Origin of the sequence: Serratia sp. PAMC26656 (assembly GCF_016469055.2) — a bacterium.
Classification (GTDB): Bacteria; Pseudomonadota; Gammaproteobacteria; order Enterobacterales; family Enterobacteriaceae; genus Serratia; species Serratia plymuthica.
Map to the genome: position 1 here is coordinate 4,331,640 of NZ_CP150486.1, position 230,686 is coordinate 4,562,325.

The 230,686-nt window shown below is 55.0% G+C and carries 217 protein-coding genes, 5 tRNA genes, 3 rRNA genes, 1 other RNA gene and 3 pseudogenes (2 of these 229 only partly in view); 106 read left to right on the top strand and 123 right to left on the bottom strand.

The genetic code is table 11. The features are described from left to right. Positions 1-359 carry the 5' portion of an N-acetylmuramic acid 6-phosphate etherase gene (gene murQ, locus JEM67_RS21375; protein ID WP_199636886.1) on the bottom strand. 535 nt of this gene lie to the left of the window's left edge, so the window shows 359 of its 894 coding nt (coding positions 1-359); the start codon lies at positions 357-359; its stop codon lies beyond the left edge, outside the window. A gap of 108 nt (positions 360-467) precedes the next feature. Further along, entirely contained in the window at positions 468-593 is a 126-nt protein-coding gene (locus JEM67_RS21380; protein WP_255520012.1) for a hypothetical protein, read from the bottom strand. Positions 594-665: 72 nt separating this feature from the next. Here JEM67_RS21380 and JEM67_RS21385 point away from each other — a divergent pair, with 72 nt between their 5' ends. Together JEM67_RS21385 and JEM67_RS21390 are read left to right on the top strand one after the other, a co-directional pair. After that, complete coding sequence (locus JEM67_RS21385) at positions 666-1,514, top strand: MurR/RpiR family transcriptional regulator (protein WP_004952146.1); 849 nt, start codon at positions 666-668, stop codon at positions 1,512-1,514. A gap of 53 nt (positions 1,515-1,567) precedes the next feature. Then, positions 1,568-1,828, top strand: coding sequence for a YfhL family 4Fe-4S dicluster ferredoxin (locus JEM67_RS21390; RefSeq protein WP_199636883.1), 261 nt, complete (start codon positions 1,568-1,570; stop codon positions 1,826-1,828). Positions 1,829-2,042: 214 nt separating this feature from the next. Here JEM67_RS21390 and acpS read toward each other — a convergent pair whose 3' ends face one another. From acpS to lepA, 7 genes are all read right to left on the bottom strand, one after another. Next, positions 2,043-2,423: a holo-ACP synthase gene (gene acpS, locus JEM67_RS21395; RefSeq protein WP_006318461.1), complete on the bottom strand. Its 381-nt coding sequence runs from the start codon at positions 2,421-2,423 to the stop codon at positions 2,043-2,045. Beyond that, positions 2,423-3,154 (bottom strand): pyridoxine 5'-phosphate synthase, encoded by a 732-nt coding sequence (gene pdxJ, locus JEM67_RS21400; protein ID WP_013814176.1) that lies wholly within the window; start codon positions 3,152-3,154, stop codon positions 2,423-2,425. Before pdxJ ends, acpS begins: the two co-directional genes overlap by 1 nt. Positions 3,155-3,226: 72 nt before the next feature. Next, the gene (gene recO / locus JEM67_RS21405; RefSeq protein WP_013814177.1) at positions 3,227-3,958 is read right to left on the bottom strand and encodes a DNA repair protein RecO; all 732 of its coding nucleotides are present in this window, start codon (positions 3,956-3,958) and stop codon (positions 3,227-3,229) included. 8 nt (positions 3,959-3,966) lie between these two features. Beyond that, entirely contained in the window at positions 3,967-4,875 is a 909-nt protein-coding gene (era, locus tag JEM67_RS21410) for a GTPase Era (protein WP_013814178.1), read from the bottom strand. Continuing rightward, positions 4,872-5,552: a ribonuclease III gene (gene rnc, locus JEM67_RS21415; protein WP_004953587.1), complete on the bottom strand. Its 681-nt coding sequence runs from the start codon at positions 5,550-5,552 to the stop codon at positions 4,872-4,874. Before rnc ends, era begins: the two co-directional genes overlap by 4 nt. A 182-nt stretch (positions 5,553-5,734) precedes the next feature. After that, entirely contained in the window at positions 5,735-6,712 is a 978-nt protein-coding gene (lepB, locus tag JEM67_RS21420) for a signal peptidase I (RefSeq protein WP_013814179.1), read from the bottom strand. Between the two features lie 32 nt (positions 6,713-6,744). Further along, positions 6,745-8,544 (bottom strand): translation elongation factor 4, encoded by a 1,800-nt coding sequence (gene lepA, locus JEM67_RS21425; RefSeq protein ID WP_006318464.1) that lies wholly within the window; start codon positions 8,542-8,544, stop codon positions 6,745-6,747. 541 nt (positions 8,545-9,085) lie between these two features. Here lepA and JEM67_RS21430 point away from each other — a divergent pair. Continuing rightward, positions 9,086-9,925 carry a hypothetical protein gene (locus JEM67_RS21430; RefSeq protein WP_199636881.1) on the top strand — a complete coding sequence of 280 codons (840 nt, stop codon included), beginning with the start codon at positions 9,086-9,088 and terminating at the stop codon, positions 9,923-9,925. Here JEM67_RS21430 and rseC read toward each other — a convergent pair. Genes rseC through rpoE form a run of 4 tightly spaced genes read right to left on the bottom strand, consistent with a single transcriptional unit; the run spans position 9,922 to position 12,613 of the window. Next, a complete protein-coding gene (gene rseC / locus JEM67_RS21435; RefSeq protein ID WP_013814181.1) occupies positions 9,922-10,398 on the bottom strand; it encodes a SoxR-reducing system protein RseC in 477 nt (158 codons plus the stop codon). The two genes, JEM67_RS21430 and rseC, sit on opposite strands and share 4 nt — an antisense overlap. Next, entirely contained in the window at positions 10,395-11,354 is a 960-nt protein-coding gene (rseB, locus tag JEM67_RS21440; protein ID WP_013814182.1) for a sigma-E factor regulatory protein RseB, read from the bottom strand. The genes rseC and rseB overlap by 4 nt, the downstream gene beginning before the upstream one ends. Beyond that, on the bottom strand, positions 11,354-12,007 hold the full coding sequence (gene rseA / locus JEM67_RS21445; RefSeq protein ID WP_013814183.1) for an anti-sigma-E factor RseA: 654 nt from the start codon (positions 12,005-12,007) through the stop codon (positions 11,354-11,356). Before rseA ends, rseB begins: the two co-directional genes overlap by 1 nt. Positions 12,008-12,037: 30 nt before the next feature. Next, a complete protein-coding gene (rpoE, locus tag JEM67_RS21450) occupies positions 12,038-12,613 on the bottom strand; it encodes an RNA polymerase sigma factor RpoE (protein WP_004929136.1) in 576 nt (191 codons plus the stop codon). A gap of 214 nt (positions 12,614-12,827) precedes the next feature. Here rpoE and nadB point away from each other — a divergent pair, with 214 nt between their 5' ends. After that, positions 12,828-14,429, top strand: a complete 1,602-nt coding sequence (gene nadB / locus JEM67_RS21455; RefSeq protein ID WP_199636880.1) for an L-aspartate oxidase — start codon at positions 12,828-12,830, stop codon at positions 14,427-14,429. Positions 14,430-14,457: 28 nt separating this feature from the next. Here the strand turns inward: nadB and trmN are convergent, their stop codons facing one another. Then, a complete protein-coding gene (trmN, locus tag JEM67_RS21460; protein WP_233527756.1) occupies positions 14,458-15,240 on the bottom strand; it encodes a tRNA(1)(Val) (adenine(37)-N(6))-methyltransferase TrmN in 783 nt (260 codons plus the stop codon). Positions 15,241-15,339: 99 nt separating this feature from the next. Between trmN and srmB the strand changes: the two genes are divergently transcribed. Beyond that, positions 15,340-16,665, top strand: a complete 1,326-nt coding sequence (gene srmB / locus JEM67_RS21465) for an ATP-dependent RNA helicase SrmB (RefSeq protein WP_006327386.1) — start codon at positions 15,340-15,342, stop codon at positions 16,663-16,665. 59 nt (positions 16,666-16,724) lie between these two features. On the opposite strand, the gene JEM67_RS21470 is transcribed toward srmB, so the two are convergent. From JEM67_RS21470 to grcA, 3 genes are all read right to left on the bottom strand, one after another. Beyond that, positions 16,725-17,480 carry an ankyrin repeat domain-containing protein gene (locus JEM67_RS21470; protein ID WP_199636878.1) on the bottom strand — a complete coding sequence of 252 codons (756 nt, stop codon included), beginning with the start codon at positions 17,478-17,480 and terminating at the stop codon, positions 16,725-16,727. Then, entirely contained in the window at positions 17,473-18,435 is a 963-nt protein-coding gene (locus JEM67_RS21475) for a DUF2974 domain-containing protein (RefSeq protein ID WP_199636877.1), read from the bottom strand. The genes JEM67_RS21470 and JEM67_RS21475 overlap by 8 nt, the downstream gene beginning before the upstream one ends. Before the next feature lie 187 nt (positions 18,436-18,622). Beyond that, a complete protein-coding gene (gene grcA, locus JEM67_RS21480) occupies positions 18,623-19,006 on the bottom strand; it encodes an autonomous glycyl radical cofactor GrcA (RefSeq protein WP_013814189.1) in 384 nt (127 codons plus the stop codon). Positions 19,007-19,354: 348 nt separating this feature from the next. On the opposite strand from grcA, the gene ung reads away from it, so the two are divergent. Then, the gene (gene ung, locus JEM67_RS21485) at positions 19,355-20,038 is read left to right on the top strand and encodes a uracil-DNA glycosylase (RefSeq protein ID WP_013814190.1); all 684 of its coding nucleotides are present in this window, start codon (positions 19,355-19,357) and stop codon (positions 20,036-20,038) included. 62 nt (positions 20,039-20,100) lie between these two features. Here ung and grpE read toward each other — a convergent pair whose 3' ends face one another. Continuing rightward, positions 20,101-20,673 (bottom strand): nucleotide exchange factor GrpE, encoded by a 573-nt coding sequence (grpE, locus tag JEM67_RS21490; RefSeq protein ID WP_006318487.1) that lies wholly within the window; start codon positions 20,671-20,673, stop codon positions 20,101-20,103. Positions 20,674-20,797: 124 nt separating this feature from the next. Between grpE and nadK the strand changes: the two genes are divergently transcribed. The 3 genes from nadK to bamE all read left to right on the top strand — a co-directional run bounded on the left by nadK (position 20,798) and on the right by bamE (position 24,124). After that, positions 20,798-21,676 (top strand): NAD(+) kinase, encoded by an 879-nt coding sequence (gene nadK / locus JEM67_RS21495; RefSeq protein ID WP_199636875.1) that lies wholly within the window; start codon positions 20,798-20,800, stop codon positions 21,674-21,676. 86 nt (positions 21,677-21,762) lie between these two features. Then, a complete protein-coding gene (gene recN, locus JEM67_RS21500; RefSeq protein WP_199636873.1) occupies positions 21,763-23,424 on the top strand; it encodes a DNA repair protein RecN in 1,662 nt (553 codons plus the stop codon). Positions 23,425-23,785: 361 nt separating this feature from the next. Further along, positions 23,786-24,124, top strand: a complete 339-nt coding sequence (gene bamE / locus JEM67_RS21505; protein WP_199636871.1) for an outer membrane protein assembly factor BamE — start codon at positions 23,786-23,788, stop codon at positions 24,122-24,124. 114 nt (positions 24,125-24,238) lie between these two features. On the opposite strand, the gene JEM67_RS21510 is transcribed toward bamE, so the two are convergent. Then, complete coding sequence (locus JEM67_RS21510) at positions 24,239-24,523, bottom strand: RnfH family protein (RefSeq protein ID WP_126484682.1); 285 nt, start codon at positions 24,521-24,523, stop codon at positions 24,239-24,241. Further along, positions 24,516-24,950 carry a type II toxin-antitoxin system RatA family toxin gene (locus JEM67_RS21515; protein WP_197721716.1) on the bottom strand — a complete coding sequence of 145 codons (435 nt, stop codon included), beginning with the start codon at positions 24,948-24,950 and terminating at the stop codon, positions 24,516-24,518. Before JEM67_RS21515 ends, JEM67_RS21510 begins: the two co-directional genes overlap by 8 nt. Positions 24,951-25,111: 161 nt before the next feature. On the opposite strand from JEM67_RS21515, the gene smpB reads away from it, so the two are divergent. From smpB to JEM67_RS21540, 5 genes are all read left to right on the top strand, one after another. Beyond that, on the top strand, positions 25,112-25,594 hold the full coding sequence (gene smpB / locus JEM67_RS21520) for an SsrA-binding protein SmpB (protein ID WP_004953643.1): 483 nt from the start codon (positions 25,112-25,114) through the stop codon (positions 25,592-25,594). Positions 25,595-25,643: 49 nt separating this feature from the next. After that, positions 25,644-26,024: a transfer-messenger RNA gene (gene ssrA, locus JEM67_RS21525) on the top strand. Between the two features lie 192 nt (positions 26,025-26,216). Further along, positions 26,217-27,410 carry an integrase domain-containing protein gene (locus tag JEM67_RS21530; RefSeq protein ID WP_199636868.1) on the top strand — a complete coding sequence of 398 codons (1,194 nt, stop codon included), beginning with the start codon at positions 26,217-26,219 and terminating at the stop codon, positions 27,408-27,410. Between the two features lie 21 nt (positions 27,411-27,431). Further along, on the top strand, positions 27,432-28,583 hold the full coding sequence (locus tag JEM67_RS21535; RefSeq protein WP_199636866.1) for an SIR2 family protein: 1,152 nt from the start codon (positions 27,432-27,434) through the stop codon (positions 28,581-28,583). Then, positions 28,571-30,346, top strand: a complete 1,776-nt coding sequence (locus JEM67_RS21540; protein WP_199636864.1) for an ATP-binding protein — start codon at positions 28,571-28,573, stop codon at positions 30,344-30,346. The genes JEM67_RS21535 and JEM67_RS21540 overlap by 13 nt, the downstream gene beginning before the upstream one ends. Before the next feature lie 343 nt (positions 30,347-30,689). Here JEM67_RS21540 and JEM67_RS21545 read toward each other — a convergent pair whose 3' ends face one another. Next, on the bottom strand, positions 30,690-30,944 hold the full coding sequence (locus tag JEM67_RS21545; RefSeq protein ID WP_199636862.1) for an ogr/Delta-like zinc finger family protein: 255 nt from the start codon (positions 30,942-30,944) through the stop codon (positions 30,690-30,692). After that, complete coding sequence (locus tag JEM67_RS21550) at positions 30,941-31,666, bottom strand: NAD-dependent aldehyde dehydrogenase (RefSeq protein ID WP_199636850.1); 726 nt, start codon at positions 31,664-31,666, stop codon at positions 30,941-30,943. The genes JEM67_RS21545 and JEM67_RS21550 overlap by 4 nt, the downstream gene beginning before the upstream one ends. Before the next feature lie 544 nt (positions 31,667-32,210). Here JEM67_RS21550 and JEM67_RS21555 point away from each other — a divergent pair. From JEM67_RS21555 to JEM67_RS21585, 7 genes are all read left to right on the top strand, one after another. Next, the gene (locus JEM67_RS21555; protein ID WP_199636844.1) at positions 32,211-32,471 is read left to right on the top strand and encodes a helix-turn-helix transcriptional regulator; all 261 of its coding nucleotides are present in this window, start codon (positions 32,211-32,213) and stop codon (positions 32,469-32,471) included. Continuing rightward, positions 32,468-32,713 (top strand): hypothetical protein, encoded by a 246-nt coding sequence (locus JEM67_RS21560; protein WP_199636839.1) that lies wholly within the window; start codon positions 32,468-32,470, stop codon positions 32,711-32,713. Before JEM67_RS21555 ends, JEM67_RS21560 begins: the two co-directional genes overlap by 4 nt. Positions 32,714-32,718: 5 nt before the next feature. Further along, entirely contained in the window at positions 32,719-33,267 is a 549-nt protein-coding gene (locus tag JEM67_RS21565) for a host cell division inhibitor Icd-like protein (RefSeq protein WP_199636834.1), read from the top strand. After that, positions 33,264-33,527 (top strand): hypothetical protein, encoded by a 264-nt coding sequence (locus JEM67_RS21570; RefSeq protein WP_046374790.1) that lies wholly within the window; start codon positions 33,264-33,266, stop codon positions 33,525-33,527. Before JEM67_RS21565 ends, JEM67_RS21570 begins: the two co-directional genes overlap by 4 nt. Next, entirely contained in the window at positions 33,524-33,862 is a 339-nt protein-coding gene (locus JEM67_RS21575) for a DUF5375 family protein (RefSeq protein WP_199636828.1), read from the top strand. Before JEM67_RS21570 ends, JEM67_RS21575 begins: the two co-directional genes overlap by 4 nt. Before the next feature lie 12 nt (positions 33,863-33,874). After that, positions 33,875-36,208, top strand: coding sequence for a primase-helicase zinc-binding domain-containing protein (locus tag JEM67_RS21580; RefSeq protein WP_199636823.1), 2,334 nt, complete (start codon positions 33,875-33,877; stop codon positions 36,206-36,208). A 482-nt stretch (positions 36,209-36,690) separates the two neighbouring features. Continuing rightward, complete coding sequence (locus tag JEM67_RS21585) at positions 36,691-37,494, top strand: DUF2971 domain-containing protein (protein WP_233527755.1); 804 nt, start codon at positions 36,691-36,693, stop codon at positions 37,492-37,494. Positions 37,495-37,496: 2 nt separating this feature from the next. Here JEM67_RS21585 and JEM67_RS21590 read toward each other — a convergent pair. Next, a pseudogene (locus JEM67_RS21590) lies at positions 37,497-37,775 on the bottom strand (recombinase family protein); the annotation flags it as partial. Between the two features lie 672 nt (positions 37,776-38,447). Further along, positions 38,448-39,347 (bottom strand): LysR family transcriptional regulator, encoded by a 900-nt coding sequence (locus JEM67_RS21595; protein ID WP_199636818.1) that lies wholly within the window; start codon positions 39,345-39,347, stop codon positions 38,448-38,450. A 140-nt stretch (positions 39,348-39,487) separates the two neighbouring features. Here JEM67_RS21595 and JEM67_RS21600 point away from each other — a divergent pair, with 140 nt between their 5' ends. From JEM67_RS21600 to JEM67_RS21640, 9 genes are all read left to right on the top strand, one after another. After that, positions 39,488-39,811, top strand: a complete 324-nt coding sequence (locus JEM67_RS21600) for a hypothetical protein (RefSeq protein WP_013814194.1) — start codon at positions 39,488-39,490, stop codon at positions 39,809-39,811. After that, complete coding sequence (locus JEM67_RS21605) at positions 39,808-40,497, top strand: type 1 glutamine amidotransferase domain-containing protein (RefSeq protein ID WP_199636813.1); 690 nt, start codon at positions 39,808-39,810, stop codon at positions 40,495-40,497. The genes JEM67_RS21600 and JEM67_RS21605 overlap by 4 nt, the downstream gene beginning before the upstream one ends. Positions 40,498-40,599: 102 nt before the next feature. After that, positions 40,600-41,547: an aldo/keto reductase gene (locus JEM67_RS21610; protein ID WP_199636809.1), complete on the top strand. Its 948-nt coding sequence runs from the start codon at positions 40,600-40,602 to the stop codon at positions 41,545-41,547. A 141-nt stretch (positions 41,548-41,688) separates the two neighbouring features. Then, positions 41,689-42,723, top strand: a complete 1,035-nt coding sequence (locus JEM67_RS21615) for an amidohydrolase family protein (RefSeq protein WP_199636805.1) — start codon at positions 41,689-41,691, stop codon at positions 42,721-42,723. Positions 42,724-42,871: 148 nt separating this feature from the next. After that, a complete protein-coding gene (locus tag JEM67_RS21620) occupies positions 42,872-43,447 on the top strand; it encodes an NAD(P)H-dependent oxidoreductase (protein WP_199636800.1) in 576 nt (191 codons plus the stop codon). 14 nt (positions 43,448-43,461) lie between these two features. Further along, positions 43,462-44,181, top strand: coding sequence for a putative quinol monooxygenase (locus JEM67_RS21625; protein ID WP_199636796.1), 720 nt, complete (start codon positions 43,462-43,464; stop codon positions 44,179-44,181). Between the two features lie 42 nt (positions 44,182-44,223). Then, the gene (locus JEM67_RS21630) at positions 44,224-45,012 is read left to right on the top strand and encodes a carboxymuconolactone decarboxylase family protein (RefSeq protein ID WP_199636792.1); all 789 of its coding nucleotides are present in this window, start codon (positions 44,224-44,226) and stop codon (positions 45,010-45,012) included. A gap of 185 nt (positions 45,013-45,197) precedes the next feature. Next, entirely contained in the window at positions 45,198-46,130 is a 933-nt protein-coding gene (locus tag JEM67_RS21635) for an NAD(P)-dependent alcohol dehydrogenase (RefSeq protein ID WP_199636786.1), read from the top strand. A gap of 2 nt (positions 46,131-46,132) precedes the next feature. Then, the gene (locus JEM67_RS21640) at positions 46,133-46,837 is read left to right on the top strand and encodes a helix-turn-helix transcriptional regulator (RefSeq protein WP_199636781.1); all 705 of its coding nucleotides are present in this window, start codon (positions 46,133-46,135) and stop codon (positions 46,835-46,837) included. Between the two features lie 30 nt (positions 46,838-46,867). On the opposite strand, the gene JEM67_RS21645 is transcribed toward JEM67_RS21640, so the two are convergent. After that, complete coding sequence (locus tag JEM67_RS21645) at positions 46,868-47,056, bottom strand: hypothetical protein (protein ID WP_199636775.1); 189 nt, start codon at positions 47,054-47,056, stop codon at positions 46,868-46,870. A 54-nt stretch (positions 47,057-47,110) separates the two neighbouring features. Here JEM67_RS21645 and JEM67_RS21650 point away from each other — a divergent pair, with 54 nt between their 5' ends. Further along, positions 47,111-47,368, top strand: a complete 258-nt coding sequence (locus JEM67_RS21650) for a hypothetical protein (RefSeq protein WP_013814203.1) — start codon at positions 47,111-47,113, stop codon at positions 47,366-47,368. A 4-nt stretch (positions 47,369-47,372) separates the two neighbouring features. On the opposite strand, the gene JEM67_RS21655 is transcribed toward JEM67_RS21650, so the two are convergent. Then, entirely contained in the window at positions 47,373-47,636 is a 264-nt protein-coding gene (locus tag JEM67_RS21655; RefSeq protein WP_199636770.1) for a hypothetical protein, read from the bottom strand. Positions 47,637-47,827: 191 nt separating this feature from the next. Between JEM67_RS21655 and JEM67_RS21660 the strand changes: the two genes are divergently transcribed. Together JEM67_RS21660 and JEM67_RS21665 are read left to right on the top strand one after the other, a co-directional pair. Further along, positions 47,828-48,652: an exotoxin gene (locus JEM67_RS21660; protein WP_199636764.1), complete on the top strand. Its 825-nt coding sequence runs from the start codon at positions 47,828-47,830 to the stop codon at positions 48,650-48,652. Between the two features lie 154 nt (positions 48,653-48,806). Further along, positions 48,807-48,932, top strand: a pseudogene (locus JEM67_RS21665) (oxidoreductase); the annotation flags it as partial. A 72-nt stretch (positions 48,933-49,004) separates the two neighbouring features. Here JEM67_RS21665 and JEM67_RS21670 read toward each other — a convergent pair. Next, on the bottom strand, positions 49,005-49,457 hold the full coding sequence (locus JEM67_RS21670; RefSeq protein ID WP_199636760.1) for a GNAT family N-acetyltransferase: 453 nt from the start codon (positions 49,455-49,457) through the stop codon (positions 49,005-49,007). Between the two features lie 160 nt (positions 49,458-49,617). Here JEM67_RS21670 and JEM67_RS21675 point away from each other — a divergent pair, with 160 nt between their 5' ends. Together JEM67_RS21675 and JEM67_RS21680 are read left to right on the top strand one after the other, a co-directional pair. Next, positions 49,618-50,352 (top strand): class I SAM-dependent methyltransferase, encoded by a 735-nt coding sequence (locus JEM67_RS21675; RefSeq protein WP_199636755.1) that lies wholly within the window; start codon positions 49,618-49,620, stop codon positions 50,350-50,352. Between the two features lie 158 nt (positions 50,353-50,510). After that, complete coding sequence (locus tag JEM67_RS21680) at positions 50,511-50,693, top strand: hypothetical protein (RefSeq protein WP_006327415.1); 183 nt, start codon at positions 50,511-50,513, stop codon at positions 50,691-50,693. A gap of 33 nt (positions 50,694-50,726) precedes the next feature. On the opposite strand, the gene JEM67_RS21685 is transcribed toward JEM67_RS21680, so the two are convergent. Next, on the bottom strand, positions 50,727-51,005 hold the full coding sequence (locus tag JEM67_RS21685; RefSeq protein ID WP_199636750.1) for a GNAT family N-acetyltransferase: 279 nt from the start codon (positions 51,003-51,005) through the stop codon (positions 50,727-50,729). A 117-nt stretch (positions 51,006-51,122) separates the two neighbouring features. Between JEM67_RS21685 and JEM67_RS21690 the strand changes: the two genes are divergently transcribed. The 3 genes from JEM67_RS21690 (at position 51,123) to JEM67_RS21700 (ending at position 52,583) form a co-directional block, all read left to right on the top strand. Next, the gene (locus tag JEM67_RS21690) at positions 51,123-51,536 is read left to right on the top strand and encodes a DoxX family protein (protein ID WP_004953687.1); all 414 of its coding nucleotides are present in this window, start codon (positions 51,123-51,125) and stop codon (positions 51,534-51,536) included. Between the two features lie 195 nt (positions 51,537-51,731). After that, positions 51,732-52,070: an MbeD/MobD family mobilization/exclusion protein gene (locus JEM67_RS21695; RefSeq protein ID WP_013814209.1), complete on the top strand. Its 339-nt coding sequence runs from the start codon at positions 51,732-51,734 to the stop codon at positions 52,068-52,070. A 66-nt stretch (positions 52,071-52,136) separates the two neighbouring features. Next, complete coding sequence (locus JEM67_RS21700) at positions 52,137-52,583, top strand: DUF1198 family protein (RefSeq protein ID WP_004953697.1); 447 nt, start codon at positions 52,137-52,139, stop codon at positions 52,581-52,583. Positions 52,584-52,613: 30 nt separating this feature from the next. Here the strand turns inward: JEM67_RS21700 and JEM67_RS21705 are convergent, their stop codons facing one another. The 3 genes from JEM67_RS21705 to JEM67_RS21715 all read right to left on the bottom strand — a co-directional run bounded on the left by JEM67_RS21705 (position 52,614) and on the right by JEM67_RS21715 (position 55,354). Then, positions 52,614-52,952: a DUF2002 family protein gene (locus tag JEM67_RS21705; protein WP_013814210.1), complete on the bottom strand. Its 339-nt coding sequence runs from the start codon at positions 52,950-52,952 to the stop codon at positions 52,614-52,616. 102 nt (positions 52,953-53,054) lie between these two features. Beyond that, positions 53,055-54,245, bottom strand: a complete 1,191-nt coding sequence (locus JEM67_RS21710; protein WP_199636745.1) for an MFS transporter — start codon at positions 54,243-54,245, stop codon at positions 53,055-53,057. A gap of 95 nt (positions 54,246-54,340) precedes the next feature. Beyond that, complete coding sequence (locus JEM67_RS21715; RefSeq protein WP_199636741.1) at positions 54,341-55,354, bottom strand: helix-turn-helix domain-containing protein; 1,014 nt, start codon at positions 55,352-55,354, stop codon at positions 54,341-54,343. 145 nt (positions 55,355-55,499) lie between these two features. Here JEM67_RS21715 and JEM67_RS21720 point away from each other — a divergent pair, with 145 nt between their 5' ends. Further along, positions 55,500-56,537 (top strand): alpha/beta hydrolase family protein, encoded by a 1,038-nt coding sequence (locus JEM67_RS21720; RefSeq protein ID WP_199636736.1) that lies wholly within the window; start codon positions 55,500-55,502, stop codon positions 56,535-56,537. Here the strand turns inward: JEM67_RS21720 and JEM67_RS21725 are convergent. Continuing rightward, positions 56,497-57,393 carry a LysR family transcriptional regulator gene (locus JEM67_RS21725; protein ID WP_004953712.1) on the bottom strand — a complete coding sequence of 299 codons (897 nt, stop codon included), beginning with the start codon at positions 57,391-57,393 and terminating at the stop codon, positions 56,497-56,499. The genes JEM67_RS21720 and JEM67_RS21725 overlap by 41 nt on opposite strands. Positions 57,394-57,499: 106 nt before the next feature. Here JEM67_RS21725 and JEM67_RS21730 point away from each other — a divergent pair, with 106 nt between their 5' ends. After that, complete coding sequence (locus JEM67_RS21730; RefSeq protein WP_199636730.1) at positions 57,500-58,882, top strand: MFS transporter; 1,383 nt, start codon at positions 57,500-57,502, stop codon at positions 58,880-58,882. Then, positions 58,879-59,259, top strand: coding sequence for a DUF4440 domain-containing protein (locus JEM67_RS21735; RefSeq protein WP_199636724.1), 381 nt, complete (start codon positions 58,879-58,881; stop codon positions 59,257-59,259). Before JEM67_RS21730 ends, JEM67_RS21735 begins: the two co-directional genes overlap by 4 nt. Before the next feature lie 193 nt (positions 59,260-59,452). On the opposite strand, the gene asr is transcribed toward JEM67_RS21735, so the two are convergent. Beyond that, positions 59,453-59,914 (bottom strand): acid resistance repetitive basic protein Asr, encoded by a 462-nt coding sequence (asr, locus tag JEM67_RS21740; RefSeq protein WP_071990173.1) that lies wholly within the window; start codon positions 59,912-59,914, stop codon positions 59,453-59,455. A gap of 228 nt (positions 59,915-60,142) precedes the next feature. Here asr and JEM67_RS21745 point away from each other — a divergent pair, with 228 nt between their 5' ends. Next, entirely contained in the window at positions 60,143-60,451 is a 309-nt protein-coding gene (locus tag JEM67_RS21745) for a DUF883 family protein (protein ID WP_013814218.1), read from the top strand. 63 nt (positions 60,452-60,514) lie between these two features. Here the strand turns inward: JEM67_RS21745 and JEM67_RS21750 are convergent, their stop codons facing one another. Continuing rightward, positions 60,515-61,951: a PLP-dependent aminotransferase family protein gene (locus JEM67_RS21750; RefSeq protein WP_199636718.1), complete on the bottom strand. Its 1,437-nt coding sequence runs from the start codon at positions 61,949-61,951 to the stop codon at positions 60,515-60,517. A gap of 97 nt (positions 61,952-62,048) precedes the next feature. Between JEM67_RS21750 and JEM67_RS21755 the strand changes: the two genes are divergently transcribed. From JEM67_RS21755 to nrdF, 5 genes are all read left to right on the top strand, one after another. After that, on the top strand, positions 62,049-62,480 hold the full coding sequence (locus JEM67_RS21755; RefSeq protein WP_199636709.1) for a carboxymuconolactone decarboxylase family protein: 432 nt from the start codon (positions 62,049-62,051) through the stop codon (positions 62,478-62,480). Positions 62,481-62,750: 270 nt separating this feature from the next. Continuing rightward, the gene (gene nrdH / locus JEM67_RS21760) at positions 62,751-62,987 is read left to right on the top strand and encodes a glutaredoxin-like protein NrdH (RefSeq protein WP_199636708.1); all 237 of its coding nucleotides are present in this window, start codon (positions 62,751-62,753) and stop codon (positions 62,985-62,987) included. Between the two features lie 8 nt (positions 62,988-62,995). Then, on the top strand, positions 62,996-63,400 hold the full coding sequence (gene nrdI / locus JEM67_RS21765; RefSeq protein ID WP_004953744.1) for a class Ib ribonucleoside-diphosphate reductase assembly flavoprotein NrdI: 405 nt from the start codon (positions 62,996-62,998) through the stop codon (positions 63,398-63,400). Beyond that, complete coding sequence (gene nrdE, locus JEM67_RS21770) at positions 63,382-65,526, top strand: class 1b ribonucleoside-diphosphate reductase subunit alpha (protein WP_199636707.1); 2,145 nt, start codon at positions 63,382-63,384, stop codon at positions 65,524-65,526. The genes nrdI and nrdE overlap by 19 nt, the downstream gene beginning before the upstream one ends. 8 nt (positions 65,527-65,534) lie before the next feature. Beyond that, positions 65,535-66,506 carry a class 1b ribonucleoside-diphosphate reductase subunit beta gene (gene nrdF / locus JEM67_RS21775; RefSeq protein WP_199636706.1) on the top strand — a complete coding sequence of 324 codons (972 nt, stop codon included), beginning with the start codon at positions 65,535-65,537 and terminating at the stop codon, positions 66,504-66,506. Between the two features lie 70 nt (positions 66,507-66,576). Here the strand turns inward: nrdF and JEM67_RS21780 are convergent, their stop codons facing one another. Then, positions 66,577-66,786 (bottom strand): DUF1289 domain-containing protein, encoded by a 210-nt coding sequence (locus JEM67_RS21780; protein ID WP_199636705.1) that lies wholly within the window; start codon positions 66,784-66,786, stop codon positions 66,577-66,579. Positions 66,787-66,862: 76 nt separating this feature from the next. Further along, entirely contained in the window at positions 66,863-67,603 is a 741-nt protein-coding gene (locus JEM67_RS21785) for an SDR family oxidoreductase (RefSeq protein WP_006327455.1), read from the bottom strand. Between the two features lie 124 nt (positions 67,604-67,727). Here JEM67_RS21785 and JEM67_RS21790 point away from each other — a divergent pair, with 124 nt between their 5' ends. Continuing rightward, positions 67,728-68,621 carry a LysR family transcriptional regulator gene (locus JEM67_RS21790; protein ID WP_199636704.1) on the top strand — a complete coding sequence of 298 codons (894 nt, stop codon included), beginning with the start codon at positions 67,728-67,730 and terminating at the stop codon, positions 68,619-68,621. A 27-nt stretch (positions 68,622-68,648) separates the two neighbouring features. On the opposite strand, the gene JEM67_RS21795 is transcribed toward JEM67_RS21790, so the two are convergent. Then, the gene (locus JEM67_RS21795; protein ID WP_199636703.1) at positions 68,649-69,593 is read right to left on the bottom strand and encodes an MBL fold metallo-hydrolase; all 945 of its coding nucleotides are present in this window, start codon (positions 69,591-69,593) and stop codon (positions 68,649-68,651) included. Between the two features lie 211 nt (positions 69,594-69,804). Here JEM67_RS21795 and JEM67_RS21800 point away from each other — a divergent pair, with 211 nt between their 5' ends. Next, positions 69,805-70,776 (top strand): patatin-like phospholipase family protein, encoded by a 972-nt coding sequence (locus JEM67_RS21800; protein WP_199636702.1) that lies wholly within the window; start codon positions 69,805-69,807, stop codon positions 70,774-70,776. Between the two features lie 98 nt (positions 70,777-70,874). Here JEM67_RS21800 and JEM67_RS21805 read toward each other — a convergent pair whose 3' ends face one another. Beyond that, positions 70,875-72,230, bottom strand: a complete 1,356-nt coding sequence (locus tag JEM67_RS21805; RefSeq protein WP_063197525.1) for a 2-hydroxycarboxylate transporter family protein — start codon at positions 72,228-72,230, stop codon at positions 70,875-70,877. Positions 72,231-72,556: 326 nt separating this feature from the next. On the opposite strand from JEM67_RS21805, the gene JEM67_RS21810 reads away from it, so the two are divergent. The 6 genes from JEM67_RS21810 (at position 72,557) to proX (JEM67_RS21835) (ending at position 79,751) form a co-directional block, all read left to right on the top strand. Continuing rightward, positions 72,557-74,182 (top strand): ATP-binding protein, encoded by a 1,626-nt coding sequence (locus JEM67_RS21810; RefSeq protein WP_199636701.1) that lies wholly within the window; start codon positions 72,557-72,559, stop codon positions 74,180-74,182. A 52-nt stretch (positions 74,183-74,234) separates the two neighbouring features. Further along, on the top strand, positions 74,235-74,921 hold the full coding sequence (locus JEM67_RS21815) for a response regulator (protein WP_013814233.1): 687 nt from the start codon (positions 74,235-74,237) through the stop codon (positions 74,919-74,921). A gap of 415 nt (positions 74,922-75,336) precedes the next feature. Continuing rightward, positions 75,337-76,539 carry a glycine betaine/L-proline ABC transporter ATP-binding protein ProV gene (gene proV / locus JEM67_RS21820; protein WP_199636700.1) on the top strand — a complete coding sequence of 401 codons (1,203 nt, stop codon included), beginning with the start codon at positions 75,337-75,339 and terminating at the stop codon, positions 76,537-76,539. Beyond that, a complete protein-coding gene (gene proW / locus JEM67_RS21825) occupies positions 76,532-77,659 on the top strand; it encodes a glycine betaine/L-proline ABC transporter permease ProW (protein WP_013814235.1) in 1,128 nt (375 codons plus the stop codon). The genes proV and proW overlap by 8 nt, the downstream gene beginning before the upstream one ends. Positions 77,660-77,720: 61 nt before the next feature. Then, positions 77,721-78,716, top strand: a complete 996-nt coding sequence (gene proX, locus JEM67_RS21830) for a glycine betaine/L-proline ABC transporter substrate-binding protein ProX (RefSeq protein WP_199636699.1) — start codon at positions 77,721-77,723, stop codon at positions 78,714-78,716. 33 nt (positions 78,717-78,749) lie between these two features. Continuing rightward, complete coding sequence (proX, locus tag JEM67_RS21835; RefSeq protein ID WP_199636698.1) at positions 78,750-79,751, top strand: glycine betaine/L-proline ABC transporter substrate-binding protein ProX; 1,002 nt, start codon at positions 78,750-78,752, stop codon at positions 79,749-79,751. Positions 79,752-79,783: 32 nt separating this feature from the next. Here proX (JEM67_RS21835) and JEM67_RS21840 read toward each other — a convergent pair whose 3' ends face one another. After that, positions 79,784-80,659: a LysR family transcriptional regulator gene (locus JEM67_RS21840; RefSeq protein WP_199636697.1), complete on the bottom strand. Its 876-nt coding sequence runs from the start codon at positions 80,657-80,659 to the stop codon at positions 79,784-79,786. A gap of 104 nt (positions 80,660-80,763) precedes the next feature. On the opposite strand from JEM67_RS21840, the gene JEM67_RS21845 reads away from it, so the two are divergent. The 6 genes and pseudogenes from JEM67_RS21845 to emrB all read left to right on the top strand — a co-directional run bounded on the left by JEM67_RS21845 (position 80,764) and on the right by emrB (position 87,378). Next, positions 80,764-81,963 (top strand): MFS transporter, encoded by a 1,200-nt coding sequence (locus JEM67_RS21845; protein WP_199636696.1) that lies wholly within the window; start codon positions 80,764-80,766, stop codon positions 81,961-81,963. Between the two features lie 124 nt (positions 81,964-82,087). Then, positions 82,088-82,327 (top strand): annotated as a pseudogene (locus JEM67_RS21850) (branched-chain amino acid ABC transporter permease); the annotation flags it as partial. A gap of 301 nt (positions 82,328-82,628) precedes the next feature. Then, positions 82,629-83,147 (top strand): transcriptional repressor MprA, encoded by a 519-nt coding sequence (mprA, locus tag JEM67_RS21855; RefSeq protein ID WP_004953780.1) that lies wholly within the window; start codon positions 82,629-82,631, stop codon positions 83,145-83,147. A gap of 28 nt (positions 83,148-83,175) precedes the next feature. Continuing rightward, positions 83,176-84,627, top strand: a complete 1,452-nt coding sequence (locus tag JEM67_RS21860; protein WP_199636695.1) for an efflux transporter outer membrane subunit — start codon at positions 83,176-83,178, stop codon at positions 84,625-84,627. A gap of 25 nt (positions 84,628-84,652) precedes the next feature. Then, positions 84,653-85,825, top strand: coding sequence for a multidrug efflux MFS transporter periplasmic adaptor subunit EmrA (gene emrA, locus JEM67_RS21865; RefSeq protein WP_199636694.1), 1,173 nt, complete (start codon positions 84,653-84,655; stop codon positions 85,823-85,825). 17 nt (positions 85,826-85,842) lie between these two features. Continuing rightward, entirely contained in the window at positions 85,843-87,378 is a 1,536-nt protein-coding gene (gene emrB / locus JEM67_RS21870) for a multidrug efflux MFS transporter permease subunit EmrB (protein ID WP_013814242.1), read from the top strand. A gap of 123 nt (positions 87,379-87,501) precedes the next feature. Here emrB and JEM67_RS21875 read toward each other — a convergent pair whose 3' ends face one another. Then, complete coding sequence (locus JEM67_RS21875) at positions 87,502-88,593, bottom strand: tRNA/rRNA methyltransferase (protein ID WP_006327493.1); 1,092 nt, start codon at positions 88,591-88,593, stop codon at positions 87,502-87,504. Between the two features lie 208 nt (positions 88,594-88,801). On the opposite strand from JEM67_RS21875, the gene trxC reads away from it, so the two are divergent. The 5 genes from trxC to JEM67_RS21900 all read left to right on the top strand — a co-directional run bounded on the left by trxC (position 88,802) and on the right by JEM67_RS21900 (position 94,771). Continuing rightward, positions 88,802-89,221: a thioredoxin TrxC gene (gene trxC, locus JEM67_RS21880; protein WP_013814243.1), complete on the top strand. Its 420-nt coding sequence runs from the start codon at positions 88,802-88,804 to the stop codon at positions 89,219-89,221. 242 nt (positions 89,222-89,463) lie between these two features. Next, positions 89,464-90,168: a tRNA-uridine aminocarboxypropyltransferase gene (locus JEM67_RS21885; protein WP_062868356.1), complete on the top strand. Its 705-nt coding sequence runs from the start codon at positions 89,464-89,466 to the stop codon at positions 90,166-90,168. A 33-nt stretch (positions 90,169-90,201) separates the two neighbouring features. Next, positions 90,202-92,850, top strand: a complete 2,649-nt coding sequence (locus JEM67_RS21890; RefSeq protein WP_013814245.1) for a bifunctional acetate--CoA ligase family protein/GNAT family N-acetyltransferase — start codon at positions 90,202-90,204, stop codon at positions 92,848-92,850. 153 nt (positions 92,851-93,003) lie between these two features. After that, entirely contained in the window at positions 93,004-94,359 is a 1,356-nt protein-coding gene (pssA, locus tag JEM67_RS21895; protein ID WP_199636693.1) for a CDP-diacylglycerol--serine O-phosphatidyltransferase, read from the top strand. Between the two features lie 79 nt (positions 94,360-94,438). Continuing rightward, entirely contained in the window at positions 94,439-94,771 is a 333-nt protein-coding gene (locus JEM67_RS21900; RefSeq protein WP_199636692.1) for a YfiM family lipoprotein, read from the top strand. Between the two features lies 1 nt (position 94,772). Here JEM67_RS21900 and JEM67_RS21905 read toward each other — a convergent pair whose 3' ends face one another. The 7 genes from JEM67_RS21905 to gmhB form a co-directional block, all read right to left on the bottom strand. Continuing rightward, the gene (locus tag JEM67_RS21905) at positions 94,773-96,083 is read right to left on the bottom strand and encodes an MFS family transporter (RefSeq protein WP_233527754.1); all 1,311 of its coding nucleotides are present in this window, start codon (positions 96,081-96,083) and stop codon (positions 94,773-94,775) included. A 247-nt stretch (positions 96,084-96,330) separates the two neighbouring features. Next, a 5S ribosomal RNA gene (rrf, locus tag JEM67_RS21910) occupies positions 96,331-96,446 on the bottom strand. 108 nt (positions 96,447-96,554) lie between these two features. Beyond that, a 23S ribosomal RNA gene (locus tag JEM67_RS21915) occupies positions 96,555-99,464 on the bottom strand. 205 nt (positions 99,465-99,669) lie between these two features. After that, a tRNA-Ala gene (locus JEM67_RS21920) sits at positions 99,670-99,745 on the bottom strand. 123 nt (positions 99,746-99,868) lie between these two features. Next, positions 99,869-99,945, bottom strand: a tRNA-Ile gene (locus tag JEM67_RS21925). Positions 99,946-100,048: 103 nt separating this feature from the next. Continuing rightward, positions 100,049-101,590 (bottom strand): 16S ribosomal RNA (locus JEM67_RS21930). Together the 16S, 23S and 5S rRNA genes with 2 tRNA genes alongside form the textbook arrangement of a ribosomal RNA operon. 392 nt (positions 101,591-101,982) lie before the next feature. Beyond that, positions 101,983-102,546, bottom strand: a complete 564-nt coding sequence (gene gmhB, locus JEM67_RS21935; protein ID WP_062868361.1) for a D-glycero-beta-D-manno-heptose 1,7-bisphosphate 7-phosphatase — start codon at positions 102,544-102,546, stop codon at positions 101,983-101,985. Positions 102,547-102,733: 187 nt separating this feature from the next. On the opposite strand from gmhB, the gene metN reads away from it, so the two are divergent. From metN to proS, 6 genes are all read left to right on the top strand, one after another. Beyond that, positions 102,734-103,765: a methionine ABC transporter ATP-binding protein MetN gene (gene metN, locus JEM67_RS21940; RefSeq protein WP_013814250.1), complete on the top strand. Its 1,032-nt coding sequence runs from the start codon at positions 102,734-102,736 to the stop codon at positions 103,763-103,765. Next, the gene (locus tag JEM67_RS21945) at positions 103,758-104,411 is read left to right on the top strand and encodes a methionine ABC transporter permease MetI (RefSeq protein ID WP_006327515.1); all 654 of its coding nucleotides are present in this window, start codon (positions 103,758-103,760) and stop codon (positions 104,409-104,411) included. The genes metN and JEM67_RS21945 overlap by 8 nt, the downstream gene beginning before the upstream one ends. 60 nt (positions 104,412-104,471) lie before the next feature. Then, entirely contained in the window at positions 104,472-105,287 is an 816-nt protein-coding gene (locus tag JEM67_RS21950; RefSeq protein WP_199637654.1) for a MetQ/NlpA family lipoprotein, read from the top strand. Positions 105,288-105,401: 114 nt separating this feature from the next. Beyond that, on the top strand, positions 105,402-105,806 hold the full coding sequence (rcsF, locus tag JEM67_RS21955; RefSeq protein WP_013814252.1) for an Rcs stress response system protein RcsF: 405 nt from the start codon (positions 105,402-105,404) through the stop codon (positions 105,804-105,806). Next, positions 105,803-106,510, top strand: coding sequence for a tRNA (N6-threonylcarbamoyladenosine(37)-N6)-methyltransferase TrmO (tsaA, locus tag JEM67_RS21960; protein ID WP_013814253.1), 708 nt, complete (start codon positions 105,803-105,805; stop codon positions 106,508-106,510). The genes rcsF and tsaA overlap by 4 nt, the downstream gene beginning before the upstream one ends. Before the next feature lie 120 nt (positions 106,511-106,630). Next, the gene (gene proS / locus JEM67_RS21965) at positions 106,631-108,349 is read left to right on the top strand and encodes a proline--tRNA ligase (protein WP_199637656.1); all 1,719 of its coding nucleotides are present in this window, start codon (positions 106,631-106,633) and stop codon (positions 108,347-108,349) included. A 52-nt stretch (positions 108,350-108,401) separates the two neighbouring features. On the opposite strand, the gene nlpE is transcribed toward proS, so the two are convergent. The 3 genes from nlpE to JEM67_RS21980 are packed head-to-tail and all read right to left on the bottom strand — an operon-like array spanning position 108,402 to position 110,080. Next, positions 108,402-109,085, bottom strand: a complete 684-nt coding sequence (gene nlpE / locus JEM67_RS21970; protein WP_013814255.1) for an envelope stress response activation lipoprotein NlpE — start codon at positions 109,083-109,085, stop codon at positions 108,402-108,404. 29 nt (positions 109,086-109,114) lie between these two features. Beyond that, a complete protein-coding gene (arfB, locus tag JEM67_RS21975) occupies positions 109,115-109,528 on the bottom strand; it encodes an alternative ribosome rescue aminoacyl-tRNA hydrolase ArfB (protein ID WP_004952187.1) in 414 nt (137 codons plus the stop codon). Positions 109,529-109,531: 3 nt separating this feature from the next. Then, positions 109,532-110,080: a YaeQ family protein gene (locus JEM67_RS21980; RefSeq protein WP_004952190.1), complete on the bottom strand. Its 549-nt coding sequence runs from the start codon at positions 110,078-110,080 to the stop codon at positions 109,532-109,534. 215 nt (positions 110,081-110,295) lie between these two features. On the opposite strand from JEM67_RS21980, the gene JEM67_RS21985 reads away from it, so the two are divergent. Next, the gene (locus JEM67_RS21985; RefSeq protein WP_006318652.1) at positions 110,296-110,496 is read left to right on the top strand and encodes a YaeP family protein; all 201 of its coding nucleotides are present in this window, start codon (positions 110,296-110,298) and stop codon (positions 110,494-110,496) included. After that, a complete protein-coding gene (rof, locus tag JEM67_RS21990) occupies positions 110,489-110,746 on the top strand; it encodes a Rho-binding antiterminator (protein WP_004952197.1) in 258 nt (85 codons plus the stop codon). Before JEM67_RS21985 ends, rof begins: the two co-directional genes overlap by 8 nt. 85 nt (positions 110,747-110,831) lie before the next feature. Here rof and JEM67_RS21995 read toward each other — a convergent pair whose 3' ends face one another. From JEM67_RS21995 to rpsB, 21 genes are all read right to left on the bottom strand, one after another. Then, entirely contained in the window at positions 110,832-111,149 is a 318-nt protein-coding gene (locus JEM67_RS21995) for a c-type cytochrome (RefSeq protein ID WP_199637658.1), read from the bottom strand. A 17-nt stretch (positions 111,150-111,166) separates the two neighbouring features. Beyond that, entirely contained in the window at positions 111,167-112,477 is a 1,311-nt protein-coding gene (gene tilS / locus JEM67_RS22000; protein ID WP_013814257.1) for a tRNA lysidine(34) synthetase TilS, read from the bottom strand. 93 nt (positions 112,478-112,570) lie between these two features. After that, positions 112,571-112,960, bottom strand: a complete 390-nt coding sequence (locus tag JEM67_RS22005) for a VOC family protein (protein ID WP_199637660.1) — start codon at positions 112,958-112,960, stop codon at positions 112,571-112,573. A gap of 111 nt (positions 112,961-113,071) precedes the next feature. Continuing rightward, complete coding sequence (locus JEM67_RS22010; RefSeq protein WP_199637662.1) at positions 113,072-115,228, bottom strand: lysine decarboxylase LdcC; 2,157 nt, start codon at positions 115,226-115,228, stop codon at positions 113,072-113,074. Positions 115,229-115,403: 175 nt separating this feature from the next. After that, positions 115,404-116,363, bottom strand: a complete 960-nt coding sequence (gene accA, locus JEM67_RS22015; protein ID WP_013814261.1) for an acetyl-CoA carboxylase carboxyl transferase subunit alpha — start codon at positions 116,361-116,363, stop codon at positions 115,404-115,406. Positions 116,364-116,375: 12 nt separating this feature from the next. Further along, positions 116,376-119,864 carry a DNA polymerase III subunit alpha gene (gene dnaE, locus JEM67_RS22020; protein WP_199637664.1) on the bottom strand — a complete coding sequence of 1,163 codons (3,489 nt, stop codon included), beginning with the start codon at positions 119,862-119,864 and terminating at the stop codon, positions 116,376-116,378. An 87-nt stretch (positions 119,865-119,951) separates the two neighbouring features. Next, positions 119,952-120,545 carry a ribonuclease HII gene (gene rnhB / locus JEM67_RS22025; RefSeq protein WP_013814263.1) on the bottom strand — a complete coding sequence of 198 codons (594 nt, stop codon included), beginning with the start codon at positions 120,543-120,545 and terminating at the stop codon, positions 119,952-119,954. Then, positions 120,542-121,690, bottom strand: coding sequence for a lipid-A-disaccharide synthase (gene lpxB, locus JEM67_RS22030; RefSeq protein ID WP_199637666.1), 1,149 nt, complete (start codon positions 121,688-121,690; stop codon positions 120,542-120,544). The genes rnhB and lpxB overlap by 4 nt, the downstream gene beginning before the upstream one ends. Positions 121,691-121,693: 3 nt before the next feature. Then, entirely contained in the window at positions 121,694-122,482 is a 789-nt protein-coding gene (gene lpxA, locus JEM67_RS22035; RefSeq protein WP_199637668.1) for an acyl-ACP--UDP-N-acetylglucosamine O-acyltransferase, read from the bottom strand. A 3-nt stretch (positions 122,483-122,485) separates the two neighbouring features. After that, positions 122,486-122,941 carry a 3-hydroxyacyl-ACP dehydratase FabZ gene (gene fabZ, locus JEM67_RS22040; protein WP_006327526.1) on the bottom strand — a complete coding sequence of 152 codons (456 nt, stop codon included), beginning with the start codon at positions 122,939-122,941 and terminating at the stop codon, positions 122,486-122,488. A 160-nt stretch (positions 122,942-123,101) separates the two neighbouring features. Then, positions 123,102-124,124, bottom strand: coding sequence for a UDP-3-O-(3-hydroxymyristoyl)glucosamine N-acyltransferase (gene lpxD, locus JEM67_RS22045; protein ID WP_199637670.1), 1,023 nt, complete (start codon positions 124,122-124,124; stop codon positions 123,102-123,104). A gap of 3 nt (positions 124,125-124,127) precedes the next feature. Further along, a complete protein-coding gene (skp, locus tag JEM67_RS22050; protein ID WP_004952213.1) occupies positions 124,128-124,625 on the bottom strand; it encodes a molecular chaperone Skp in 498 nt (165 codons plus the stop codon). Positions 124,626-124,784: 159 nt separating this feature from the next. Then, positions 124,785-127,187 carry an outer membrane protein assembly factor BamA gene (gene bamA, locus JEM67_RS22055; RefSeq protein WP_199637671.1) on the bottom strand — a complete coding sequence of 801 codons (2,403 nt, stop codon included), beginning with the start codon at positions 127,185-127,187 and terminating at the stop codon, positions 124,785-124,787. 35 nt (positions 127,188-127,222) lie between these two features. Next, positions 127,223-128,578, bottom strand: a complete 1,356-nt coding sequence (gene rseP / locus JEM67_RS22060; RefSeq protein ID WP_004952215.1) for a sigma E protease regulator RseP — start codon at positions 128,576-128,578, stop codon at positions 127,223-127,225. A gap of 28 nt (positions 128,579-128,606) precedes the next feature. Continuing rightward, on the bottom strand, positions 128,607-129,455 hold the full coding sequence (cdsA, locus tag JEM67_RS22065) for a phosphatidate cytidylyltransferase (RefSeq protein ID WP_004952216.1): 849 nt from the start codon (positions 129,453-129,455) through the stop codon (positions 128,607-128,609). 9 nt (positions 129,456-129,464) lie between these two features. Continuing rightward, entirely contained in the window at positions 129,465-130,223 is a 759-nt protein-coding gene (gene ispU / locus JEM67_RS22070) for a (2E,6E)-farnesyl-diphosphate-specific ditrans,polycis-undecaprenyl-diphosphate synthase (protein WP_013814267.1), read from the bottom strand. A 278-nt stretch (positions 130,224-130,501) separates the two neighbouring features. After that, the gene (ispC, locus tag JEM67_RS22075; RefSeq protein WP_199637673.1) at positions 130,502-131,698 is read right to left on the bottom strand and encodes a 1-deoxy-D-xylulose-5-phosphate reductoisomerase; all 1,197 of its coding nucleotides are present in this window, start codon (positions 131,696-131,698) and stop codon (positions 130,502-130,504) included. A 157-nt stretch (positions 131,699-131,855) separates the two neighbouring features. Further along, positions 131,856-132,413 (bottom strand): ribosome recycling factor, encoded by a 558-nt coding sequence (frr, locus tag JEM67_RS22080; protein WP_041416326.1) that lies wholly within the window; start codon positions 132,411-132,413, stop codon positions 131,856-131,858. Between the two features lie 122 nt (positions 132,414-132,535). Then, positions 132,536-133,261, bottom strand: a complete 726-nt coding sequence (gene pyrH, locus JEM67_RS22085) for a UMP kinase (RefSeq protein WP_004952223.1) — start codon at positions 133,259-133,261, stop codon at positions 132,536-132,538. Positions 133,262-133,410: 149 nt separating this feature from the next. Next, on the bottom strand, positions 133,411-134,262 hold the full coding sequence (tsf, locus tag JEM67_RS22090; RefSeq protein ID WP_199637675.1) for a translation elongation factor Ts: 852 nt from the start codon (positions 134,260-134,262) through the stop codon (positions 133,411-133,413). A gap of 128 nt (positions 134,263-134,390) precedes the next feature. Beyond that, entirely contained in the window at positions 134,391-135,116 is a 726-nt protein-coding gene (gene rpsB / locus JEM67_RS22095) for a 30S ribosomal protein S2 (protein ID WP_004952226.1), read from the bottom strand. A 356-nt stretch (positions 135,117-135,472) separates the two neighbouring features. On the opposite strand from rpsB, the gene map reads away from it, so the two are divergent. From map to JEM67_RS22115, 4 genes are all read left to right on the top strand, one after another. Next, entirely contained in the window at positions 135,473-136,267 is a 795-nt protein-coding gene (map, locus tag JEM67_RS22100) for a type I methionyl aminopeptidase (protein ID WP_199637677.1), read from the top strand. Positions 136,268-136,339: 72 nt separating this feature from the next. After that, entirely contained in the window at positions 136,340-139,018 is a 2,679-nt protein-coding gene (gene glnD / locus JEM67_RS22105) for a bifunctional uridylyltransferase/uridylyl-removing protein GlnD (protein WP_199637679.1), read from the top strand. A 46-nt stretch (positions 139,019-139,064) separates the two neighbouring features. Continuing rightward, positions 139,065-139,889 (top strand): 2,3,4,5-tetrahydropyridine-2,6-dicarboxylate N-succinyltransferase, encoded by an 825-nt coding sequence (gene dapD, locus JEM67_RS22110; protein WP_006327543.1) that lies wholly within the window; start codon positions 139,065-139,067, stop codon positions 139,887-139,889. A gap of 129 nt (positions 139,890-140,018) precedes the next feature. Further along, positions 140,019-140,408, top strand: a complete 390-nt coding sequence (locus JEM67_RS22115; RefSeq protein WP_004952233.1) for a DUF3461 family protein — start codon at positions 140,019-140,021, stop codon at positions 140,406-140,408. Positions 140,409-140,521: 113 nt separating this feature from the next. Here JEM67_RS22115 and JEM67_RS22120 read toward each other — a convergent pair whose 3' ends face one another. From JEM67_RS22120 to JEM67_RS22130, 3 genes are read right to left on the bottom strand one after another with little or no spacing between them, the layout of a single operon-like run. After that, positions 140,522-140,971, bottom strand: a complete 450-nt coding sequence (locus JEM67_RS22120; RefSeq protein WP_199637681.1) for a flavodoxin — start codon at positions 140,969-140,971, stop codon at positions 140,522-140,524. Positions 140,972-141,001: 30 nt separating this feature from the next. Beyond that, positions 141,002-141,775: a tRNA pseudouridine(65) synthase TruC gene (gene truC / locus JEM67_RS22125; protein WP_199637683.1), complete on the bottom strand. Its 774-nt coding sequence runs from the start codon at positions 141,773-141,775 to the stop codon at positions 141,002-141,004. Beyond that, on the bottom strand, positions 141,775-142,104 hold the full coding sequence (locus JEM67_RS22130) for a YqcC family protein (protein WP_004952236.1): 330 nt from the start codon (positions 142,102-142,104) through the stop codon (positions 141,775-141,777). The genes truC and JEM67_RS22130 overlap by 1 nt, the downstream gene beginning before the upstream one ends. Before the next feature lie 184 nt (positions 142,105-142,288). On the opposite strand from JEM67_RS22130, the gene JEM67_RS22135 reads away from it, so the two are divergent. Next, positions 142,289-143,527 (top strand): MFS transporter, encoded by a 1,239-nt coding sequence (locus JEM67_RS22135; protein WP_004952237.1) that lies wholly within the window; start codon positions 142,289-142,291, stop codon positions 143,525-143,527. A 619-nt stretch (positions 143,528-144,146) separates the two neighbouring features. Here the strand turns inward: JEM67_RS22135 and syd are convergent. Next, on the bottom strand, positions 144,147-144,698 hold the full coding sequence (gene syd, locus JEM67_RS22140; RefSeq protein ID WP_199637685.1) for a SecY-interacting protein: 552 nt from the start codon (positions 144,696-144,698) through the stop codon (positions 144,147-144,149). A 63-nt stretch (positions 144,699-144,761) separates the two neighbouring features. Between syd and queF the strand changes: the two genes are divergently transcribed. From queF to xni, 3 genes are all read left to right on the top strand, one after another. Then, entirely contained in the window at positions 144,762-145,607 is an 846-nt protein-coding gene (gene queF, locus JEM67_RS22145; RefSeq protein ID WP_199637687.1) for an NADPH-dependent 7-cyano-7-deazaguanine reductase QueF, read from the top strand. 179 nt (positions 145,608-145,786) lie between these two features. After that, positions 145,787-147,151, top strand: coding sequence for a nucleotide 5'-monophosphate nucleosidase PpnN (gene ppnN, locus JEM67_RS22150; protein WP_004952240.1), 1,365 nt, complete (start codon positions 145,787-145,789; stop codon positions 147,149-147,151). Positions 147,152-147,367: 216 nt separating this feature from the next. Further along, entirely contained in the window at positions 147,368-148,126 is a 759-nt protein-coding gene (gene xni, locus JEM67_RS22155; protein WP_004952241.1) for a flap endonuclease Xni, read from the top strand. A 246-nt stretch (positions 148,127-148,372) separates the two neighbouring features. Here the strand turns inward: xni and rlmM are convergent, their stop codons facing one another. From rlmM to JEM67_RS22175, 4 genes are all read right to left on the bottom strand, one after another. After that, positions 148,373-149,476 carry a 23S rRNA (cytidine(2498)-2'-O)-methyltransferase RlmM gene (rlmM, locus tag JEM67_RS22160; RefSeq protein WP_013814279.1) on the bottom strand — a complete coding sequence of 368 codons (1,104 nt, stop codon included), beginning with the start codon at positions 149,474-149,476 and terminating at the stop codon, positions 148,373-148,375. Continuing rightward, a complete protein-coding gene (locus JEM67_RS22165; protein ID WP_126484852.1) occupies positions 149,469-149,864 on the bottom strand; it encodes a DUF423 domain-containing protein in 396 nt (131 codons plus the stop codon). The genes rlmM and JEM67_RS22165 overlap by 8 nt, the downstream gene beginning before the upstream one ends. Before the next feature lie 51 nt (positions 149,865-149,915). Continuing rightward, positions 149,916-150,833 carry a transcriptional regulator GcvA gene (locus tag JEM67_RS22170; protein WP_004952248.1) on the bottom strand — a complete coding sequence of 306 codons (918 nt, stop codon included), beginning with the start codon at positions 150,831-150,833 and terminating at the stop codon, positions 149,916-149,918. 392 nt (positions 150,834-151,225) lie between these two features. Then, positions 151,226-151,450 (bottom strand): YgdI/YgdR family lipoprotein, encoded by a 225-nt coding sequence (locus JEM67_RS22175; RefSeq protein WP_004952250.1) that lies wholly within the window; start codon positions 151,448-151,450, stop codon positions 151,226-151,228. 194 nt (positions 151,451-151,644) lie between these two features. Between JEM67_RS22175 and csdA the strand changes: the two genes are divergently transcribed. Both csdA and csdE read left to right on the top strand, forming a co-directional pair. Beyond that, positions 151,645-152,850, top strand: coding sequence for a cysteine desulfurase CsdA (csdA, locus tag JEM67_RS22180; protein WP_199637689.1), 1,206 nt, complete (start codon positions 151,645-151,647; stop codon positions 152,848-152,850). A gap of 18 nt (positions 152,851-152,868) precedes the next feature. Next, entirely contained in the window at positions 152,869-153,303 is a 435-nt protein-coding gene (csdE, locus tag JEM67_RS22185; RefSeq protein WP_199637691.1) for a cysteine desulfurase sulfur acceptor subunit CsdE, read from the top strand. Here the strand turns inward: csdE and tcdA are convergent. Together tcdA and mltA are read right to left on the bottom strand one after the other, a co-directional pair. Further along, on the bottom strand, positions 153,294-154,100 hold the full coding sequence (gene tcdA, locus JEM67_RS22190) for a tRNA cyclic N6-threonylcarbamoyladenosine(37) synthase TcdA (protein ID WP_199637693.1): 807 nt from the start codon (positions 154,098-154,100) through the stop codon (positions 153,294-153,296). The genes csdE and tcdA overlap by 10 nt on opposite strands. A gap of 139 nt (positions 154,101-154,239) precedes the next feature. Next, on the bottom strand, positions 154,240-155,382 hold the full coding sequence (mltA, locus tag JEM67_RS22195) for a murein transglycosylase A (RefSeq protein WP_013814284.1): 1,143 nt from the start codon (positions 155,380-155,382) through the stop codon (positions 154,240-154,242). A gap of 214 nt (positions 155,383-155,596) precedes the next feature. On the opposite strand from mltA, the gene JEM67_RS22200 reads away from it, so the two are divergent. The 3 genes from JEM67_RS22200 to JEM67_RS22210 all read left to right on the top strand — a co-directional run bounded on the left by JEM67_RS22200 (position 155,597) and on the right by JEM67_RS22210 (position 155,955). After that, positions 155,597-155,673 (top strand) — tRNA-Met (locus JEM67_RS22200). A gap of 63 nt (positions 155,674-155,736) precedes the next feature. Continuing rightward, positions 155,737-155,813: transfer RNA gene (locus JEM67_RS22205), tRNA-Met, on the top strand. 65 nt (positions 155,814-155,878) lie between these two features. Then, positions 155,879-155,955: transfer RNA gene (locus JEM67_RS22210), tRNA-Met, on the top strand. A gap of 100 nt (positions 155,956-156,055) precedes the next feature. Here JEM67_RS22210 and amiC read toward each other — a convergent pair. Then, entirely contained in the window at positions 156,056-157,306 is a 1,251-nt protein-coding gene (amiC, locus tag JEM67_RS22215; protein ID WP_013814285.1) for an N-acetylmuramoyl-L-alanine amidase AmiC, read from the bottom strand. Positions 157,307-157,546: 240 nt separating this feature from the next. Between amiC and argA the strand changes: the two genes are divergently transcribed. Further along, on the top strand, positions 157,547-158,872 hold the full coding sequence (gene argA / locus JEM67_RS22220) for an amino-acid N-acetyltransferase (protein WP_199637695.1): 1,326 nt from the start codon (positions 157,547-157,549) through the stop codon (positions 158,870-158,872). 96 nt (positions 158,873-158,968) lie between these two features. Here the strand turns inward: argA and recD are convergent, their stop codons facing one another. From recD to rppH, 12 genes are all read right to left on the bottom strand, one after another. Beyond that, positions 158,969-160,819 (bottom strand): exodeoxyribonuclease V subunit alpha, encoded by a 1,851-nt coding sequence (gene recD / locus JEM67_RS22225; protein WP_199637697.1) that lies wholly within the window; start codon positions 160,817-160,819, stop codon positions 158,969-158,971. Then, the gene (gene recB, locus JEM67_RS22230; protein ID WP_199637699.1) at positions 160,816-164,367 is read right to left on the bottom strand and encodes an exodeoxyribonuclease V subunit beta; all 3,552 of its coding nucleotides are present in this window, start codon (positions 164,365-164,367) and stop codon (positions 160,816-160,818) included. The genes recD and recB overlap by 4 nt, the downstream gene beginning before the upstream one ends. Further along, on the bottom strand, positions 164,364-167,252 hold the full coding sequence (ptrA, locus tag JEM67_RS22235) for a pitrilysin (protein WP_199637942.1): 2,889 nt from the start codon (positions 167,250-167,252) through the stop codon (positions 164,364-164,366). Before ptrA ends, recB begins: the two co-directional genes overlap by 4 nt. Before the next feature lie 461 nt (positions 167,253-167,713). Continuing rightward, positions 167,714-171,085: an exodeoxyribonuclease V subunit gamma gene (gene recC, locus JEM67_RS22240; RefSeq protein WP_199637701.1), complete on the bottom strand. Its 3,372-nt coding sequence runs from the start codon at positions 171,083-171,085 to the stop codon at positions 167,714-167,716. A 10-nt stretch (positions 171,086-171,095) separates the two neighbouring features. Then, on the bottom strand, positions 171,096-171,491 hold the full coding sequence (locus JEM67_RS22245) for a prepilin-type N-terminal cleavage/methylation domain-containing protein (RefSeq protein ID WP_199637703.1): 396 nt from the start codon (positions 171,489-171,491) through the stop codon (positions 171,096-171,098). Beyond that, a complete protein-coding gene (locus JEM67_RS22250; protein ID WP_199637705.1) occupies positions 171,481-171,927 on the bottom strand; it encodes a YgdB family protein in 447 nt (148 codons plus the stop codon). Before JEM67_RS22250 ends, JEM67_RS22245 begins: the two co-directional genes overlap by 11 nt. Beyond that, positions 171,924-172,502 (bottom strand): prepilin peptidase-dependent protein, encoded by a 579-nt coding sequence (locus tag JEM67_RS22255; protein WP_199637707.1) that lies wholly within the window; start codon positions 172,500-172,502, stop codon positions 171,924-171,926. The genes JEM67_RS22250 and JEM67_RS22255 overlap by 4 nt, the downstream gene beginning before the upstream one ends. Next, the gene (locus JEM67_RS22260) at positions 172,490-172,996 is read right to left on the bottom strand and encodes a prepilin peptidase-dependent protein (protein WP_199637709.1); all 507 of its coding nucleotides are present in this window, start codon (positions 172,994-172,996) and stop codon (positions 172,490-172,492) included. Before JEM67_RS22260 ends, JEM67_RS22255 begins: the two co-directional genes overlap by 13 nt. 196 nt (positions 172,997-173,192) lie before the next feature. After that, on the bottom strand, positions 173,193-173,987 hold the full coding sequence (gene thyA, locus JEM67_RS22265; RefSeq protein WP_199637711.1) for a thymidylate synthase: 795 nt from the start codon (positions 173,985-173,987) through the stop codon (positions 173,193-173,195). A 7-nt stretch (positions 173,988-173,994) separates the two neighbouring features. Next, positions 173,995-174,867 carry a prolipoprotein diacylglyceryl transferase gene (gene lgt, locus JEM67_RS22270; protein ID WP_004952282.1) on the bottom strand — a complete coding sequence of 291 codons (873 nt, stop codon included), beginning with the start codon at positions 174,865-174,867 and terminating at the stop codon, positions 173,995-173,997. A gap of 181 nt (positions 174,868-175,048) precedes the next feature. Continuing rightward, complete coding sequence (gene ptsP, locus JEM67_RS22275) at positions 175,049-177,295, bottom strand: phosphoenolpyruvate--protein phosphotransferase (RefSeq protein ID WP_013814294.1); 2,247 nt, start codon at positions 177,293-177,295, stop codon at positions 175,049-175,051. Positions 177,296-177,307: 12 nt separating this feature from the next. Next, entirely contained in the window at positions 177,308-177,835 is a 528-nt protein-coding gene (gene rppH, locus JEM67_RS22280; protein WP_004952284.1) for an RNA pyrophosphohydrolase, read from the bottom strand. Between the two features lie 696 nt (positions 177,836-178,531). On the opposite strand from rppH, the gene mutH reads away from it, so the two are divergent. From mutH to JEM67_RS22300, 4 genes are all read left to right on the top strand, one after another. Next, positions 178,532-179,218, top strand: coding sequence for a DNA mismatch repair endonuclease MutH (gene mutH / locus JEM67_RS22285; RefSeq protein ID WP_199637713.1), 687 nt, complete (start codon positions 178,532-178,534; stop codon positions 179,216-179,218). Positions 179,219-179,313: 95 nt separating this feature from the next. After that, the gene (locus tag JEM67_RS22290; protein ID WP_013814296.1) at positions 179,314-180,030 is read left to right on the top strand and encodes a TerC family protein; all 717 of its coding nucleotides are present in this window, start codon (positions 179,314-179,316) and stop codon (positions 180,028-180,030) included. A 171-nt stretch (positions 180,031-180,201) separates the two neighbouring features. Beyond that, positions 180,202-180,420 (top strand): YgdI/YgdR family lipoprotein, encoded by a 219-nt coding sequence (locus JEM67_RS22295; protein ID WP_199637715.1) that lies wholly within the window; start codon positions 180,202-180,204, stop codon positions 180,418-180,420. 180 nt (positions 180,421-180,600) lie between these two features. Continuing rightward, positions 180,601-181,641 carry an NADP(H)-dependent aldo-keto reductase gene (locus JEM67_RS22300; RefSeq protein WP_004952289.1) on the top strand — a complete coding sequence of 347 codons (1,041 nt, stop codon included), beginning with the start codon at positions 180,601-180,603 and terminating at the stop codon, positions 181,639-181,641. A 45-nt stretch (positions 181,642-181,686) separates the two neighbouring features. Here JEM67_RS22300 and lplT read toward each other — a convergent pair whose 3' ends face one another. From lplT to JEM67_RS22315, 3 genes are all read right to left on the bottom strand, one after another. Further along, positions 181,687-182,883, bottom strand: coding sequence for a lysophospholipid transporter LplT (lplT, locus tag JEM67_RS22305; protein ID WP_199637717.1), 1,197 nt, complete (start codon positions 182,881-182,883; stop codon positions 181,687-181,689). After that, positions 182,880-185,036: a bifunctional acyl-ACP--phospholipid O-acyltransferase/long-chain-fatty-acid--ACP ligase gene (gene aas / locus JEM67_RS22310; RefSeq protein WP_199637719.1), complete on the bottom strand. Its 2,157-nt coding sequence runs from the start codon at positions 185,034-185,036 to the stop codon at positions 182,880-182,882. Before aas ends, lplT begins: the two co-directional genes overlap by 4 nt. 683 nt (positions 185,037-185,719) lie before the next feature. Then, entirely contained in the window at positions 185,720-187,978 is a 2,259-nt protein-coding gene (locus tag JEM67_RS22315; RefSeq protein ID WP_199637720.1) for a molybdopterin guanine dinucleotide-containing S/N-oxide reductase, read from the bottom strand. A gap of 220 nt (positions 187,979-188,198) precedes the next feature. On the opposite strand from JEM67_RS22315, the gene galR reads away from it, so the two are divergent. Further along, positions 188,199-189,218 carry an HTH-type transcriptional regulator GalR gene (gene galR / locus JEM67_RS22320; RefSeq protein WP_199637721.1) on the top strand — a complete coding sequence of 340 codons (1,020 nt, stop codon included), beginning with the start codon at positions 188,199-188,201 and terminating at the stop codon, positions 189,216-189,218. Here galR and JEM67_RS22325 read toward each other — a convergent pair. Next, on the bottom strand, positions 189,215-189,670 hold the full coding sequence (locus JEM67_RS22325; RefSeq protein ID WP_199637722.1) for a GNAT family N-acetyltransferase: 456 nt from the start codon (positions 189,668-189,670) through the stop codon (positions 189,215-189,217). The two genes, galR and JEM67_RS22325, sit on opposite strands and share 4 nt — an antisense overlap. Positions 189,671-189,820: 150 nt before the next feature. On the opposite strand from JEM67_RS22325, the gene JEM67_RS22330 reads away from it, so the two are divergent. The 3 genes from JEM67_RS22330 (at position 189,821) to JEM67_RS22340 (ending at position 191,622) form a co-directional block, all read left to right on the top strand. After that, positions 189,821-190,831, top strand: a complete 1,011-nt coding sequence (locus tag JEM67_RS22330; RefSeq protein ID WP_199637723.1) for a LacI family DNA-binding transcriptional regulator — start codon at positions 189,821-189,823, stop codon at positions 190,829-190,831. A gap of 186 nt (positions 190,832-191,017) precedes the next feature. Continuing rightward, positions 191,018-191,314: a type II toxin-antitoxin system RelE/ParE family toxin gene (locus JEM67_RS22335; protein ID WP_233527808.1), complete on the top strand. Its 297-nt coding sequence runs from the start codon at positions 191,018-191,020 to the stop codon at positions 191,312-191,314. Positions 191,315-191,319: 5 nt separating this feature from the next. Continuing rightward, a complete protein-coding gene (locus JEM67_RS22340) occupies positions 191,320-191,622 on the top strand; it encodes a helix-turn-helix domain-containing protein (protein ID WP_013814304.1) in 303 nt (100 codons plus the stop codon). A 28-nt stretch (positions 191,623-191,650) separates the two neighbouring features. On the opposite strand, the gene lysA is transcribed toward JEM67_RS22340, so the two are convergent. Then, positions 191,651-192,913 (bottom strand): diaminopimelate decarboxylase, encoded by a 1,263-nt coding sequence (gene lysA, locus JEM67_RS22345; RefSeq protein WP_004952305.1) that lies wholly within the window; start codon positions 192,911-192,913, stop codon positions 191,651-191,653. 136 nt (positions 192,914-193,049) lie between these two features. Between lysA and JEM67_RS22350 the strand changes: the two genes are divergently transcribed. Next, positions 193,050-193,973, top strand: a complete 924-nt coding sequence (locus JEM67_RS22350) for a LysR family transcriptional regulator (protein ID WP_199637724.1) — start codon at positions 193,050-193,052, stop codon at positions 193,971-193,973. On the opposite strand, the gene JEM67_RS22355 is transcribed toward JEM67_RS22350, so the two are convergent. Together JEM67_RS22355 and JEM67_RS22360 are read right to left on the bottom strand one after the other, a co-directional pair. Next, positions 193,963-195,117 carry an MFS transporter gene (locus tag JEM67_RS22355; RefSeq protein WP_199637725.1) on the bottom strand — a complete coding sequence of 385 codons (1,155 nt, stop codon included), beginning with the start codon at positions 195,115-195,117 and terminating at the stop codon, positions 193,963-193,965. The genes JEM67_RS22350 and JEM67_RS22355 overlap by 11 nt on opposite strands. Before the next feature lie 316 nt (positions 195,118-195,433). After that, positions 195,434-196,342: a LysR family transcriptional regulator gene (locus tag JEM67_RS22360; RefSeq protein WP_013814308.1), complete on the bottom strand. Its 909-nt coding sequence runs from the start codon at positions 196,340-196,342 to the stop codon at positions 195,434-195,436. 110 nt (positions 196,343-196,452) lie between these two features. Here JEM67_RS22360 and JEM67_RS22365 point away from each other — a divergent pair, with 110 nt between their 5' ends. Then, complete coding sequence (locus JEM67_RS22365) at positions 196,453-197,337, top strand: MBL fold metallo-hydrolase (RefSeq protein WP_199637727.1); 885 nt, start codon at positions 196,453-196,455, stop codon at positions 197,335-197,337. 83 nt (positions 197,338-197,420) lie between these two features. After that, the gene (locus JEM67_RS22370; RefSeq protein WP_199637729.1) at positions 197,421-198,071 is read left to right on the top strand and encodes a DsbA family protein; all 651 of its coding nucleotides are present in this window, start codon (positions 197,421-197,423) and stop codon (positions 198,069-198,071) included. Between the two features lie 31 nt (positions 198,072-198,102). On the opposite strand, the gene JEM67_RS22375 is transcribed toward JEM67_RS22370, so the two are convergent. Beyond that, positions 198,103-198,810, bottom strand: coding sequence for a tetratricopeptide repeat protein (locus JEM67_RS22375; RefSeq protein WP_199637731.1), 708 nt, complete (start codon positions 198,808-198,810; stop codon positions 198,103-198,105). A 193-nt stretch (positions 198,811-199,003) separates the two neighbouring features. Between JEM67_RS22375 and JEM67_RS22380 the strand changes: the two genes are divergently transcribed. Continuing rightward, the gene (locus JEM67_RS22380; RefSeq protein WP_199637733.1) at positions 199,004-200,740 is read left to right on the top strand and encodes an ABC transporter ATP-binding protein/permease; all 1,737 of its coding nucleotides are present in this window, start codon (positions 199,004-199,006) and stop codon (positions 200,738-200,740) included. Between the two features lie 243 nt (positions 200,741-200,983). Beyond that, complete coding sequence (locus JEM67_RS22385; RefSeq protein WP_199637735.1) at positions 200,984-202,204, top strand: CynX/NimT family MFS transporter; 1,221 nt, start codon at positions 200,984-200,986, stop codon at positions 202,202-202,204. On the opposite strand, the gene JEM67_RS22390 is transcribed toward JEM67_RS22385, so the two are convergent. From JEM67_RS22390 to JEM67_RS22400, 3 genes are all read right to left on the bottom strand, one after another. After that, a complete protein-coding gene (locus JEM67_RS22390; RefSeq protein WP_013814314.1) occupies positions 202,194-202,367 on the bottom strand; it encodes a hypothetical protein in 174 nt (57 codons plus the stop codon). The genes JEM67_RS22385 and JEM67_RS22390 overlap by 11 nt on opposite strands. Before the next feature lie 11 nt (positions 202,368-202,378). Further along, entirely contained in the window at positions 202,379-202,495 is a 117-nt protein-coding gene (locus tag JEM67_RS22395; protein ID WP_199637737.1) for a YmiA family putative membrane protein, read from the bottom strand. A gap of 389 nt (positions 202,496-202,884) precedes the next feature. Beyond that, the gene (locus tag JEM67_RS22400; protein WP_199637739.1) at positions 202,885-204,537 is read right to left on the bottom strand and encodes a multidrug ABC transporter permease/ATP-binding protein; all 1,653 of its coding nucleotides are present in this window, start codon (positions 204,535-204,537) and stop codon (positions 202,885-202,887) included. Positions 204,538-204,958: 421 nt separating this feature from the next. Here JEM67_RS22400 and JEM67_RS22405 point away from each other — a divergent pair, with 421 nt between their 5' ends. After that, positions 204,959-205,510 carry a tyrosine-type DNA invertase gene (locus JEM67_RS22405; protein WP_199637742.1) on the top strand — a complete coding sequence of 184 codons (552 nt, stop codon included), beginning with the start codon at positions 204,959-204,961 and terminating at the stop codon, positions 205,508-205,510. A gap of 103 nt (positions 205,511-205,613) precedes the next feature. Here JEM67_RS22405 and JEM67_RS22410 read toward each other — a convergent pair whose 3' ends face one another. From JEM67_RS22410 to JEM67_RS22490, 17 genes are all read right to left on the bottom strand, one after another. Beyond that, positions 205,614-206,282, bottom strand: a complete 669-nt coding sequence (locus JEM67_RS22410; RefSeq protein WP_199637744.1) for a helix-turn-helix transcriptional regulator — start codon at positions 206,280-206,282, stop codon at positions 205,614-205,616. A 52-nt stretch (positions 206,283-206,334) separates the two neighbouring features. Beyond that, positions 206,335-207,039, bottom strand: a complete 705-nt coding sequence (locus tag JEM67_RS22415) for a response regulator transcription factor (protein ID WP_199637747.1) — start codon at positions 207,037-207,039, stop codon at positions 206,335-206,337. Positions 207,040-207,177: 138 nt separating this feature from the next. Continuing rightward, on the bottom strand, positions 207,178-207,705 hold the full coding sequence (locus JEM67_RS22420; RefSeq protein ID WP_199637749.1) for a fimbrial protein: 528 nt from the start codon (positions 207,703-207,705) through the stop codon (positions 207,178-207,180). A 52-nt stretch (positions 207,706-207,757) separates the two neighbouring features. Next, positions 207,758-208,810 carry a fimbrial protein gene (locus tag JEM67_RS22425; protein ID WP_233527802.1) on the bottom strand — a complete coding sequence of 351 codons (1,053 nt, stop codon included), beginning with the start codon at positions 208,808-208,810 and terminating at the stop codon, positions 207,758-207,760. 10 nt (positions 208,811-208,820) lie between these two features. Then, on the bottom strand, positions 208,821-211,370 hold the full coding sequence (locus JEM67_RS22430; RefSeq protein WP_199637752.1) for a fimbria/pilus outer membrane usher protein: 2,550 nt from the start codon (positions 211,368-211,370) through the stop codon (positions 208,821-208,823). Positions 211,371-211,476: 106 nt separating this feature from the next. Beyond that, positions 211,477-212,154 carry a fimbrial biogenesis chaperone gene (locus JEM67_RS22435; RefSeq protein WP_199637754.1) on the bottom strand — a complete coding sequence of 226 codons (678 nt, stop codon included), beginning with the start codon at positions 212,152-212,154 and terminating at the stop codon, positions 211,477-211,479. Positions 212,155-212,243: 89 nt separating this feature from the next. Continuing rightward, the gene (locus tag JEM67_RS22440) at positions 212,244-212,759 is read right to left on the bottom strand and encodes a fimbrial protein (protein WP_199637757.1); all 516 of its coding nucleotides are present in this window, start codon (positions 212,757-212,759) and stop codon (positions 212,244-212,246) included. A gap of 482 nt (positions 212,760-213,241) precedes the next feature. Further along, positions 213,242-213,790, bottom strand: coding sequence for a tyrosine-type DNA invertase (locus JEM67_RS22445; protein WP_199637759.1), 549 nt, complete (start codon positions 213,788-213,790; stop codon positions 213,242-213,244). Between the two features lie 744 nt (positions 213,791-214,534). Next, entirely contained in the window at positions 214,535-214,777 is a 243-nt protein-coding gene (locus JEM67_RS22450) for an acyl carrier protein (RefSeq protein WP_199637761.1), read from the bottom strand. A 2-nt stretch (positions 214,778-214,779) separates the two neighbouring features. Then, a complete protein-coding gene (locus JEM67_RS22455) occupies positions 214,780-216,057 on the bottom strand; it encodes a beta-ketoacyl-[acyl-carrier-protein] synthase family protein (RefSeq protein WP_199637946.1) in 1,278 nt (425 codons plus the stop codon). Beyond that, positions 216,050-217,441 (bottom strand): efflux transporter outer membrane subunit, encoded by a 1,392-nt coding sequence (locus tag JEM67_RS22460; RefSeq protein WP_199637763.1) that lies wholly within the window; start codon positions 217,439-217,441, stop codon positions 216,050-216,052. The genes JEM67_RS22455 and JEM67_RS22460 overlap by 8 nt, the downstream gene beginning before the upstream one ends. Continuing rightward, positions 217,438-219,393: an ABC transporter permease gene (locus tag JEM67_RS22465; RefSeq protein ID WP_199637765.1), complete on the bottom strand. Its 1,956-nt coding sequence runs from the start codon at positions 219,391-219,393 to the stop codon at positions 217,438-217,440. The genes JEM67_RS22460 and JEM67_RS22465 overlap by 4 nt, the downstream gene beginning before the upstream one ends. Further along, entirely contained in the window at positions 219,383-220,546 is a 1,164-nt protein-coding gene (locus JEM67_RS22470; protein ID WP_199637767.1) for an efflux RND transporter periplasmic adaptor subunit, read from the bottom strand. Before JEM67_RS22470 ends, JEM67_RS22465 begins: the two co-directional genes overlap by 11 nt. Before the next feature lies 1 nt (position 220,547). Then, the gene (locus JEM67_RS22475; protein WP_199637769.1) at positions 220,548-222,680 is read right to left on the bottom strand and encodes a peptidase domain-containing ABC transporter; all 2,133 of its coding nucleotides are present in this window, start codon (positions 222,678-222,680) and stop codon (positions 220,548-220,550) included. Positions 222,681-222,702: 22 nt separating this feature from the next. Next, a complete protein-coding gene (locus tag JEM67_RS22480) occupies positions 222,703-223,647 on the bottom strand; it encodes an ABC transporter (RefSeq protein ID WP_199637771.1) in 945 nt (314 codons plus the stop codon). Next, positions 223,647-224,312 (bottom strand): DsbA family protein, encoded by a 666-nt coding sequence (locus tag JEM67_RS22485; RefSeq protein ID WP_199637773.1) that lies wholly within the window; start codon positions 224,310-224,312, stop codon positions 223,647-223,649. The genes JEM67_RS22480 and JEM67_RS22485 overlap by 1 nt, the downstream gene beginning before the upstream one ends. 188 nt (positions 224,313-224,500) lie before the next feature. Beyond that, positions 224,501-224,704 (bottom strand): DUF4762 family protein, encoded by a 204-nt coding sequence (locus JEM67_RS22490; RefSeq protein WP_199637775.1) that lies wholly within the window; start codon positions 224,702-224,704, stop codon positions 224,501-224,503. 433 nt (positions 224,705-225,137) lie between these two features. On the opposite strand from JEM67_RS22490, the gene JEM67_RS22495 reads away from it, so the two are divergent. Further along, positions 225,138-226,058, top strand: coding sequence for a LysR family transcriptional regulator (locus JEM67_RS22495; RefSeq protein ID WP_199637777.1), 921 nt, complete (start codon positions 225,138-225,140; stop codon positions 226,056-226,058). 336 nt (positions 226,059-226,394) lie between these two features. Continuing rightward, entirely contained in the window at positions 226,395-227,534 is a 1,140-nt protein-coding gene (gene lldD / locus JEM67_RS22500) for an FMN-dependent L-lactate dehydrogenase LldD (RefSeq protein WP_199637779.1), read from the top strand. A 44-nt stretch (positions 227,535-227,578) separates the two neighbouring features. Here the strand turns inward: lldD and JEM67_RS22505 are convergent, their stop codons facing one another. Continuing rightward, positions 227,579-228,481, bottom strand: a complete 903-nt coding sequence (locus JEM67_RS22505; protein ID WP_199637781.1) for a LysR family transcriptional regulator — start codon at positions 228,479-228,481, stop codon at positions 227,579-227,581. 140 nt (positions 228,482-228,621) lie between these two features. Here JEM67_RS22505 and JEM67_RS22510 point away from each other — a divergent pair, with 140 nt between their 5' ends. Both JEM67_RS22510 and JEM67_RS22515 read left to right on the top strand, forming a co-directional pair. After that, entirely contained in the window at positions 228,622-230,160 is a 1,539-nt protein-coding gene (locus JEM67_RS22510) for an MFS transporter (RefSeq protein ID WP_199637783.1), read from the top strand. Between the two features lie 23 nt (positions 230,161-230,183). Next, positions 230,184-230,686, top strand: partial view of an HlyD family secretion protein gene (locus JEM67_RS22515; protein ID WP_233527803.1) — the 5' portion only. The gene runs 559 nt beyond the window's last position; the window shows 503 of its 1,062 coding nt (coding positions 1-503); it begins with the start codon at positions 230,184-230,186; the stop codon falls past the right edge of the window.

Here is a 230,686-nt window from a genome sequence, read left to right on the forward strand (position 1 = left end):
CCCAAGGCTGCATCATCTTCTGCGCCTTCTACCGCCTTCAGCAGCGCGCCCGGGCCACCGGCTATCAGCCCAACAACCCTGCCATGCGGCACGCCGAAGGTGGGTGGACATTCGGAGGCGTCAAGCACACCAAGACGGCCGCTGGTACCCGCCCCCAGATAAATCAACCGGCCGCCGGCCTTCAACGCCGCCGCCGCCAGATCCACCGCTTCCGCTATGGCCGGGAGCACTTTTTCAATCGCTTCCGGTACCTTGCGGTCTTCCCGGTTAAAGCAACTCACCATCTCCAACGTAGACATTTCATCCAGCTCCATGGTGGCTGGGTTACGGGTTTCAGATACCAATGCGCCTAAGTTCATTTGTTTACCTTTGAATTTTTAATTCCAAACATTAAAGCATTATTTGAATATTTTATTCATTAAAGCGAGCACTATTTGCTATTTTAAACACCGGGTCACAAAAAATTTTCACTGCACGTTTTCGCCACCGGCATGGCAGAATACCCGCTCGTAACACAGGTGCGCGTTCAAATGGCCCCAGCCCTTCGGGTCTCGCCCCAAAAGCCCGTATTCTGCGTCGTCGGGCTTAAACATAGGTCCGCTCCGCCTTGATTACGGACTTTTGGGTCTGCGACGGTGCCACGATCAATTATGGGACACAACCTTATGAGTACCCTTCTTCGCATTCGTCAGATGTATCCGACACTGGCTCAAAACGACCGCAAACTGGCGGATTTCCTGCTGCATAATGCCCAGCAGGCGCGCCATCTCAGCTCGCAAAAGCTGGCCCAGTTGGCTGGGGTCAGTCAGTCAAGCGTGGTGAAATTTGCTCAGAAGATGGGCTACAAAGGCTTCCCTGCATTGAAGCTGGCGCTGAGCGAAACCCTGGCCCAGCCACAGGCTGAGCCGGCGGTCACCGTGCATAACCGTATCCTCAGCAGCGATGCGCTGAAAACGGTCGGTGAAAAGCTGTTGGTGGAAAAGCAGTCTGCATTGCGCGCCACGCTGGATATCAATAGCGAAGAGCGTCTGCATCAGGCGCTGGATATGCTGCGTCAGGCGCGAAGGATCATTCTGGTAGGGATCGGCGCTTCCGGGTTGGTCGCCAAGGATTTCTCCTACAAGCTGCTGAAAATTGGCGTGATGGCGATAGCTGAGCCGGATATGCACGTCCAACTGGCGGCAGTACAAGCGCTGGATAAGCGGGATTTGCTGCTGGCGATCTCATTCAGCGGAGAACGGCGGGAAATCAACCTGGCGGCGGAAGAAGCCCGCCTGGCCGGCGCCAAGGTGCTGGCATTGACCAGTTTCTCGCCGAACGGGCTGCAGCAACGCGCCGATCACTGTCTGTATACCATCGCAGAGGAACCCAACACCCGCAGCGCCGCTATTTCTTCCAGCACCGCCCAGTTCGCCCTCACCGACCTGCTGTTTATGGCCTTGATTCAGCACGATCTCGATCATGCCCGCGACCGTATCAAACACAGCGAACAGTTAGTGAAAAAACTGGTTTAGACGTTATAATCCGCGCTGCGCAAAATACCCCTATTAATGATGAGAGATAAACCATGGCCCTGCTAATCACACGCAAATGCATCAACTGCGATATGTGCGAGCCGGAATGCCCGAATCAGGCCATTTCGATGGGGGAGGATATCTACCAGATCGACACCGATCGCTGCACCGAGTGCGTTGGCCATTACGATATCCCAACCTGCCAGCAGGTATGCCCGATCGATAACACCATTGTCGTTAACCCGCAGCACAGTGAAAGCAACGAACAGCTGTGGGACAAGTTTGTGGTGCTGCATCACGCCGAGCGGCTGTAACCGCCACCTTCCGATCGACAAGGGCGCCAACAGGCGCCCTCAGCCAGCTGACAAAGCCCGTTATTAGGGAGAGCGTGCCGAAGGGGTCGTAACGGCCTTGGCCGTCGGAGCGCCCCTCGGTGCGCTAGGCCCGGGTATCTCGGACTCAAAGACAACTTTGTCATCAACCTCAGGGCGCCAACAGGCGCCCTTTTATTTTACGGCCGATACCGCGTTACCCTTCGATAATTACCGTGGCGCAGGCATAACGGCGTTCATCCGCCAGCGAAACGTGGATGGCGGTAACGCCCATCTCCTGTGCCAGCTCGGCGGCGCGAGCATGCAGGCGAATGTTCGGCTTGCCAAGACCGTCATTGAAGACTTCAAACTGATTAAATGCCAGCCCGTTGCGGATGCCGGTACCGAAAGCCTTGGCGGCCGCTTCTTTCACCGCGAAGCGCTTGGCGAGAAAACGTACCGGCTGCTGATGCTGCTGATACACCTCCCACTCGGCCGCGCTCAGCACACGGCGTGCCAGGCGATCGCCGCTGCGCTCCACCACCGCTTCGATGCGCGCCATCTCAACGATATCGGTACCCAGCCCCAGCACTGCCATTAGCGACGCGCTTCCCGCATCAGTAATTTCATGTCGGCAACCGCTGCCGGCAACCCACTCATTACTGCCTGGCCGATAATGGCGTGCCCGATATTCAGTTCATACATCTCTGGCAACGCAGCTATCGGTTGAACATTATGGTAAGTCAGGCCATGACCGGCATTGACCTTCAGGCCCTTGCCGGCGGCATAGGTAGCCGCGACCGCAATACGATGCAGCTCGGCCTTCACCGCCATCTCGCCTGTAGCTTCGGCATAGGCACCGGTATGGATTTCAATATAGGGAGCGCCAACCGCCACCGCCGCATCAATCTGGCGATGATCCGGGTCGATAAACAACGACACTAGAATGCCGGCCTGCGCCAGGCGCTCCACCGCCACGGCCATTTTGTCCTGTTGCCCGGCAACGTCCAGCCCACCCTCGGTGGTAACTTCTTCGCGCTTTTCCGGCACCAGACAACAAAACTGCGGCTTCAATTCAATGGCGATATCCAACATTTCGTCGGTCACGGCCATTTCAAGATTCATGCGCGTCTGGATGGTTTGACGCAGAATACGCACGTCGCGATCGGTGATGTGGCGGCGGTCTTCACGCAGGTGCACGGTAATCCCGTCAGCCCCCGCCTGTTCGGCGATAAATGCCGCCTGAACCGGATCCGGATATTGGGTTCCGCGCGCGTTACGTAACGTGGCGATGTGATCGATATTAACGCCCAGCAGCAAATCAGCCATGACAACCCTCTAAAAACGATTTTCAGTGCCAGCAGTTTACACGCGGGCGCAGGGCCGCAAAAGGGGAAAAGGTCAGGCGTCGTCGACCGGCGTATCCGGCTGCTTGCGAACGAACTGACGAAACAGTTCGCGGCTCTTCAGCGGTTTGCCGCCCAGATAGGGTTTTAGCGCCATGCGGGTGAAGCGCTTGGCGGCACGCAAGGTTTGCACATCGGGGAACTGACGCTCTGCCAGCGCACGCAGCTCGCGGCCGGTAAAGCTGTAATGGTCCACCACCAGGCTGGCGATAAAGCCCTTTTCCTCGCGGTAACGGTAGGTCATACCGTCATCCACCGGCTGGCCGCTGCCGGCGCAGTGCAGGAAATCAAGACCATAGCCCAGGTGATTCAGCAATGCCAATTCGAACTGGCGCAGCGCCTGCTCCGGGGAAATGTCTTCCGCCGCCAGCGCCTGCAAACATTGCAGGTAATCGAAGAATAATACCGAGTAGTTGGCTTCCTGCTCCAGCACCCGCGACAGCAGTTCGTTCACGTACAGGCCGCTGTACAGCATCATGCCGCTAAGGGGTAAACCGAGGGAAACCGCTTCGGCGTTACGCAGCGTTTTCACTTCGCCACGGCCGCCCCAGCGCACTAACAGGGGAGTAAAGGGTTGCAGACACCCCTTTAGATTGGAGCGGCGGCTGCGCGCGCCTTTTGCCAGCAAGCGCACCCGCCCATGGCCTTCCGTGAACATGTCCAGCATCAGGCTGGTTTCACTGTACGGTCGCCCATGCAGGACGAAAGCGCGCTCCCAGCCGTCCATTGGAGAGGTTATTTCAGGTCGTCGGTATAGCCCAGGCTACGCAGCGCACGTTCGTCGTCCGCCCAGCCCGATTTCACTTTCACCCACAGTTCCAGATGCACTTTGGTTTCAAACATCTGTTCCATGTCGTGGCGAGCTTCGATACCGATCGTTTTGATCTTCGAGCCTTTGTTGCCGATGACCATTTTCTTCTGGCCTTCGCGCTCAACCAGAATCAGCCCGTGCACGTTGTAACCGCCCCGCTCGTTCGGCACAAACTGTTCGATCTCAACCGTAACCGAGTAAGGCAGTTCTTCACCCAGGAAACGCATCAGCTTTTCGCGGATGATTTCCGACGCCATAAAGCGCTGGGAGCGGTCGGTGATGTAATCGTCCGGGAAGTGGTGTTCCGCTTCCGGCAGCACCTTGCGCGCGATAGCGGCGATAGTGTCCACATTCATGCCTTTTTCGGCAGAAATTGGCACCACGTCGAGGAAATTCATCTGCTGGCTCAAGAACGCAATGTGCGGCAACAGCTTGGATTTGTCGGTAACGTTGTCGACCTTGTTGATCGCCAGCAGGACCGGGCATTTCAGACTGCGCAGCTTGTTGACCACCATTTCATCGTCGGCAGTCCAGTTAGTGCCTTCTACTACGAAGATCACCAGCTCTACGTCGCCGATTGAGCTGCTGGCCGCGCGATTCATCAAACGGTTGATGGCGCGTTTTTCTTCGATATGCAGACCCGGGGTGTCGACGTAAATAGCCTGATAGGCGCCATCGGTGTCGATACCCATAATACGGTGACGGGTCGTCTGCGGTTTACGCGAGGTGATGGAGACTTTTTGCCCCAGCAGTTGGTTGAGCAACGTGGATTTGCCCACGTTGGGACGACCGACTATCGCAATAAAACCACAGTATTGTTTTTCTTCGCTCATTCAAGCTCCAGCTTTTTCAACGCTTGTTCCGCTGCTGCCTGTTCGGCTTTACGGCGGCTTGAGCCGGTACCTACTACAGGTTCGCTCAAACCACTCACCTGGCAGTGGATAGTAAACTCCTGATCGTGCGCCTCACCGCGAACCTGCACCACCAGATAAGAAGGCAACGGCAGATGACGACCTTGTAAAAACTCCTGCAAGCGGGTTTTCGGGTCTTTCTGCTTATCACCGGGGCTGATTTCGTCCAACCGGCTGCGATACCAGTCCAAAATCAGTCGTTCGACGTTTTGGATATCGCTATCCAGGAACACGCCGCCAATTAATGCCTCCACCGTATCCGCCAGGATTGATTCGCGGCGGAATCCACCACTTTTCAACTCACCCGGCCCGAGACGCAGACATTCGCCTAGGTCGAACTCGCGCGCCATCTCTGCCAGCGTATTACCGCGCACCAGCGTGGCACGCATGCGGCTCATATCGCCCTCGTCTACGCGAGGAAAACGATGGTAGAGCGCATTGGCGATGACAAAACTAAGAATAGAGTCACCCAGAAACTCAAGACGTTCATTGTGTTTACTGCTGGCGCTACGGTGAGTCAACGCTTGCAGTAAGAGCTCCTGCTGTTGAAAAGTGTAGCCCAGCTTCCGCTGCAGCCTGTTTATTACGATGGGGTTCATGAGTTACCAATAGATCAAGAATGCGTCAAAAACTTGCAGCATACGGAACAGGCCTGCTTCGCCGAAAGCCAATCCAAAGCTGTTTCGTTTGCAGTGGCTCCCAACAGGGAGCCAACTTTTTATCGCTCGAGGAGGTATTCTACAACGAGTGGAAATATAATGCTGCGTTTATAAGCTCGCGATTAATGAATTCCACCGATACGGCTAAACCTTACACCGGTTGGCCATTCACCTTCCTGCTTTTCAAAACTCATCCAGATAGCCGTGGCTTTACCCACCAGATTTTTCTCCGGTACGAAGCCCCAATAACGGCTGTCGGCGCTGTTGTCGCGGTTATCACCCATCATGAAGTAATGCCCCGCCGGCACAACCCATTCCGCCAGTTGCTTACCCGGCTGCTGGTAGTAAGCGCCCACCTGATCCTGCGTGCCCGGCACGGTCAGAATATGGTGAGAGACAGTGCCCAGCGTTTCCTGGCGCTCGCGCAGGCGGATACCGCCCTGCGGCACGTTATCGCTCAATGGGATCTGGTAGAAACCGTTGCTGGCTTCGCCCATGCCGCTGCGGCTGAACATCTGTACAAAATCGCTTGGTTGCGCATCGGTGTATGTCACCGCCAGTGCGGTATCGCAAGACTGGCCGTTATTACAGGATGGCTGAACGGTCACGCGTTTATTAACCGGATCGTAAGACACCCGGTCACCCGGTAGCCCCACGACACGTTTGATATAATCCAACTTCGGATCCAGCGGATATTTAAATACCGCAATATCGCCGCGCTTCGGATGACCGGTTTCAATTAGCGTGGTCTGGGTAATCGGATCTTTAATGCCATAGGCATATTTCTCCACCAGAATAAAATCGCCAATCAACAACGTCGGCATCATTGAACCTGATGGGATCTGGAAAGGTTCGTAAATAAACGAACGCACCACAAACACCAGCAGCAATACCGGGAAAACCGATGCGCCGGTTTCGATCCAACCTGGCTGCTTCGCCACTTTCGCCAACGTTTTATCGTCTACGGCGCCCGTAGCCTGTGCATTCACCGCCGCAATCTTCTCCCGGCGGGCCGGCGCCCATTTAAAGCGCTCAAAAGCCCATATGATCCCGGTAACCAATGTGGCTATGGCCAGGATCAAGGCAAACATATTCGCCATGCAAACTCCCTAATTACGCGACCTTATCGCGGTTACTTGCTGTCTTTGCCCACGTGCAGAATGGCCAGGAACGCTTCTTGCGGCAACTCAACGTTACCGACCTGCTTCATGCGTTTCTTACCGTCCTTCTGTTTCTGCAACAGCTTCTTCTTACGGCTCACGTCACCGCCATAGCATTTAGCCAGAACGTTTTTACGCAACTGCTTCACCGTGGCACGCGCGATGATATGAGTGCCGATAGCGGCCTGAATCGCGATGTCGAATTGCTGACGCGGAATAAGCTCTTTCATCTTCTCCACCAGCTCACGACCACGGTACTGCGAGTTGTCGCGGTGGGTGATCAACGCCAGCGCATCCACGCGCTCGTTGTTGATCAGCACGTCGACACGCACCATGTCAGACGTCTGGAAACGTTTGAAGTTGTAATCCAGCGACGCGTAACCGCGAGAGGTGGATTTCAAACGGTCGAAGAAGTCGAGCACCACTTCTGCCATCGGGATTTCGTAGGTCAGCGCGACCTGGTTGCCGTGGTAGACCATGTTGGTCTGTACACCGCGTTTTTCGATACACAGCGTGATTACGTTGCCCAGGAATTCCTGCGGCATCAGCATGTGACACTCGGCGATCGGCTCGCGCAGCTCCATGATATTGTTCAGCGGCGGCAGCTTGGATGGGCTGTCGACGTAAATGGTTTCTTTGCCGGTGGTTTCAACTTCATACACTACCGTTGGGGCGGTGGTGATCAGTTCCAGATCGTATTCACGCTCCAGACGCTCCTGGATGATCTCCATGTGCAACAGGCCGAGGAAGCCGCAACGGAAGCCGAAGCCCAGCGCGGTGGAGCTCTCTGGCTCATAGAACAAGGATGCGTCGTTCAGGCTCAGTTTGCCCAACGCGTCGCGGAAGGCTTCATAATCGTCCGAGCTGATCGGGAACAGGCCTGCGTAAACCTGCGGCTTCACTTTTTTGAAGCCTGGCAGCGCCTTGTCTGCCGGTTGACGAGCCAGCGTCAGGGTATCGCCCACCGGCGCGCCCAAGATGTCTTTAATGGCGCAAACCAGCCAACCTACTTCGCCGCAGTTCAACACGTCGCGATCGACGCGTTTCGGGGTAAAGATCCCGAGGCGATCGGCGTTATAAGTCTGGCCGGTGCTCATCACCTTGATCTTGTCGCCCTTGCGCATCGTGCCGTTCTTGACACGCACAAGAGAAACGACGCCCAGATAGTTGTCGAACCAGGAGTCGATGATCAATGCCTGCAGCGGCGCTTCAGGATCGCCTTCCGGCGGTGGGATGTCACGTACCAGGCGTTCGAGAACCTCTGGCACGCCAACGCCGGTTTTGGCCGAGCAGCGGACCGCATCGGTAGCGTCGATGCCAACGATGTCTTCAATTTCCTGTGCGGCGCGATCGGGATCGGCGGCCGGCAGGTCAATTTTGTTCAGTACCGGCACCACTTCCAGATCCATATCCAGCGCGGTGTAACAGTTGGCCAGCGTCTGAGCTTCTACGCCCTGCCCGGCATCCACCACCAGCAGGGCGCCTTCGCAGGCAGCCAGTGAACGAGAAACTTCGTAGGAGAAGTCAACGTGCCCTGGGGTGTCGATAAAGTTGAGCTGATAGGTTTGACCGTCTGTCGCCTTGTAGTCCAGCGTTACGCTCTGCGCTTTGATGGTAATGCCACGCTCACGCTCAAGATCCATAGAATCAAGCACCTGCGCAGCCATTTCGCGTTCGCTCAAGCCACCGCAGATTTGGATAATACGGTCGGACAGCGTCGACTTACCGTGGTCAATATGGGCAATAATGGAGAAATTTCGTATATGCTTCATTATAAAAGTTTTTCTGCCTTGGTATTTCTGAATTACTCGCCTATAGAAACCCGTATGGACCTAAAGCGACAGTGAATGGGTTCGGCCGTCTTCCGCCTGAATCGCAGCATTCTACATGCCACAACACTGAAAACCTAGCGATCGGTGCAGTGAAGGCATTCTATTATGCGCACTTTAGTGTTACACGGCGCTCCAGGTTGTGAAAGAAGATGTTAACAAAAGCCGATGAATGAAAAACCACTGCTTTCGCCACCGAATCAACGGAAATCATGTACTGCGCATACCTTCATCTTCGGCGCTAATACATAACCGTCGATAACGCAATAAACCCCTTCCTAAATCAGAAATAAATAATAATGGGATCAACATCTTAGAATTGCCTTTCTCCCTGTCGGCTTTCGGAAAATACCCATATACGCTCTTCGGCGCCTCCTATAGAAATGGGACAGAACTCCGCGACAAAATATTATTCAGGGCACTACATCGGCATGCCCACCGGAGTTCACCAGCATATCTCTGTACGTTGATTGGAAGGTGCATAATGATCGATAAAGGGCAAATGCTGAGCCGGCACGATTTTTCCAAGGTCAATTGGGGCATTCTGGCAGCGGCAGCGCTGCTGTTAACTGTCGGTGCGGCGCTGCTGTTGCTGCCGCTGCTGAGCAACATGGATGAAAATGCGGTACTGACCTTGCTGCAAACCGGCGCAGCCACTATTTTACTCGGCGGTAGTCTGCTGGCGTTGCGCCACTACCTGCGGCCAACGCTGACTTATCGCCTGTATGAGCACGGCGTTCGGGTGATTAATGACCATAGCCACAAAGAACGGTTTATCCCTTTTGAAAAAATTGGCGATATTTATCGTTTTCGCGGTGGGCGCTTGTTTGGCGGGCTGTGCAACGTGATGGCATTTCGTACTACTGCCGAACAACCCTGGTGCACAGTGTTCAGCAATCTGTCCCATTCCTGGCGGTTGGCCGATGTCATTATCAGCCAACAAATCCAACTGCGTGGACCACAGGCGCTGAATGCGCTTTATCAGGGTGAAGTGCTATCGTTTAGCTATCTGAATTGCAGTACCCTCTGGCTGAACCATTTACTGCCTGGCAATCGCAGGAAGCAAACGCCCCAAACGCTGCGGCTGAGCGCTACGGCGCTGATCACGCCGCAGGAGAGTATTCCGATTGAGCAGATCCGCACGCTGGAGAATAACACGCAGCGCGGCATCATCCGCCTGCTGGATAATCAGGGCAAGGCGCTGTTTACGGTCGGGTATTTTTCGCTGCTCAGTGCCGATCTGTTTATGGCGCTGCTGGAGCATATGATCTACAACCGCATCCCCGCCTATCATAATCCGGCGATGACGCGGCAGCAGTTTTAGCGCAGGGGTTCACTGTCCGTCTGCAGGCGCATGGCCCCAGGCGGCAAACCGATTTGCAGAACGACAGGTTGGTAATTCGCCTGTTCGCCGAGGCGGTGCGCCAGGCTACGCGCCAACATAAAGGCCGCGCCACCGCCAAGCAGCGCGCCGAGCGCCGCAGAGGCATCGGTGCCCAGCCAGTATTGCAGCAGACTCCCTCCTAGCATCATACCCAGCAAAGGCGTCAGATAGACCAGCATAGCCGAACGCAGCAGGCTGCCCTCGGCGATACCCACTTCAACCCGCTGGCCCGGCTCAAGCGGCTGCTCGATACGCACCTGCAACTGATGTTCGGTTTCCGGCACCAGTTCGTTCAACGCGCGCGCGCCACAGCCCGAACGGGCATTGCAACTGCCGCAGCCGGCTTTGGGTTCGCAGCGCAGCAGCGCCACGCCCTGTTGCCACGAAACCACCGTGGCCCACTCTTTCATCATTGTGGTGACACCTTGAAGGAAATACTGTCAGCGATACGCTTAGCCGTCGCCGGCGGCAGTTCGCCAACGATGGTGATCTCGTTGCCGTTACGCACTTCAGTCTGAATAGTACGCCGCCCTTGGCGATAATACTGCTGACCGGCACCGCTGCCCGCAGGGCTGACGTTGACCGAGAAGCTGAACAGACCATCGCTGTATAGCCGCGTCTCGACAGGTTCGGTCACGTTCGGCAGTTTACGGCGATTACGCGCCACTTCATCCACACCGGCCGGCAACCAGCCGGTGCTCCAGCCCAGTTTGACGTTATCTACCGCAGGAAGCGACAGCAAAGGCGGCAGATTAGCCTTGATCAGCCCCTGCATCACGCCTTGCACTTCCGGCCCCACCACAAACGAAATCACCCGATATTGCTCCAGCGTTTCGCCATCGCGATCGAGTAAATCCACCCGCAGCGGCAGCTTGGTATCCACATCCATCCAGACAATATAGCTGTAGCGCGAACCATCACGCGCAACCACACGGATCACCTCGCAGGGACGATCGGAGATTCGGGTGCTGCCGACAGAGATGAAATCGTAATATTTCGCCAGGCGGTCAAAATCGGCGTAGACGATAGCCGGCAACGCATCGACGATATGATCGCCAGACAGCGTGAAGGGCTCCAGACCTGGCTCAAAATAGCTGATGCCCTCACCGCGTTGCAATACTTCACGGCGCGGCCCATCCATATGCAAAAGTTGACCCAGTGGCTGCTTGTCGATTACCGCATGGCGGTAACGCAGCGACTCAATCCCCTGCTTGCTGATGCTGATATAGGCGAGTTCGTAATTGAGTGAACGGCTGGCACTGCTCATCTGTTGTAACAACGCCCCGGACGCAGTGGGCTGCGCCGGGGCGATGCTTGAATAGAGCAGGCTGCCCGTCAATAGACAGACGGAGAACCAAAGTTGCTTCATTACTGCTGTTGCATTCCTAAAGACTGGGTTCCGGGAACCTGAACGGCAGCCTGTTGTGGGTTGCTTTGCTCAAGCTGCAGCTGATCGGAATGCAAACGGCGTTGCAATTCATAATCCTGCAGCATGGCGTTAATACGCTTGCGCTGTTCCTGCACCTGCTGCTGTTGCCCGCTGCCGGTGGAGAAACTGTCTGCCGGAACGCCGAGGCTAACCGGTGACGCCTGTCCCATGATCGGCAGGGTGTTGAACGCCGGTGATTCAGCTGCGCCAGACTGCGCTGCCGGTTGATTGTAGTGCTGTACGCCTACAATCACCGCCAACGAAACACAGGCGGCCATGCCAATCTGAGTGATCTGGCTGGCCCAGGGACGCACTTTGTCCCAGAACGGCATTTTCTGCCAGGTGTGCGGTTGCGGCTGAGACTCCGGTACTGCTGAAGGAACCAGACGTGCGGGTTCTTTCTCAAGTGCAGCAGCAACACGATCTGCGATATCGAGATGCATTACTTGTCCGATATCACCCCGTAGTGTGTCACGTATCAGGTGATAGCTCTGCCAGGTTTGTTGAAGCGATCTGTCATTTGACAATGAGCTCAGCAGCTCAGTGTCGAGCGATTCTCCATCCATCAGAGCGGAAAGCTTTTCTTTCTGCATGCCTAAGTACCCTTCCTGTGTCCGCCATTGCTAACGTTGAATCAGCGGTTGAACTTTATTATCGATAGCCTCCCTGGCGCGGAAAATACGCGAACGTACGGTTCCTACCGGGCAATCCATGATGGCTGCTATCTCTTCGTAGCTTAGACCATCCAGCTCCCGCAGGGTAATCGCCATGCGAAGATCCTCGGGGAGAGACTCAATGGTACGGAAAACTATCTGTCTCAGCTCTTCTGACAACATTAAGTTCTCAGGGTTCGAAATTTCTTTCAGTGCTCCCGCACTTTCGTAATTTTCAGCATCGTTGGCATCCACATCGCTGGATGGCGGACGACGCCCCTGAGCAACCAGATAATTCTTTGCCGTGTTCACGGCAATTCGATACAACCAGGTATAGAAAGCGCTATCCCCACGGAATGATTCCAGTGCGCGATAGGCTTTAATAAACGACTCCTGCACCACATCGGGCACATCGCCCTGCGGTACATATCGGGAAACCAGGCTCGCAACCTTATGCTGGTAACGCACTACCAGTAAGTTAAACGATTTCTGATCGCCTTTTTGGACCCGCTCAACCAGAACTTGATCCGTTAACTGCTCGCTCATCCGAGGTAAATTCTCCCCAAATCCGTCTCCACGCGTAAAATTGTACTGCCAGCCATACATTATTTTCCTGAGCAAGCACTCGCTTGGAGTTCATACAGAACACGAAGTTCCGTATCGCCATTGTTTTTTCTGTTGATGTCATCCAATCCGTGGCTTTTGCCCGGACAATTAGGCTAACATGAATTTCACTCTTCTTCTGCACACATCATACGTTATGCAACCATCATCTGAACATGTTAGCGATGTCTTGATCGTCGGCAGCGGTGCTGCGGGCTTGTCACTGGCTCTGCGCCTGGCGCAGCATTGCAAGGTTACTGTACTCAGCAAGGGGCCGCTCAACGAAGGCGCCACATTTTATGCCCAAGGCGGGATCGCCGCGGTTTTCGATGAGACGGACAGTATTGCCTCACACGTTGATGACACTTTGATTGCCGGAGCCGGCCTATGTGACAAGGACGCCGTTGAGTTTATCGCCGGCAATGCGCGCTACTGCGTGCAATGGCTTATCGATCAGGGCGTATTGTTCGACACCGAAGTCAATGCTCAGGGCGAGGAACATTACCACCTGACGCGTGAGGGGGGGCACAGCCACCGCCGTATTCTGCATGCCGCCGATGCTACAGGTAAAGAAGTAGAGACCACCCTGGTAGGGAAAGCAAGCACCCACCCTAATATTTGCGTGATGGAGCGCCGTAACGCGGTCGATCTGATCACCTCGAACAAAATCGGCCTGCCGGGCACCCGCCGCGTGGTCGGCGCCTATGTCTGGAACCGTGAGCTGGAGCAGGTGGAAACCTACCGCGCCAAAACAGTAGTGCTGGCCACCGGCGGGGCAGCCAAGGTGTATCAGTACACCACCAATCCAGACATCTCGTCCGGGGATGGTATCGCCATGGCCTGGCGCGCCGGCTGTCGGGTCGCCAACCTTGAATTTAACCAGTTCCACCCGACCTGCCTGTTCCACCCGCAGGCGCGCAATTTCCTGCTGACCGAAGCGCTGCGTGGCGAAGGCGCCTATCTGAAACGGCCGGACGGCAGCCGCTTTATGCCCGATTTTGACCCGCGGGGCGAACTAGCACCGCGCGATATTGTAGCGCGCGCCATCGACCACGAAATGAAACGCCTGGGTGCGGATTGCATGTATCTGGATATCAGCCATAAACCGGCTGAATTCATTACCCAGCACTTCCCGATGATCCATGAGAAATTGCTGACGCTGGGCTTCGATCTGACAAAACAACCGATCCCTATCGTGCCCGCCGCGCATTATACCTGCGGCGGCGTCATGGTCGATCAGCACGGCCGTACCGATCTGGACGGGCTTTACGCCATTGGCGAAGTCAGTTACACCGGCCTGCACGGCGCCAACCGCATGGCATCCAACTCGCTGCTGGAATGCCTGGTCTACGGCTGGTCGGCGGCGGAGGACATCAAACTGCGCCTGCCGTTTATCAAGCTGGCGAAACAGTTGCCGCAGTGGGATGAAAGCCGTGTAGACGATGCGGATGAGCGGGTGGTGATTCAGCACAACTGGCATGAGCTGCGACTATTTATGTGGGACTATGTCGGGATCGTGCGCACCACCAAACGACTGGAGCGCGCGCTGCGCCGCATCAATACGCTGCAGGCCGAAATCGATGAGTACTATGCCAACTTCCGTATTTCCAACAATCTGCTGGAGCTGCGTAACCTGGTGCAGGTGGCGGAACTGATCGTCCGCAGCGCCATGGAACGCAAAGAAAGCCGCGGGCTGCACTATACGCTGGACTATCCGGATATGTTGCCGGAAGCGCTGCCGACCATACTGCAACCATGATTGACACCGCCGGGGCGCCCTGGCGGTGTCAGTAAAAAAGATAAAAATCGGTAATCAGGCGACGGAAATCATCGGTGTAACTACCGTCGGCCTGTTTAATCGCCAGGCTTTGCTCTGTTTTTTCTTCGGCCGGCTGACGCGTCAGCACCAACAACACCCGGTGCAGCGGCGTATCGGCACGGTCGCTGACGCTCAATCGCTGCGCAGTATGCCAGCCACGCCGGTGCGCATTACTTTCAAATGCCTCACCAATATCATGCGGCAGCACCACGCAAAAAGCGCCCCGCTCAGCGATCAGTTGCTCAGCGCTGACCAGCAAGGCATCGTGAGTCAGGGTTTCGGTATAGCGTGCATTGTGGCGCGCCTGATCGCGGCAGGCGACCGCCGGCTCGAAATACGGCGGGTTGCTGACGATCAGATCATACTCACCCGCATGATGCCGGGCAAAATGGTGAATATCCTGCGCATGCACCCGAATGCGCTGCGGCCACGGGGATTCCAGCACGTTGTCACGCGCTTGTTCGGCGGCGGCCTCGTCCAACTCCACCGCATCGATCAGTACGTTATCGGCCGATCTTTGCGCCAGCATCAGCGCAATAAGCCCACTGCCGCTGCCGATATCCAGCACCCGCCGCGCCTGCGCCAGCGGTGCCCAGGCGCCGAGCAGCAAGCCGTCGGTACCCACTTTCATTGCGCAACGATCGTGAGCAACAAAAAATTGTTTGAAGGTAAAACCGCCGCGACGCGGGGTAAAATTTGCTTTCGATTGATTGCTCACAATAACCACCTGGATACAAAACTGGCGTAGCATAAGGCAATCTGATTTGTGGGAAAAGAGCTGCTTTCCGCTTAAATAGGTGAAGAACGCGGCCAACCCGTCTATAATCGGCGCCCCAAGTAGAGGTAGACCATGACAGCAACCAATTTTTCCGAACTCGATCTCGATGAACGCCTGATAAAAGCCCTGAGCGATAAAGGCTACGAACGCCCGACCGCCATTCAAGCCGAGGCTATCCCACCTGCGATGGATGGGCGCGACGTATTGGGTTCGGCGCCAACCGGCACCGGCAAGACCGCCGCATTTTTGCTGCCGGTATTGCAGCATCTGCTGGACTTTCCACGCAAGAAGTCCGGCCCACCGCGCGTACTGATCCTCACCCCGACGCGCGAACTGGCGATGCAGGTAGCCGACCAGGCACGTGAACTGGCTGCCCATACTTCGCTGGATATCGCTACCATCACCGGCGGCGTCGCCTATATGAACCACGCGGAAGTCTTCAGCGAAAACCAGGACGTGGTGGTCGCCACCACCGGTCGTCTGCTGCAATACATCAAAGAAGAAAACTTCGACTGCCGCGCGGTAGAAACGCTGATCCTCGATGAAGCCGACCGCATGCTGGACATGGGCTTCGCGCAGGATATCGAAACCATTTCCGCCGAAACCCGCTGGCGCAACCAGACCCTGCTGTTCTCCGCAACGCTGGAAGGCGATGCCATCCGCGAATTCGCCGAGCGTATTCTGAAAGAGCCAGTGGAAATTGAAGCCGACCCTTCACGCCGCGAACGCAAAAAGATCCTGCAGTGGTACTACCGTGCCGACGACGTGCAGCATAAAACCGCCATTCTGGTGCATTTGCTGCAACAGCCGGACGTGCTGAAATCCGTGATCTTCGTCCGTAAACGCGAGCGCGTGCACGAACTGGCGGCTTGGCTGCGCGAGGCAGGCATCAACACCTGCTATCTCGAAGGCGAAATGGTGCAGGCCAAGCGCAACGAAGCGGTAAAACGCATGATGGACGGCCGCGTCAACGTGCTGGTCGCCACCGATGTTGCCGCCCGTGGTCTGGATATCCTGGATATCACCCACGTGTTCAACTTCGACATGCCGCGTACTGCGGACACCTATCTGCACCGCATTGGCCGCACCGGCCGCGCTGGGCGCAAAGGTACCGCGATTTCGCTGGTTGAAGCGCACGATCACCTGCTGTTGGGCAAAGTGGGCCGTTACCTGAACGAACCGCTGAAAGCGCGTGTGATCGATGAACTGCGTCCGTCAACCAAAGTGCCGAGCGAAAAGAGCAACGGCAAACCTTCGAAGAAGGTGCTGGCCAAGCGTGCGGAAGACAAAGAAAAGAACAAAGAAAAAGCCAAGGTGAAAGTACGTCATCGCGATGCGAAAAACGTGGGCAAACGTCGCCAGCCAAAGGCCAAGCCTGAGAGCAACGGCGCGAAGTAATGCTGCCGCTGTGAATAAAAAACGCCTTCACTCACCTGAAGGCGTTTTTTTATGCCCCATTACGGCGGTGCGTAATGCGTCGCCTGGTGATGGGATTTTAACCAGACATCCAGTTGCCGATAACGATCGCGCATCTCTTCACTCTGCAGGTGTGCAGGCGTCAGTGAGAAATAGAACTGGAAGGTCTGGCCTTGCCGGTTACGGGCTTTACCGTCCGCCCCCGCCTGCAGCAACATCAACGCCAACTGCGGCGCATTGATTTTCGCTGCCACATGCAAAGGCGCATCCCCCAGCCTGTCACTCAACGTGGTATCCGCCCCGGCTGCCAGCAGCAACCGCAATTGCTCCTCGCGCCCCGCCAGCACCGCAGCGGACAGCGGCGTCGCGCCGGTCATCGTATTGCGCAGGTTAACCGGCACGCCATGCGCCAGCAGCAGCCGTAAATACTGCGGATCCTGCACCGTTGCGGCGGTATGCAGCACGCTGTTCCCCTCCAGCCCCGCCACGGCGACATCCGCCCCCAGCTCCAGCAGCGAGCTTAGGCTTTGCGGTTGCTGCGACAGAATCGCCCATTGAGGCAGCGTGACTTGGCGATCGCCCTGCTCACTCAAACGCGGCCGTGTTGCCTGTTCGACGATGCCCTGCGTATCACCGCGCATCACCGCCTGCGCCAACGCCTGATTACCGCGCCCGGTGAACGGGGAAATAGACTGATTCATCTGTTGTTCCTTAGCCATAATCAGCAAGCCGGTGACCACTATCAGCGCCAGCACGGTGATAATCAACGTCTGCCGAACCCCACGCCTTTCAGGCATTGACCTTCATCTCCCACGGCTTTTGCTCCACCATCGAACTGATGACCTTATCAATGCCATGTGCGGTCAAGCTGCGATCCACATGTTTACTCGGTCGCCAGTCGTCAATGCCGCTCAAGGTATCGTTATTGGCCAGGGTAATTTTATGCCCGATGGCATCCGGGATCAGCGAAGTGGATTCCTGTGTTCCGGTCAGCATGTCGTATTGTTCGCTGTAGCGGCGAATACCGCCGGCTTGCGCATCCTGCTTAGCCGCCGTCGGATCGATGCTCATACGGTTCAACGTATAGTCAGAAACGCCCGCCGCGTTGAAAGTGACCGCTACAGTACCGGTCGCCAGCGCCGCCGTTGCCGCCAGCCCACCGCCGAGAGAATGACCGGCAATCACCAGCGCATCACCAAACGCCGCCCTGACGCCTTTAGCTACCGCGACAGCCTGATTGTACTGCACATCATCGTAACCGGTCGCCTGCCGCACATTGCTCAGCCAATCGCGCATATCATTGGTGCCGGCAAAGGCCAGGACATACTGTTGGTTGTCGCTATAGATACCGGCCTGAAAACCCGACGCCGCATCATGCAAACTGGCGGGATCAATACCCGCGCCGAGCAACGCGCTGTCGCTCAGGCGGTTGAATCCTTCCACACCCTGGCCGTTCAGGCTGTAAACGTCTTTGGCCAGCAACGCGAGCGTATAATCTCCCTGTTGTGGCTGCTGGCCGCGCGTTACCCCCAGGGGTGTCGCGGCCGGCGCGGCAGCCGACATATCGCTCACCAGAGCGTTCAGCAGGTTTCGGGTATTCAGGTTATTCGGTGAAAGCGTGGCCGCAGCGGCCCCGGCTGCCGGTGATTCAACGGGCTCCGATGAACTCACCGGTTGCAGTGCCACACGCGCTACAGGGGATTGAATGGTCGCAGGGTTAACCGCAGAGGTAAAACTCAAAGACATACTCATGCCGACTCCTTGTCGATAGGCTTATCAATGCCGCACCCGATACGGGTGCCAGAGTAGCTATCGGCAGGTCGGAGCCGTTCTGTAATGCAGACGATTATCTTTGCGAGGAATGTGATCCGGATTCACTTTACCGGTCGGCGAGCAATAAAAAAGGGAGCCGAAGCTCCCTCAGTGACTGCGCAGGTCATTACAGGCTGGCGGTAAAAGTACGTGCGATCACGTCACGTTGCTGTTCTGACGTCAGCGAGTTGAAACGTACCGCATAACCGGACACGCGAATGGTCAGCTGCGGGTATTTTTCCGGGTGCTTGACCGCATCTTCCAGCGTCTCGCGGCGCAGTACGTTCACGTTCAGGTGTTGGCCACCTTCTACACGCACGGTTGGCTGCATTTCCAGCGGCACTTCACGGTACTCGATCTGGCCCAGATCGTTGACCGGCACAACCTGATCTTCGACATAGTTGGCTTTAGCGCAAACGCAGCGGGCTTCTGACGTTTCATCATCCAGCAGCCAGAAAGAGTTCACCAGCGCCTGGTCGTTCGCTTTAGTGATTTGAATACCAGTAATCATTTTGTTGCCTCCGTACAAGGACGAAAAAAATTCTACTTCGCGAGAAAATTCAATGTTGGTTTCGGCCATTTGGTAAAACCATTGTTGTCTTATTGTTCTGTATACCAGTCAAGTCGGAGCAATTCTTTGATTAAAATCAATTTTTATGGGTTATCCATACATAATGAAAGGGCAAGTTTCTGTTTTACGTCAATTTTCCCCATTCCGCCGAGAACCGTTATTTTTGTAAATTTTAAAAAATACGCGTACAGGGGCAGCCCTCGTAAAGGCAAAAGCGGGTTTCGCTGCGTGAAGGTAAACGGTAAGCTATGGTCAGTGAATTGTTAACGAAAACAAAGGAGAGCGTTTATGTCTACCTCCCTCACCTGGCATGACGTCATCGGCAAGGAAAAAGAGCAACCCTATTTTCATGAAACGCTTGCCTTTGTTGCCGCTGAACGCCAGGCCGGTAAGACCATTTATCCACCACAAAAAGACGTATTCAACGCCTTCCGCTATACCGAACTAGCGGACGTGAAAGTGGTGATCCTCGGCCAGGATCCTTATCACGGCCCGAATCAGGCCCACGGCCTTTCTTTCTCGGTGCTTCCCGGCGTGCCGGCTCCCCCTTCGCTGGTCAACATGTATAAAGAATTGGCGACGGATATCCCGGGATTTGAGCGGCCAAGCCACGGCTGCCTGCAAAGCTGGGCGGAACAGGGCGTGTTGCTGCTGAACACGGTATTGACCGTTGAACGCGGCCAGGCGCATTCCCACGCCAAACTGGGTTGGGAAACCTTTACGGATAGAGTGATCGCCGCACTGAATGACAACCGCGAAGGCGTGGTGTTTCTGCTATGGGGCTCGCATGCCCAAAAGAAAGGCAACATTATCGACAGCAAGCGCCACCACGTGCTGAAAGCGCCGCATCCTTCGCCGCTCTCGGCCCACCGCGGCTTCCTCGGTTGTCGCCATTTCTCGCAGGCCAATCAACTGCTGGAACAACAGGGGCTGAAACCTATCGACTGGCTGCCGCAACTGCCGCAGGCATAACTCAGACAGAGCCCAGACGCAAAAAAGGCACCCGCAGGTGCCTTTTCTTTACTTAATTCCGCTTAAGCCTTGGCTTTGGAAACCGCAACCATCGCCGGGCGCAGCAGGCGGCCATTCAGCGTATAGCCTTTCTGCATCACCATCATTACGTGGTTCGGCTGGTGATCGGCAGACTCCATCAGGCTCATCGCCTGGTGCACGTCCGGGTTGAACGGCACGTTGATGTCGCCAACGATTTCGATACCGTACTTGCTCACTGCGTCTTGCAAGGATTTCAGCGTCAGTTCGATGCCTTCGATCATTGCCGTCAGTTCTGGATTGTTTTTATCCGCCAGATCCAGCGCGCGTTCCAGATTATCAATCACCGGCAGCAAGTCGCCAGCAAATTTCTCCAGCGCAAATTTGTGCGCTTTCTCGATATCCAGCTCGGTACGGCGGCGAACGTTTTCCATTTCCGCTTTGGCGCGTAGCAGGCTGTCGCGTTCATGCTGCTGGGATTCAGCCAACTGAGCTTCCAGCTCGGCAATGCGCGCATCCCGCAGATCGACGCCCTCAGCCACTTCCGGCAAGACTTCCTGCTGGTCCATTTCTTCCGAGACTTGCTCGTTTGGCGTCTTCTGTTCTTTACTACTCATGAATATCTCCGCGTTTTAGCATTAATCTCGCAACTTGGCTTATTATGGGGATCAAAACCGGGGTTTCAAGTCAACCGGTCACAATGTGGGGCATAAACTCGTCCCGGTGAGGAAAATCACAGCAATGAATAAGAAATTCGCCTGTATTGGCATTGTGGGTCACCCGCGCCACCCTTCAGCGCTGGCAACGCATGAGATGTTGTTTCACTGGTTGGTCGCCCAAGGCTACTCGGTGATGCTCGAACGGCAGATAGCCCAGGATTTGGGCCTGAAAGACGTCGTGACCGGCAGCCTGGCAGACATTGGCCAGAAAGCCGACCTGGCCGTGGTGGTCGGCGGTGACGGCAATATGCTCGGCGCGGCGCGCGTGTTGGCGCGTTACGATATTAAAGTGATCGGCGTAAACCGCGGTAACCTCGGATTTTTGACCGATCTCGACCCCGACAACGCGTTGCAGCAATTGGCCGACGTGCTGGAAGGCGAATACATCGATGAACAGCGCTTCTTGCTGGAAACCATCGTGCACAAAGAGAACCAGCAGTGCCGCATCAGCACCGCCATCAACGAAGTGGTGCTGCACCCCGGCAAAGTGGCGCACATGATCGAGTTCGAAGTGTACATCGACGATCGTTTCGCCTTCTCGCAACGTTCCGACGGGCTGATTATCGCCACGCCGACCGGGTCGACCGCCTACTCGCTCTCCGCCGGCGGGCCGATCCTGACGCCTTCGCTGGAGGCCATTGCGCTGGTGCCGATGTTCCCGCACACCCTTTCCGCCCGCCCGCTGGTGATCAACGGCAACAGCACCATTCGGCTGAAGTTTTCGCAGATCGGCAGCGATCTGGAAATCAGCTGCGACAGCCAGATCGCGCTGCCTATCCAGGAAGGCGAAGAGGTATTGATACGCCGCAGTGATTTTCATTTGAATCTTATTCATCCAAAGGACTACAGCTATTTCAATACGTTAAGCACAAAGCTCGGCTGGTCAAAAAAATTGTTCTAAAAACGTCGCCAGCTACTTTACTGTATATAAAACCAGTTTATACTGTATGAAACTACAGTTATGTGTTTATACACAGGAAGGTTCCCATGCTGGCGCAATTGACCATCAGCAATTTTGCTATCGTTCGTGAGTTGGAGATTGATTTTCAACCGGGTATGACGGCGATTACCGGTGAAACCGGCGCCGGCAAATCCATCGCCATCGACGCGCTGGGCCTGTGCCTCGGCAACCGCGCCGACGGCAATGTGGTGCGCCTGGGGGCCGCCCGTGCCGATATCTGCGCGCGCTTCTCGCTGGCGGATACTCCCTCAGCCCGCCAATGGCTTGAGCAGAACCAACTGGACGACAGCAATGAGTGCTTGCTGCGCCGGGTGATCAACGCAGACGGCCGCTCGCGCGGCTTTATCAATGGCACCGCCGTGCCGCTTTCGCAACTGCGCGAACTTGGCCAACGCCTGATTCAAATCCACGGCCAGCATGCTCATCAGCTGTTGCTCAAACCCGAGCATCAAAAACAGCTGCTGGACGCCTATGCAGACGAACCTGCCCTGCTGGCGCAAATGCAACAAGCTTACCAGCGCTGGCACCAAAGCTGCCGCGAACTGGCGCACCACCAGCAACAGTCCCTCGAGCGTGACGCGCGCAAACAGCTGCTGCAATATCAGTTGAAAGAGCTGAATGAGTTCGCCCCGCAGGCCGGTGAATTTGAACAAACAGACGCGGAATACAAGCGCCTGGCCAACAGCGGCCAGTTGCTGACCATTAGCCAGCAAACGCTGCAATTGCTGGCCGATGATGAAGAACACAACATGCTCAGCCAGCTTTACACCGCCAAACACCTGCTGGTCGAACTGGTCAGCATGGATGAAAAACTGGGCGAACTGCTGAACATGCTGGAAGAAGCCTCAATACAAATCAGCGAGGCCAGCGATGAACTGCGCCACTATGCCGATCGCATGGACCTCGATCCCAACCGCCTGCATGAACTGGAACAGCGCCTGTCGCGGCAAATCAACCTGGCGCGTAAGCATCACGTGGCGCCAGAGGAACTGCCGCAGCTACACCAGCAGTTGCTGGATGAGCAACAATTGCTGTCGCAACAGGAAAGCGACCACAAGCACCTTAACGAAGCGGTCACCCTGCACCATCAGCAGGCGCTGGTTCTGGCGGAGCAACTGCACCAAAAACGCCAGCATTACGCCGCCGAACTGACCACGCTGATTACCGACAGCATGCAGGCGCTCTCTATGCCACACGGCAAATTCAACATCGATGTGCGCTTCGAGCCCCAATATTTGAGCGCCGAAGGGGCAAGCCGCACCGAGTTCTGCGTATCCACCAACCCGGGTCAACCATTGCAGGCGCTGGCTAAAGTGGCGTCCGGCGGCGAATTGTCACGCATCGCGCTGGCGATTCAGGTCATCACTGCCCGCAAGATGGAAACCCCGGCGCTGATTTTCGACGAAGTGGACGTGGGTATCAGTGGCCCGACCGCCGCCATTGTGGGCCGCCTGCTTCGCCAGCTAGGGGAGTCAACGCAGGTCATGTGCGTCACCCACCTGCCGCAGGTCGCGGGGTGCGGGCATCAGCATCTGTTTGTCAGCAAGCAGACCGACGGCACGGAAACCGAAACGCAGATGTCGCCGCTGGATAAACGTGCCCGTTTGCAGGAGTTGGCACGCCTTCTTGGCGGCAGTGAAGTCACCCGCAACACACTGGCAAACGCAAAAGAACTGCTGGCCGCATAAAAAAGCTCAACTTTTTCACTTTTCTGAGGTCTGACTTTGGCGCTGTTTACCTGGCAGATTTCAAGGTGCGGCAAGGCGACAACCGCCCCATCCTCCAGGCACTTAGTCAACTGAGTGACTGGAGCGTGAGAGGGAAGTCATCGCCGCTACAACTTGAAAGATGAAGGGTACACCCAATAGATTTCAAGCTGTAGCAAAGCGGCAACCGAGAGAATCTCCAGGAGCTTAGTCAACTAAGTGACTGGGGTGAGTGAGGGAAGGCAACGCCGCTACAACTTGAAAGATGAAGGGTATAAAGGTTTCCAACTGCTGCAAGGTCTATTATCATCGGCATCCTATGCCCTAAAGGAATGTGATTACTATGCGCTGTAAAACGCTGGCTGCTGCCGCTGTGGTTCTTGTGATGCTGACTGCAGGCTGTTCTACTTTTGAGAAAGTGGTTTATCGGCCTGACATCAACCAAGGGAACTACCTGACGTCGACCGACGTGGCTAAAATCCAAAAAGGTATGACCCAGCAACAGGTCGCTTATACATTGGGTACCCCAATGTTACAGGATCCGTTCGGTACTCAGACGTGGTTCTATGTATTCCGCCAGCAACCTGGCCATGAAGATATCACCCAGCAAACCCTGACGCTGACCTTTGATAGCGCGGGCGTGTTGACCGATATTCAGAACAAACCGGCACTGACCCAGTAATCAGCGCAGGAGCTATCGTCCGGCCCGTGAGGGGCGATTCAGGTTCTTCATGACAGTAACAGGCTGCAACTCGGAAGATAAAATTCTGATAAAAAATAAGGCGCATTCAGCGCCTTATTTTTTTGCTTTCTCTGCCCGTTGCCGACGCAACTCTTTAGGGTCGGCAATCAGGGGGCGGTAAATTTCTACCCGGTCGCCATCGTTCAGCACATCACCCAACTTGGCCGGGCGGCTGTAGATGCCCACCTTATTGCTTTGCAAATCAATGTCACCACGTAGTTCCAGCAGCCCGGAGGCCATAATAGCCTGTTCAACGCTGCTGCCTTCCGCCAGCGTAACCTTGCGCAGATACTGACGCTCCGGCAAGGCGTAAACCACCTCCACCCGAATATCAGACACTGTAAACCTCTTTCGCCCGCTGGGTGAAGGCTTGCACCATATTACCGGCCAGCTCTTTGAATACCTTGCCGAACGCCAGCTCGATCAGTTTGTTGGTAAATTCAAAATCCAGGTGCAGCTCAACCTTACAGGCTTCCGGGCTCAGCGGCGTAAACTGCCAGCCCCCCATCAGCTTGCGGAACGGGCCATCAACCAGTTGCATATTGATACTCTGGTTATCCTGCAGCGTGTTGCGCGTAGTGAAGGTTTTGCTGATACCGGCTTTGGCAACGTCAACCGCGGCGGTCATTTGATTGCTGGACGCGTCAATCACCCGGCTGCCGGTACAACCTGGCAGAAAATCGGGGTAAGAGTGAACATCGTTAACCAACTGATACATCTGCTCGGCGCTGAACGGCACTAACGCAGACCGACTGATCTGGGGCATATCATTTCCTGTGAGACACAAAACATACAGATAATACCATTTATCTATCGCCAAACAAAAAATCTGCTATGCAACGCGAGGGCCAAAAATGCGAAAAATTGCGCAGGTGCTGAGCGGTAAAGGATTTCTTTCGTCGAATCATCCAGTATAATGAACAAACTATGACAAAGAAAAAAGCACACAAACCCGGTTCCGCCACCATTGCGCAGAACAAGCGAGCGCGTTTCGAATACTTCATTGAAGAAGAGTTCGAGGCGGGCCTGTCGCTGCAAGGGTGGGAAGTAAAATCGCTGCGTGCCGGCAAAGCCAACATTAGCGACAGCTACGTGACCTTTCGCGATGGTGAAGCCTATCTGTTTGGGGCCACCGTCTCACCGCTCAACGTAGCCTCGTCGCATGTGGTATGCGATCCGACACGTACCCGTAAATTGCTGCTGAAAAAACGTGAGCTGGACTCACTGCTCGGCCGCGTAAACCGCGACGGCTACACCGTGGTTGCCTTGTCCATGTATTGGAAAAATGCCTGGGCCAAGATCAAGATCGGCGTAGCCAAAGGCAAGAAAGAACACGATAAACGCGATGACATCAAAGATCGTGAATGGCAGACGGCGAAATCCCGTATCATGAAGCATGCCAACCGATAAGCCTCTGGCTTAACGGCTTAAACTTCTGGTATACTGAACAAAGTTACTTGGGGCTGATTCTGGATTCGACGGGATTGTGAGGCCTTAGGAGCATGCCGAGGGGCGGTTGGCCTCGTAAAAAGCCGCAAAAAAAATAATTGCAAACGACTCGCAATTCGAATCTGCTGCTTTAGCAGCTTAATCAGCCTAAGAAACTGAAGATTCCCTCTCTCCCTAGCCTCCGCTCTTAGGACGGGGATCAAGAGAGGTCAAACCCAAAAGAGATCGCGTGGATGTCCTGCCTGGGGCTGAAGCGTTAAACCCAATCAGGCTAGTTTGTTAGTGGCGTGTCCATCCGCAGCTGACCGGCGAATGTAATGATTGGACTAAGCATGTAGTGCCGACGGTGTAGTAATTCCGGACGGGGGTTCAAATCCCCCCAGCTCCACCAAATGATGATCCGGATATTACCAGATAAGTCCGGAGAAGTACGGAAAGCCCGCATCCCACCTAGGTTTGCGGGCTTTTTTGTGTCTGTAGTAGTCCGAGAACATCCAGCTAAATCCGGGATTTATTGGTATACGTTTAGGTATACGTTAAAATGTATGCCATAAACGTATACCAATTATGGAAGAACCCTTGTATGGCGCGGACTACACGCCCCCTCACACATACTGAAGTACAAAAAGCCAAAGCCATTGAGAAAGACCTCACCCTGCATGATGGTGACGGCCTGTTCCTGTTAGTTAAAACCACCGGTAAGAAGTTGTGGCGTTTCCGCTACCTCCGCCCCGGAACCAGTTCACGAACAATGGTTAGCCTTGGTGCCTACCCTGCCCTATCACTTGCTGATGCCCGGCAAATGCGTGCCGAAAAGCTCGCTATACTGGCGAGAGGCATTGACCCGCAGGCTAAAGAGGCAGAAGAAGCAGAACAGAAACAGGTAGCCCAAGAAAGCATTTTCCTGAACGTGGCAAAACAGTGGTTCGCATTGAAACAGGCCAGCGTCAGCGCTAAGCATGCGGAGGACATCTGGCGTTCTCTTGAGAAAGACATACTGCCATCTATCGAGAATGTCCCGGTTCAGGACATCAAAGCGCGTTTGCTGATCCAAGTGTTGGAGCCTATCAAAGCCCGTGGCGCATTAGAGACAGTCCGGCGTTTGGTGCAACGCATCAACGAAATCATGATCTACGCCGTCAACACTGGCTTGATTGATGCTAACCCGGCCTCTGGTATTGGTAACGCATTCGAACGGCCTAAGAAGCAGCATATGCCGACTATACGGCCCGAGGAATTGCCTAAGCTAATGCGCACAATCTCGATGAGTAATCTATCAATCCCTACCCGCTGCTTGCTTGAGTGGCAGTTGCTGACACTAATACGTCCAGCAGAAGCATCCGCAACCGCATGGGCCGAGATCGATATAGAGAATACGCAGTGGTGTATTCCTGCAGAACGAATGAAGTCAAAGCGCGACCATATCGTCCCGTTGTCAGAACAAGCTTTAGAGCTGCTGGAAATCATGCGCCCAATCAGTGGTAATCGTCAGTACGTATTCCCCAGTCGCAATAACCCACGTAACCCCATGAACAGCCAAACAGCAAATGCTGCCTTAAAACGTATTGGATATGGCGGAAAACTCGTTGCCCATGGGTTGAGATCTATAGCTAGTACTGCTATGAATGAGGCAGAGTTTAATGCTGATGTAATAGAAGCTGCACTTGCTCATAACGATAAAAATGAGGTGCGAAGAGCATACAATAGATCAAGTTATTTAGAGCATCGAAAAGAATTGATGGATTGGTGGGGGATGTTTTGCAGAAAAAACATGTGAGTAATAAGGAGATTAACTATTATGGCTAACGATATTTTTACAGCATTTAAAGCCTCTGACCTATGTGATAAAAACATTAACTTCCTAATTGGTTCTGGTGCATCAGCTTCATATATACCGACATTAATGATTAATGAAGATAAAACATATGAGGATATTCTCACTGATGTAAACTACTCTGATATTAATGATTTGATTCTTCATAGTTATTACAAAAATATCTTAAAGAAGAGTTTCTGCTTTTTACCTGATGGGGGTATATCACGAAGAAAACGAAGGGGAACGTTAAATTCCTATAAGATGTTAATAGAAAATATCGTAAATTTAATTGATAAAAAAGGTGCCAACTTAATAAGCAGAGCCAACATATTCACAACTAATTATGATCTTTTTATCGAGAAAGCCTCTGATGAGTTAATACGTAGCTCATTGAATTTTGTTTTTAATGATGGTGCCAGAGGGCTGACTCAGCGCTATCTTAAAATTAGTAATTTTCATACATCCACATGGCATCAAGGCACTAATGATTTATATAAATTTGAAATACCAACAGTAAATCTTATAAAAATGCATGGCTCTGTTTCATGGAAAAAAAAGAGTGATGACATTATAGAAGTAAGCTATGCAAATGAATTCCCATCAGGGTTGGAAATTGAAATAGATAGTTATGACATAAGAGAAGTAGTAGCAAAAATAGAAAAAGAATCAACCTTAAAAACCTGCAAAGAAATAATAGACATAGCAAATGAGGATGAATTAAAGCTTAAGAAATTCCGACAGGAATATAATAAACTGGCAATAGTTAACCCGACAAAGGCCAAATTTGAAGAAACTGTTTTTCAGCAGCATTACTATCAATCTTTAAGGTTATTAAGTTATGAATTAGAAAAGCCGCAGACTGTTCTGATATGCTTTGGATTTTCTTTCAAAGATGAACATATAAGAGAGATAATTCATCGCTCACTAAGCAACCCTTCACTGATTGTTTACGTATTTTGCTATAAAAAGCAAAACAAATCTGAAATAAAAGAATTGATCGATAATAAAAAAGTTATATTCATATCTCCTGATAATGATGAAATTGATAATGTCATCGATTTAAATAGATTTATTGAATGTATATTCTCTTTAGATAGCAAGGAAGCAACCGAGGGGTTATCATGCAGCTTATAATTGGATATGTTACCGCCGTTAGAGGTACAACTGTACGCGCCATTGTACATCCGAATCTATATCAGACTACCTATATTCATGACGGTAGCTTGTACAGAGGTGTAGCAATAAATGAATTTATCGTCATAAAGAAAGGTTATCACGATATCATTGGAAAAATAGAAGGCGAAGAGATTATTGAGAAGAAATCCTTTGATGAATCGATGCCAAATAATGATAAATTTGATAGATTTATTGATATCAAAATAATTGGTTATATTTTAGATGGTAAATTTCGTTCTGGCATAAAATACTTACCAATGATTCAAGATGAATTACATCTAATTTCTGATGAGTTAATATCTGCCATTTATGCATTTGATGGTAAAATTGATTCAAAAAAAATATTAATAGGGAAATCTCTACTTGAAGAAATACCTGTGCACATCCCTGTAAATGGTATTTTTAACTCTCATATAGGAATATTTGGAAATACCGGCAGCGGAAAGTCAAATTCTTTAGCAAAAATATACCATGAATTGTTCTCGAGTCTTGGTAAGACGGTATTAAAAAAATCCACGTTTGTTTTCATAGATTTTAACGGAGAATACAAGCCAATTCATAACCAGTTCAAGGATAAAAGTACATATTTAGAACTAGATACTCATTTAAAAAGTGGGAACAACAAACTAAAAATAAAGAAATCAGAATTCTGGGATTCAGAATTGTTATCGGTTTTATTTTCAGCAACCGAGAAAACACAGAAACCCTTCCTTAATATATTGGTACGCAATAGAGATAAGTATGGGGATGAACTAAATGATTACTTTCATAGCACGATAAAAGTAATGTTCGGTCAAAACCAACACAGAGAGACCATTAGTGTACTGCGATCAATAATAAACATCATAAACCCCAAAAACAGTCAAAAAATAAATGAAGAACTCTCCGAATTTAGTTGGTTTTCTAGAGGGGATAATAATAAATATTATAAAAATGGGAGTACATTCAACACTCCTGAAGCATATTTAGCCCACCTACCAACCCTATCTAAAACAAATATTCCAATGGAAAACATATCAGCTTTCCAACAAATCACAGTTAGAGCAACACTACAACTGATTCAATCTGTATCTAGAAACTATGTTCAGTATGAACATATAAGCCCATTAATTAGTAAAATAAATTCATCTACGAACTCACTTGAAAAAGTGATAGATATTATTGATGATCTAGACACAGAATTGAAGCCTCTCTTGTTTATATCATTGAGGAATTGCAATCAAGAAACAAAAAAAACAATACCAATGATGATTGCAAAGTGCTCCTTTTTAGAACATAAAAGAAAAGACACATCAAAAAACAGCTTCCACCTTATAATAGATGAAGCTCATAATATACTCTCAGAATCATCAAATAGAGAGTCAGAAACATGGAAAGATTATCGGCTTGAACTTTTCGAAGAGATAATTAAAGAAGGCAGGAAGTTTGGTTATTTCGTTACTATTGCAAGTCAACGACCGGCAGATATATCACCAACGATAATATCTCAGATTCATAATTACTTTCTTCATCGATTGGTTAATGAAAACGACCTATTCTTACTCAAAAACTCAATTAGCACTCTTGATAGTTCCTCTCGAGCATTAGTACCAGTCTTACCTGCAGGAGCATGTGTCGTGTCAGGAACCGCATTCCACACACCTATGGTAGTTCAAATGCAACGGCTGCCTTCGACCTTAGCACCAGAGAGTGACACAATAGACCTTGATTCATTTTGGTAAAATTTTATTAAATAGGAACGCCCTGAGCGATTCAATGATGAACCAATATTCTAACATTCCGATTGATGCTAGACGTAGCTTTTCCACCTCTGCGCGCGCAATACTCCCTCGCCTACGCGCTCTGACTTTATCATGCACATTTCATGCATGACACAGAGGCCCTGTAAGCCCTTGTGGCGCGGGGTTTCGGCTGTTTTGAGAGGCTGGGGATTAATGCAAAATCATGCACCCTATGCATGCACGCTCGATTTAAGGCAGGCTAGCCAGAGAAAAGGCTGTTTTCGGGATTGGGGAATGGTAAAAGCCCCGCAGCAAAATCAGCTATGCGACGGGGCTAGTTCAATCAATGAAGTGTTTGATTTCGGCTATAACGGCGGTAGCGATTTAGTGTCCTTTTTTCCGGCGGCGGTAAATCATCGCTGGTCACCGTTTGCGATTGAATGGGCTGGCATAAAATCTTATCGACGCTCTCTACCGTTTTAAAGGTGCAGGAGCACACAATGTTTTGGCACTGATAATAGGCCTCTTTCGTTTGTTCGGTCACATAACGGCTGGTACGGGTATAAGAAGAATGAGTACACAGTGGGCAACGCATCATGATGTGGCCCCTTGCTGCTGCAAGCGCTGACGTTTTGTTTTCAGCTCAGTTGCAACCTGCATTCGACGCATTGGGCTGTTTTGCAGTTCTGGCAATACCCCGGTTTCTTCCGGCTTCTTCAGCCCGATGTCTTTCAATACTGGGTGCTCAATGCCCTGTAATGCCGTGGCCGCATGAATATGGCCGCTCAGCGCCCCCAATAGACGTTGCTCTATCATTTTCATCGGGTCGTTCCCATAAACGCCATAAGCCTGTTTCGCCAGTGCGCAAGCCTTGATGACGTCAGGGCTGATAAGTGCAGCACTGAGCGCGTCTACCGCCTTACTCATCGCATGTTCGGCAAAGGCCGTAAGGGCTGTTTCATGTGCGGCGACTACCTCCGGGGCCGAGCGGCCGCAATCAAGGTGAAGCTCCATTTTGTCCAGCTCCATTTCCTCAACCAGACCGTCGAACTCTTTCGCCAGCTCCCGTTTGGAAATCCGGCTGTGGTGTTGCGCTTGTAGCTCTGGGGTCATTTCCCCACGCAGTTTGCGAAACAGGGTGCGCCACTGGCTTTCTGCCTCATGGCTCTCCACTTCCGTGTCTTTCTTCTGTTGATGGCAGCGGGCGATCCCCGTAATGACGTCCGTCAGTGCCTGATAGTTTTTGTCGTGGGCGGCGCGGGCATCACGCAGGGCTTGCAGCTTATCGGTGATGTGCTTGGGTAATGCAGTTGTGCTCATGGGGTTATCTCCGGTGTCAGTCAATGTGAGGCTATTCTGCTGACTGCCGTACAACATCGCCATTCATCCCGGTTGGACTGTCCGCAGGACAACAGCCCCAAAAACTGACGATAAAACCATCAAGGAGATTTTAGTTTTATATAAAACTATTCACTACTGTTCACTTTAACAAAAAAGCAATATAAATCAGTAAATAAAGCAGTGAACAGTTTATCTAAAACTCGTCATCAAGTGTTCACTACTGTTCACTCGGCTAAAAACAGCTTTTTTCTGGCTAGCCGGTATTTAATGTTTTTATCTATTCATTCTCTGGATACCAATCGGTATTACTGGTAAGCGGAGTTGTCATTAATTGTCATAGATTGTCAATATGAGGCAATAAAGGGCAATACGCCCATTCGATTGAAAAACAAGCAAAAAAGCTCGGACACCACACAACATTCCCTTGTTGCCACCCCGCAAAATATTCTCATAATAGGGCGCTACCAGACGAACCCACACAGCGCCGGTGAGATCCCACCGGGTATAAACGAGGTAGCATTCCATGTTTGCAGTTGCCACACAGACCCCCTCCACACTCTCGCCCGCCCCGGTTGATTACACGCCACGCGATCGCTTCATTCGCCTGCCGGAAGTGCTGTACACCACCGGGCTGTCACGCTCTACCGTCTACGAGATGATGACCCGCAAGCAGTTCCCGGCCCAAGTTTCCCTTGGCGGAAAAACTGTCGCATGGCTCGAATCAGAAGTTGAAAGCTGGATGGCTGAACGCATCGCCAACCGTCATCAGGGGGCCGCAGCATGATGCGGTTAACCTTTGGCCGCCAGCACTTTACCCTGAGCGACAACGACGCGCTGTTTGTCGCAGAATCCATCCTGTTGCAACGCAAACAGCCGGATATTGCCTTGCCGGAACACCGCAGTGATAAGCACGGTGTGATCCGCCTGGCCAGCAGCCAGGCCGAACCGCGTCTTTTCCGTGCCGGGCCGGTGCCACTGACCAGCGCCGCCGCCGATACCCGCCACGACCAGCTTACCGACTGTTGATCACTATGCGATCGATTGAACGTCCGGGGGCGTCTTACGGCTTGCCCCCACGTCCAGCCCTGCGTTATAGTCCCCCCGCTGTCGCAAAATCGACAGCCGGGCGTAGGAACCCGTGTTTAATCTTGGCGACAAATGAACACGCGCCACGCGTGTTTTTTTATGTCGTGGCCTTAGTGCGCTCATTTTTTGCGCGGTGGATGTTATGCTACCGTAGCAGTCAAACAATGGTGGCTCAGGCGGGGCAGCCTTCGGGCTGGCCGGTTTCCAAGGTTGCCGGTATTCCTACCCCCGTCTGGGCTACCACCATTGAGTGTAGGAACTCCGGTGGTAGCAATAATACGCTAACCTTGGAGGCTGCCATTATGGCTACAACCCTCACCCCGACTCACCCTGAATTCTGTTTCCTGTTTGCGGCCATTCGCCGATCTGCCCTGACGGCAACCCCGTGCATGCTGCGCACCGTGGCGGATTCCGAGCATAGCGCTCGCCGCCTGCTGGCACGTGACTACATTCTGTCGTTTGCGGGCCGTCTGCCCGTGCAGGGGGTGGCATGAATACGCTGGCCGCCCGTTTCCACAGTGAAACCTTCTATCCTATCCCGCATGCTGACTTCCTGCGTCTTCAGCACGCGCATTCTACCGGCGTGCTGTTCCTCGACATGCTGGACACCCTTGAGTCGACCGGCCAGCGCCCTGACGCCGCTCAAAAAGCCGCCTTTGCGTCTGTCATAGCGGTACTCACTGACCAGCTTGGGCAGGTCGTCAAAACCTGTGATTCCCACATTCTCGCCAGCATGGAGGCTTCCGCCGCATGAATACCCCACAGTCTTGTTTACCTGTTGAAGTCCGTACCGCCGTTTACCGCCGCGCACTGGCCCATGCCTATCTCGATACCTGCGCTTTTTACCGGGTGAACCCCGGCTACACGCTGGATGAGCTGCAAATGGCGATTGCGATGGACATTGAAGGCTACTTTGTTCGTCAGCACGGCGCAGAGGCAGGCATGGATATGGCCTGCACCATGCTCAGTGACATGGTGCAGCCGGATATTCTGGTGGCACCGCCGCGCCTGACCACGCTCGGCCAAAAGATGATGGATGAGCTGTGCTGTGGCCGAATGGCCGTCACCTGCAACACCACCGTGCACTGAGGGAGCAAAACAATGACCGCATTAAGCGTTTCTCACACCTCACGTGCAGCGACCGGCCACTGGCCGGTGTTGCTTCCCGTGCTGGGTATTCACATTATTGCAGGGGGGCGGGCGCAGCCCTGCCCGGTCTGCGGCGGCAAAGACCGCTTTCGCTTTGATAACTTGCAGGGGCGCGGCACATGGTACTGCAATCAGTGCGGCGGTGGCGATGGCCTGAATCTGGTCGAAAAGGCACTGGCCGTGACCACCAAAGAGGCTGCAGTGAAAGTGGCCGGGGTATTGGGTGAGCCATCAGGCAGCACCTTGCCCGAATACAACCCCCAACAGGAACAGCAGGACAAAGCGCTGGCACAGTATCATGCAGCGCAGCAGGCCAGACAACTGCTCGCCAGCGCCCGACAGCAGGCCGGGAATGCCTATCTGACCACCAAAGGCTGGCCGGACACTGACACCCTGACATTACAGGGGCCGTCGCTACGCGTGGGCGGCATCACTTACCAGCCCGGCGACCTGCTGTTGCCCCTGACCAACAGCGCCGGGGATGCGGTTAACGTCCAGTTAATTAATGGCGCAGGCGACAAGCGCACGCTGGCCGGGGGACAGGTGAAAAACACCTGCCATTTCCTGCCGGGGCAGGATAATGCCGTTATCTGGCTGACCGAGGGTTACGCCACCGGCCTGACCGTGCACCACCTGACCGGGGAAAGTGTATGTGTCTCGCTCAGCGCCAATAACCTGCCCGCGATGGCGCAGCAGTTGCGCACCCACTACCCTGACGCGTTGCTATTGCTGGCAGCCGACAATGATGAGAACGGCACCGGGCAGGCCCGTGCCGCCGAAGCCGCGCAACTGAGCGGCGGTAAACCGGCATTACCGCCAGAGACGGGAGACTGGAACGATGTTTACCTGCAACAGGGCAAGCTGGCCGCGCTTACGCAGTTGACGGCCTTCAGCCAGCCCAAGCAACCCAGCCCGTTTGATACGCTCAGCGATGCCGACCTGAAAGCCATGAGCGCCAGTGAAAAGGCCGAACTGCTGGCGGAGCACTACCAGCACCTGCTGGCCGTGCCACAGGTCGGTGAAGACCTGTGCCGCTATGAAAATGGCGCATGGCAGGTGTTACCGTACCGGGTGCTCAGCCGCGAGATTGCCGCCCTGTTCCAGAAAATCCGCGCGCCATTCTCGGCGGCGGGTATCAACAGCATTCTGGACACGCTCCGGCTGATGGTGCCACAAATGGGCACGCCGGCACGCCACCTGATTGGCTTTCGTAACGGGGTATTTGATACCACTACCGGGCAATTCAGCGTACACCAGAAAACGCACTGGCTGCGCACCGTCAACAGTGTGGACTACACGCCGCCCAAGGCCGGGGAAAATCTGGCCGATCACGCCCCGCACTTCTGGCGCTGGCTAACACGCGCCGCAGGGCATCAGCCTGACAAGCAGGCGCGCATTCTCGCCGCGCTGTTTATGGTGCTGGCGAACCGCTATGATTGGCAACTGTTCCTTGAAGTGACCGGCCCCGGCGGCAGTGGCAAAAGCGTGATGGCCGCAATAGCCAGCCTGCTGGCAGGGAAAGACAACACCACGTCGGCCACCATCGATACGCTGGAATCCTCACGGGAACGCGCCTCCGTGGTTGGGTTCTCGCTGATTATTTTGCCTGACCAAGAGAAATGGAGCGGTGACGGGGCGGGCATCAAAGCGATCACCGGCGGCGATGCGGTGGCTATCGATCCAAAATACCGGGATGCCTACTCCACGCACATTCCGGCGGTGATTCTGGCGGTAAACAACAACCCGATGCAATTCAGTGACCGCAGCGGCGGAGTCTCCCGTCGCCGGGTGATCCTGCCGTTCCCGGAGGTGATACCGGCCAACGAGCGTGACCCGCAGTTGCTGGCAAAAATTACCGGTGAGCTGGCGGTGATCGTGCGCCACCTGATGCAGCGTTTTGCCACGCCCAATGACGCACGCGTATTGCTGGAAGCGCAACAGAACTCCGATGAAGCGCTGGAGATTAAACGCAGTGCCGATCCGCTGGTCGATTTTTGTGGTTATCTGCTGGCGGTCAGTGCGCCTGACGGCCTCTATATCGGTAATGCCAACATTACCCCGGCGAACCCACGCAAATACCTGTATCACGCGTACCTCTCTTACATGGAAGCGCGGGGACACAAGTACCCATTGAATCTGACCGCGTTCGGGCGTGCCGTGCCGCAAACCCTGCGTGAGTATGAAATCGCGCTGTTGAAACGCAAGACCAATCAGGGGATGCAAACCAACCTGATATTGAGCGAAGACTGTGAAGCCGACTGGCTCCCCAAGTGCGAAATGCGTTGAGCGGATGGCGTCACGATCGTTTCTGCCGATCAATAGGCTTTTATTGATCTGCCGAACCCATTGGACGCTGTTGTGCGAGGACACTTATAGTTCCCCTGTACAAACCGCACACACCCAACACCGGGGAACTCCGTAGCGGTGACTACTCAGGCCTGCATTGCAGGCCTTTTCTTTGCCTGAAATCTCTCACTGTCGCTCACTCACTGTGCAGTAAATCACCGGCTTAGGCCGGTATTTTGCATTTTGAGGTCTGACTGTTCACGGTGAGTGACTAGTCAGGGCAAACTCATCACTAACCAATCACTACTTAATGTATTGTTTTTAAACAACTAAAGCCAAAAGTAAACACTGTGACCAGTTTTTCTATAAATCTTTTTTTCTGGCGTTTAGATCATTGCCCTTTAGAGACTTTTCCAGTCAGGTAGTTTGTTAAGCGGGATACTTACACCTACCTGTCGAAAGGCTGTAAACTGATAAAACCTATGAATGATTCTGAGTATTTTATGATTTTGTACAAATACATAGACAATGCTTCATTAGATCGATTCTTCAAAGATGGCTACATCTCTATAAAATTCACCCCGTACAGTGAGTTTAATGACCCTTTCGAAAGTTATGGGTATGCACTTGATGATGAATCAATTGAATCATTAACTATGAGGTATGAGATAAATCAAAACCTTGCCTGCTTATGCCTTTCTAAAAATCCACTCAACGTATTGATGTGGTCACATTATGCTGATAAGCATCAGGGTTTTGTTGTAGCAATCGACACTGAGAAAGCAGGATTCGATGATGAAGAAAAATGCCTGATTACAGCTCCGAAAGGTGATATTGATTATTTAGGAAGCCGAATAAAAAGCAAACTAAAAATCAATCAAGAAAACATCTATAATACTGATATAATTCGTAAATTATTGCTAACTAAATCATTGCATTGGCAATATGAAGAAGAAATAAGAATAATAAAAAAGACAAAATCATTACAAAAACAAGGCACTGTTTTAATTGATAAAGTAAATGATTTAAGATCGGTAACAGGTATCTATATCGGGATTAACAACAAAGGATTTGATGAAATCATTAGAAATAACAATACATTAGAGGCATTGATTTTAAACAAGACAGTGCAGTTATATCAGTGTGAATTCAAGAAAAGTACATGGGATCTCGCCATAGAAAGTTATGAATACACCAAATACCCGCATGATATGCAGAGAATGGATGTATTTGATTCTCTAGAGAAAGTTTTAAGAGCAATGGAACGTAACCACATAGGCGATTGAGATTATCCGTGGCGATTACCATGTCTGCAATGTCCGCTCCTGGCACATAGCAAACTGTCAACCCGGAGTATTGTGTACCGGGTGGTATTAAATTCCCGTGAAATAGCGCTGATACTGATCCCGGCGATCATACGTGTAATCACGGCAAGTTGTTGTTCTTCATTCAGTGCTGAAGGACGACCAAATCGCTTTCCAGCTGTTTTTGCCCTTGCAATACTTGAGTGCGTGCGCTCAAGCAACAGATCCCGCACAAATTCCGCCACAGCAGAAATCACCGACATCAGCGTGAAAAGCAACTCAATAACCGGCTCAGGCCGGTATTTTGCATTTTTGGGTCTGACTGTTCACTGAAAGTGACCAGTCAGGGTAAACTCATCACTAACTAACCACCGATTAAATTATTGTTTTTAAACAACTAAAATCAAAAGTGAACAGTGTGACCAGTTTTTCTATAAATCTTTTTTTCTGAGCGAGATGACGGGTTCGATCTATCATGGGGCTGATCCAAAAACAAACTCGCTTAAGGGATAACTGCTGATACCGGATTCTAAAATCACCCTCTAAATCGGTGTCACTTTCCTGCATTGGTATACGTTTAGGTATATCCTACAAGTCTGAACTAATTTTTTATCAATGATTACAACAAACTAATCTATTTATTCAGATTCCCCCAGCCCCCAAATAGGTCACCGGTGATACCAGATAGATCCGGCGATAATAGCGAGAAAGCCCGCAACTCCGTTGCGGGCTTTTTTGTGTCTGTCGTAGTTAACCTGGAATTTATTAGTCTATGTTGCAGAACAGGGTACGCCGCTGGCTTTCGGCCCCGCGGCCTTCCACTGCCGTGTCTTTCTTCGCGAGAGACCTAATCCCTGTGCAAACAGTCAGTTTGATAAAAACCTAGGCATAAAGAATGTCGCTCATGTATGAGGTTTACATGCGCGACATTCATTTTAAACGGCTTTTCTTTCCGTTAAAAAATCAATTAATGTCTTCACTCTTTTGGTCTTGCCCGCATTTTTCGGGTAATAGAGATAAACGGCTGGGTAGGTTTTCCAGTAATTCTCCATCACGGGAATAAATTTCTCTTTGTCGGGCTGTAACCTGTGAATGGGCTCAAACAACCTTCCGATGCCCAGTCCGCTCCGTATTCCATCAGCCATAACGTCAATATCGTTGCTGATTAACTGGCCCGGCATCTCAACGGTTAGTTGCTCGCCTTTGTGATCCAGAATCAGCGGAAGAATGCGGTTATTGGTGATGAATCGATAGCCGATAAGGTTGTGCTGATGGAGCTCTGCCGGCGTAGTGGGTGTCCCGAACGCCTCCAGATAGGCCGATGACGCATACAACCCTTCCCTAAACGGCTTCATCAACTGGCGAGCCACCACGCCGCCTTCAAGAATATCGCCAAAGCGTATCCCCAGATCAAAGCGCTCATCAATAATATTGACGGTGCCGTCGTAAACCGAAACTTCAAGTTTAATGCCGGGATATTGCCAGCAAAAGGCCGCCATAGCCGGTTTGAGTATGAGCAGATAAGCGAAGCGGGAGAGCGTAATCCTGACCAGGCCGGAGGGTTCCCTGTTCTGGTCGCGGATGTTTTCCAGCGACTTTTCAAGCGAGTCCACCGCCGCTACGGTTTGCTCCAACAGCTGTTGCCCAGCTTCCGTCAGTTCAATGCGCCTTGTCGTACGGACAAAAAGAGGATGACCTATGTGTTGCTCAAGCAGCTTAAGCGCCTTACTGACGGAGGGAGGCGTAATCTCGAGCTTCCTGGCCGCAGCCGAAATATTGCCTTCCCGGGCAATGCTCTGAAAGATGCGTATCTGGTTGTAAATCACGTTATTCATCACGTCATCCTGAAGCAAATGGCCCACCGATTATTAACTACAGGCTAAATATCCTTAAGTCAATAAGGGCCTAATCTTATCAAAATCGCGAGCTTATACTTTTTTCAGTGCCCCTTCTTAGTTAAGTTCAGGAGACTGAAATGCGCATTTTGTGTTTGGATATTCCCGCTTCCGGCGCCTCGCTGGAAAAATACGCTCCACATCTGACTTCAGAAGTGTTGCATACCTGGAGTTTGTATAAATCCGGCAGTATCCGGGATATTTATTTTCGACAGGATCGGCCCGGCGTAGCGATTTTTCTTGAATGTGACTCGGTGGAAAAAGCCCGGATGCTGATGGCCGATTTTCCGCTGGCAAAAGCCGGTCTGCTTACCTTCGAATGTATCCCTTTGGGGTCATTTACCAATTGGGAACACCTGTTTGCCGGGGAGTTCAAAGATCAGCCAGAGGAAGCGATGAAATGAAATCAGACCGCAAACCCGTGTTGTGCGTCGTCACCAGCCATCCGATAAAAGGCGTTTCCGGCGTGCCTACCGGTTTTTTCATGGCAGAGCTCACCCATCCCCTGAAAGTGCTGGAAGATGCGGGGATCCCAACAGTGATTGCCAGCATTCGTGGGGGCCAGCCGCCGGTTGACGGTTTCGATCTCAGCGATCCCGTTAACGCCTGGTTCTGGAACGAGACCGATTTCCAGCATCGCCTCGCCACCACACCGCCTTTATCTGAGCTGAACGGGGCCGATTATTCCGCGGTCTTTTTTGCTGGCGGGCACGGCACAATGTGGGACTACCGCGATAACCCGGATGCGCAGCGCATTATCAGAGAGGTATACGAAAGCGGTGGGATAGTGTCGGCAGTCTGCCATGGCCCGGCCGCGCTGGTTGACGCAAAACTCAGCAATGGTGAATACCTGGTGAAAGGAAAGAACCTGGCAGCCTTCACCAATAAAGAAGAAGACGAAGTTCAGGCAACGGCTGTGGTCCCCTATTTGTTGGAAACCGCCCTGCGGGAGCACGGCGCACTTCATCATGAAGCACCCAACTGGTCTGAGAATGTGGTGACGGATGGTCGCCTGATCACCGGTCAGAACCCTGCCTCAGCGCACGGCGTTGGCGTGGCGTTGGTGGACGCGCTGCACCAGACAATCTAACGGCGGGCACCGCACGCTGGCACCGTTATTCTGTTCAACGTGTTAAGCCTTCATTTTGGCCGGGCGGGAAGTCATTTCTCCGGCCCTTTCCAGGAGGACATAATGAAAAAATTGCCAAAAATAGCGTTGGGAACCTGGTCCTGGGGAGCGGGATTTGCGGGTGGAGATACCGTATTCGGAAATCACCTTTCCGACCGGCAGATGGCAGAGGTATTCAGCAACGCCATGGATAAAGGGCTTAATCTGTGGGATACCGCCGCCGTCTACGGGATGGGAAGCTCCGAAACAGCGCTGGGTAAGTTAGTCCGTCAGTACCCGCGTGAAGACATAATTCTATCGACCAAGTTTACCCCGCAAATTGCCGACAAGACGCCGGTTCAGCCCGTTAGCGCCATGCTTGAGGCGAGCCTCGAGCGCCTGGGCGTGGAGGAGATTGATATCTACTGGATCCATAATCCTTCAGACGTGGAGAAATGGACGCCGGGCCTTATTCCGCTTTTACAGAGCGGCAGGGTTAAACAGGTTGGCGTATCCAATCACAGCCTGGCACAAATAAAGCGTGCCAATGAAATCCTGAAACAGGCCGGTTTCTCTGTAAGCGCAGTTCAGAATCACTACAGCTTGCTCTACCGTTCATCGGAAGACGCGGGGATCCTCGACTATTGCCATAAAAACGGCATCACCTTTTTTGCCTATATGGTGCTGGAACAGGGAGCCTTGAGCGGCCGTTACAACTCGCAAAATCCCATGCCCGCGGGCAGTGGGCGCGCTGAAACCTATAACCGGGTTCTACCGCAGTTAGAAAACTTAACCGCGGCGATGAAGGTGATGGGAGATGCCAGAAACGCCAGCATTGCGCAGGTTGCCATCGCGTGGGCCATTGCGAAAGGCACCCTGCCGATCATTGGTGCGACCAAGATTCACCATGTTCAGGACGCTGCCGGGGCTGCAGACATTCAGCTTGGCGCTGAGGAAATGGCAACGCTGGAACGCCTTGCCAAAGAAGCGGGAGTTGATACGCGGGGGGCATGGGAGAAGTCCATGGTCTAGCGAGGGGCTCGAAGCATGTCGCCGGGTTCCCCCTTTTTCAAGACGGGATCCCGCGTTCTGGCAGGCATCGCCATTTCAGGCATTCTCCCCCGTTGTACAGCGGTTCCCCTATGTCAACACACTGAGCGGAAATCAAAAGCGATGAAAATCATTTGCCTTGAAGAACATACTCTGGATAAAGCGCTGGTTATGGCATCCATGCCGGCTGCACTTGAGCAGGCTCCGTTTCTGAGCGATTGGGGAAAGACGGTTACTGACGGCAATCTTCCCGATCGAAGCCGCCCCCAAATTGAAAAAAACGACCTGATTAACATTAAGGGAGCAGACATAGGTCGCGGGCGTCTGGACGATATGGACGTGGCCGGTATCACCATGCAGGTGCTTTCGGTTGGAGGATTTCCACACCTGATATCGGCTGCTGAGGGGGTGGATTTGAACCGCGCGGCTAACGACCGCCTCGCTAACGCGGTTAACGCTCATCCAGACCGCTTTGCCGCATTCGCCACGCTTCCATGGGCTCAGCCCGATTCGGCAGAAAAAGAACTTGAGCGAGCGGTTAAAGAGTTGGGTTTTAAAGGCGCTCTGCTAAACGGCAGGCCATCAACCCATTTTCTCGACCATCCGGATTACGACGGGCTGCTGGCCCGCTTCAACGCTCTTGGCGTCCCGCTCTATCTCCATCCGGGGCTTCCCGTTCGCAGCGTACAACAGGCTTATTACGGTGGCTTCAGCGATGAAGTCACCGCTAGGCTATCGATGTTTGGTTGGGGCTGGCATCACGAAGCGGGCATTCATCTGCTGCGGTTAATCCTGTCCGGGGCCTTTGATAAATATCCGAACCTTCAGGTCATAAGCGGCCACTGGGGAGAGATGCTGCCATTCTGGTTACAGCGTTTGGACGATAGCCTCCCCCAGGCCGCTACGGGGTTACGACGCACCATTACGCAGACCTTTAAGGAACAGGTGTATGTGACACCCTCCGGAATGCTGACGCTACCGCATTTTCAGTTTATCTATGCGCTGTTGGGGGCCGAGCGGATTATTTTTTCTGTTGATTATCCCTACCAGACGCTGGATGGCGTGAAGGCATTTATCCAAAGTTTGCCTGTTCCTGAAGAGGCGAAAGAAGCGATAGCCTTCCGCAATGCTGAGCGGTTGCTCGGATTAACGTCTTGATAAAAAAGGTTTTGCGGAAGCCTTGAGTCAACCAGGGTAATTATTAGCTTTTAGCTAAAAGTGATTGTTCCATTAATACTCTAAAAAACAGAATACGGTCATTCTATACTGGTGACCTGGTAAACAATTAACTTTTAAGCTATTGAAAATGAAAAATATCCTGATTATTTCCGGACATCCGAATCTTAACGAGTCAATCGGTAACGCGACTATCCTGGATGAGATAACCCTGGCATTGCCGGAGGCTGAAATTCGCCGTCTGGATTGGCTCTATCCGGACAACAAAATCAATGTAAAAGCAGAGCAGGAGAGCCTGCTGAAAGCCGATGTGATCGTCTGGCAATTTCCCTTCTCCTGGTATTCGCTTCCGGGCGTAATGAAATTATGGCTGGATGAGGTTTTTGTCCACGGGTTCGCGCATGGTTCAACCGCAAAACTGGGCGGTAAAAAACTTATTCTTTCGTTTACCACCGGCGCACCGCAAGCACTCTATTCATCGGAAGGATTTTTTGGCCATAGCCTTGAAAATTACCTTACCCAGTTTGAAACCACCGCCAGGCTTTGCAATCTCGATTTGCAAATGCCGGTGTATACCTGTGGCATCAGTTATGCCGACAGGGATGAAAATAAAATAGCGCAACAGAAAATAATGGCCAAAGAGCATGCCTCACGACTGATCGCGCTGTTGAAATCCTTATCCCCAGAATTGAAACTGGCCGTATAAAATAAAGGCACCCTGTGAAAAATATTATAACCATGACACTCTGCCTGCTGGTTGGCAGCCCCGCATTTGCAGCCGACTCAACTCTGCGGGATAAAACCGTTATGAACATTTTCGAGCTTGGCATCAAAACGGGGAAAAGCCGGCAGTATGATGAAGTCGCCAGAAGCACTATTTCCTCTTCCCTTGAGGCTGAAAATGGCACCTTGGCCATGTACTCACTCAAACGCAAGGATGATCTCAATCAGGCGTACATGATTGAAATCTACGCCGGAAAGGAAGCCTATAAAAAACACGTAGATTCAGAGCAGTACAAGGCGTTTATTGAGCGTGCGCCTGAAATCATAGCTCAAAAAAGCAAAACAGATGTTACACCGCAATTTCTTGGCGATAAGCGAATAGTACAAAACGAGAGAACGATAAATAACCTGGTTATTGTCGATGTAAAACCCGAGCACCAACAGGCCTTCAAAAATATCGTCCTCGCGGAAATGTCTGACTCCCTGAAGCTTGAGGATGGCGTGCTGGCTATGTATGCCGCAACCGATGCGAAAAATGAAAATCGCTGGTACTTCTATGAAATTTACGCCAGCGAAGCTGATTATCAACGGCACAGGCAGACGCCCCACTTCCGGGGGTATATAGAGCAAACCTCAGAAATGACCGCCGGGAAGGAATCAATCCCTGTCGTGCCCGTTTTTCTCAGAAATAAAGGCGCCATGCAGTTTGATGATTAGCACCTGAGTTTCTGTCGATTGGATGATCAATGAGGTTTTGCAATGAAAGAGATTATTGCCGCTGCAGTGATGTCGCTTGTACTTGCAGATTTCGTGGATGCAGAAGAAAAAAGAGGTGAGGCTATGTTGAAAATTAATCCGTCGGGTCTTTCAGTTGCCGATATCCAATCCGTTTCTCCGGCACTGGCCCGCTTCGGTAGCGAAGCCATTACGGACGATCTCTGGAAACGTGATGAGCTTTCGCAACGTGACCGCAGCATCGTTACCCTGGCCATTCTGATTGCCAGGAACCAGCCCACCGAACTAAAGCACTATGTCGGGATTGCACTCGACAGTGGCGTCACGCCGGCCGAAGTATCGGAGATTATCACGCACCTTGCGTTCTATTCCGGATGGCCAAGTGCGATGTCGGCTATCGCAGTCACTAAAGGTGTTTTTCAGGAGCGTGGCGTCACTGCACAACAGTTAGCCGAGGCCTCTCCTGCACTTCTGCCGCTTAATCAGGATGCCGAACGGCAGCGTTCAGAAACGGTGGAAAAAAATGTCGCGCCAATTTCCCCCGGGCTGGTCAAATTCACCACCTCCCCTCTCTTTCTCGATCTTTGGCAGAGGCCGGCGCTTAAGCCCCGGGACAGGAGTCTTGTAACGGTAAGCGCGCTGATAGCATCGGGGCAGAGCGCGCAAATTGGTTACCACCTTAACCGGGCCATGGATAATGGATTGACCGCCGAAGAAGCGGGTGAAGTCGTGACTCATTGCGCTTTCTATGCCGGCTGGCCAAATGCCTTTTCAGCAGCCCCTGTGGTCGGTGAAGTGCTACGCACCCGATAAAGGATCGAGCGCCCTGGATTAGCGGTGCCAAAAGAACCTAACGAATGGTGCCAGAAACTGGCATCACGGCGTTATAGGCTGTCTCAGCAAGCAGAGAGACATCCAAATCGCGCTCATCTCCTCCTGTTTTTTAGAAGGATTTGCAACGTACCTCGACTAGAACCGCTCAAACCTTGGTGAAGCACATGAAACGTATTCAGTACGACAGTTATGGTGGCCCGGAGTTGATGCGGGTCGATGAGTTTGAGTTGCCCACGCCCGGTAGCGATGAAGTGGCCGTGCGAGTCAGGTTCGCGGCAATCAACCCAATCGACTGGAAGCTGCGCAACGGACTGATGAAGATCGTCACCGGCAGACGTTTTCCCCGCACAATGGGAATGGATTTTTCCGGTATCGTCACGTCCATTGGCCCAGGTGTCTCGCGCTTCCGGGTCGGCGACGCCGTCTTCGGTCTCGCTCGCTTCAAGGAAAGCGGTGCGCTTGGTCAGTCAGTGATCACGAAAGAAAACTTCCTGGCCAGGAAGCCCGAGAGTGTCTCCTTCGAGGATGCCGCCTGTCTGGGTACTCCGGGCGTTACGGCATGGAACGGGCTGATCGACAAGGCCAAGCTGCAAGCGGGTCAGCACGTCTTCATTAATGGCTGTGCCGGAGCGGTTGGCGAGGCATCTGCGCAGATCGCACGGCTTTTCGGTGCGGTCGTTTCCGGAAGTTGCAGCTCCCGAGACAGGGAGCGTGCCAAATCACTTGGCGTACAGACTGTCTACGACTATCGCGCAACGGATTTGTCGTCAATAACCACGCGCTTCGATGTGGTATACGACACTGCTGCGACAATGACCCTATCCGCCGGCGTGGCTATGCTACGCCGCGGGGGCGTGTTCCTTGATCTCAACCCCGACCTGGGCAAGTTCATTCGGGCTGTCTTCGATCGACGGCTGAAACCTGTCATTGGCTCACCGCGAGCCGACATCCTGGAAAAGATTGCCAGTGCCGCTAAAGAGGGCAAGTTCCAAATCGCGATTGGCGAAACCGTTGATCTGGGGGGCGCAATTCAACTGATCACCGAGCTTGAAAAGGGCCGCAAGCTCGGCGGTAAAGGCATTGTGGCGATGGAGTAAGCATGGCCAGAAGTCATCGATTATTCGACCTGATGCAAGTGCTCCGCCGACACCGAAGAACGGTGTCGGGCCAGGCACTTGCGCGTGAGTTGGGCGTGTCTCTGCGAACCCTCCGCCGCGACATTGCCACACTGCAAGACATGGGAGCCGACATCGACGGCGAGCCAGGCGTCGGCTACATCCTGCGGCCAGGGTTTCTGCTGCCGCCCATGTCTTTTACCGAAGAAGAAATCCTGGCGCTCGCGACCGGCGCCAAGTGGGTCAGTCGTCAGACCGACGCCAGGTTAGCCCTTGCGGTGACAAACGCGCTGGCCAAAATCAATGCAGTCCTTCCACCCGACATGCGTTCAGCCTTCGACGATGACACTATCTATGTAGGCCATTCTCTGAAAGGCTCGATACATCTTGATCTGAGCGAAGTCCGCCGAGCGCTTCGCGAGCAGCGTAAGCTGCGCATCAAGCTGTCTCTCGAACACGCACCGAAAGATGAGCAGGTAATATGGCCGATCATGCTCGGCTTTATTGAAGCCAAACGATTTATCGCAGCCTGGTGCGAGCTGGATGAACAGTTCCGGGTGATCGGCATGGACGATATCACTAGCGCGGAAGTTCTTACCGAACGCTACCTTCGGAGTCGCCGGCTGCTCGTTAAGGAGTGGCGCGCTCTCGAGATGCGGCCGTGCAACGGTCAGGGCGACATTTGCTGATTTTAGGTATATGCCATAAATGTCGAGCAGTCACCGATGCCTCCATGCTTCACCCGGCATCGCCTCACAATCACGCTTAATCATCTGTTTTAAAAATAAAATAGAAAAACCTGCCGTTATATTCTTAGCCGTCTCACGCAATAACCCCATATTACCCTTGCCGGATGTAAGGTTGCCAGCTAGTTTATTGGTTACAGTGAAGCGCTGATTTGTAAGCATCAGAGATGCCCGCAGCGTGTCGTCATAGCAGCACACCGAAGTAAGGACAATGCCATGGTGGTTTACAGCTTTTTCGTGAAAGGGGATCAAATTTTTGCTCTCAATACCTCATCACCTGATTTCGAGGCCAGGCAGAAACATTTTTTGGGCAAAGGGTACGCAAAACAGTTTGAAGAACTGGAAGCCCTGTCCCCGGAGGCCGCCGTTATCAGATTTAAAGACATCAAAGATGAGGAGCGCAAAACAGAACAGGCTTTTTCTACAGGCGCTGTATTTACCTCGCTGATAGATGTTTTGTTGAAAAAAGGCTGATTATTCACGCCAAAAAAAAATAGGCCACCGGCTCTACCATCAGAGTCAAATATAATACCGATAAAAACCGCAATTTCGCATGGCGGTTTTTATCTCTGCAGCACACCAGAATATCAAAACTAATGATATAGAAATAAACCTCACCGTCCGGCTCCCTGAAAAGCAGAAACCGGCCTTCCAGAACCTGGCTAACAGGAGAAACCTTAAAAACTAATATTAAACCCATAAGCCAAATAAGAAAGCCGCATTCAAACAATAAATAATTCATATATAACTCGTCATAATTCAAAACCAATCAGTCAAAAAACCATCACTATAAAAACAAAACACTAAAAAAGTATTATTAAATAGAATTTAAAACTAATTACTCATATATTTATATATATAATTCCAAAAACAGGATAAGACTGATATCCTTTATGAAAGTAAAGTACACTTCACGCCCTTAAGGCCAGCCTTATGAATTACATTAAGAAATATGTCATCGTTATTATTTCAATTCTGTTTATTTATACCAGCACTGTTCAGGCGAGCATATTTATGCAGGTTACAAAAAGAACCGGCAGCTTTGCTTTTGGAACATTCTATTATGAGCTCCTTGATTGGACCACCGACGATAACACTCCCAATCCGTGCTACAGAAACTCCAAATGCGAGATATTACTCACCAGCAATCACAACACTATTGGTATCCCCTCTGACACCGGTGGCTATTGGAGTGCAAATGGGAACTCCTGGGTTTCCAACTCGGCAACAATGGGAATTTTAGGTCAAAATTTCAAACAGTTTGTTGGCATACCGCGCTCTGGCAGTTTCACTTATAGCAATATACTCGGTGGCAGTAGTTGCGTGGGAATGTTTTATAGGACAGGGGGGATCCTGGGTACCAATATAACAAGATTACCAGGGTCTATATGTGCGATTCCACCGGAGGAAAAAAACGCCTGTGAAATAAAAACCCCTCAATTAACACTGGATCACGGTGTCTTAGCCCCCGAGCAGTTGAATAACAATACTGCCACCGGGTCGCTATTGCTTTCCTGTAATCAAACGACAAAAATCCAGCTCTATATCAGTGAAAACACGGGCGGAGTCATACTTCGTAGCGACGGGAGTTTATTTTCAAACCTCACGCTCAATGGCCAACCTGCAAGCAAAGGTATTGCCCTACAAGTCGGGCCAACCGGTACCACTGTACAAGTCAGTTCCGTATTGAGAGCAGTAGGAAACGTTGAGGCAGGCGTCTTTCAGGGTAGCGCAGTGGCACTGCTGTCACTCCCCTGATACCGTACGCAACGTATTTTTCATTATGCCCGCCTGCCGGGCTTCTGATTCATCCACCCAGCTCAGGATAGAAAGCATCATGACGCTGTTTTAAAGCCTGTGGCCCGGTTCTTACTTAATAAAATCAATAAAAACGCGCAGCGGTGAGGGGATAAACCGCAGCGATGATGCTCTAATTGATTATCTGGCCCAGGAAGGCATCGCTTATGCGCCATTTTTCCCGCTCGGCGGTTTTACGCCGCTCCAATCCTCGGCGTTATCGGATATCGCTTTGCGTCTCGTCTGACATTGCCCCCCACGCCGCGTTGCCAGGTTCGCCTTATTGATACGGCGGGTCTGGCTGTGGCGGTCTTTACAGCGCCCGTGTATACACTCGTGAAGCCTCGCCCCAGGGGTGATAGCCCAATCCGTTAAAGGCAAAACCCTGTTTTTCGTAGTAGCCCTCAAGATCGGTGCACAAATGCAGTTGCGGGAACCCCATCTTGCGTGCCTCCTCCGCCACATGATTAATCAGCAACGAACCGTAACCGCGCCCACGGTGCGCTTCTTCCACATACAGCGCACACAGCCAGGGGTACAACTCGCCGCGGCTGATAAAGTCATTGGTGATCAACCCTGCACAACCCAGGATATCCTGGTTATCCATCAGCAAATACCACTGCGGCAGCGGATTGGCTGCGCCAATGCAGCGGGTAATGGCATCTTCATACATCATCAGGGTGTCTGGCGAAGCCCATTGCTGCTGGAAATAGCGAATCGCTTGTTGCGCAAACTCAGGTGATTGACGCACCGAAATCATGTTCATATCCGTTCCTGTGATTATTTTTCCTGCTTGAACCAGTCTAAAATTATGCAGTAACAGAGGCCGGCTAGCACGGTCTTTATTATAGAAATCAGCCGGATGTGAAGCTAACATGGCGACACTGCCCAACGATTCGGCAGTGTTTTCCCAAACAGGAGTCGTTATGACGCAAAATATTTATGACAATCAGGCCTTCTTCGACGGTTATGCCCAGCTCAGTCGCTCGGTAAACGGGCTGGACGGCGCGCCGGAATGGCCGACTATCCGCAGCATATTGCCGGACCTGCACGGCAAGAAGGTGGTCGATCTCGGCTGCGGCTACGGTTGGTTCTGCCGCAGCGCACGCGAACAGGGCGCCGCGAGCGTACTTGGCATGGACCTCTCCGAGAAAATGCTGAACAAAGCGCGGGAAATGACGCAGGACGCCGGCATTGAATACCGCCAGCAAGATCTGGAGCAGCTTCAACTGCCGCCGGCATCCTGCGATCTGGCCTACAGTTCATTGACGCTGCACTACATCGAAGATCTGGCCCGGCTGTTCGCCACCGTTTATCAGGCGCTGGCGGCGGGTGGGCAGTTTATCTTCACCGCAGAGCACCCGATTTATACCGCGCCGCAACATCAGGGCTGGCTGGTCGATCAACACGGGCAAAAATCCTGGCCGGTCAACAGCTATCAACAGGAAGGGCGACGGATCTCCAACTGGCTGGCGGAAGGCGTCATCAAGCAGCACCGCATGCTCGGCAGCTATATCAACCTGCTGGTGCAACAGGGATTCATCATCACCTATTTGAATGAATGGGGCCCTTCGACGCAGCAAATCGCGGAAAATCCGGCGTTGGATGAAGAAAAAGAACGCCCGATGATCTTTATCCTGGCCGCCCATAAACCCGCCTGATTATTTTCTCTCGCCGTAAACCCTTAACACAGCCATTCTTGGGGAGGCCGCCTCCCCCCAACGTTTTATTCCGCCCCTGGCGGCTGCACCTTCTTGCGTAGAGCCCGCCAACAGCCGACTATACTTAAGCTTTACCCCTTTGAACCGGAGAGAAAACAATGGCATTTACTGTCGGCGATTTTGTACAGCGCACTACCGGCGGCCCAAAGATGATCGTGGTGGCCATTGATGGTGACACACTGGTCTGCAGTTGGAACGAACTGGGCACCGAGCAGCGTGCGGAAGTCCAGGCCAGCGATGTGGCGCTCTATCATGAAGACGGCGATTTCGGCGTATGCTGAACGGTCGGGGCGCAGCGGCACCCCGCTAAGCTTTCAGGCGCGAATGTCCTGATAGTCCGGCGTGGTGTCGAATTCGTGTTTGGCGAACGGGCACAGCGGAATGATTTTACGGTTTTCCGCACGCATTTTCGCCACCACCCGCGCCACCAGCTTTTTACCCACCCCCTGACCTTTCAACACCTCATCTACCCAGGTGTGATCGATAATGGTTAATTTATCCCCGCTCGGCACAAAAGATATCTCAGCGATCGTTTTACCCTGCCGATCGTTTATATAGAAACGTTTCTCATCTTCCAGAATGTTAAGTTCCACAGCCTTTCTCCTGATATTTAAATGCGTAATGGCCTGCTGTCACTAGAAATAACCTAGGGTTAGTCTAGTCTTTAATCAGTAACACAACATAATTCTGTAGTGGCTAAGGAGTTCAAAATGGGTGACGGCTCAAAAGACGGTGTTATTTTGCTATCCCGAATATTGTTGATGGTCCTGTTTATCATTTTTGGTTGGATGAAACTGACCAGCTTTGGCGCAACGGTGAGCGCAATGGAGGGTTACGGTACCCCAATGCCGTATTTGGCGGCGATTATCGCCGTGGTGGTTGAGTTTGTTTTCGGCATCGCACTTATTCTCGGCATATTTACCCGCCCTATCGCGGTTATTTTCGCCGTCTATGTGCTCGGCACCGCTTTTATCGGCCATCCATTCTGGAAAATGACCGGGATGGAAATGATGGGCAATGAAATAAACTTCTTCAAAAACATCAGTATTATCGGCGGGCTGCTGCTGCTGGCAGTTACCGGCGCCGGGCGTTATTCGCTGGACTATAAATTCTTTAATAAATAATTCTCCTCTGACAACGGCCGGTGGTGACGCTACCGGCCGTTTTCCTGACGCTCCCCTCTTCAACATGCCATGCTGCGCAAGAGATGCCCCCCGGTAAACATGCGAGAATTATCTGCAATCGTCGTCAACGAGTGAGGTTCTGTGCAGTTTTCGTTATACTGCAAACCATTATTGAGTGCCGCAAAGGAAGAGACCATGAGAATGCGCGAGCTGGAAATCCAGTTTCAAAATGCAATGAGTGAGTTGCAGGCCAGCTTCGAAAAGCAGCACCGTGAATGGCAGCAAAGCTATCAGGCTCTGCAACAGTTATTGGAAGAGTCCAAACAACGCGAAGCAGCGCTACATATGCAAAATGCTCAGTTGGTGCGCAAACTGAGCACCGCCAACTCGGTGCCGGAACAGCACGCGCTGGTGAAGCAAATCAAAATGCTGGGCGCACATCTGGATGCGTTGGCCAAAGACGCCGCCACCTTCAACCATCACCTGCGCAATCAACAGCGGGCAGCCGATAACTTCAGCGGCGAACAGCGTTGACCCCGGGCGCTGCAGCACAGCGCCTCCTGCCAAATACTGGCGCTCTGAGAGTGTAATAAATCATAAATGACCTGGATCATCATCGCAGCCCTGATCGTTGTATTTATTATTGGTTACCGCATTCTGACTTCAGACACCCGCAAAGCTATCGACTCGCTGGCCCACCTGCTGAAAGTTAAACCGATGCTGATTGAATCGATGATTCAGGAAATGGGCAGCCGCAACAGCCAGACTTTTATCCGTATGCTGAACAACGGTTACACCGAGGAGATGCACCAGGCGGCTTATCTGCTGTTTATCTATCTGACCTTTATCAAGCAGGCGAGCGACGAGCAAATCGCCCTGTGGCGTGAAACGCTGCTGCGCGCCGGGCTGTCGCCGGAACTGCATGCCGAGCACACCGAGGCCGCGCTGTTTTACTTTGCCGATCTGGATATTGACGCGTTCGAACTGGCGCAGTTTCGCCGCGCCTACAATGAGCGCTTTAACCGCGAGGCGATCGCCAACGGGTGAGATACTCCCCCGCAGGCGGGGGATAATAGATTACAGGAACATGCTGTAGAGATAGCGCGAAAGCGCATCACGCGAGCTAAAGCCGTGTGGAATGCCATAACGCGTACTCGGGGCATCGCTGCTTAAATCCAGGGGGAATTCAAGGTACTGCTCGCTGGTGCGAATCGGCGAGGTCGGCGTGGCGAAATGCACGCTTTTCTCTTTCAGCGCAGGGTGGATCACCAGCGCAGTTCTGCCCATACGCGCTTCGCGATTCACATACACGTAGTGCTCACCCTTGCGGTAACCATAGGCTTGATCGGTGATATAATCACGTTCAAAGCCGGTATTCTCCAACACTCTAGCCACTTCATCCGGCCGTAAATACATCGATTTCTCCTCTCGTTCTGGACCGCTGAGCGACCTTACCGCAATCATGAGATGAAACAATAAATTTCTCGGTATGCATGTGGGTTTAGGAATAATCCTTAACTAGGTATTTGATCGGTTCTGCAACAACAACCGCAGCGTCAGCAAGGCGCCCAGAAATACCATCAAGGCTGCTGCCAGGTAGATCGATGGCACGCCCATCCGGCTCATCAGCAAACCGGCCAGCGGCCCGGTGATCCCCAGCGCCAAATCGAGAAACGCCGAGTAGGTACCCAGCGCGGTGCCCTGATTCTGCTGCGGCACCTGCTTCACCGCCTCCACCCCCAGCGCCGGAAACACCAGCGAGAAACCGGCACCGGCCAGCAACGCCCCGGCCTGCACCATCAGCGGATCATTGGCCAGCCAAATGAGCAACAGCCCCGCAATCTCAATCAGAAATGACGCCAGCGTGACCTTCAAGCCACCGTGACGGTTAATGGTGTGGCTGAAGATCAGGCGGATGCCGACAAAGGCGCAGCTGAACAGCGTCAGCGAGAACGCCGCCCCGCTCCAGCCCTTATCAGCATAGTAGAGGGTAATAAAAGTGGCGATCACGCCAAAGCCCACGGTGCCCAGCGCCAACCCCAGGCCATAGGTCCAGATGCGGCCAAGCACCGCACTGAAGGCAAGACGCTTGCCGGCGGAGATCGACACGTTCGGTTTACCGCCCGCCAGCCACAGCGAAACCGCCACCGCCAACACGATCAGCGCCGCTACCCCGGTCAGCCCCCAAAGCTGATTGAGATAAACGCCGAGCGGCGCGCCGGCTGCCATCGCGCCGTAGGTGGCCACACCATTCCACGAAATCACCCGGGCGGTATGCATCGGCCCCACCCGACCTATGCCCCACAGCGTGGAACCAGTGCTGGCGAAACTTTCGCCGACACCGAGAAACACCCGGCCGACGCACAGCAGGATCAGACTCAGCAGCGGCAGGCCGTCGCACCAAAAAGCGATGGCATAAAACACCCCGCTCACGCCGCAACAGGCCAGCCCGAACAACACCACCTTTTTCGGCCCGAGTTGATCGGCATAGCGCCCGGCATGCGGCCGGCTGAAAAGCGTTGCGAAGTACTGCGCACTGATGATTAACCCGGCCAGCACCGAGTTATACCCGAGATGGTTATGCACAAATCCCGGCAATACCGCCAGCGGCAAACCGATGGTCAGGTAGCAGACGAAGGTAAACATCACCACGGACAAGATCCGCCGGTTAAGCTGGAAGGTGTTTTCTTTGGCGCTGACTGCGGTCATCGAGGGCGGCTCGCATCAATACGGGGTAAGCAACAGCGTTCAGCATACCCCGGCGCGATCCGATCATAAATATGAGAGTTATAACGAATTATTATTTAACTAACCTTTTGCTGCCTGCGCCATTCGCTCGGGCTGACGCCCTGGATACGCAGAAACTCACGGTTAAAATTCGATTTGGTGGTAAACCCGGCCCTTTGCATGATATCCGTCACCGGATCGTCACCGGCCAGCAGCCACTGCGCTGCCTGGCGAATACGCAGTTGGTTCACATACTGCGACACATTCATCCCCGTATGCCGGTTGATGGCCTGGGAAACGCGCCGCGCCGGCAAGCCTGCCTTGCGCGCCAGTCGGGCCAGATTCAGCTCAGGCTCCAGATAAAGATCATCCTGCCGCAGCCGGTGTTGCACCAGACCGAACCACTCCGCCAGCCGCTCTTCGTCTTCCGCGACGCTGTCAGGCGGCTCCGGCACTCTTTCTGTCGGGGTTTCCGAAGGCCGACTGCGGGACAGCACCAGACAAATGCTCAACGCCACCAGCAGGTTGTCGAAGGTCGCCAGCATGGCGGCATGTCGTCCCTCGAAATAAGCGAAATCGAGCACAATCACCCCTTCGGCCGCCGCTATCGCCACCAGCAATATCCCCAACCCGCGCCACAGCCGGTAGCTGAGCCAGCTTTCCGCCAGCGGCACCTGTTGCAACGCATTTTCGCCGCGTCGCAGCGCGTACAACAGGGCAGCGCCGTAGCCGAGATCGGTGACGACGATCAGTATATCCAGCCAGAACGGAGCCAAGACGCTTGCCAGCATCGTCAGGCATAACGGCGTCAGGTGCCACAACTCACGCCACCTCAGCCTGCCCTGAGTGCTGACAAGAAATGCCAGATAGGTCAGCGGCGGTATCGCCACCGCACCGAAAGGTTGCAACCCGTTGAACTGCGTCAGTCCATAGCCGTAACGCAGGCCTACCAGCAAGCTCTGCCAGGCGCATAACAACAACAACAGCTGAAACACCCAGCGCCGCGCCTGCGGCCGGCCAAGGCGGTACAGCAGCCCCAGACACAGCAGGCCAAACAGAAAAGTGACAGGAATAAGCGGCATCGGCGACATCTTGTTGTCTTCATTCGGGATCTGCAGTGTAGGACCTTAAACCTGTTAAAACAATTATTTAACGACCCGGATCGCGATCGAGGTCGCCGGATTAAGCGGCAAATGCCAGCCTTCAGCGTATTGACATACATCTTGAGGAGTAAAAATGAAAAGAGCGTTGTTCCTGTGGTTACTGCTGTGTGGAATGGCTAACGCCGCCGCTTACCGGATCGCCACCCACGATGAGGTATTTCAGACCGGTACACGCCAGTTAGCGAGCCGTATTTATTACCCGACCTCAGCCACCGGCACACCACAGTGGGTCGGGGAAAATCCGGTGTTTACCGGTATCGAAAGCCAGCCGGATGCACCGGTGGCAAAGGGGCGCTTCCCGTTGATCGTGATCAGCCACGGCAGCGGCGGCAATAATGCGAGCCAGGCGTGGCTGGCGGCAGCGCTGGTTCAGCAGGGTGCCGTGGTAGTAGCGGCCAATCATCCAGGCAGCACCACCGGCAACTCAATTCCTGCGCTTTCCGCCCAACTGTGGCTACAGACCGGCGATATTTCCGCATTAATTGATGCCATGACCCACGATCCCCGCTGGCGCCAGTCAATCAATCGTCAGGCGATCGGCGTTATCGGCCACTCCAAAGGCGGCTACAGCGCCATTGCCGCCCTCGGCGGCAGGATCAGGCTGGCCGACTTTATCGCCGGTTGTCGGCAACGCCCTCAGTCACCTGACTGCCAGTTTTATACTCAGGCAAAGGTGGAACTGGCCCAACTCCCCGCCGGGCAGTTTGACGCCGACTACAGGGACCCGCGCATCCGCTTTGCCGTCGCCCTCGATCCCGGTATGGCCCCCTATCTGCTGCCAGCCAGCCTGCATCGGCTCGGCGCGCCGCTGCTGATCGTCGAGCCGCAACGCTATTTGCCAGGCAACCGGCAACAAAGCCTTGGCGGCGCGGCTCTGGCCACGTACGCCGGGCGGCAGCCGATCCACGCGCTCAAGCTAACCGGCGGCAATCATTTTGATTTCCTGCCACTTTGCCGCCCCAACGGGCGACAAATTCTGGAGGAAGAAGGCGACGGTGAAATGCTGTGCGCCGCTTCCGGCGAACAGCGCGAAGCGGTACACCGGCAAACGTTGGCGGCTATCCTGGCGTTTATCCGCCCGTGGCTACCCGCTCACGCAGGAAATCAATAAACGCCCGCACCTTTTCCGGTACGTGGCGAGTATTTGGGTACAACGCATAAATGCTCTGCGCGGGAAACTGGTGGTCCGCCAACAGCGCGCACAGCTTGCCTTCGGCGATGGCCGGTCGTACCAGCCATTCGGGCAACAGCGCCACCCCGGCGCCATGCAGGGCAAACGCCAGCAGCGCGGCGGCGCTGTCGCCCATCAGCGTGGCGGCGTCTTCAACCTTGAACAGCACCGCCTGCCGTTGCGGGGTGATCACCTGCCAGCTCAGCGGCGAACTGAGGCGGCTGTGGGCGATCCACTGCGCCTGCGCCAGTTGCGTCAACGAGCCGACCGGGTGGCGGGCCAGATAATCCGGCGCCGCGACCGGCAAAATGGCAAAGCTGTCGATTAGCGCAGCACGGTGGCTGGAGTCCGCCAGTTGCCCCAGCCGAATAGCCACGTCGAACCGTTCCGAAATCAAGTCGGCATGGTAAGAGGAAGAAACGTGCTGAATGCGCAAACGCGGATGCAACCGTGAAAATGCCGCCAGCGCCGGCACCACCACCTGAGCGCCGTATTCCGGTGTGGTGGTGATGCGCAATACGCCGCTCAATCCGTGGTGATCGCGGCGCACATCGTCCAGCACGTTTTCCGCATCCTGCAACAGCCGCAAACAACGCTGATAAAATCGCTCGCCGGCATCGGTCAGCGCCAGCCGCCGGGTGCTGCGCACCAACAGCGACACGCCCAGTTCGCTCTCCAGCTGTTTGACATTGAAACTCACCACCGCCTTGGTTTGCCCGAGCGTCACCGCCGCAGCGGTGAAACTCCCGGCGTCCACCACCGCCACGAAAATAGCCAACCGTTGCAGGTTAAGCATGCTGCCGCCCTTTATTGTCAAAATATTTTTGACAGTGTAATCGTCCTCAGACGATTTATCCGCACTTTCGCTACCGCTACACTGCCAGCCTTCAACCGGAGGCTCCATGCCCTATCGCATCAAAGTCGCAATCGTCTATCTGCTCGGATTTTTCGTCGATCTGATCAACATGTTTATCGCCAACGTCGCCTATCCGTCCATCGGCCATGCGCTGCATGCCTCGGTCGGCGAACTGGCCTGGGTCAGCAACGGCTATATTCTCGGCCTGACGCTGGTGATCCCGCTCAGCGCCTGGCTGGCGCAGCGCATTGGCGGGCGGCGGGTCTTTTTGCTGTCGCTGACGCTGTTTATGCTGGCGACCGCAGCGGCGGGCTATGCCGGCTCCATCGGCGAGTTGATTGGCTGGCGGGTCGTACAGGGTATGGGCGGCGGGCTGCTGATCCCCATCGGCCAGACGCTGACTTATCAGCTGTATCGCAGCCATGAACGCGCCGGGCTTTCCGCCGCCATTATGCTGGTCGGCCTGCTGGCTCCCGCGCTGTCACCGACGCTGGGCGGGTTGATTGTCGACAGGCTCGACTGGCGCTGGGTATTTTTCGCCAACCTGCCGCTGGCGGCCCTGGCGCTGCTGCTGGCCTCACTTTGGCTGCGCGCCCAAGCCCCAGATCCGCAGCGTAAACCGCTCGACGTCCAGGGGTTGATCAGCGCCTGCGCCGCCCTGACGCTGATCCTGCTTGGCCTGACTCGATTAGGTGAGGCCGACAACCTGTTGCAGGGCTTGCTGTTACTGGCCGGCGGCGCGCTGGTGCTGGCTCATTACCTGCGGCGCAGCCTGCACATCGCCCAGCCGCTGTTAAATCTGCGGCTGGTACAGGAGCCGCTTCTGCGCACCTCGATGATGATTTATCAGTGCATTCCCGGCCTGTTTATCGGCGTTAGCCTGATCGCCATGCTGTATTTGCAAAATCAGCTGGGCATGCGCGCCGCGCAGGTCGGCGGCCTGATGCTGCCCTGGTCGCTGGCCTCATTCCTCGCCATCACGTTGACCGGCAGGAAATTCAACCGCTTTGGCCCACGGCCGCTATTTATTGCCGGTTGCCTGTTGCAGGGGCTGGGTATTCTGGCGCTGTCGCAAATTGCTCACGCCGGGGATCATGGATGGCAAATCAGCGCCTTTGCCTTGATGGGCTTTGGCGGCAGCCTGTGCAGCAGCACCGCACAAAGCAGCGCGTTCCTGCATATCGCCGATGAGCAGCTGGCCGACGCCAGCGCGCTGTGGAATATCAATCGCCAACTCAGTTTTTGCCTGGGGGTCGCGCTGCTCAGCCTGTTGTTCAATCTGCTGCTTGAACATGTTCCGCCAATTGTCGCTTATCGAAGCTGTTTTTACCTTGCCGCCGCCAGCACGCTGATCCCGCTGCTGCTGTGTCTGCGCATCGCTAACCGCGCCATCGTGCGCCGTCTCAACGCTCAACAGGAAATCTCATGAACCGATATTTTACCGAAGTGATCGACGCTCACGTCGCTATTGAAAACTGGCTGGAAAAAGGAGCGGGAGATGAGCAGGCGCTGCTGGCGCGCTTTGATCCGGCCTTTAGCATGATTGCGCTGAATGGTGGCAGGTTGGATTTCGCCGCATTGTGCGCGTTTTTCCGCGCGCATCGCGCTGCCAAACCGGGCCTGGAAATCACAATAGAAGAGATGGCGCTAGTGGCCGAATGGCCGACGGGGGCGGTAGTCAGTTATCGCGAAAGGCAAACGCTGCCCGGACAGGCAACCACGCTGCGTAACTCAACGGTCGTATTTGAACAGACCCAAACTGGTCTGGGCTGGCGGCATCTGCATGAGACCCCCCTCGCACAATAATCACAGGAAGCCGTCGGCCAGGAACAGTTCCCAGGCGACGATCAGCCCGCACAGGGTGACGGCGCTGAAAATCACTTCAAACAGATAGCGATTAATCATCATGAGATAGCCCTCAAAGAAAACACCCGGCGGACCGGGTGTCTGAATACTGGCTGGATCATGCGGCGCCATCAGGCCCCGCATTTTCACTCAATTAAGCGGCTGGAGTAGCGGCTTTTTTGGCAGCTTTGTGGTGTTTTTTAGCGGCCTGAGCTTTCTGCACTGGCGCTTTGTGGTGTTTTTTAGCAGCCTGGGCTTTCTGCACTGGTGCTTTGTGGTGTTTTTTAGCAGCCTGGGCTTTCTGAGCTGGCGCTTGTTTGGTGGCTTTGTGGTGCTTTTTAGCAGCCTGAGCTTTCTGAACAGCGGCTTTTTTGTGGTGTTTTTTAGCGGCCTGAGCTTTCTGAGCTGGGGCTTTTTTGTGGTGTTTCGCTTTCTTGTGATGCGTTGCTTTAGCTGGTGCTTTCTCAGCAGCAGCAGCGGCCGGCGCAGCGGTAGTAGTGGTGGTGGTTGCAGCCGGAGTGGTCGTTGCTGGAGCAGCAGCTGCAGTATCAGCAGCGAAAGCAACAGAAGACAGACCCATGGTAGCAGCAACGATCAGGGCTAATACTTTTTTCATCTTTAAATCCTCAGAGTGTTTTTCGGTAAGCCCTGTTGGGCCGTTGAAACAGATACTAGAGGAATCGATGAGCCGCTTCCGTGAGTGATTGGTTTCGCCGCGTAACCAAATGTACAAGCGGTAACGCGAGCAATGAGCCCCCATCCGCGTGCGGTTTTTTCCGTGATCGCCAACACAGTTTGAAAAAGGGTCTACACTTAATAGACATGTGTCGAAACGGAGAGTCGAATGTTTAGGAAATCTGAAAAAGTAGAACGCGACATCGATCAGGACGTCACCCTTCTGGCAGACACGCTGGATGAGGTGCTACGCGAATCCGGTGACAAGACCAAAGAGGAACTGAGAGAGCTGCACAGCAAGGCAAAAGGCGTATTACGCGATGCCCGTGCCCGCTTCAATGGTTCCAACAGTCTGACACAACACGCACGCGACGCCGTCGATCAAGCCGACAGCTATGTACGTGACAAACCTTGGCAGGGCGTAGGGATCGGGGCCGCTGTTGGCATCGTCCTCGGCGTTCTGTTGGCCCGGCGTTAACACCCCTTGCAGTCATAAAGATAAAACAGATGTGCGTCTGGCCCACGGTTTCCCGTGGGCCGTTTAATTTCCGCCGTTGAATAACCTGGCCAGTCTGGCCACCGCCCGTTCAGCATCCGTCCGCTGCGTGAAGTTGGCAAAGCCCATTAACAGCCCCTCTCCTGAAGGGTGAGTTATCTGCCAATCCGACAACGCCTGTAGCGACAGCCCTTCCTCCCAGCCGCGCTGCGCCAGACGCTTATCCTGCCCCGACGACGTTGTCAGGCGAGCCAACAACTGAATGCCGCCCGCCTGCGATGCCACCGCAAGATGCCGGCTCAACTGTTGCTCGATCGCCTGCGCCAACCATTCACGCCGCTGACGATAGATAGGCCGCATTCGCTTCAAATGGCGGTAAAAATGCCCCTGATTGATAAAATCTGCCACGCTGGCTTGCATCAACGGCGGGCAACCGCAGCCCCGCAGCCGGCTGCTGTGGCTAAAGGCCTCCACCAGTTCGGCAGGCACCACCAAATAAGCCATCCGCAACGCAGGAAACAGGGTTTTGCTGAAGGTGCCGGCGTACAGTACCCGTCCCTGACGATCGAGGCTTTTCAGCGGCGGCAGCGGCCGGCCGTGATAACGGACCTCACTGTCATAGTCATCTTCAAGGATCCACGCCGCGCGCTGCTGCGCCCATTCCAACAGCGCCACACGCCTGGCCAGGCTGAGCGACACGCCCAGCGGGCTTTGATGCGTCGGCGTCAACACCGCCATGCGTGCGCCTGGCGCGGCGCTAATACCGGCGGTGATATCCATCCCCTGATCGTCAACCGGCACCGCCACTGGCCGCATGCCGGCGGCGCGAAACAGCGGCAGCGTCACCGGATACCCCGGATCCTCCAGCCACACGTCATCACCCGGTGTTAACAAGGTGCCGATAACCCGATCCAACAACGCCTGATAACCGGCGCAAACGAAGACCTGCTCCGGCCGGCAGTTGATGCCCCGAGAAAGATGCAAATAATTGGCGATGGCCGCACGCAGTTCCGGCAGGCCATTGGTAGGCGGATGCGCCAGCGATGCCGTGGTACCGGTACGCAGCTGGCGAGCGACAATTCGCTGCCACAGCGCGCGCGGAAAGGCGTCCAGCGCCGGTAGCCCCAGTTGAAACGGCGGCATCATTCCGTTCGGATGCAGCGAGTTCGGTACCACCGCCGGCAAGGGTTCCGCCACCGGCGCGGCGCGCACCGGCAGGTTAGGTAGCTGCGGTGAAACATAGGTGCCCGCCTGCCCCCGGCTCTGCAAAAAACCTTCGGCAATCAGCTGAGCATAGGCGCTTTCCACGGTGGCACGCGCGACGCCCAGATCGCTCGCCAACCCACGCACCGCAGGCAGCCGGCTGCCCGCAGTCAGCGCCCCTTGCGCAATAGCGTCTTTAATACGCAGATAAATCTGCCGGTACAGCGGCTCGGCAAGCTGGTTATCCAGCCGCAGGGAGGAAAGAAATTGGCGCATCATGGCCCGGTTAAATAATCATTTTATGGCCCTATAGCATAGTCCATGTCGCCGCTAAAGTAGCCCCCATGATTTTGCTATCCGCTAACCGAGGTTGACCATGATTAAGCAACGATTGAAATACGCCGAACTCTCTGCCGCTCCCTACAAAGGCCTGGTAAGCGCGCTGATGGCGCTGGAGAAAGGCGCACTGGACAAGGCGACTATTGAGCTGATGTTTATGCGCGTCTCCCAAATCAACGGCTGCGCCTTCTGCCTGGAGATGCACGGCAAGGCGCTGCGCGAGAGCGGCATCAGTAACGACAAATTGGACCAACTGGCGGGCTGGCACGTCAGCAATGCATTTAGCGAGCGCGAACGCGCTGCGTTGGAGTGGGCGGAGTCCGTGACCCTGATCGCCACTACCGGCGCGCCGGATAGCGCATTTGAGGCGTTGCAGACGCACTTCAGCGACGCAGAAATTGCCGATCTGACCTTCGCTATCAGCATCATGAACGCCTTTAACCGTTTGGCCGTCAGCATGCGTCAGTAACCAGACTGCACTTCCCCTCTCCTTGCGAGAGGGTTCTCCCCCCTCGAAATAAATTTCACGCCCCCAGATCCAGCCCCACTGCGGCCTTAACGAAAAAATCATCAAAACACTATATATAGCGTGGTTGATAAATAAAATATCAACATATAGTATTCAGTTTATCCAGTGTCGGTATGATTTGTCGCTGGGTAACGCCGTCAGAAACGCCGTCCAATGCTCCGTTATCTGACCTGTCCGCCTTTCCTTCACTCCAAAAGGTAAATGCGAATCATGAGCATTATTATTTACAGTAAACCGGACTGTGTCCAATGCAACGCCACCTATCGCGCCTTTGATCGACAAGGCATTGACTATCAGGTGATCGACCTCACTCAGGATCAACAGGCGCTTAGCCATGTTAAATCTCTGGGTTATCAGCAAGTTCCGGTGATTATCGCCGGTGACGATCACTGGTCAGGTTTCCGGCCCGACAAGATTGGCGCCCTGGCTCACGCCCTCGCGTCCTGAGGCCCGCCATGCACCCGTTGGTTTATTTCTCCAGCAGTTCGGAGAACACCCACAGGTTCGTTGAAAAACTGGGCTTGCCGGCGATGCGCATTCCCATCGCCGGCGCCCGCAGCAAATTGCTGATGGAAGAACCCTATATCCTGATTGTGCCCAGCTATGGCGGCGGCAGCGCCGTGGGGGCCGTGCCGATCCAGGTGATCCGTTTTCTCAACGATCCGCAGAATCGCTCATACCTGCGCGGCGTTATCGCCGCCGGGAATACCAACTTCGGCGCAGCGTACGGCATTGCCGGCGACATCATCGCCAAAAAATGTCAGGTGCCTTTTCTTTATCGCTTTGAGCTGCTCGGCACCACGCAAGACGTTGCAAACGTTCGACAGGGAGTAACCGCATTTTGGCAACGACAGAACTGACCAGACCCGCCAGCGGCGCGCTGGATTACCATTCGCTCAACGCAATGCTCAATCTTTATGATGCCGAAGGCCGTATCCAGTTCGATAAGGATCGGCTGGCGGCGCGGCACTATTTCCTGCAGCACGTGAATCAGAACACCGTGTTCTTTCACAATCTGGAAGAGAAGCTGCGTTATCTGGTGGAGGAAGGCTATTACGAGCAGGCGGTGCTGGCGCAGTACGACTTCAGCTTTATCAAACAGCTGTTCCAGCAGGCCTACGCCAAAAAATTCCGCTTCGAGACCTTCCTCGGCGCCTTCAAGTACTACACCAGCTATACGCTGAAAACCTTCGACGGCAAACGTTATCTGGAACGTTACGAAGACCGCGTATGCATGGTGGCGTTGACGCTGGCTGCGGGGGATACCCGGCTTGCGCAGGAACTGGTGGAAGAGATGATTTCCGGCCGTTTCCAGCCGGCGACGCCAACCTTCCTCAACTGCGGCAAACAGCAGCGTGGCGAGCTGGTTTCCTGCTTCCTGTTGCGTATCGAAGACAATATGGAGTCGATCGGCCGGGCGGTGAATTCCGCGCTGCAATTGTCGAAACGCGGCGGCGGTGTGGCGTTTCTGCTGACCAACATTCGCGAAGTGGGCGCCCCCATCAAGCGCATTGAAAACCAGTCTTCCGGCGTCATCCCGATCATGAAAATGCTCGAGGACGCCTTTTCCTACGCCAACCAGTTGGGTGCGCGTCAGGGAGCCGGCGCGGTGTATCTCAATGCGCACCACCCCGACATCCTGCGTTTCCTCGATACCAAGCGCGAAAACGCCGACGAGAAAATCCGCATCAAGACGCTGTCGCTGGGGGTGGTGATCCCGGATATCACCTTCGAGCTGGCCAAAAACAACGAAGAGATGTACCTGTTCTCGCCTTACGACGTTGAGCAGGTATATGGCGTGCCGTTTTCGGAAATCAGCATTAGCGAAAAATACCGCGAGATGGTGGATGACAAGCGCATCCGCAAATCGCGCATCAATGCCCGCGAGTTCTTCCAGGTGCTGGCGGAGATCCAGTTTGAATCCGGCTACCCGTACATGATGTTCGAAGATACGGTCAACCGCGAGAACCCGATCGCCGGGCGCATCAACATGAGCAACCTGTGTTCGGAAATTTTACAGGTCAACCGCGCTAGCACTTATCACGATGACCTGAGCTACGATCGGGTGGGCAAGGACATCTCCTGCAACCTCGGTTCGCTGAACATCGCAAAAACCATGGATGCGCCGGACTTCGGCAAAGCGGTCGACACCGCCATTCGCGCGCTGACCGCCGTGGCCGACATGAGCGATATTCGCTCGGTGCCGTCGATCGCCGAAGGCAACCGCAGCTCGCACGCCATTGGCCTGGGCCAGATGAACCTGCACGGCTATCTGGCGCGTGAACGTATCTTCTACGGCTCGGAAGAAGGCATCGACTTCACCAATATCTATTTCTATACCGTGGCTTACCACGCCATCCGCGCCTCAAACCGGTTGGCGATCGAGCGCGGCAGCGCGTTCGAAGGCTTCGAGCATTCCACCTACGCTTCCGGCGACTACTTCACCAAATATACCGAACGGGAATGGCTGCCGCGGACCGAACGGGTTCGCACGCTGTTCGCCGATGCCAATATCGCCATCCCAGGCCATGAAGAGTGGCTAGCGCTGCGCCAGTCGGTGATGATGCACGGGTTGTATAACCAAAATCTGCAGGCGGTACCGCCGACCGGCTCCATTTCCTATATCAACAATTCGACCTCCAGCATTCACCCGATCGTGTCGCGCATCGAGATCCGCAAAGAGGGAAAAATTGGCCGCGTGTACTATCCGGCACCCTATATGACCAACGACAACCTGGAGTATTACCAGGATGCCTATGACATTGGTCCGGAAAAGATTATCGACACCTACGCCGCCGCCGGACAGCACGTCGATCAGGGGCTGTCGCTGACGCTGTTCTTCCGCGATACCGCCACCACCCGCGATATCAACCGGGCGCAGATTTACGCCTGGCGTCAGGGTATCAAAACCATTTACTACATCCGCCTGCGCCAAATGGCGCTGGAAGGCACCGAGGTGCAGGGCTGCGTGTCCTGCGCGCTGTGAGGCAACTTATGACTATCGTTAAACCGGCGCCGCTGGTGCGCGCCATCAACTGGAATAGCATCGAAGACGATAAGGATCTGGAAGTCTGGAACCGTCTGACCTCCAACTTCTGGCTACCGGAGAAGGTACCGCTGTCGAACGACATCCCTTCCTGGGCCACGCTGACGCCGAAAGAACAACAGCTGACCATCCGCGTGTTCACCGGGCTGACGCTGCTGGACACTATTCAAAATACCGTCGGCGCGCCGGCACTGATCGCCGATGCTTTGACGCCGCACGAAGAGGCGGTCTATTCGAACATCGGCTTTATGGAGGCGGTGCACGCCCGCTCTTACAGTTCGATTTTCTCCACCCTGTGCCAAACGCCGGACGTGGACGATGCTTACCGCTGGAGCGAGGAGAACCGCGCGCTGCAAAAAAAAGCCCACATCATTCTGGCCCACTACCGCAGCGACGATCCGCTGCTGAAGAAGGTCGCCAGCGTGTTTCTGGAATCCTTCCTGTTCTATTCGGGCTTTTATCTGCCGATGTACTGGTCGAGCCGCGCCAAACTGACCAACACCGCCGATTTGATCCGCCTGATCATTCGCGACGAAGCGGTGCACGGCTATTACATCGGCTATAAATTCCAGAAAGGGCTGGAGAAAGTTGACGCCACGCGCCGCCAGCAGGTGAAAAATTTCGCCTTCGATTTGCTGCAGGATCTGTACGACAACGAGGTGCGCTATACCGAGGAGCTGTATGACGGCGTGGGCTGGACGGAAGAGGTGAAAACCTTCCTGCACTACAACGCCAACAAGGCGCTGATGAACCTGGGCTATGAAGCGCTGTTTCCACCGGCGATGGCGGAGGTCAATCCGGCCATTCTCTCGGCGCTGTCGCCTAACGCCGATGAGAACCACGATTTCTTCTCCGGCTCCGGTTCGTCTTACGTGATTGGCAAAGCGGTCAATACCGAGGATGAAGATTGGGATTTCTGAGGGGCACGCAGCGGCGAGTCACTTCGCCCCTGTAGTACTCCCCTGTGAGCGGGTGCTGCATACAGCGCCCCTACTCTTCATCATGGCGAAACATCTCCGCGCGCAGCCGGAGGCGTTGCCAGATGGCGCGTTTCTCCTCGTCGTTGGCGGTTGGCCAGGCGGCGATTTCATCCAGCGTACGCCAACAGCCCCGACACCACTGCTTATCGGCATCGATCCGACAAAGGGCGATGCAGGGCGAGCGAACGCCGTCGTCACCTGAGTTATTGTTACCCGCCATAAAACACTCCCCCACTAAATTTGCCCGCCACAGGATACCCGATCCGGCAACGGGAAACCGCGAACTTTGCGCAGGATCAGATGATGCCGCCGTTGGCACGCAGGGTTTGACCGTTGACCCAACTGCCGTCGGCACCGGCCAGGAAAGATACCGCTGCGGCGATATCCTGCGGTTGGCCCAGGCGTTCCAGCGGCGCCATCTGCGCCAGACGCTCGATCAGATCCGGAGTTTTGCCATCCAGGAACAGGCTGGTGGCGGTCGGCCCAGGCGCAATCGCATTGACGGTAATGTTGCGGCCACGCAGCTCTTTCGCCAATACGCTGGTCAGCGCTTCGACGGCGGCTTTGCTGGCGGCGTACATGCCGTAACCCGGCTGCAACAACCCCACCACGCTGGATGAAAAGTTAATGATGCGCCCATTGTCACGCAAACGCTTTGCCGCTTCGCGCAGCGTGTTGAAGGTGCCTTTCAGGTTGATGTCGATAAGGCGATCAGCGTCGGCGTCGCTCATTTCCGCCACAGGCGCCAGAGCAATCACTCCGGCGTTATTCACCAGGATATCGACGCCGCCAAAGGCTTGTTCGGCGCGGTCAAACAGTTGGGCGACAGCAGCTGCATCGCTGACGTCCGCTTTGGCGCTCAGCGCACGGCCGCCGTTTTGTTCAATTTTACGCACCAACTCATCGGCCAATGCCTGGTTGCCCGAATAGTTGACGATTACGGTAAAGCCGTCGGCGGCAAGGCGTTCAGCAATGGCAGCGCCAATGCCGCGAGAGGCCCCGGTCACAATGGCGATTTGCGGGTTGCTGTTGTTCATAGTCTCAGTCCTCTTCGGGTAAGCGTCGGCAGGCTTGCCGGCGTAGAGTGATAATGCACCTTTCGTACCAGCGAATAATTACCTAAAATTCGTTATCACTATCCGAAATAAACGAACAATGACGATGGACAGAATTGATGCCATGCGCCTGTTCACCCGCGTGGTGGAACAGCGCAGTTTTACTCAAGCCGCACAGGATATGAACCTGCCGCGTTCGACGGTGACCGATGCCATCAAACAGCTGGAGGCGCGGTTACAGGTGCGACTGTTGCAGCGCACCACGCGCCATGTCAGCCCGACGCTGGATGGCGAAGCCTACTATCAGCGTTGCCTGATCATTCTGGCGGATATCGAAGATGCCGAGATGGCGTTCGCCGGTGCCAAGCCGCGCGGGCTGTTGCGCATCGATGTGCATGGCACGCTGGCTCGGCACTTTCTGCTGCCGGGCCTGCCCGATTTTTTGGCACAGTACCCGGGTATCGAATTTTACATGAGCGAAGGCGACAGACTGGTGGATCCTGTGCGGGAAGGCATCGACTGCGTGGTGCGCGTCGGCAAGCTGAAAGACAGCGATATGGCGGCGCGCCGCTTGGGGGAGTTGGAAGAAGTCACCTGCGCCGCACCGGAATACCTGCGGCGCTTCGGTACGCCGTTAAACATTGATCAACTTCAGGGGCACCGCATGGTCGGGTTCCGTTCCTCGGCTACCGGCGCAGTGATACCGCTGGAGTTTAACGTCAACGGCCTGCCGCAACAGGTGACATTGCCCAGTACGGTGTCGGTCAGTGCAGCGGAAAGCCTGGTCGCGGCAGCGCGCATGGGGCTGGGCATTATTCAGGTGCCGCGTTATCACCTGCTTGACGATTTGACCAACGGCAGCCTGCTGCCGCTGCTGCCGCAATGCCCCTCCACACCCATGCCGGTTTCGCTGCTGTACCCGCGCAACCGTCAACTGTCGCCACGGGTGAGGGTCTTTATCGACTGGTTCAGCAAGGTTTTTGCCGCACACAATCAATAACAAGCCGCCTGTTCGGCGGCCTGAGGGCTACAAAGCGCCGTAATCCAACGGCACCCAGCTGTAGCCTTCCCCCTCTTTGTTCAGGTAACCCAGCCCAGGGAACGACAGATGCGCGGCTCCGACCAGCTCACTTTGTCGGGCGCTGTCGCCAAACACCCGCAGTCGTTGCGCGACCGCCGCTTTGGCGTCACTGTCGAAACTGATCGCCACCTGCGGATGGGCAAACTGTACTGCGGCCACGTGGATCAAATCGCCCATCAACAACAGCTTTTTACCCTGGCTGGTCACCTGATAAACGCTGTGGCCCGGCGTATGGCCGTGGGTAGCGAATGCGGCAATGCCCGGCGACAGCTCACCGTCGTTGCTGAAGGGTTTGAAATGCCCGGCGGCCTGATAGGGCTTGATCGCCGCTATCGCGTTTTCAAAGTTGGCCTTATCTTGCGCCTTCGCCTGCTTCAGGTGGCTTTCGCTCAGCCAAAAATCGGCATCCTGCTGTGGAGCGCGCACCAGGGCATTCGGGAAGCGCGCACGGCCATTTTCCGTCAGCCCGCCCAAATGATCCGGATGCATATGGGTCAGATAAATTTCATCTATCTGTTCCGGCTGATAGCCTGCCGCCCGAAGATGAGTCACCAGTTGATCCAGACTGTCACCCAGCAGCTTACCGGCTCCGGCGTCGATCATGACAAGCTTGCTGCCGGTGTTGATCAGATAGGCATTGACCGAGGTGACCACCGGCAGGCTCTGATGATGTTCAGCCAAGCCCTCGGCAATTTGTTGCGGCGTGCTGTTGAGCAGCAGTTTATCCACCGGCAAACGGATCACGCCATCAGACAAAACAGTGACCTCATAACTGCCCAGCATGATGCGGTAAAAACCCGGTGAAGGTGTTTTTACCTGCGGTGCGGCGGCCGTAGCCTGCAACGCCATAACTGCCAATGCCGCACCTAACAGGTAGCGTTTCCAGAACATGATGACTCCTTGTTGTGATTAGACAGCGGTAAGTATTAACCCAAAACCGCCGACGCGCCTGCACAATAAATAAATTTAAATTATATCAGTTTAAAAATTATATTTAATTTGAATGCTTTTGTCTGAAACGCCACACAACCCCAATCAATATTTAATAAAACGCGAACCCGTTATTTTCTTTACTCACCCAAACAACGAGTAAGGAATTATTATGAAATATCAATTTGAAAATCTGGTGTTCGAAGGCGGCGGCGTAAAAGGTATCGCCTATGGCGGCGTTTTGGAACTGTTGGAAGCCAAAGGCATTATGCCGCAGATCAAAAAAACCTCCGGGGCTTCGGCCGGTGCAATCGCTGCACTGCTGGTGGGGCTGGGTTGCAGCGCCGCTGATGTCACAAAAATTCTGTCCGACATGGATTTCAAGAAATTCCTCGATTATAACGGCGGTATTTTTGGCTCTATCTACGATGCACATCGGCTGTTTAATCAATATGGCATTGCCCCTGGTGATTACTTTTACTCCTGGTCGCGCAATATTATCAAACGATATACCGGAAATGCGGATATTACTTTTGAGCGATTTGAAGCATTGAAAGAAACAAAAGGATTTAAATCCCTCTATTTTATTGGCGCAAATTTAAACAGCGGGCTGCGCGAGGTGTATTCCCATCAAACAACGCCGCGCATGAAGGTGGCAGATGGATTGCGGATCTCCATGTCATTCCCCTTTGCCTTTGTCGCTAAAAACAATCAGCTGGGCGATCTGTGTATCGATGGCGGCACAATCGATAATTATCCGGTACGGATGTTCGATTACGACTTCACCGCATCGCCGCCCTATATCGATGTCACCACGCAACAGATCAATACCCGAACCCTGGGTATTCGTCTGGACTCCGCCAACGAAATCGCACAGGCGGCGGGCCAATCGGTCAATAAAACCGCCATCAATAACCTGTGCGATTTCACCCTGGCGGTGGTTAACACCCTGCTGGATATTCAGACCAAAGTGCATCTGGACAGCGACGACTGGAAGCGGACCGTTTATGTAGACACCCTTGACGTCGGCACGCTGGATTTCGCCATCAGCGAAGCCAAAAAACGCGCGCTGATTGAATCCGGCCGCCAGGGCGTGGAACGCTATTTCGCCTGGTATGACGCGGCCGTCAAACAGGCGGCGTAACCGGTCATCCCCCGCCCGCTCGGCCTGAGCGCCGAACGGGCAAAAAAATCCCCGCGGGGGCGGGGAAAGGCAAAGAAATGCTAAGGTCTTATTAGTTGTTATGAGAAAAATTTCGCCAGTACCAACAGGGAGAGCGAGACGTTAATCGCACCGCCGATACGGGTTGCAATCTGGGCGAACGGCATCAGCGACATGCGGTTGCCGGCGGTAAGAATAGCGACATCACCGGTGCCGCCCTGCCCACTCTGACAGCAGGAGACAATCGCCACATCAATGGGATGCATACCAATTTTCTTGCCGACGAAGAAGCCGGTCGCCACCAGCGCGCAGACGGTACTGACAATCACCACCAGATTCTGAAGGGTGAAGGCGTTCACCAACTCCTGCCACGGGGTGATTGCCACGCCAACGGCAAACAGGATCGGGTAGGTCACTGCGGTGCGGAAGAACTTATATACCACCTGCGAACCTTCCTGAATGCGTGGTGACACGCCGTGCGCCAGCTTCACCGCCACGGCGGCAAACAGCATGCCGACCGGCGCGGGCAGGCCAATCATGCGGTGCAGCAACATCCCCACCATGTACAGCAAAATAGCCAACAACGCGCCGCAGGCAAGGGTGCTGACGTCTACCTTGCCGCTGATTTTATCCACGGCGGACATGTCGCTGTCACCTTGCTTGCTTGGCATCAGGCTGCCTTCGCCAGTCAGATGCGGATAGCGTTTGCCGAGTTGGTTGAGCAAGCCGGCAAGGATAATGGCGGTCAGGCTACCGAGCATGACGATCGGCAGAATACGGCCCAACGCCACGCCCTGCTCCATATGCAGGATCGCCGCGTACCCCATCGACAGCGGTATCGCGCCTTCGCCGACGCCACCGGCCATGATCGGCAGGATCAGGAAGAAGAAGATCTGGAACGGTTCCAGCCCAAGCGCCATGCCGACCGCCATCCCCACCAGCATGCCGACAATCTCACCGCACAGCATGGGCGCGAAGATTCGCAGGAAACCCTGAATCAGCACCTGACGGTTCATGCTCATAATGCTGCCGACGATAATGCAGCAGATATAGAGATAAAGAATATTGGTCGACTTATAGAATTTGGTGGTCGATTCCACCACTACGTCCGGCAGCAGACCGTAATGCACCAATGCGGAAGGGATAAAGGTGGCGCAGATCGCCGCAGCCCCCATTTTGCCGATCAGCGGCAGACGTTTACCAAACTCGCCGCAGGCAAAACCAAAGAAAGCCAGCGTGGCGACCATCACTACGATATCGCTCGGTAATTTTCCTTCCAGGCAATCCAGTAAAATAAGCACGCCGGCCAGAATAAAGAACGGTAACGGAATAATCCCTACTTTGTAATTGTCCAGTATGTGCCACCATTTTTCTCTCAGCGGTATTTCAGCCGTTTTGTCTTTGGCGACGAGGTAAGAATCATCTGTTGTGCTCATAATCTGGCCTCTTATTAGTTTGTTCAGCCATCATAGAGAAACGCACGGCTTAACTGCTGTGATTGTGTTCAAAATAAAAAAGGGTTTTTAATGGTGGTTATGGTTTCTATGGAGTTAATAATGATTATGTAAAATATAGCGTGGTTTTAATGGCGTTAATGCTATTTTTTATTTAAAATTTATCCGTTTTATAGTAGCCATTGAATAGCGATACCCGGTAAGCATAATCCCGTGTCTGCGATCACAACTTGATCGGACGCAATATTACATTAACCCCGACTCATGATAGGGTAAGCGCTCAGGAACTCTCACGGTGAACCCCAGCCATGCGCGTAAAACTCTCATTTCAAATCAAGCTGTTCCTGTGCCTGGTCGCCTTCTCCTGTCTGCTGCTGACGTTGATTGGCGCTTACACCTACCATCAGTTGGATGCCCAGTTGCACCGTGACCTTGGCGCGCGAGCACAGGTGCAGGCACGGGAAATAGCTCTGATCCCCTCCCTGATCAGCGCCGTGGAAAAAAACGACCCTGAGCAAGTCGCCGCGCTGATGAAGAAAATACGCGCCAGCAGCGATGCCAGTTATATTGTCATCGGCGATAATCGCGCCCGACATCTTTACCATTCAGAATACGCCGATCGCTTAGGTACCCCGATGGTCGGTGGCGATAATAAAGAAGTATTGGCAGGGAAAAGCATTATTTCGTTCCGCAAAGGCGGCATCGGTATTTCATTACGCAGCAAAGCGCCGATACTGGATGAAAATAATCACGTCATCGGCATTGTTTCGGTTGGCTATCTGAAGTCACATATCGATAATTTGAATGCCAGAACCCTGACGCAGATCGTCGGTTCCATTGTGCTGTTGTTAATCGCCCTGTTTATTTTTTCCTGGCTGTTATCGAAAAATTTAAAACGCCAAATGTTCTGGCTCGAGCCCAAAGAAATTGCGTTGCTGGTGCGCCAGCAAAAGGCTCTGCTGGAAGCGATCTACGAAGGCGTTATTGCCGTCGATCCCCAGTTGCAGATCATTACCATCAACCACGCGGCGCGTGAACTGCTGGACCTGCGGCAACCCGCCAGCACCCTGATGGGCCGTGAAATCGGCGAAGTGATCCAGTCGCAGCCAGACTTCTTCGGCGCGTCGCAACTGGGGCACGACACGCACGATGAGGTTTGCCGCTTCAACCACGTGCGCGTGATCGCCAGCCGGGTACGCATCATGCAAGAAGAGGTGCTGCAAGGCTGGGTGATCAGTTTCCGCGACAAAAATGACATCAATACCCTGAGCAGCCAGCTAAGCCAGGTAAAGCGCTACGCCGATAACCTGCGCATCATGCGCCATGAACAACTGAACTGGACCGCCACCCTCGCCGGGCTGCTGCATATGCAGCGTTACGACGAGGCAATCCGTTATGTGGAGGCTCAGTCGGAAGGCGCGCAAGAGATCCTCGACTTTATCTCGCAGCGCTTCAGCTCGGCCGCATTGTGCGGCTTGCTACTGGGCAAATACTCCAGCGCAAAGGAAAAAGGCGTCGAGCTGCGCTTTGATCCCGCCTGCCAGTTGCGTCAAATCCCGGCGGCACTGAATGAAACCGAACTGATGTCGATCATCGGTAATTTGCTGGATAATGCAGTAGAGGCTACGCTGCATTGCGATGCGCCGCACGAAGCGGTAGAACTCTATATCAGCGACAGCAGCAATGAGCTGGTGATTGAAGTGGCCGACCGCGGCACCGGCATTGCTGCCGAGGTGCGCGATACGCTGTTTGAACAGGGCGTCACCACCAAAGATGACAAAGGTGACCACGGTATCGGCCTGCACCTGGTCGCCAGCCACGTAGCGCAGGCACACGGTAGCATTGAAGTGTCGAACAACGATCCGCACGGCGCCATATTTTCCTTGTTTATCCCCTATGAATTTCAGGCCGCAAGCAACAATGCCGAGGTTTGAAAGACGACGGATAGAGACCTAAAAACCTTATAACAGTCTTGAGCACCCGATTATGCAACACGAAGCACTGGACGTTTTGATCGTGGAAGATGAGCCACAGTTGGCAACGCTGCACGCAGAGTTCATCGAGCAGAACTTTGCTCTGCGGGTGGTGGCCTATGCCGCCACGCTGGCCGAAGCCAGGGCCAAAGTCAACTCGCATCAGCCACGGCTGATCCTGCTGGATAACTTTCTGCCGGACGGTCAGGGCATTGAACTGATGGAAGAGCCGGCGGTGAAAAAACCCGGGTGTTCGGTGATCTTCATTACCGCCGCCAGCGATATGAATACCTGCAGCCAGGCAATCCGCAACGGCGCCTTCGATTACATCATCAAACCGGTGTCCTACAAGCGGCTGCGTAACTCGCTGGAGCGTTTTATGCAGTTTGTGCAGACCCAGCGCAGCTTCAAAGTGATAGACCAGAGCAGCGTCGATGCGCTGTATAACCTGCAATCCAAACAGTTTTCCAGCGAACCGAGCGCCAAAGGCATAGAAGCCAATACGCTGGAGCTGGTGCAGGCGCTGTTTATCAATCAGCCGGAGATCGCGCACGCGGTGGAAGACGTCGTCGAGCAGGTCGGCATCAGCAAAACCACCGCCCGACGTTACCTGGAATACTGCGTCGCCAACCAATTCGTACGCGTGGAGATGATGTACGGCAATATCGGCCATCCACGCCGTCTGTATCGCAAAGCTTAAGTGCAATATGGCTGTCATATAGGGGGCGTACAGTGCTTGCGACGATATCCCCCTCGATATCGGTACCTGTCGTTGAATACTGATGAAATACTGATGACTTTTACCCGGCCTCTGGTCGGGTTTTTTATTGTCTGAACGGCAGCCTGCAGGGGAAATAAAGCGAGATTTTTTTGCCATTATTCCTGTGAAACATCACCTTTCAGCGAGAAATATAATTCAGAAACATCCTAACAATAATTTAACGTGGGCCAAGCTACCATAACTAATCGACAGGCCGATGTAAACCGCCAACATTCTCATTCCGGGACATTGAGGGTTGTCTCAGAACTTCACTGTGTTAGGGTATAGGCGACTATTATTTTCTATTAGGACGTTTTTATCGTTTGATAATTCATCAGAGGAAACAGCAAATTGCATGGCAATTAAACTTGAAGTAAAGAACCTGTATAAGATATTTGGTGAGCATCCGGAACGAGCATTCAAACTGATTGATAAAGGTCTGACAAAAGACCAACTGCTTGAAAAAACCGGATTATCGCTTGGCGTGAAAGACGCCTCTCTGGCCATTGAAGAAGGCGAGATATTTGTCATCATGGGGCTTTCCGGTTCGGGAAAATCCACCCTGGTACGCCTTCTCAATCGTCTGATAGAACCCACTCGCGGGCAGGTGCTGATTGACGGCGAGGATATATCGAAAATATCCGACAGTGCGCTGCGAACCGTACGCAGAAATAAGATCAGCATGGTGTTCCAGTCATTCGCCTTAATGCCGCATATGACCGTATTGAATAATACCGCCTTCGGCATGGAATTAGCCGGAATACCGCCACAGGAGCGTCAGGAAAAAGCCCTGGATGCCCTGCGACAGGTCGGTCTGGAGAATTATGCGCATTCTTATCCCGATGAGCTTTCCGGTGGGATGCGCCAGCGTGTGGGATTAGCCCGCGCCATGGCGAATAATCCGGACATATTATTGATGGATGAAGCCTTCTCGGCGCTCGACCCCTTAATCCGCACCGAAATGCAAGATGAGCTGGTCAAATTACAGGCCCGGCATCAGCGCACTATCGTGTTTATTTCCCACGATTTGGATGAAGCGATGCGTATTGGCGATCGCATTGCGATTATGCAAGGCGGCGAGGTGATTCAGGTCGGTACGCCGGAGGAAATATTAAATAATCCGGCCAACGATTATGTCCGCACCTTCTTCCGTGGCGTGGATATCAGCCACGTGTTCAGCGCGAAGGATATCGCCAAACGCCGCCCGGTTGCCCTGATTCGTAAAACCCCCGGTTTTGGTCCGCGCTCGGCGTTGCAGCTGCTGCGCGATGAAGACCGCGATTATGGTTATGTTGTTGAACGCGGAAAGAAATTTATCGGCGTGGTGTCGGTAGATTCGCTCAAACAGGCGCTGGCCGCCAACCAGACGCTGGATGACGCCCTGCTGGACGCCCCGGCACCGGTACCGGCGGATATGCCGCTGAGCGAACTGATTTCCCTGGTTGCTCAAGCCCCGTGCGCGGTGCCGGTAGTCTGCGAAGAAAACAACTATATCGGAATTATTTCCAAGGCCATGCTGCTGCAGGCCTTGGATAAAGAGGGCCCAGCGAATGAGTGATACAACACAGGATCCATGGGCCACCGCGCCTGCAGACCCCAGCGCCGCACCGGCGACTGATGCCGCCGCTTCTGCGGCTCCTGCCGAGAGTGGTGGCGATGCCTGGTCCAGCGCACCGCCACCGGCAACACACGACGCGGCCAATCAGGCTGCTCAGGGTTCTGATTGGCTTAACAGCGCACCGGCCCAGCCGGAGCATTTCAACCTGCTCGATCCGTTCCACAAGGCCTGGGTGCCGTTCGATTCCTGGGTGACTCAAGGCATAGACTGGCTGGTCCTGCACTTCCGCCCGCTGTTTCAGGGGATACGCGTACCGGTCGACTTTATCCTCGGCGGCTTTCAGCAGTTACTGCTCGGCATGCCGGCACCGATCGCCATTCTGGTGTTCTCACTGATCGCCTGGCAGATCTCCAGCCTCAGCATGGGTGCCGCTACCCTGGTGTCCCTGATTGCAATAGGGGCGATTGGCGCTTGGTCGCAGGCCATGGTAACGCTGGCGCTGGTGCTGACCGCTCTGTTCTTTTGCATTGTCATCGGATTGCCGCTAGGCATCTGGCTGGCGCGCAGCAAACATGCCGCCAAGATCATACGCCCCTTGCTCGACGCCATGCAGACCACGCCGGCGTTCGTCTATCTGGTGCCGATCGTCATGCTGTTCGGTATCGGCAACGTACCGGGGGTGGTGGTAACCATTATCTTCGCGCTGCCGCCGATCGTGCGTCTGACCATTCTCGGCATCAAACAGGTGCCGGAAGATCTGATCGAGGCTGCCGAATCCTTCGGTTCTAGCCCGCGTCAGTTACTGTTCAAAGTACAATTGCCGCTGGCGATGCCGACCATTATGGCCGGCGTTAACCAAACCCTGATGCTGGCACTGTCGATGGTGGTTATCGCCTCGATGATCGCCGTCGGCGGTCTGGGCCAAATGGTGCTGCGCGGCATCGGCCGGCTGGATATGGGACTGGCCGCCGTGGGCGGTGTCGGCATCGTGATCCTGGCGATTATTCTCGATCGTCTCACCCAGTCGCTGGGGCGCGATCGCCGCAGCAAAGGCATGGGCCGCTGGTACGCTCACGGCCCGATCGGGCTGCTTACCCGCCCCTTCATCAAAAAGCCTTAATGCCCTGCCCCCGGCGAACCGTCGGGGGCGCTGGCCGCTCCATAAAACCGAAGGAAACACTATGCGCTCGACAAGAATTTGGGCTGTTGCCCTGACTTCATTGCTAAGCACACAGGCGTTCGCCGCCGAACTTCCCGGCAAAGGCGTCACGGTTAAACCGCTGCAAAGCACACTCGCGGAAGAAAGTTTTCAGACCGAACTGGTCAACCGCGCGTTGGTAAAACTGGGCTACGACGTCCAGCCCACCGGCGAGGTGGATTACAACGTCGCCTATACCTCCATCGCCTCCGGCGACGCCACCTACATGGCGGTGAACTGGGATCCGCTGCAAACCGATATGTACAACAGCGCCGGCGGCGACAAGAAATTTTATCGCCAGGGCGCTTATATCGCCAATGCGGCGCAGGGGTATTTGATCGATAAAAAAACCGCCGACAAATACCACATCAGCGATATTTCCCAGTTGAAAGATCCCAAGCTGGCAAAGCTGTTTGACGCCGATGGCGACGGCAAGGCCGATCTGGCCGGCTGTGAACCGGGCTGGGTGTGCGACAGCGTAATTGACACCCATATCAAGGCCTACGGGCTCAGCGGCACAGTGACCCAAAATCAGGGCAACTACTCCGCCATCATCGCCGATACCCTGACCCGCTATAAGCAGGGTAAACCGGTGCTGTACTTTACCTGGACGCCTTACTGGGTCAGCGACGAACTGGTGCCCGGCCGTGACGTTGTCTGGCTGACCGTTCCGTTCTCCGCCAGCCCGGGATCACTGAAAGACAGCAATACCGCGTTGCCAAACGGCAAGAACTACGGTTTCGCCGTCAATAACGAGCATATCGTCGCCAACAAGCAGTGGGCGCAGGCCAACCCGGCTGCCGCCAAACTGTTTGCCATCATGAAATTGCCGCTGGCGGACGTGAACGCGCAAAACCTGCGCATGCACAACGGCGAGAACGGAGCGGACGATATACAGCGCCACGTAGACGGCTGGATTAAGGCCCATCAGGCCACTTTTGACGGCTGGGTAAACACCGCTGCCGCGGCAGCGAAATAATCCCGACTTCACAACATAAAAAGGTATTTCACTATGCGCACTACAGGAATCTGGGCGGTTGCCCTTACGACACTGATTGGCTCGCAGGCGGTTTTCGCCGCTGACTTACCGGGAAAAGGCGTAACGGTACAGCCGCTACAGAGCACCATTTCTGAAGAAACCTTCCAGACGCAACTGGTCAGCAAGGCACTGGAAAAGCTCGGTTATGACGTCAAAGACACCCGCGAAGTGGATTATAACGTCGCCTACACCTCTATCGCCTCCGGCGACGCCACCTTCCTCGCGGTGAACTGGGATCCGCTGCACGCCGATCAGTACAAGGCCGCAGGCGGCGACGCCAAATTCTACCGCGAAGGGGTGTACGTCAACGGCGCGGCGCAGGGTTACCTGATCGACAAGAAAACCGCCGATAAATACCACATCACCAACATAGATCAGTTGAAAGATCCGAAGATCGCCAAGCTGTTTGACACCAACGGCGACGGTAAGGCGGATCTGACCGGCTGTACGCCGGGCTGGGGTTGCGAGGCGGTGATTAACCACCATATCGAGGCTTATGGCCTGAGCAAAACCGTCGAGCACAACCAGGGCAACTACGCGGCGATGATCGCCGATACCATTACCCGCTACAAAGAAGGCAAACCGATACTCTACTACACCTGGACTCCGTACTGGGTAAGCGACGTGTTGGTGCCGGGACGTGACGTGGTTTGGCTGCAAGTGCCGTTCTCTTCCCTGCCGGGCGAGCAGAAAAATGTGGATACCAAGCTGCCGAACGGTGCCAACTATGGTTTCCCGGTGAACACCATGAGTATCGCCGCCAACAAAAAGTGGGCAGAAGCCAACCCGGCGGCCGCCAAGTTGTTCGCCATCATGAAGCTGCCGATTGCCGACGTGAATGCGCAGAATTTGCGTATGCATGAAGGCCAGGCGTCCGACGCCAATATCCAGAGCCATGTTAACGGCTGGATCAAGGCGCACCAGGCGACCTTCGACGGTTGGGTGAAAACCGCTGCGGAAGCTGCGAAGCAATAACCCCTGCGGGGCGCAGGCCACTGCGCCCCTTATTACGTCAATTCAATCCCGCTGAACTGCAAAAAGCGTTCGGCTGTCCTCGATAGCTGCTGCGGCCATACGCAATACACCTGCCGCCGTGGGCCATCTTCAATCGGGATAGACACCAGCGCGCTCAGACGCTGCGCCGTCGAGATAGGCACAATGCCTGCCGCCAATCCCCGCTGCACCAGATTTTCCAGCCATTCGATATGATCGATTTCAAAACTGATATGCCGCTTGATGCCCGCAGCCTGAAACGCGCGGTCGGTCTGGCGCCGGGCGCCGGTACCGCTGTAAAAATCCACCAGCGGCACTTCCGACAGGGTTTGCAAATTGACCCGCTGGCGGTTGGCCAAGGGATGCTGCGCCGCCACCAGCGCCACCAGGGGCTCGTCGGTCAACTGACGATGGGATACCGGCAGCATATCGATATCCCCCGGCCAGATCCCGACAAACGCCACGTCGGTCTTCTGCTGGCGGACATCCTCGAGCAGTTCCTCACTCATGCCCACATACAACCTGATGTTAACCGCCGGATAGTGGCGATGAAACTTGCTCAGTTTTTCGGTCAGATCAATCGCGTTTATGGTTGAGATGGTCCCGATGGTCAAGGTGCCGGAAATCGTCCCGTTGGCCGCCACCACCTCTTCCACCAGCGATTGTTTGGCCGCCAGCAGCCGCTGCGCAGGCAGAATAAACGCCTGTCCGGCGCGGGTCAGCCTGACCCGGCGCGAGGTGCGTTCAAACAATGCGCAGCCCAGCTCCTCCTCCAGTTTGGCGATCTGATGGCTGAGTGCCGATTGCACCGTGTGACAGCGTTGCGCCGCACGGGTAAAGCTCTGCTCTTCGGCTACCGCCAGTGCAAAGCGGATCTGTTTCAGATTCATGGCATCTATCGCAAAATGAGATTAATCAAATGAAAATTATACATTGGTTTCGCGTACTGTCCTGCCCGATACTGCGCATCACTTCTTCTTGTGATTAAGCCTTTATGAGCCAACAAAATCCCCACCCGGGCCTCAGCCCAGCGCTGATTGCCCTGATCGCCATCGCCACCGGCCTGGCCGTCGCCAGTAATTATTATGCGCAGCCGCTGCTGGAAACCATTGCCAAGAACTTTGCGCTGTCGGTCAATCAGGCCGGTTTTATCGTCACCGCCGCTCAGTTGGGTTACGCCGCCGGCTTGCTGCTGCTGGTCCCGCTCGGCGACATGTTCGAACGGCGTGGGTTAATCGTCTTCATGACGCTACTGGCGGCAGGCGGCATGTTGATCACCGCCAGTTCAACCACCTTGCCGGTGATGATCCTCGGTACCGCGCTTACCGGGCTGTTCTCGGTGGTGGCGCAGATCCTGGTGCCGCTGGCCGCCACCCTGGCGCATCCGGAAAAACGCGGCAAAACCGTCGGCATCATCATGAGCGGCCTGCTGCTCGGTATTTTGCTGGCGCGCACCGTGGCCGGGGCGCTGGCGTCGATCGGCGGCTGGCGCACCATTTACTGGGTAGCCAGCGGGCTGATGATCCTGATGGCGCTGATCCTGTGGCGCGCGCTGCCGCGTTACAAACTGCATTCCGGCCTGAATTACCCTCAGTTGCTGAAATCGATCTTCACCCTGTTTTACGGCACGCCGCTGCTGCGCACCCGTGCTGCGATTGGCGCACTGTCATTCGCCAACTTCAGCGTGCTGTGGACCTCGATGGCCTTCCTGCTGGCGGCACCACCGTTTGGTTATTCCGAAGGGGTGATCGGTCTGTTTGGCCTGGTGGGAGCCGCCGGTGCGCTGGCCGCCTCCCGCGCCGGGCACCTGGCGGACAAGGGTAAAGCCGGTTTAACCACGACTCTGGGCCTGGTCCTGCTGCTGCTGTCGTGGATACCCATCGCTTTCGCTGCACAATCGCTGTGGGCGCTGATCGCCGGCATTCTGATCCTCGATCTGGCAGTGCAGGCCGTGCACGTCACCAATCAGAGCGTGATGTACCGCATTATGCCGGAAGCGCGTAACCGCCTGACCGCCAGCTATATGACCAGCTATTTTATCGGCGGCGCGCTCGGTTCTTTGCTATCCGCCTCGGCCTATCAGCACGCTGGGTGGTCTGGCGTCGCCGCCACGGGAGGGGTTTTGTGCGTGCTGAATCTGCTGATCTGGTGGCGCGGCAAGCATCATGACCCGCAGGGACCGGCAGCGATCTGATTAGCACGCGAATAATAATATTGGAAATTTATTAGCTCCGCAGGGTATAAACGTTACTCACTCTCTGGTAATGTTCTGAGCATGAACTATTGATGTCCTATATACCCTGCGATCAGAACACAAAATGCAAAGCCAAACTGCAGAAAACGACAATGCCCCCAGCAGCAGAACGCCCTTCGTCCACGGCATCATCGACAGTTTACCGATCGTCATCGGCTCCATGCCAGTGGCCTTTGCTTTTGGTCTGAGTGCCGTGAAGCTGGGGTCCTCCCCGCTCGAGAGCCTTTTCTTTTCTTGCCTAATCTCTGTGGCCGCCAACCAGTCTGTGATTACCGCCCCCGTAGTCTTGCATCAATCAGCCTGGTGGTGGCGAGCGCTGGCCGGTTTTATCGCGCTGGATCTATGCTTTATCGCAGCAAAAGCATCATTTTTCCCATACAAATCGGTACGGCAACCTTTGTTATAACATTAATATTACTTATGATTTTCAGCCGAAATAACCTGTAATTTCGTGCGCCACATCACACGAAAGCTTTTTTCGGGCAGAGGTCATTTACAAAAAGCTGACAAATGACACGAATAGCTAAATTATTCACTCTGCTGAACATTTACATTATTAGTCACTATCGTTACTATCTCGAACGAAATTAATGAGGCCCTAAATTATGGAAAGCTCGTTTACTCCCATTGAACAAATGCTTAATTTTCGTGCAAAACGTCAGAAAGATTTTCCTTATCAGGAAATTCTTCTGACCCGGCTGTGTATGCACATGCAAGGTAAGTTGCTGGAAAATCGCAATAAAATGCTCAAGGCACAAGGGATTAACGAAACATTATTTATGGCGTTGATTACCCTGGATGCTCAGGAAAATCACAGCATTCAGCCTTCTGAGCTAAGCTCTGCTCTGGGTTCTTCGCGCACCAATGCTACGCGCATTGCCGATGAGCTGGAAAAACGCGGCTGGATTGAGCGTCGTGAAAGCGACCATGACCGCCGCTGCCTGCATCTGCATATGACGCCGCAGGGCGAAGAGTTTCTCAGTCAACTGCTGCCACCGCAGCACAAATGTCTGCATTTCCTGTGGTCCACGCTGGACAATGATGAACAGCAACAGCTTGAAAAGCTGACGCGCAAACTATTGGCACGTCTGGATCAAATGGAAATCACAGAACAGTTATCCTAATTCACAATTTCTGTTCAGGTACTTACTTATGCGATCCCCATTTAACTGGAGGTTCACCCCGCTGTTCGCGGTATTACTGCTGGCCGGGTGTGCATCTACCGATAATATTGCCCCGCAATCCACCCTGATGGACTCGCAGAGCCTGCAGCTGTCGCAACCGAAGGTCAGCTCGCTGAACGTCAGCCCGCAGTGGTGGCGTGCGCTTAACGATCCACAGCTCGATGCCCTGATGACCCGAACGCTGCAAAGCTCGCCGACGCTGCGCCAGGCCGCGGCCCGCGTGCGCGAAGCGCAGAGCGTCATGGGCCAAGCCAATGCCGCCAACGGCCCGAACCTGGATCTGAACGCCAGCACCAACCGCCAGAAAGTCCCGCAAAACGTCAATATGGGGCTGGGGTATCCGCATAAGCCAATCTATGAAAGCTCCAACTCGCTGGGGCTGAATCTGGCCTATGAATTTGACTGGTGGGGCAAGTACCGCAACCAGGTCAACGCCGCCAAGGCTCAGGTCGATGCGGCCCGTGCCGAGCAGGAACAGGCTGCGTTGACGTTGACCAGTTCGGTAGCTTCCTCCTATTACCAGTTGCAGAGCAATTTCGCGCAGGAAAAACTGCTGCAACAGGAAGTGGACAACAACCAAAGCCTGACGGAACTACGCCAGCGGCAGTATAAAGCCGGCATCACCGGCATTGATATTCCGCAACAAACCCAGGCGCAGGCCGACAGCGCCAAGCAACAGATCCTCCAGTTGCAATCGCAGATTGAACAGCTTAAACATCAGTTGGCGGCCCTCGCCGGCCAAGGCCCGAGCGCCATGCAAAACCTGCGTCCGGTGGCTTTGCCCGCCAATACGCTGATGGCGCCAAAAGGCGAACTGACCGCCGATCTGCTGGGGAAACGCCCGGACATCGCCGCTCAACGTCAACTGGTTGAGTCCTACAACCAACGCGTCAGCGCCGCACGTAAAGAATTTTACCCCAGCCTGACCATTTCGGCCTTTGCCGGTCTGACCACCACCAATACCTCCGGCACCAGCCCGAATCTATTTGAAGCGGCCAGCCAGGCCTGGAACGTGATGCCGGCGATTTCGCTGCCGATCTTCCACGCCGGTGCGCTGCGCAGCAAGCTGGGTGAGGAATCTGCGCTGTATGACGAAGCGGTGGAATCCTATAACCAAACCATCCTGAATGCCGTGCAGGAAACCGCCGATGCCATCACCGTCCAGCAAAGTACTGCGCAACAGCAGTTGCAGGCGGCATCCGCGTCCCAATCGATGCAGCAGGTGTACCGAGTCGCAAACGCACGATACCAGGCAGGGATTATCGGGCGCGACGAACTGTTGACCAGCCAGACGCAGCTCTTGCAGCAGCAACAGGCGGAACTGACAGCCAGCAGCAATTTGTTGCAGGCGAAGATAGGACTGATCCGCGCGTTGGGCGGTGGCTATCAAGCCCCGGCCGTAGCGGATTCAAAAGCATAATAAAATAGAGAGCTTGGAGAACACCATGAGCGCAAGCGCGGAGACTCAAAACCCGCAGCAACCGAGCGGCAAAAAGAAGCAGCGCAAGTTTTGGCTGCTGTTGCTGACGGTTATTTTCATTGTTATTGGGGTGGCTTATTTAGTGTATTGGTTCCTGGTGCTGCGTCATCATCAGGAAACCGATGATGCCTATGTATCCGGCAACCAGGTGCAGATCATGGCGCAGGTGAACGGCAGCGTAAACAGCGTCAATTTCGATAACACCGACTATGTCAGACAAGGTGATGTCCTGTTGACGCTCGATCCGACCGATGCCGAGCAGGCGTTGGAGCGCGCCAAGACCAGCCTGGCCAACAGCGTGCGCCAGACCCACCAGTTGATCATCAACAGCAAGCAGTATCAGGCCAATATTGCCCTGCGCAAATCTGACCTGAGCAAGGCGGAGAACGACCTCAAACGCCGCGTGGTGTTGGGCAATGTTGACGCCATCGGGCGCGAAGAACTGCAACATGCGCGTGATGCTGTCGACAGCGCCAAAGCGGCGTTGGAAGTGGCGGTACAGCAATACAACGCCAATCAGGCGATGGTGCTGGATACTCCGCTGGAGAAACAGCCGGCAATTCAGCAGTCCGCCGCGCAGATGCGCGACGCCTGGCTGGCGTTGCAACGGACTAAAATCATCAGCCCGATCACCGGTTATGTTTCCCGCCGCAGCGTACAGGTGGGCGCGCAAATCGCCGCCGGTTCCCCGCTGATGGCGGTGGTCCCTGCCGAGCACGTCTGGGTTGACGCCAACTTCAAAGAAACCCAGATCGCCAATATGCGCATCGGCCAGTCGGCAACCGTAGTCAGTGACATTTACGGTGATGACGTGGTGTACACCGGCAAAGTCGTCGGCATCGATATGGGCACCGGCAGCGCGTTCTCGCTGTTGCCTGCACAAAACGCCACCGGTAACTGGATCAAAGTGGTTCAGCGTCTGCCGGTGCGTATTGAGCTGGATGCCAAACAGATTGCCGACCATCCGCTGCGCATTGGTCTGTCGACACAGGTGAAAGTGGACACCACCAATCTGGACGGCCGCGTGCTGTCTGACGTGGTGCGTGACAAGCCGCTGTACCAGACCAACGCACTGGCGTTGAATCTGGCGCCGGTTGATCAAATGATCGCCGACGTGATCCATGCGAATGCCGGCTAAGCGTGCGGGAGGCTACCTTGGCACAGAAACCGCTTGAAGGCGCACAGTTAGCCTGGATGACGGTCGCGCTCGCCATGGCGACCTTCATGCAGGTGCTGGACTCGACTATCGCCAACGTGGCGATACCGACCATCGCCGGTAATCTCGGATCCTCCAACTCACAGGGAACCTGGGTGATCACCTCGTTTGGGGTGGCGAATGCCATCTCCATTCCGATCACCGGCTGGTTGGCCAAGCGCATCGGTGAAGTGCGCCTGTTCCTCTGGTCCACCGCGCTGTTCGCCCTCGCCTCCTGGCTGTGCGGCATTTCCAACAGCCTGGGCATGCTGATCTTCTTCCGCGTGATCCAGGGGTTGGTGGCAGGGCCGTTGATCCCGCTGTCACAAAGCCTGTTGCTGAATAACTATCCCCCCGCCAAGCGATCGATGGCCCTGGCGCTCTGGTCGATGACGGTGATCGTCGCGCCGATCTTCGGGCCGATCCTCGGCGGGTATATCAGTGATAACTATCACTGGGGCTGGATCTTCTTCATCAACATTCCGATTGGTCTGTTCGTGATCCTGGTGGCGATGGCGACGCTGAAAGGCAGAGAAACCAAAACCGAGATCAAACCGATCGACACCGTCGGTCTGGTGTTGCTGATTGTCGGCATCGGTTCGCTGCAGGTGATGCTCGATCAGGGTAAAGAGCTGGACTGGTTCAACTCGACGGAGATTATCGTTCTGACGGTCGTCGCCGTGGTGGCGCTGGTGTTCCTGGTGGTGTGGGAGCTGACGGATGACCACCCGGTGGTGGATTTGTCGCTCTTCAAATCGCGCAACTTTACCATCGGCTGCCTGTGCATCAGCCTGGCCTACATGCTGTACTTCGGCTCCATCGTGCTGTTGCCGCAGCTGTTGCAGGAGGTATATGGCTATACCGCCACCTGGGCCGGCCTGGCTTCGGCACCTATCGGGCTGTTACCTGTGTTGCTGTCGCCGATTATCGGTAAATTCGGTAACCGGCTGGATATGCGTCGACTGGTGACCTTCAGCTTCGTTATGTATGCCGTGTGCTTCTATTGGCGCGCCTATACGTTTGAACCGGGAATGGATTTTGGCGCTTCGGCCTGGCCGCAGTTTATCCAGGGCTTCGCCATTGCCTGCTTCTTTATGCCCCTGATCACCATTACGCTGTCCGGCCTGCCGCCGGAGCGCATGGCGGCAGCATCGAGCCTGTCGAACTTTACCCGTACGCTGGCGGGTTCAATCGGCACCTCGATTACCACCACGCTGTGGACCCAGCGGGAATCGCAGCACCACTCGCAGCTGGCGGAGTTTGTAAATCCTTATAACCCGCAGTCGCAGGAGATGTACCGACAGCTGGAACAGGTTGGCATGAGCAAACAGCAGGCCTCGGCTTATATTGCCAACGAGATCACCGCACAGGGACTGATTATCTCTGCCAACGAGATCTTCTGGCTGGCGGCGGGGGTGTTCCTGATCCTGCTGGCGTTGGTCTGGGTGGCGAAACCACCATTCAGCTCCGGTGGCGGGGGCGGCGGCGCTCACTGAATCTCACCCAACAAAACGGGCGCCCTTCTGAGGCGCCCGTTCTTTATATTTCCGATGATACCCAGCGAATGGCCAGTTGCCGCCCATAACACAGCGGCTTCAAAGTTTCCGGGTTTCTAACCGTTACGCCTGATTCTGGCGCCACCAATCGGCCAGCAAAATGCCGGTCGCGACCGATACGTTCAGGCTTTCCACCTTGCCGGTACCGCCGATAGACACGCTCATATCACCCTGCTGCCACGCGCTGTCGCTCAGACCGTCACGTTCCTGGCCCAGCACCAGCACCATTTTGGACGGCAGCTTGGCCTGCGCCAACGGCGTGCCTTTGTGGCTTGAGGTGGTGACGATGGTGTAACCCGCTTTGCGGAAGGTATCCAGCACCGACAGGAAATCATCGGCGTTAATCGCCTTGATATGCTCCGCGCCGCCTTCAGCAGTACGCACCGCCGCACCGGATTCCAGCACCGCCGGATCCTGCAACAGCACACCGTTCACGCCAAAGTGGGCGCAAGAACGGACGATAGCGCCCAGGTTGTGCGGGTTGCCCACTTCTTCCAGCGCCAGCACGCAATCTTTCGCCGGGGCTTCTTTCAGATAGGTTTGCGCATCCAGACCCTGACGCTTTTTGATCAGGAAACACACGCCGCCGTGGTGTTCGGTGCCGGACGCTTTCGCCAGCTCTTCTTCATCCACCACGTGGTAGGCTTTGCGGTTAGCCGCCATCCAGCGCAGCGCTTCGCGGAAACGCGGCGTAACGGACTGCACGAACCAGGCGCGGACAATGGCGTCCGGACGGCTGGCGAACAGTGCCTGACAGGCATTCTCACCGTAGACGCGGGTTTCTTCCGCGCGCTGACGGCGCAACTGCTCTGGATCGATAAAGCTTTTGCCACTGATGCCGCCGTGATCGAACGCCGGCTCTTCTTCCGGGGCACGTGACACGGTTTTCCACGGCGAATCATAACCGCCACGGTCTTCAGTACGCGCCGGACGGCTAGGACGATCGCTTTCACTGCGGCGAGAATCGGAGCCACGGCGATCATTATTGCCACGCGGCTTGTCCTGACCGGTACGGCCAGAGCGCGCACCGTCAGCCGGACGGCCTTTGCCGGCCGGACGTTTATTCTTGTTACGGTCGTCGCTGCTGCTGTCGTCGTCACTGCGGACGTACATCACTTTAACTTTACCGTTTTTGCCACTAAATGAATCGTTCATTGTCTTCTCCACCAACGCGCAGGGCGCGAAGATTACCTGATGTTGGGGTGCTAAGCCACCTACTTGCGCTAAAAGCTAGCAACTATCGTATCCATTGAACAAACCTCTTTGTTCAATGCCCCGTTTTTACCGATAATAACCAGCATTAAAGAAACAACTCCGCAACCTGACTGCGGCGTGGAATGCTTTCTCAGTCTCCGAGGTAAACATGAATACAGTCTGTGCAGCTTGCAATGCCACCAATCGCGTACCTGAAGAACGTGTGGCGGACGGCGCGAAATGTGGCCGCTGCGGCCATCCGCTATTTGACGGCGAAGTGATCAACGCCACCGCAGCCACGCTGGACCAATTGCTGCAGGATGACCTGCCGGTAGTGGTCGATTTCTGGGCGCCATGGTGCGGCCCCTGCGTCAACTTTGCGCCCGTCTTCGAGGACGTTGCCGAAGAACGCGCCGGCAAAGTACGCTTCGTGAAGGTGAACACCGAAGCCGAACCGGAACTGAGCGCCCGCTTCCGTATCCGCAGTATTCCGACCATCATGCTGTTCCGTGAAGGCAAAATGGTCGACATGCTCAACGGTGCGATGCCGAAAACGCCGTTCGATAACTGGCTCAATGAACTAGTTTAACGCAGAAAGTCTATACCCGTCGCCTTTCAAGCTGCAGCGTTGTTACCTGCACTCACTCACCCCAGTCACTTACCTAAGTAAGCTCCTGGGATGAGTGAGCTGGGCGCCTGGCTGCAACTTGAAATCCATAGTATATAGGCAGTGTTGCCCATTGTGGACGACACCGCCGCCATTCGAACTAGCCCGCGCGCTCCCGCCGGGCTTTTTTCTGCGCTACAATAGCCATTTTCCCCAGGATATTTATGACTGACAACGCCGTACTCCGCCTGCGCCAATTTCGTCTGGAACGCTCTACCCGCCCTTTTCTGGCGCGCGGTAATCGCGTACCGCGTTGTCAGGGCTGCCTGCTGCCTCATAAAAACTGCCTGTGCGACACTATCCAGCCACAGCCGGCCGCCAGCCGCTTCTGTTTGATCATGTTTGGCGCGGAGCCGTTGAAACCCAGCAATACCGGCCGCCTGATAGCCGATATCCTGCCGGATACCCAAGCGTTCCTCTGGTCGCGCACCGAGATCGACCCCGAGTTGCTGAAGGCGATTAACGATCCGCAACGCCAGCCTTACGTAGTCTTCCCCGCCTCCTACGCCGCTCCTGAGCGGCCGGTGTTCAGCGAACTGCCTGTCGGTGGCAAACCGCCGCTGTTTATCATGCTCGACGGCACCTGGACCGAGGCGAGCAAGATGTTCCGCAAGAGCCCGTATCTGAACGCATTCCCGGTATTCTCACTCAATGTCACCGCCGCTTCGAATTACCAGCTGCGTGAAGCCAGCCGCACCGAGCAACACTGCACGGCAGAAGTGGCGGCGGCGCTGTTGCAGCAGGCCGGCGATGCCGCCGCCTCTGAGGGTTTGAACCAGCATTTTCGTTATTTCCGTCAACAGTATCTGGCCGGGAAACCTACGCGCCCGGAGGCACCGGTCACAGCAAAGCTGCCGCAAAACGCCTAGAATCAGGAGTAACGTTGCCAAAAGGAGCCGTGCATGAGCCAGCGAGGGTTAGAAGCGCTTTTACGTCCTAAATCGATTGCCGTTCTCGGCGCTTCACAACAGCCCGGCCGCGCCGGTAACCTGATGATGAGCAACCTGTTGGCCGGTGGCTTCAGCGGGCCGGTAATGCCGGTCACACCTCGCTATAAGGCCGTGTGCGGCGTGATGGCCTACCCTGACGTCGCCAGCCTGCCGCTTACACCCGATTTGGCGATACTCTGCACCCACGCGCAGCGCAACCTGGCATTGATTGAAGCCCTGGGTAAACGCGGCTGTAAAACCGCTATTGTGCTCTCCTCCCCACCGGAACAGTTCGCCGAGCTGAAAGCCTGCGCACAACGTTACTCGATGCGTCTGCTTGGGCCAAATAGCCTGGGCCTGCTGGCGCCATGGCAAGGTCTCAACGCCAGTTTCTCTCCGGTGCCGATCCTCAAGGGCAAACTGGCGTTCATTTCTCAGTCCGCCGCCGTCGCCAATACCATTCTCGACTGGGCGCAGCAGCGCGAGGTCGGGTTTTCCTATTTTATCGCGCTGGGCGACAGCCTGGATATTGACGTCGACGACCTGCTGGATTTTCTGGCACGCGACAGTAAAACCAGTGCCATCTTGCTGTACCTGGAAAACATCAGCGATGCACGCCGCTTTTTGTCTGCCTCGCGCAGCGCTTCGCGCAACAAGCCGATATTGGTGATCAAAAGCGGTCGCAGCCAACAGGCCCAACTGCTGCTCAACAGCCAGCAAGGTCTGGACGCAGCTTATGATGCCGCCATCCAACGTGCGGGTTTGCTGCGCGTTCAGGACACCCACGAACTGTTCTCCGCGGTGGAAACCCTGAGCCACATGCATCCGCTTCGCGGTGAACGGCTGATGATCGTCAGCAACGGCGCGGCACCGGCAGCGATGGCGTTAGACGAACTGCTAGGCCGCAACGGCAAGCTAGCGCAGTTGGGGGAAGAGAGCCTGACGCAGCTCGGCGTGGCGTTGCCGGAGTTTATTCGCGCCGGTAACCCGATCGATCTGCGTGATGATGCCACGCCGCAACGTTATCTGGCGGCAGTCAAGGCGCTGCTCGACAGCCATGACTACGATGCCCTGCTGCTGATCCACGCCCCGAGCGCAGCGGCACCGGGCACCGCCACCGCCGAACGCATTATCGATGCAGTTCGCCAGCACCCGCGCGGTAAACGCATCACGCTGCTCACCAACTGGTGCGGCGAATACTCGTCGCAAGAAGCCCGGAGGTTGTTTACCGAGGCCGGAATCCCGACCTATCGCACTCCGGAAGGGGCCGTGACCGCCTTTATGCATATGGTGGAATATCGCCGTAACCAGAAACAGCTGAAAGAGACCCCGGCGCTCCCGGTCGGCCTGACGGCCAACACCGCCGATGCGCATAGGCTGATCCATCAGGCGTTGACTGAAGGCGCTACACAGCTCGATACCCACGAAGTGCAATCCATTCTGCAGGCCTATGATCTGACCACTCTGCCCACCTGGATTGCCGAAGACAGTACCGAAGCGGTGCACATCGCCGAGCAAATCGGTTATCCGGTGGCGCTGAAGCTGCGCTCGCCGGATATTCCTCATAAATCAGAGGTTCAGGGCGTTATGCTCTACCTGCGCACCGCCACCGAGGTCCAGCGTGCGGCGGACGCTATTCTCGATCGCGTAAAACGTACCTATCCGCAGGCCCGCATTCACGGCCTGCTGGTGCAAAGCATGGCCAACCGTGCCGGAGCGCAGGAGTTGCGTATTGCCGTGGAGCAAGACGCTATTTTTGGCCCGCTGATCATGCTGGGCGAAGGGGGCATCGAATGGCGGCAGGAAAACCAGGTCGCCGTAGCTTTGCCGCCGCTGAATATGGCGCTGGCACGCTATTTGGTGCTACAGGCGGTTAAAGGAGGAAAAATCCGTGGGCGCAGCGCACTGCGGCCGCTGGATATTCCCGGGCTGAGCCGCCTGCTGGTACAGGTATCCAACCTGATCCTCGACTGCCCTGAAATCACCCGGCTGGACATCCACCCGGTGCTGGCCTCGGGCAGCGAATTCACGCTGCTGGACGTCTCCATGCAAATTGCGCCCTTCGAGGGTGACCCGCAGGCACGGCTGGCGATCCGCCCTTATCCCCATGAGCTGGAAGAAATTATCCGCTTGAAAGACGGTTCACAATGCCTGTTCCGACCGATCTTGCCGGAAGACGAGCCGACGCTGAAGCACTTTATCGATCGCGTGACCAAGGAAGATCTCTACTACCGCTACTTCAGTGAGATCAATGAGTTTACCCACGACGATTTGGCTAACATGACGCAGATCGACTACGATCGGGAGATGGCTTTTGTCGCCGTGCGCGACGAACAAATTATCGGCGTAACGCGTGCGCTTTCCGATCCGGACAATACCGACGCGGAGTTCGCCGTGCTGGTGCGTTCAGATTTGAAAGGGTTAGGTCTCGGCCGCCAATTGCTGGAAAAAATGATCGCTTATGCCCGCGCCCACGGACTGACCCGCCTGACCGGCATTACCATGCCGAACAACCGCGGCATGATTGCGCTGGCACAACGGCTGGGCTTTGGTATTGATGTGCAGCTTGAAGACGGGATCGTCAATTTGACCCTGCCGTTGCAGGCTGATGAAGCGCAGTGACCAATGTCGCAATGCGCTACGAATCCACCACTTAACACCAAAACATACGCACAATCGAGGCAACTAGTGGTATTATCGCCCGATTATTCGATTCATTGTTTTTACGTATTTGGCGTTCCGGCCATCTAATCATGAGAGAAGAAGCGCACTGTGATGTTGTCAAAATTTAAACGTAGCAAACATCAACAACACCTTGCACAACTGCCAAAACTCCCCCAGACGGTAGCTGACGTACGTACCCTGTACGCGCCGTCTGATTACCGCACTACGCTGCTGGAATTGATCGCTAACGCCACCCAACGCATCTATCTGGTCGCTCTGTATCTGGAGCATGACGACGCCGGGCGTGACATTCTCAATGCGCTTTATCAGGCAAAGCAACGGCGTCCGGAGCTGGAGATTTGCATCTTGGTTGACTGGCATCGAGCCCAGCGTGGGCGCATTGGCGCCGCGGCCGCCAATACCAATGCCGACTGGTACTGCTCAATGGCAGACCAGCATCCGGGGCTGCAAGTGCCGATATACGGCGTGCCGGTAAATACCCGTGAAGCCTTGGGTGTGCTGCACCTGAAGGGCTTTGTTATCGACGATACCGTTATTTACAGCGGTGCCAGTATCAATGACGTTTACCTGCATCAGCATGAGAAATACCGTTACGATCGTTATCAGTTGATCACTAATGGCGCGTTGGCCAATGCCCTGATCGATTACATCAAACAGCACCTGCTGGCCGCTGGCGCGGTACAGCGTCTGGATCGCGACGATCGGCCGAAAAGCCCGGAGATCAAAAACGAAACGCGTTTATTCCGCTTCAGCCTTCGCCGGGCCGGCTATCAGTTCCGCAACACGGCGGGCAACGATGAGCTGGCGGTAACGCCGCTGGTTGGGCTGGGTAAACAGAGCGTGCTGAATAAAACCATTCATCATCTGATGTCCTGCGCCGATCAAAAGCTGACGCTGTGTACCCCTTATTTCAACCTGCCGGCGCTGCTGGTGCGCAATATCATCTATCTGCTGCGCGAGGGCAAACAGGTTGAAATCATCGTCGGCGACAAAACGGCCAACGACTTTTACATTCCGGAAGATCAGCCGTTCAAAATTATCGGTGCGCTGCCCTACCTCTACGAAATTAACCTACGACGCTTTCTCAGTCGCCTGCAGCGTTATATCGATACCGGCCAGTTGATCGTGCGCCTGTGGAAAGACGGCGATAATAGCTATCACCTGAAAGGCATGTGGGTAGATGACGAGTGGCAGTTGATCACGGGTAACAACCTTAATCCGCGTGCCTGGCGGTTGGATCTGGAGAACGCCATTCTGATCCACGATCCGAAACAGGAGATGCGCGAGCAACGCCACAAAGAGCTGGAGTGTATCCGCACCCATACCACCGTAGTGGGCAACTACCTTGAATTACAAACAATTCAGCAGTATCCGGTCAAAGTGCGCAAACTGATCCGTCGTCTGCGCCGTATCCGTATTGACCGGTTGATTAGCCGTATACTGTAATCCCGCTATAATTCAGCTATCACAGACCCCGGCCAATGCTGGGGTTTTTTGTATGTCATGATAACAGGATGTTTTCATTATGCGCCCATTCCGCCCTTTGCTTATCCTGCCCTTTTTGCTGTTCACCAGTGGTTGCACTCATCTGGCAAACGACAGTTGGATGGGTAAAGATAAGGCGCAGCATTTTGTCGCCTCTGCGGCCTTTGCTGCCGCCGGCGCCGCTTATGGTGATCACCAAAACTGGAATGAGGCCAGAAGCCGCAGCTTCGGCCTGATGTTCTCAATTGGGCTCGGTGCCGCCAAAGAGCTGTATGACAGCCGCGAAGGCGGTACCGGCTGGAGCTGGAAAGATTTTGCCTGGGATGTGGCAGGTGCGGCGACCGGCTATAGTCTGTATCACGCCACTCGCTGATTTATAGCTGGACCTCTTTCCCCTTGCGATGCAACTTGAGCGAAACGATCAGTGCCAGCAGGCACATGCCGGAGACATACCAGAAGAAGGCGTTCTCCACACCGAACGATTTCAGCGACAAGGCAACATACTCCGCAGAGCCGCCAAACATCGCATTTGCTACCGCATAAGACAGCCCAACACCCAGCGCACGCACTTCCGGCGGGAACATTTCCGCTTTCAACAGCCCGCTGATCGACGTGTAAAAACTGATGATAAACAACGCCAGAACTATCAATCCGAATGCCGCATAAGGGTTGGACACGTTTTTCAGCGTCATCAGAATAGGTACCGTCATCAATGTGGCAAACGAAGCGAAGACCAGCATTGAACTACGGCGGCCAATCTTGTCCGAGAACGCACCTACCAGCGGTTGCAATAGCATGTAGATAAACAACGCGGCGGTCATGATGCCGCTGGCCAACTTGGCGTCCATACCTGAGGTATTCACCAGGTATTTTTGCATATAGGTGGTGAAGGTATAGAAACTTAATGAACCGCCGGCGGTGAAGCCCAGCACCATCAGAAACGCCTTACGGTTTTTCCACAGACCTTTCAACGAACCGGCATCTTTATGATTTCTGGTTTTCGCATCGGACGTTTCATTCAGTGAACGTCGCAGGTACAGCGCAACCACAGCCAACACTGCGCCCAGCGCAAATGGAATACGCCAACCCCAAGCTTTCAGCTCTTCTGTAGAAAGAATTTGCTGCAACGCTACCAGCACCAAGAGCGCCAATAACTGGCCGCCAATCAGCGTCACGTATTGGAATGAAGCATAGAACCCGCGCTTTCCCTTGATCGCCACCTCACTCATGTAGGTAGCGCTGGTGCCATATTCGCCCCCCACGGAAAGGCCCTGGAACAACCGAGCCACCAACAGCAACACCGGTGCCCAACTGCCAATCGAATCGTAGGTCGGCAAACAGGCGATCACCAGCGATCCGGCGCACATCATGCAGACCGAAATCAACATCGAATTTTTACGGCCATGTTTATCCGCGATATAACCGAACAGCCAACCGCCAATCGGGCGCATAAAAAAGCCCGCAGCAAAGACGCCAGCGGTCTGCAGCAACTGGGTTGTACTGTTACCGGCGGGGAAGAACGAGGCGGCGAAATAGATCGAACAGAAAGAGTAAACGTAAAAATCGAACCACTCCACCAGGTTTCCCGATGAAGCCCCAACGATAGCGAAAATACGCTGTTTTTTATCCTGAACCGCCAGTTCGGCGGCATCCCCATCCCCAATGGCCGAGGTTGTTTCTGTCATATTGTCTTCTCCGAGCCAGATAAGCAGTGAAGTCGGCGTCCCGCCGTTTAATTATTACTTTGTTGTTATGTTTAAGTTAACAATTAAACCTGATCGCGGGCGAAGGATATGTGATGAAACGAGGGGCAAAACGCGGTTTTTGTGATGAATATTAAATAGTGACATGAAAACAAGAGGAGATTACAGTCGGTTTTTTGCAAAGCAAAAAGCCCCATGCTTTCGCATGAGGCTTTCGACTTGGTTTGATGCCTGGCAGTGTCCTACTCTCGCATGGGGAGACCCCACACTACCATCGGCGCTACGGCGTTTCACTTCTGAGTTCGGCATGGGGTCAGGTGGGACCACCGCGCTATTGCCGCCAGGCAAATTCTGTTTCATTCCAACCGCTTCACTCTCGTGTCGCCATTGAAACCAATCTCGGAACTTCGCTGAAAATCTACACTAATCTCTCTAAAACACCTTCGGTGTTGTAAGGTTAAGCCTCACGGATCATTAGTACTGGTTAGCTCAATGCATCGCTGCACTTACACACCCAGCCTATCAACGTCTTAGTCTTAAACGTTCCTTCAGGGGCCTTAAAGGCCCAGGGAAGACTCATCTCGAGGCAAGTTTCGCGCTTAGATGCTTTCAGCGCTTATCTTTTCCGCACTTAGCTACCGGGCAATGCCATTGGCATGACAACCCGAACACCAGTGGTGCGTTCACTCCGGTCCTCTCGTACTAGGAGCAACCCCTCTCAATCTTCCAACGCCCACGGCAGATAGGGACCGAACTGTCTCACGACGTTCTAAACCCAGCTCGCGTACCACTTTAAATGGCGAACAGCCATACCCTTGGGACCTACTTCAGCCCCAGGATGTGATGAGCCGACATCGAGGTGCCAAACACCGCCGTCGATATGAACTCTTGGGCGGTATCAGCCTGTTATCCCCGGAGTACCTTTTATCCGTTGAGCGATGGCCCTTCCATTCAGAACCACCGGATCACTAAGACCTACTTTCGTACCTGCTCGAGCCGTCACTCTCGCAGTCAAGCTAGCTTATGCCTTTGCACTAACCTCACGATGTCCGACCGTGATTAGCTAACCTTCGTGCTCCTCCGTTACTCTTTGGGAGGAGACCGCCCCAGTCAAACTACCCACCAGACACTGTCCTCACCCCGGATTACGGGGCCGAGTTAGAACATCAAACATTAAAGGGTGGTATTTCAAGGTTGGCTCCACGCAGACTGGCGTCCACGCTTCAAAGCCTCCCACCTATCCTACACATCAAGGCTCAATGTTCAGTGTCAAGCTATAGTAAAGGTTCACGGGGTCTTTCCGTCTTGCCGCGGGTACACTGCATCTTCACAGCGAGTTCAATTTCACTGAGTCTCGGGTGGAGACAGCCTGGCCATCATTACGCCATTCGTGCAGGTCGGAACTTACCCGACAAGGAATTTCGCTACCTTAGGACCGTTATAGTTACGGCCGCCGTTTACTGGGGCTTCGATCAAGAGCTTCGCCTTGCGGCTGACCCCATCAATTAACCTTCCAGCACCGGGCAGGCGTCACACCGTATACGTCCACTTTCGTGTTTGCACAGTGCTGTGTTTTTATTAAACAGTTGCAGCCAGCTGGTATCTGCGACTGGCTTCGGCTCCAAGAGCAAGTCTCTTCACCTACGCGCCAGCGTGCCTTCTCCCGAAGTTACGGCACCATTTTGCCTAGTTCCTTCACCCGAGTTCTCTCAAGCGCCTTGGTATTCTCTACCTGACCACCTGTGTCGGTTTGGGGTACGATTCTGTGTTACCTGATGCTTAGAGGCTTTTCCTGGAAGCTTGGCATCAACTACTTCTGCACCGTAGTGCATCGTCATCACGCCTCAGGGTTGAATAAGAGAACGGATTTACCAATTCTCTCCCCCTACACGCTTAAACCGGGACAACCGTCGCCCGGCTAGCCTAGCCTTCTCCGTCCCCCCTTCGCAGTAACACCGAGTACAGGAATATTAACCTGTTTCCCATCGACTACGCCTTTCGGCCTCGCCTTAGGGGTCGACTCACCCTGCCCCGATTAACGTTGGACAGGAACCCTTGGTCTTCCGGCGAGCGGGTTTTTCACCCGCTTTATCGTTACTTATGTCAGCATTCGCACTTCTGATACCTCCAGCAACCCTCACAGGCCACCTTCAACGGCTTACAGAACGCTCCCCTACCCAACAACGCCTAAGCGTCGCTGCCGCAGCTTCGGTGCATGGTTTAGCCCCGTTACATCTTCCGCGCAGGCCGACTCGACCAGTGAGCTATTACGCTTTCTTTAAATGATGGCTGCTTCTAAGCCAACATCCTGGCTGTCTATGCCTTCCCACATCGTTTCCCACTTAACCATGACTTTGGGACCTTAGCTGGCGGTCTGGGTTGTTTCCCTCTTCACGACGGACGTTAGCACCCGCCGTGTGTCTCCCGTGATAACATTCTTCGGTATTCGGAGTTTGCATCGGTTTGGTAAGCCGGGATGGCCCCCTAGCCGAAACAGTGCTCTACCCCCGAAGATGAGTTCACGAGGCGCTACCTAAATAGCTTTCGGGGAGAACCAGCTATCTCCCGGTTTGATTGGCCTTTCACCCCCAGCCACAAGTCATCCGCTAATTTTTCAACATTAGTCGGTTCGGTCCTCCAGTTAGTGTTACCCAACCTTCAACCTGCCCATGGCTAGATCACCGGGTTTCGGGTCTATACCTTGCAACTATTCGCCCAGTTAAGACTCGGTTTCCCTACGGCTCCCCTATACGGTTAACCTTGCTACAAAATATAAGTCGCTGACCCATTATACAAAAGGTACGCAGTCACCCAACAAAGTAGGCTCCCACTGCTTGTACGTACACGGTTTCAGGTTCTATTTCACTCCCCTCGCCGGGGTTCTTTTCGCCTTTCCCTCACGGTACTGGTTCACTATCGGTCAGTCAGGAGTATTTAGCCTTGGAGGATGGTCCCCCCATATTCAGACAGGATGTCACGTGTCCCGCCCTACTCATCGAACTCACAGAATGTGCATTTTAGTGTACGGGACTATCACCCTTTACTGTGCGACTTTCCAGACGCTTCCACTAACACACAAACTGATTCAGGTTCTGGGCTGTTCCCCGTTCGCTCGCCGCTACTGGGGGAATCTCGGTTGATTTCTTTTCCTCGGGGTACTTAGATGTTTCAGTTCCCCCGGTTCGCCTCATACGACTATGTATTCATCGTATGATAGTGCAACGGATTGCACTGGGTTTCCCCATTCGGGTATTGCCGGTTATAACGGTTCATATCACCTTACCGACACTTTTCGCAGATTAGCACGCCCTTCATCGCCTCTGACTGCCTAGGCATCCACCGTGTACGCTTAGTCACTTAACCTCACAACCCGAAGGTGTTTCTGTAAACAGAAAACACTGTCGTGCTGTTTATTTGAGAGACTCTATGACAGGTTACTCCTTACCCCAATACATCTACGGAGGGATAAGTTTCAGCTGTCATGTTTCAATTTTCAGCTTGTTCCAGATTGTTAAAGAGCAATATCTTAAACGTGACTCTTACGAATCAGTTTTAAGATTTTTTGATATGGTGGAGCTAAGCGGGATCGAACCGCTGACCTCCTGCGTGCAAGGCAGGCGCTCTCCCAGCTGAGCTATAGCCCCATATCAGAAAAGCATTTTTACACCCTGTCTACTACCTTCGCCAATTCGCTTCTCGTCAAAGCGAAGGCTTACAACGTTTACTGACGTAAACATGTGAGTCGACAACGCAGGATAGGAGGGAATTGGTGGGTCTGAGTGGACTTGAACCACCGACCTCACCCTTATCAGGGGTGCGCTCTAACCACCTGAGCTACAGACCCGACAAGGTGCTTTAAGACTTAACCGATAAGATTAAGCCTTATGCTCTCTTTCATTTCATCAGACAATCTGTGTGAGCACGCCACTCGAATCAATATCATTAGGTAAGGAGGTGATCCAACCGCAGGTTCCCCTACGGTTACCTTGTTACGACTTCACCCCAGTCATGAATCACAAAGTGGTAAGCGCCCTCCCGAAGGTTAAGCTACCTACTTCTTTTGCAACCCACTCCCATGGTGTGACGGGCGGTGTGTACAAGGCCCGGGAACGTATTCACCGTAGCATTCTGATCTACGATTACTAGCGATTCCGACTTCATGGAGTCGAGTTGCAGACTCCAATCCGGACTACGACGTACTTTATGAGGTCCGCTTGCTCTCGCGAGTTCGCTTCTCTTTGTATACGCCATTGTAGCACGTGTGTAGCCCTACTCGTAAGGGCCATGATGACTTGACGTCATCCCCACCTTCCTCCGGTTTATCACCGGCAGTCTCCTTTGAGTTCCCGACCGAATCGCTGGCAACAAAGGATAAGGGTTGCGCTCGTTGCGGGACTTAACCCAACATTTCACAACACGAGCTGACGACAGCCATGCAGCACCTGTCTCAGAGTTCCCGAAGGCACTAAGCTATCTCTAGCGAATTCTCTGGATGTCAAGAGTAGGTAAGGTTCTTCGCGTTGCATCGAATTAAACCACATGCTCCACCGCTTGTGCGGGCCCCCGTCAATTCATTTGAGTTTTAACCTTGCGGCCGTACTCCCCAGGCGGTCGATTTAACGCGTTAGCTCCGGAAGCCACGCCTCAAGGGCACAACCTCCAAATCGACATCGTTTACAGCGTGGACTACCAGGGTATCTAATCCTGTTTGCTCCCCACGCTTTCGCACCTGAGCGTCAGTCTTTGTCCAGGGGGCCGCCTTCGCCACCGGTATTCCTCCAGATCTCTACGCATTTCACCGCTACACCTGGAATTCTACCCCCCTCTACAAGACTCTAGCTTGCCAGTTTCAAATGCAGTTCCCACGTTAAGCGCGGGGATTTCACATCTGACTTAACAAACCGCCTGCGTGCGCTTTACGCCCAGTAATTCCGATTAACGCTTGCACCCTCCGTATTACCGCGGCTGCTGGCACGGAGTTAGCCGGTGCTTCTTCTGCGAGTAACGTCAATGCAATGTGCTATTAACACATTACCCTTCCTCCTCGCTGAAAGTGCTTTACAACCCTAAGGCCTTCTTCACACACGCGGCATGGCTGCATCAGGCTTGCGCCCATTGTGCAATATTCCCCACTGCTGCCTCCCGTAGGAGTCTGGACCGTGTCTCAGTTCCAGTGTGGCTGGTCATCCTCTCAGACCAGCTAGGGATCGTCGCCTAGGTGAGCCATTACCCCACCTACTAGCTAATCCCATCTGGGCACATCTGATGGCGTGAGGCCCGAAGGTCCCCCACTTTGGTCCGTAGACGTTATGCGGTATTAGCTACCGTTTCCAGTAGTTATCCCCCTCCATCAGGCAGTTTCCCAGACATTACTCACCCGTCCGCCGCTCGTCACCCAGAGAGCAAGCTCTCCTGTGCTACCGCTCGACTTGCATGTGTTAGGCCTGCCGCCAGCGTTCAATCTGAGCCATGATCAAACTCTTCAATTTAAAAGTTCGATTTGCTTCAACTCGTGAAGCGATGCTCAAAGGTTACTAAATGAATTTTACTTCAGTAGTCACTCTTCAAGACTTGATATTTTTTCGTACCCGAAGGTACTGGATATCGTCTTGTGGAGTGCCCACACAGATTGTCTGATAAATTGTTAAAGAGCAGTGAGTTAGCCGCCGTAGCTTGCTATCTCGAGGTGGCGTATATTACGCTTTCCTCTTTCAGAGTCAACCCCAATTTTCAGGATTTTTTCTCTTCGAACCCCGGAGACTCTGTGAAGTTGTTCACATGTTCCGTGTCGATGGAGGCGCATTATAGGGAGCCGGCTCAGAATGACAAGGATTAATATTCACTTTTTTTCTGACCGCTCACTATTCATGCATAACGCCTACTAAACCCGCTTTTTGATGGCTTCCGGCAGCTCCGCCAGGCTGTTTAACACCCAATCCGCCAGTTTCTCGCCCTGTTCGGTGACCGGCTTGCCGGTACGCACCAGCACTTTGGTACCAACACCTGCCGCGATAGCAGCCTGCATATCTTCCGGTTTGTCACCCACCATATAAGAAGAGGCCATGTCGATGTTCAGTTCTTGCTGTGCCTGCAGCAACATACCCGGCTGCGGTTTACGGCAGTCACACGTCTGGCGGTACTCTTCTATTACTGCCTCTGGGTGATGCGGACAGAAATAGATGCCATCCAGGTCAACATCGCGATCGGCCAGCGACCAGTCCATCCACTCGGTCAGGTACATAAACTGTTTTTCGTCGAACTTGCCGCGCGCAATGCCGGATTGGTTGGTGACCAATACCAGAGCAAAGCCCATCTTTTTAAGTTCGCGACAGGCGTCAATCACGCCATCAATAAAATGGAAGTCATCGATTTCATGGACGTAGCCATGATCGACATTAATCGTGCCATCACGATCTAGGAAAATTGCTGGAACGCTTTGTGTCACCGGTTTACTCCTGAGGGCCTGAAAACGCGTACAGTATCGCATGTTTTACCCGGTACTGAGAACGGCAGAGAACGGTGTTGGCCGTTGACTTGGACGTCTAGACGCCTTAACATCTGACCCATACCTTGGTCCACGCCAAGGTTTACTTTTATCTAGCCACGGGCAACCACGCTAAAATAAGAAGAATATGATTAAACTTTCTAACATCACCAAAGTGTTCCAGCAGGGTTCGCGCTCTATTCATGCGCTCTCTGACGTGACTCTTCACGTCCCTGCCGGGCAAATCTATGGCGTTATCGGTGCTTCCGGTGCCGGTAAAAGTACGCTGATCCGCTGCGCCAACATGCTTGAGCGCCCAACCTCCGGCCAGGTGTTGGTTGACGGACAGGATCTGACCTCGCTGTCTGAAAGCGAATTGACACGCGCTCGCCGTCAGATTGGCATGATTTTCCAACACTTTAATCTGCTGTCCTCCCGCACGGTATTTGGCAACGTTTCGCTTCCGCTGGAGCTGGACAACACCCCGCGCGCTGAAATAAAAAAACGGGTGACCGAATTATTGGAGCTAGTTGGGCTGTCAGACAAACACGATGCCTATCCTGCCAATTTGTCCGGTGGCCAAAAGCAGCGCGTGGCGATTGCTCGCGCGTTGGCAAGCCAACCCAAAGTGCTGCTGTGTGACGAAGCCACCAGCGCGCTGGATCCGGCGACTACCCGTTCGATTCTGGAACTGCTGAAAGACATTAACCGCCGCCTCGGCCTGACCATCTTGTTGATCACCCATGAAATGGACGTGGTGAAACGCATCTGCGATCAGGTAGCAGTCATCAGCCAGGGACAGCTGATTGAAAAAGACAGCGTCAGCGAAGTGTTCTCGCACCCGAAAACGCCGCTGGCCCAACAGTTTATTCAAGCTACCCTGCACCTGGACATCCCAGATGACTATGCCAAGCGCCTGACACCGGAACGCAGTGGCGGCCGTCAACCTCTGCTGCGCCTGGAGTTCACCGGCCAGTCCGTTGATGCACCTTTACTGTCAGAAGCCGCTCGCCGCTTCAACGTCAATAACAACATCATCAGCGCCCAGATGGATTATGCCGGCGGTGTGAAATTCGGCGTGATGCTGGCAGAGCTGCACGGCAGCGACGAAGACGCGCAGGCAACGATTAAATTCCTGCAGGAAAATCAGGTAAAAGTAGAGGTTCTGGGTTATGTCTGAGGCAATGATGTGGTTAATGGCACGTGGCGTGTGGGAAACCGTCGCGATGACCTTTGTCTCCGGCTTCTTCGGTTTCGTGCTCGGCCTGCCGGTTGGCGTGCTGCTGTATGTGACCCGCCCAGGGCAAATCGTCGCCAACAATACGCTGTATAAAACCCTGTCCGGGCTGGTGAACGTGTTCCGTTCCATCCCGTTCATCATCCTGCTGGTGTGGATGATTCCGTTTACCCGCCTGATCGTCGGCACCTCGATCGGCCTGCAGGCGGCCATCGTCCCGTTGACCGTGGGCGCCGCGCCGTTTATCGCCCGTATGGTGGAAAACGCCCTGCTGGAGATCCCATCCGGCCTGGTAGAAGCAGCCCGTGCGATGGGGGCTACCCCGATGCAAATCATTAAAAAGGTCCTGTTGCCGGAAGCCCTGCCAGGCCTGGTGAATGCAGCGACCATTACCCTGATTACCTTGGTGGGTTATTCTGCCATGGGCGGCGCAGTTGGCGCCGGCGGCCTGGGCCAGATCGGTTATCAGTATGGCTATATCGGTTATAACGCCACAGTAATGAATACCGTATTAGTATTACTGGTGGTGCTGGTCTATCTGATTCAGTTCGGTGGCGATCGCATCGTGAAAGCCGTCACCCACAAATAGTTTTTACAGCAACTGCGCTCACACAGCGTATTTTTAATGCGAGTCTAATGAGGAAGGGATATGTCGTTAAAATTTAAATCCATCGCGGCAATCGGCGCACTGATCGGTACTCTGGCTCTGGCAGGCTGCGGTCAGGAAGAAAAAGATCCAAACCATATTAAAGTGGGCGTTATCGTCGGTTCTGAGCAGCAGGTTGCTGAAATAGCGCAGAAAGTGGCGAAAGAGAAATACGGTCTGGACGTTGAACTGGTGACGTTCAATGACTACGTGCTGCCAAACGAAGCGCTGAGCAAAGGCGATATCGATCTGAACGCCTTCCAGCACAAACCGTATCTGGATCAGCAAATCAAGGATCGCGGCTATAAACTGGTATCGGTAGGTAATTCCTTCGTTTACCCGATTGCCGGTTACTCCAAGAAAATCAAATCCCTGGATGAGCTGAAAGACGGTTCCCAGGTTGCCCTGCCGAATGACCCGACCAACCTGGGCCGTTCTTTGCTGCTGCTGCAGAAAGTTAACCTGATCAAACTGAAAGACGGCGTTGGCCTGCTGCCGACCGTGCTGGACGTGACCGAGAACCCGAAAAACCTGAAATTGGTCGAGCTGGAAGCGCCACAGTTGCCACGCTCCCTGGACGATCAGCAAATCGCACTGGCTGTGATCAACACGACCTACGCCAGCCAGATCGGTCTGACTCCGGCAAAAGACGGTCTGTTTGTTGAAGATAAAGACTCGCCGTACGTTAACCTGCTGGTTGCCCGTGAAGACAACAAAGACGCAGAAAACGTGAAGAAATTCGTGCAGGCATATCAGTCTGACGAAGTTAACGAAGCGGCCAACAAGATCTTTAACGGTGGTGCAGTAAAAGGCTGGTAATCATTAATTACCGATTTTATTCCTATAATTGCAAGACGGGCTCCGGCCCGTCTTGTTATTTCCGCCGTAGATTGCTTCAATAGCGCCACTTCTATAAAAGACAGAGGAATCTCAATGCGTGTTTTATCTCTCTGTTTGTTAGCGCTCGCGCTGGCAGGGTGTTCGTCGCAGCGTATCGCGCCCTCCTCAACAAACAACACCAGCAAACCGACTGTAACCACACCGACAAAGACAACGCCCGCGGCACGTCCAGCGCCGGTAAAACTGTATAAAAGTGCAGAAGAGTTAGTGGGTAAACCTTTCCGCGATCTGGGTGAAGTCTCTGGCGAGTCATGCCAGGCCACCGTACAGGACTCACCGCCAAATCTGGCAACGGCCCGTAAACGCATGCAGATCCGCGCGTCTTACATGAAAGCAAACGCCGTGCTGCTGCACGACTGTCAGATTGTCGGCGGCGTTGCAGGTTGCTACCAACAGGCTATTTGCCAGGGTTCAGCGCTTAACGTTTCGTCCAAATGACCGAGTTTGTCTTCAATCAGATCGGAACCATCCGTTCACCGTATAAAGAAAAGTTCGCCGTACCTCGCCAACCGGGGTTAGTCGAAGACGGTGGCGGTGAGTTGCTGCTGCTGCCGCCCTACAATCAGGCGGAAGCAGTACGCGGCCTCAGCGATTTCAGCCATCTGTGGGTGATGTTTATTTTCCATCAAACCCTGGAAGGCGGCTGGCGCCCCACCGTGCGGCCACCGCGCTTGGGCGGCAATGCCCGGATGGGCGTCTTTGCCACCCGTTCCACCTTCCGCCCTAACCCGCTCGGCATGTCGTTAATCGAATTAAAAGGCGTGCGTGTTCAAGGGGGCGAAGTGGTGCTGGAGCTGGGCAGCCTGGATCTGGTTGATGGCACGCCGGTGGTGGATATCAAACCCTACCTGCCGTTTGCCGAAAGCCAACCTCAGGCCCGCGCCGGATTTGCTCAGACGGCGCCCGCCGGCGATATGCCAGTGCGTTTTACCTCCGAGGCTGAACAACAGCTACAGCAGCACCAACAACGCTATCCGCAACTGCGGCGTTTTATCACCCAGGTACTGGCCCAGGATCCACGTCCGGCCTACCGAAAGGGAGAAGAAGCGGAACGGGATTATGCGGTTTGGCTGCTGGATTTCAACGTGCGCTGGCGGGTGGTGGATCTGCAAACCGAGGTGTTGTCACTCGACCTGCGTTAAAATTCCACCGTCTCTCTTTTGACAACCCGCTCGCACTGGTAAACTAAAGCACTTTTGTCACTTTTGGCCGCCACTGTGGCTGCCCGATGCAATTTGCAGTTCTAACGGAACCAAAACACCATGCGTACTAGCCAATATTTGCTCTCCACCCTGAAGGAGACACCTGCCGACGCCGAAGTGATCAGCCACCAGCTGATGCTGCGCGCCGGGATGATTCGCAAGCTGGCCTCAGGTCTTTACACCTGGCTGCCAACCGGCCTGCGCGTTCTGAAAAAGGTTGAGAACATCGTCCGCGAAGAAATGAACAATGCCAACGCGATCGAAGTTTGCATGCCGGTGGTTCAACCCGCTGATTTATGGCAGGAAAGCGGTCGTTGGGAACAGTATGGTCCTGAGCTGCTGCGCTTTGTCGATCGCGGCGAACGTCCGTTTGTGCTGGGTCCAACGCACGAAGAAGTGATTACGGATCTGATCCGTAACGAGATCAGCTCGTACAAACAGCTGCCATTGAACTTCTTCCAGATTCAAACCAAGTTCCGTGATGAAGTGCGCCCCCGTTTCGGCGTGATGCGTTCTCGCGAATTCCTGATGAAAGATGCCTACTCATTCCATACTTCGCAGGAATCCCTGCAGGCGACCTACGATGCAATGTACGAAGCCTACAGCAAAATCTTCAGCCGTATGGGCCTGGATTTCCGCCCAGTTCATGCCGACACCGGCTCGATTGGCGGTAGCGCATCACACGAGTTCCAGGTGCTGGCCGACAGCGGTGAAGACGATATCGTGTTCTCTACCGGTTCTGACTTTGCCGCCAATATCGAACTGGCGGAAGCAGTGGCGCCGGCTCAGCCGCGCGCGGCAGCCAGCGAAGAACTGCGCATTGTGGATACGCCAAACGCCAAAACCATCGCCGAACTGGTAGAGCAATTCCAACTGCCGATTGAGAAAACCGTCAAGACGCTGCTGGTGCACGCCGAAAAAGAAAGCGGCCACAAGCTGGTTGCCCTGCTGGTACGCGGCGATCACGAACTGAACGAAATCAAGGCCGAGAAGCTGCCACAAGTAGCCGCTCCGTTGACCTTTGCCACCGATGAAGAAATCCGCGCCATCGTCGGTGCCGGCCCTGGTTCCCTCGGCCCGGTCAATCTGCAGGTTCCTGTCGTGGCCGATCGCAGCGTAGCGGCGATGAGCGATTTTGGCGCCGGCGCTAATATCGACGGCAAACACTACTTCGGCATTAACTGGGAGCGCGATCTGCCGCTGCCGCAGGTTGCCGATATTCGTAACGTGGTAGAAGGCGACGCCAGCCCGGACGGTAAAGGCACGCTGTTGATCAAACGCGGTATCGAAGTGGGCCATATCTTCCAGCTCGGCACCAAATACTCTGAAGCGATGAAAGCCACCGTTCAGGGTGAAGATGGCCGTAACCAGGTTCTGACCATGGGTTGCTACGGCATCGGGGTCACCCGCGTAGTGGCTGCCGCCATCGAACAGAACCATGACGATCGCGGAATCATCTGGCCGGACGCCATCGCCCCATTCCAGGTGGCTATTCTGCCAATGAACATGCACAAATCCTTCCGCGTGCAGGCGCTGGCTGAAGAACTGTACAACACCCTGCGTTCGCACGGCATCGACGTTATTCTCGATGACCGTAAAGAGCGCCCAGGCGTAATGTTCGCGGATATGGAACTGATTGGCGTGCCACACTCAATCGTCATCGGCGACCGTAACCTCGATAGCGAAGAGATTGAATACAAAAACCGCCGTGTCGGCGAGAAGCAAATGATTAAAACCGGCGAAATCGTTGATTTCCTGCTGGGACAGATCAAGCGCTAAACGGCTGCGTCAGAAAGTAAAAAGCCCGCCTCGGCGGGTTTTTTTATAGCGACTATTTGCTGTCGCAGTTCTTGTTCTTGTCGAAGACTATCTTGCCGTCCGAAACCAATGCCTTTTCGGTCTGCCCTTCCTCCATGGAAGGCTGAACGCTGAAATGGCCATTCAAGGTTAGGAACACTGGCTCACCTGGGGTTTTGTACGCCTTGGCATACCCTTGTTCCAACGCGATAGTATTGTCTACCGGGAAAGTCTTGCCGGTGGCGCAATCTTTGAATACCGCCGCATCCGCCATGTAGGTATAGCTGCCTTTGAGCGCCATCGGCGTTTTAGGCAACGCTTTCTCCACCGGATCCAGGCGGTAGTTCAGCGTGGACTCGATCACTGCGCCGCTTTGGTCCAACATTTCCAGGCTCTTGCCTACCGGGCGGAAATAGCGTTTTTCGCCATGGCTGTCGGTCAGTACCAGCTTATCGGCAGTTCGCGCCCATTTACCATAATCGGCAAAGCTCTGGTCCCCGTCTTTGGTTTCGCGATAGGTTTCCTGCAAAATGAAAGTGCCGTCTTCATCCAGGAATAGCGCTGTATCCAGGCCACTGCAATCAGCGCAAGGCAGTACGCCCTGATAGCTCTGCTGCATCGCCTGAAGAGGTTGTTCTTTCGGCTGATACTGATTATTACATCCCAATAATGAGAGTGCCCCTGCCGCTAAAAACAGGGCTATTGTTATTTTCTTCACAGCTATTCTCCTACTGTGTTCATGTATCCTTAAGTGCGGATTTTGCCACGCAGCGCTTTTGTCGCGCCCTTACGTACCTTGCCTTCCAGCCGACGTAATTTTGCCCCTTTCGTGGGCTTGGTCGCTCTGCGCGCTTTTTCCACCACCATCGCCTGCTGAATCAACGCCACCAGCCTGGCCAGCGCCGCCTCGCGGTTTAATTCCTGGCTGCGATATTCCTGCGCTTTAATAATCACCACACCGTCGGCGGTAATTAAATGATTATTCAGGGCCAGCAGCCTTTCCTTATAATACTCTGGCAGGCTGGATGCCCGGATGTCAAAGCGCAAATGGATAGCCGTTGAGGTTTTATTCACGTGCTGGCCACCCGCGCCCTGCGCGCGGATCGCCGTCAGTTCCAGCTCGTTATCCGGTATGGCTACGTTTCTTGACAGTTCCAGCACCGGTCACACCTGCGCCTGTTGCCACTCGGCAAACTGGATTTCCAGACTATTCTGAGCGTCAGAAAGCCAGATAGTTCCTTCTTGCAGCGTGGCTTGCAGCGTCATGTTGCGGCTGGCCATCGCCGCCAACTTGCCTAATTGTTCATCATCCAGAAAACGGATGCTTAGGTTTTTGTGGTTTGCCACTTTGCTCTGGATACCCTGCCACCATACATGTCCGGCGCGTTCACCGTAGGCGTAAAGCACCACTCGTGGTGACTGGTTGCAGGCTTTCCTGATGCGCTTCTCATCGGGCAGGCCCATTTCGATCCACATTTCCAACCCGTTGTGGTCATTACGCCGCCAGATTTCCGGCTCATCTTCAGCACTCAGGCCCTTGGTAAACACCAGACGCTCATCGGCGTGGCAGATCCAGGCCAGCAGGCGCAGCATCATGCGCTGTTCGGTTTCGGAAGGATGTTGGGCCAGGGTGAGCGTGGCGTCGTGGTAGAAGTGGCGATCCATATCAGCGATATTGACCGTGGCTTTATAAATAGTTGCTTTCAGCGCCATGGGTGACCTCATTATTATCAGGCGACAGTGTACTAGATTTGGCCCATCCGCAGCCAGCGCGGCTGGGCAAAGCGCAGTGCGAAAGCCGCGCTGAGGTGCTAATAACTCCCCAACAGCTGTGCTATAGTCGACTAGGATTAAGTAAAGCTCCGAGAGCCTGGGCCTCATCGCTATACGGGACTTCGATGACGCAGAGGTTCTTAAGGGAGGAAACTGTGCAACAATACTGTGAGTTAGTACGCCGTTTTTACGCCGAGATCGGCAGTGGGGATCTCGGCTACGTGCCTGATGCGCTAGCATGTGTGTTAAAGGCATTGGACGAAGTTGCTGCGGATAACGCGCTACCGTCCTCCGTTAGGGAACAGGCGGCCTTTGCCGCCGCTAACTTATTGGTGAGCGACTATGTTGATGAATGATGAGTACCAATCCATCAATTGCGATGACTATGAAAGCCTGGAACTCGCCTGTCAGCATAACTACATTCTGAAGCTGGAGTTACGCGACGGAGAAAAACTCGAAGGCAAAGCCACCGAGCTGAAATTTACCAAGGGTGTTGAATACCTGATTATCGATCAGGCCGGCAACGCTCTCAGCTTGCGTCTGGATCACATCCTCAGTTTCAGTCATCCGGAAATCGGTACCGTGGTCGTCAGCCTGTCTGATTGATTTAACGGTAACGCCATCCCAACAGGGCAGCCCAATGGCTGCCCTCGTCATTTATGGCTTCAGGCTGGCTATGGTTTAAGGCTGGCTATGGTTTAAGGCTGGCATAGTACGCTGCCAGATCGGCAATATCATCATCAGACAATGCCGAGACGTAAGCCTTCATCACTTCAACCTGACCGCCGTTGCGCTCCCCTTTTTTATACGCCTGCAGCGCATGCTCCAGATACATGGCATTTTGGCCGGCCAGATTCGGATACATCGGCACCGACACCTTCCCCTCCGCGCCGTGGCACGCAACGCAGTTGGCCGATTTGCCCTTCCCTGCGGCCACGTCACCCGCCGCGATGGCCGACAGACTGAAAAAACCGAACACCACGGCCATTGCGCTCACAAATTTCATCATTGCTCCTCATACTATTATTATTTTTTATGCCAACTCAGTCGCCAGGATGGCTCTCCTTCTGTCGGCTGACCGGCTTCGCTGACAAATACACCCAACGCAGCGATAAGCTGGTCATCATAATAGATCAGCGGGGTGCGTTCGCGCTGCCACGGCGGCACGCCCAACTCCTGCCACAGTTTTTTAACTGGCCGGGAATGCGTTCGGCCAAAGATGCGGATTTTTCCCTGAGCGGCAAAACGAACGGTTACCTTCTGTTGCGGCTGCGGTGCCCGCAGACAAGTGTCCCCTTCCCCATTACTCAGCTTACCCAATCCATCCGGCAGCTCGAGCGGCTCTGCCAATGACCAGTTCAGGCTGACTTCGCGCAGATCCGCCATTATCGGCAGTAGATATAATCGTCGACGGAAACGGCGAATCTGATAGGGCCCCGGCTGCAACTTCGGCTCGGCGTCATCCCGGCAGAGCGCCACCTCGTCCCACAGCCGCTGGAGTTGTTCGCGTGAAGGCATGGTAACGCCAAACAGCGCGATCCAACGACGCAACAAGGCAAAACGGCGCGCAGACGAACAGCCCAACAGGCCGTCGATCGCCAGGGCATTATCTTCATCAAGCAACGCGTGCAGCTGTTCTGCCAGCAGCTCATCCAGCAGTTGCTCCTGTTCCGCACACAGGCTGGCGCTGCGCGCCGTCGCGGCAGCAAAATACGGCCAGCGTTGGTTCAGCAGCGGTAGCACCTGCAGGCGCAGGAAATTACGATCGAAACGCGGATCCTGATTGCTGTCGTCCTCTATCCAGGTGAGCTGATGCTGCTGTGCATAGTCCTCTAACTGCAGACGCGACATACCCAGCAAAGGACGCAGCAAAGGGTTATTCCCCAATGATGCCTGAGCTGCCATCGCCGACAGGCCCGCCGGGCCACTGCCGCGCTTCAGCGCCAGCAGGAAGGTCTCACATTGGTCATCAAGGTGTTGCGCTGTGAGCAAGACCTCTTCGGCCGCCAGCGTAGCGGCAAAGGCCGAGTAACGCGCCGCACGGGCCGCAGCCTCAATCCCGCCCTGCCTGCCATCCACCTGCACATGTTGGACCACCAACGGCAACTGCCAGGCGGCGCATTGACGTTGGCAGTGGGCCGCCCATTCGTCGGCAAAAGCGCTCAGGCCGTGGTGCACATGCACTGCGCGCAACTGCAGGTCCGGCCATTGCCGCCGCAGCCCCACCAGCAGGTGCAACAATACGCTGGAATCCAGCCCACCGCTGAATGCCACCAGCAAATGCCGCTTCGTACCCAATTGTCGGCTGACCTGTACGGAAAGTTGATCGGTATCCATTGGTTTATCGTTTATCGCCTGACAGGCAGCAGGAAGCCGCCATAACGCCCATAAGACTGCACGTTAACCAGCCCGATGTCTTCAGGCAAGCCTTCATTGTTCATACAGTTCCAGCGGCAATCCATCAGGATCGCTGAAAAAAGTAAAACGGGACTGGGTATAAGGATCGACGCGTACCGGTTCGCACACGATCCCAGCGGCTTGCAGATGCGCGATAGCCTGTTCGATGTCGTCTACACTGAACGCCAGGTGGCGCAGGCCACATGCTTCCGGACGGCTGACGCGGACCGGTGGTGACGGAAAGGAGAACAGTTCGATACTGTATTGTCCATTGAGCGCCAGATCCGCCTTCCATGAATCTCGTTCTTCACGGTAAAACTCGCCCAATAGGGTAAAACCGAGGATGTCGCAGTAGAAATGCTTACTGGCCGCATAGTCTGAACCAATGACTGCGATGTGATGCACCTGACGTAATGCCAACATGGTAATGCCTCATTGCCTGCTTGATGAGGCACGGTATCTGGCGAGAGTTGCAACGTCAACGGTAAAAAGAAGCCCCACAGAACAAACGGGGCTGTCATTAAGGTTAGCAGCTCAAACGTTGAGATCGGCCGGCGGCGTTTTCAGTACCTTCACCAGATAACGCCCATCCTCAGTCAATTTCGCGCCGTGGATATCGGTTTCAAAGCCGGGATAACGCTCGCCGATAGAGCACAGCATCAGCAAGAAATCGAGCACCGCACGGCTCTCCTCGGTGATCATCTCACCCGGCATCACTAACGGCACGCCTGGTGGATAAGGCAGGATCATATTGGCCGCCACCTTGCCCACCAGTTGATCCAGTTCGCAGGTTTCCACATTGCCACGCACCTGCTGCTGGAACATTTGGTGCGGCGTCAGCTTCATTTCCGGCAGCACGTCGAACGCCCGCAGCATCAGCCGCGGCAGATCGTCCAGGCAGATCAACCGGTGGATCCCGGCCGCCAGATCCTGAATGCGCATATTGCGATAGAAATCAGGATCCTCCGCATACAGATCCGGCAGCATGTTCTTCACCCGCAGATTAAGATCGTAAGCGCGTTTAAAATCGGTCAGGCCACGCAGCAGGCTCATCGCCTTGGTTTTATCAATGCCTATACTGAACAGGAACAGCAGATTATAAGGTCCGGTTTTTTCCACCACGATGCCGCGCTCGTCCAGGTATTTCGCCACCAGTGCCGCCGGGATCCCGCTCTCCTCCAGCGTACCCAGTTCGTTCATTCCTGGCGTCAGGATCGTCACCTTGATCGGATCGAGATACATGTGATCGCTGTCGGTATTGCCAAACCCATGCCAATTATCGTCTGGGTTCAACGGCCAGCATTGCGCCTCGTCGATCTCTTCAGGCTGCCAGATATCGAAGAACCAGCTATCGCTCTCCTCCCGCAACCGCTGCACCTCACGACGGAAATGCAATGCACGCTCTACCGAGCGGTTAATCAACCGCCGGCCAGGATTGCCGCGCAGCATCGCGGCGGCAGTCTCCATCGACGCCACAATGCCGTAGTTCGGCGAAGTGGTGGTATGCATCATATAGGCTTCGTTAAAGGTGCTTTCGTCGTAATCGCCTTTAATGTGAATCATCGAGGCCTGCGAGAATGCCGCCAGCAGCTTGTGCGTGGACTGCGTTTCGTAGATCACCTTGCCGGGCGTGCGCTCGCCGCTCATGCCGCTCTTGCCTTCGTAGATCGGATGGAAGTTGGTATAGGGTACCCAGGCGGAGTCAAAATGGATTGATGGCACGTCCAACGTCTGCTTGATGTAATCGGTGTTATACAGCAGGCCGTCATAGGTTGAGTTGGTAATCACCGCATGTACCGGCCAAGTGGCATTCGCGGTGGCGGCGACTCGACCGGCAATACTCTCATGGGTAAATTCATGCTGCGGGATGCCACCAAGAATGCCGTAGGCGTTACGCAGCGGACGCAGGTAGATCGGGACGATATCGCTCATCATCAGCAGATGACACAGCGATTTATGGCAGTTGCGGTCAATCAACACCGTGCTGCCTGCCGGGGCCGAATACATGCCGACAATCTTGTTGGCGGTGGAGGTGCCGTTGGTCACCAGATAGCTCTGCTCGGCGTTAAAGGTACGCGCAATATACTCTTCGGCCTCCAGATGCGGGCCGGTATGGTCCAGCAGCGAACCCAGTTCGGTCACCGATATGGAGACGTCGGCTTTTAAGGTGTTCGCACCGAAAAAATCGTAAAACAGGCAGCCAACCGGGCTTTTCTGGAAGGCAGTGCCGGCCATATGCCCTGGGGTGCAAAAGGTGTATTTGCCCTCGCGCACATAGTTGAATAGTGCCTTGGTTAAGGGCGGCGTAATGGTGTCGATATATTCTGCGGTGTATTGCTGGATACGCTGCGCAATATCATCTGCCGCATTCAAGCCATACTCAAAGAAATACAGCACCATCCGCATTTCATGAAGACTGACGTCGAAGGTGGAATACTGGTTGATAAACGCATATAGCGGTAGATATTCATTCAGCTCGTTAATTTCGCTGCACAGCTCCAGGCTGTAGTCGTCCCAGTCGAAAATCACTCCGCAAATACGCGCATTGGCCTCGATCAGCTTCAGCAGATCGCCGCCATTCTTCGGGTAAACCAACTGGAAACCCATCGTAACCAATGCGGTGTGCAACTCACGAATAGGCTCATCTTTGTAATAGACGCCCGTTGGGCTCATGATTGCGATGATATTCATTGGCTGCTCCTGTCAGTTCCGCCAAACTTCTATAACAACATGAAAATCCGATGGTGTGTACCCCGTCATCGGGATGCTGCGCATCGCTCCGCAAAAAGTTTGCGCATAACAACACCTTTTTCATCAGATATAAAAAAACCGCCCGAAGGCGGTTTTTTACAACGCGGGACGACACTCAGCAATAGCCGTAGTTCATCAGGCGCTGGTAGCGGCGATTGAGCAACTCTTCGTTGTTCAAGCCGTCGAGATCTTTCAGGTCAGCCAGCAGTTGCGCTTTCAACGAGGCGGCCATCGCCGGGACGTCACGGTGAGCAGAGCCCAAGGGTTCCGGGATCACCGAGTCGACCAGCTTCAGCTCTTTCAGGCGCGGTGCAGTAATGCCCATCGCCTCTGCGGCTAACGGCGCTTTGTCGGCGCTCTTCCACAGTATTGAGGCGCAACCTTCCGGCGAGATCACCGAATAGGTGCTGTACTGCAACATATTCACTTTATCGCCAACGCCGATCGCCAACGCGCCGCCAGAACCGCCTTCGCCGATCACGGTGCAGATCACCGGGATATTCAGGCGAGACATTTCACGCAGGTTGCGGGCAATGGCCTCAGACTGACCGCGTTCTTCCGCGCCCACGCCCGGGTAAGCCCCTGGCGTGTCGATGAAAGTGATCAGCGGCAGCTTGAAGCGAGAAGCCATTTCCATCAGACGCAGTGCCTTGCGGTAGCCTTCTGGTGCCGGCATACCGAAGTTACGGCGAATTTTCTCTTTGGTTTCGCGGCCTTTCTGATGACCAATGATCATCACCGGGCGGCCATCCAGGCGCGCAATACCACCAACGATCGCTTTATCATCGGCATAAGCGCGGTCGCCAGCCAACTCTTCGAAGTCGGTAAAGATGTGTTTGATATAATCCAGGGTATAAGGACGGCGCGGGTGGCGTGCCAATTGGGCAACTTGCCAGGCCCCAAGATCGGAAAAAATCTTGCGCGTCAGCTCAACGCTCTTTTCACGAAGGCGCTGAACCTCTTCGTCCAGATTAATATCTAATTTTTCGTCTTGACGACTGACTGCAGTCAGCGAGTCAATTTTCGCTTCCAGCTCTGCAATCGGCTGTTCAAAATCAAGAAAATTCAGACTCATAGCATTCCTATATTAGTCAAATTCCAGTTCCACCTGCTCATTACCTACCAAAGTCCGCAAATCTATCAACAAGCGGTCGGTGGGCGTCACGCGCCAGGTTGCGCCAAAACGCAGCTTGGCCCGCGCATCTTCCCGTTGATAGTAAAGATGCACTGGAATCGTCCCCGAGCGATGGGGTTCCAACGACTGACGGAGACGGTTCAAAAGCTGGTCATCAATTTGCCTGTCCGTCAGCGAGATAGCAAGCCCACGAGCGTATTTTTCACGGGCTTCACTGATGTCCATTAGTTCGCGGGCCGTCATTTTAAGCCCGCCGCTAAAGTCATCAAAGCTGACCTGTCCACTGGCGATCAGGATACGGTCTTTTTCCAACAAATGCTGGTATTTTTCTAACGCATCGGTGAATAACATCACTTCCAGACGGCCTGAACGGTCATCCAGCGTACAAATCCCGATGCGGTTACCGCGCTTGGTGACCATAACCCGCGAGGCGATCACCAGCCCAACGGCGGTCGTCATTTTGCCCCGATCCGTCGGGTGCATATCTTTCAAACGCTGGCCACCGGCGTAACGTTCGATCTCCTTCAGGTACTGGGTGATCGGGTGGCCGGTCAGGTATAGCCCCAACGTCTCCCGTTCACCATCCAGCACCACCTGCTCCTGCCAGCGGGGCACATTGGCGTAGGATTGCTCCACTTGTTCCGGCGCTTCCGCCAGGACGCCAAACATGTCCACCTGGCCGATAGCTTCGGCTTTCGCATGCTGATCGGCTGCTTTCAACGCGTCGCCCAGTGAGCTCATCAGCGCGGCGCGATGTGGTCCAAGGCGATCGAATGCCCCGGACATGATCAGTTTTTCCAGAATTCGACGGTTAAGTTTTTTGACATCGGAGCGCGCACAGAGATCGAACAGGTCTTTAAAATAGCCCTGCTCCCCGCTGTTTCGCGCTTCGAGAATGGCTTCAATCGGCCCTTCTCCGACGCCTTTGATCGCGCCGATACCGTAAACGATCTCGCCGTCATCGTTGACGTGGAAATGGTACTGGCCGCTGTTAATGTCCGGCGGCAGGATTTTCAGGCCCATGCGCCAGCATTCATCCACCAACCCCACGACCTTGTCGGTGTTGTCCATATCGGCGGTCATTACCGCCGCCATAAACTCGGCCGGATAGTGGGCCTTTAACCACAGCGTCTGGTAGGACACCAGTGCATAGGCGGCAGAGTGCGATTTGTTAAAGCCGTAACCGGCGAATTTCTCTACCAGATCGAAGATTTTTACCGACAGTTCACCGTCGATGCCGCGCGATTTTGCCCCATCTTCGAAACCGCCGCGCTGCTTGGCCATTTCAACCGGGTTCTTTTTACCCATCGCACGACGCAGCATGTCCGCGCCGCCCAGCGTATAGCCGGCCAGCACCTGGGCAATCTGCATGACCTGTTCCTGGTACAGGATGATGCCATAGGTCGGTTCCAGCACCGGCTTAAGCGACTCATGCTGCCACTGGATATCCGGGTAAGAAATCTCTTCGCGGCCGTGTTTGCGGTCGATGAAGTTATCCACCATGCCTGACTGCAGCGGGCCCGGACGGAACAGCGCTACCAGTGCGATCATATCTTCGAAACAGTCGGGTTTCAGGCGCTTGATCAGATCCTTCATGCCGCGTGATTCGAGCTGGAATACCGCAGTGGTTTCCGAGCGCTGCAGCATATCGAAGCTTTTTTTGTCTTCGAGCGGAATAGCCGCGATATCAATGGGTTCCAGCCCGCTTTTCGCTCGTCGGGCATTGATCATCCCCAGCGCCCAGTCGATGATGGTCAGGGTACGCAGGCCCAGGAAGTCGAACTTCACCAGCCCGGCGTATTCCACATCATTCTTGTCAAACTGGGTGACCGGGTGATTCCCTTCGGCATCGCAGTACAGCGGCGCGAAGTCGGTGATCTTGGTAGGCGCAATAACCACGCCGCCGGCATGCTTACCGGCGTTACGCGTCACCCCTTCCAGCTTGCGCGCCATGTCGATCAGCGCTTTGACTTCTTCGTCAGCCTCGTAAATTTCCGGCAGTTGCGGTTCGGCGGCAAACGCCTTTTCCAGCGTCATGCCCGGATCGGGCGGCACCAGCTTGGAGATGCGATCGACGAAACCATAGGGGTGACCCAGCACGCGGCCCACGTCGCGAATAACCGCTTTGGCCGCCATGGTGCCGAAGGTAATGATCTGAGATACCGCCTCGCGGCCATACATCTCCGCCACGTGCTCAATCACCAGATCGCGTTTTTCCATGCAAAAGTCGACGTCGAAGTCGGGCATCGAAACACGTTCCGGGTTAAGGAAACGTTCGAACAGCAAATCAAATTCCAGCGGATCAAGATCGGTGATTTTCAGCGCATAGGCCACCAGTGAACCGGCACCGGAACCGCGTCCTGGCCCTACCGGCACATCGTTATCTTTCGACCACTGGATGAATTCCATTACGATCAGGAAGTAGCCCGGGAAGCCCATCTGGTTGATCACTCTCAGCTCAATATCCAGACGTTCGTCGTATTCAGGGCGGCGCTGTGCGCGCACTTCCGGATCCGGGAACAGGAACTCCAGGCGCTCTTCCAGCCCTTCCTTCGATTTGAGTACCAGGAAATCCTCGGTGGTCATATCACCGGTCGGGAACTGCGGCAGGAAGTATTCGCCAAGACGGATGGTGACATTGCAGCGCTTGGCGATTTCAACGCTGTTGAGCAGCGCTTCCGGGATGTCGGCAAACAGCTCGCACATCTCGTCTGCGCTGCGCATATATTGCTGCGTGCTGTAGTTGCGCGGGCGTTTGGGATCGTCAAGCGTGAAACCGTCATGGATGGCGACGCGGATCTCATGGGCGTCAAAGTCATCCTCTACCAGAAAACGCACGTCGTTGGTGGCCACCACCGGCAACCCACGTTCGGTCGCCAGCGCTACGGCTGCATGCAGGTAGTTTTCTTCGTCCGGCCGGCCTGTGCGGATCAGTTCAAGATAATAGCTGTCCGGGAAATATTGCTGATAGAAGTCCAGGCACTGATCTACCTGTTGCTGGTTACCGCGCAGCAAAAACTTGCCGACGTCACCCTGACGGGCACCAGAAAGCAGAATTAATCCCTCACGGTGTTCGATCAGCCAGTCGCGGTCAATAATCGGGCCGGCAGCGCCGTAACCACGCTGGTAAGCGCGGGAAATCAGCAGCGTCAGGTTTTGATAACCTTCATTATTGGCGGCCAGTACGGTGAGCTGCGCCAGCTCATCGCCCAGCACTTCGCTTTGCACATGAAAATCCGCGCCGATAATCGGTTTGATCCCGGCGCCGTGCGCGCTGCCATAGAACTTGACCAACCCGCACAGGTTGGTGAAATCGGTAATTGCCAAAGCAGGCATGGCTAACGCGGCGGCTCTTTTCACCAACGGCCCGATCTTGGCTAATCCATCAATCATGGAGTAGTCACTATGAACGCGCAGGTGAATAAAACGAGGTTCGGCCATATCCAGATACCTGAAACTAGGGGGCTCAGCACGCTGAACCCGGGTTAACGCTATCGCGCGCCCAGCCCGGATACCCAGGCCGGCAGATTACAACTCCAGCGCCCTTCTTACCGGGGCAAAGCTGCGGCGATGATGTTCGGTCGCACCCAGCACGGCCAAGCGCTCCAAGTGGAAGGCGGTCGGATAGCCTTTATGTTGCGCGAAACCGTAATCCGGGAACTCGCGATCCAATTCGGTCATTTCGCGATCGCGCGTCACCTTCGCCAGGATGGAGGCGGCGCTGATTTCAGCCACGCGGCTATCACCCTTCACCACCGCCTGCGAGCGCATTGGCAATTTCGGGCAACGGTTACCGTCGATTAATACCATGTCCGGCGCGATATGCAATCCGGCAACCGCACGCTGCATGGCCAACATGGTGGCGTGCAAGATGTTCAACCGATCGATCTCGTCCGGCTCGGCACGCCCCAGGCTCCAGGACAAGGCCTTCTCCACGATTTCGTCATACAGCGCCAGACGGCGTTTTTCACTGAGTTTTTTCGAGTCTGCCAGGCCAATAATCGGCCGAGTGGGATCGAGGATCACTGCGGCGGTCACTACTGCGCCCACCAAGGGGCCACGGCCGACCTCGTCCACACCGGCAATCAACGTGGCGGCGGGATAGATAAAGGGTTCAATCATGCTTTTGCCAGCTCCAACACAGCCTGAGCGGCCTGTTCATCAGCACCGCAACGGATGCTTTGGTGCAAGGTAAGGAAAGTCTGTTTCAGATCTTCGGTCTGCGGGCTGTCTTCCAGCAACGGCATCAGGGCCGCCGCCAGTTCGTCCGGCACACAGTCGTGCTGCAACAGTTCGGTGACGATTTCACGCCCGGCCAGCAGGTTAGGCAGTGAGACATACGGCGTCTTCACCAACCGCTGCGCCAACCAGAAGGTAAACGGCTTCATGCGGTAACCCACCACCATCGGGCATTTGGCCAGCATACACTCCAGCGCTGCGGTGCCCGAGGCCAGCAGTGCCGCATCGCTGGCGATCATTGCCTCACGTCCCTGGCCGTTCAACAGGTGAACGGTCAGTTCCGGTGCCACCTCAGCCTTAATACGCTCGAACTGTTCACGCCGTTTGGCGTTAACCAGCGGCACGACTACTTCAAGCTCAGGATAACGGGTGCGAAGCAGTTGGGCGGTCTTCAGGAAGTCAGCGCTCAGCATCTCGACCTCCGCACCACGGCTGCCAGGCAACAAGGCAAGGCAGCGTGCATCCGGGGCTATACCCAGCGTAGCGCGCGCGGCCAGTTTGTCCGGCTGCAGCGGCATGGCATCGGCCATGGTGTGGCCAATAAACCGACAGGGAACGTTGAAACGATCGTAAAACGCTTTTTCGAAAGGGAGAAACGCCAACACCAGATCGGTGGCTTTGCCAATTTTGAAAACGCGCTTCTGACGCCAGGCCCAGACCGACGGGCTGACATAGTGGATAGTGCGGATGCCGCGCTGCTTGAGACGGCCTTCCAGCGTGATATTGAAGTCGGGCGCATCGATGCCGACAAACACGTCCGGCTTCAATTCACTGAACCGGCGGGTAAGATCCTTGCGGATCTTCAACAGGCGTGGCAAGCGCTCAAGCACTTCCACCACGCCCATTACCGCCAGCTCTTCCATTTCGTACCAGGTTTCGCAGCCTTCAGCCTGCATCAGCGGGCCGGCGACGCCAATAAAACGCGCGTCGGGGATCTGCGTCTTGAGAGCTCGGATTAAACCGGCGCCAAGAATATCACCGGAAGTTTCTCCGGCGACCAATCCGATAGTCAATGGACGATTTTGCATAGGTCAGCGAATAATACCGCGGGTTGAACGGCCAAAGAAATCGAGGAACTGCTGCACTACCGGCTGCTCTTTGGCCAGGGCTTCGATTTCAGGCTTGGCTTCGTCCAGCGTTTTACCGCTGCGATAAAGCAGTTTGTAGGCGTTGCGGATGGCATGCAGCGCCTCTTTATCAAAACCACGACGCTTCAACCCTTCGATATTGATACCGAATGGCGTGGCGTGGTTACCCTGCGCGATGACAAAAGGTGGCACGTCTTGAGCAACGCCAGAGCAGCCGCCAACCATAACGTGAGCACCAATCACACAGAACTGATGCACCGCCGTCATGCCGCCAATGATCGCATAATCATCAACCTCAACGTGGCCGCCCAGCGTCGCGTTGTTGGCGAAGATACAGTGATTGCCGACGATACAGTCATGGGCAATGTGCGCATTCACCATAAACAGGTTGTCGTCGCCGATCTTGGTCAGGCTGGTACCCTGCACCGTGCCGCGATGAACGGTGACGCTTTCGCGGATGCGGTTGCGATCGCCAATCTCGACACGTGTCGGTTCACCCGCGTATTTCAGATCCTGATTCGCTTCGCCGATAGAGGCAAATTGATAGATCTGATTGTCACGGCCGATTTTGGTCACACCATTCACCACAACGTGGGATTTCAGTACCGTGCCAGCGCCGATTTCCACCTGGGAGCCGACGTAACAGAAGGGACCGATGTGCGCGCCAGCGCCGATAACGGCGCCTTCTTCGATAATCGCGCTTGGATGGATAAAGGCGGTTTTGTCAATCACGGATTAAGACTCCCGGCTGCGCGCGCACATCATGGTTGCTTCGCAAACAATTTTGCCGTCAACGGTCGCTACGCCTTTGAAGCGCGTCAGACCACGACGAGTTTTCTCAAAGGTGACTTCCATGATCATCTGATCGCCTGGCACTACCGGTCGTTTGAAACGGGCTTCGTCGATACCGGCAAAGTAATACAATTCGCCCGGCTCCAGTTTGCCGACGCTTTTAAACGCCAGAATACCGGTAGCCTGCGCCATTGCTTCCAGAATCAATACGCCTGGAAAAATCGGCTTACCAGGGAAGTGCCCCTGGAAAAACGGCTCATTTACAGATACGTTCTTCACCGCACGCAGGAATTTGTGCTCCTCAAACTCAAGGACGCGATCAACCAGCAAGAACGGGTAACGGTGAGGAAGCAACTCCAAAATTTCTGCAATATCCAGAGTATGAGTGTCAGTAGTCAAAATACTCTTCCTGTCTCTAAAAACTGATGGCATCAACAACACGGCCTGCGCTGACCCCAAAAGGAGATCATCATGCAGGCCGCAAATTAACAACTCTTTGCGCTTTTGGTCTTATGACCAACGCGTTTCGTTTTGTACCCAGCGAGGCGGGCGGCAGTGATTAGTCTTTTCCGACTTTTCGTTCGACAGCTTTTAAGCGCTTGCTAATCTCATCGATATTCATCACCAACGCAGCGGTTTTACGCCAAACTTTGTTGGGTTGTAACGGAATGCCCGAAGAGTATACCCCAGGTTCGGTGATTGGTCGCATAACCATTCCCATTCCAGTGACAACAACCTTGTCGGCGATCTCCATGTGACCGTTGATCACACTGGCTCCGCCGATCTGGCAATAGCGGCCGATTTTCAGGCTGCCCGCCATAATCACACCACCGGCAACGGCAGTATTGTCGCCAATCACAACGTTATGTGCAATCTGGCATTGGTTGTCGATGATAACACCATTCCCGATTTGGGTGTTATCCAACGCGCCGCGGTCAATGGTGGTGCAAGCGCCGATCTCGACGCGATCGCCGATAATCACCGTGCCCAACTGGGGAATTTTAATCCAGTTGCCGCGTTCGTTGGCATAGCCGAAACCATCAGCGCCAATCACAGTTCCTGATTGGATCAGGCAATGTTGGCCGATCTCGACTTCATGATAAATCGTTACGTTCGCCCACAGGCGCGTACCTGCGCCAATGCGTGCGCGTTTGCCGATAAAGCAACCCGGACCGATAACCACGTTATCGCCGAGTACTGCACCTGACTCGATCACCGCATTTGCCCCGATGGCAATATGCTGCCCCAGAGTGGCTTCAGGTGAGATAACCGCGCTTGGGGCGATATCCTGAGCAGGAGCCGGCGTGGTGTCCATCAGTTGCGCCATGCGCGCGTAAGTCAGGTAAGGGTTTTTAACCACCAACGCCGCAGAACGGCAGTGTGGTAAATCCGCCTCGGTAAGCACCACTGCGCTTGCCAGGCAGGAGGCCAGCTGCTCTTGATAGCGGCTGTTTGACAAAAACGTGATTTGGCCAGCCTGTGCCGAATGCATAGAAGCAATGCCGGTGATGACGAGATCGCCATCACCGTGCAATTGTGCATCCAACTGCTGCGCTAAATCAGCCAGTCGAATTGAAAGCATGTCTTATTTAACCTGTTTCAGCACGTCAGCAGTAATGTCTTTAGAAGAACCTGCGTAAGCAACGGCGTTAGCATCGATAACTACGTCGTAGCCTTCTTTGCTGGCAACAGATTTCACAGCGTCCTGAATACGGCTCAGGATTTTGTTACGCTCTTCCATCTGACGGCGACGGTTATCCTGCTCAAAAGCCTGCGCTTTCTGAGAGAACTGCTCGCGCTGAGCCATCACGTCTTTTTCCAATTTGCTGCGATCGCTGGCTTTCATGGTAGCGCCATCACGCTGCAAACGTTGCATTTTGGTCTGAAGGCTACGCTCCATGTTCTGAAGTTCGCCCGCACGGCCTTTGAACTCGTTTTCCAGCTGTTTAGCCACGGTTTCACGCGCTGGCAACTGTTGGAAAATGCTGGAGACGTTAACTACAGCGATATTATCTGCTGCCTGAACGCCAGCTGAAGCAGCCATTGCTAAACCGAGGCCTGCGGCACACAACCACTTTTTCACTATAAACTCCTTACCATCACCCATTTGTGTCATATGACACTTGAAGTACACAATCTGCCAGACTTACCCCGTGAAACAATGAGAATCATCTCTCTGTGTTCTTACGAGCATCTGGCATTTGCGATTCTTAATAACTGCTATACCCAGAAGCTGGACCTGTTACCAGGTCTTGCCAATGTTAAACTGGAACTGTTCGGACTTGTCGCCTTCGTATTTCTTGAGCGGATTGGCATAAGAGAACACCAACGGGCCCAGCGGTGACATCCATTGCAAGGCAATACCGGCAGAAACGCGGATATTGCTCGCTTTACTGTAGTCTGGAATGTCGAAGCCTTGCGTCTTGCTGTTATCCCAGTTGGTATCCCACACGGTACCTGCATCCATGAACAACGAGGTACGCACTGAGTTGGCGTATTTTTCGCTGATAAATGGCGTTGGCGTGATCAGCTCCATACTGGCAACTGCCATGGCGTTACCACCCACTGCATCATCCGAATTACAAATCTTGGTACTGTTGGAGCAGTTGTACGAACTGGAGTTGTAGTACACCGCTTTCGGACCAATGGTATTAGACCCGAAACCACGAACTGTGCTTGAGCCGCCGGCATAGAAGTTCTCGTAGAACGGCATCTCTTTACCGCCCAGACCATCGGCATAACCCAGACGGCCACGCCCCAACAGCACCCAGGTACGGTCGTCGTTGATCGGCACGTATTGCACGCTATCCAGCGTCATCTTGTAGTATTCGTTATCCGAGCCCGGAATGGTGACTTTACCATTCAGCGTGGTGCGGTTACCCGAGGTTGGGAAATAACCACGGTCAAGGTTGTTATAGGTCCAACCCAGATTCAGCGTGAAGTCATCGGCAGAGTAACTGGCACGATCGTTGGTGTTCGGGTTCAGACCCATCGAGTCGAGATAACGCCACATAGCAATTTGCGGCTGCATGTTCGACAGGCCGTTGTGGACATAACCCAGGCCGGTACGCAACGAGTTGTTTTCGTTGATCGGGAAGCCCAGGGTGCCGTCAATACCGTAACTCTTGTTGGTATAGTCGGACAGGTCCGCGTCATCGGCTTTAAAGTCGTTGTAGAAGATACGGCCACCCAAACTAACACCGTCAACAGTGAAGTACGGGTTGGTTACCGACAGCTCGGTATAAGTCTGGTAATCGTTCTTGGTGCCGCTGATGCCGACGGAGTAGCCGGTACCCAGCCAGTTGTCCTGCTGGACGCCCGCCTGGAAACTGACGCCGCTCTCGGTGCCGTAACCGACGCCGAAGTTGAAGGTACCCGTGTTGCGCTCTTTCACCTTGTAGGTGACGTCAACCTGATCGGCGGTACCTGGCACGCGCTGGGTTTCCACATCGACCGTTTCAAAATAGCCCAAACGGTTCAGACGTTCTTTACCCTGCTCAACCTGAGCGTTGCCCAGCCAAGCACCTTCCATCTGACGCATTTCGCGGCGCAGTACGGAGTCTTTGCTGGTGTCGTTGCCTTCAAACTTGATGCGGCGCACGTAGAAGCGGTTGCCCGCATCGATATTCACGTGCAACTTGACGGTTTTATCCGCGTCGTTGATTTCAGGCTGAGTGGATACTCGCGGATAAGCATAACCATAACGGCCCAACATCGTTTTGACGTTGTCTTCCATCTTGGTCACTTTACTGCCGTTATACAGTTCACCCGGTTCGACTTTGGTCAACTGCGCGACTTCCGCCGAGTGCCCGGCCAGATTGCCGTTCACCATCACGCCGCTGAGCTTGTACTGCTCACCTTCGGTGATGTTGACGGTGATGTAGATGCCTTTTTTATCCGGCGTCAGGCTGACCTGAGTCGAATCGATATTGAAGCGTGCGTAGCCGCGGTCCAGATAGAAACTGCGCAGGGTTTCAAGATCGCCCGCCAGCTTTTGCTTCTGGTATTTGCGGTCGCCAACCACGTTCCACCACGGCACTTCATCACGCAGTTGGAAACGTGAAATCAGCTCATCGTTAGTGAAGGCATGGTTGCCAACAATGTTGATTTGTTGAATCTTGGCGGAAACCCCTTCCGTGAACACCAGTTTCAGGTCGACACGGTTACGCGGCAATGGCGTGACTACGGCTTTCACCGAGGCACTGTATTTACCGACGCTGTAGTAGAAGTCTTCCAACCCTTTTTCAATGCTGGAAATCGTGGTGCGGTCGAGCGCCTCGCCAACCCGAACGCCAGAGGCCTCCAGGTTTTGCTTGAGCATGTCATCCTTCACCGACTTGTTGCCGGAGAAAGTGATGCTGGCAATGGTAGGACGTTCCTTAACCTGAACGATCAGCGTATTACCATCGCGCAGCACGCGAACGTCCTCGAAGTTGCCAGTGGCAAACAAGGCACGGATGGTATTACTGATATCATCGTCAGTGACGGTATCGCCTACGCGAACCGGCATGTTGAGTAACGCCGCACCGACGGCGACTCGCTGCAGGCCTTCGAAATGAATATCTTTCACTACGAACCCGTCTGCACCGTATACGGTGGCGCTGCCAAACAGCAGCGACGCTATGAGCAACTTTTTCATCGCCATCGTTGTTATGCGTTCTTCCTAACCTATTCTCGCCCCTAGAGACGAGAAAAATCATTGAAAAGTGCAAGACCCATTAAAAGCACCAACACGATCGAACCAATGCGGTAACTGTAGTCCTGTACTCGCTCGGAAACCGGCCCACCCTTCAGCTTTTCTATCGCCAGGAAGAGGAGATGCCCACCATCTAACACCGGTAATGGGAACAGGTTGATGATACCCAGGTTGACACTAATCAACGCGAGAAACATCAGATAATACACAAACCCAACCCCAGCTGATGCCCCTGCTCCCTGTGCAATCGAAATCGGGCCACTCAGGTTATTCAGCTTTACATCACCGGTTATTAATTTACCCAGCATGTTGACCGTAAGCCGCATAAGCTGCCAGGTCTTGTCCCCGGCCTGATACAGCGCCGGGAAAGGTCCATACTGACGAATCGTCTTATACTCGTCCGGCAGCGGCAGCACTTTCGGAATGATGCCCGCAAACCCCACGCTTTTGTCTTTTCCCACCGGCTTTGTATCCGGTATCAGCGTCAAAGACAAGGGGGCGCCGTTTCTTTCAATCTCTAAAACCAGCGGTTGCCCAGGACCATCGTGGATCCGCTTGACCAACGTTTGCCAACGGCCCAACAGCTGACCATCGACTTTAACGATCCTGTCCCCCGCTTGCAAACCCGCCTTTTGCGCCGCCGAATCCGGCTGCACTTCGGCAAGAACCGATTCTATCTGCGGACCGCGCGGAATAATACCCAGCGCTACCACGGGATCTTGCTTGTCCGGCTCAAAATTCCACTGGCGTAAATCCAGAGTTTTAGTCACTACCTGCGAAGAACCAAACGGAGCGATACCCACTTCGGTTTCCGCGTCGCCAATCTTCGCCACCAGAGCCAGACGAACTGACTCCCAATCAGGCGTTTCGATACCATCAACGGACTTTAGTTCCATTCCGGGCGAAATTTCGGCCTGTGCGGCAATCGATTGTGGGGATATTTCACCAATCACCGGACGGAAACTGGGCACACCGATAATGAACACCAGCCAATAAGCAAGGATAGCAAACAGAAAGTTGGCGATGGGGCCGGCGCTGATAATCGCTGCGCGCTGCCATACGGTTTTATTGTTAAACGCCTGATGACGGAGTTCCGGCGCAACCGAATCAACCCGTTCATCCAGCATCTTCACATAACCGCCCAGCGGGATCAGGGCGATCACGTACTCGGTGCCCTGGCGGTCTGTACGGCGCCATAATGCGCGGCCAAAACCGATGGAAAAGCGTTCTACACGGACGCCGCAGCGACGGGCGACCCAAAAGTGCCCGAACTCATGCACGGTGATTAAAACACCGAGCGCAACAAGAAATGCGACTAAGTTCCAGAGCACGCTAACCATAATCCCTTCACTCCCCGCCGTTGACGGATTAAAACACTAACAGCATCAGGCAGGCAAATACAGGCACTGCTGCGGTCAGGCTGTCGATACGATCCAGTATGCCGCCATGACCCGGTATCAGATGACCACTGTCTTTGATACCCGCTTCGCGTTTGAACATGCTCTCGGTAAGGTCGCCCAGCACAGAGGCCAGCGCGGCGATCACCGAACAAATCAGTAAGGTTGCCGGCACCACGTTCAACGGTGCGTAACGGCCGAACAGCCAGGATATCAGCGCCGAGGTCACCAGACCGCCGATTAATCCTTCCCAGGTTTTTCCTGGAGACACCTTCGGTGCCAGCTTGTGCTTGCCAAACAACTTGCCGAACATGTAAGCGCCGGAGTCCGCCCCCCAAACCAGCAGCATCACGTACAGCAGCCACCAGGCGCCGGTGAAGTGGTTTTGTTCGTAGCCGAATTGACGCAACGCCAGCATACCCCAGAAGAACGGCACAATGGTCAGCAGGCCAAAGAGCAGGCGAATTGGGCGTGAGTTACGCCACAGCGCGGCTGAACCGGGATAAAACAGCACAAGCAACAGTGCCGCCAGCCACCAGGCCAGTGACAGCCACAGCGGCCCGCCCACCTGAGGCAAATGGACCGACTGGTGATAGGCAGGAACACTGAGCATCATCAGCGCCAGCAGGAAACCACACAGTATCGCCAACCAGATGCGCTGCGAGCGGGAAGTAAAACCGGCCAGTTGGCCCCACTCCCAGGCAGCTAACATGCACACAACGAGCGTTACCAGGGCAAAGCCCACCGGCGGCAGCAAAAACAGCGCCGCGATAACAATCGGAATCAAGATCAGAGCAGTTATGAGGCGATACTTCAGCAAAAGTTCCCCCTAGGACGCATCGGCGCCGTTAGGTGTTGTTCCCCCGAAGCGGCGCTCACGTTGTGCAAATGCATTCAGCGCACCTTCAAAGACAAGTTCATCAAAATCAGGCCAGAGTACATCAGTAAAGTAAAGTTCGGCATAAGCAATTTGCCACAGCAAGAAGTTACTGATGCGGTGTTCACCGCCGGTGCGGATAACCAGATCCACCGGCGCCAAATCGTTCATGCAGACCCGCTCGCCCAATAACTCTTCGCTGATTTGATCCGGACGCAGCAAACCACCCTGCACCTGCTCAGCCAGCTCCCTTACTCCCTGAATGATATCCCAACGGCCACCGTAGTTGGCGGCAATGTTGAGCGTCAGGCCATCGTTATTTTCTGTCAGTTGCTCGGAGCGACGGATCCGCTCCTGCAAACGCGTGCTGAAACGGCTGATGTCGCCGATCACCCGCAGTCTGACGTTATGTTTATGCAGGCTTTTTACTTCGCTGTCCAAGGCACGGACAAAGAGCTCCATTAGTGCGGAGACTTCCTGTACCGGGCGATTCCAGTTCTCGCTGCTGAAGGCATAAAGCGTGAGTGCATCTAAATGGTTGTTGGCGGCAAAACTGACCGCACGACGTACCGATTTCACCCCTGCTTTATGACCGAAGACACGTAACTTGCCCTGACGTTTAGCCCAGCGCCCGTTGCCGTCCATAATAATGGCGACATGTCGTGGCCCAAAGACGGACGGATTAGCCTCTTGTTGATTTGCGGACGACATAACTCGTACTTATTTCCTCAATAGAAATACAACTGCCCTTCCGGAACATCAGGCCCTTACGCGCAAAAAAAGCCGTGTGCCCGACACGGCTTTTCAGTCTGCCCCCGCACACCCGGTCATATCCGGGGCGCTATCGACATCCAAGATGCCAATCAGGCCATAATTCAACGGTATAACCGCTGACAGGTGGCGCAGACTATACCACCTCAGCCGGGCATGAACAAACGGCCCCACTGCGGCACGCGTAATTTACGAACAAAATAGGATAATAGCCGCTATCAACCACGCAGTGACTTCACTAACCCAACGGCAACTTCACGGGCCTGGCGATCTATTTCTAAGACCGCATCAATGCAGGACGGTTCCTGCAAAGACAGCCGTTCGACCACTTTTTGGTTCACTGTCGCGATGTCGGTAAAGCGAATCTGCTCTTGCAGGAAGGCCGCAACGGCCACTTCGTTAGCCGCATTCAGCGCGGTGGTTGCCGCCTGGCCGGCATCAAAGGCGTCAATCGCCAGATACAGGCAAGGGTAACGCTCCCGTTCAGGTTCGGCAAAGGTCAACGAACCGATACGGCAGAAATCCAGCGCTTCCACACCAGAGCTGACCCGCTGCGGGTAAGCCATCGCATGGGCGATTGGCGTACGCATATCCGGCGTGCCCAACTGGGCCAGCACACTGCCATCAGCATAGCGCACCATTGAGTGGATCACCGACTGCGGGTGCAGAATCACTTCCATTTGTTCGGCCGAAGCGTTGAACAGCCAACGGGCCTCAATATATTCCAGTCCTTTGTTCATCATGGTGGCGGAATCCACCGAGATCTTGCGCCCCATAGACCAATTAGGATGGGCGCAGGCCTGGTCCGGCGTCATTGTGGCAAACTGCTCCAGCGGCGTCGAACGGAACGGGCCGCCAGAACCGGTAAGCACAATACGCGAAACACCATGATCGACTAATGAAGAGTATCCCAACTGACGCTGAATGCTTTCAGGCAAACTCTGAAAAATCGCGTTGTGTTCGCTGTCCAGTGGCAATAACTGCGCCTGGCTCTTTTGCACGGCATCCATAAATAGACGGCCACAGGTCACCAGCGACTCTTTGTTCGCCAACAAGACCTGTTTGCCGGCGCGGATCGCCGCCAGCGTCGGCAACAGCCCGGCAGCGCCGACAATAGCCGCAGTGACCTGATCGACATCATCCAGCGCCGCCAACTCACAGGCAGCCTGTTCGCCCGCCATTACCTCAGTGTCAATGTCGTTTTCCGCCAGTACGTCGCGCAATTCGCGCGCCGCGCCTTCGTCCGCCATCGCAGCATAAGCCGGGCGAAACTCCATACACTGTTGCGCCATCACCGCTACATTGCGGCCGGCAACCAGCGCTTTAATCGCAAAACGGTCGGGATTTTCCCTGACCACGGCCAGGGTGCTGGTTCCCACTGAGCCGGTGGAACCAAGAATAGTCAGTTGCTTCATGAGTTCGCTCTGAATAACTGTCTGATGAGATCGGAGGTGTTCCAGTGTGTAACCTTGGCCACCGCTTGTCCATGATCAATCAGTACGATGAAACGGGATCTGCGCCACAAAAAACAAAGCGCCGCCCAGGCGACGCTTTTTTTCTGCGCGATGCTGATTAGAAATCCATCAGCTCTTTTTCTTTATCCGCCAAAGCGGCATCCAGAAGTTTGATGTAAGCATCGGTCAGTTTTTGCACGTCATCCTGTGAACGACGATCTTCGTCTTCGCTGATTTCTTTGTCTTTCAGCAGCGCTTTCACTTTGTCGTTGGCGTCGCGGCGAACGTTACGCACGGCCACACGGCCCTGCTCGGCTTCGTTGCGCACTACTTTGATCAGATCTTTACGGCGCTCTTCAGTCAGAGGAGGAAGCGGAACGCGGATCACGCTGCCTGCTGAACTTGGGTTCAGGCCGAGGTCTGAAGACATGATGGCTTTTTCTACCGCTGAACCCAGGGAACGATCAAACAAGTTGATGGCCAAGGTGCGGGAGTCTTCTACGGTCACGTTAGCCAGCTGACGCAGCGGCGTAGCAGAACCATAGTATTCCACCATGATGCCGTCCAGGATGCTTGGAGAAGCACGGCCGGTACGGATTTTGCTGATTTGGGTTTTGAATGCTTCTACGCTTTTTTCCATGCGTGAATCAGCATCTTTTCTGATTTCATTAATCACGTTGCGAACCTTTAGAAACGGGTTACTTGGCAGGCTATACATCAGTATAGCCCGTGAATTTTACTTGAGGAAAGCGCTCAACGCACAGCGTTACCGCTCCCGTTAAATTTGGCAGAACAGCTTTATTTGCTGATCAGCGTACCTTCGTTTTCACCCATCACCACGCGGCGCAACGCGCCCGGTTTGTTCATGTTGAATACGCGGATCGGCAGACCGTGATCGCGGGCCAGCGTAAACGCAGCCAGGTCCATCACTTTCAGCTCGCGCTCAAGCACGTCTTGATAGGTTATATGTTCGTACAGCGTTGCATCCGGGTTTTTAACCGGATCGGCGGAGTATACGCCATCCACTTTGGTCGCTTTCAGTACCACGTCGGCTTCAATTTCGATCCCGCGCAGGCAAGCTGCCGAATCGGTGGTGAAGAACGGGTTGCCGGTACCGGCAGAGAAGATCACCACGCGGTTATTACGCAGCAGGCTGATGGCCTCGGCCCAGCTGTAGTTGTCACACACGCCGTTCAACGGAATAGCAGACATCAGGCGGGCGTTCACATAGGCACGGTGCAGTGCATCACGCATAGCCAGGCCGTTCATCACAGTAGCCAGCATTCCCATGTGGTCGCCCACTACGCGGTTCATTCCGGCCTGAGCCAGACCCGCGCCGCGGAACAGGTTACCGCCGCCAATCACTACACCGACCTGAATTCCCAGTTCGACCAGCTCTTTAACTTCCTGAGCCATGCGATCCAAAACGCTGGCGTCGATACCAAAACCTTCTGCACCTTGCAGGGCTTCGCCACTCAGTTTGAGCAGAATACGCTGATATACGGGTTTTGCATTGGTTGCCATGGTGTTCTGTCCTAAGAAGCAGTATTAGTATTGGGGATTTCAGCCGATGAAGCGCGCCTGTGCTGAGTATAGTGCCACAGGGCTTGCCACCGGTGTTAATTCTGGCTGGATAAAATGGAACCGCCAGACGGCGGCTCCATTAACAATCATTAAGACTGTTTGCTCATTGCTGCAACTTCAGCAGCAAAGTCATTTTCAACTTTCTCGATGCCTTCGCCCACTTCGAAGCGGATGAAGTTAACAACGTCAGCGTTGTGCTCTTTCAGCACTTGGCCAACAGTCTTGCTTGGCTCGATAACGAAAGGCTGACCGGTCAGAGAAACTTCGCCGGTGAATTTCTTCATGCGGCCTTCAACCATTTTCTCTGCGATTTCTTTCGGCTTGCCAGACTGCATGGCGATGTCCAACTGAACCTGGTACTCTTTTTCTACCACTTCAGCAGACACATCTTCAGGCTTCACGAATTCAGGCTTGCTGGCCGCAACGTGCATGGCAATTTGCTTAACCAGTTCTTCGTCAGCGCCTGTAGCGGCAATCAGAACACCGATACGCGCGCCGTGCAGGTAGCTACCCAACACTTCGCCTTCCAGGGAAGCAACGCGACGGATGTTGATGTTCTCACCGATTTTTGCAACCAGCGCTACACGTTCTTCTTCGAACTGTGCTTTCAATACGTCAACATCAGTGATTTTGCCTGCAACAGCAGCATCCAGCACTTTGTCAGCGAACGCCTGGAAACCGGCATCTTTAGCAACAAAGTCAGTCTGGCAGTTAACTTCTACGATCACGCCGTAGTTGCCTTCGATCTTGGTTTTGATCACGCCGTCAGCAGCTACGTTGCCTGCTTTTTTCGCCGCTTTGATCGCACCAGATTTACGCATGTTTTCGATTGCCAGTTCGATGTCGCCGTTAGACTCGACCAGCGCTTTTTTACAATCCATCATGCCGGCGCCAGTACGCTCACGCAGTTCTTTTACCAGGGCAGCGGTAATATCAGCCATTTCTTTTTCCTCGGTTATCTCGCACGGAGATAGTTCTCATTCAGATAAGCAAAAGGGGCCTATTTAGGCCCCTCTAACCAACATATTCAATACCTGGTTAATAAGGGCTCAGTGACGAGCTTGCCTTATTATTCAGCTTCTACGAAGCTTTCTTCCGCCTGAACGGCCAGATCTTGAGAACGACCTTCACGGACGGCGGCAGCAACGGCAGTCAGGTACAATTTGATTGCACGGATTGCATCGTCGTTACCAGGGATGATGAAGTCAACGCCGTCTGGATCGGAGTTGGTATCAACGATAGAGAATACCGGGATACCCAGGTTGTTGGCTTCTTTGATCGCGATGTGTTCGTGATCTGCATCGATTACGAACAGAGCGTCAGGCAGACCACCCATGTCCTTGATACCACCCAGAGAGTTTTCCAGCTTGGCCAGTTCGCGAGTACGCATCAGCGCCTCTTTCTTGGTCAGCTTGTCAAAGGTGCCATCTTGAGACTGGATTTCCAGATCTTTCAAACGCTTGATTGACTGACGAACGGTTTTCCAGTTAGTCAGCATGCCGCCCAACCAGCGATGGTTCACGAAGAACTGATCGCAGTTGTTAGCATATTCTTTTACCGCTTCGCTTGCTGCGCGCTTGGTACCAACGAACAGGATCTTGCCTTTACGGGAAGAGATCTTGGTCAGTTCAGCCAGTGCTGCGTTGGCCATTGGTACGGTTTTTTCCAGGTTGATGATGTGAACCTTGTTACGTGCGCCGAAGATGAAAGGCTTCATTTTCGGGTTCCAGTAACGGGTCTGGTGACCAAAGTGTACACCGGCCTGGAGCATGTCGCGCATGGAAACAGTTGCCATGATTAAACCTCTATATAGATTAGTTGGGGTTATGCCTCCACGTATCCCATAACGCCGACCCCGACGATGATAAATCACCTCAGAGCACCCCGGTGTATGTGTCGATACGTGTGTGTTATTTACACAATGTGAGTGCAGTTTAAAGTACTTCGGCTATTTCCGTTATCGACACAAGATCAACTTACGGATCGCCGGCGCGCTTTATACCATAAACCCGCCACCGACACCAACTTTTGTTGCGTTTACCGGGGCGCCGACAAATGAAATTTGGCAGCTTCTGGCCGGGCTGATACCATAAGAGACTGCTTCTTATTTCTTTCTGTTGTCGGCGAGCACGACACCTGCGGACGAATTTCATGGCAATCTCAATTAAAACATCTGATGACATCCAAAAAATGCGCGTGGCGGGCCGCTTGGCCGCTGAAGTGCTGGAAATCATCGAGCCGCACGTCAAACCTGGCGTGACCACCGGTGAACTGGACCGTATCTGTCACGAGTACATTACCAACGAACAACAGGCCATCTCCGCCTGCCTCGGCTACCACGGTTTCCCGAAATCCGTGTGCATCTCGGTAAACGAAGTGGTGTGCCACGGCATCCCGAACGATGACAAAGTGTTGAAGGACGGCGACATCGTCAATATCGACGTGACCGTCATTAAAGACGGATTCCACGGCGATACCTCCAAGATGTTCATTGTCGGCAAGCCGACCATTCTGGGCGAGCGGCTGTGTCGCGTTACCCAGGAAAGCCTGTATCTGGCGCTGAAAATGGTGAAACCGGGCATCCGCCTGCGCACCCTGGGCAAAGAGATCCAGAAGTTCGTGGAAGCCGAGAAGTTTTCCGTAGTGCGTGAATACTGCGGTCATGGCATCGGCGAAGTGTTCCACGAAGAACCGCAGGTGCTGCACTATGACGCCGACGACGGCGGCGTGGTACTGCAGGCCGGCATGGCGTTCACCATAGAGCCGATGGTCAATGCCGGTGACTACCGCATCCGCACCATGAAAGACGGCTGGACGGTAAAAACTAAAGATCGCAGCTTGTCGGCGCAGTATGAGCATACTATTGTGGTCACAGATAACGGCTGCGAGATAATGACGTTGCGCAAGGATGACACCATCCCCAACATCATTACGCACGAACAGTAAGAAACGCGGTCACACACCGTTGTTTCTTGTCACAGGCCGGCTTATGCCGGCTTTTTTTATGGGCTGCGTATTATGTCTGAAAATTTTCGCGAACAAAGCAACTCGGTCATTGAGCAACAGGCCGTGCCGAAGCAGCCTGAGTATCCCAACGCCTATGGCGATGAAGAGATTAATTGCGTTGCGCTGAAACTGCGTCTTGAACAGTTTCAGCTGTGGCTGGCGGCAGCGTTCAACGCCGGCTCCAGCGCCGAAAGCCTGGTCGCGGCCCGCAGCGACTTTATCGATCGCCTGCTGCGTCGTCTGTGGATCTTTTACGGTTTCGAGGATATCCCGGAAACCGCCCTGGTGGCGGTAGGCGGCTATGGCCGCGGCGAACTTCACCCGCTGTCGGATATTGACGTGCTGGTGCTCAGCCAGCGCCGCCTGAGCGAACAGCAGTCGCAGCGCGTGGGGGAATTTATCACCCTGCTGTGGGATCTGAAACTGGAAGTGGGCCACAGCGTGCGCACGCTGGAAGAGTGCCTGCTTGAAGGGCTGGCGGACCTGACCGTGGCCACCAACCTGATTGAATCGCGCATGATCTGCGGCGACGTCGCGCTGTTCCTGCAGATGCAAAAACACATCTTCAGCGACGGCTTCTGGCCCTCCCCCCAATTTTTCCACGCCAAGGTGGCTGAGCAGCAGGAACGCCACCAGCGTTACCATGGCACCAGCTACAACCTGGAACCTGACATCAAGAGCAGCCCCGGCGGCCTGAGAGATATTCACACCTTGCTGTGGGTAGCGCGCCGTCACTTCGGCGCCACCTCGCTGGACGAAATGGTCGGTTTCGGCTTTCTCACCCAAGCCGAACGCAACGAGCTCAATGAATGCCAGAGCTTCCTGTGGCGTATCCGCTTCGCACTGCATCTGGTGCTACCGCGTTACGACAACCGGCTCCTGTTCGATCGCCAACTCAATGTGGCGCAATTGCTGCGTTATGAGGGGGAAGGTAACGAACCGGTTGAACACATGATGAAGGATTTCTACCGCATGACGCGCCGCGTCGGCGAACTGAATCATATGCTGCTCCAACTGTTCGACGAAGCGATACTGGCGCTGGACGCCACGGAAAAACCGCGCCCGCTGAACGAGGATTTCCAGCTGCGCGGCGATCTGATAGACCTGCGTGACGAAACGCTGTTCATCCGCCAGCCGGAAGCCATCATGCGGATGTTTTACCTGATGGTACGCAACCGCGAAATCAAAGGCATTTACTCCACCACCGTGCGCCAATTGCGCCACGCACGCCGCCATCTGAAACAACCGCTGTGCAACATTCCGGAAGCACGCGATCTGTTTATGGCTATTTTACGCCACCCTGGCGCAGTGTCGCGCGCGCTGGTGCCGATGCATCGCCACAGCGTGCTGTGGGCCTATATGCCGCAGTGGGGCAAGATCGTCGGGCAGATGCAGTTCGATCTGTTCCACGCCTATACTGTCGACGAACACACCGTTCGGGTTCTGCAGAAGTTGGAAAGTTTCGCCGATGCAGAAACGCGGCCACGCCATCCGCTGTGTGTGGAGCTCTATCCGCGCTTGCCGAACCCAGAACTTCTGCTGCTGGCGGCGCTGTTCCACGATATCGCCAAAGGTCGCGGCGGTGACCACTCAATCCTCGGCGCACAGGATGCGCTGGAGTTCGCCGAACTGCACGGTCTGAATTCTCGCGAGGCCCAACTGGTGGCCTGGCTGGTACGCTGCCATCTGCTGATGTCGGTGACCGCCCAGCGCCGCGATATCCAGGACCCCACGGTTATCCAGCAATTCAGCGCTGAAGTGCAGAGCGAAACGCGCCTGCGCTATCTGGTTTGTCTGACGGTGGCGGATATCTGCGCCACCAACGAAACGCTGTGGAACAGCTGGAAACAGAGCCTGTTGCGTGAGCTGTACTTTGCGACGGAAAAGCAGTTGCGCCGCGGCATGCAAAACAGCCCGGACTTGCGCGAACGCGTACGCCACCACCGCCTGCAGGCGCTGGCGCTGCTGCGCATGGACAATATCGACGAAGAGGCGTTGCACCGCATCTGGAGCCGCTGCCGGGCCGACTACTTCCTGCGCCATTCGCCCAATCAACTGGCCTGGCACGCCCGCCATCTGCTGGCCCATGACTCCACCAAACCACTGGTGCTGGTCAGCCGCCAGGCGACACGCGGCGGCACCGAAATCTTCATCTGGAGCCCGGACCGCCCTTACCTGTTTGCCGCCGTGGCCGGCGAGATGGATCGCCGTAACCTGAGCGTGCACGACGCACAGATTTTCACCAATCGCGACGGCATGGCGATGGATACCTTCATTGTGTTGGAGCCGGACGGCAGCCCGCTGGCTCAGGACCGCCATACGGCGATCCGCCATGCGCTGGTGCAAACCATCACCCTGCGGGAATATCAGCCGCCGCGCGTACGCAGGCCATCCTCCAAGCTGCGCCATTTCAGTGTGCCGACCGAAGTCAACTTCCTGCCGACCCATACCGATCGCCGCAGCTATCTGGAGCTGACCGCCCTTGATCAACCCGGGTTGCTGGCGCGAGTGGGCGAAGTGTTCGCCGATCTCGGCCTGTCGCTGCACGGCGCGCGAATTTCCACCATTGGCGAGCGAGTTGAGGACTTATTTATTCTGGCAGACAGCGATCGGCGCGCACTGAATTCGGAAACGCGCAGAAAGTTGGAACAACGGTTGACAGAGGCCCTCAATCCAAACGATAAAATGTGATACAAGTTACCTTTTCGTAGACAACAACATCAGGACAGAGAACAGCATGCAGCAATTACAAAACGTTATTGAAAGCGCCTTCGAACGCCGCGCGGATATCACTCCGGCGAACGCAGACACCGTAACGCGCGAAGCGGTAAACCAGGTGATCGGCCTGCTGGACAGCGGCGCCCTGCGCGTTGCCGAGAAGATTGACGGTCAGTGGGTTACGCATCAGTGGCTGAAAAAGGCCGTGCTGCTTTCTTTCCGCATCAACGACAACAAAGTGATGGACGGTGCCGAAACCCGTTACTACGACAAAGTGCCGATGAAGTTTGCCGATTACGACGAAGCGCGATTCCAGAAAGAAGGCTTCCGCGTGGTGCCGCCGGCGACCGTTCGCCAGGGCGCATTCATTGCACGCAATACCGTATTGATGCCGTCCTACGTGAATATCGGCGCTTACGTCGACGAAGGCTCCATGGTCGATACCTGGGCTACCGTGGGTTCTTGCGCGCAGATTGGCAAAAACGTTCACCTGTCCGGCGGCGTCGGCATCGGTGGCGTACTGGAACCGCTGCAAGCCAACCCGACCATCATTGAAGACAACTGCTTCATCGGCGCGCGTTCAGAAGTGGTTGAAGGCGTGATCGTCGAAGAAGGTTCAGTGATCTCCATGGGCGTTTACCTCGGCCAGAGCACCCGCATTTATGACCGTGAAACCGGCGAAGTGCATTACGGCCGCGTCCCGGCCGGCTCGGTAGTGGTTTCAGGTAACCTGCCGTCCAAAGACGGTTCTTACAGCCTGTACTGTGCGGTCATCGTCAAGAAAGTCGACGCCAAAACGCGCAGTAAAGTCGGCATTAATGAGTTATTGCGCACCATCGACTAAAATAGACCTGGCGGGTGACTCACCCGCTATTTTTTTGTCTTCAGTACGCGAGCAGTCACAGTCTCTGGCACGGTTTTTCGCCATAATCCCAGACCGTGGAATAAAGTCTATTTATAAGGTGGCGCTATTATGTATGACAACCTGAAAAGCTTGGGAATCAGTCAACCGGAAGATGTCGATCGCTATAGCCTGCGTCAGGAGGCCAATAACGACATTCTTAAGATTTACTTCCGCAAGGATAAAGGCGAATTCTTTGCCAAGAGCGTGAAGTTCAAATACCCGCGCCAACGCAAAACCGTGGTGGCGGATAATGCCGGCCAGGGTTACAAAGAAATTCACGAGATCAACCCGAACCTGCGTTACGTCATTGATGAACTGGATCAGCTGTGTCAGCGCGATCAGGTCGAAGTGGATCTGAAACGCAAAATTCTTGATGACCTGCGTCATCTGGAAGGCGTGGTATCCCACAAGATTGCCGAGATCGAATCCGATCTGGAAAAACTGACCCGCGGAAAATAAAAAACCGCTCGCTGTAGGGCGCGGCATGCTGCGCCCCTATTAGTCGGGGCGAATAGCTTCGCCCCCTACAACAAATCTGTCGGAAGCCGCCTGAAAGATGGCGGGTCGATCTCTTATTTCAGCAGCGAACCCCACTGCTCAACCCACGGGCAGGAAACCACTTCCGGCTCGGGCTGTTCCATCGCATCGATTTCCAACACGTCCCCCACGCGGGTTGCTCCCTGCTCTTGCAATAGCGCATCAAACGCACGCCCGGCGCCGCAGAAATTGTCATAACTGCTGTCACCGAGCGAAATCAGCCCATAGCGCAGTTCCGGCTGGTAGCCGACCTGATCGCGGATGGCGTTGAACAGCGGCGCAATGCTGTCCGGTAAATCGCCCTGACCGGTGGTAGAGGTGATCACCAGCGCATAGTGCTGGCGGTAGAATTGCCAAGCCTCAAGCGTGCCCTCTTCAAACAGTTTGACCTCATGCCCCTGCTCGCTAAGGATATTTTCCGCCTCTTCCGCCACCAGCAGTGAGTTGCCGTAGACCGTTCCCACGAAGATTCCAACCTGAGCCATTGCTCCTACTCCCTCAATTACCTTTAAAAATTACCCGTTATCCTGACCGTTAGCCGCACTAAACTCAACCCCGGCGAGTTCAGGGAAAACCCCTGCCCAGCCAAACTGCGACATGACTCCCTGCCAGGGTTCATCCCAGCGTGCGGAAATAAGTAACGGCTCACCGGTCACAGGGTGGTTCAACTGCAGATGACTGGCGTGCAGCATCAAGCGCGGGCAGCCGAAGTGCTGGGCCATACCGCGGTTCTGACGCAGGTCGCCGTGCTTACTGTCACCAATGATCGGATGACGAAGATGCACCATATGGCGACGCAGCTGATGCTTACGACCATTTTCCGGCTTCAACTCCAGCAGGCTATAGCGCGCGCTGTCATAACGGCCAATGGCGACCGGCATCTCCACCTGCGCCAGTGGCCGATAGTGGGTGACCGCCGGCTGCGGGCCTTTATCGGCAGCGGCATGCTTGTCGGCGATTTTGTCCAGTTCTTCCGTCAGCGGGTAGTCGAGAGTTGCCCCTTCCTGCACGTAGCCACGTACCACCGCATGATAGGTTTTCTGCACTTGGTGTTGCTCGAACTGCTGCGACAGCAGGCGCGCCACTTCGCTGGACAGCGCCATCAGCAGCACGCCGGAGGTCGGGCGGTCGAGGCGATGCACGGTAAACACGTGCTGACCGATCTGGTCACGCACCGTCTGCATCATAAACCGGGTTTCATGGCGATCCAGCCAGCTGCGATGCACCAGCCAGCCCGAAGGCTTGTTCACCGCCACCAAATACTCATCCTGATAAAGAATCTCAATCATTATTGCGGTTCTTTATTCAACATAAGATCCAAACGTTCCAGCAGCACCAGCAGCGGCATACAGTTCGGGTCCTTATCTTTCAACGCCTCTTCAAAATAAGGCGTAATGGCGAAACGCGTCGGCAGTGGCGCATGCGCATCCAGTAGCGCGTACATCCGCGGCAGAAATATCCATTGCAGCCACTCTTCGGCCAGCATGCTGTCTACACAGAAGGGTTCGGTGCTGGCGAAGGCTTCAGGCTCTGGCGGCGTGGCTTGCCACAGCGCCAGCTCTCGCATTGACTGTTCAATCGCCTGCAAACTAAGGCGAACCTGATTTTGTATACTCATCTGCATTCCCGATCCGTTTAAACCATGATATTCAGCGGCGTGGCTGAAAGGCGGCAAAGCATAGCATTTTACCCTTTATAGCCCAAATTCGGCTGAGTTGATGACATCGACCGCATTTGATCTGGTGGCGCACGCCGCCGCACGGCACAATAAGTTCACCGAATAAACCGCAAAGATTAGACACATGCCTGCAATCACACCAATAAAAAATCATGCAACGCCCGGCAAAGCCATGCTGGCTTCAGTCACCGGCTACGCGATGGACGGCTTTGATCTGCTGATCCTCGGCTTTATGCTGCCGGCCATCAGCATCGAGCTGGGGCTAACCTCTTCCGCCGCCGGTTCACTAGTGACCTGGACGCTGATCGGCGCCGTATTGGGCGGCGTGATTTTCGGCCACCTGAGCGATCGCTTTGGCCGCATCCGAGTGCTGACCATCACCATCCTGATGTTCTCTCTGTTTACCGGCCTGTGCGCTCTGGCACAGGGTTACTGGGATTTGCTCGCCTATCGCACGCTGGCGGGGATCGGATTGGGGGGAGAGTTCGGCATCGGCATGGCGCTGATTGCCGAAGCCTGGCCGGCGGAAAAGCGCAACCGCGCCTCCGCCTATGTTGGCATGGGCTGGCAGCTTGGCGTTCTGGCAGCGGCTTTCCTCACCCCACTGTTGTTGACGCATATCGGCTGGCGCGGCATGTTCCTGGTTGGGTTACTGCCGGCAATCGCGTCATTTCTCATCCGCCGCACTCTGGGGGAGCCGGAGGAATTCGTACGCCAGCAAAATAGTGGCCAGCAGCTCTCCTTTACCCAGCGCGTAAAGCTGCTGTTTAAAGACCGCACCACCAGCAAAGCCAGTATCGGCATTTTTATTCTGTGCTCAGTGCAGAACTTCGGGTATTACGGGCTGATGATTTGGATGCCAACCTACCTGGCAAAAAATTTCGGTTTTTCGCTGACCAAATCTGGCCTGTGGACCGCGGTAACGGTGCTCGGAATGACGCTGGGCATCTGGCTGTTTGGCGTATTGGCCGATCGCTTCGCCCGCTGGAAGATATTTATTGTCTATCAGATTGGCGCCGTGGTGATGGTCGTGGTCTATGCGCAACTTGGCGATCCCATGCTGATGCTGTTCGCCGGCGCGCTAATGGGGTTATTCGTCAATGGCATGATTGGCGGCTACGGCGCGTTGATCTCCGATACCTATCCGGTCCAGGTGCGCGCTACCGCACAAAATATTCTGTTTAATCTCGGGCGCGGCGTAGGCGGGTTGGGGCCATTGGTAATTGGGGCATTGGTGACGCAGGTGTCCTTCACGGCGGCAATCAGCCTGCTGGCGGCGATATATCTGTTGGATATTTACGCCACGCTGTTCCTGTTGCCGAAAACACAGAGCAATGGCGATACGCTGGGCGCTATTGGTTAACAAGACGAAGAGTTTGAGAAGGGGTAGCGCTCTTTGATACTTAAGATATAAAACCGCCATAAAAAGTTGGGGGCACTGCGTTAACAGTGCCCCCGGTTCGTTTTATAGCTGTCCCGCTACACAGTGTGCTCCCTGCTCAATCCTTGAAAACTTTTCCTGCGGCCATCCTGACCCAACTATCCTTGCTCTATCCTGCAGCATCGTCCTGACGCGGTTCCTTAGTCTTCATGACCCGCCAACCCTCCTTTGCCGGCTCTCAATCTCCATCCTGGAGGTGTCCCTGGTTTCAATCCTGAAACATCCTTGGCATCTCCTGACGCCGTCCTTCGCTCTTCACTGAGCGCGTCCGTTTCCTCTTCCTGAAGCTGCATCATCCTGATGCTTTCCTGCTCCACCGTATCCGTTCCGGTAACCATAAGATCGCTTAATTATCTCGGCTTCACAAGGGATTAGCATAAGGATCAGGCTAAATTAGCACTAAGAGTTATCCTAAAGAAAATCTAACCAATTGATCTGGATAACAATAAAGACAATCCAGATCGCTGCCCACAAAAAAATAAAAGCGATCTCTCACAGTCCGTGTGCGAGATCTCTCACACGAGTGAGGCTGGATACGGCGTTAAACACTCAACTGCGGGCGCAATGCATCGAGGAAATTCCCCAGCGAAGCCGCCAGCAAGGTGCGTTTATCGCTGCCGAATTGTTCCAGCACGACATTGCCGCTGACGTTACACAGCGAGACCATCGTCATCTCAGATTCAGTGGTTGCCAGGAATAACGTCGGCGACAGCTTCAGCCGCTTTTGCGTCACCAGATGGCCGATCAAATTCTCCTGCAGGCGAATAAAATCGTCTTCGCTCCACACCTGCAGCAAGGTCACAAGGTGCTCACCGAACTGCGCTCTCATATCCCCCGCATACTGCTGGGTATAAAACAGGTTAATGTCCGGTTGCAGCCGTATCTCCAGCGCGACCTCCACCTTTTCCAACGTCATCGCCGGGGGGAAGGGTTGCGGCAACCACAGCACTTCATCGTCGCGCGTTTCTACAATGCAAGGCGATGGCACGCCGTACAAATCCTGGCTCGCCGGCGCATGACCGCGCTCCTGCTGCCAAAGATCGACATAGCGCTGGGTGAATTCACGCAGGGCGTTCGGTACATCATGGTCCATATTTTTTCTCGCATACGGTAAACTGGAGGCTATTGTACCTATCTATCACCGAGGTGACAGCAGATGTCCTCCTATCAAGACCATCACGCCCTGTCGGCACTGACTCTGGGCAAACCTACCGCGTACCGCGATCGCTACGACGCTCAGCTGCTGCAGGCGGTGCCGCGCAGCATGAACCGTGAACCGCTGGGTTTGTATCCGGACAGTCTGCCGTTCCACGGCGCCGATATCTGGACACTGTATGAGCTCTCCTGGCTGAACGGCAACGGCTTGCCGCAGGTCGCGGTGGGCGAGATTAGCCTGAACGCCAACAGCATCAACCTGATCGAATCCAAAAGCTTCAAGCTTTACCTCAACAGCTTTAACCAGACCCCATTTACCGACTGGGAGACGGTGCACAGCACGCTGCAACGCGATCTGTCCGCCTGCGCGCAGGGTGATGTCAGCGTCGCCTTGTTCAGCATCGATCAGGTGGAAGGCAGCCCGATCGCCCGGTTGGACGGAGAATGCATCGATCATCAGGACATCCGTATTGATAACTACGAGTTCAACGCCGATTACCTGCTGAACGCCACCGGCACCCGTCAGGTTGAAGAGCAGTTGGTCAGCCACCTGCTGAAGTCCAACTGCCTGATCACCAACCAACCCGACTGGGGGTCGGTGCAAATCCAGTATCGTGGTGCGCAAATCGATCGTGAAGCGCTGTTGCGCTATCTGGTGTCCTTCCGTCACCACAACGAATTCCATGAACAGTGCGTTGAGCGCATCTTCAACGATCTGATGCGCTATTGCCGGCCAGAGAGCCTGTCGGTGTACGCACGCTACACCCGTCGCGGCGGTCTGGACATCAACCCCTGGCGCAGTAACCTTGACTTTGTTCCATCGCATGGCCGTCTGGCACGCCAATAGTGCGAAGCATTGCTCAACAACTAAGCTAACGAGCGGTTTGTATTGGTAAAAATCAAGGGACGGCGGTAAGGTTAAGAAAGGCTGCGGCCAGTCATTGACCGCAGTGCGCTAACAATAACGAGTGCTGTTCTGCTGCGTATGGATTACTACTGCCCCGCCTCGGGTGCAAAGGAGTTACCTTGATTACACACATCAGCCCGCTTGGCTCTATGGATTTGCTGTCGCAGCTGGAAGTAGACATGCTGAAGCGCACCGCCAGCAGCGATTTGTACCGTTTGTTCCGCAACTGTTCGCTGGCCGTGTTGAATTCCGGCAGTCAAACCGACAACAGCAAACAGCTGCTTTCACGCTATGAAACCTTTGATATCAACGTTCTGCGCCGTGAGCGCGGGGTCAAACTCGAGCTGGTGAACCCACCGGAAGATGCCTTTGTCGACGGCAGAATTATCCGCTCTCTGCAGGCTAACCTGTTCGCCGTGCTGCGCGATATCCTGTTCGTTCACGGCCAAATCGACAGCGCCGGCCGTTTCCAGCATCTGAACCTGGAAAATTCGGCCCACATCACCAACCTGGTATTCTCCATCCTGCGTAACGCCCGAGCGTTGCACCTCGATGAAGATCCTAATCTGGTGGTGTGTTGGGGCGGCCACTCCATCAATGAGAATGAATACCTGTACGCCCGCAAGGTCGGCAGCCAGCTTGGCCTGCGCGAGCTGAATATCTGCACCGGCTGTGGGCCGGGAGCAATGGAAGCGCCGATGAAAGGCGCCGCCGTGGGCCATGCGCAACAGCGCTACCGCAACAGCCGTTTTATCGGCATGACCGAACCTTCTATCATCGCTGCCGAGCCGCCTAACCCGCTGGTCAATGAGCTGGTGATCATGCCGGACATCGAAAAACGTCTGGAAGCCTTCGTGCGCATCGCACACGGCATCATCATCTTCCCGGGCGGCGTCGGCACGGCGGAAGAACTGCTGTATCTGCTGGGCATTTTGATGAATCCGGAAAACAGCGAACAGGTATTGCCGCTGATCCTCACCGGGCCGAAAGAGAGCGCCGATTACTTCCGCGTACTGGACGAGTTCATCATGAACACCCTGGGTGACGAAGCGCGCCGTCATTACACCATCATCATCGACGATCCGGCCGAAGTGGCGCGGCAGATGAAAAAAGCCATGCCGCTGGTGAAAGAGAACCGTCGCAACACTGGCGATGCCTACAGTTTTAACTGGTCGATCCGCATAGCACCCGATCTGCAACTGCCGTTTGAGCCAAGCCACGAAAACATGGCGAATCTCAATCTGTATCCGGACCAACCGGCCGAACAGTTGGCCGCTGCGCTGCGCCGCGCGTTTTCCGGCATCGTGGCCGGCAACGTGAAGGAAAATGGCATTCATGCCATTGAACAATTTGGCCCGTACAAACTGCACGGCGAGCCGCAGATGATGAAACAAATGGACAGTCTGTTGCAGGGCTTTGTCGCCCAGCACCGCATGAAGCTACCGGGCAGCGCTTATGTGCCCTGCTATGAAATCGTAGCCTGATACCTCAGGGCGGCGTAAAGCCGCCCTTCTTTTATCTGACTTTACTCCGCCTTTACTCTATGGATTTCAAGTTGCAGCCAGGCGGCAAACGTACTCAGGTATTGTGGCGGCACCTTATGCTGTGCCCGCACTCCTCGGGGCAATATATTCGCCCACTACAGAAACTGGGTGGGTACGTGAAGTCAGCAACGCTGCGGCTTGAAAGACGACGAATAAATGCCTATACACCTACTGATTGTTGACGCCCTGAACTTAATTCGCCGCATCCACGCCGTGCAGGGTTCTCCCTGCGTGAATGCCTGCCAGCATGCGTTGCAACAGTTGATCCAGCACAGCCGGCCAACCCACGCGGTGGCGGTATTCGATGAAGATGACCGCAGTGAAAGCTGGCGTCACCAAATTCTGCCCGACTACAAAGCCGGACGTTCGCCGATGCCGGAAAATTTACAGCAGGAAATGCCACAGCTACGGCAGGCATTCGAAGCGCTCGGCGTCGCCTGCTGGCATTCGCCGGGCAATGAGGCGGACGATTTGGCGGCAACGCTGACGGCAAAGGTCGCCGGCGGCGGCCATCAGGTGACGATAGTGTCCACCGACAAAGGTTATTGCCAACTGTTGGCGCCCAACGTGCAGATCCGCGATTACTTCCAGAAACGCTGGCTGGACATGCCCTTTGTGCAACAGGAATTCGGGGTTGCGCCACAGCAATTGGCGGATTACTGGGGGCTGGCGGGAATTAGCAGCAGCAAAATTCCTGGCGTGGCCGGCATCGGGCCGAAAACGGCGGTATTGTTATTACAACAGGCGGGTACGTTGGATGGGCTGTATCAGGACCTGGAACAGGTGGCGGAAAAATGGCGCGGCAAGTTGCAACAACACCGCGACATGGCTTACGTCAGCAAAAAAGTCGCCACGCTGCGCACCGATTTGACGCTAACCGGCAACCTGCAGCAATTGCGGTTACCGGTTAGCTAAAGGCGCTGCAAGCAGCGCCCCAGACAACTGACAAAGCCCGTTATTAGGGAGAGCGTGCCTAAGGGGTCGTAGCGGCTTGACCGCCGACCAATTTGCCGGGAGCAAATTGGAACGACTTCATGTCGGCCCGCAGGGTGGGACACACGGATGTGTCCCATAATGGCCCCTCGGTGCGCTAGGCCCGGGTATCTCGGGTTCAAAGACAACTTTGTCATCAAAATCAGGGCGCATCCTACGCCCGATCAATTATTCACGCTCGTCGCGACGTCCCGGCACCGCCGACCACATACGGCGCACATGCACCGTGACTTCTTCACGATCGTGATACAACTGTTTGGCGTGAATTTCTGAACTGATGCCAACCGCGTCCAACGCTTCCTTGATGGTCTGCAGATTCTGCGAAACCTCTTCGTAACGTTTTTTCATCGGCAGCTTCAGGTTGAAAATCGCCTCACGGCACCAACCTTTGACCAACCACTGGATCATCAAGCTGGTCACCTTGGCCGGTTTCTCCACCATGTCGCACACCAGCCAGTAAATCTTGCTGCTGCTTGGCTCGTATTTGAAACCGTCGGCGCGGTGATGCGTAACCTGCCCGGTATCCATCAGGCTCTGCGCCATCAGGCCGTTATCCACCGCATGCACCATCATGCTGCGTTGCACCAGTTGATAGGTCCAGCCGCCCGGGCAAGCGCCCAGATCGACCGCGTGCATGCCACTGCTCAAACGTTCGTCCCACTCATCGGCGGGAATGAACACGTGGAACGCCTCTTCCAGTTTCAGCGTAGAACGGCTCGGCGCGTCGGAAGGGAACTTGAGGCGTGGAATCCCCATATAGAACGGCGAATTGTTGTTACTGAAGGAGTAGCCGACATAACAGCAACCCGGTGCGATAAAGAACACGTGAACCACCGGACGGGTCGCGTTCTCACGCGCCATCAGCACCTTTTGCTCACGCATTGCGGCACGCAGCGGCACGGTCAGTTTACGGCAGAACTTCATCAGCTCTTTGCTTTCGTTGGTATCCGGCACTTCCACTCGCAGCTCACCGCCGCGATCGACCACGCCAATCAACATGCCAACAATCGGTGACACGCGATCTTCCGGCGGAAGGTCGCGCAACAGCTCGCCAACCACCAGCATCTGACGGGCAAAAATCAGTTCACGGAACGGGATTTCCCGCGCCAGGCGGTCGGCGTCATCCGGCTGATAGCACTCGAACAGCACGTAGCCGCTGTTATCTTTTACCCGAGCAAAACCAAAAACTTCCAGCTCGGCAGCCTTGGCGGTAATTTCCGCCGCACACTCTTTTTCAAAACCAGGACGGCAATACAACGCAAGCTTATTCATGGCGCTCGGCCTTTTTCCTCAGACGCAAAGCGCCAATCAACATCAATGCCCAACCGATCAGGAAGCACACGCCGCCAACCGGCGTGATATAGACCCAGACCTTCAGGTGTGACAGCGCCAGACAGTACAGACTGCCGCTGAACAGTACGGTGCCGAGCGCCAACAGCGCCCCGCTCCAATAAAACCACAGGCTGACGCGGCGCTGCATCGCCACCGCCAGCACCAGGACCGCCAGGGTATGGAACCCTTGGTAATCCAACCCGGTACGGATCCAGGCCATCTCGTTTGCACCCAGCGTGCCGTTTAATACGTGCGCGCCAAACGCGCCCAGGGCAACAAATACAAAGCCGCTGATAGCAGCAAAAATCAGCATTGAACGACTGCTCATCGTTATTTACCTTATTGAAGAAAACCGGCTGCAGTAGAGCGGCGGCCGGCCTTATTGTTCATAGCGAAAGCGGAACTTCTCCTGCTCGCTGGCTGCCCGTGCCAGGATCCACTGACGAAAGGCGGCTATTTTACCCAGTTCTGCCTGGCTGTCATGGCATACCAGATAAAAAGCGTTTTTACTGACCAGCACATCGTTAAACGGGCAAACCAGCCGCCCGGCTTCGATTTCAGTCTGCGCCATCACGTTATTCACCAGCGCTACTCCCTGACCATGAACCGCGGCCTGAACCACCATTGCGCTGTGGCTGAAAATCGGCCCCTGTTGCACATTAATGTGCTGCAATCCCAACTGTCGGGTATAAGCCAGCCAATCGCGGCGTGAAGTATCATGCAGTAACGTGTGATAAGCCAGATCGTCCGTCACTTTTAACGCATGTTCCCCGGTCAGCAGGCTGGGTGAACACACAGGCAACAGATATTCCGCGTATAAACGTTCGGCGCGCACCCCTGGCCAATTGCCGCGACCATAAAAAATCGCTACATCGACATCGTCCGCCAGCTTCTCTTCCTCACGGTCCACCGCCTGGATACGCACGTCGATCCCCGGATAAGCTGAGTTAAAGCCAGAGAGCCTCGGCACCAACCACTGAATGGCGAAACTCGGCGGCAAACTGACGGTTAATGCCCCCTTGGCACTGCGCGCCTGCAACTTGCGGGTAGCTTCGTTGATTGAAGAGAAGATTTCCTTGATATCCAGGTAATAACTTTGCCCTTCTTCCGTCAGCAGCAGAGAGCGGTTGCGCCGCCGAAACAGCTTCAGGCCGAGGAAGTCCTCCAGCGACTTGATCTGATGGCTCACGGCGGCCTGGGTAACGAACAGCTCTTCTGCCGCTTTGGTGAAACTCAGGTGGCGAGCCGCCGCGTCGAAGACCCGCAGCGCATTGAGAGGTGGTAAGCGTTTAGACATTTATTAGCTACTTTTGTGTAACAATATTCCGAATGATTCGGCATAAAAAATCAGGCGACGCTGTGTACCAAGTTACAGGTCCACGACAGCAAACCGCTATCATTAGTTTTTTTAATCCGAGCCATTATAAATTGTCCGTTGAGCATGCGCCAGCAAATACCTATAGTGGCGGCACTTCCCGGGCCGGAACGAAAAGGGAGTGGGTGTCGAGGACGCCGATGAACTTTTGGCTTGTGGTTGTGATGTTGTGTTTGCAAATTGTCTGGCAATCCAGACATGGTAGCTAAGCTACTGTTTTTTCACTTCCTGTACATTTACCCTGTCTGTCCATAGTGATTTTATGCAGCACCGCAATATTTGCGGTGCTTTTTTTTGCCCGTTTTTTGACGACGTTACTGGTTGCTTTCAACCATCTCTTTCACGTCTGAACGGTTGATCTGCTGTTCAACGCCGTTGGCGTCTTTATAGCTGATCATGCCTGTGTCGTTATCCACCTTGGGTTTTCCGTCAGCGACAATGGTGCGTCCATCATTGGTATGCATTACGTAATTGCTGGAACATGCGGCCAGGGTAAACGTTAGCATCAGAGCAGAAATAACTGCGGCTGTTTTCTTCATTGCGGACTCCTTGTAGATAAAAATGCTGTAAAAAACCTTTTATGTTATTTAACGCCATTACTTGGTAGGCACTTAATAGCATAACAAACTTATCAGAGATTTCCAGGCGATAAGTCCTAATGGACGGGAGAACTTGTCTCCGACGAAAAAATAGGACAGGATCACCCATTGACTCAGCCAGTGACAATCAGGGTATGACACCTTTTAATCCCACCGATTTTCGTAATCAGTTTCCGGCCCTGCTGCAGGCGGGAAGTTATCTCGACAGCGCCGCCACCGCGTTGAAGCCGCTGGCAGTTATCGCGGCGACGCAGCAGTTTTACCGTGACGACGCCGCCACGGTGCATCGCAGCCAACACCGCGCGGCGCAGGATTTGACCGCCCGCTTCGAACAGGCGCGCCAGCAGGTCGCTACGCTGATCAACGCCCCCACGGCCGATGACATTATTTGGGTACGCGGCACCACCGAGGCAATCAATCTGGTGGCGCAAAGCTATGCCCGTCCCCGGTTGCAACCGGGTGACGAAATTCTGGTGAGCGAAGCCGAACACCACGCCAACCTGATCCCCTGGTTGATGGTGGCGGAACAAACTGGCACGCGGGTGGTAAAATTGCCGCTTGGTGCCGATCGTCTGCCAGACCTGACACGGCTCCCCAGGCTGCTCAACGATAAAACCCGGCTGTTGGCGCTGGGGCAAATGTCCAACGTCACCGGCGGTTGCCCGGATCTGGCAAAAGCCATCGCTCTGGCCCACGGCGTCGGCGCGCGCGTGATGATCGACGGAGCACAGGGCATAGTGCACTGCCCGGCCGACGTTCAGCAGCTTGATATTGATTTTTACGCTTTCTCCGGCCACAAACTGTATGGCCCGACCGGCATCGGTGCGCTGTACGGAAAAAGCGAATTACTGGCACTGATGGCGCCGTGGCAAGGTGGCGGTAAAATGCTGACCCAGGCGTCATTCGAGGGCTTCACGCCGCAGAAACCACCGCACTGCTTTGAGGCCGGCACACCCAATATCGCCGGCGTACTGGGGCTGGCTGCCGCGTTGGAATGGCTTGGCACTCAGGATAGGGCGGGCGCCGAGCGCTACAGCCGTGGCCTGGCCGATCTGGCCGAGCAACGGCTGGCACAGTTACCGGGTTTTCGCAGCTTCCGCTGTTCAGGTTCCAGCCTGCTGGCATTTGATATTGCCGGCATTCATCACAGTGATATCGTCACCCTGCTGGCAGAACAAGGCATCGCGCTGCGAGCCGGCCAGCACTGTGCCCAACCGCTGATGGCGGCGTTGGGCGTCAGCGGTACACTGCGTGCGTCATTCGCGCCTTACAACACCACGGAAGACGTTGAAAACCTGGTGACAGCGCTGATCAACGCCATAGATCTGCTGGCCGACTAAATTAACTTCGGAGACGCTATGCTTGCCCCACATCCCTTTGGCAGCGAAATTACCGCCGAGGCACTGATCGTAAAATTTACCGCGCTTAAGCAGTGGGAAGATCGCTATCGCCAACTGATTATGCTGGCGAAACAACTACCGCCGCTGCCGGAGCCGTTACGCACGGCACAGATGGAGCTCAGCGGCTGTGAGAACCGCGTCTGGCTGGGGCATCAATTATTGGCTGACGGCACGCTGCATTTTTATGGCGACAGCGAAGGCCGCATCGTACGCGGCCTGCTGGCGGTAGTACTGACGGCTGTGGAAGGTAAAACGCCGCAGCAAATTGCGGCAATGGATCCGCTGGCGCTGTTTGAGCAACTGGCGCTGCGCGCCCAGCTCAGCGCCACCCGCGCCAGCGGGCTGGAAGCGCTGGCCGCCGGGGTGAAAGCGATCGCCTCTCGTTACGCCTGACGCGCGGCTTTCGCCACCATTTTCTTCAAGGCGTGAGACACGGCGACAAAGCCGAAGGTAGCGGTAACCATGGTCGCCGCACCGAATCCCGCGCTGCAGTCCATTCTTTTTGGCCCTTCTGCGGTGCTGCGTGATGCGCAAACCGTGCCGTCCGGTTGCGGGTACACCAGCGGTTCGCTGGAAAACACGCAATCAATGCCTAACTTGCCCTTACTGTTCTTCACCACGTTGAAATCATTCTTCAACCGCTCGCGCAACTTGGCCGCAAGCGGATCCTGAATGGTCTTCGCCAGATCGGCTACCGCTATCTGCGTCGGATCTATTTGCCCGCCGGCGCCGCCGGTAGTGACCACCGGGATCTTGTAACGACGGCAATAGGCCAGCAGCGCAGCCTTCGGCCGTACGCTATCGATCGCGTCGATCACGTAGCTGAAATTGTTGTTCAGCAGCTCTGCCACGTTGTCCGCAGTTACAAAGTCGTCAATGCAAGTTACCCGGCATTCAGGGTTGATCGCCAGAATGCGCTCCGCCATCACTTCCGTCTTTGACTGGCCAACATGCTGGCGCAACGCATGGATCTGTCGGTTGGTATTGGTGACGCAAACATCATCCATATCAATCAGCGTAATGGCGCCGATACCGGTACGCGCCAGAGCTTCGGCCGCCCAGGAACCCACGCCGCCGATGCCAATCACGCAAACGTGCGCCTGGGCAAACAGCGCCAGCGCCTGCTGACCGTACAAACGTGCCGTGCCGCCAAAACGCTGCAGATAGGCTTCAGAATAGGCTGTGCTCATAACGCTTTACTTACCTTAACAATGCAAATGATAAGGGCCGGAAAATCCGGCCCTTGCGGGTCAATATCGGTATACCCTTCACCTTTCAAGACACAGCCAGGCGACCAGCTTGAAATTCATAGGGTATAACTTATTGTCGTCAGCGGGTGACCAACAACGAACCGCCGTTAGCGGAAGAAGTCTGGCTGGTAAACAGTGGCGTGCCGGTGTTACCGCCTTTCAGCACCCAGACTCGGCCGTAATGGTTGTAATACCCAGCCGAGTGACCGGCGTCCGGCCCGATGCCCTGGTACATATCGAAGTGCTGGCCTTTGATCGCGCCGCCTACGTCCAGAGCCACCATCAGGCGCATCTCATATTTTCCCGTGAATTTACCCTTGTTGTCCAGCAGAGGTACTTCTGCCAGCAGCGTGGTGCCTGCCGGGATCAGTGAACGGTCGGAAGCTACCGAAGCTTTGGCAATCAAAGGTACCGCACTGGCGCCACGTACCGGCGCAAAAGCCTCCGGACGGAAGAACACAAAGGAAGGGTTCTGCTCCAGCAACTCGCGCACTTCTGCAGCGCTGTGGGTATCGGCCCACTGGCGAATCGCCTGCATCGACATATCCACCTTGGCCACTTCGCCGCGATCGATCAGCACTTTACCGATGCTGCGATAGGCGTGGCCGTTCTTGCCGCCGTAGCCGAAGAACACCAGCGGCTGGCCATTGCCGTAATCCACATAGCCGCTGCCCTGGACTTCCATCATAAAGTTATCCATCAGCGAATTGGTGTAGGCAACGATATAACGGTCATCCAGCGCGCCAGAGTAAATGCCTGCGCGATCCGGCAGGCGGCCTTTGCCTTTTGGCGGCATGCGGTACAGCGGGTAACGGAACTCACCCTGCTGGGTATAGCGCGCCTGCACGACTGGCGTATAGTAGCCGGTGAACTGCACGTTGCCGTAGTTGTCCACGCCTTCCATCTGATAGGCGTTGAGGCCGTATTGGTTCAGTTGACGGGTATCGGCACCGGCGGCCATCCAGCTTTGTACTGCCTGAAAGGTGCTGTTGTTGCGATTAAACAGTGCGGGAGAAGCGTTTCTAATCTCCATCAGCTGATTCGAGTAATCCCTGGCGTTAACCGGTACGCCTTTGGCGTTGGGTTGATTCACCAACTCCAGCGACTGATCCAGATGGCCATCCTTATACTGCTGCCCCCGGTCGGTCGGCTTTGACGAACAGCCTGCCAATACCGCTACCATCAACCCGCCCAGCAGGTATTTGCCCCAACGTCCTTTCATTGCGCACACTCTCAAACAGATATGATCTACCGGCGAACGATAACAAACACCCATAGATAAGGGAATCGCCGCAAATAAAAAAACCCGCACGGCGGATAACGATGAAAAAGAACGCAAATTGCGGACTAATTCAGCATAAAGATGGCTTTAACTCAATTAATTGCAAAAAGGGTTGCAACAAAATGCACGGAGAGTATAGTGCGCTTCCATCGGACGCGGGGTGGAGCAGCCTGGTAGCTCGTCGGGCTCATAACCCGAAGGTCGTCGGTTCAAATCCGGCCTCCGCAACCAACCGATACTGCATCAGCGGTATCACGTAAAAGTTGGGATTCGATGAAAAAAGTATTATACGGACGCGGGGTGGAGCAGCCTGGTAGCTCGTCGGGCTCATAACCCGAAGGTCGTCGGTTCAAATCCGGCCCCCGCAACCAACCGATACTGTACCAGCGGTATCACATGAATGTTGGGTATTCGATAATACAAGCATTAAGACGGACGCGGGGTGGAGCAGCCTGGTAGCTCGTCGGGCTCATAACCCGAAGGTCGTCGGTTCAAATCCGGCCTCCGCAACCAATCTTAATGACTACAAATAAGCACCTTAACGGGTGTTTTTTTGTATCTGAAATCTGCCAAAAACCGGCCGGGCACCCACCCAGCCGCATCAGCTTAAACCTTATCCGCGCGCTGCCGCGCCGCCGTTGGCAAAATACGCCTTGATACCCGCCAAAATAGATTCCGCCACCTGCTGTTGGAAATGGCTGGTCCGCAGCTTACGCTCTTCTTCAATATTGCTGATAAACGCCGTCTCAACCAGGATAGAAGGGATGTCAGGGGCTTTTAACACCGCAAAACCCGCCTGATCGACGCGATTCTTATGCAAACGGTTAATTTTGCCCATTCGGTTTAGCACTTCCTTGCCGAATTTCAAGCTGTCGTTGATGGTCGCAGTTTGGATCAGATCAAACATGGTGTGATCCAGATAGCGATCGCCGCTTTTGCTTACGCCACCGATTTGGTCCGATTCGTTCTGAGTTTGCGCCAGGAATTTCGCCGCCGAACTGGTGGCGCCCTTGGTCGATAGCGCAAATACCGAGGATCCGCGCGCAGCCTGGCTGGTAAAAGCATCGGCATGGATGGAAACGAACAGGTCGGCACGCTGCTTGCGCGCCTTCGCCACCCTCACCTTCAGCGGAATGAACACATCTTCATTGCGCGTCATAAACACTTTCATATTCGGCTCGCGCTTGATTAACGCGCTCAGTTTGCGGGCGATCTGCAACACGATGTCCTTCTCGCGCGTTTTGAATTTGCCGATCGCCCCCGGATCCTCGCCGCCGTGGCCGGGATCCAGCATGATGACAATCGGACGATCGCGTCCCGCCTTGCCGGCCTGCGGCGCCTCGGCCGGCAAAGTGCGTTCGAGATCGCCCTTGTTGTAATCTTCCAGTAATGCCAATAGCGGATCATAGTCTTCGCCAGTGCCGCCCTTGCTGGGATACAGATCCATCACCAGACGATTGCGATATTCCGGTACCGGCGGCAGAGTAAACATATGAGGGCTGACGCTCTGCTTGAGTTCCAGCACCAGCCGAACGGTGTTTTGATCAAACTGACCGACGCGCGCCTGTTTCAAATAGGGATCGTCAGCGCGAACCTGGCCGACAATGCCCTTCAATACGCTATTGAGATGCACCCCTTCGATATCCACCACCACGCGATCGGGATTGGTCAGCGCAAACTGTTTATATTTCAGTTCGGTGTTTGATTCGAGCGTCACGCGGGTATAAGTAGAAGAAGGCCAGACACGTACGGCAATCACGTGCGATGATGCGGCGAAGCCTATGCGACTCACACTCAGCAACCAACTTGCGGCAACCCCCTGCAATATACGACGGCGGCCCAGATTGTGATTTGAGTTTGGCATGCGACTCCGGTAGTGATAACAGGTTAAAACAGATGAAAAAAACGCCGATAAAACGGGAATGGCAAAAACTTTAACGAATCCTCCCGGCGCTGTCATCAGAAAATCTTTCCAAGGTTTTTCAATTTATTAACCAATTAGCCCCTTCCGCAAATAAATACAGACAATTTCCCGCTTGCCATTGGGGCAATAAAAGAATAAAAATACAAAAATATCGTATAAATATGCAAAAGAGGTTTTGCCGTGAAGGAACGTAGTACCGAGCTTGTTCAAGGATTCCGTCACTCAGTTCCCTATATCAACGCCCACCGCGGCAAGACGTTTGTCGTCATGCTTGGGGGAGAAGCCATAGAGCATGAGAATTTTTCCAACATCGTCAACGATATCGGGCTGCTGCATAGCCTGGGGATTCGTTTGGTGGTGGTCTATGGCGCACGGCCGCAGATCGACAGCAATCTGGCGCAGCATAACTACGAACCTATTTATCACAAGCATACCCGGGTCACCGACGCCCACACGCTTGAGCTGGTTAAGCAGGCGGCGGGCCTGCTGCAACTGGACATCACTGCACGGCTGTCGATGAGCCTCAACAATACGCCACTGCAGGGCGCGCATATCAACGTGGTCAGCGGCAATTTTATCATTGCCCAGCCGTTAGGGATTGATGATGGCGTGGATTACTGCCACAGCGGCCGTATTCGCCGTATTGATGAAGAAGCGATCCACCGTCAACTCGACAGTAACGCTATCGTGCTGATCGGTCCGGTCGCCGTTTCCGTTACCGGCGAAAGCTTTAACCTGACGTCAGAAGAAGTGGCCACCCAATTGGCCATCAAGCTGAAGGCGGAAAAAATGATCGGGTTCTGCTCATCGCAGGGCGTCACCGATCAGGAAGGCAATATCATTTCCGAGCTGTTCCCCAATGACGCGCAGAAACGTATCGAAGAACGCGAAGCCGGCGGCGATTACCATTCAGGCACCGTACGTTTTCTGCGCGGTGCGGTGAAAGCCTGCCGCAGCGGCGTGCGCCGCAGCCACCTGATCAGCTATCAGGAAGACGGTGCGCTGGTGCAAGAGTTGTTCTCACGCGACGGTATCGGCACCCAGATCGTCATGGAGAGCGCCGAACAGGTGCGCCGGGCGACCATTAACGATATCGGCGGCATTCTGGAACTGATCCGCCCGCTCGAGCAACAGGGTATTCTGGTGCGCCGCTCCCGTGAGCAACTGGAGATGGAGATCGACAAGTTCACTATTATTGAGCGCGATAACCTGACCATCGCCTGTGCGGCGCTGTATCCGTTCCTGGAAGAGAAAATCGGCGAGATGGCCTGCGTGGCGGTACACCCGGACTACCGCAGCTCATCCCGCGGGGAAATGCTGCTGCAACGGGTGGAAAGCCAGGCGCGTCAGATGGGTTTGCAAAAGCTGTTCGTGCTGACCACACGCAGCATCCACTGGTTCCAGGAGCGCGGTTTCACTCCGGCGGAAGTGGACGTGCTGCCGATGCAAAAACAGGCCCTGTACAACTACCAACGCCGTTCGAAGATTCTGCTGGCGGACTTGTAATCCTCTGCGGGCGCAGCCTACGCCCCTCTTCTTTCAAGCCGCAGCCTTGTTGGCTACAGTTTGAAAGCCTCAGGATAGGCTGTACCCGTTTCGCTTTTATGGCGTTATCTGCAAGCGCTCCGCCAACCCGCTGCGACGTTGGGTTGGCGTGCGGATCGCCCGCATCAGCACGGTCTCGGTGGCATACAGCGAAAGCCGGCTACGCGCGCGGGTGATGGCGGTATACACCAGTTCGCGGGTCAGTACCGGCAAGAAGTGATTGGGCAACACCAGCACCGTATGATCAAACTCCGATCCCTGAGACTTGTGCACCGTCATTGCATAGGCGGTTTCATGCGCCGGTAAACGGCTCGGTTGCACCGACTTGATGTTGCCGTCCGGCAGTTGGAAGTGCACGCGCAGCTCGCCGCTCTCATCACGCAGAGCGATACCGATATCGCCGTTAAACAGCCCCAACGCACTGTCGTTGCGGCCAATCATCACCGGACGCCCGGGATACCAACGCCCCAAGGCCCCTGGCGTACGCTGGATCAGCCCAGCCCGTTGCAATCCCGCCTCGATACGCTCGTTCAGCCCGGCGATACCGAATGGCCCTTCGCGCAGCGCGCACAGCACCTGGAAACGGCCAAACTCCGCCAGCACCTCTCCCGCACCCGCCCTGGCAGCGACCCGCTGCAAATAATCACCGTAGCCTGCTACACAGGCGTTCAGCAGGGCCTGATAGTCCTCCGTTTCTGCCAATGGGTAACCCGCAACGTCACTGAAACTGCCGCTGAGTGCCCAAGTCGCACGCTTACCGTCACCGGCATTTACCGCAAAAGCCAATTGACCAATGCCCGAATCGGCATCAAAACGATAGCTTTTGCGCAGCAGGCACAGGCTGTCTCGCACCGCCGCTTCCGTCTGCGCACTTTGCCCCTGCAACAGGCAGCCGGTCAGCCGGGTGAGTTGTTCCGCACGAGCAGCGCTGTACCCCTGCTCGGCAAAACGGCAGATATCCCCCAGCACAGCCCCGGCCTCTACCGACGCCAACTGATCCCTGTCACCAAGGAAAATCACCCGTGCCTGAGCGGGCAATGCGGCAATCAGACGGGCCATCATCGGCAGATCGACCATTGAAGCCTCGTCTACTACCAGCACATCCAGATGCAGCGGGTTGCCGCGGTGATAACGCATGCGCTGGCTATTGGGCTGAGCGCCTAACAGGCGGTGCAGCGTCGACGCATCGGTGGGGAACAGCGCGCGTTGCTCCGGGGTTAACGCCAACTGCCTGCCTGCGCTGCCGAGCGACTCGGTCAGCCGCGCCGCCGCCTTGCCGGTTGGCGCCGCCAGTTGAATGCGTAAACGCCTGCCCTCGGCAAGCTGTACCAGCGCTGCCAGCAATTTGGCGACGGTGGTGGTTTTGCCGGTGCCCGGCCCACCTGAAATCACCGCAATACGCCGCGTCGCGGCCACTGCAGCAGCAATTTTCTGCCAGTCCGGCTCATTCGTCGCCTCGCCGAACAGCCGATCGAGGATGGCGCGCAGTTCAGGCTCGTCAACCGCCTGATGGATACTGTCGCTGCTGATAAACTCCGCCACCGCGCCTTCGTTCTGCCACATGCGCTGCAGGTACAAATGCTGCCGCTGCAACACCATCGGCATGGCGCTGCTGCCGTCCCCCACCGCCGCACTGGCCGCCAGACGCTGCTGCCAGCGGGCAATATCCGGTTGCCCGGCCGCCAGCCACACGGTCTGCGCCAGTTCCGGCTGACGCCCTTCAAACAAGTTTTCCGGCAGCAACTGCTCCAGCATCAGGCAAACATGGCCGGCACCGGCCTCCGCGCTGAGACAAGCTGCGGCCAGCAGAATATCCGGCTCTTCCCCCCTGGCCACTATGCGGGCGAACTGCAGGTCCAGCGGGCGCAGCACGCCAAGTGCCTGCGCCTGCTCCAGTAGCGCGATCATAGTTCATCCTCCGCCGTAATGGCTTCGCCGCTGAACAGGCGGTCCATGCCCTCCACCAACTGCGGATCTGGGCAACAGGCGAAAATACCGTTGCCTGGGTGCTGTGCGTCTACTCCGCGCAGGAACAAGTAAATCACCCCGCCGAAGTCGCGCCGATAGTCATAATCCGGCAACCGATGGCGCAGATAACGATGCAGTGCCAGCGTGTACAGCTGATATTGCAGGTCATAGCGGTGTTCCGCCATCGCCTGCTCCATAGCCGCACGGGTATAAGCGCTGCTGTCCTCGCCTAACCAGTTGGATTTGTAATCCAGCAGGTAGTATTTTCCCTGCCAGCAAAATACCAGGTCGATAAACCCCTTCAACATTCCCTGCACCTGCTGGAAAGCCAGCTCCGGGCAGCGGGCTGAAAGCGGATCGTGCTTTTTCACCAGCTTATCCAGCTCCCCCGCCTGCAACAGTTTTTCTATGGGTAAGTAAAACTGCAGCTCGGCCTGTTTATACTGCGGTGCCAGCGCCGACAACGAAACACCGGCATCATTGAGCGGGACATTCAGCAACACCTGCATCCATGCCAGCAGTATCGGTTGCCAGTGCTCGGCAAACCCTTGCTGTTGCAACTGTTCAAGCAGCCATTGCTCATCAAGGGGTTGGGTGAAATCCAGCGTTTCAAACAGGCTGTGCAGGAAGGTTCCCGGTGCTGCGCCGCGCGGGAAGGTATGCGGTGTGAGCGCTGGCTCACTGTCCAGCGCCTGTTCGCCTGCGGCATCGACATCCAGCCGTGGCAGCAGATCCTGCATCAGGCCAGAACCCTGTTGCTGCAGGCCGGTGTAACTGGTCACACGCCAGAAATCCTGCACCGGGCGCGTGAAGCTTTTTGCCGCCAGTTCGGTTAACGCCGGCGTCTGCGGCAACCAGGCTTGTTCATCCAATTGTTCCACCAACGACAGCGCAACGCCCTCTCCAGCCAGTTGCTGTAGACGTTGTTGCAGCCAGGCCGCATCTCCGGCCTGGCCGGCCTGCACCAGGTAACCCAGCGCGCTGCGGTGCAAATCGGTATCACCCTGTTTCTTGCGCGTGCCCTGAATCAACGGCGCTATGCCGATGCTGCAGTGGTATACCGAGCGGGTCAAGGCTACGTACAGCAGGCGCAAATCCTCCGCCAACCGCTCTTCTTCCGCCCATTCGATACTTTCTTCATTGGCGTTGAGGTCAAGCAGGGCCTGGAAACTCTGCCGATCGTGGTACAGCACCTGCTGCTGCTGGCGAAAATTGCCGACAAACGGCAGCCAAACCAGATCGAACTCCAACCCTTTCGATTTATGGATGGTGATCACCTTCACCAGATGGCGATCGCTTTCCAGTCGCAGTTGCTGGTTGTCGGACTGACGATTTGGCTGGGCAATCTGCTGCGCCAGCCAGCGCACCAACGCATGTTCGCTGTCGAGTTGCGCAGAGGCCTCTTGCAACAGCTCCCCCAAGTGCATCACGTCGGTCAACCGACGCTCGCCGCCGTGGCTGGCCAGCAGGTTTTCCGCCAGGTGGCGCTGATTCATCACCTCACGCAGCATAGGCAACACGCCACGACGCAGCCAGAGCGTACGGTATTTATCGAACTCATTGACCAGCGAATCCCAGGCGCGTTCGTTGCGGTTCAAACCGTCCAACGCTTGCGCATCCAACCCCATCAAACCGGTCGCCATGGCGCTGCGCAACGTACGCTCCTGCTCCGGTGCCAACACCGCCTGCAACAGCCACAGCAAATCCTTGGCTTCCGGGGTATCAAACACGCTGTCGCGGTTGGACAAATAGACCGAAGGAATGGCCAGGGCGCTGAGTGCATCACGCACCAATGCCGCTTCATTACGGCTACGCACCAACACGGTAATATCGGAGGCCTGCACCGCCCGCCGTTTATCGCCGTCCACCAGCCAGGCCTGGTCACTTTGCCCGGCACTGAGCCAGTCACGGATTTGCGTGGCACACAGGCGCGCCATCAATTGTTGATACTCACTAACGCCAACACCTTCACCCTGCTGCAACCAAAACTGCATCGCCGGCTGCAACTGTTTATGCAGCTCAAAAGCCAACCCTCGATTTTTCTCGGCGGCCGCCACCTCAATAAAGGGAATTTGACCGAACAGGAAGGGCTTTTCCACCTGAGTAAACAGATGGTTAACGCTACCCACCATTGCCGGTGACGAGCGCCAGTTAGTCTCAAGCGTGTAGTGGGCGCTTACCTCAGAACGGGCGCGCATATAGGTAAAAATGTCGGCACCGCGGAAGGCGTAAATAGCCTGTTTCGGGTCGCCTATCAGCAACAGGCCGCATTCCGGCCGGCCGACGTAGAGCTTTTGGAAGATACGGTATTGCTGTGGATCGGTATCCTGGAACTCATCGATCATCGCCACCGGATAACGCTGGCGAATCGCCTGCGCCAACCGCTCGCCACCTTCACTTTGCAGCGCACTGTCCAACCGGCTTAGCAGATCGTCAAAACCCAATTCGGCGCGCTGGCGTTTCTCCTGTTGAATGGAGAGACGAATCTCACTCAACGCCCGCGCCATAATCAAATCGCGCAGCGTCAGCGGCTCATCAAACAATTCATCTATCGCCACAAACAAGGCATGGCGGGGCGGATCGCCCTTTTTGGTTTTATCCAGCAGCACTGACTGACGGAATTTATCCAACTCTTTCGGCAATTGGTAATCCTGAGTTTCCAGCACCACCCATTCACCCACCTTATGCAACCAATTAGGCAGGTGTTTACTGCTGTAGCTGCGCTTATCCACGCCGGACTGGCTGATTAACGCTTCCAGATCCCCCGCCGCCGCCTGCCACTGTGCTTTGATAGCATCAATGCGCGCCACGATCTGCTCATGGCGCATCAATACCGTTTCTTCATCTTTCGGTGGCCGACGCAGCGTTGGCGCTTCGCCGCTCAGATAGCCGGAAAGATCGGCCAGCAGTGCCTCCGGGCCGCTCCACTCCTGGCTCACCGCCCGGGCGACGCCCAGCGGCAACGGATAACAATGGCGACGCCAGAAGTCTGCACAAGCTTGACGCCGTAGCGGCAATTCATCCTGCACCAGCGTTTGCTCAAACAGAATGCCGGACTCGAAGGCGTTGTGGGTCAGCATGCGCTGGCAAAAGCCGTGGATGGTGTAGATCGCCGCTTCGTCCATCTGCCGTTCGGCCGCCAGCAGTTGCGCGGCGGCATCGGGCAAATCGTCAATCTCCTCCATCAGCGCAGACAACAAGGGGTCCTTGCTGAGACCGCGGACGCAAGCAATGCGTAACGCATGGATATTGCTGCGAATACGCCCACGCAGCTCTTCGGTGGCAGCCTCGGTAAAGGTCACCACCAGAATCTCTTCCACCGTCAGCCGCCGGGGAAAGGCCGCCGCCTGGCCCAGGCCAAGCAGCAGGCGCAGATACAGCGCGCCTATGGTAAAGGTTTTGCCGGTCCCCGCAGACGCTTCTATCAGCCGTTCGCCAAACAGCGGCAGCGTCAGCGGATCAAGCCTCTGCGGGGCAGCCTCTGTCATGGTGTCGCCACCTTACGCGGCAGAGTTTGCTGCAGGGCAGAGGCGTTTGGATAGGTGACCCAGTCCTGCTGCACGGCATAATCCGCTTTCTCTTGCCCGCTGCCGCTGACCTGCGACAGCACCGCCAGCCCCTGCGGCTGAATGACCGCCTGGTGGAAATAATCCGCCAGCTTGGTCGGCGTCAGTTGCTTAACCTGCTCAATCAGCTTATGGCGAGTATCGAAGGTAAAATTGCCGCGATCGAAATCATTGGCAAAGCGGCTGGCTTCTTCGCTCAGGGTTTGCGGGCGCTGTTTCAGTTCGTTGATCATCGCCTGCTTGTACTGTTCAAAGTCCGCGTCTTTCATCTCACGCAGGCGCTTTTCAGTTTTCGGGTAGAAATCCAGATAGCGTTGGTACAGATATGCCGGCTGCTTGCTGTTGCTTTGCAGCAGGAAGCCAATCCCCCACTGGCGGCCCACAGACATTGGGAAAGCAAATACCGCATAACCCAATTGTTCCTGAGTACGCAGTTGGCTGTAGAACCAGGGCTGGATAATCTGCCCCAGCAGCGAGCTGTAAGCCATGCCGGTCACTTCATCATACCCGGTCGGCACATAGACTGCCGCCAGCGCCGAGTCAGTGCTGCTGCCCGCACGCTGCAGGTTAGCCAACTGTTTTTTAGCCACTTCAACGTCTTCGCCGTGCCACCATTCAATGCCGGTGCAGCCCAGGCGGTGTTTCAGCGTTGAGGCAAGAGTATCTACCTGCTGCTTGCTCATATTGCCCACCACCAGCAACTCCGGTGTGGCATCGGCCAACAGGCTGTCGCGGTACGCCAGCACGTCTTTCAGCGTCAGGGTTTTCAGCACCTCGCGGCGCTCACTGCGCTCGGAGTACGGCACGCGGGAAACCATCTGCACCGGTTGGATCGCCAGCTCAAACGCTTTCCCTTTCTCAGCCGAATCCAGCTGCTCCAGATACCAGGATTTGGCCTGCGCCAGTTGATCTTCCGTCGGCGTGAAGTTGGAATAGCCCTCAATCAGCGAGGTCAGCAACTGCGGCAAACGCTGGGTAAAGCCGTTGGCATTAAACATCAGGCCATTGTTCGGCGAAGTCGAGAAGCTCAGCCCGCCAATCGAGGCCTGATAACTCAGTTGATCCAGCGAAATACCCGCCAGATAGTCGGTCAGCGAGAACAGCACCTGATTGCGCGCAGAGTCCATGGTTTTTGCGTTGCGGAACGCCACTGTGACATCGGCTTTCGGCTCGTCGGCAAAGTAACGGCTTGGCATATACAACACCCGCAGACCCGGCTGATCGACCACCATTTCCGGTTTTTTGAACTCGTGGGACGGTTTGTTCAGGGTAAAGTCATCAGGAATATACGGGTTCAGCGCAGGCAGCGAAAGGTTGATCCCCTTGCCCAACTGCTGCCACTGTTCGAAACGCTGCGGCGCGATTTTATCAACCTGATAAGGTGCGTTGACGAAATAGGCCATCTTGTTATGCGGCTCATTCGGGCTGACAAACCAGATGCGCGCATTTTGCGGCGTCATGGCGTCCAGACGCTTGGCAATCGCTTTGGCATCATAGCGATCGGCCAGGTAAGGCGCATCCAGCGTGTGTTCTACCGGCACACGCAGCATGGTGTCCACCAACCATTCTATGTAGTCCATATCGCGGGTGATCGACGGATAGCGGAAATCCAGGTTGAGAACGTGGGAGATCTCATCGAAGTAGCTTTGCTTGATGCCTTCGCTGCGCAGCATTTTCAGGTAGTTAAAGATGGCTGCTATCACCTCGTCACGCTTGGCCAGACCTTTATCGGTCAGGGAAACGCTGATTGAGAATACCCCGCCGTTGCGATCCACCATCGGATCGGCCCCGGCGTTGATCGCATCCGCCAACCCCTGCTTTTGCAGCCAGTCAGACAGGGTATTTTGGCTACGGTTGCCAATCAGGTAACTAATATAAGTGTCGGTCTTACTGCGGAATTCAGCGCTGTTGTTATCAATGCGGAACTCCACTTTCAACTGCTTACGCGGCTGGGCCGGAACATAGTGGATAATGATGCCCTGCTGTTCAGGGGTGACCGCAGGGACGCTAATCGGCGGCACGCTGGCTTCGCGATTGGGCACTTTGCCAAACGTATTGGCCGCCAGTTCGGCCAGCTCAGGCAATGGCTTGCTGCTGTACAACACGCCCATCATCAGGTTGGCAGAATAATAACGTTGGTAGAATGACGTCAATTCATCATGCAGCTTGCTGCCTGGCTTGTCCTTCAGGGTATCGAGGTTACCGCCGGAGAAACGCGCGCTCGGGTGAGCCGGGTTCAGCGTTTCCGCCCCGACCTGCGCCATGCGCATGCCGTCGCGTGAACGCGCCATCGTCAGTTCGGCATTAACCGCATTACGTTCGCGATCGGCATTGCCGGGATCCAGCAGAGGCTCCGCAATGGCGTCCGCCATGCGGTCTACCGCCGGCGCTAACGCGTCGTTTTCCACTTCCAGGTAGAATGCGGTGCGATAAGACGCGGTGCTGGCGTTGTGGCTACCACCGTGCTTTTTCAGAAACTCCGCCAGGTTTTCCGGCTGCGGATAGCGCTTGGACCCCATCAGCACCATGTGCTCCAGGTAGTGCGCCAGCCCAAGTTGGCTGTTCGGATCTTCCAGCGATCCCACCGGCAGCGCCAGTGCCGCCAATGATTTTGGCGCCTGAGCATCGGATACCAACAAGACGGTCATGCCGTTTGCCAGCTTAATTGCCTGATATTGGCGTGGATCGTGATCGCTTTTGTTGATCTTCTCCGCCAGCGGTTGCCATCCCTGTGCGGCCCAGCTTAACGGTGCCCAACACATGGCCAATAATACTAACCCGGTAATGCGGGCCAACTGTCTGCGCATATCCAAAATGAACCCCTATTCTGACACCGCTACGCTAAATCCCTAACGTTAGCGGTGTGCATCAAAACAACACAACAAAAGGCTATATACCTGTACGTTATGTAAGACCGGAGCTAACCCCGATAGTTGAATATAATCCTGCTTATTTTTACCACCTCCCGGCGAGCAGTACCACCGGGGGATGTTATCCGTCGCCTTTCAAGTCGCAACGTTGTTACCTGCACTTATGTACGTGACCCGTCCATGAGCCACACCCCTTCGGGGCCGCTGCAAGCAGCGTTCCAATCTGCTCCGGGCAGATTTGTCACCCCAGTGACTTACCAGAGTAAGCGCCTGGGGATGAACGAGCTGGGGCCAGGCTGTGCTGTACAGGGATGTACGAATGCCGCAAGCGCATGGATGCGGCTTGAGCGGCCAACTCGAAATCCATAGGGTAAATAACTCTGGGTAATACCAAGGGATCAGCCTAAATTATGCTTCGCCACCGGCAACAGGTAACGTTCTGTTTCGGCCAGAATGTGCTCTAAACAGGCATTGTCCAACTGACGGAATACCCGTTGAACATAGGCGTCTTCGCCTTCTCCAGGAATGCGCTGATCGCCCTGCCAGGTTTGCAATAACTTGGCCTGCGCCTTGATTTGCACCTCTTCATCCCAGTCAATGCTCTGAGTTTCCGGTTGATAGCACTGGCTCAGCCACGCCCAACCGCTTTTATTCAGCAAGAGCAACGGCTGGCATAAACCGCGCTGATAACCCTCCACCAGCTCAGCCAACTGCTCGCGGGCATCCTCGGCGGTTAACGCGGCAAAACGCCACGCGGCGCCTTTGCGGCCATAAATACGGCTTTCCCCCGTGCCACCGGCGCAGCAGTACGCCAGATGTTCCAGCCACAACAGTATTCCATCAACCGCCGACAGGGTGGCCGGTCGCCAGCGTAGCAGCCCGTCCTCCTGTACCTGATGCAACCACCCGCTGATATGCACACCGGCGATGTCGATATCCAGCTCCAGACTGTGCCCTTCGCTACGTTCGGCGCGCACCTGCTCGGCCAGCTCGCTCATCTCCTCTTGCTGTTTCTGCCAGTAAATCTCACCGAAGGGCCCAAAAGGCAAGCCGCCGGCGGCACGCACCCGCTGGAACAAACGGGTGGCATCCTCGCCGTCAATCAAGGTATTCAACAATTGGCTGTTGAACTGATAGCGGCTGAGATTATCCAGGATGAAGGGCTCTTCATCCGGCAATTCGGTTTCTTCAAGGATAAAACTGACCCCCAGCCGCAGTTGGAAGAACGCGCGGATTGGGTGGCGATAGAACCGCAGCAAATCATCCAGCGAGATCTGGGTCTGCTCATCAGGCAATAGCGGTTGGTTAAACGGCGGATGCGCCGCACCGCGTTTATCAGCTGCGGGCAGCCATTCGGCGGCATAGCTTTGCGCTTCCGCGCCGGGCAAAAAATTCTCGGCGGCGAACGGCATGCGCGCGTGCCAGCTAAGCAAGTGTTTACCGACCTTCTGTGCGCTGGCATCGGCGTCCAGAGCCTCATCACCCGGCAGGCAATAACTTTGCTCCAGATACTCCAGCAGTTCGGTTACCAGCACCGAAGGGTAACGCAGGCTGTTATCCTGAATGGAACGGCCAATAAAGCTGATATACAGCCGCTGCTGTGCCGACAGAATCGCCTCCAGGAACAGATAGCGATCGTCGTCGCGACGGCTGCGATCGCCGCGTTTTACCTGCTGTGCCATCAGATCAAAGCCCAGAGGCGGCAAAGTGCGCGGATAAACCCCGTCGTTCATGCCCAGCAGGCAAACCACTTTGAACGGAATGGAACGCATCGGCATCAGCGTGCAGAAGTTGATTTGCCCGGCGAGGAAGCGTTGACTGATACGTTCCTGATCGAGACGCGCAGCCAGTTCGTCACGCAGAATAGTCAACGGCACCTCATCGGGGTAACGCGCCGCCAGCCCGTGTTCAAACACTTTGCTCCACTGCTGCTCAATCAGCGCCAGTGCCGCCTCGGTTTCGCCGTCCGGCTCAAAGAAGGTATCAAGCAGTTGGCGGCAAAGCGGCAGCCACTCCGGCAGAGCGCGCGCCTCGGTCAATCGTTGCCGCCAGCGGCTGAGGGAGGCCAACAGTTCGGCCAACTGCCCGGCTAGCTCCGCGACCAGCCCGCTCGATTCGTCATAAGGCAGCACGCCCTGCCAATCGCCGGCATTGCTGTCCATGGCGTAGCCCAACAGCATTCGTGTAATGCCGAACTGCCAGGTATGCTGGCCGGTAGCCGGCAAATCCAGTTCACGTACGTTGTCGTCATCCAGCCCCCAGCGGATGCCGGACTCCCCAACCCAGTGGCGTAACAGGCGCAGCCCTTCCTCCTGGATCGAGAAACGCGCCGCCAGTGCCGGCACTTCCAGCAGCGCCAGCACCTGTTCAGAAGTAAAACGGCTCTGCGGCAGATCCAGCAGCGAGATAAACGCCTGCAGCGCCGGGTGCGCCTGACTCGCCTTGCGGTCAGAAATCGCAAACGGCAGATAGCGTTCCGGGGAAGCGTTGCCGAACACCGCCTGAATATAAGGCGTGTAGCTGTCGATATCTGCCACCATCACGATGATATCGCGCGGCGTCAGCGCAGGATCTGCCGCCAGCATGGTCAACAGCTGGTCGTGTAAAACCTCCACCTCACGCTGCGGGCTGTGGCAAGCATGCAGGCTGATAGAACGATCCTCGGGATCGAGCCGGCGTTTGGTCGCGCTGCTCTCCAGCGTTTCCAGCGTGGTACCGATGACGGCGCTATTTTTCAACTCCAGCATATCGTGCTGAATGGCATGCAATAAGTTATCCGCAGGGATATCTACAAACGCAAAAATCTCCTGCGCGGATTCTATCTGCGAGAGCAAAAAGTGGTGGTCACGCCCCAACTTGCCCCATGAAGCCAACAGCGGGTTGGGCAGGTCTTGCTCGCCTTCCGCATTAAACAGCGCGGCGGCGTTATCGGGATCTCTGAATAAGGCATATTCCGTTTTATCCTGATAATGACGCCGCTTGCGGCTCTGCAATTTCGCCAGGAATGATTGGCTCTGAATGTCCCCCCAATAGTAGCGGCACGGATTGGTGAACATCAGGTGAATATCAATATGGCGACCCAGCGCCTGCAAGGCCTCCAGATACACCGGCGGCAGCGCCGAGATACCGCAGATAAACACCCGCGGCGGTAACCCTTCCGGGCAGCGTTCCGCCTTTTCCAGCACGCTGATAAAGCGACGATACAGGTTTGCACGATGCCATTCCGGTTGCCCCAGCTCATGGGTATATTCGACCAGCCGCGCCCACAGCGGTGCCTGCCATTGCTGGGCCTCCGCCAGCCCATCAATGCTTTCGCCCTTTTGCCAACTTTCCAGCCATTGCGGGCGATATACCAAATACTGGTCAAACAGATCTGCCACCCGACCGGCAAGCTGATGAATTTTACGCTTGTCGCCGTCGTCGGTGAGGTAATGTTGCAGCGGGGCAAATTCCGGCCGCGTGAGAAGATCCGGCAGGAGCCACATCAGTTTCCAGGTCATGGCGTCTTTACTGAAGGCGCTCTCTTTCGGGATGCCGGGCAAAACCCGGGTGAACATGTCCCAGATGAAGGTTGCGGGCAGTGGGAAGGCGATATTGGCGGCGATGCCAAACTGTTCCGCGAGCTGCATCTGCAACCACTGCGCCATACCGGGGCTTTGCACCAGCACCACTTCCTGCTGAAAAGGATCGGCCAATGGCTCTCTGGCTATCAACGTGCTGGTCAGCGTTTTCAGCAAATCCAACTGATTGGAATGATAAACCCTAAACATGGGTGCTCCCTTAAAACATAATATCTGCCGGAGTACCGGCGGTGCAGTACCAGCGGTTCAATTCAGCCCACTGCCGCTGAGGCGTTTGTATTCTTACCGTCAGCCGTTGGCAAGCGGCATGCGGGGAGTTTTGCCGCATATCGCGCTGCCACCCGGGCGGCAAGGGCAGCAGTTCGGCATCCGTGCGACCGGTGGCCGCAAAGACTTCCAGTTGTTGATGCGCCAACGACCAGGCTTGCCGATACTGCCACTGGCGCTGAAAAGAGTGCAACAGCACCTGATGATACTGTAACAATCCCAGCAGCGACACCGCGAACAGCAATGCGGCAATCAGCACTTCCGGCAGGCTGAACCCCTGTTGACGCCATAGCCCTGCTACGGGAGCCACCCGCGCGTTAATCCGCACAGTCCGTTTCCCGTTTTTCGGGGCAAAAATCCAGCCAACCGCCGATTTCCGCCCTTAGCTCGAAGGTCCCGCCCGTGCCATCCGGTTTGGTCAATTGATATAATCGCAACGGCTCCCCTTCACTCATCGCCCCGTCACCGCGCACCAGCACAATCCCCGCCTGGGCGGACAATTTGGCGCAGGCGCGCAGCTCTGCGGTTTGCTGGCACCACCAGCCGTTGGCACCTAACCGGTTGCGGGGCCAGGACTGCGCCACGCCCCAGCTGAGCGCCGAAGCAGCCTGGTTGTATGCCTTCAGATAGCGCTGTTGATCGGCGGCCAGCAGCAAAGCGCTATCCAGTTGGCGGTGCTGGGCATTCAATAACATCAGCCCCATCACCAACAGCAGCATCACTGCCGCCAGCGTACTGCCGCCACGCTGCCCCGCCGCACTCATGGTAGCGAAGCCATGTTAATCGCCCAGTGCAGGCTGCGGCGTATAGCGTCATCCGCCTTCGAACGCCCGGCCAGCGACAGCATGATCCATGTTTTGCCACTGCTGCCCGCGATCGATTTAACGCTGAAAGTTTCAATGCGCACTTCGTCGTTATCCAGTAACCGCTCCCAACCCGCACCGTGACAGTGGGTTATGCCACGTTGCCCTTCCAGCGCCCCCTTCCGCAACCGGTAACCAAAATACCCGGCATCTGCGCCAAGCGTCTCCCAGCGGCCGTTACGGGTGATGTCGTAAGCGACGATCACACAACTGCCCGCCGCCTCCCCGGGCGCATGGCCAATCAGTAATGCCCGCCCGCGGCAGTTACCGGCGCAGAAACCGGCGCGGCGCAGATCTTTCTCAATGCCGAACGCCAACTGCCGGAGTACCGATTCCAGCCGATAGTGCCGACCGACATCGACACTGTGCTGCCGTAACACCGGGTAGGTTTTGGCCGCCGCCAGCATAATCAGGCTGCCGAACGTCAGCGCCAGCATCACCTCCGGCAGCGTGAAACCTCGCTCTAGGGCTGGCATGCCGTAATCCCCCGGATGCTTACGTCCTCGCTGCACAGGCGTAGCCGCCCTTTGGCGGACAACACCAATCGAAGGCTGCCAGCACCGTTGCTGAGCACGATATGCCCAGCCTGCGCGTTATTGCGTAATCCATAAAATCCCATCTCCTTTTGGGTGTGCGCTGCCAGCCTTACATCCCGGTAATGCGGGCTGAACAGGTCATCGCCGTGGCCCTCGCACCCCGAAAGTGGCTGATTACTGCCGATGCACCAAGGATCGCCGGTTTTAAACCACAGCAGCGCCGTGCGGTTACGCCAGTTGGCATCCGCCTGCATCCGGGTGAGAAACGCCAGCAGTTGCTGAGCGGTATGTTCCAGCCGCAGGCTCTGCTGATAATGGCGCCAATGACTGACGCCCCAGCCGGTGAGCATGCCCGCCAGAGTGATCACCACCAGCAGTTCAATCAGCGTCATGCCGCGCTGGTCTTCGGTATTGAAAATCAGGTTGTCGTTCATGGCAGTCAGTGTAATCAAGGCGGCAAAACGGGGAAGCGCGGTTTACTCAGGCTGAAGCGCTCTGCGCAACCTTTCGATGTAACGGGCAGCAAGTCAAAATAAAATGCGAAGCGGAACGCAAACAGAGCCAAGACAGAGGGAGAAAAAAGTAAGGGCGCAACCCGTGCGCCCTTGGGGATAACTTATGCGGCCAAACTCAGATGGCAACCGGCGCCTTGATGGCGGGATGCGGATCGTAACCTTCGATTTCAAAGTCTTCAAAGCGATAATCGAACAACGAAGCCGGTTTGCGCTTGATCACCAGTTTCGCTAACGCACGCGGTTCGCGGGTTAGCTGCAACCGGGTCTGCTCCATATGATTGCTGTACAAATGGGTATCGCCACCGGTCCAGACAAAATCACCGACCTCGAGATCGCATTGCTGCGCCATCATATGCACCAGCAGCGCATAACTGGCGATATTGAACGGCAGGCCGAGGAACACGTCGCAGGAGCGCTGATACAGCTGGCAAGAGAGCTTGCCGTCCGCCACGTAGAACTGGAAGAACGCATGGCACGGTGCCAGCGCCATCTGATCCAGCTCGCCCACGTTCCAGGCTGAAACTATGATGCGGCGTGAATCCGGATCCTGTTTCAGTTGTTTCAGCACGTTGCTCAACTGGTCTATCTGACGGCCGTCCGCAGCGCCCCATGCGCGCCACTGCTTGCCGTACACCGGGCCAAGATCGCCATGCTCATCTGCCCACTCGTCCCAAATGCTGACGTTGTTTTCACGCAGATAAGCCACGTTGGTGTCGCCGTTCAGGAACCACAACAACTCATGGATGATGGAACGCAGGTGGCACTTCTTGGTGGTCACCAACGGGAAACCTTCCTGCAAATTGAAACGCATCTGGTGGCCGAAAATCGACAGCGTGCCAGTGCCGGTACGGTCGGCTTTAGGGGTGCCCTCGGCGAGCACTTTGTTCATCAAATCCAGATACTGTTTCATTTGTTCCTCACGATAGTTGTTGCTGCGGGCGACGACGATACGCCCAAATCATCATAATAATACCGGCCACCACCATCGGGACGGACAGGATCTGCCCCATGCTGACAACGCCGTCGAACAGGCCAAGCTGAGCATCCGGCTGACGGAAGGCCTCGACGATAATGCGGAATGCGCCGTAGCCAATCAGGAACAGGCCGGATACGGCCCCCATCGGCCGCGGTTTGCGGATAAACAGGTTCAGAATGATAAACAGCACTACGCCTTCCAGCAGCAGTTCATACAGCTGGGACGGGTGCCGCGGCAGCACGCCGTACTGGTTCAGCAATGGCAACAGCTGCGGATCGGCCGCGGCAATGGCGACGTCTTCGCCGCGCGAGCCGGGGAACAGCATTGCCCAAGGCGTATCAGTGGTCACGCGGCCCCACAACTCACCATTGATAAAGTTACCCAAACGGCCGGCACCCAGGCCAAACGGGATCAGCGGAGCAATAAAATCGGAAACCTGGAAGAAGGTGCGCTTGGTACGGCGGGCGAACCAGAACATCACCAGGATCACCCCCAGCAAGCCGCCGTGGAACGACATGCCACCGTCCCAGACTTTAAACAGGTAGAGCGGATTATCCAGGAACAGCGGCAGGTTGTAGAACAGCACATAACCAACGCGGCCACCGACGAACACACCGAGGAAACCAGCATACAGCAGGTTCTCCACTTCATCCTTGGTCCAGCCGCTGCCCGGTTTGTTGGCACGGCGCACCGCCAACCACATGGCAAAAACAAAGCCAACCAGGTACATCAGGCCATACCAGTGCAGAGAAACCGGGCCGATAGAGAAAATCACCGGATCAAATTTAGGAAACGCCAGATAGCTATTGGTCATCTATCACCACAACATGTCTATTATTCTTCCCCAACCGGGGGCGGCAGGTGCCAAACGCGCTAAAACACTCTTTTTCGTTGCTTTCAACGCAGTCGAGGAGGCGGATAATAGCATAAGCTTAACCGCCTCCGGACTGGCCGACAGGGAAAAGTTCTGTAAAAAAATCAGTCTGCAACAGCCTTTACTTGCCGCCACGGATCAATCCGCCCATACCGCGCCGTTCCATAAACGCCGCGACCTGGTGGCGCACTTCGGTCGTCATCTGGGCGCCCAGCACCCGCTGCGCCAGCACTTCGGCGTCAGACAGCTCAATATGCCGCAGCAGATATTTGATACGCGCCACACTGCGCCCGTTCATGCTTAAGTTACGATAACCCATGCCCACCAACAGCAACGCGCCCATCGGATCCCCGGCCAGTTCACCGCACAGGCTCACCTGCAGCCCAACCGCGTTGGCCTGAACCACGATCAGCTTAAGCACCTGCAACATTGAAGGATGCAAACTGTCGTACAGCGCCGCAACGCGGGTATTGTTGCGGTCTACCGCCAGCAGGTATTGGGTCAGGTCATTGGTGCCAACCGAAATGAACTCAACCCGCCCGGCCAGATGGGGGATCAGGAAAATCATCGACGGCACTTCCAGCATTACGCCAAGCTTGGGTTTCGGGATTTCATATCCGAGCACCTCTTCCACTTCGCGCCCTGCGCGATCGATCAACCGCCGGGCCTCGTCGATCTCTTCCAGGCTGGTGATCATCGGCAGCAGGATGCCCAGGTTGCCGGTCCCGGCATTGGCGCGCAGCATCGCACGCACCTGAATCAGGAATATTTCCGGCTGATCAAGGGTGATGCGGATACCGCGCCAGCCCAGGCAGGGATTTTCCTCGCTGATCGGCATATAAGGCAGCTGCTTATCGGCGCCGATATCCAGCGTCCGCAGCGTGACCGGTTTGTTCGGGTAAAGCTGCAACATGCCCTGATACTGCGCAACCTGCTCTTCTTCCGAAGGGAAGCCGCTTTGCAACATGAAAGGGATTTCGGTTCGGTACAAACCGACGCCATCGACTCGCCCGCCCAAGAGCTGCTCGTGTTCCGGGCTGAGGCCGGCGTTAAGCATCACCTGAACTCGCTCACCACTTTTGAGCTGGGCCGGCTGCTCGACGTCGTCTTCCGCCAGTTTGCTTAACTCAAGTTCTTCGCTGATCAGCCGCTGGTATTCCTGCACCAGCACCGGTTCAGGGTCGACCAGCAGTTCGCCGCGATAACCGTCGACAATCAGCAGCCGCTGGCTGAGCAGCGCAGGCTGGATATCCGCGCCCATCACCGTCGGCACGCCCATCGCCCGCACCAGAATCGCCGCATGGGAGTTGGCGGCGCCATCGCGTACGACCACGCCAACCAGCCTGTCCTGCGGCATTTCAGCCAACAGGGTGGCAGTCAGTTCGTCCGCCACCAGCACGAAACGCGCCGGCCACTGAGTCGCGCCCTGGGTGGTGTCGTCGAGGTGGAATAGCAGGCGCTGGCCGAGCGCGCGCAAATCGCTGGCGCGCTCACGCATATAGGTGTCTTGCAGGCTGGCGAATTGGGCGGCAAAGACTTCGATCACCTGTTTCACCGCCCATTCCGCTACGGAACCGGCGTCAATTTCGGCAAATAGCTCGCGCTTGAGGCGGGCGTCGTTCAACAGGTGAGAGTACAGATCGAAAATCGCCGCGCTCTCTTTTTGCGAGCTGGCGGCAAAGCGCTTGCTGAAACGGCGGAATTCCGCGCCGGCTTCTTCCAGCGCCTGCGTCAGGCGTTCCCGCTCGCTCACGGTATCGAGCGTCGAGGCCTTGTAAACCTGATCGAGCGACGGCTGGCTGCTGTCCTGCCAACCTTCCGCCACCGCTACGCCGGGGGATGCCGCCAATGCTCGGATGCGGGTCTGGCGATATTGGCCAAAAATGGCGTTAAGCTGCGATTGCGAGAGGATCCCGGCCATTTGCGTAGCCAGAGTCACCATGAAGGATTCTTCGCTTTCGTCGAACTGGCGCAGCTCACGCTGCTGCACCACCAGCACGCCCAGCAGTTGGCGACGATGAATAATCGGCACGCCCAGGAAGGATCGGAAACGATCCTCCTTCACCTGAGGTATGTATTTGAAGCTGGGGTGGCTCTGCGCGTCCGCCAGGTTTATCGGCTCTGCACGGCGCCCGACCAACCCGACGATGCCTTCATCAAATGCCAGCGCGATAGCGCGCCCGCGCGGTTTTTTCAACCCGCGCGTCGCCATCAGGTAGTAGCAGCGGCGATCGTTGTCTGCCAAATATATGGAGCAGACTTCCGTATCCATCGCCAGACAGGTTTCATTGACCAAAAGATCCAGCGCATCTGTCAGACTGGCCGCCGCGGCCACCTTCTCAACAATTTCTCGCAAGCGCGTGAGCATAGTCGGCTTAACTTAACCTCTCTTCCGGCGATAGGCGGGGGGCTGCCGCTGTGTTGCCTGCTCCTGCATCGGCATCACGGTGACGGCGAATTCTTTCATCACCCGGCGGTAAACGTCGCGTTTGAACGACACCACCTGGCGTACCGGATACCAAAAACTCACCCAGCGCCAGCCGTCAAACTCCGGCGTGCTGCTGCGTTGCATATTGATATCCGCGTCATTGCACATTAGCTGCAACAAAAACCATTTCTGCTTTTGGCCGATACATACCGGCTTTGTGTCCCAACGCACCAAACGTTTTGGCAATTTATAGCGCAACCAGTTGCGGGTTGAGGCCAGGATGCGCACATCCTTTTTGCTCAGCCCCACTTCTTCGAACAGCTCACGGTACATTGCCTGTTCTGCGGTTTCGCCAGGGTTAATCCCACCTTGGGGAAACTGCCAGGAGTGTTGACCGTAACGGCGAGCCCAAAGGACCTGCCCCTGACGATTACAGATTACGATACCAACATTCGGGCGGTAGCCATCATCATCGATCACCGGACTACCTCGATAAGCTTAATTTCGCATAGATGTACTGATTGTTTCACACAAGCTACAGGCGGTAAACCACTGCTTTGCAGCGCCGTAAACCGGATAACATTGGGATAACTCACAGATAATGGCAAAGTTATAAACATGTGAGGCGATTTTACGGCGGTTTTATTCACTTTTTCTGTGGATAGGTGTGTGAAGAACTCAAGGGATAAGCTGGTACAACTCTGACGAGCCTAAAAACACCATTAAAACCAGTTCAATATTAATTCAATAAAAACAACATGATAAATTATTATCAACAGGTATAAACAGGACAGAAATGTGATCTGTGCACGGTTAGGATCTTACCCTGGCGAAAGATCCACCAACGTCGTTTTTATCCACAGATTATCCGTATGAGTTACGCACAAAACGGACAATTTCGCAAAAAAATGCCCGAGTCAAGGCTGTAAATCGAACCAGTGATCGGGAAAAATTTGGGTTATCCCATAAATCTGTGGATAAATAGGTGTAAGATCCTGTTTATTGTCGGTGGCTTCAGGTGCACAAGCGCCGGACGAAATTTGTTTCCTGCGCGACGGAAGAAAAAAAGTCATGAAAAATCATGCTTCTATTAGTCTATTCCCGCGTCTTTCCCAGCCGATGTTCGCTGTGCACAAATGCAGTACATTTTTCAACCAAATCTGACGGGCTTGTATTATGGCGTTTTTATCCCCTCTTCCCCTTCCGCCGGAAAACGAACAGCAGCTGTTTGAACGAGCACAGCAGCTTGCCGGCTTTACCCTGGGTGAACTGGCCGCGCGCGCGCAGTTGCCGATCCCCAAGGATCTGAAACGCGATAAAGGCTGGGTGGGCATGCTGCTGGAGCTGTACCTCGGCGCCATGGCGGGCAGCAAACCGGAGCAGGATTTTCCCGAACTGGGCATTGAGTTGAAAACCATCCCGATTGACGCTGCCGGCAAGCCGCTGGAGACCACCTTCGTCTGCGTAGCACCGCTTACCGGCAACAGCGGCGTTACCTGGGCCAGCAGCCATGTGCGCCATAAGCTGGCGCGGGTATTGTGGATACCGGTAGAAGGCGAGCGACAAATCCCGCTGGCGCAGCGGCGCATAGGATCACCGCTGCTGTGGAGCCCGAGCGCCGCTGAAGAAGAGATGCTGCGCCGAGATTGGGAGGAACTGATGGACCTGATCGTGCTCGGCCACGTGGAGCGGATCACCGCTCGTCACGGAGAGGTACTGCAACTGCGGCCCAAGGCGGCCAACAGCAAGGCGCTGACCGAGGCCATCGGCGAACAGGGCCAGCCTATCCTCACGCTGCCGCGCGGTTTTTATCTGAAAAAAAGCTTCACCGGCGCGTTATTGGCAAGACATTTCTTAATATGATCCTCTTTGTTTAAGCCATGTTTAGCTAACAGTGTCGCCGTACCAATAAACGCGTATAATTCAGCCTTTGCTTTTTATTAAGGTGTGGCTTGGCAATGTTCGATTGGATTATGGATCCCAATGCCTGGTTAGCGTTAGGTACGCTGACCATTCTTGAGATCATTCTGGGTATTGATAATATTATTTTCCTGTCTCTGGTGGTGGCCAAACTGCCGAAGGCGCAGCAGAACAAGGCTCGCCGTATCGGTCTGGCCGGCGCTATGCTGATGCGTCTGGGGCTACTGGCGTCTATCGCCTGGGTGATTCGCCTGACCCACCCGCTGTTTACGGTGATGGACCACAGCATCTCGGCGCGCGATCTGATCCTGCTGCTCGGCGGACTGTTCCTGATCTGGAAAGCCAGTAAAGAGATCCACGAAACTATCGAAGGGTCCGATGAAGAGCACCACACCAAAGTGAACGGCTTCTTCGGCGCCATCGTGCAGATTATGTTACTGGATATCATCTTCAGCCTGGACTCGGTGATTACGGCGGTAGGCCTGTCCGATCACCTGTTTATTATGATGGCGGCGGTGGTGATTGCGGTTGGGGTCATGATGTTTGCCGCCCGGCCGATCGGCGAGTTCGTTAACCGCCATCCTTCGGTGAAAATGCTGGCGCTGGCGTTCCTGATCCTGGTGGGCTTCACCCTGATGCTGGAAAGCTTCCAGGTACATATTCCGAAAGGTTACATCTATTTTGCGATGTTCTTCTCGATGTCCGTCGAAGCGCTCAACCTGATGCGCGGCAAGAAAAACCAGGCCCCAGAGTAACCTCTACGGGAGCGTGCGAAAGCCGCTCCCGTTCGTATTTTTATCCTTTCTTCAACTCTTACACATACTTTCTCTTACCAAGATAAGGACTTATCCGAAACACGAGGTATCCAGAGTTTGCTAGTCTTGGAAGAAGGCTCTTTTCTGCATACATAATTGAGGATCGGCAGGATGAAAAAGTGGGTAATGGCAGTTTCTGCGTTGGTGATCGCCGCCGGGCTGACGGGCTGCGCCAGCGATTACGTGATGGCGACCAAAGACGGCAATATGATCCTGACTCAGGGCAAACCCGAGATCGACCAGGATACCGGCCTGATCAGCTATAAAGATGAAAAAGGCAACAACCGCCAAATCAACGGCGATCAGGTTTCACAGGTCATCGAACGTTAATTTTCTGCCGGCTATCGCCTCCTCTCCAGCGCGATAGCCTTCCCTGCACTGAATCCACTTCCCCCATCTTCACGGCTTGGTTATAGTCGAGAAAGGCGATATCACCGTCTCGCAGGTGATGAGACTCCTGTTTCATCGGGTGTAAAGCCCGTAAGCGCTAACTTGAAAGGAAGGCCGTTAATGCAATACCACCGTATTCCCCACAGTTCTTTAGAAGTGAGCGTGCTGGGACTGGGCACCATGACCTTTGGCGAACAGAACAGTGAAGCCGATGCCCATGCGCAACTCGACTATGCATTAGCCGCTGGCGTCAACCTGATCGATACCGCAGAAATGTATCCGGTACCGCCCCGCCCTGAAACCCAGGGGCTGACCGAACAATACATTGGCAGTTGGATCAAGGCGCGTGGCAACCGTGAGAAAATAGTGCTGGCCAGCAAGATCGCCGGGCCGGTACGCGGTACCGACAGCAGTATCCGTCCGCAACAGGCGCTGGACCGCAAAAATATCCGCGCCGCGCTGGACGCAAGCCTGAAACGGCTGAATACCGATTATCTCGATCTTTATCAGTTGCACTGGCCACAGCGCCAAACCAACTACTTCGGCAAACTCAATTATCAATACACCGACGATAAAGCCACGGTTACCCTGTTGGAAACGCTGGAAGCGCTGACCGAGCAGGTACGCGCCGGTAAAATCCGTTATATCGGGGTATCCAATGAAACGCCGTGGGGCGTAATGCGCTATCTGCAATTGGCCGAAAAACACGAACTGCCGCGCATTGTCTCGATTCAAAACCCCTACAGCCTGCTAAACCGCAGCTTTGAGATCGCTCTGGCAGAGATCAGCCAGCACGAGGGCGTTGAACTGCTGGCCTATTCCAGCCTGGCGTTCGGTACCCTGAGCGGCAAGTATCTTAACGGCGCCAAGCCGGCCGGAGCGCGCAATACGCTGTTCACCCGCTTTAATCGCTATTCTGCGCCGCAAACGCAACTGGCGATTGCCGAATATGTCGCATTAGCCAAAAAACACGGTCTGGATCCTTCGCAGATGGCATTGGCGTTCGTGCGGCAGCAGCCGTTCGTGGCCAGCACCCTGCTGGGCGCCACCACGCTGGAACAGTTGAAAACCAACATCGACAGCTTTGACCTGGTGTTGGATGAAGACGTGTTGCAGGGGTTGGAAGAGATCCATACCCGCTTTACCATTCCCGCGCCGTGATACGTCGGGGCGCAGCAAGCTGTGCCCCGGCAGCTTTCACTGCAGTTATTTTGCACCGCGCTGTGAAAACCACAGCGCGGTAATCGCCAGCGCAAACACCACGCCAAAACCAATCCCCACGCCGACCACCGGCACGCTCACTTTCACCGCCAGAGAGTACAGACCCAGCATGAGCAACATGGCGGTATTCTCCCCCAGGTTTTGTACCGCAATCGCATTGCCGGCGCCTACCGAACGTTTTCCTCGTTCCTGCAACAACGCGTTCAACGGCACCACAAAGAAGCCCCCCAGCACGCCTATCGTCAGCAGCAACACATAAGCATTAAACAGGGTGGTTTGCAGCGCAAAGATTGCGACCGCCACACCAATCAGGATCCCGGCCGGCATACAACGTTTCACCGTTTCCAGCGTGACGAAGCGCGCGGCCGCCCCTGCGCCAATCACAATCCCTACCGCCACCATGGCGTTCAGCAGCGTCGGCGTGGCGTTATCGGCGATGCCAAGCGCCACCGGCACCCACAACACCAATAGAAAACGCAGCGTCACCCCGGCCCCCCAGAACAGGCTGGTGCCAATCAATGAAAAGCGTGTCTGACCGTCGCGCCACAACACAAGGCATGCGTTGAAGAAGGCTCGGGTCATCGCGCGCGGCGTCCAGGAAGCCGCCGGGTGCGCCGCCGGCAGGCGTGGAATGTACAGGTTGGCGACCACCGCCGCCGCATATACCAGCGCGCAGACCGCCAACGCCGCCACAATGTGCCAGTCGGCCAGCACGCCACCGGCAACCGAGCCAATCAGGATCGCGGCAATGGTGGAGGCCTCCATCAGGCCGTTGGCCTTGACCAGCTTTTCGCCGTGCGTGATTTCACCCAAAATGCCGTACTTGGCCGGGGAATAAGCGGCGGCACCCACGCCCACCAAGGTATAACCGAGGAAGGGATTAAGCCCAAAACAGATGACCAGCGCACCGGCCAGCTTCAGACCATTCGCCACCATCATCACCCGTCCCTTGGCGAAACTGTCGGCGATCTGGCCGACAAAAGGCGCCAGAATGATATAGGTGGCGACAAACGCCATCTGCAAAATCGGTTGGCTCCAGTCGGGATATAGCTGCTGCTTGATCAGCGCCAGCGTGGCAAACAGCAAAGCATTGTCGCCGAAGGCGGACAAAAACTGCGCGCAAATCACGGCAATCATGCTGCGAGAGAGCAAAGGTGAGTCGGTATTCAACGACGGGTTCATCGGGCATTCTCCGGCTGTTCGGCCATTTTACGCAGGGTTACAAAGTCCGGTTTACCACTGCCGAGCACCGGCAAGGTTTTAAGCAGACGAATATCACGCGGCACCGCCAGTTCGGGGCTTCCCAACTCACGCGCAGCATGCAGCAAGGCTTCGCGGGTGATGCCGGCATCGGTGGTAAACATCACCAGCGCTTCCCCCTTGCTGCTGTCGCTTTTCACCGTGGCGGCATGCTGCCCTTCCGGTGCCACGCGCTGCGCCAGCAGCTCCACGCTCTCCAGCGAGACCATTTCACCGGCCAGTTTGGCAAAGCGTTTCACCCGGCCGCGAATGACGCAATAACCCTGCTCGTCCAACGTGACGATATCGCCGGTGTCGTACCAACCCGGTTGCAGATTGCCATTTTCATCTTCCGCCGCCGGCGGTTCCAGTTCTCCCGGGCGTTCCATCCGCAGATAACCTTTCATGATATTCGGGCCTCTCAACTGCAGGCGGCCACCGTTATCAATGCCCGGCACCTTCATCAGACGCGCCTCCATCTTCGGCATAATGCGGCCCACGGTGCCGACCTTCGTCGCCAGCGGAACGTTGATCGACACCACCGGCGCACATTCGGTTACGCCATAGCCTTCCAGAATGCGGATGCCGTATTTGTCCTGATAAATCTGTTTGGTGCTGTCCGCCAGTTTTTCCGCGCCGGCCACCACGTAACGCAAGCGGGCAAAATCATACGGATGGGCGAAGCGCGCGTAGTTATTGAGGAAGGTGGCGGTGCCAAACAGCACGGTACAGTTGCGGTCATACACCAGTTCGGGTACCACGCGGTAATGCAACGGGCTGGGATAAAGAAAAATGCGGCTGCCGGTCATCAGCGGGGTCAGCAGCCCAACCGTCAGGCCGAACGAATGGAACAGAGGCAGCGATGACATAAAACGGTCACGCGGGGTGAAATCGGCGATGGTGCGGATCTGTTCAACGTTGGCCAACAGGCTGGCGTGGGAGTGCACCACGCCTTTTGGGTTACCTTCCGAACCCGAGGTAAACAGGATCAACGCGGCATCATCCGGCTGTTGCGGCAGCATGGCGTGCGCCGGCTGGAACAGGTGACGCAGGATCCACAGCTTGTCCGCCAGGGCCAGGGTATCTTTCAGATCCTCCAGATACACCCAGTTGGCCTCCGGTACCTGCTCCGGCAAGTGGGTCAGCTTGCCCTTTTCCAGGAACTGGCGCGAAGTGACGATGGTTTTGATGGTCGCTGCGGTCATCGCGCTTTTCAAACCGTTGGAACCGGCGGTGTAGTTGAGCATCGCCGGAATACGATTACGCAGAGAGGCGCCGAAAATCGCCGCCACGGTGATGGTGGCGTTCGGCAACAACATGCCGACATGTTCACCCTCGGCAGTAAAGCGCTGCAGGATACGGCTGACGCCCAGCGCTTTTTTGATAAGCTGCTGGTAGCTGTCTTCCTTGAAGGCGATGTCTTCGATGCAGGGTTTGTTGCGACCATAGCGGTGCTGAGCCGCCAGCAGGGCGCGGAACAGGGTTTGCGGCTCGCGAGTGTCCATCCGCGCCTTCATCATAATCTGCATCAGCCGGTCACCGGCCAATGCACGACGATCGCGGGCGCGCGGCGCTTCCGGCATCGGCAGCGACGTCGGCGGTAAAATACGGATGCTGATCTGCGGGAACCAGCGGATCTTGAACACGCCGGCCATGCGGCCAAAGGGGCTGAACTCGGCGCCGTCCAGTCGCACCGGCACCAGGGTCGCACCCGATTTAGCGGCGATAAACGCGGCGCCGTCATAGACTTTCATCAGCGAACCGGTAACGGTGATACGCCCTTCAGGGAACACCACGATCGGCCGGCCCTGTTCGACCATCCGCACCAGCTGTTTGATCGCCATCGGTTTGGTCGGGTCGAGATAGACCAGATCGATATAGGGTTTCAACCAACGCATAAACCAGCGATCGCCGATGCTGGCATAGACCGCAAACACCGGTTTAATCGGTAAAAACAGCGCCAGCAAAATGCCGTCGAGGAAGGAGATATGATTGGGCGTAATCAATAGCTTAGTCTGTTCGAAGTGCCGGGCATCACCCTCAACGCGAATTCGATACAGCAGGCGGAACAGCGTGCGCAGCACGGAAAGGATCATGCCCTTCTCCCTTTAGCCAAAATGAGCGTAAACAGTTGTAGGGAAAAGAATACTATACGGCAGGCAAAAAAAAACCTACGCATCCGCGTAGGTTGGTGCAATTGAAAATGGCTTCAACATACAGAGTATGCTGATTTCTCACCAATCAATACCTCTGGGATCACCTACTCTAGAGAGATGCCGATCAAGAAACTACCGACGAATCGCAAGAGTTCTGCTCTAAATGCAACCAGCTGTAAATTTCCCGCATTTTATGGAAATAACTCAATGAAACTTAAACAATCCTGGGGTAGGAAGGAGACAAAATCGAATCCTGCGCAGGCGGGCTGGGAGGGCGTCAGGCAAAAAAAAACCTACGCATCTGCGTAGGTTGGTGCAATTAATATGGGTTCAACACACGAGTTGTTGAAACTCACCAATCAATACCTCTGGGACATTCAATTTACCCCGTTGCGTCGAAAACCAGCCAGCGGGCAATCGCAACATTAGGGCGCAAAGTGTAACCAGCGGTGTATACCCATCGCCTATCAAGCTTCAGCGTTGTTGGCTGCACTCTTGTTAGGGTCACGGGCAGATATACGCGCCCGATTAACGTGGGCGCAGCATGCCGCGCGCCCCCCCCTGGCTGGAGATGAACAGCCCCGTCGCCTGGCGGCAATTCGGGATCCATAAGACGTAGATGTTTACCGTGCGCTTACCTCAACCAGGCAGCTCATGGCATTCGGCCCCTGCGTCAACGGCGAGGTGCCGATATCCAGCGTTAAAACGTTCGGGTTGCCGGACTGCTCCACCGCCAGGCGCTGGGCGCCAAAACCTGGGTCGAACCAGGCTCCGGTGGCCATCAGCACCACGCCGCGAGTGACGCCATCAGTGATGGCAACGCCCGCCAGGCAACTGCCGCGCGCATTGCTGACCTGCACCTCGGCCCCCTCGGCAATACCACGCGTTGCCGCATCCTCCGGGTGCATATACAGCGTCTCTCGGCCCGCCGTTTTATTGCCCTGCGCCAGCGGCGCCGGATCCATCTGGCTGTGCAGACGGTCACCCGGCTGGATGGAAATCAGGTGTAGCGGCCACTCTTTGGCCTGCGGCGCGCCCAACCATTCAACCGGCGGTTGCCACTGCGGATGCGGAGCAAAGTCCGCATAGCGGTAACCGGCGATTTTCTCGCTGAACAACTCAATTTTGCCGCTTGGGGTTTGCAATGGATTGGCCTGCGGATCGGCACGGAAACCGTCGAAGAACACAAACTCCTTCGCCGGTGCCGGCAGCTCTACGTGGCCTTTACGCCAGAAATCCGCGAACTCCGGCCACTCGACGCCAGTACCCGCCTGCGCCTGCCCGCACTGCTGATAGATGGATTCGATCCATGCCCGTTCGTCACGGTTTTCGGTGAATTGTTCACGGTAACCGAGCCGCTCCGCCAGATCGGCGAAAATATCAAAGTCATTGCGCGCCTGATGCTGCGGCGCTATCGCCTGATGCATCGCCAACACATAGCGATCGCGCGATGAGCCACCGATATCGTTGCGCTCCAGCGAGGTAGTGACTGGCAGCACGATGTCCGCCATCTTCGCCGCCGGCGTCCACCAGATGTCCTGCACAATCACCGTATCCGGTTTTTGCCACCCTTCCACCAACCGGTTCAGCTGTTGATGGTGATGGAACGGGTTGCCGCCAGCCCAGTGAACCAGATGAATATCCGGATAGTGCAGCGTTTCCCCACGGAACGAGTAAGGTTCGCCGGGTTGCAGCAACATGTCGCAGATGCGCGCTACCGGGATCGCCAGCCCGCAAGGATTGTTACCCACCGGCATCATTGGCCCCGGCGTATCCACCCGCGGGTTGCCGACGCCGTTCATTGAGCCGTGCCCAAACGAGAATCCGCCGCCCGGCAGGCCGACCTGGCCGAGCATCGCCGACAGGGCGATCATCATCCAATACGGCTGTTCGCCGCGATGGGCGCGCTGAACCGAGTAGGAACAGGTAATAAAGCTGCGTACGCCGATCAATTGCTGCGCCAGCAGGCTGATGCGCGCCGCCGGAATACCGGTGATAGCACTGGCCCATTCCGGCGTTTTCGCCACGCCGTCGTCCGTGCCGCACAGATAATCCGCCAACTGGTCGTAACCCACACAATGGCTATAGAGGAAAGCCTCATCCTGCGCGCCCCGGCGCTGAATTTCATACGCCAGCGCCAGCATCAACGCCACGTCGGTGTTGGGGCGGATCGGGATCCATTCGGCATTCACAAACGCCGGGCAGTCATCGCGCATCGGGCTGATGTTGATCACCGGGGTGCCTTTCTGCGCCAGCTTCTGCAGCCAGGGTTTGAGCGTATGCTCCGCTGCGCCGCCGGAGGATACCTGGGCATTTTTCAACGCCAGCCCACCGAAGGCGACAAACAGTTCGCAGTGTTCGACCACGCTCGGCCAACTGGTCACGCGCCCGGTCAGCGGGGTAAAGGTGCCGATCACGTACGGCAGGAAAAACTGCGCCGCGCCCCAGCTGTAATTACCCAGTTGGTCAACGCCACCGCCGCCGCTGAAATAAAAACGCCGCACCAGCGAGCGCGCGTGATGCAGGCGCCCGGCGGATGACCAGCCATAAGAGCCGGTAAACAGGCCTGAAGGGCCGTAACGATCGCGCACGCGGCGGTTTTCTTCCGCAACCAGATCAAGGGCGAGATCCCAGTCCACTTCCACAAAATCTTCCCGGCCACGCAACGTACGGTCGCTACCTTCGCGTTTCTGCAACCAGGAACGGCGTACCGCCGGCTTGCGGATACGCTTGTCGGAATAGACCATTGGCGCGATGGAATCGAGCAGTGGGGAAGGATCCGGATCGTCGGCGAAAGGCTCACAGCGGATAAGCCTGCCGTCTTCAACCACGGCGGTATACGCCCCCCAGTGTGCGAGTTGCGGGTAACGTTTAATGGACATGAGGTTCTCGGGCAATCAATAGATGCACAAAAGTAACATCAGCCGACGCGCGGTTTCAAAGCACAAATTGCTCTATCACTGTACCCTGCGGGCCTAAGCGCACATTAAATCGCTCATATCTGCAACGGCCGCCACAAGTTGCGATCACCACCGCTTGCAGCCCCGGGCTTTTTCCGCAAAACTGGGGAATGTAAGCGATTACCCAGGATGTATTACAGATATGGCTACGATAAAGGATGTTGCCAGGCTGGCGGGTGTTTCCGTGGCCACGGTGTCTCGCGTGATAAACAATTCCCCGAAAGCCAGCGGAAGTTCGCGCACTGCGGTGCTGGCGGCGATGGAACAACTGCAGTACCACCCTAACGCCAACGCCCGCGCGCTGGCGCAGCAATCGACCGAAACGCTTGGGCTTATCGTGTCCGACGTTTCCGACCCCTTCTTTGGTGCCATGGTCAAGGCTGTGGAACAGGTGGCCTACGCCACCCACAACTTCCTGCTGATTGGCAACGGTTACCACGAGGCTGAAAAAGAGCGTCAGGCGATTGAACAGCTGGTACGGCACCGCTGTGCCGCGCTGGTGGTTCACGCCAAAAAACTGACCGATAACGAACTGAGCGGCTGGATGCAGCAGATACCGGGCATGGTGCTGATAAACCGCACGCTGCCGGGCTTCGAGGCACGCTGCGTGGCGCTGGACGACCGTTATGGTGCCTGGTTGGCCACCCGCCATTTGATCCAGCAGGGGCATCAGCGCATTGCCATCGTCTGCTCCACCCACCAGATTTCCGACGCAGCGGACCGGTTGCAAGGCTATCTCGACGCGTTGCAGGAGCATGGCATTGCGGTAGATGAAAAACTGATAGCCTACGGTGAGCCGGACGAAATTGGCGGTGAACAGGCGATGACCGAGTTGCTCGGCCGCGGCAAGCACTTCACCGCAGTGACCTGTTATAACGACTCAATGGCCGCCGGCGCGCTCTCGGTGTTGAGCGACAACAGTGTGGACGTACCGGCCCAAATGTCATTGATCGGTTTTGATGACGTGCTGATTTCACGCTACCTGCGGCCACGCCTGACGACCATCCGCTATCCGGTGGTCGCCATGGCGACCCAGGCTGCCGAACTGGCGCTGGCGCTGGCCAACAACCAGCCTCTGCCGGAGATCACCAACATGTTCAGCCCGACGCTGGTACGGCGCCATTCGGTCGCCAGCATCAATAACGTTTACGAGCAGAATTAAACCAGTGCCCGGTGGTACAATCGCACCGGGCGGTCAGGGTAATCCAGCGCGTCGCCAATATAATGCCAGCCGTGGCGTTCGTAATAGCCGCTGAAATCGCTGTACAGATAGAGTTCACTGAAGCCGGCGCGCCGGCTGTAGTCCTGCACGTGTCGTTGCAACCTCAGGCCAAGACCGCTGCCGCGCTGGCTTTCATCCACGTACAGCGCCGCCAGCCAGGGGGTCAGATCCTGGCGGCTGAGCAGGTCACAGCGCCACAGACCGACCGTGCCCACCAGCTTCTCCCCCTGCAACGCGATAAAGGTGATCGGTAAATCCGCTCCCCGCAGGCCGCTTTCTACCACACTGGCGAAAAATGCCCGGCTGTTTTCGTTGCCGAACGCCCGCCATTGCCAGTCGACCACCTGTTGCAGATGCTGCGGGTAATCCGCCAAAGGCACAATGTTAATCATATTCCGCTTCCTCCCGTTGCCCGAGACCAGTCTAGTGCCGTTCCGTCACCGCGTAAACCCGATGGCAAAAAGCTCCGCGGCCAAGGGCTAACCCTATGCTAAACTGAGCGTTATTTTCCGCAGCGGATGTTGAAAAGGGGTTAGCCACTGATGATCACCATGTTGGATGTTTCCCTTCGCGCTGGGGTATCTAAAGCCACGGTTTCACGCGTGTTAAATGGCACCGGCCAGGTGAAAAAAAGCACCCGCGACGCGGTATTCAAGGCGATGGACGAACTGGGGTACCGCCCGAACTTCCTCGCCCAGTCGCTGGCGAACAAAAGCTCCAACAGCATTGGGCTGGTGGTATCCAACTTCGACGGCCCTTATTTCGGGCGTTTGCTGCGCCAGGCCGCCAAGCTTATCGAGGCCAGCGGCAAGCACCTGATAGTCACCGATGGTCACGATACGCCGGAAGATGAACTGCAGGCAGTGCAGTTGTTGGCCGATCGCCGCTGCGACGCGATCATTCTCTATACCCGTTTCATGTCCGAATCGGCGTTAATGGCCCTGCTGGACAGCCTGCCGGTACCGATCATGGTGATCAATCGCGATTTGCCGCAGGCGCGTACGCGCTGTGTTTTCTTCGAACAGCAGCAGGCCGCCTTCCATGCAGTGGATTATCTGATTCGGCAGGGGCACCGCGAGATCGCCTGCATCACCGGCCCTATCGCCACCCCCACTGCCCAAGCGCGGCTGGCGGGTTATCAACAAGCGCTTGAGCATCACAAGATTGCCTTCGACGATGCCCGCGTGGCCTATGGCGACAGCAGCGTGCAAAGCGGCTATCAGGGCAGCCGCAACCTGCTGGCCGGCGATACCGGCTTCAGTGCGCTATTCGCCTGCAACGACGATATGGCCGTCGGTGCGATGAAAGCGTTGCATGAAGCGGGCAAGCGCCTGCCGCAGGACGTCTCGCTATTCGGTTTTGACGACGAACCCAGCGCCGCTTATTTGCAACCCGCGCTATCCACCGTTTACCTGCCGATCGACGTGATGATCGAAGCGGCTATCAGCCAGGCTTTCCGCCTGATCAATGGCGAAAACCTCCCCCCGCTTTCCCCGTTCACCGGCGAACTTCGGCTGCGTGACTCCGTGGCTCCAGGCCCCTACGCCGGTTGAGATTCTTGGGCGCAGAACGCTGATTGCGTACTGCGCCGCATTTATTTTTCTGCGATTTCCCATCTCCCACCAGTACGCATATTGTCACCATAATAACCTTTACACTATATAGCATAAAAGCTATATTCGGAGCGTGATATGTGGCCAGTCGTAACCGTCGAACGATTCGACGACTGGTTTTGATCACTGAACGGCGATGAACAAAAAAGCCTGTTGGCGGGAATATTCACATTGCAGGAATTCGGCCCGCTGTTGGCTCGTCCGCATGCCGACACTCTGCATTTTTCCGGCTCAATAAAGCATCTTAAAGAGCTGCGCATTCAGCACCGCGACCGCCCATTTCGGGTGTTTTTCGCCTTTGATCCGCAACGGCAGGCTGTACTGCTATGCGGTGGTGATAAGACAGGCGACAAACGCTTTTACCAGCGCCTGTTACCCATCGCCGCCATGGCGTTTTCACATTATCTGGCAACCCAGAGGTAACGCATATGGCCAAGCCTTTATCAAATTTGATAGATAAACTCGATCCCACCGTCGTTGCGGCAGCCCGGCAAAAGGCGGAGAAAGAAATTTTTGAATTGCGGCTGGCGATGCTGCGGGAAGAACTTGCGGTGTCTCAGGTAGAACTGGCGAAACGGCTTGGCATCAGCCAGCCATCGGTCGCTAATCTGGAAAAGCGCGGTAGCGAAATCAAACTCTCTTCACTGAAACGCTACATTGAAGCCATGGGCGGCAGGCTTTCGTTAGAGGTTGAGCTGCCCAACGGCCAGCATCGGCGGATGACACTCTGAGATGGGCGCAGCGCTGCGCCCGTCGGTATCAAATGAGTTCCAGCGCAATCAACTCTTCAATGGTCTGCCGGCGGCGGATCAGCCGTGGTTCACCCTTCTCGAACAACACTTCCGGCAGCAGCGGACGGCTGTTGTAGTTTGAAGACATCGAAGCGCCATAGGCGCCGGTATCATGGAATACCAGATAGTCGCCGACCTGCACCGGCGGCAACTCGCGGGTTTCAATGCCGCCACCGGCCTGTTGAGTGAACACGTCGCCGGATTCGCACAGCGGCCCGGCAATCACGGTGTCGCGCAGCGGTTGATGCTCGGTATTGCGGCCATCGGCCGGCAGCAGAGAAATATGGTGATAGCTGCCATACATCGCCGGACGCATTAAATCGTTAAAACCGGCGTCCACCAGCACAAAGTGGCGGCTGCCCATGTCTTTCACCGCACGCACTTCGGCGACCAACACCCCGGCTTCCGCCATCAGGAAGCGACCGGGCTCGATCTCCAGGCTCACCGGGTGGCCCAAATGGGCGGCAATGCGCTCGCGCGCACTGTTCCACAGGCCAAAATAGTGTTCGGTATCAATCGCCTCTTCGCCGTATTGATAGGGGATCGACAGCCCGCCGCCGGCAGAAATCGCGCTGATATCATGACCCAGATCGATCACCTGCTGCACCATGGCGTCACACACGCGCTCCAGATGCTGGTAATCCACGCCCGAACCGATATGCATATGCACACCGATCAGCTTGAGGCCGTATTGCTGAATTTTTTCCACCGCCTGCGGCAAATCGGCATACCAAATCCCGTGCTTGCTGTTCTCGCCGCCGGTATTGGTTTTCTGGCTATGGCCGTGGCCAAAGCCCGGGTTGATACGCAACCACACCGGATGACCAACGGAAACCTGGCCCAGTTGATCCAGCATATCGATCGAGCCGACGTTCACCGGGATTTTCAATTCGCTGACGCGCGCCAGCGTCGCGTGGTCCAGCACATCGGCGGTAAACACGATGTCGCTTGGCTCACCGCCTGGCTGAAAACCGGCCTGCAACGCACGCTCAATCTCGCCCAGCGAGACAGAATCCACCTTGACGCCCTGTTCGCGCATCAGGCGCAGAATATGAATATTCGAGCAGGCCTTTTGGGCAAAACGGATCACGTCAAAATGGCGCAACTGGCTGATGCGCTCGCTGATGATAGCGGCATCATAGGCCCATACCGGGCAACCAAAACGCTGAGGCAAGGCCAGCAGGTTAGCGGCATTGAGGGCGGTAGTCGTGTCGTGCAAAGCGCGTGGCATGGTGATGTTCCCGGATCAAAAATGTGGCTGAAGTAGTGCCATCAATAGTGCCGCACTCTCTCTTGTGTGGAAAATATCTATTTAGCCGAAGTCTATTCATTTATGATATGGACTTGCCCGTTCATGGAGTATGCCGATGCACGCGATTACCCTACGCCAGATTGAAATTTTCCATGCGGTGATGACCACCGGCAATCTGACCGAGGCGGCAGCGCTGTTGCAAACCTCGCAGCCCACCGTCAGCCGCGAACTTGCCCGCTTCGAGAAGCTGATCCAGCTACAGCTGTTCGATCGGCTGCGCGGACGTTTATACCCGACGGTGCAGGGCCTGCGGCTGTTCGAAGAGGTGCAGCGCTCCTATTACGGCCTGGAACGCATCGTCAACGCCGCTGCAGGTATCCGCCAGTTCCAGCAGGCGCAGCTTTCCATTGCCTGCCTGCCGGTATTCTCGCAGTCGCTGCTGCCGGTGGTGTGCAAGCCCTTTATCGATCGCTACCCGGAAGTCAGTTTCAGCGTGATACCGCAGGAGTCGCCGTTGTTGGAAGAATGGCTGTCGGCGCAGCGCCACGATTTGGGTCTGACGGAAAACACCCTGACCCCGGCAGGCACCGAGCGGATGACGTTGATGACGCTGAACGAGGTGTGCGTATTGCCGGCCGGGCATCCGCTGCTGGCGAAAACGGTGCTGACACCACAAGACTTCGACGGACAAAACTTTATCAGCCTGTCGAGCACCGACAGCTACCGTCAGTTGCTCGACTCGCTGTTCAATGAGGAGGGCGTTAAGCGCCGTCTGGTCATGGAAACCCACAGCGCAGCATCGGTGTGCGCCATGGTGAAAGAAGGCGTGGGGTTGTCGATAGTCAATCCGCTGACGGCGCTCGATTATGCCAACGGCGGCGTGCACGTACGGCCGTTCAGCGTTGAAGTACCTTTTACCGTCAGCCTGATCCGGCCGCTGCACCGCCCTTCCTCGGCGCTGGTCACGGCCTTCATTCAGCATTTGCAGAAGCAAGCCGAGAGTCTCCCCGCCCGCCTGGCAGCAGTGATTAAGCGCTAGCCGGCCGTTTGGCTCGGCTGAAAGTCACCAGACACAGCACCAACCCCAGCAACGCAATCGCCGCGGCGGCCAGCGGCACGCTGGTCAGCCCCAGGCCCTGTGCAATCACCACGCCGCCTACCCAAGCACCAATGGCATTGCCCACGTTAAACGCGGCGATGTTCAGCGTGGAAACCAGGTTCGGTGCTTTTTTACCGTAGGTCACGACGTTGATCTGCAGCGCCGGCACGGCGGCAAACGCCGCAGCCGCCCACAGGAACAGGGTCATTTCCGCCGGCACCATGGAATGGCTGGTCCAACTGAACAGCGCGGCAAAGAAGGCAATCACCAGAAACGTGCAGGTCAGCGTAACCGGCAAACGCCAGTCTGCCAAACGGCCGCCGACGATGTTACCCAGCGTCAGACCGACCCCCATCAGCAACAGCGTCCAGCTCACCCCGTGCGACGAAATACCGGTCACCTCGGTCAGTAACGGCGCGATATAGGTAAACAGCGCAAACATCGACGCGGCAAAAGCTACCGTCATCAGCAACGAAAGCCAGATGCCGCCGCCGCGCAGGGCCGACAGTTCTTTTTTCAGATCGGTTGGCGCCTCATCCTCCCCCGCCGGCAGCTTGCTGTACAACGCCAACAAGGACAGCACGCCGATGACCGCCACCGCCCAGAAAGTGGAACGCCAGCCCAATGCCTGCCCCAGTGCGGTGCCGAGCGGCACCCCCAGTACGTTGGCCAACGTCAGGCCGGTGAACATCAACGCCACCGCAGAAGCACGGCGATTCGGCGGTACCAGATTGGCGGCTACCACCGCGCCAATGCCGAAGAACGCGCCGTGGCACAACGCGGTGACAATGCGCGCCAGCATCAGGAAATCGTAGCTGTAACCCAGCGCGCACATGATATTGCCGAAAATAAAAATCACCATCAGCAACAGCAGCGTATTCTTGCGCGGCAGCTTCGCCGTCAGCAGCGCCATGATCGGCGCACCTATCGCCACGCCGAGGGCATAGCCGCTGATCAGCCAGCCGGCTGAAGGGATTGAGACCTGAAGATCCCCCGCCACCTCAGGCAGCAGCCCCATAATCACAAACTCGGTGGTGCCAATGGCAAATGCACTTAACGCCAGTGCAAGCAGAGAAACAGGCATGTGTAACGCTCCCAGTCGACAAAGCCCCGGCATCAGGCGCACGGAGCCGGTAAAAACTCACGGAATTGCCGGACAGCCTGACAGGCTGCCCGCGAAAAAGGGTCAGAGATGTTGCTCAATCTGTGGGTTATTTTCTTAACCCTATAATTATTAAGTCTTATTCGCTCTTTTCACGCTACAGAAATAGCACGGTGACCGACGAGAAAACCAGTGACAAAGCTACCTTTGAGCACAAAACGCCCCGATCCGCCCGCTAAACGCTTGAATGCGCTGACGATGAAAAATGTGTAAAAATGTTGCTACCCTGTTAACGATATCAGCGCAACGTCGCCCGCCAGGCGGGATCATTGGCAAACCACTCCACCAGAAAATCCAGCATGGTTCGCAAGGTGGCAGGCATTTGGCGACGCGAGGTATAAATGCCGTAAATCCCCATCGACTGCGGCCGATAATCCGGCATCAGTTCTATCAGTTCACCGCTTACCAGCAAGGGTGCCGCCGAATAATAAGGCTGCATGGAAATGCCGGCACCCTGCACCGTCCCCGCCATCAGCACCACCGATTCGTTGGCGCTGAGGTTGCCGCTGACCGCCACCGCCGACTTCACGCCCTGAGCATCAAAATGCCACAGGCTTTTACCGAAGTAGGAATAAGTCAGGCAGTTGTGCAGCGCCAAATCCTGCGGATGGCGCGGCGTGCCGTGCGCTGCCAGATAAGCCGGGGAAGCGCACACCACCGACGCGCAGGAAGAAAGTGGTCGGGCGATCAGATTGGGATCCAGCTCATTGGTGATGCGCAGCGCCAGATCGATGCGCTCCTCCACCAGATTCACCGCCCGATTATTCATTTGCAAATCTACCGCCACCTGCGGATGACGTTTGAGGTATTGGGCCACCGCTCCCACCAGCGCGGTCTGGCCCAGCGACTGTGAACAGGTGATGCGCAGCAGACCGCGCAACTCATCGCTTTGCTCACCTTCGACCAAATCTATCTCCCCCGCCAGCGCCAGCATCTGTCGGCAACGTTCGAGAGTGCGCTCTCCGGCGTCAGTCAGACTAAGCTTACGGGTAGTGCGGTGCAATAAACGCGCGCCGGCCCATTGCTCCATCTGCGCCAGATAGCGCGTCACCATCGCTCGCGACATTTCCAGCGTTTCCGCAGCGGCAATCATGCTGCCGCGATCAACGATGGTGATAAAAACCTCTGCTGCGGTAATGCGATCCATGATTCGTCCGATTTACGCAATGAATAATTGCTCATTATCCGGTTTTTCTAACGCTTTATGCAACCTAACATCTGTACAACAACAACCGATAACCAAAAGGACCTCTGCCCATGTTTAAGAAATCATTATTGACCCTGGCTTTCGCCGGCATCGCCACTGCAAGCACTTTCGCCACTGCGGCTGACTCCCTGACCATGGAAGTGTACAACCCGGGCGAGAAAAGCGTGTTCCCGGTTTCTTCGGAAATCATCAGCGGTAAACACGAAGTGGCGCTGATCGACGCCCAGTTCCAACGCAACGACGCCGAAGAATTGGTGAAAAAGATCAAAGCGACCGGCAAGAAGCTGACCACCGTCTACATCAGCCATTCCGATCCGGATTTCTACTTTGGTTTGGACGTGATTAAAGCTGCGTTCCCGCAGGCAAAAATCATCGCGTCACCGGATACGATCAAAGAAATCAACGCCACCAAAGACGGCAAAATGGCTTACTGGGGCCCAATCCTGAAAGACAACGCGCCTAAAGCGGTAGTGGTTCCGCAGGCATTGCAGGGTGATAGCTTCACTATCGACGGCCAGAAAGTGGAAGTGAAAGGCCTGACCGGCCCAACGCCGGAACGCACCTACGTGTGGATCCCTGAGTTGAAAGCGGTAGTGGGTGGCGTCCCGGTAGCCGGTGACAATATCCACCCGTGGATCGCCGATAACCAGACCGTGGAATCCCGCGCTCACTGGCAGCAAACGCTGGAAGGCATCAAGGCGCTGAAGCCGAAAACCGTCGTCCCTGGCCACTTCCTGCCGGGCGCACCGCAGACGCTGGAATCCGTGACCTTCACCCAGAACTACCTGACTACGCTGGAAGCTGAACTGCCGAAAGCCAAAGATTCTGCGGCACTGATTGCGGCAATGAAAAAGCATTACCCGAACCTGAAAGATGAATCTAGCTTGGAACTGAGCGCCAAGGTGCTGAAAGGCGAGATGAAGTGGCCGCAATAAGCGCGTCGCCAATCAAACTACATTGCCTTTGACAGGCTCAATGTTCTGCGGCGTTCAGCCGCAGAACATCACGAGGAATAAAGATGACCGGTACAACTCTGCATTACGTTTTCGATCCGCTGTGCGGCTGGTGCTATGGCGCAGCGCCATTGGTAAAGGCGGCCAAGAGCATTCCAGGGCTGACTGTCGCCCTGCACGCCGGCGGCATGATGACCGGCAATAATCGCCGCCAGATCACGGACGAATGGCGTAACTATGTGATTCCGCATGACAAGCGCATTGCGGAGCTGACCGGCCAGACCTTCGGTGAAGCTTATTTCAATGGGCTGCTGCGTGATACCACGGCAGTGATGGACTCCGAGCCGCCGATTACTGCGATTCTGGCGGCGGAAGCGCTGGGGGGACGCGGGGTGGATATGCTGCACCGCATTCAGACAGCGCATTATCAAGAAGGTCGACGCATCGCCGATACCCCGGTGCTGGAAGCCCTGGCGAAAGAGCTGGGCCTGCCCTCGGCTCCGTTCATTGCCGAGATGCGCTTTAACGCTGGCGCGCCGACCGCACAGCACATTGCGGAAAGCCGCGCGTTTCTTGCCAAAGTCCAGGGCCAGGGGTTCCCGACTTTTGCGCTGCAAGACAGCGAAGGCCAGCTACGCCAGATCCCGGCTGGCAACTATTTGGGCAACGTTGATGCCTGGAAAGCGTTGTTGAGCGGCGCGGTGAGCTGGGCTTAATACCGGCTTCGGCTGCGAGATTCGCAGCCGATTACTCGACCCGGACGAAAGTGCCCTGCGCCTGCACGTTAAAACCAAATCCGCAGTCGCCCTTGGTGCGCATGCCCACCGCATCCGCAGTAAACTGCATCATCACATCACAGGCCACCCCATCCCCCGGCTCCCGCTGACGGTATACCGCCTTGCCACGTTCAATCGGCAACACCTCGGCGAACTCGCCCATATTCGGCCCGTAATACAGCCCCATTTGCGGCATATAATAGCCGGAATAATTAATCAGCCAGCGCTCGCCCTGAGGCTTGACCTCTACCTCGCTCCATACGCCGCGCCCGGCGTACTGCCAATAGACGCCACCCGGCCCGCTCGCCGGCGGTTGCTTCGCCAGACGTTGCTGCAGCAACTTCAGATTATGCTGGGATTTCGCATCCTTCGGCGCCAGCTCCAGATAAGCGCGCGCCTTGAGCAGTTCACCGGCATGCATCAGCGCCAGCGCCACGTTGTTATAGGCAGTGGCGATCGCCTGATCGTTCAGGCCGCAAAACTCGCTCCAGGCGGCCTGATCACGAAAAACATCGGCCGCCCGGCCATAATCGCCCCGCTGATAAGCGCTTTTCCCCAGTGCGGCGTAGCCCGCCACTTTCTGGCAATCAGCATCAATATCCGGCTCATCAATATGTGCCATCACCTGGCCGCTGGCGAGCGCACCATAGGTCAACAGCAGGGGAACCAACGCCTTCATGCCTTATCCTTTCCAGAGTGAGTAACCGGTAATTCGGCGCCAGTATAACCCTCATGCCCCCTGGCTTCACCTCTAAGGATTGACTCACAATATTTCAAACGGTTAGCCGCGTTAAAACTGCTTACATGTCACGGTTTGTTTGTTACCAGGCGGCGGCTCATGCTGATCGGAACGTAAAAAACCCGAGAACCCTATGAACAGCCCCCCTACGCAAAAACACGCCGTCTGGCAGTTGATTAAACCTTTTTGGGTTTCGGAAGAAAAATGGCAAGCCTGGTCGATGCTAATCGCCATCGTCTCCCTGTCGCTCGGTCTGGTGTATATCAGCGTGCAGATAAACCAGTGGAACCAGGTGTTCTACGACGCGCTGCAAAATAAAAATTACCCGGTGTTCAAGGCGCAGCTGTGGCGTTTCACCTATCTGGCGCTGATCTTCATCGTGCTGGCGGTGTATAAAATCTACCTGACGCAGGGCCTGCAAATGCGCTGGCGGCGCTGGATGACGGAAAAATTCATGGGTAAATGGCTGGCACATCAGGCCTATTACCATACCGAGCAACAGCAGATCGTCGATAACCCGGACCAGCGTATCGCCGAGGATCTCAACGTCCTGACCCAGTACACGCTATCACTTTCGCTTGGACTGCTCTCCAGCCTGGTGACGCTATTTTCCTTTGTCGCCATTCTGTGGCACGTCAGCGGGCCAATGACCTTTATGATTAGCCAACACACCCTCACCGTTCCCGGTTATATGGTGTGGTTCGCTCTGTTGTACGCCGGACTGGGTTCCCTGCTGGTCTGGTGGGTCGGCAAGCCGCTGGTTCAGCTCGGTTTTAACCAGGAGCGCTATGAGGCGAACTTCCGTTTTGGCCTGATCCGCATCCGTGAAAACAACGATGCCATCGCGCTGTATCACGGCGAACCCCGCGAGGCGCAACAGTTGGGCGACCGTTTTGATACTATTCGCGCCAACTGGTGGTCGATCATGCGCATCACCCGGCGGCTCAACATTGTCTCCAACTTTTACAGCCAGTTTGCCATTGTTTTCCCGCTGCTGGTGGCGGCGCCGCGCTATTTTTCCGGCGCCATCCAGATGGGCGGCATGATGCAGATCGCCTCCGCTTTTGGCGAGGTGCAAGGGGCGCTGTCGTGGTTTATCGACGCCTTCAGCGATCTGGCTACCTGGAAAGCCTGCGTGAACCGTCTGGCCGGCTTTAATGCCGCAGTGGATCAGGTTCACAATCAGCAACGCGGCATTCAACTGCGGCCGGAGAGTACCCAGCCGTTGGTTCTTGATAGTCTCAGCCTGCAACTGCCGGACGGCCAGAGCTTGCTGGATGCCAGCTCCATGACGCTGAAGCGCGGCGAACGCGTGCTGATCGTCGGCCCGTCGGGCTGCGGCAAGTCAACGCTATTGCGCGCCATCGCCGGTATCTGGCCGTACGGCTCCGGCACCATTGGGCTCGATGCCGCCAGCCGCGCATTATTCCTGCCGCAACGCAGCTACATTCCGATAGGCACGTTGCGAGAAGCCCTCAGTTACCCCCACCTCGCCGCCGAACACAGCGATGAGCAACTGCTGAAAGTGCTGGAAAATTGCCGTCTGAAACATTTGCAGCGCTGGCTGGACACCAGTGCCAACTGGAGCCAACGTCTGTCGCCGGGTGAGCAGCAGCGGTTGGCGTTTGCCCGGGCCATTTTGACCCGTCCGGATATTCTGTTCCTCGACGAGGCCACCAGCGCGCTGGACGACGAAACCGAGCAACTGATGTATTGCCTGCTGATCGATGAGCTGCCGCAGGTAACGCTGGTGAGCGTGGCGCACCGCAACAGCGTGGCCAAATACCACCAGAGTTGCTGGCGCTTTAGCCGCCCGGAACAAAACGAACCGGCGCGCATGGCGCTTGGCCCGCTGCCCGTCGCCGGCTAACGGAGCGACAGTGGCCCGATAAACAAGCTTATCGTTCATCGGGCCATTGAATCGCTTAGGTGCAGTCCCCGTTATAGACGCCAGATCCCATCAGCGTCAGTTAGACGCCCCCCTTGTCAGACCCCGAGTTCTTCCCTAAACTTGCGCACAGATATCGGCCCCCTGTCGGTACGTAAGCGTTAACGTCAATCAACGCATCATGTCTTGCAGCATTGATTGGCTGCATGCTGGTGCGAGGAATTCATGTCATACCCTGCTTTATCCCCAAAATCTGCCGCCATAAAACGCAGCCGTTTACGCCATCCCTTATTGCTGGTGGCCGGCATCATGCTGATCGCCGCCAATCTGCGCGCCGCGCTGACCAGCGTTGGCCCGTTACTGGAACAGATCCAACGACAGCTAATGTTGTCCGCCACTTCCGCTGGCTTGCTTAACTCACTGCCGTTGATACTGTTTGCCGTGCTCTCGCCGATGACGCCGGGCCTGGCCAAACGAATGGGCATCGAACGCACGCTGGGCATGGCACTGTTGCTGCTTGCGACAGGCATCGTTCTGCGCTCTCTGCCGCAAGCGGGCATGCTGTGGATAGGCAGCATAGTGATCGGCGCCGCCATCGCGTTTGCCAACGTGGTGTTGCCAACGCTGGTCAAACGCGACTTCCCCAGCCGAGCCGCCGCCATGATTGCCGGCTATGCGGCGGTGATGTCTCTGGCTGCCGCTACCGCCTCCGGCCTGGCAGTGCCGTTGGCGGAACTGAATAACCTCGGCTGGCGTTTCTCTCTGCTTTGCTGGAGCTTGCCGGCCCTGTTGGCGCTGCTTGTCTGGTTGCCGCAGTTGCGCCGCCCACCGGCTGTAACGGCCAGTGATGCGCGACAGGCACCATTGATGCCGTCCCGCTCGCCATGGGGCAGCGCGCTCGGGTGGCAAGTAGCGCTGTTTATGGGCTTACAGTCCATCACCTTCTACACCATTATCGGTTGGTTCAGCGCCTTTGCCGCCAGCCACGGCACTTCGCCGCAACAGGCAGGTTTCGAACTGTTTATCTACCAGGTGGTGGCGATCGCCGCTAACTTTGCCATGGTATTTATTCTGCCGCGCGCGCGCGATCAGCGTGCTATCGCGTTGTGCAGTTCGTCGCTGATTTTTATTGGCGTCACCGGCCTGCTGTTGCTGCCAGAAAACTCGCTGATATGGCTGATTTTTGCCGGATTGGGGGCGGGAAGTTCTTTGGTGCTGGCGCTGTCATTCTTTGGCTTGCGCAGCGGACATCAGCACCAGGCCACACAGTTGTCGGGCATGGCGCAATCGGTAGGCTATTTACTGGCGGCGCTGGGCCCAACGTTGTTCGGCCTGTTACACGACCTGACCCAGGGTTGGCAATTGCCGCTGAGTATCCTGCTGGGCCTGACCCTGCTGCAAATGCTGTTTGGCGTTCTCGCCGGGCGTAATCGCATCATCCACTAACGTCGTGACGAGTGGATAGCGTCGGTGCAGGATCCGGGGCGTCCGCCTGCCAGAGATCGTCAATAAAATCTCGCTGTGCAGCGTTCAACTGCCAGCGAGGCGGTATCCTGGCCAGACTGCGCTCTTTGGCGCTCTTGCCGTTTTTAACGCGTTTTTTGTCCATCGACATGTTTCCTAAATCATCAGCAACCCATAAATCGCGGCGGCAACACCCAACCAAAATACCCCACAGCCGATAAACACGCACAGCCAAGCCTTACGTTTGATGTTCACTCCATCCTTGCTTATCACTCTGCGCCTCACCAATAGATTAAATTGATTGACACTGCATTATTGATACATTCAAACAATCAATAAAGTAGCCTTACACTATGGACATTTAAATAAAACATGCTAGCAACCTACTCTGAACGGCGAGAGTGACAGGAAAAAACAGTTCCATTGCTTCGCGCAGGCTAATAACAACCCAACAATCAGTATTCAGGCAGTGTGCCACGATACAAACGATCAAAATCAAACCATTGGTAAATGAATTATTATTAAAACTAATGACTGGATTTAACCGAAATTGGCGGGAGGTTTGAGGGTAAAGACAAATAAAGGAGAGGGCTTCCGCTGCGATTTGAAGAACTGAATCCATAATTCAGGCCGCGTAGACGGCCTGAACAGAGTGAGATAAATCAGCTGATCTGCGTAACAGAGTCCTTACTGGCGCGCTCACGTTCGCTGCCGGACAATTCACTGAGACGCCCGTCGCGCATTTGCAGCAGCCGATCGGCATGTTCGAAATAGTGGTCGTCATGGCTGATGGCAAATACCGTTTTACCCAACTCGCGCAGCTGCGGTAACAACTCGCGATAAAAGATGCGCCTAAATTGCGGGTCCTGATCCGCCGCCCATTCGTCCAGTAGCAGGATATCTCGCTGTTCCGCCACCGCCAGCAGCAACGCCAGGCGTTTGCGCTGCCCTTGCGACAGCTGCGGATTGGTCACTCGCAGGCCATTAAATTCCAGTTTTCCTTTCATGTCCAACCGGTTAAGCCAACGCTCCACCAGTTCGGCGTCAGGCTGTTGACCATCGGGTCCCTGCAAATGGTGGAACGGGTGAAAATCGGTAAAGATAGCGGAAAACAAACGGCGATAGTCGGGCATGCTCGCCAGGTTCTGCTCGACGCCATCCAACAGGATCTGTCCACTGACCGGTTGATATAACCCGGTCAGCAGCATCGCCAGCGTGGATTTTCCGCTGCCGTTGCCGCCAATCAGAAACACCAATTCGCCGCGGCGCAATGTCAGAGAGAGCGGCCCGACGGCAAACCCGGTTTTCTGCGCCGTAGCACCGTAATGAAATACGATGTCACGCAGTTCCAGCGTTTCCCAGGTTTTGGCTTCAACCGCAGGAAATGCAGGCTGATAATCGGCAAGACGCAGAGCTTTGATCTTATTGAAAGCCACTTCGGCACCGATCAGCGTCGGGAAAGCCCCCACAGCCTGCAGCAATGGCGTACGCAGAAACAACAGTGTCAGTGAATAGGTCGCCGCAACGGCGGTATTTGCCCAGCCCAGACTATTGGCCATATAGAACACGAGACCAATAGCCCCCAGCATCATGATATTCGACCAGTTCACCGCGCTGAGATGGAAGGTATCGGCACGGATAATATGGTAACGGTAGTCTTCAGCATCCGGCTGATAGGCCTGCTGGTAGAGTGCTTTCGCGCGGTCGCGATTCAGCGCCAGCTCTTTACGCCCGTCAATGGCTGACTGGTAGTGTTGGTAAAGATGCTCTTCCGCCTCACGCACGCTGCTCAGGTGGCGATACACCCGCGAGACCAGATATCCACTGCCAATCACCGTCACCGCCACCCAAACTGCGGTCACCGCCAGCATCCGCGGTGAAAGCCAACCCAGATAGGCCGCAGACCCCAGCGTCAGTATCACTCCCTGCACCAATTCTGGCAGGCGGACAAAGGCAAGGGTGATCGTGCGGATGTCGCTGGCCAGGCTCGCCAGCAGAGAGGCGCTGCCCAATTGTTCAATCCGTTCGATATCGGTATCCAGGATCCGCTTCACCAGTTGGCCGCGCAGCCGGAACACGAAATGATGACCGAGCGTGGTCAGCGCCAACTGAGATCCTAGCGTCACCGCCATCAACAGCGCCAGAATCCCGAGGAATTCCGGCAGCACGGTCAATGGGTTGCCGGTCACCGTCATCAGCCGCAAATTTATAAAGGCAATGATGCCAATGCCCAGCGCCGCACTGGCCATGGTCAACGCCATTACCGCCAGAAACGGCCAACGATACTGGTGGTAAACCACCCGAAGCAACTCCATGAGAAACCCTACCCTGCCATCTTGAGATGGCAAGCATTGTAAGCGGCGAGAGAATGATATCAATAATAATTCTCATCCCTGGCCCTTCATCTGCAGAAATGTAATCCGCACAGGTAACGATAAACGGAGGGTGGAGTCTGGCATATCTGAGAAGAAAGCTTTATCGGCAGCATTAAATTATTTCAAATAAGAAGAGCCTGCAAATTAACAAAAAAAAACAAACAGCAGCATTGTTAGGGGTATAAACAAAAATATAAAATAAAATCATTCACCGTGAACATAAAATAATAGAAAACATATAAATAACCTCTCCATGTAAAAATGCGGTCACTTTATTTTCTTTGCCGTTACTTATCATTCAATGCTTTAATAAAAAATCACAGGTAAAAATCAGCCAACAGTCAACCCCCAGGTAATTAAGATGAAGAAAAGGAAATTTCTCAGTCAGGTTGAAATTGAGCAGCTTATCTCAGCCGTTCATGAAGGTAAAAACAGTATTCGGGACCGCTGCTTGTTATTGATGTGTTTTATTCATGGTTTACGGGTCAGTGAACTACGTTCATTACGCTTACAAGATATTGATCTGACCACCAATCGGGTGCATATATTTCGATTGAAAAATGGCTTTTCAGTCCAACATCCCATACAACCCAGAGAACGTGATGCCCTGTTGAAGTGGCTTGATCAACGTTCCAGTTACCTTGAGGCGGACAGCCAGTGGCTGTTTTTATCGCGCCACGGCGGGCAAATTTCACGGCAACAGCTGTATCGATTGATGAGGATGTACGGAGAGATGGCCGGCATCAGCGTTCAGGTTCATCCTCATATGTTGCGCCACTCTTGCGGTTATGCCCTGGCCGACAGAGGTGTCGATACCCGTTTGATTCAGGATTATCTGGGGCATAAGAACATCCAAAATACAGTCATTTATACCGCCACCAACGTGGAGCGCTTCCGCATCATCAATCTATAACGCCGGCATAGTCATCCAGGGGCTCACTATTTCTGAAGACGCATTAAGCGTCTTCAGGCGTACCCTATTTCATGCGTTATTCCCGACACCGAGAGTGCTTTAGCTACTCCCCGGAAAATTTCCGGGTAATCCTGGTGTGCAGAGAAAACAATTCACTATCATTCGTCACTTGAAGTTTACGCATCGCACTGCATTTATGCGCGCTGATCGTTTTGATGCTGCGACACTGCAGATCGGCTATTTGCCGCAGGCTCATACCGTTAAACAAAGAAGCCATAACATCACTTTCGCAACGAGTCAGCTCGTGCACGACGGAAGTCTCGCGGCAGGCAGAACGAGCCAAACAGGCACCAATCTGCGGACTCAGTACCCGCTCACCGCTCAGTACCCGGTTGAAGAATTCAGCCACCAATGGCAATGCGTCATCTCGAGCGACAATGCTGATATTAGGCTGACTCAATAACGGGCCCAGCTCTTCGGCACTTTGGCTACGGGTGTAAACCACCACTCTGAGTGTCGGCAATTGCATGCACAGGTTAAGCAGAATCTCCCGCCCCTGTACGGCAGTCTCATCCACACCGGCTAACTCCGCAATCAGGACGTTAGCCTGCTGATAGACCACCCCATCTGCAGCGTCCCTCATACTGGTTTCCTGCAGCACAATCTTTCCCGATTTCGAGAGTGAGCCAATAAAACTGGCCAACCCATCAAGCATTAAGGGACAACGATCCATTAATGCGATGTGTAGAGGTTGATGACGCGAAGAATACATATTCTGCTCCTGTCTTATCTCTCCTGCCGCGTTAATGCGCTGTCAGGCGCCGTTAACGGACAAAGGACGGGCCATTCATGGCCATCCATTTTCCCTGAAGATATAACTCACCATCATTGTGAAAACCCAGCTTCAGCATGGCATTACGTTTATGTGTACTGACGGTGCGGATATCGCGACGCATCGTCAAGGCCACGCTGGACACGCTCTTACCGGAAAACAGCTCTGCCAATACATCCAGTTCACGAGCCGTCAGAGGTCGGCCTGGAGTGGCTTCATGCAACTGACGTTGGCGGATCCGGTGGCTAAAACTGCATTTTCCTGCCAATACCTGTTGCACACAGTGCGTCAGGGCGATAGCGGTCTCTTGTTTTAGCATCAATCCGCGAATACCAGAGGCAATTAACTGCCTCAATATTCTGGACTCATCTAACGCCGTGCAAACCAGTAATGCGGTTTGGGGCGAGCCCGCTTGCACCTCAGCAATCAGGCGTAAGCCATCCAGCACTGACTCTGACTTGCCACACAGCTCCATAATTAATAAACGGGGCCTGTGTTTGAGCAATACGGACGGCAGATCGGCAAGACACCTGACGTGCTGGATCCGATCCTGGCGATAACCGCATGATTCAATTAATTTATTACGTATTCCAAGCGCGGTGACCGGGCAAGGTTCCATAATGACTGCATTACCATTCTTTTTATCGTATGCATCATTTGAAGCTAGCGAAATACTGGGTTGATAATAGGTATTCATATCATCGCCTCCGATTCGTTATTACGGTTACTTGTCCGGTCAGGATCACCAAATTTAGCGTTTTTTAACGCGATAAAACTTCAGCGTAAATAGCCGTTTGCTCAGAAATTCGATGCCGTGAGTTCGCCGGATAAATATCTATTCATAAATAAAAGAAATTTGCAGTACGCCATCTATGCTGCCGGGCGTTGCACCACCATAAGTGCTGTATGCTCGGGCACGGAGATCAAATTTGGCCTCATGCGTGAATTGATTGACCAATTGAACCATGCTCTTATTATTGCCCAAATTTACACCTCTCTGATTTTGCAACTCAATCTGCACTCGGCTTGAGGTCCCGTTGTTCTTATATAAGGCACCGCTCTCCTCAGCCACCGACCCGGTAAAGGTCGCAGTCGCCGAGGTTGTGGTAGCCGGACAATTTTTCAGCGTTATAGGAAACTCGATCCATTCGCTGGCAGAGCCGGAACCAGCCAAAGTGGCAGCGGAAATAGTGTCGCCGAGGTTAACCTGGATATTACTGTTTGCCCCATCTACGATGCAGGGAGCCGCCTTAATATTGCCGGTTATTTGGAGTTTCGCCGCCACTGCGACCGCCGGAATTACCCACTGAAAAATGCCGACAAGAATCATTATCCGGCTTATTGCGCTAAAGCCATTAAACATAGCAATTTCCTTTTCTTTAAGAATAAATGACCCGCTACCCATAAAATTTCAGTTATTCCATTTCTGCCTGGATGGTCGCAGTGGCGGTGAATACACCGGCTGCGGGTGCCTGCCCGGTGGTGTTTATTGGATACACGCTGAACCTGGTGCTCCCACTCTGACTGGGATAGAGAAAATCAACCGGCAGACGGCCGCTTTGTGGCGAAATGGTGCCGCCAAATCGGTCCTCGATCATCACCCCTATGCTACTGTTGCTGGTTCTCAGCGCCGCGGGGATATTGCTATCAACCTCTCCTCTGAATGACAGGCTAACTTTGACCCCTGAGGAAATATTGCGGCAGGCCAGGGTCAACTCTTTCTGGTGCGGGGTAAAACCCGGCGGCATCGCCCCTTTAGTCCGAAAGCTGGTAGACAGAATATCGCCAAAATCCACCACTACCGTCTGTGGGCTAATCTCGCAGTTTTGCGGTACCGTCACCACCCCGCTCATTGATACGGTAGATACCGGAATCACGCTGCTCACCCCGTTGGATACCGAAACATAGGTTTCGACCAGTTGGGTGCTGGGAATGATGGTCTGACCGACAAACGGGCGCCGAAAGTACAAATGAATTCGCCCTCTGGCACCGCTGGAATAGTGCGCACTGGCGCAACTCTCATCCTGGCCCATTTCGTTTTTTAAATTTGATACATTGCTGAAGGGAGTCGGGATGTACTCATTCCTATAACCGGCTACATAGACTTCGCTGGCAACAGCCAGATACTCGTTCAACGCGTAATAAGATAAACGTCCGTCGTTATGAGTCTGCGTTGGCAGGCTAGATTTGGCAGTGATATAGGAAGCAGTGCGGTTTTTACATTCGCACTGCACATCATAAGTACCGCTCAGGTTCCAGTTATTGCCCGCGGCGTTTTCAATCACCAGGCCGGTAACGTTCTGCGCCGGGTTAGTCAGCGTAGGTGTAAAAGTAAATGAAAAGGGATGGGTCCCCCCCGCCGGTTTACATTGACCCAAAGCGGCCTGAGCCGACTGGGCGCTGAGCATAGCCGCAAATAACAAGCTATATGCAAACATTATTCGTTGACTTGATTTCACTGTTATCATCACACGCACCTTATAAACACAGACCCTTGACCAAGCGAATCCCACCGCTTTCAGGCTGGTTAGCCAATTGATAGCTGACCTGACACTGTTGCGCAGCGCCATTTCCCCACTTGACCTGCAGTCGGCCGCTGTCAGCCAGCCCTGCCAGATAAACTTGTCCGCCGTCACCGACAATACTGGCATTGCCATTCGAACCATTGAGAGCGCTGACGGTAGCACCGAACGGGACCGGGCTTCCGGCCCTGGTTAACAACGTCATCAGTACACGCGAACCAACATTGGGACTAAAACTGGCACGCACTACGGCACCACGAGTCGGGATCACCGTTTGACTGCTGAGGGTCATATCCACATCGTCGGCAAAAGAATCACCGTCCAATCCAACGATATTGCGACGATACGGTGTCAGATAGGGCACTACCGCATAACCGCGCCAATCGGTATTCACACCGGTCTGATTCAGCACGTTGACACCCGCGGCGCCGGGCGCCTGTACCAGCGCTACCGTATCGCCCAATGGCTGCGACAGCGTGATGCCGTTTTGATGCACCAAAACGCCGCCCTGGATCCCGTAGTTCACCTGTTGACGATGGCGATCGTAGCCATAGCCCAGGTTCAGCTCAGCCAAGGAGCCTTTATAGTCGGCTTGAATGCTGCCATTGGCGCCTCCCCCTCTTCCGGTATATCCCTGGCTGAGGCTGTAGTTCAGGTTATTGCCTTCCAGTGCGCTGCCACTCAACCCAAGGTTATGGCTGGTGGGGCCATTGCGGCTGCTGTTCATGTTGTAGGTGGCGTAACTGCCCGGCAGCCATTTATTCAGCGGGATGCTGACGTTAAAGGCCAGGATGTGATCGCGAACGTTGTTGCGTTTGCCGTTACTGTCAAAACCGTTCTGACTGAAGGTGTAATTGAAACCGTAGCTAACGCTTTGCCAGCTGTTGTTGTAGCCAACGCTGGCCGATTGCGAACGACGGCTATCATTCCAGTAATCCTCGTTGAACAGGCTGAGTGACAGCGTTCCGCCCCCCTCCCACAGGTTCTGGCTCAATATCAATTCGGCGCGGCTTTTCTTGTGGTCGTTATATTTGACACTGTTACCGCCATAACTTTCCAACGCTTCTTGCAAGGTATAGAAGCCGCGAGTGGAATAGCGATAACTGGCCAGGCTGAAGTTGGTGCCAGTTTCGATAACGTTTTTACCGTAGCGTAAACGCCATGATTGCCCCTGGTCCTTGGGCTGGGTTTCCTGTTTGGTCCAGGCTTGGGTAACGTCGGCGGACAAGGCCCCGACAGTTCCCAAGTTTTGCCCCCAGCCCAAAGCCAAGGCTTGATACTTGCTCACGGCCTGCACGCCGCCGTATACAGTCGCGCCCCAGGGCAACCCATAAATGCCGGTAGCCTGACTGAAAGGCCGTTCATCGACCTCACTGCCATAAGAACGATATGTCCCACTGGTGAGGCTGTATTTGAACCGCCCCTCACGCTGCAGTACCGGCACTACGGCATAAGGCACCACAAAGTTTTGCTCCTGGCCATTGGCTTCACGCACGCTCACATTCAGATCACCACTACCCCCGGTGGGGTAAAGATCGGTAATCTCGAATGCACCAGGCGCCACATAGCTTTGGTAGATCACATAGCCATTCTGTCGAATCACAATCTGGGCATTGCTGCGCGCAATCCCGCGCACTATCGGTGAATAACCTTTCATGCTATCCGGCAGAATTTCATCTTCCGAAGCCAATTGACCGCCACGAAACTGCACGCTGTCGAAAACATCACTAGAAGTGGTGCTATCACCCAAGGTCAAACGACTCTGCAATGCAATGATATCGCGCTGCAAATAGGTATTGATCGAACGCCATGAAGAGGCGCCACCGCTGTGCTGGTTCCACACCGAATAGTTGCGCAGCCGCCAGGCACCCCAGTTAATTCCCGAGCGCAGGTTGAGATAATAGTTGTCATTGTCCTGCCCTTTGCTTTCACTCACCTGGCTGTTAGCACCCGAGAAGCTATAGTTGACCAACAGAGCCGGTACGCCGGCATCCCACTTGTCAGGGGATACGTAATCACGCGCGTTCAAATTCAGCGCAGCCTGGGGAATACTCAAATTCAGCCGCAACTGGTTGAATAAAAAAGTGGCCTTTGCTTGTGGAATGGCCTGCGGCAGGTTGACGCAATCATCCGAGCCGGCGATCGCGGGAAGTGAACTCAACCTGACACCTAACTCGGTCAGTTTTTCAGCGCTAAGGCAGGGTTGCAGCGTTTTTTTCCCTGTTGCATCCTGTTGGAGCCTGAACTCGACATCCAGGGAATCCACCTGCTGGCCATTAAGATAAAGATCGACCCGGTAACTTCCCGGTGCCTGAGTGCTATTTTCCTCGAAAACTGACAGATCCGCTCCGCGCAGCGCCGGGTTATCAATTTCCAGCAACGCAGGGTTAAAATAATCACGCGCTTGCGCCACGCTAAGTGAGTTCAGCAGTATCGCCTGGCAGGAAAAAAGACATGCCAAGATCGATTTTGATCTTCGCAAACCAATACAATTCGGGTTATTCATCGTTTTAACTCCCTGTCCCGATCCTTCCGACCGCCGCTAAAATCAGGCGAGCCGTATCCTCCCCCCATCTTCTGCATGGGGGATAAAAGCTTTGTAAAATAATCTGCTATAACGTACTGGTGAACGTCTTTCCGGTACCGCCGTAGTCATTGATTATTTGCCAACTGAGGTTTCCACCTGCGCTTCCCCCCGCAGACAGCGGGAAACTGGCAGTGGTCTGCGGCGCAACCATAGTGCTGCCGGCAACGGCGCTGCCGTTGAGCTTTAAATTGAAAAAGGTGAGGTAATAAGGAGACGGGTTGGTCACCCGTAAAGCGTTGCCGCTGCGCTGCCACGTCAGCTTGCCGACCGCCTCTTCCAGATTGCCGGGCAAGCCTTGCGGGCGATAAATCAGCTTGATGCGAGTCTTGATCGCAATTTGCAACGTGTTGTCTTTCTTTTCTACCGACGGAATGGCTTTTACGTTCAGCCAATACAGCGACTCTCTGTCTGACGGCAGACTGCCGCCCGCCCGCACTACCCGCAAAAGGTTATTTTGCCCACCGTCCAGCCGGAAAAGTGGAGGAGTAATGATAAAAGGTGCTTTGGCACTGTCACCCTCTTGTGCATCAACCCACGATTGGATCAGGTAAGGCTCGGCGTCCGGATTGCTGATATTCAATGCAGACTCTTTTTTGGCGCCGTCATAAATCAGACGGGTCCCGCCCACCACCACCCCAGCCTGGGCCGGCACCCAAAACATCATCAGCAACGCTGCAACCAGCGTGAAATATCCTGCTTTCATTCTCTTTCCGTCCTCGTCATCCATGAGTAAAGAGCCAGAGATTGCTTCCCCTGGCCCATTTCACTAATTGCCGAAAGTCAGCTAAATCCTTATTGGTAGACGACGGTAAAGTTTGCCGTCGCGTTGGCGCTACCAGTACCAACAGCCGCATAGGCGTAATAACGGGCCATAAAGTCCAGCGTGTTATCCCCTGTAGAAACCAGAGTGTAAATGCGTGAATCTGCGCCCAGATTAATCACGTTGTTCTGATCATCCAGCAGTTGCACCCCCACACCGGTCGCCGCATCAGTAGCCGCCGTCAGTTCCAGTAAACCGGCCTGACCCACGACTTTAGTACCGTCAAAACGCACCGTGGCACCAGAAACTGTTTTCGGGCAGTCCTTCAGCACCAGGCTGAACTGTTTGGCCCCAGCGGTTTTACCCAAGGTGAATGCGTCTTTGGAAACTTTACCCAAGACAACTTCCTTGTTTTTTGATGTGGTATCTACGGTACAGGACTGATCGGTAATCGAGCCCTTGAAGTTGACTACGCCATCGGCAGCGAATGCCGAAGTGGCAAATACGGACACGCTAACAACGGCTAAAGCCAGCAGATTTTTTTTCATCCTAATTTCCTTTTAATTAATGCGAAAACGCATTGGTTTATTCCCGACATAACCTTATGTCACTCCTTTTATTTAGCTCACAAACCGGGAGGTACGCTCCGACAGGGGTGATTTATTGCCGCAAGCCTATTCATCCAAACGGTTCATTTTGAACTAAAGTGACTCATTTGGTTTTTTATGCTATTTATTTTACTTATCTTGGTTTTTTATAAATAATTCATTAGGTTAAATAAGAGGAAGTGGTTAAAAAAACCAGAGTGTTGGATGGGACATTTAGAGAGGTTGGAAATTAAGCAGGATTATACTTAGATCATGGCTGGCGATAATTTAAATAAATACCGCTCATCCTTTTGTTTTTAAATAAAAAAACCGAATATTTAGGAAAGAGCTGATGCGAGTGTTGACATTGGTTTTACACGTCCTTACAGTATGTTTCAGTTTAGTTCAAAGTGACTCCTTAAATATATTAACTCAAATCCTGCTTACCAAATTTCCTTGAATCTTTGTGCATTGCTGGCGGTATAAATGACTGTATTCTGGATATTCTTATGCCCCAGGTAATCCTGAATTAGCCGGGTATCTATCCCACGGTCGGCCAAGGCAAATCCACAGCCGTGGCGCAGCATATGAGGGTGAGCGTTTACTTCCAATTTAGCCACTCTGCTGTAATGTCGAATCAGAGAATAAATTCGTTGGCGTGACAGGCGCCCTCCCCGGTTCGAAAGGAATAACCATTCCCCATCGGCCCCACGGTGCTCTTTACGTTTTTCCAGCCAGCGCCGCAGACATTGCCTTTCACGCAGGTATAATGGGTGAACGGTGGAAAAACCATTTTTCAACCGATGAACATAAATATTACCCCCCTCTAGATCGATATCCGAGAGTCGCCAACCCCCAATTTCGCTGGCGCGACAACCATGTATAAAACACATATATATCATGCAGTAATCGCGTTCTGGATTCTTCCCCTGCAGCGTAACCTCAAGCAACCTTTCAACTTCGGAAGGCATTAGATGTTTACGATTGGACATGGTACCTCTATTACTTTGATCAGAAAAATGTGGCTGTCATTTTCCTTTTACATCACCACAATGGATACGCGGAGCGTACTCCGGTTTACGGATAGGTTCCTGCATCCTGCGCGGAGTATAGCGGATTTGATCTGACTGAACAGCTCTGGTTAAAGGTGATAATTACCGGCATAATTCATGCTGAAAATGAACCACATGCTGAGTAATGCTAATGGTTTCAATATGCAAAACCTCTATTTCATTAAAAAAAACTAACGTAAAACACCGATCCCCACCAAAAACACTGGCGAATTATCGCTATAAATAAAGAATATTCCTAAGGATATTACACTGCCGTTCCAAGCCCTGTTTTCATATGTAACAAAACGAAATCAGAATACTCATACAGTGCACATTGATATTTTTATCATCTTATTTACCGATATCGAGGAATGATAATCGGTGCGGGGAGCGGCATTAAGGAAGAACAGCCATACCTCGGTGCGAAACCTGAGGCATCTTATTATACTCTATGGGTTTCAAGTTGGCCGCTCAAGCCGCATCCATGCGCTCGCGGCATTCGTACATTCCTGTCAGGCCCCAGCTCGTTCATCCCCAGGAGCTTACTCAGGTAAGTCACTGGGGTGACAAATCTGCCCGGAGCAGATTCTTGCTACAGCCCTGGTGGAGAGTCGCTCATGGACGGGCCACATAAATGAGTGCAGGTCACAACGCTGCGTCTTGAAAGACGACGGATATAGACAGTTATTGCGCGGACATATAATGACAGAGCTGTGACAATGTCAGATCCGGCTGGTCAATAAACACGTCTGCACTGAGTGATATCCCGAACTCCCGCTTGGCCAGCAGCATCAGCTCCACATAATCCAGGCTGTCCAATCCTAACTGCCGCAAAGGTATATCTGCCGACAGGGACGCCCGATCCAACTCCCTGGCCTCGTATAGCAGGGTGCAAATAGCTTCATACAAGATTGGGTACTTTTCCATCATCACTCCTGCTGGTTATTCATGTCAGCCTTGCCAAACACCAATGCCGCATTAGCGCCGCCAAAACCAAAGCTGAGGTTCATTACGTGCCTCAAATCCCCGGAGCGATGCCCTTCGCTAACATAGTCAAGATCACAGGCCGGATCGGCCTCGTTCAAATGGCAAGTGCCCGGTATTACCTGTTGCTGAAGAGCCTGCAAACAGAGGATGGACTCATAGCTGCCGGAGGCGGCAATCAGATGGCCGGTATAAGATTTGGTACTGGAAAGTGGAATGCGGTATGCATCCGCTCCCAGCGCCAGTTTGATGGCTTCAGTTTCATTTAGATCGTTGAGCGGCGTTGAAGTGCCATGCGCGTTGATATAGTCGATTTCGTGGCTGCCAAGACCCGCCTGCACAAGAGCCTGTTGCATGGTTTTCACTCTGGCCTGCTTGTCATCCGCTGGAGCAGTAAGATCGAAGGCGTCCGAATAATTGCCGTATCCTTTGATTTCTCCCAATATCGTTGCACCGCGCGCCAGAGCAGCATCACGTTCCTCCAGGCACAGCACCGCCGCCCCTTCAGCCAACACAAAGCCGTTGCGCGCCCGGCTAAATGGGCAGCTGGCTTTGGTGATATCCTGCTGCTCATTGCTCAACACACGCAGTACATCCATATTCCATATAGCACCATTGTTCCTCAGCGACTCGGCAGCACCGGCCAACATCATGGTTGCGCGGCCACTGCGAATAATCTCAAACGCCTCGCCAATAGCGATGCTCCCGGTTGCACAGGCAGCGGAGGGTGAACTCTGATATCCCCTGAGCAACCAACGCTGGCTGCAGATCGCCGTCGCGATATTGGGCATCGCATGAAAACCGCCGAACAATCGGCCCAGGCCTGAATGCTGATAATCGACGTTATTGACCAGGATCTCATCCTGCCCGCCCCACCCGCTGCCGATAATGGCACCGCAATCCAGCGAAGGATAAAAATGTGCCGGCCCAGTCGAGGCTGAAAAGAATGCCATGTCTATCGCTTCCGTCGCCGCCGCCAAGGCCAGCCGAGCAAAACGCGGTAATCGACGCAGGGTCGCCCGCGATATGCCTTCAAGCAGCGGCTCTTCATCCATCAACGCAAAAAAACGTGAACGGATCCCCGCAGCCGATTTGTCGTGATACCGATAGGCTAATCGGTACGCCATAATAGCCTGCCAATTTTGTTGCGCATTGGTGCCTAATGCCGTTACAGCACCATAGCCGGTTACCACAACCCGCCGCTGCAATCTTCCCTTATCCATGTTTAATTCCTTTCCCTTGATTCTGAGATGCTGTGCCACCCAGCGCCAACCACAGTTGCATGGTGGCATTCAGATAACGGTACTGTTGCTCCGACAGCGCATTCTCACTGGACAACAGCGCATCCTGAGCATCCAGCAACGTCTGCAAGGACACCGCACCTGCCTGATATTGGTTCTGCGCCAAAATAACGCCTTGCCGACTCATCGTCAGATGCTGCCGTTGGTTGTCGATTTGCCGTTGCGCTTCCAAACGTTGCTCCATAGCATTATCCACGTCCGCCAAGGCGCGATAGACAGCATCACGAAACTGGATTTCCGCCTGCTGCGCCCGCAACAGCGCTTTCTCGCTGGATAATCGCATCTTGCGCCATTCAATAAACGGCAGCGTCAGAGACATCCCCAGCGCGCGCGTCGGATCGCTGAACCATTGCCGAAAGACTCGGCTACCCGCCTCCAGCGAGGCATCCAGGCTCAGCGTCGGATAAAAATTCAAACGAGCCAACTCGGCTCCCGCCAGAGCAGCTCGCAGCCGCCGTTCCGCAGCCTGGACATCAGGCCGTTGAGCAATCACGGCTACCGGCTGGCGTTGAACAATGGGGACACTCTCGATAGCCAGCGATTGACGCTCCCAACGCCGTGCGAACGGTGACTGGCCAAACAGCAGCGCCAGGGAATTACGCGAGTTCTCCCGTTGCCGGCGCAGGTCATGCTGCTGGTTTTCCCGTTCAAGCAACTTTTGCTCGGCCTGCAACACTTCAAACTTTCCGACGTCACCGACGGCATGGCGCGTCTTCACCTGTCGCACGGTATTTCGCGCAATCGCCATCGCAACCTGCTGCTGCCGATTTTGCTGGTTCAAATTGGCGATTTGCCAATATAAGCGAGCAGCGGTGCCAATCAGTACCAGCGCCGTATTTTTCCGGTCCAATTCGGAGGCGTCGGCCAGCCATGCAGCCTGTTCGCGGGTCCGCGCCAACTTGCCCCACAGATCCAATTCATAGCTCAGGGAGAAGGCCATCTGGTAGCTCTCCTGAGGCCGCGCTGCGCCCTGCAGCGCCCTGATATTGCGGCCACTCAGGTTGGCGGCCATATCCGGGGTCAGGTTGCCGTTCACCAGCCCAGCGTCTAAAAGGGCCTCGCGCCATTGCAAGCCGGCCAGTGCCAGATCTTGATTGCTTGCCAGCACGGCGTCGATCACAGCCGATAGCAGCGGATCGTTAAAATTGTCCCACCAAGCGCCACCGCTACGTAGCGCCCCGACATCCTCGTCGGCAATGCGCCATTGTGACGGCAGTAATAGCTGCCGCTGCGCCTCCCCGCCGGCAGGGCTCCCCCCGCAACCACCGATCAGCAAAACAAAAACCAACGTTAAAAATTTGCTCATTCGCGCGCCAATGCCTCTACGGGCTGCAGCCGGGCGGCGGTGCGCGCCGGAAAAAAGCCAAACCCCACGCCGATCAGCGCCGAAAAACCACAGGCCAACAGCAATGGCGGCCAGGTAAATACCATGGTGACCTGCGGCGTCAACCAGGCCAGCGCCAGGCAGACCAGGGCGGAACAGGCAATGCCCATAGCCCCCCCCAAACTGCAGATGACCACCGCCTCAATCAAAAACTGGCGCATAATGTCTCTTTCTCTGGCGCCAACCGCCAACCGAATCCCTATCTCATGGGTGCGTTCCGTTACCGACACCAGCATGATGTTCATCACGCCCACGCCGCCAACCAACAACGAAATGCCTGCGATGGCTGTAATCAGCCAGCTCATGGAGGCGGAGGCTTTCTGTAGGGCTTGTGTCATCTGGTCATCGGTCACCGTGAAAAAATCCCGCCGACCATGTTCCAAAATCAAGCGCCGCTCCACATCATCTCGGGCCTGGGTCAGAGAAAACCCTTCCCGTACACGCATCACGATCAACTCCAGCGGCATATCGCCTGATATGCGGCCGGTCAGAGAGGTGTAAGGCAACCAGGCAAGTGGCTGAGCGCCGGCGTATTTAGCGCCCTTGCGTTCCGCCACGCCGATGACCCGATAAGGAACGCCCGCCAACGGCAGCACTTCCCCGACAGGATCCCGCAAGGAGGAGAACAGCACCTGCCTAAGCTGCGTATCGATAATCACCACCGGTTCGCGTTGGTATAAGTCCTGTTGAGTAAAAGTGCTGCCGGAGATCAAACGGGTGCCCTGCGTACGAAAATAACCGTTGCCGACGCCCATGACGGGAAGCTGTACCTGCTTGCCATCCCGAACGGCCAGCACCTGAGCACTGGCTACCGGAGAAACGCTGTCGATATACGGCAATGTCGACAGCAGTGCAACATCCTGCAAGCTCAGCGAGCGTTCAAAATCCGGGCGTTTCTTTTCCCATCCCAACCCCGGGCGGATCTCCAGCGAGCTGGCACCCAGCTGACTGATTTCATTCAGGATGTTTTGCCGGGTACCCTCGCCGATGGCGATCGAGGAAACGACCGCCGCGATGCCGATGATGATGCCGAGCATCGACAATAGCGCCCGAACCCGGTGCCCAAGCAAAGCGCGCCAGGCCATGCTGACGGCCTCCCTGAAAGCCGGCCAGAGGTGCGCCCGACTGAGCGGGGCGGAAAGCGCTGGAAAATGACCGTTAGCCGATACCCGGCGCGTATCATTATGGCGATCGGTAACGATCTCTCCGTCGCCGATCTCAATGATCCGCTCCGCTTGCTCCGCAATCCGGCGATCGTGCGTGACGATGACGATGGTATGCCCGGCTGCGTGCAACGCATGCAGAATGCCCATCAATTCCTGGCCGCTGACACTGTCCAACGCACCGGTAGGCTCATCCGCCAGGATGATTTCCGCACCGTTCATCAGGGCGCGAGCAATACTTACCCGCTGCTGCTGCCCACCTGACAGCTGGGCCGGGCGGTGCCGGCCATGTTGGGACAATCCTAAACGCGCCAGCAGACACTGCGCTCGCAGGCGGCGCTCAGCAGCAGGCATAGCGGTATACAACGCCGGGATCACCACATTTTCACTGGCCGTCAGGTACGGCATCAGGTGATAGCGTTGAAAAATAAAACCGACATGGCGGCTGCGCAGTTGGGCCAACCGCTCACCGTCCGCCTGCTGAATCGCCACATCGTTGATGCGGACTACGCCTTGAGAGGGTTTATCGAGACAGCCGATGATGTTCATCAGTGTCGATTTTCCGGATCCGGAGGCACCGACAATAGCCACCATTTCACCACGCTGAATGCACAGCGAGATGTGTTTCAATATCCTTACCCTTTGCTCGCCGGCGTTGAAGTCTCGGGAAACATTTTCCAAAACGATCACTGGCGTGGCCTTAGCGGTCATGATCTTCCTCTGTGTCATTCTGCGGAGCCATTAGCACCCACTCACCTTCCTCCAGCCCTGCCAGAACCTCGGCGTAGCGGCGATCGCTAATGCCTGTCCGCACCTGGCGCGACACAATCTGTTCCCCCTGACGCACCCGTACCTGATATTGACCCGCGCCCTGCGGTGCACCGAGTGCAGCCGTCGGTACCCGCAGCACGTCCGTCGCCCGGTCGGTAACAATGAATACCTGCGCCGTCATCGAGGTGCGCAACCGGCGCTCGCCGTTAGCGACGGCAAAAACGCCGTTGTAGTACACCGCCGACGACTGCTGGCTCAGATTTCTGTTCATCGGATCGGCCTCCAGCGCCTCGGTCGGCGCTTGCTGTATCGTCCCCATCGCGCCGTCATAGCGCCATTTGGGATCGGCGGCGGCGTAGAACCACAGCGGTTGCCCCACCTGCACTTTCAGGATGTCGTTTTCTGATATCCGGGTATGCACCATCATGGTATCCACGTTGGCCAGCACCAGGAGGGTCGGCGCACTCTGCGAAGAGACAATGGTTTGCCCTTCCTGAGTAACAATGCCCAACACCTCACCGTCAATGGGCGCAACAATGCGGGTAAAGGCCAGATTAGCTCTGGCGGTTTCCAGCGCCATTTCCGCCTGAACGATTTGCGCCTCATTCACCTTCAGTTGCGCCAGTTGGGCATCTCGCTGCGCCCGAGCCTTCTCCAGATCGCTGAGCACGCCGGCGCTATCTCGTCGCAGTAGCCTCTGGCGTGTGAGTTCCAGTTGGTACTGCGTCAACAACGCCTCATTCATCAGTTTCTGCGCCTGCGCGCTTTGCAACTCAGCCTGTGATTTGCGCAGTTCGTTTTTCTGCAAGGTCGGATCTATTTCAGCCAACAGTTGCCCCTGGCGCACTCGATCGCCCTGTTTGACATACAACTTTTTCAACTGCCCGTTTACCTGCGCGCCAACATTGACCTGCAGAGCCGGTTTAAGAATGCCTGTGGCCAAAACGTTTTTCTCGATGTCGCCACGGCCGATGCGCACGGCGTTCGACGGCTCCATTGCGCGCGGACGGTTCAGCAGCGCCAAACTTCCGGCGATCAACAGCACAATGGCAAACAGCACCACCAGGCCGAAAAGCACTTTTTTCCTTATCATGTCACTCAACCGCCGTATGACGTCTCACCGTTGTGTGAGGAAAGGCTGCGGCTTCCAGCCGACCTTCCGCCATGTGTAAAACCCGATCAAACAGCGGCAGCAGCCTCTGGTTATGGGTAACGGTAATCAGTGTCTTACGGTGTTCCCGACAGTGGGCCAATAACGTCGCTATTACCTTACCCGCAGTGTCTTCATCCAGATTCGCCGTCGGCTCATCCAGCACCAGTACCGGGCAATCGCTGTACATGGCGCGCGCTAACAACAGGCGCTGGCGCTGCCCCAACGACAAGCCGGCGTGACTTTCCCGCACCAGCGCATTCACCCCTCCCGGCAACTTCGCCACCACGTCGGCCAGACCCAGTCCGCGCAGCGCCTTTTCTACCCTCACCAGTTGGCCCGGCATCGGCGACGCAAACAACGTAATATTCTGTAATACCGAGGCATTGAACAAAATATCCTCCTGGCTTTGCAGGAAAAACAACCCTTGGGCCGCACCGCCGTCGATCGTTTGACCGTCCAGTTCCAGCACGCCGTGTTGAGGCACCAGCAGACAGGCCATTACCTTCAGCAAGGTACTCTTGCCGGCGCCGGAACCGCCGGTAATGGCAATGCACTGCCCCCGTGTCAGGGATAGCGACAGATCCCGCAAAATCGGCTGGCCGGCATCGTAAGCAAACGTCACCGAGCGGTAGCACAAGCGGGTATTGAAGCCAGCCACCCGGCCACCGCGTTGCCCGGTAGCAGAAGACAAAGCGGGAAACAGATCCCGCGCGCGTTCGTCAATGACATGCAGTTGGTTTTTATGCAGGACGGAAAAAAAGATCTTGCTGGTATAAGAAGTGAATATTTCACGGATGAAACTGTAGGCGAAGAATGCGCCCAGGCTGAGCTCGCCGCTCTTCAAGAATGGCAACGCCAGCAGCATGAAAAACACCATCTCCAGGCTGGCGATCAGCTGGTAAACGCTGCCCTTCACCTGCTCATAGATTTTTTGTCGTTGCAGGCAGCTAAACAACGAGAGAGCGTGGGCGGCGAACCCCTGCTGCCGCTGACCGGTAAGCCCGGCGGATTTGATGGTTGCAAAACCCTGAATGGTTTCCAGGATAAAGTCATTTTGCGCAGCGCCTTTCGCCTGCAACTGCTGGGTGTAATAGCGGTCCTGATAAATGGCCCATACGCTGACGGCCCCCATCAGGAGCATGCCGATTACCGGCACCAGGGCCAGTATCGGGCTCAGATAACACATCGCCACCAACGCGATCGCACCGATAATCCAGTCGGTGCGCAGGCTGTTATCCAACTCTATCTTTTGCCCGGCGGCCATTTGCCAACTGGTGAAACGGCTGAAAATCTCACCCGGCGCACGTTTATTGAAGAAATTCAGCGAATTATCAAGCAAACGGGAAAAGCCGGCCGCACTGTGCAGCAGCACAAAGTTTTTGATAAAACGTTCGGTAATCATGCGAACGGCCAACGCCAGGACGGTCGAGACTACAAATGCCAACAGGTAATAGAAGTAAGGAAAACCCGCCTCCCCCGCAGTCGAGAATACCTGGTTAATCGCGCTGCCCACCATCACCGGCATAATGAATAACGTCAGCGAGATAAAAAATGTCATGGCCGCCAGGCGATAAATACCGGCAAGGGCGGCGGTATCTTTCATGCTCAGGCTGGCGAACGCGCGCCAACGCCCGTGGCACTTTTTTCCTTCTGCCCTATGAGATGCAGGTGTACCTTCGCGATCCAACACCAGCGCATAGCCGCTAATTTCTGCTTTCAACGCGCCAAGCGGCAACAGCTGTTGGCCGAACGCCGGGTTCATTACACAGACGTAGTTCCCTTTACGATAGGCCAACAGAACATAATGGCCCGCGCCGTAGTGCAAAATCGCCGGCAAAGGCAGAGCGGCGAGATCTTGATGTTCAAACGCCACCGGATAAGCCGGCAGCGCCAATTCTGACAGTATGGCGCACAGCGTCGCCAGCGAAGTGCCGTGCTGTGACGCCGGGTAACGATCCCGCAGATCCGCCAAAGACGTGTCGATCCCTTGAGTTTCCGCCAGCATGACGATACAAGCCAATCCGCATTCATTGGTTTCGCTTTGAAAGACCGGCGTTGGAATAATGTGTTCCATGCTTTGTTTTTACATCCCTGACTTATTCATTAATAAAAAACAATGAATGCGAATGCCATAACAGCCAATCATCCGCATGCCGAACCATTGCCCTTTCCACTATCCCTGGCAGGACACGACCGATATTTTCTGCAGCAACCGGTTCATCGATATGAATGTGGATCCCGCCGTCGTAAGAGAGTGAGTAAAACACCACCTGAGCCTGTAACGCGCGCGACAACCGGGCAATGCCGCTGTGCAAATGCGCCGGGCGATTGAACAAACGGCAGGCCAGCTTGGCCGAGAGATCCTTATTGCTGTTCAGCGTGTAATCCGGCGTGATATCCGGGAACAAAATAATATTGCGGCGATGTTCTGCGGCTTCCAGCATCGCCTGCGTCAACTTGCCGGCAATCCGCCGTTGATCGTCGTGAATGGAACAAAGGTCAACATTCTGTTGCCACTTTGGAGCCTGCCGCAGATACTCCTGCGCCTCGCCCGAGACAATCACCGTGGCCTGCCCCGGATACACCCCAGCCCCCACCAGCGTGGCCAACACGTCGGAAACCGTATGCATCGGCGCCAGGATCACCGGCGTTCCAGACCGCTGCAAAGGCTCCAGCACCCGGTTTAGCCGGGCGGAACACTGTGCAAGTTGGCCCAAAAGCTCGGCGTTATGTGCATAAACCGCGGCAAAATCCAACAACCGCCGCCGCTGCATCAACCAGGAAAAATCCAGTTCATCCGCGCGCCCCAGCAAACTGCGATAATTCGCCATGGCCACCGCGCTCCGGTTGCGCTGACCAGACGGCAACAATGACCGGCAATGCAGCCGATGCCGGAGCCCCAAATAAAGGCGGTAATCCATACGCCGCAGCATGGTGCACACCAGCCTATCCCTGAGACCGACGAGCTTTGTGGTATAGCGAACTATACCGTCGAGACCATTTTTCCATGCCAGATAGACCCATACGGAAAAGAAACGCATCAGGGCTCCAGCGGCTTATCATGCTGTAAGAGGGACAGTAACTGCTCGCTGAAGGCTGGGAAGTCGCGGTCTTGCACCGCCAGCCATTTCCTGTTGACGATAAAGCTCGGGGTAGCATTGACCTGGTAATAGCGGCTTACCGACGACATATACGCCAGCAGTTCTTTCACCGGTGCAGAAGCACTGGCCCTATCGTATGCCACTTCATCAATGCCGTTAGCCTTCAGCCAACCGACAAGGTGCTGCCTATCCGCCAAATTAATCTTTTCTTTTATGATTGCCTGATAGGCGGCCGGACGATACCGCGCTTCGATCCCCATGACCGTCAGCGTGGCAAACAGCGGCGCAAACGCCGCCATACCGCGTTGATCGTCGTCATTGAGGTGCAGCCGTATCAAACGGGTCCCTGCGGGCAGATTTCTTTCCAACTCGGCGATATTGCTTTCATTTATCTCGCAATAATGGCAGGCGTAAGAAAACACTTCGACAATAGCATTAACCTCTGATATTGGGCTGCCACTCACCTTCTCCGGCGCAATAGCTCTCACTCCCACGCCTTCGGGTTGATTGATAACGTAAACGTGGAAATATGCCGAAGTTATAATGGATGTAATAGCAAAAATAAAAAATGTATAACTAAAAAATAACAGTGGACGTTTATACATGGGCGCATCCTGCGAACGAACCAACATTCAAACCTGCCAGGTGAACATTTATTATGGAAATTCAACACCGTGATGAACGGCAATATTATGCTATTGATAAAACGCCGGCAGGACCAAGGCGGGGTGGCAACAGAAACCACCCCGCTTGATAACCGTTAACCTAAATGCAGGCGTTCAGCACGTATCGGTTAATTAGGAACACTGGTACCGCCAAGACAACTGGCCGAAGGTGCCGGACGGTAGGTTTTTTTCACTCCGCCGAATTTATCTGCGCAGGTTGTTACCAGGTCGCAGGTCCGGTTATTGCCGCTTCCCACCCACTCGAAATTTTTGGTGCAAACGAAAGTACCACCAACGACTTTTTCCGCTTCAGACAGATTGATCTTTTTCATTACAATATCCTTATTTATATTAAAATTAGAAATACACGACGCTATTGCTTTTCACTTCAGGCAAAAAACAATTCTAAAAAACTATTGCAGGGACAATTGACTAACAATAAAACCGAGTCGCAAAAATAATAGCCTTCTCAAACTGGCAGATCAATACAATTATCTACATTCAGCCATAGCGTTACTTTACCCGCTAAGCCTTATTGATAAGATAACTCTATTAAAAATGACATAAAAATAAGAAAATAAGAAAATCCCAGTAAAAATGGGAAGGCAACGAAAAGGATAATTCTCAAATCAAGTGCTATTTAAATAAGAAATCATCAGGTCTGACCAGTTGACAAAGCCTGTAAGCGGCGACGAAAAGATTGCTTCCTGCCGTGCCGGATTTACACTGACGTATCAAACCGGTCTCTGCGATGACAGGATGCCAATGCTAGCCACACACGAATACGCCAATGACCTGATTCTATTTGCCCTGATTGTTGACTGCGGCTCATTCAGCAAAGCCGCCGAAACCGCCGGCGTGACCAGCTCTGTGGTCAGCAAACGCATTGGTCGTTTGGAAAAATCCCTCGGCGCGCGCTTGCTGTACCGTACGACCCGAAGTCTGACGCTCACGGAAAGCGGCCAGGCGCTCTACCAGCAGGCCAAAGACATCGGCATGAAAGTTCAGGATGCGCTATACGCCGTCAGTGAAAAAAGTGAAGAGCTGACCGGCACTGTCCGTATGTCGGTGCCAACCATTTCCGGGGAACTGTTGCTCAGCGAAAGCGTGGCGGAGTTCTGCGCGCAACATCCAAATCTGAAGGTAGAAATGCGGCTGGAAAACCGCTTTGTCGATTTGGTAGAGGAAGGCGTAGATCTGGCGATCCGTACCGGTACCCTGCCCGACTCCAGCCTTATCGCACGCCCAATTCTGGACTCCCGCTGGGTGATCGTCTGCTCGCCTGGCTATCTTGAGCGCCATCCTCAGCCCCTGTCGGCCGCTGATCTGCTTGAGCATAATTGCCTGACGTATACCTATCAGGAAAGCGGTACCGATAACTGGTTAATGAAGCAACCGGGCGGCAACGACATTTACGAACTGCAGGTCAACGGCAACCTGTCCGCCAATAACGCCCGCGCGATCCGCAAAGCGGTCATCGGCGGCTATGGCATAGCCATGGTGCCGCGCTGCATGGTGTACGAGGATTTGCAGGACGGTAAACTGGTGGAAATTTTAGCCGGCCATTGTGCAAAAGTATTAGGCGTTTACGCGGTCTATCCCTACACCCGCAATTTGCCGTTAAAAACCCGCCTGCTGATCGAACATATCATTACGTCCTACCAAAATATCAGCCACTTTTTTTGAAACGGCTCACATTATCGGCATTTAACTTTCACCATCGGCAACGGGGATTAGAGCACTTTCAGACATAAACTGTGGCAAATTAACGCCTAATGAATGCAGCTGCGTATTCCCATAAAATATAACCAACTGATTAAAAACATCTTTAATTAGAGGTTTCATTACCCCAACGCCATTATTTCTTACCCTTGCCAGGCCGGCCAACAATCCGGCATAGAACCCCTTCACCTATTGCGCTTAGAATAAACACAGCATAATTATTAATACTTTCGCTACATTTTAGGTCGACATTCCCCCCGCACGCCGTAATCAGCGGCCTCCATCGCAGAGAGTAAAAACATGATTATTTCCGCGTCAACCGATTACCGGGCCGCTGCACAGGCCAGGCTCCCCCCTTTTCTGTTCCACTATATTGACGGTGGAGCTTACGCCGAACATACGCTACGGCGTAATACCGAGGATCTGGCCGACATCGCCCTGCGCCAGCGCGTGCTGCGCAATATGTCGGATCTTAGTCTGGAAACCAGCCTGTTCGGTGAAAAACTGGCGATGCCGGTGATACTGGGGCCCGTCGGATTAACCGGCATGTACGCCCGTCGCGGTGAGGTACAGGCTGCCCGGGCAGCGGCGCAGAAGGGCATTCCCTTTACCCTTTCCACCGTGTCGGTCTGCCCGATCGAAGAAGTGGCGCCGGCTATCGATCGGCCGATGTGGTTCCAGCTATACGTCCTGAAGGACCGTGGCTTTATGCGCAACGCGCTGGAGCGTGCCAAAGCCGCCGGCGTGAAAACGCTGGTGTTCACCGTCGATATGCCGGTGCCAGGCGCACGCTACCGTGACGCCCATTCCGGCATGAGCGGCCCTAACGCCGCCCTGCGTCGCATGTTGCAGGCATTTACTCATCCGCAATGGGCCTGGGACGTCGGCCTGCGCGGCAAGCCGCACGATCTGGGCAACGTATCGGCCTATCGCGGCCAACCCACCAGTCTGGAAGATTACATTGGCTGGTTGGGGACGAACTTCGATCCTTCCATCTCCTGGAAAGATTTGGAATGGATCCGCGAATTTTGGGAAGGACCGATGATCATCAAAGGCATTCTCGATCCGGAAGATGCCAAAGATGCGGTGCGTTTCGGCGCAGATGGCATTATCGTTTCCAACCACGGTGGCCGCCAGTTGGACGGCGTGCTGTCGACCGCCCGCGCGCTGCCGGCGATCGCCGATGCGGTAAAAGGGGAGATTACCCTGCTGGCCGACTCCGGAATCCGCAGCGGTCTGGATGCCGTGCGCATGATCGCGCTGGGCGCCGACAGCGTGCTGCTGGGGCGCGCCTTCGTCTATGCGCTGGCCGCCGCCGGCGGCGCCGGCGTCAGTAATCTGCTGGAACTGATCGACAAGGAAATGCGCGTCGCCATGACGCTCACCGGCGCGAAAACCATCGCGGATATCGGCGCCGGATCGCTGGTCGCCGGGCGCTGAATCACGGCGGTTGCATGCGAGATGAACTCAAACGCTCCGCCGGATTATTCCCGCCGCAAAAAGAAATCCTTGATGGTTTGCCGCAGCCATTGATGTGCAGGATCACGGTCCAAACGCGGATGCCAGGCCTGAACGATGAATACCGATTCCAGCGCCAGAGGCAGTTCGATCTCTACCAACGGCAGACTGACGCTGCTCACCCCTTGCAACACATGGCGCGGCAGCGGCAGGATAAAATCTGACTTCATGGTCAGCATCATCGCCGAATGAAAGCCGGGTAAGGTCAGGGTAACATTGCGCTGCAGACCAAGATCCCGCAGTGCATCATCGATCGGCCCCTGTGTCCTCCCGCGTCGTGAAACGCTAATGTGAGGATAATGCGTCAGGGTTTCCGGCGTGACCTGATCAATGATCGGATGCCCCCGACGCACTAGCGCCTGAAAGCTGCTGGCGAACAGACTCTGAGTCTTGATTTCCGGGTGCCAGTTGCGCGAAGAGCCAATCACCAGATCCACTTTCCCCATACGCAGCGCATCATCATCGGTATCGCTTTCGGCAATAAACTTCAGGCTGCTCAAGGGCGCCATTTCTCGCAGCGTCTCCAACAACCCGCCCGCCAGCGCGCCAATAAAAATGTCATTGGCGCGAATGGTAAAAGTCCTTTCCAACCCTTGCGGATCGAATGATTCAGTTGGCGCAATCAACGCCGTGGCCTGCTCGATGATGTCGCTGAGCTGCCGTTTCAGCGCCAGTGCGCGCGGCGTTGGCACCAGATTTTTACCGGCTCTGACCATAATGGGATCGTCAAACTGACGCCTAATCCGCCCCAAAATGCGGCTCATCGCCGGTGCGCTCAGGTTCATCTTTTCTGCGGCCCCTCCTACGCTCCCCTCTTCAAGCAGCAGATTCAGCGCATAGATCAGGTTGAAATCAATTTTTTGCGGCATCGCTTTTCCTTTTGCAGCCATATTCTGGATTGCGTTTTATGCAACTATTTAATTACATGATTTCATTTTAAACAATCTAAAGAAATCTGGATACTGCCCACGAACAACAAAGATTGATGATGAAACAGCAGGAGTAAGGAATGGTTGATGCGTCTGTTACGTCGCACCATAAGAACAAATGGCTCACCAGCGCGGGCGAAATTAACGGCCGCACCTGGTTGGGATTATTCGGCGTTTTTTTAGCGGTCATGGCCAGCGGAGTGGGCGAGAATGCCAGCAAATTCGCCCTGGCGGACATTCAAGGTGGCATGCTGCTGAGCCAGGATGCCGGGAGTTGGCTGACCACCTGCTATGTCACCGGCTTTGTGATCGGGTCTGGATTTACTCCATGCTTCTGGCCGACTTTTTCACTGCGCCGGGTGGCGCTGGTGATGTCCGCCATTTACCTGACCGGCGGGCTGATCACCCCCTGGTTGGCAGGCCATTATCCGGCTCTGCTGGCAGTACGGAGCCTCCAGGGTTTTGCCGGCGGTGCCCTGCCGCCGATGCTGATGACCGTGGTACTGCGCTTTATGCCTCCGCTGATCAAAGTGCTGGGATTAGGTGCCTACGGTTGGGTTTCCGCCTGGAGCGCCACCCTCGGTGCCACAGCCGCCGCCTTTGCCTTTCACTGGGGATGGAGTGGATATTTCTACTGGAATCTGCCACTGATGGCGATCGCCGCCGTTTGCATCGGCTATGGTCTGCCGCAAGATCCGCTGCGGCTGGAACGCTTGCGGCAGTTCAACTGGCGCGGTTTGCTGCTCGGCGGTACTGCGCTGGGCATGCTGACCACCGGCATTTCTCAGGGGGAGCGGCTCGACTGGCTCAATTCATCGCTGATATACGTTTTATTATTGGGCGGTATCGGATTGTTAATGCTCTTTTTGATCAACGAATGGTTTCACCCGCTACCTTTTTTCAATCTCCAATTATTAAAGAAAAGAAACCTGTCTTTTTCATTAATAACACTGGGCGGGGTTCTGATTATTATGGTGTCACTGGTAAATATCACTTCTGGTTATTTATCTGCGATTCAAGGGTATCGACAGGAACAAACGTCAGACATGATGTTATGGGTGGCGCTACCCCAATTAATTACTCTGCCGATTATCGCCGTTATTTGCAATACGCCACGGGTTGATTGCCGCTGGGTACTGGCCATCAGTCTGCTGTTGATGGCCACCGCCTGCCTGTTGGCCTCTCAACTAACGCCAGAATGGAACGGCGACAGTTTTCACACCATTGCATTGCTGCAGGCGATTGCCCAACCGATGGCGATTATACCGCTGTTGATGCAGGCAACCGGCGGGCTGTTACCGACCGACGGCCCTTTTGCGGCCGCATGGTTCAACGCGGTGAAAGGATTCTCGGCCACTGCGGCCAGCGGTGCTATCGCTCTGCTCAGCCGGCAGCGCGGAGATTTTCACGCCGACGTTATCACCGACGGTTTTGGTTCAACATACCGTGACACCTCGGCAGCCGCTGGCGAACAACTGTCGCAGATCGCCAGCAGACAAGGTCACGTCTTGGCCAGCGCCGACCTTTATATGTTGGTGGCTGGCTTGGCGTTATTGCTGACGGCACTGATTCTTTTTATGCCGACCCGTATTTATCCACCGAGGTCGGTTGCCGCTTAGCAATTTATTATCAGGAATGAATAATGAGTGGAGTTAACGTTATGGCGAATAAAAAAGCCACCTTTGCCGTGCTGACAATTATCGTTGTTACGCTGGGTTTATTTATCAGTAAATTTTTTTTCAATGAAACGCAGCAACATACCGACGATGCCTATATTCGCGCCGATATATCGCGCATATCTCCGCAAATAGCCGGTGAAATCACCCAGGTGCTGGTTAAAGACAATCAGTGGGTCAAACGGGGGGAACTGCTGGCCGTCATCGACCAACGCGAATTCAATGTCGCTCTTTCACAGGCAGCGGCACAGGAACAATCCGCTCGTGCTCGTCAGGAAGACGCCAGAGCCAACATGGTTCGACAAAATGCGCTGATTGCTGGCGCCCAGGCGGAGCGGCAGGCTGCGCAGGCTGAACTGGCGTTTGCCCGCCAGGAACAGAGCCGCTATCAGAAAATGGCCAACAGCGGTGCGGGGTCCTTGCAGACGGCGCAGCAGGCAACGACGCGCGTTCACACCCTGTCAGCCAA

What these genes read in the sequence shown, in the direction of transcription:
- proW (WP_013814235.1), top strand. Translation starts at nt 76,532, where the DNA reads ATGAGTGATACAACACAGGATCCATGGGCCACCGCGCCTGCAGACCCC.
- nadB (WP_199636880.1), top strand. Translation starts at nt 12,828, where the DNA reads ATGCAACCATCATCTGAACATGTTAGCGATGTCTTGATCGTCGGCAGC.
- nrdI (WP_004953744.1), top strand. Translation starts at nt 62,996, where the DNA reads ATGCACCCGTTGGTTTATTTCTCCAGCAGTTCGGAGAACACCCACAGG.
- bamA (WP_199637671.1), bottom strand. Translation starts at nt 127,187, where the DNA reads ATGGCGATGAAAAAGTTGCTCATAGCGTCGCTGCTGTTTGGCAGCGCC.
- smpB (WP_004953643.1), top strand. Translation starts at nt 25,112, where the DNA reads ATGACAAAGAAAAAAGCACACAAACCCGGTTCCGCCACCATTGCGCAG.
- JEM67_RS21710 (WP_199636745.1), bottom strand. Translation starts at nt 54,245, where the DNA reads ATGACCGCAGTCAGCGCCAAAGAAAACACCTTCCAGCTTAACCGGCGG.
- JEM67_RS22365 (WP_199637727.1), top strand. Translation starts at nt 196,453, where the DNA reads ATGTTTAAGAAATCATTATTGACCCTGGCTTTCGCCGGCATCGCCACT.
- JEM67_RS21720 (WP_199636736.1), top strand. Translation starts at nt 55,500, where the DNA reads ATGAAAAGAGCGTTGTTCCTGTGGTTACTGCTGTGTGGAATGGCTAAC.
- galR (WP_199637721.1), top strand. Translation starts at nt 188,199, where the DNA reads ATGGCTACGATAAAGGATGTTGCCAGGCTGGCGGGTGTTTCCGTGGCC.
- JEM67_RS21390 (WP_199636883.1), top strand. Translation starts at nt 1,568, where the DNA reads ATGGCCCTGCTAATCACACGCAAATGCATCAACTGCGATATGTGCGAG.
- JEM67_RS21620 (WP_199636800.1), top strand. Translation starts at nt 42,872, where the DNA reads ATGAAAAATATCCTGATTATTTCCGGACATCCGAATCTTAACGAGTCA.
- JEM67_RS22350 (WP_199637724.1), top strand. Translation starts at nt 193,050, where the DNA reads ATGCACGCGATTACCCTACGCCAGATTGAAATTTTCCATGCGGTGATG.
- JEM67_RS22465 (WP_199637765.1), bottom strand. Translation starts at nt 219,393, where the DNA reads ATGACCGCTAAGGCCACGCCAGTGATCGTTTTGGAAAATGTTTCCCGA.
- JEM67_RS21610 (WP_199636809.1), top strand. Translation starts at nt 40,600, where the DNA reads ATGAAAAAATTGCCAAAAATAGCGTTGGGAACCTGGTCCTGGGGAGCG.
- JEM67_RS21795 (WP_199636703.1), bottom strand. Translation starts at nt 69,593, where the DNA reads ATGTTCTGGAAACGCTACCTGTTAGGTGCGGCATTGGCAGTTATGGCG.
- JEM67_RS22325 (WP_199637722.1), bottom strand. Translation starts at nt 189,670, where the DNA reads ATGATTAACATTGTGCCTTTGGCGGATTACCCGCAGCATCTGCAACAG.
- JEM67_RS21540 (WP_199636864.1), top strand. Translation starts at nt 28,571, where the DNA reads ATGCAGCTTATAATTGGATATGTTACCGCCGTTAGAGGTACAACTGTA.
- JEM67_RS21950 (WP_199637654.1), top strand. Translation starts at nt 104,472, where the DNA reads ATGTCGTTAAAATTTAAATCCATCGCGGCAATCGGCGCACTGATCGGT.
- JEM67_RS21875 (WP_006327493.1), bottom strand. Translation starts at nt 88,593, where the DNA reads ATGAACGATTCATTTAGTGGCAAAAACGGTAAAGTTAAAGTGATGTAC.
- proS (WP_199637656.1), top strand. Translation starts at nt 106,631, where the DNA reads ATGCGTACTAGCCAATATTTGCTCTCCACCCTGAAGGAGACACCTGCC.
- mutH (WP_199637713.1), top strand. Translation starts at nt 178,532, where the DNA reads ATGGCGTTTTTATCCCCTCTTCCCCTTCCGCCGGAAAACGAACAGCAG.
- proX (WP_199636698.1), top strand. Translation starts at nt 78,750, where the DNA reads ATGCGCACTACAGGAATCTGGGCGGTTGCCCTTACGACACTGATTGGC.
- JEM67_RS21800 (WP_199636702.1), top strand. Translation starts at nt 69,805, where the DNA reads ATGAAATATCAATTTGAAAATCTGGTGTTCGAAGGCGGCGGCGTAAAA.
- JEM67_RS22170 (WP_004952248.1), bottom strand. Translation starts at nt 150,833, where the DNA reads ATGTCTAAACGCTTACCACCTCTCAATGCGCTGCGGGTCTTCGACGCG.
- JEM67_RS21575 (WP_199636828.1), top strand. Translation starts at nt 33,524, where the DNA reads ATGAATACCCCACAGTCTTGTTTACCTGTTGAAGTCCGTACCGCCGTT.
- JEM67_RS21810 (WP_199636701.1), top strand. Translation starts at nt 72,557, where the DNA reads ATGCGCGTAAAACTCTCATTTCAAATCAAGCTGTTCCTGTGCCTGGTC.
- grpE (WP_006318487.1), bottom strand. Translation starts at nt 20,673, where the DNA reads ATGAGTAGTAAAGAACAGAAGACGCCAAACGAGCAAGTCTCGGAAGAA.
- JEM67_RS22450 (WP_199637761.1), bottom strand. Translation starts at nt 214,777, where the DNA reads ATGGAAAAGTACCCAATCTTGTATGAAGCTATTTGCACCCTGCTATAC.
- JEM67_RS21805 (WP_063197525.1), bottom strand. Translation starts at nt 72,230, where the DNA reads ATGAGCACAACAGATGATTCTTACCTCGTCGCCAAAGACAAAACGGCT.
- pyrH (WP_004952223.1), bottom strand. Translation starts at nt 133,261, where the DNA reads ATGGCAACCAATGCAAAACCCGTATATCAGCGTATTCTGCTCAAACTG.
- proX (WP_199636699.1), top strand. Translation starts at nt 77,721, where the DNA reads ATGCGCTCGACAAGAATTTGGGCTGTTGCCCTGACTTCATTGCTAAGC.
- rseC (WP_013814181.1), bottom strand. Translation starts at nt 10,398, where the DNA reads ATGATGAAAGAGTGGGCCACGGTGGTTTCGTGGCAACAGGGCGTGGCG.
- JEM67_RS21900 (WP_199636692.1), top strand. Translation starts at nt 94,439, where the DNA reads ATGCGCCCATTCCGCCCTTTGCTTATCCTGCCCTTTTTGCTGTTCACC.
- JEM67_RS21655 (WP_199636770.1), bottom strand. Translation starts at nt 47,636, where the DNA reads ATGAATTATTTATTGTTTGAATGCGGCTTTCTTATTTGGCTTATGGGT.
- JEM67_RS21380 (WP_255520012.1), bottom strand. Translation starts at nt 593, where the DNA reads ATGTTTAAGCCCGACGACGCAGAATACGGGCTTTTGGGGCGAGACCCG.
- JEM67_RS21785 (WP_006327455.1), bottom strand. Translation starts at nt 67,603, where the DNA reads ATGAACAACAGCAACCCGCAAATCGCCATTGTGACCGGGGCCTCTCGC.
- JEM67_RS21470 (WP_199636878.1), bottom strand. Translation starts at nt 17,480, where the DNA reads ATGCCTGAAAGGCGTGGGGTTCGGCAGACGTTGATTATCACCGTGCTG.
- csdE (WP_199637691.1), top strand. Translation starts at nt 152,869, where the DNA reads ATGCTTGCCCCACATCCCTTTGGCAGCGAAATTACCGCCGAGGCACTG.
- JEM67_RS22505 (WP_199637781.1), bottom strand. Translation starts at nt 228,481, where the DNA reads ATGCCGCAAAAAATTGATTTCAACCTGATCTATGCGCTGAATCTGCTG.
- JEM67_RS21645 (WP_199636775.1), bottom strand. Translation starts at nt 47,056, where the DNA reads ATGCTTACAAATCAGCGCTTCACTGTAACCAATAAACTAGCTGGCAAC.
- tsf (WP_199637675.1), bottom strand. Translation starts at nt 134,262, where the DNA reads ATGGCTGATATTACCGCTGCCCTGGTAAAAGAACTGCGTGAGCGTACT.
- JEM67_RS22330 (WP_199637723.1), top strand. Translation starts at nt 189,821, where the DNA reads ATGATCACCATGTTGGATGTTTCCCTTCGCGCTGGGGTATCTAAAGCC.
- JEM67_RS22480 (WP_199637771.1), bottom strand. Translation starts at nt 223,647, where the DNA reads ATGCGTTTCTTTTCCGTATGGGTCTATCTGGCATGGAAAAATGGTCTC.
- JEM67_RS21530 (WP_199636868.1), top strand. Translation starts at nt 26,217, where the DNA reads ATGGCGCGGACTACACGCCCCCTCACACATACTGAAGTACAAAAAGCC.
- JEM67_RS21905 (WP_233527754.1), bottom strand. Translation starts at nt 96,083, where the DNA reads ATGACAGAAACAACCTCGGCCATTGGGGATGGGGATGCCGCCGAACTG.
- tsaA (WP_013814253.1), top strand. Translation starts at nt 105,803, where the DNA reads ATGACCGAGTTTGTCTTCAATCAGATCGGAACCATCCGTTCACCGTAT.
- JEM67_RS22010 (WP_199637662.1), bottom strand. Translation starts at nt 115,228, where the DNA reads ATGAATATCATCGCAATCATGAGCCCAACGGGCGTCTATTACAAAGAT.
- JEM67_RS21475 (WP_199636877.1), bottom strand. Translation starts at nt 18,435, where the DNA reads ATGAGTATGTCTTTGAGTTTTACCTCTGCGGTTAACCCTGCGACCATT.
- recD (WP_199637697.1), bottom strand. Translation starts at nt 160,819, where the DNA reads ATGATCGCGCTACTGGAGCAGGCGCAGGCACTTGGCGTGCTGCGCCCG.
- JEM67_RS21565 (WP_199636834.1), top strand. Translation starts at nt 32,719, where the DNA reads ATGCGATCGATTGAACGTCCGGGGGCGTCTTACGGCTTGCCCCCACGT.
- amiC (WP_013814285.1), bottom strand. Translation starts at nt 157,306, where the DNA reads ATGCCAAACTCAAATCACAATCTGGGCCGCCGTCGTATATTGCAGGGG.
- JEM67_RS22315 (WP_199637720.1), bottom strand. Translation starts at nt 187,978, where the DNA reads ATGTCCATTAAACGTTACCCGCAACTCGCACACTGGGGGGCGTATACC.
- recC (WP_199637701.1), bottom strand. Translation starts at nt 171,085, where the DNA reads ATGTTTAGGGTTTATCATTCCAATCAGTTGGATTTGCTGAAAACGCTG.
- JEM67_RS22165 (WP_126484852.1), bottom strand. Translation starts at nt 149,864, where the DNA reads ATGAGCAGTCGTTCAATGCTGATTTTTGCTGCTATCAGCGGCTTTGTA.
- JEM67_RS21430 (WP_199636881.1), top strand. Translation starts at nt 9,086, where the DNA reads ATGATCGATAAAGGGCAAATGCTGAGCCGGCACGATTTTTCCAAGGTC.
- JEM67_RS21580 (WP_199636823.1), top strand. Translation starts at nt 33,875, where the DNA reads ATGACCGCATTAAGCGTTTCTCACACCTCACGTGCAGCGACCGGCCAC.
- csdA (WP_199637689.1), top strand. Translation starts at nt 151,645, where the DNA reads ATGACACCTTTTAATCCCACCGATTTTCGTAATCAGTTTCCGGCCCTG.
- JEM67_RS22005 (WP_199637660.1), bottom strand. Translation starts at nt 112,960, where the DNA reads ATGTTGGCATTACGTCAGGTGCATCACATCGCAGTCATTGGTTCAGAC.
- JEM67_RS21745 (WP_013814218.1), top strand. Translation starts at nt 60,143, where the DNA reads ATGTTTAGGAAATCTGAAAAAGTAGAACGCGACATCGATCAGGACGTC.
- JEM67_RS21980 (WP_004952190.1), bottom strand. Translation starts at nt 110,080, where the DNA reads ATGGCGCTGAAAGCAACTATTTATAAAGCCACGGTCAATATCGCTGAT.
- xni (WP_004952241.1), top strand. Translation starts at nt 147,368, where the DNA reads ATGCCTATACACCTACTGATTGTTGACGCCCTGAACTTAATTCGCCGC.
- JEM67_RS21690 (WP_004953687.1), top strand. Translation starts at nt 51,123, where the DNA reads ATGGGTGACGGCTCAAAAGACGGTGTTATTTTGCTATCCCGAATATTG.
- JEM67_RS22370 (WP_199637729.1), top strand. Translation starts at nt 197,421, where the DNA reads ATGACCGGTACAACTCTGCATTACGTTTTCGATCCGCTGTGCGGCTGG.
- nrdH (WP_199636708.1), top strand. Translation starts at nt 62,751, where the DNA reads ATGAGCATTATTATTTACAGTAAACCGGACTGTGTCCAATGCAACGCC.
- JEM67_RS21730 (WP_199636730.1), top strand. Translation starts at nt 57,500, where the DNA reads ATGCCCTATCGCATCAAAGTCGCAATCGTCTATCTGCTCGGATTTTTC.
- JEM67_RS22290 (WP_013814296.1), top strand. Translation starts at nt 179,314, where the DNA reads ATGTTCGATTGGATTATGGATCCCAATGCCTGGTTAGCGTTAGGTACG.
- JEM67_RS21535 (WP_199636866.1), top strand. Translation starts at nt 27,432, where the DNA reads ATGGCTAACGATATTTTTACAGCATTTAAAGCCTCTGACCTATGTGAT.
- JEM67_RS21890 (WP_013814245.1), top strand. Translation starts at nt 90,202, where the DNA reads ATGAGCCAGCGAGGGTTAGAAGCGCTTTTACGTCCTAAATCGATTGCC.
- JEM67_RS21595 (WP_199636818.1), bottom strand. Translation starts at nt 39,347, where the DNA reads ATGAATAACGTGATTTACAACCAGATACGCATCTTTCAGAGCATTGCC.
- JEM67_RS21790 (WP_199636704.1), top strand. Translation starts at nt 67,728, where the DNA reads ATGGACAGAATTGATGCCATGCGCCTGTTCACCCGCGTGGTGGAACAG.
- ispC (WP_199637673.1), bottom strand. Translation starts at nt 131,698, where the DNA reads ATGAAGCAACTGACTATTCTTGGTTCCACCGGCTCAGTGGGAACCAGC.
- nrdF (WP_199636706.1), top strand. Translation starts at nt 65,535, where the DNA reads ATGACTATCGTTAAACCGGCGCCGCTGGTGCGCGCCATCAACTGGAAT.
- trmN (WP_233527756.1), bottom strand. Translation starts at nt 15,240, where the DNA reads ATGCTACGCCAGTTTTGTATCCAGGTGGTTATTGTGAGCAATCAATCG.
- JEM67_RS22135 (WP_004952237.1), top strand. Translation starts at nt 142,289, where the DNA reads ATGCCTGCAATCACACCAATAAAAAATCATGCAACGCCCGGCAAAGCC.
- JEM67_RS22470 (WP_199637767.1), bottom strand. Translation starts at nt 220,546, where the DNA reads ATGATAAGGAAAAAAGTGCTTTTCGGCCTGGTGGTGCTGTTTGCCATT.
- JEM67_RS22415 (WP_199637747.1), bottom strand. Translation starts at nt 207,039, where the DNA reads ATGAATACCTATTATCAACCCAGTATTTCGCTAGCTTCAAATGATGCA.
- era (WP_013814178.1), bottom strand. Translation starts at nt 4,875, where the DNA reads ATGAGCGAAGAAAAACAATACTGTGGTTTTATTGCGATAGTCGGTCGT.
- metN (WP_013814250.1), top strand. Translation starts at nt 102,734, where the DNA reads ATGATTAAACTTTCTAACATCACCAAAGTGTTCCAGCAGGGTTCGCGC.
- JEM67_RS21725 (WP_004953712.1), bottom strand. Translation starts at nt 57,393, where the DNA reads ATGCTTAACCTGCAACGGTTGGCTATTTTCGTGGCGGTGGTGGACGCC.
- recN (WP_199636873.1), top strand. Translation starts at nt 21,763, where the DNA reads ATGCTGGCGCAATTGACCATCAGCAATTTTGCTATCGTTCGTGAGTTG.
- JEM67_RS22375 (WP_199637731.1), bottom strand. Translation starts at nt 198,810, where the DNA reads ATGAAGGCGTTGGTTCCCCTGCTGTTGACCTATGGTGCGCTCGCCAGC.
- tcdA (WP_199637693.1), bottom strand. Translation starts at nt 154,100, where the DNA reads ATGAGCACAGCCTATTCTGAAGCCTATCTGCAGCGTTTTGGCGGCACG.
- JEM67_RS22390 (WP_013814314.1), bottom strand. Translation starts at nt 202,367, where the DNA reads ATGGACAAAAAACGCGTTAAAAACGGCAAGAGCGCCAAAGAGCGCAGT.
- JEM67_RS22455 (WP_199637946.1), bottom strand. Translation starts at nt 216,057, where the DNA reads ATGGATAAGGGAAGATTGCAGCGGCGGGTTGTGGTAACCGGCTATGGT.
- syd (WP_199637685.1), bottom strand. Translation starts at nt 144,698, where the DNA reads ATGGACCATGATGTACCGAACGCCCTGCGTGAATTCACCCAGCGCTAT.
- JEM67_RS22410 (WP_199637744.1), bottom strand. Translation starts at nt 206,282, where the DNA reads ATGTATTCTTCGCGTCATCAACCTCTACACATCGCATTAATGGATCGT.
- rcsF (WP_013814252.1), top strand. Translation starts at nt 105,402, where the DNA reads ATGCGTGTTTTATCTCTCTGTTTGTTAGCGCTCGCGCTGGCAGGGTGT.
- JEM67_RS21715 (WP_199636741.1), bottom strand. Translation starts at nt 55,354, where the DNA reads ATGTCGCCGATGCCGCTTATTCCTGTCACTTTTCTGTTTGGCCTGCTG.
- JEM67_RS22380 (WP_199637733.1), top strand. Translation starts at nt 199,004, where the DNA reads ATGAACAGCCCCCCTACGCAAAAACACGCCGTCTGGCAGTTGATTAAA.
- JEM67_RS22405 (WP_199637742.1), top strand. Translation starts at nt 204,959, where the DNA reads ATGAAGAAAAGGAAATTTCTCAGTCAGGTTGAAATTGAGCAGCTTATC.
- JEM67_RS22295 (WP_199637715.1), top strand. Translation starts at nt 180,202, where the DNA reads ATGAAAAAGTGGGTAATGGCAGTTTCTGCGTTGGTGATCGCCGCCGGG.
- JEM67_RS21675 (WP_199636755.1), top strand. Translation starts at nt 49,618, where the DNA reads ATGACGCAAAATATTTATGACAATCAGGCCTTCTTCGACGGTTATGCC.
- JEM67_RS22475 (WP_199637769.1), bottom strand. Translation starts at nt 222,680, where the DNA reads ATGGAACACATTATTCCAACGCCGGTCTTTCAAAGCGAAACCAATGAA.
- lldD (WP_199637779.1), top strand. Translation starts at nt 226,395, where the DNA reads ATGATTATTTCCGCGTCAACCGATTACCGGGCCGCTGCACAGGCCAGG.
- truC (WP_199637683.1), bottom strand. Translation starts at nt 141,775, where the DNA reads ATGATTGAGATTCTTTATCAGGATGAGTATTTGGTGGCGGTGAACAAG.
- JEM67_RS22510 (WP_199637783.1), top strand. Translation starts at nt 228,622, where the DNA reads ATGGTTGATGCGTCTGTTACGTCGCACCATAAGAACAAATGGCTCACC.
- tilS (WP_013814257.1), bottom strand. Translation starts at nt 112,477, where the DNA reads ATGGATACCGATCAACTTTCCGTACAGGTCAGCCGACAATTGGGTACG.
- JEM67_RS21550 (WP_199636850.1), bottom strand. Translation starts at nt 31,666, where the DNA reads ATGAGCACAACTGCATTACCCAAGCACATCACCGATAAGCTGCAAGCC.
- ispU (WP_013814267.1), bottom strand. Translation starts at nt 130,223, where the DNA reads ATGTCGTCCGCAAATCAACAAGAGGCTAATCCGTCCGTCTTTGGGCCA.
- nadK (WP_199636875.1), top strand. Translation starts at nt 20,798, where the DNA reads ATGAATAAGAAATTCGCCTGTATTGGCATTGTGGGTCACCCGCGCCAC.
- thyA (WP_199637711.1), bottom strand. Translation starts at nt 173,987, where the DNA reads ATGAAACAGTATCTGGATTTGATGAACAAAGTGCTCGCCGAGGGCACC.
- rseB (WP_013814182.1), bottom strand. Translation starts at nt 11,354, where the DNA reads ATGAAGCAACTTTGGTTCTCCGTCTGTCTATTGACGGGCAGCCTGCTC.
- JEM67_RS22420 (WP_199637749.1), bottom strand. Translation starts at nt 207,705, where the DNA reads ATGTTTAATGGCTTTAGCGCAATAAGCCGGATAATGATTCTTGTCGGC.
- JEM67_RS22300 (WP_004952289.1), top strand. Translation starts at nt 180,601, where the DNA reads ATGCAATACCACCGTATTCCCCACAGTTCTTTAGAAGTGAGCGTGCTG.
- JEM67_RS21700 (WP_004953697.1), top strand. Translation starts at nt 52,137, where the DNA reads ATGACCTGGATCATCATCGCAGCCCTGATCGTTGTATTTATTATTGGT.
- ptrA (WP_199637942.1), bottom strand. Translation starts at nt 167,252, where the DNA reads ATGCGCAGACAGTTGGCCCGCATTACCGGGTTAGTATTATTGGCCATG.
- lplT (WP_199637717.1), bottom strand. Translation starts at nt 182,883, where the DNA reads ATGAACCCGTCGTTGAATACCGACTCACCTTTGCTCTCTCGCAGCATG.
- ptsP (WP_013814294.1), bottom strand. Translation starts at nt 177,295, where the DNA reads ATGCTCACGCGCTTGCGAGAAATTGTTGAGAAGGTGGCCGCGGCGGCC.
- rpoE (WP_004929136.1), bottom strand. Translation starts at nt 12,613, where the DNA reads ATGAGCGAGCAGTTAACGGATCAAGTTCTGGTTGAGCGGGTCCAAAAA.
- dapD (WP_006327543.1), top strand. Translation starts at nt 139,065, where the DNA reads ATGCAGCAATTACAAAACGTTATTGAAAGCGCCTTCGAACGCCGCGCG.
- JEM67_RS21640 (WP_199636781.1), top strand. Translation starts at nt 46,133, where the DNA reads ATGGCCAGAAGTCATCGATTATTCGACCTGATGCAAGTGCTCCGCCGA.
- JEM67_RS22130 (WP_004952236.1), bottom strand. Translation starts at nt 142,104, where the DNA reads ATGAGTATACAAAATCAGGTTCGCCTTAGTTTGCAGGCGATTGAACAG.
- mltA (WP_013814284.1), bottom strand. Translation starts at nt 155,382, where the DNA reads ATGAAAGGACGTTGGGGCAAATACCTGCTGGGCGGGTTGATGGTAGCG.
- JEM67_RS21735 (WP_199636724.1), top strand. Translation starts at nt 58,879, where the DNA reads ATGAACCGATATTTTACCGAAGTGATCGACGCTCACGTCGCTATTGAA.
- rseP (WP_004952215.1), bottom strand. Translation starts at nt 128,578, where the DNA reads ATGGTTAGCGTGCTCTGGAACTTAGTCGCATTTCTTGTTGCGCTCGGT.
- JEM67_RS22490 (WP_199637775.1), bottom strand. Translation starts at nt 224,704, where the DNA reads ATGAAAAAGATCAATCTGTCTGAAGCGGAAAAAGTCGTTGGTGGTACT.
- mprA (WP_004953780.1), top strand. Translation starts at nt 82,629, where the DNA reads ATGGAAAGCTCGTTTACTCCCATTGAACAAATGCTTAATTTTCGTGCA.
- JEM67_RS21545 (WP_199636862.1), bottom strand. Translation starts at nt 30,944, where the DNA reads ATGATGCGTTGCCCACTGTGTACTCATTCTTCTTATACCCGTACCAGC.
- JEM67_RS21555 (WP_199636844.1), top strand. Translation starts at nt 32,211, where the DNA reads ATGTTTGCAGTTGCCACACAGACCCCCTCCACACTCTCGCCCGCCCCG.
- JEM67_RS22115 (WP_004952233.1), top strand. Translation starts at nt 140,019, where the DNA reads ATGTATGACAACCTGAAAAGCTTGGGAATCAGTCAACCGGAAGATGTC.
- rseA (WP_013814183.1), bottom strand. Translation starts at nt 12,007, where the DNA reads ATGCAGAAAGAAAAGCTTTCCGCTCTGATGGATGGAGAATCGCTCGAC.
- asr (WP_071990173.1), bottom strand. Translation starts at nt 59,914, where the DNA reads ATGAAAAAAGTATTAGCCCTGATCGTTGCTGCTACCATGGGTCTGTCT.
- JEM67_RS22360 (WP_013814308.1), bottom strand. Translation starts at nt 196,342, where the DNA reads ATGGATCGCATTACCGCAGCAGAGGTTTTTATCACCATCGTTGATCGC.
- JEM67_RS21560 (WP_199636839.1), top strand. Translation starts at nt 32,468, where the DNA reads ATGATGCGGTTAACCTTTGGCCGCCAGCACTTTACCCTGAGCGACAAC.
- JEM67_RS22435 (WP_199637754.1), bottom strand. Translation starts at nt 212,154, where the DNA reads ATGAAAGCAGGATATTTCACGCTGGTTGCAGCGTTGCTGATGATGTTT.
- JEM67_RS22430 (WP_199637752.1), bottom strand. Translation starts at nt 211,370, where the DNA reads ATGAATAACCCGAATTGTATTGGTTTGCGAAGATCAAAATCGATCTTG.
- JEM67_RS21705 (WP_013814210.1), bottom strand. Translation starts at nt 52,952, where the DNA reads ATGTATTTACGGCCGGATGAAGTGGCTAGAGTGTTGGAGAATACCGGC.
- ung (WP_013814190.1), top strand. Translation starts at nt 19,355, where the DNA reads ATGTCTACCTCCCTCACCTGGCATGACGTCATCGGCAAGGAAAAAGAG.
- rof (WP_004952197.1), top strand. Translation starts at nt 110,489, where the DNA reads ATGAATGATGAGTACCAATCCATCAATTGCGATGACTATGAAAGCCTG.
- rlmM (WP_013814279.1), bottom strand. Translation starts at nt 149,476, where the DNA reads ATGAATAAGCTTGCGTTGTATTGCCGTCCTGGTTTTGAAAAAGAGTGT.
- emrA (WP_199636694.1), top strand. Translation starts at nt 84,653, where the DNA reads ATGAGCGCAAGCGCGGAGACTCAAAACCCGCAGCAACCGAGCGGCAAA.
- rnhB (WP_013814263.1), bottom strand. Translation starts at nt 120,545, where the DNA reads ATGATTGAACCCTTTATCTATCCCGCCGCCACGTTGATTGCCGGTGTG.
- JEM67_RS22340 (WP_013814304.1), top strand. Translation starts at nt 191,320, where the DNA reads ATGGCCAAGCCTTTATCAAATTTGATAGATAAACTCGATCCCACCGTC.
- lepB (WP_013814179.1), bottom strand. Translation starts at nt 6,712, where the DNA reads ATGGCGAATATGTTTGCCTTGATCCTGGCCATAGCCACATTGGTTACC.
- JEM67_RS22250 (WP_199637705.1), bottom strand. Translation starts at nt 171,927, where the DNA reads ATGAGTGCGGCGGGGCAGCGTGGCGGCAGTACGCTGGCGGCAGTGATG.
- JEM67_RS21635 (WP_199636786.1), top strand. Translation starts at nt 45,198, where the DNA reads ATGAAACGTATTCAGTACGACAGTTATGGTGGCCCGGAGTTGATGCGG.
- JEM67_RS21585 (WP_233527755.1), top strand. Translation starts at nt 36,691, where the DNA reads ATGAATGATTCTGAGTATTTTATGATTTTGTACAAATACATAGACAAT.
- pssA (WP_199636693.1), top strand. Translation starts at nt 93,004, where the DNA reads ATGTTGTCAAAATTTAAACGTAGCAAACATCAACAACACCTTGCACAA.
- JEM67_RS21670 (WP_199636760.1), bottom strand. Translation starts at nt 49,457, where the DNA reads ATGAACATGATTTCGGTGCGTCAATCACCTGAGTTTGCGCAACAAGCG.
- dnaE (WP_199637664.1), bottom strand. Translation starts at nt 119,864, where the DNA reads ATGGCCGAACCTCGTTTTATTCACCTGCGCGTTCATAGTGACTACTCC.
- JEM67_RS21995 (WP_199637658.1), bottom strand. Translation starts at nt 111,149, where the DNA reads ATGATGAAATTTGTGAGCGCAATGGCCGTGGTGTTCGGTTTTTTCAGT.
- JEM67_RS21840 (WP_199636697.1), bottom strand. Translation starts at nt 80,659, where the DNA reads ATGAATCTGAAACAGATCCGCTTTGCACTGGCGGTAGCCGAAGAGCAG.
- rnc (WP_004953587.1), bottom strand. Translation starts at nt 5,552, where the DNA reads ATGAACCCCATCGTAATAAACAGGCTGCAGCGGAAGCTGGGCTACACT.
- JEM67_RS21570 (WP_046374790.1), top strand. Translation starts at nt 33,264, where the DNA reads ATGAATACGCTGGCCGCCCGTTTCCACAGTGAAACCTTCTATCCTATC.
- JEM67_RS21385 (WP_004952146.1), top strand. Translation starts at nt 666, where the DNA reads ATGAGTACCCTTCTTCGCATTCGTCAGATGTATCCGACACTGGCTCAA.
- JEM67_RS22485 (WP_199637773.1), bottom strand. Translation starts at nt 224,312, where the DNA reads ATGTATAAACGTCCACTGTTATTTTTTAGTTATACATTTTTTATTTTT.
- map (WP_199637677.1), top strand. Translation starts at nt 135,473, where the DNA reads ATGGCAATCTCAATTAAAACATCTGATGACATCCAAAAAATGCGCGTG.
- JEM67_RS21755 (WP_199636709.1), top strand. Translation starts at nt 62,049, where the DNA reads ATGATTAAGCAACGATTGAAATACGCCGAACTCTCTGCCGCTCCCTAC.
- JEM67_RS21815 (WP_013814233.1), top strand. Translation starts at nt 74,235, where the DNA reads ATGCAACACGAAGCACTGGACGTTTTGATCGTGGAAGATGAGCCACAG.
- JEM67_RS21780 (WP_199636705.1), bottom strand. Translation starts at nt 66,786, where the DNA reads ATGGCGGGTAACAATAACTCAGGTGACGACGGCGTTCGCTCGCCCTGC.
- rpsB (WP_004952226.1), bottom strand. Translation starts at nt 135,116, where the DNA reads ATGGCAACTGTTTCCATGCGCGACATGCTCCAGGCCGGTGTACACTTT.
- glnD (WP_199637679.1), top strand. Translation starts at nt 136,340, where the DNA reads ATGTCTGAAAATTTTCGCGAACAAAGCAACTCGGTCATTGAGCAACAG.
- JEM67_RS21945 (WP_006327515.1), top strand. Translation starts at nt 103,758, where the DNA reads ATGTCTGAGGCAATGATGTGGTTAATGGCACGTGGCGTGTGGGAAACC.
- JEM67_RS22440 (WP_199637757.1), bottom strand. Translation starts at nt 212,759, where the DNA reads ATGAAAAAAAATCTGCTGGCTTTAGCCGTTGTTAGCGTGTCCGTATTT.
- JEM67_RS21660 (WP_199636764.1), top strand. Translation starts at nt 47,828, where the DNA reads ATGAATTACATTAAGAAATATGTCATCGTTATTATTTCAATTCTGTTT.
- JEM67_RS21600 (WP_013814194.1), top strand. Translation starts at nt 39,488, where the DNA reads ATGCGCATTTTGTGTTTGGATATTCCCGCTTCCGGCGCCTCGCTGGAA.
- JEM67_RS21695 (WP_013814209.1), top strand. Translation starts at nt 51,732, where the DNA reads ATGAGAATGCGCGAGCTGGAAATCCAGTTTCAAAATGCAATGAGTGAG.
- JEM67_RS22445 (WP_199637759.1), bottom strand. Translation starts at nt 213,790, where the DNA reads ATGTCCAATCGTAAACATCTAATGCCTTCCGAAGTTGAAAGGTTGCTT.
- srmB (WP_006327386.1), top strand. Translation starts at nt 15,340, where the DNA reads ATGACAGCAACCAATTTTTCCGAACTCGATCTCGATGAACGCCTGATA.
- trxC (WP_013814243.1), top strand. Translation starts at nt 88,802, where the DNA reads ATGAATACAGTCTGTGCAGCTTGCAATGCCACCAATCGCGTACCTGAA.
- JEM67_RS22255 (WP_199637707.1), bottom strand. Translation starts at nt 172,502, where the DNA reads ATGCCAGCCCTAGAGCGAGGTTTCACGCTGCCGGAGGTGATGCTGGCG.
- JEM67_RS21680 (WP_006327415.1), top strand. Translation starts at nt 50,511, where the DNA reads ATGGCATTTACTGTCGGCGATTTTGTACAGCGCACTACCGGCGGCCCA.
- queF (WP_199637687.1), top strand. Translation starts at nt 144,762, where the DNA reads ATGTCCTCCTATCAAGACCATCACGCCCTGTCGGCACTGACTCTGGGC.
- lpxD (WP_199637670.1), bottom strand. Translation starts at nt 124,124, where the DNA reads ATGCTTTCAATTCGACTGGCTGATTTAGCGCAGCAGTTGGATGCACAA.
- lysA (WP_004952305.1), bottom strand. Translation starts at nt 192,913, where the DNA reads ATGCCACGCGCTTTGCACGACACGACTACCGCCCTCAATGCCGCTAAC.
- JEM67_RS22260 (WP_199637709.1), bottom strand. Translation starts at nt 172,996, where the DNA reads ATGAACGACAACCTGATTTTCAATACCGAAGACCAGCGCGGCATGACG.
- aas (WP_199637719.1), bottom strand. Translation starts at nt 185,036, where the DNA reads ATGATCCTTTCCGTGCTGCGCACGCTGTTCCGCCTGCTGTATCGAATT.
- accA (WP_013814261.1), bottom strand. Translation starts at nt 116,363, where the DNA reads ATGAGTCTGAATTTTCTTGATTTTGAACAGCCGATTGCAGAGCTGGAA.
- JEM67_RS21630 (WP_199636792.1), top strand. Translation starts at nt 44,224, where the DNA reads ATGAAAGAGATTATTGCCGCTGCAGTGATGTCGCTTGTACTTGCAGAT.
- JEM67_RS21515 (WP_197721716.1), bottom strand. Translation starts at nt 24,950, where the DNA reads ATGCCCCAGATCAGTCGGTCTGCGTTAGTGCCGTTCAGCGCCGAGCAG.
- lepA (WP_006318464.1), bottom strand. Translation starts at nt 8,544, where the DNA reads ATGAAGCATATACGAAATTTCTCCATTATTGCCCATATTGACCACGGT.
- acpS (WP_006318461.1), bottom strand. Translation starts at nt 2,423, where the DNA reads ATGGCAGTGCTGGGGCTGGGTACCGATATCGTTGAGATGGCGCGCATC.
- bamE (WP_199636871.1), top strand. Translation starts at nt 23,786, where the DNA reads ATGCGCTGTAAAACGCTGGCTGCTGCCGCTGTGGTTCTTGTGATGCTG.
- JEM67_RS22385 (WP_199637735.1), top strand. Translation starts at nt 200,984, where the DNA reads ATGTCATACCCTGCTTTATCCCCAAAATCTGCCGCCATAAAACGCAGC.
- grcA (WP_013814189.1), bottom strand. Translation starts at nt 19,006, where the DNA reads ATGATTACTGGTATTCAAATCACTAAAGCGAACGACCAGGCGCTGGTG.
- JEM67_RS21605 (WP_199636813.1), top strand. Translation starts at nt 39,808, where the DNA reads ATGAAATCAGACCGCAAACCCGTGTTGTGCGTCGTCACCAGCCATCCG.
- JEM67_RS21860 (WP_199636695.1), top strand. Translation starts at nt 83,176, where the DNA reads ATGCGATCCCCATTTAACTGGAGGTTCACCCCGCTGTTCGCGGTATTA.
- JEM67_RS22425 (WP_233527802.1), bottom strand. Translation starts at nt 208,810, where the DNA reads ATGATAACAGTGAAATCAAGTCAACGAATAATGTTTGCATATAGCTTG.
- JEM67_RS22460 (WP_199637763.1), bottom strand. Translation starts at nt 217,441, where the DNA reads ATGAGCAAATTTTTAACGTTGGTTTTTGTTTTGCTGATCGGTGGTTGC.
- JEM67_RS21650 (WP_013814203.1), top strand. Translation starts at nt 47,111, where the DNA reads ATGGTGGTTTACAGCTTTTTCGTGAAAGGGGATCAAATTTTTGCTCTC.
- JEM67_RS22175 (WP_004952250.1), bottom strand. Translation starts at nt 151,450, where the DNA reads ATGAAGAAAACAGCCGCAGTTATTTCTGCTCTGATGCTAACGTTTACC.
- JEM67_RS21885 (WP_062868356.1), top strand. Translation starts at nt 89,464, where the DNA reads ATGACTGACAACGCCGTACTCCGCCTGCGCCAATTTCGTCTGGAACGC.
- recO (WP_013814177.1), bottom strand. Translation starts at nt 3,958, where the DNA reads ATGGACGGCTGGGAGCGCGCTTTCGTCCTGCATGGGCGACCGTACAGT.
- JEM67_RS22120 (WP_199637681.1), bottom strand. Translation starts at nt 140,971, where the DNA reads ATGGCTCAGGTTGGAATCTTCGTGGGAACGGTCTACGGCAACTCACTG.
- JEM67_RS22400 (WP_199637739.1), bottom strand. Translation starts at nt 204,537, where the DNA reads ATGGAGTTGCTTCGGGTGGTTTACCACCAGTATCGTTGGCCGTTTCTG.
- pdxJ (WP_013814176.1), bottom strand. Translation starts at nt 3,154, where the DNA reads ATGGCTGATTTGCTGCTGGGCGTTAATATCGATCACATCGCCACGTTA.
- JEM67_RS22355 (WP_199637725.1), bottom strand. Translation starts at nt 195,117, where the DNA reads ATGCCTGTTTCTCTGCTTGCACTGGCGTTAAGTGCATTTGCCATTGGC.
- lgt (WP_004952282.1), bottom strand. Translation starts at nt 174,867, where the DNA reads ATGACCAATAGCTATCTGGCGTTTCCTAAATTTGATCCGGTGATTTTC.
- recB (WP_199637699.1), bottom strand. Translation starts at nt 164,367, where the DNA reads ATGACAGAGGCTGCCCCGCAGAGGCTTGATCCGCTGACGCTGCCGCTG.
- JEM67_RS21845 (WP_199636696.1), top strand. Translation starts at nt 80,764, where the DNA reads ATGAGCCAACAAAATCCCCACCCGGGCCTCAGCCCAGCGCTGATTGCC.
- proV (WP_199636700.1), top strand. Translation starts at nt 75,337, where the DNA reads ATGGCAATTAAACTTGAAGTAAAGAACCTGTATAAGATATTTGGTGAG.
- JEM67_RS21615 (WP_199636805.1), top strand. Translation starts at nt 41,689, where the DNA reads ATGAAAATCATTTGCCTTGAAGAACATACTCTGGATAAAGCGCTGGTT.
- lpxB (WP_199637666.1), bottom strand. Translation starts at nt 121,690, where the DNA reads ATGCAAAATCGTCCATTGACTATCGGATTGGTCGCCGGAGAAACTTCC.
- JEM67_RS21750 (WP_199636718.1), bottom strand. Translation starts at nt 61,951, where the DNA reads ATGATGCGCCAATTTCTTTCCTCCCTGCGGCTGGATAACCAGCTTGCC.
- JEM67_RS22495 (WP_199637777.1), top strand. Translation starts at nt 225,138, where the DNA reads ATGCTAGCCACACACGAATACGCCAATGACCTGATTCTATTTGCCCTG.